The following is a 230,686-nucleotide window of genomic DNA, read 5'->3' as shown; positions in this document are numbered from 1 at the left end:
AAGCCTAACCGTGATTCAAGAATGCATGAACAAGCTGCAACTTAAACAACAAGAACAAAGGAAACGTTCTACTCTGGAAGGCTCACAACTTATAAAGCTACTACTCGAAGAAGAACAACCTGCAATTGACACTAATTTGATCGCTGAATTATGTAATTTTAAAAGTAAACATTATCTGTATCTCCCTTTTGTTTTGGCAGGTTTCCCTATCAGAGAAACACCTTCACCATCCACAAGGTGGATGCGAGAACAGGCGACTAAGTTCATACATCTTGCAACGGAGGCCTATCTCCCGGCGAGTCTGCCACGATCTATTTTTACATATGCTGCTAAATCCAAACTCTACGGGCTAATAGTCATGGGATCACAGACTGCAACGAGCATTGTCCCTTTTGAGACCCAAGTACTTACTGAACTCGATCAGCATTTGAACAAGCTTACGTTAGAACATCATCTTGCCCTTTATCTTGCCATAGGTACAGTGACGAACGAACTGTCTCAAATCACTTCATTACTTCACGAGTCTGAAAAGCTGTTATATCAACGCTTCTATCAGAATGAACAGAATATATTCCATATCTCTTCCATAAAGGCAGGCGCCACAGCTACTAAACCAATGCTTATCCAACTAGATGACAACGATAAGAAACGAATAATCTCCTGCATCGAAAATGCCAATAAACAAGAAATTCTACAATTAATGCAACGATTGGCACAAGATATTTTGCATAAAGCAGATGGCCCTTCACCTGATCTATGGCTTGCGTATGTACAAGAAATCATAAGTGTCATTATCCGCTTCGCTAATAAAAACCACATTCATAGGGATGGTGTGTACAGCGATAAACTATTAAACCTTACTTTTGTTGAGGATTTTCACTCCCTTGAGGTCATGTTCGAGTGGCTGGGGAATTGGATGGTTCATCTGGGGAACATATATACCGAAGGTCTGACGGATAACCATCAGCAGGATGTGTTTATCTTTGAACATATTAAATCCTTCATTATAGCTAATATTGATCAAGATATTACTCTACAAATGGTAGCGGATCGCTTTTTCTATAACCCTTCTTATTTAAGCCGTCTGTTCAAAAGAAAACTCGATAAGAACTATATGCGATTTGTAACCGAAATCCGTATGGAATACGCGCAGGAATGCTTAAAAAAACCGGAAATTCTAGTGACCGATGTCTGCACAATGTGTGGTTACAAGAGCTATAAGCATTTCGTTAAAACGTTCCGGCTCTTCACCAACATGACCCCATCAGACTATAGAAAACAATCGGGGTGGTAAGCAAAATGATGCAAATAAACCAGCCAAAAAAACGCTATCGGATGCGGCATGTCAATCGGCAGATTTTTGTGCTGATGATCCTGACCATTACTATTCCTTTGCTGATTATATCCGCGATTATCTATATTTTTTCAAATCAAGCCGTCAAAAATGAATATCAAAGCAGCTCTAATCTCATCCTTAATAATCTTTCTTTCAACATCGACCAGTATCTGCAAAGTATTGAAAAAGGGACCCTTAATGCCCAGGTAGATAGTCAATTACAAACCGCTCTCGAGCATTGGACTATCAACAAAGATAATATCGGGAATGATCTAAGTATTCAGTATGGAAACACGATTGAACAGTTCATCAGCGGGATTGAAATGACGATTAAAAATGTCGACAGTGTGCAGATTTTCGCGGGGTCACGTGTATTCTACTCCGCCAATTTCAATCGTGCGGATTATGATGTGAAGGACTACACCCAAGAGGATTGGTATTTACAGACGCAGCAAAAAAAGGGGGGCGTAATCCTGTTTGGAAGTCATCTCCCCTTCTATCGCACCAATTCCAAACAATCCGTCATCTCCATCGCCAGAGTCATTAATAAAAAAGGAAGCAAGCAGCCCTTAGGTGTCATGTTAATCGATATCCGGCTGGATTCATTACGGGAAATCTTAAAGCTGTCCGAGAATAGCAAGCGGAAATTTATTATTTTAGACGATAAGGGGGGCAACGTTTACAGCTCAGATTCATTGGAGACGAGTCCTTTAGAGCCAGTCCCTATCGACAAACAGGCGCTTAACACTTTTATGAACAATGACGCCGGGAGCTTATATGGTACTTTTGATGACAAGGATTCGTACATTAATTTTGTTACCTCTCCTTACTCCAACTGGAAGGTCATTCAATATATTGATGAGAAAGAGATGACTAAGCAGGCTTCTTTTCTTGGCAAAATCATTTTAACCTTGGCGCTCTTATCGCTTGTCACTGCACTCTTATTTATGTATATCCTCTCGGAACGCGTAACCAAACCTATTATTCTGTTAAGCCGGAAGGTGAAGCTGGTGGGGATGGGGAATTTCGATGTAGATTTGTATAGTAATCGTCAAGATGAATTTGGGGTTCTATATAATGGAATTCGTAAGATGGTAAAAGATTTGCAAAACTATATTGAGCGATCTTCGATGGCCAAGGCTCAACAAAAAGTAGCCCAGTATGGTGCGCTCAAAAGCCAAATCAATCCGCATTTTCTGGCAAATGTCCTTGAATCTATTCAAATGAAAGCCATCATCAATGGACAAAGAGAGATTGGCGAGATGGTGGGGATCGTGGGCAGATTGTTTCGGATTCATATCCAGACTGGGAAAATCACCGTTACCCTGCGCGAAGAACTTGAGCATGTCCGGCTATATGTGAAGATTCAGCAGTTGCGTTTTGGGGATAAATTACAGTACATGGAGCAGCTAGATCCGCAATGCGAAATCGTTAAGGTCATGCACTTCTCCTTGCAACCCATCGTAGAGAATGCTATCGTACACGGCCTAGAAAGCCGCAGTGAACCAGGTCTGCTTGAGGTATCCTCGGTGATATCGGGGGAGGATATGCTGATTATCGTTAAAGATAACGGTATTGGCATCGAGGAAGAGAAACTTAAACAGCTGCGTTTCCGTCTCTCTCAACCCTCAGATACCTTAGATGAAGAGCATATTGGCATTAAAAATGTTCATGATCGCATTCAATTTCATTTTGGCGAAAAATATGGAATTGAAATTTCCAGTTACGTAGGTGAAGGAACGACAGTGATCATCCGACTTCCCGTGTAATCCTAGACATTTTGCTCAGTAATGCCTAATTCAGGATCAAAAGTGAGCATTTTCGTCGCTATTTTATCAATAAAAAACCGATCATGACTAACTGTTACTACAGCGCCAGGAAAATGAATCAACGCCTGCTCCATCACCTGAATACTGGTTAAATCCAAATGGTTAGTGGGCTCATCTAAAATAATGACAGCAGCTCCGGAGAGAAGGCATTTCGCTAAAGCCACTCTGGCCTGCTGTCCGCCTGAAAGGCTGCCAATCGTTTTACTCAGATCCATTTCCGAGAATTGCAGCATCGCTAGAAATTTATTCACCTTTTTCCGCGGTGCGTCCAGTCCCAGTCCATAAACATTTACGGCATGGCTGACGGTATCTTTATGATCCAGCTCATCCCACATCTGATTAAAGTACGCATAACCGACCCCGCGTTCCCAAGTCACTTCCCCCGATTCCGGTGCTTCTTGTCCAGTCAGTACCTTGATGAGTGTCGACTTTCCACTGCCGTTCGGACCCACGATAGCTATCCGGTCTTCCTTTTGAATATCGAAGCTAATGTTCTGGAAAATGGAGCGGCCATCATAACTTTGTCCAATCCGCTTCACTTCCCCCAGCTTGTCAGGAAAACGTAAATTACTATAAATATCGTGATTAATACGTTAACTGGATGAGGTTCCACTCGTTTTTTCATATCCGTTAGCTTACGGGATAGACGGTCCTTAGAAGACTTCTTGCTACCACGGTTTTCAATGGCCTCGGACTCCATAAGGAGAAGTTCTTCTTCCCACTCAAATTGCCGATCGAGCACTTTTTTACGCATCTTCTTTTTACGAACGTAATCGGTATAATTGCCTTCATATTCCTGAAAATGATAGTTCTCGATTTCTATCGTCCGCGTGACCACTCTGTCAATAAATTGCCGATCATGAGAAACCAGAAGCATCGCCCCATTGAAACGGTGCAACCACTGCTCCAACCATACGATTCCTTCCATATCCAAAAAATTAGTAGGCTCATCGAGCAATACAACATCGGGCGCTTCAATTAAGACTTTAGCCAGTGCCGCGCGGTTCCTCCAGCCTCCGGATAACTCCTCTACAGGTTGATGCCGCGATCTCTCATCGAATCCTAATTTAGTCAGCACCGTATTGATTTCCACAGATACATTCCAGCCATCCAAATGCTCCATTTGTTCAAAAAGCTCAGCTTGGCGCTCTAAAAGTGCATTCATCTGGACATCATCCGACACCTGCCCAAGCTGTTCTCCTATTTGGTTAAGCTCCTGTTCAATGCGTGCTACCTCTTCGAAGCAAAGTTCTAACTCTTGTTGTACAGACAAAGACCCGGAAAGCTCCGAAAATTGAGAGAAGTAGCTGATCTTCACATTGGGATCTAATTCTACTTTTCCTGCCGTTGGCTCCTCTTTTCCCATGATTAGCTTAAAAACAGTAGATTTACCTGCTCCATTTCGTCCGATTAAGCCAATACGTTCGCCCTTGCTCACACGAAAATAAATATCTCGAAAGATCAATGTATTCTCATATTTCTTAGTTACGTTCTCCATTCGGATTACGCTCAAGTCTATCACTCCTAGTTCGTATAGATCAGAATTCATCGTTGAATACCCAAAAAGCTATTATAGCACTAATTAAAAAAAGGACTTTATAATCATATTATTACTTATATTTATTTCCGATATATGTATTTATATTAATATAAATTTATAAATACATAAGGAGGATTACAATGAGTTTGCTAAAATCATTCAAGAAAAATGCTAGTGTTATTATGTGCATTACCCTGCTCTTTTCTCTTTTTATTGTGTATCCGGCAAGTGCTTCTACCTTCTTTCAAGACCGTTTTGAAGAGGGCGATAATCTATGGACATCCACTAGTGGGAATTGGACTATTGTTGAGGACGAAGGCAACAGCGTATATTACCAGTCTGCCACAAAAGAAGGACGTACTTCTGCAGGTGATCCAGCCTGGAGCGATTACACTGTGGAAGCGGATGTAAAAGCAGTTGATTTTAATGGCTCAAACAGAACTTATGTTGCGGGCAGATACATAGATGGAAATAATTTTTATGCAGCTTCTTTGTATAATAGTAATGATGGCATGCTGGAAATCAGAAAGAAGGTTTCTGGATCTACTACAACTTTGACCAGCAAACCTTACGCTCTGCAAACAGGAGTTTGGTATAATGTAAAACTCGAAATGAGCGGAAATACCATCAACATGTATGTAAATGATACGCTGGAGCTCTCAGCTTCCGATTCCAAATTAAAAAAAGGTGCAGCAGGGCTCGTTACCTTTAAAACTATTACGATGTTCGACAACGTGACCGTTTCTGACACCATTAGCACTACACCGACACCTACACCTACTGCAATACCGACTCCGACTGCTTCACCAACGCCAACTGCTACGCCGACACCGACTTCTTCACCAACGCCTACTGCTTCACCGACACCTACTGCTACGCCGATACCGACTGTTTCACCAACACCAACTGCTACGCCGATACCGACTGCTTCACCAACACCAACTGCTACGCCGATACCGACTGCTTCACCAACACCAACTGCTATGCCAACACCGACTTCTTCACCAACGCCTACTGCTACGCCATTACCGACTGCTTCACCAACGCCTACTGCTACGCCATTACCGACTGCTTCACCAACGTCGACACCTGTTCAGGTTAGTGAATATGATTTGGCTGGGTTTGCCACAGGAACTACAGGTGGTGGAAATATCCAAAAAACCAGTCCACTCTATAAAAAGGTATATACCGCAGAAGATCTTGCCACTGCACTGAGAAAAGGATCCAAAATAAAGGTTATTGAAATTATGAACGACTTGGATCTGGGATGGAATGAAATTTCTGATGCAGCAAAGATCTCCCCATTTAGCGCTCATAACAATGCTTTAACACATCCCGTATTAATAGAGACTGGTGTCAGCAAAGTGTCTATAGACAACTTCGACGGTTTGACCATTTTCTCTGCTAAGGGTGCAACCATTAAACATGCCGCTTTTACCTTTAAAAGAAGCTCTAACGTCATCATCCGCAACCTTGAATTTGATGAGCTGTGGGAATGGGATGAAGCAACCAAAGGGAATTACGATAAAAACGACTGGGACTACATCACCATTGAAAACAGCAACAACGTATGGATCGACCACTGCACTTTCAATAAATCTTATGACGGAGTTGTTGATGTTAAAAAAGGCAGCAACGGCGTCACCATTTCATGGTCATCCTTCTTAGGGGATGATAGAAACGCAAACAGCTGGGTTACTCAGCAAATTAATGCTATGGAAGCCAACAAGGCTGCCTATCCCATGTACGCTTATTTAAGAAGCAGCTCAGTTGGCCTAAGTAAAGACGACATCATTGCGATTGCCGCTAGTCAAAAAAAGGGCCACTTAATAGGCGCAACAGAGTTTGCAGCTGATAATGCGCTTCTTTCTGTGACGCTCCATCACAACTACTATAAAGATATACAAGACCGCATGCCCCGCCTTCGTAGTGGTAATGCGCATGCCTATAACATTGTAATGGACAACGAAGATACCAGATTGGCTAAAAAACGTCTAACCTCCGCTATGGAAAAAGCGATCTCAAGCAAGGGGTATCATTTCGGGGTTACAAGTAACGGAGCCATCTCGACAGAAGGAGGAGCTGTATTACTTGAAAGTTCTGTAATCATTGATGTAGTGTATCCTCTTCGCAACAATCAAGCGGATGCAAGTAATAGCAAATATACAGGTGCAATCGCAGCTTTAGATACGATCTATTCACTTGATGGAGCAACATTCAGAGGAGACAGTACAGCAAAGAACAGCCCTCTCTCCCCTGCACCCGCTGCCGTTAAAGCATTTGCATGGAACGGATTCACAACACTACCTTACAGCTACACTTCAGATGACCCAGCTAGTCTAAAATCCAGACTTACCGCTGTTGACGGCTCAGGGGCAGGCAAATTGTCCTGGTCAAACGAGGAATGGTTGAAAACAAATTACAGCAACTAACTCGACTAACTAATTACTGAACACATATCCCATTACTACAACGAGAAAAGTTACTAACTTAGTTGCCACACTAGCGCCACCTTTGCAACAAATTAGCGACATATTAGTGCTACTAACGCCATATTAGTGCTACTACCGCCATATTAACGCCACATTAACGCCACATTAGCACCACATTAGCACTACTTTTGTACCGCCGAAATTGCTCAGACGCTCAGACAGTGATTTTACAGTTTAGAGTGTACTATTTACGAGGTCAGACGACGATTTTAGTTTACAGTGCAGTATTTACGAGGTCAGACGACGATTTTACAGTTTATAGTGCAGTATTTACGAGGTCAGATGGTTCGGACTCAGGAGCCCTTATTTCGAAGAATCCGGGCATTTCGCAGTGCTATCGGACTCAGATGCAGCTATTCAACCCGATATGCTCAATTTTGGTGTGGATTTAGACCAATAAGAGCTATGCAGTCCGAAAACTAAGCAAATTGGTCCAAAAAGCGAAAATAGCTGCAATACGGTCCGTTAGGAGTGTTAAGCGCCTGAGGAGCGTTATAAATTAGTTGCCACATTAGCAACTCTTTTGTACCGCACTAATGCCACATTAGCACCACTTTTGTACCGCCGAAATTGCTCAGACGCTTAGGCGGTGATTTTACCGTTTACAGTGCAGTATTTACGAGGTCAGATGGTTCGGACTCAGGAGCCCTTATTTCGAAGAATCCGGGCATTTCGCAGTGCTATCGGACTCAGATGCAGCTATTCAACCCAATATGCTCAATTTTGGTGTGGATTTAGACCAATAAGAGCTATGCAGTCCGAAAACTCAGCAAAATGCTCAAAAAAGCTAAAATAGCTGCAATACAGTCCGTTAGAAGTGTTACGCGCGTGAGGAACATGAGAAACCTGTGAAACGTGAGGAACATGAGAAACCTGTGAAACGTGAGAAGCCTGAGGAACATGAGAAGCCTGAGGAACATTAAGCGCCTATAGCCCCCGTGAGGAGCATTATGCACATACAGTCCCGATAGGAGCATCAGGAGTTTGTTCTCATTTAACAAGTGGCGTGTTTGGTGTTAAAAGGTAACTCGCAAAGTTAGTATAATGTCCCAACAATAACAAAAAGGCCGCAACCTGCGGCCTTTTTCTATATTACAACTCCCAACGCATATTCACTAATATCGCTTACCGCTCATTTTTTCAGAATATCAATATACTCTTCTTTCTCTCGATCTGCCCCCGCATTAAGTTTCAGTCGCAGTGACTTCGGGTGATCCAACACATTACTGCTGAAGTAACTTATAAATCCATCATCAGATCCACTACCAGAATTCGGATTAATTTTAATGTCGTGCTTCCCAACCTGCGCTGTTAATTCATAGGGGAGCTTTTGAAACAGTTCATTTCGGATGATCCAATCCGTTTTCAATTCCTCATTTATCGTAAATTTGAGCGCTATGCTTAACGGAGAAAGCTCGACTTCGGCTAGTTTTACTTCCTGTCCGTCAATTTTGAAGGGGTGGTCTACAACTAATGTCTCCGTCTTCAGCTCCCAAAACTTAGGATCAATAGAGAAGTTCACTTTTAAACGATCAGAATACCGCATGTCGGATAAAACCGTTCCTGTTTTCGGTTTACTTAACATTCCCGGGTCTACAGAGGCAATCTGAAAATCCGCCACTACGTCTGTTGGCCTTGGTTTATTTCGGTCCAGTGAGAATACAGTTTTACCGAGCCAAGTATATATGGTTCCCTCTGCGTGTGCTCCCATTCCGTCCCTATTCCCATTCTCCTCCATTACGTCTCGTCCAGTTTCAGCTTCTGTCAGCTTCACACTATTTACACTGTACACTTCCTGACCATCACTTGTTGTCCCTGTATACAGCAGCATGATTTTATTTTCATCAGCAAGCACAGCATTTAGAGTAATTTTATATCCATTTGATTCAGCACTCTTATTAACGATTTGTACATAATCATTCCGGATTGCAGACTCTAGTGTAAGAGCATCAATATCAGCTGCAGCCAATGTTTTAAAAGGCTCCAATACGCCCCAATCGAACGTATCAACACTCGAAGTCCCTTGCTGTGGCAACAGCTGGGTTGGATTGAAGAACAGCAAGCCCGCTATCATCACTGCAGCCGCCAGCACAGACATCGCGCTTTTTGTGAATATTAACCTTCTGCCACGTTTCTTGCCTAATTCCAAACCTGCTTGGATCGCATAGATCTGAGCGGCTGCATTCTCTATTTTTTGTTCTTGTGGGATACGTTCGGCATCGCTTAACATGGCAAGCTCCTCTTGACTACTCATTGTTCCATTCACCCCGATTCTTTATGATGGTTCGCAACTGCTTGAGCCCCTTATGCTGCCAAGTCTTAACCGTCCCCTCGGGTTTATTCATAATGTTAGCGATCTCAGTCAAGGTCATATCATTGTAGTATTTTAGCAGCAGCACATGGCGATACTTGGGCTTAACCTGCTCGAGTGCCCACAGCATTTCCATCCGATGATGGCCAATGTGTGTGACCTGTTCTCCTATTCTTTCATCTACCAGCGGCATGGAACGTTTTCTTCGTCTTTGTTCATCTATACAGACATAAATTAGAATTCGAATAATCCATGATTTGAATGCTTTGGGGTCCTTTAAAGTTTTTCTTTTAATCCAAGCCCGGCAAGTCATTTCCTGCATCGCTTCCAGCGCATCGTTTCGGTTCCGCAAGTAACTATAAGCAATACTGTACAATTGTTCTCTATGTACCAATATCGAATCGTAAAAATCCGTCTCGCTCCGAGTATCAAGAATCGTTACTTTTTTCATTTCTGCATTAGTCATCGTCATGTCCTTCCTTAGCCTCCTCTCTTCAACCTTTCATAGATTAAGACGGGGGAGGTATAGAAACGGTTTTTATTTCGTTTTGCTTTTTTTGCCCAAAGCTCTCTAAATTATAGCATTCTATAAAAATTGAACGAAAAATGTTATGATGAGTTAAATTGGACATAATTAATAGTACGCACTCAAAAGTGCCATAGGTGCTAAAAAGTACCCATACCTTGGAGGTTATCATGACAACAACATCTACAACAACTGTCAAGAAAAAATACAATATTTCTGTTGAAGCCACCCTAGAGGTCATCGGAGGGAAATGGAAATGCGTAATTCTATGTCATTTAACTCATGGCAAAAAACGCACCTCCGAGTTAAAACAGTTGATGCCCGGCATTACTCAAAAAATGTTAACCCAGCAGCTACGCGAGCTTGAGGCAGATGGAATCATCAACCGAATTGTTTATAATCAGGTTCCACCAAAAGTAGAATACGAGCTTAGTGAATATGGGGATAGTTTAAGCGATATTTTGACTGCATTATGTAATTGGGGAGAACAACATATCATTAAGCAATACGGTGATAAATACGCTGTTTTAGAGGATAACATCTTAAATAAATAAACCGCTATATCAAGGTAATGGTTGGAGATTTATGCTGCGAGAGTTGGACTTCAATTATACACCCACGAAAAAAGGACAGCTGAATCAGATCGATTCAACTGTCCAAAGCTTTGATTCACCCGTCCCTTAAATGGCGCACAGAGACATAACTTAAATTACGCCTTCTCCTCCTATAGCAGTTGCTGTGAATGATATGGGTCCAAATAGATTGATAGGCAAGTTGCTATCATTCTGAATTACCAATTCATAGTTGTGGACTCCAATATAAGCACCATCGACCCACTGAGCACTTAATTGAATATCAGTAATTGTAGTAAAACGATAAAAGGATCTATAAATATCGACTCCAGCTCGTCGGATGATAACAAGAAATTGGCTATTAGCAAGTGCAGTAAGACTAAAACTACCATTTAACTCGACTCTACTGGAGAAAGAAGCCGGATTAGCCGGACTAATATTTACTTGCGCTGTGGCTAGACCCGCTCCAGCTCCAGGAATCCCTGCAACCGTTATAGCAGTAGTAAACGGATCTAACGGGATTTTTGCCTGTGACCCATAACTTATTATTGTCGCCATTTATCATCACTCCATTTCAAGGTTATAGAGTAGTATATTGTGAATCCACAATGATAGATTGGACTTAATTCCTGATGATTATATACATTTAAGGTATACTTTGCTAGATCATATAAACCTAGATACCTCGTCAATCACCATACGATTTCTACTCATTGACAACACCCCTGTTCAGAATTACAATAATTCACATATCATGAACAACGATGACAAAGGGTAAGTAGACAGACGAACATGGTCTTCAGAGAGCCGGTGGTAGGTGCGAACCGGTGACCAGCGTATGCTCGAATGGCCTTTATAGTTGTTTTTCCGAACTATCTTAATGGATGCAGTAGGGAAAACCGGGGTTCCCGCCGTTATCAAGGGACCTGTATCGAGAATAAATTCAACCTCTCCGTACAGGTAAGAGAAGATCGAAAGCCAAGAATCGTAAGGTGACACGATCATTTAAGGTGGTACCACGACAACTTCGTCCTTATTGGATGAGGTTTTTTTGTCATTTAAAGGAGGTGATGGCCATGGATGATGGCTGGTGGTGGCGACTCGAGTGTAACCAAATGCTAAATAACAGGAGGAATTTATATGATGAACGAACGTGTCTTAACTGGAGATCGAGTGACTGGAAAGCTTCACCTTGGCCATTACGCCGGCAGCTTGCAGACCCGAGTAGCCCTTCAGGAGCAATATGAAACTTTTGTGTTTTTAGCGGATATTCAAGCCCTAACGACCCATTTTGATCGTCCACAGCTGCTGGGTCAACATCTGCATGAGATCACACTGGACTATTTATCTGCGGGTATAAATCCGGAGAAAACAACTATATTTATTCAATCGATGATCCCTGAAATCGCAGAGCTGACCCTCTTGTTCTCTATGTTTGTTACTGTGAATTCTTTACGGCATAATCCCACGATTAAAGCCGAATCGAAAAATTCGAGCTTAGATGAATTGTATTACGGTTTTCTTGGTTATCCAGTTAGTCAAACTGCTGACATAACATTTTGTAAAGCAACGATCATTCCTGTAGGGGAAGACCAACTCCCTCATCTGGAATTAACCCGCAAAATCGTCCGCAGATTCAACGAGATGTACAGCCCGATACTGGTGGAACCCAAAGCGCTGATCAGTGAGACGCCGAGGCTTGTGGGTACGGATGGCAACGCTAAAATGAGTAAAAGCCTTGGCAATGCCATCGAGCTGGACTCCACTAAGGAAGAGATTATCTTTAAGATACGAAAAGCCACAACCGATCCAGCGCGTGTGCATAAAAATGATCCTGGACATCCAGATATCTGTCCTATTTTTGCTTATCATGGTGCTTTTCGCTCAGCGGGGGTAACCGAAATTCGTGAAGGCTGTGAGCGGGGTACCATGGGTTGTTCTGCTTGCAAACAGTTGATTTCGACAGCTCTAGATCAGCTTATAGAACCGATGCGAGAGCGTCGTTCCTATTATGCTACTAAGCCCAAGCTTGTGCAGGAAATCTTAATCTCTGGAACACAGCATGCCCGCAGCATTGCTCAAGAAACAATGGCCGAAGTACGTGAGGCTATGAGTCTTAACTATTTTTCAATCTAAAAATGACCAATATAGGCACTCAAAAAAAGCCGGAATCTCATTGGAAGAGATCCGGCTTTTTTCTTCTCCTTACAACACCCAATTTCCCTTACGGAATACGGGTTCAATCGTGCCGTCCGCCAGCTCTCCGTCAATATCCAGCTCTGCTGAACCGATCATAAAATCGACATGAGTTAAGCTGACATTAGCTCCTCTAGCCACAAGCTCTTCGTTCGTAAGCTTTGTGCCGCCTTCAATATTTACAGGATAAGCACTTCCTAGCGCGAAATGGCAGGAGGCATTCTCATCAATCCCTGTATTGTAAAAAATACGGTTCAAGCGAGAGATTGGAGAATCATGCTGCACTAAGGCTACTTCTCCTAGATAAGATGCACCTTCATCCGTTGCCAGCAGTGAGGTTAAATGTTCGCGTCCGGATTCAGCTTCATAAGCTACGACTTTCCCTTTTTCAAAAGTGAATGAAATTCCTTCAACTAACCGTCCATTCAAATTAAGAGGGAGCGTGCTTCTAACTGTGCCATTAACGCCAGTCCGATGGGGCATGGAATAAATCTCTTCCGTTGGCATATTAGCTACAAAATATACGCCTTTATCATTCTCACCGCCACCCCCGCGCCATAAATGGCCTTCCGGAAGCTCTACATGCAGATCCGTTCCCGGAGCACGGTAATGCAAGCTTTTATAACGTTTAGCGTTCATTCTGTCCTGACTTTCTTTCAACTGACCAATATGCTCTCTCCAAGCAGCTACCGGATCATTGCTGCCCACACGATTCATCTGGAATACAGCTTCCCACATCGCCTCTACCCGCTCTTCTTCAGGAAGATCGGCAAAAACCTTGTTCGCCCAAGCACGTGTTGGCGCTTTGACCAGAGACCAGCTGATTTTGCTGTTCCGAGTATATTTGGAGTAGTTCTTGCGAGCAACAGCCGCTGCTTTGACTGCTCTAGATACCTTAGAAGAATCAATGCCATTAAACAGTTCAGGATCAGGTACTTTAATATGTAAGATGGCACCATTCTCTTCCGCGAATTTCTCCATCATCTCAGCCTGCCACTGTGGATAGTAATCGAAAGAATCCTCTGGGGCTTTTTCATAACGGATCCGTGTAGTTGCTTCATCGTCCCAGTCAACAATTACATATTTAGCTCCCGCTTCATAGGCTTTCGCTACAATCAAGCGAGTAAGTTCTGCGGTTTCTATCGGTGCATGTACCATAAGGACTTGTCCAGGCTGTACATTTACTCCTACTTTTACAACTAGGTTCGCATATTTCTCCAGCATTACTTCAAAATCTTTCATGAATTCTCTTCCTCCATCTCTAGGGTTGCTATAAGGACTCGGTCAGCTTCACTTCTTATTTTAACGCAAAACGAGGATAGTTGCGATTCGATTTAGATTCTCAGCTACTTCACTTCAGGTATTTCACCTGTATAGACACCTAGATCATTCTTATGAATCTCTACATTGGACGTTCCGATCTGCTTATCATTATGGTAAGCAATCACTGTGATCTTGGTATCCTGAGGTTCATCTATTTGCTTATTCCCCCCATCCATTGGACTCCAATAAATTTGATCTCCAGATTTGATTTTCAGCTCAAGACCTTTGTTATGCACCTTGTAGTCAGGGGGAGTCCATAACAATAAATTGCCGGATGTAGCCTGTATCTTAATAACATCCGCCCCTTCAGCAGTTATAAGCATAGGTAATCCTGGAGCACTACTATCAGTCACCCTGTATTCCGCTGTTGGGAACATAACATCCGGTTTTACCTCAAGTGATTGATTATTATGCCGCAAAATAAAGAAGAAAAAAAGTAAAATCGTTAAGCCCATGACGCCTGCGATGATTATTTTTTTCACTATTCAACCTCCCTTCCACCCTAATACTGTAACATATTTCCTTAATTTGGACAGTTATGAGCCAAATAAAGCGGCTCCCGCGAGGAACCGCTCACTTCAATCCCTATTTTTTATCCACCTGTAACAGTGTCACTGTCTTCAAAGCATAAGTATGCATGATTTTATCCTCTGAAATTACATTCAACTTGGTCAAGCTTGCCACCTTTGCCGGATCTGATTTGGAGAGCAAACGCCACACTTCGGGGTCTGATAAGGTCTCATATAACTTTGCATCATCATATTCTTTGCGGTTTTGCACGACCAGCTTCACTTTATAGCGGCCAATTTCAGTCTCGTTAGTTTCCTGCTCACTACAATAATTTAAAATATCCTGACGAAGCTCGGCCAATTCTTTTTCAATATCCTTTTGTTTTTGCTTGAGCCGATAATACTGCTGAACCTTTTTCTCCATCCACTTCACGCTCCTTCATAGACATATGTATGCCGGAAACGTTGGATAAATTAGTTGAGTTCCCTATCATAAAAACTTATAATGAGCCGGGGATAGCTAATTTCCAAGTAGAGTCAAATTTCTTATAAAAACAATTCCACGGCAGGTGACTTATGTTTCATTCGTACTTTTTTCCAATTTCGTATGCGTTCATGATGTTTCCAATAGCAGCGCTGGTCTTCACACTACCTTTTCTTATCGTACAATACCGCAGACATGGCTATATACATAAGCTTAGAGCTTTAATCCTATATCTGCTGCTGCTCTATCTGATGAACGCTTATTTTCTTGTCTTGCTTCCTTTTCCATCCTCCCGGCACAATGCTGCACCTTCTGGGAGTGTCGTCCAATTCATTCCCCTTCAGTTTATTCAGGATATTGTGGATGGATCGTCAATCATCCCTGAACAAATCTCGACCTACTGGTCATTACTGCGTGAGCCTGCATTTTTACAGGTCATTTTTAACGTTGCATTGACTGTACCGTTTGGAATGTTTTTGGGCTATTATTTTCGTACACGCTGGGTCGTGTGCATTCTACTATCCTTTGCCTTTTCCTTGTCCTTTGAGATCACGCAGATTACAGGAATTTATGGTTTCTTCGATCATCCTTACCGTCTTTTTGATGTCGATGATCTCATTACCAACACAATCGGAGGGATTTTTGGATTTCGAATTTCCATTTGGATCTCCGGGCTATTGCCACGTATAGAACAACTGGATACAAACATTGACCGCTCTGCCAAAAGAGTCTCCTATACCCGCAGAGGAATAGCTTTTCTAATCGATAGTATGGTGTGGAGCATCGGGTTTGGGGTACTCTTCGGATTCGATATAAAAGCTGCCTTCTGGATTGTAACTGGTATTTACTTCATGCTTGTTCCGGCTCTCACGGGCGGACGGACCTTAGGGAAATGGATGGTGCGGATTCGGGTGAAGAGCAGCGGGAATCATGCTTTTTTCTGGGCTCTGATGATCAGATATGGCCTGCTATATTGGGTGCTGCTTGGGATTCACGCTCTTTTGCTTGATTCCGCCCTTCTAGGGAATCTTTCCTCCGTATGGAATATGCTTATTCATCTGTTTGTTCTATTGATAGACTTGGCTTTCTTTATTCATTTAGTCATTAGTATATTCAAAAAAGAAACTCAGCTAATATATGAGAAACTAAGTCGAACTTCTCATGTTATTTCTTGGCCAGAGAAACGGCTCCAATCTGATGTATCCAGCAACAGCCCTGTAGAAAGCTAAACTAGTTATTTTTTAAATGGTATTTTTACATTGGAAATTATTATAGAATTAGGAGGTGAGCATTCTCAAAATTTAGGAGATGAGCGTATGGAAACTACAAGCAGCTTGCAGTTATCTAGAAGTCTTCCAGAAGAACAGGGGATTTCATCAACCGCAATATCCTGCTTTATTAGTGCAGTAGAAGAACAAAATTTAGGCCTGCACAGCTTTATGCTATTACGACATGGTTATGTGGTCTCTGAAGGCTGGTGGGCTCCTTACAGGTCCGTTCTTCCGCATATGTTATTTTCCCTTAGCAAAAGCTTCACCTCAACCGCAATCGGGTTTGCTGTTACTGAGAAACTTGTCACCCTCGATGATTCTGTCCTCTCCTTTTTCCCTGAAGAGGCTCCTTCGATTATCACGGAGAATCTATCCAATATGACAATCAGACATCTATTGATGATGGGTACCGGGCATGTCGTGGATACTATGGACACCCTTCGCAAAAGTACCGACGGGAATTGGGTGAAAGCTTTCTTCTCCGTCCCCGTCGAGAAACAACCGGGTACACATTTCCTATATAATACCGGTGCTACTTACATGCTGGCCGCGATCCTTCAACGGGTTACTGGCCAAACACTGCTAGAATATTTAGAACCGCGCCTCTTCGTTCCTCTGGGCATTCACGGTGCAACGTGGGAGTCTTGTCCACGTGGAATTAACACAGGGGGATTTGGCTTAAACATTACAACCGAGGATATCGCTAAATTCGGCCAGCTATACTTACAAAAAGGAATCTGGAATAATCAACGGGTTCTGCCTGAAAAGTGGATTAATGAGGCTACTTCCAAACATATTTCCAATGGCGAAGGTGATCATGACTGGGCAATGGGATATGGGTATCAGTTCTGGCAATGCCAGCACGGTGGCTACCGGGCAGATGGCGCCTTCGGTCAACTCTGTGTTGTGCTTCCGGAGCAAGATGCCGTAATTATTACTACTGCTGCATCAGACAGTATACAAGGAATGTTGAATGCTGTGTGGGAACATCTGCTTCCCGCGATGAAGCCAGCTCCCTTGCCATTAGAGCCGGCTGCTTCTGCCCACTTGGTTGAAAAATTAAAGAATTTATCTATCCAACCGCCACAACTGCAGCCCTCTTCATCACAAGAAGAACGAATAAACGGCTTAACCTATAAGCTCGATGACAACCAATTTGCCTTGGACACCTTCTCTATCTCTTTCAATAACAACGAAGCTGCAGTTACTTTACAATTTAAGACTGGAGAGGATTCTGTGATCTGTCTTGGTCGAGGGAAATGGCTCGAAAGCTTCGCACAGGTCATTGATGCTTCCTTGAACCGAATCATGTCCAGCTTTACTTGGGTTGCTGATGATCAGCTACAGCTTACTTTATTGTTTATTGAAATGCCTTTCTGCATAACTCTTGAAATAATCTTACTAGAGAATCAGCTAATTCTTAAACAAAAGTTTAATGTGAATATGGGACCGACTGAATTCCCTGAGATCATTGGCAGACTATAATTCTTAATGAATACAAAAGACCGCTTCGTCCTTTAAAGAGACTTAGCGGCCTTTTAAATATTCGATTCTAATCTGTGAAATCAGCAAGCTTGAGGATGACCGGACAATGATCGCTCCCCATAATGTGGCAATCGATTTGGGCATCCAGCAGATTAGGTGCAAGTCTAGAAGAAGCTAGGAAATAATCAATCCGCCAGCCTACATTCCGTTCTCTCACCTTGGGCATATAAGACCACCATGAATAAACACCTTCAAGCTCTGGATGAAAATATCTAAAGGTATCTATGAAGCCGGACTCCAGCAGCGTACTCATTTTTCCTCTTTCTTCATCGGTAAAGCCAGAGTTTCCGCGGTTAGCTTTAGCATTTTTGATATCAATATCCTGATGGGCTACGTTCATATCGCCGCATACAACGACTGGTTTTAGCTTGTCCAGTTCCAGAAGGTAATTGCGGAAACGGTCCTCCCATTCCATTCTGTAATCCAATCTAGCCAGATCTCGTTTGGCATTTGGTGTATACACATTCACTAGATAAAAATGTTCGAACTCCAGCGTAATAATCCGGCCTTCCGCTTCTTCATCCTCTTCCATTCCGTATCTCACAGAGATCGGCTTGATTTTGGTGAATATAGCTGTGCCTGAATACCCTTTTTTCACTGCATAATTCCAATATTGATAGTATTCTTCACCCTGTTCCAGAACAATCTGCCCTTCTTGCAGCTTCGTCTCCTGAACACAGAAAATATCTGCTTCTACTTCCTTAAAATAATCATCAAACCCTTTTTTAACACAGGCCCGAAGACCATTCACATTCCATGATACCAACTTTATCATTAACGTTTCTCCTTGCATTTTGCTTTAATAGTAACCAGTTTATCATATTACGGCCAGAAATTTATAGAGGGTTAGGGTCATCTTGAGCAGTTCCGCGAATAGATTTATATCCTAATCATTTATTATCCATGATACAATAGCAAAATTGACTCTATACAAATTTTCTAACACGTGAGGTAAAAAAACTTATGAATGCACCAAATCTTTTACGAGGGTTTAACTTTTTGTATTTTGCTCTGCTAGCCATGTTTATTCCCTTTCTGCCAGTCTATCTAAGTGAACAAGGTCTAAGCCCATCGCAAATCGGCTTCATTATTGGAACTGGTGGTTTTGTTACCATCGTTGCCCAGCCTTTATGGGGGATGATCAGTGATAAAACAAAAACCATCCGCAAAGTGCTGTTAGCTCTGCTGTTATGCTCAGCGGTAACCGGATACTTTTTGTTCGATTCCAGCAGTTACGTTGTTCTCATTCTTTTTGCTATGCTGCTGTATTTCTTCTTGATGCCCATTGATCCGCTGACAGAAAGCTTGAATTTCCGAGTCTCTGAGGCGGCTGGAATTAGCTATGGTTCTATCCGTACATATGGTGCGCTAGGTTATGGTGTAATGGCTCTGATTACTGGCTATGTGCTTGGTTTTTTCGGCTCTCATGGAATAGCTCTTCTGTTTGTTGCCATTTGCCTTATAAGCTTTATAGTAAGCTGGAACATGCCAGATGCCCCCGTCACAGGTAAGCCGGTCACGCTGGATAGCCTCAAGCACTTTTTTGGCAACAAAAAGACATTGATGTTTCTGGTGCTCATATTTATTAGCTCTGTACCCGCACGAATGAACGATACATTTATTGGAGTTTATATTCGTGAGCTTGGTGGCAGTCCTCAATTGGTAGGCCAATCATTTTTCCTCGCGGCAATAAGTGAAATCATTGTCTTTGCATTAAGCTTCTGGTGGTTGCGAAAAGGAAAAGAACTGATCATCATATCGATTTCCGGAGCCTTCTATTTCCTTCGTTTCTTGATTTCAGCTTGGATCATTGATCCACACTTGTTAGCGTATTTGCAGATTCTGCAAATTCTTACCTTCCCTGTGTTCTACTCGGCTGCTATTCAATACCTGTACAGCATTGTACCCGAGGAATGGCGTGCTACAGGGCAAACCGTCCTTGCACTATTGTTCTTCGGTGTATCAGGTATCCTGGCTTCTTATGCTGGTGGGGCATTATATGATGCCTTTGGGGGTAAAGCTCTTTACTTAACGATCTCCGCAATGTCGTTTGTCGGCATGCTATTCGGATTGATACTGTATCTGATTTATCGTAAAAAAACGGAATAAGCGTACGAAAATAAACCGGGGATGTCCCAGCCGCTTTCTAAGTGGCTATTGGACATCCCCGGTTTTTTCTATTAAAAAGTGCTAATTCACCATGGCATTCGCTCTAGCATTAATAGATTTTCAACATAGAATATCCTATCAAACGAAAAGGAGGTCGTTACTATGGCCATCGTATTACCGCTTCAATATTTCAATTTAGCCCCTGTCATTGGTAAATCTTATTATGAAAACCTTGCAGGTGGAATTAACGCTGCTGTTACTGTGAACAACAACTCCAACTTCCCAGTAGATTTAGTAATCACTCGTGTGAATGCTCCAGTTATCACATACACGATTCCAGCATTCAATAGCCTTACGCTTGCAGTTCATGCCCTTTTGGTAGCTGCACTCTTAAGTACTCCTGCTGGCACCACATTCGGAACTATTGAAATTTCAACATCAGATTTCTAATAGTGTAGCATTAAGCATCTCTAGCTGGAAGTTCAGCTAGGGATGCTTCTCTATGTGAATCTAGCTTAATCCTTCTATTGTATGCTGCTCCATAAGCTGCTTCAGCTTGGTTTCAGTATTCGAATCTCCCGCAGGAGTATAGATGCTGCAGCGTAAATCTGCACTGCCATGAACCTGCAAAGAGGTTAGATGAAATAACATTTTTCCCGCCTTGGCATGTCTGAATTCTAGTAACACATCCGGGGCCGAGCTAACCCGACTTTGCTCCCACATCTCATTAAAAGCCGGATGCAATTCTTTCAATTCCTCTATAAATTCATCATACCAATGATCCTCTACATACTGTCCGTAATACGCTCTGAAGATAGAAAGATAACCGCTGACGAATTGTTCCCAATTCACTGCTAAGCGCCTAAACTCCTTACGAACAAATAACAATCGGATCATATTCCGCTCTTCGATAGGCAGCTTTGAGAAATCAAGAAAAACATGGGCGGCAGCTTCATTCCAACCGACGATTCCGCAACGTCTATCAGAAATAATCGTAGGACAATATTTAAGTTCCTGTAAAATTTTCTGCAGCGAAGGACTAATTACGGAAGATTCATCTTGCGGATAGGGTGTGGTTCCGGTTCCAGTTTCTAAAGCCAGTGCAAAAAGATACTTCCGCTCATCTTTAGTCAGCCTAAGTGCAGTGGCAATACAGTCCAAAACAGAGGACGAGACTTTTATATCTCTGCCTTGTTCAAGCCACGTATACCAGGTACTGCTTACCCCTGCAAGCTGTGCAACCTCTTCCCTGCGGAGTCCTGGCGTTCTTCTGCGTGTGCCTTCTGGCAAGCCTACAGAGCTTGGTGAAATTGCCGCACGACGTGCTTTCAAAAAATCGGATAATGCTTGTAATCTTGTTTGATTAGCCATAAGCTACCTCCACTTTGGGATTTCTGTTCCTTTAGTATAGTACAAATTATACTAGGATAAACGATAACTTGTAATAGGATAAATAAAGTGGAAAAATACTAGTATACACTAGCTGAGGAGGTTCATTATGGAACGCGTAGTGATTACAGGCATGGGCTTAATCTCACCACTTGGAAATACAATCGAACAATTTTGGGATCGGCTAATTTCTGGTGAATCGGGTATATCCCCGATCACTTCATTTGATACAACAGGTTTTAAGACGAGAATTGCCGGCGAAGTACGTGATTTCGATGCAGAGGGCAGATTTGGGCGTAAAGAGGCACGGCGAATGGACAGATTCAGTCAGTTTGCCCTCGCAGCTACTGAAGAGGCTTGGAAACATTCTGGCCTCCAGCTTGATAAGATTGACAAGGAGAGACTTGGCGTTTATGTAGGATCTGGTGTTGGAGGAATTCAGACCTTGATGGATCAAGGTACGGTCCTGAAAGAGCGTGGACCTGATCGAGTCAGCCCTACCTTAATTCCCATGATGATCTCCAATATGGCTGCGGCGATGATCAGCATTAAATTTGGAGCTCTCGGCCCGACCATGTCTCCAGTAACAGCTTGTTCTATTGGAAATACTGCAATTGGCGAGGCCTTCCGTTTAATTCGTTATGGCGGTGCGGACATCGTTATAGCCGGGGGTTCTGAGGCTGCTATTACTGGAATCTCGCTGGCCAGCTTCGGGAATGCCACCTCTTTATCTACACGAAATGAAGAGCCTACTAAAGCGAGCCGCCCTTTCGATGGAGGACGGGATGGCTTTGTAATCGGTGAAGGTGGCGGCATAGTCATTCTTGAGTCACTCTCCCATGCTCAGCGTAGAAACGCCAAGATTCACGGTGAAGTGATCGGGTATGGTGCTAGCTCTGATGCTTATCATATGGTTGCCACTCATCCAGAGGGGATTGGTGCCTATCAAGCTATGAAGTTAGCGCTAAATGAAGCTAATCTCCAGCCCCACAACGTAGATGTAATCAGTGCGCATGCGACAAGTACAGTAGTAGGAGACCATTCTGAAACCCTAGCGATTAAAAAATTATTTGGCGAGCATGCCTACCACATCCCCGTAACCGCTAATAAGTCCATGACTGGACATGCTTTAGGGGCCGCTGGCGGCTTAGAAGCCATCGCTTTAGTTAAGAGTATCCAAGAAGGGATCATTCCTCCTACCATCAATCAGGACACGCCTGATTCCATCTGTGATTTAGATTACGTACCTAACAATGCACGAAAAGCTAATCTCGAAATAGGCATCTCTAATTCATTTGGCTTCGGCGGCCATAATGCTGTTATTGTGATCCGAAAGTTCGTAGACTAATCCTACATTATAAAAGGGGTTTCAACTTAGCCATTACACATGACTAGTTGAAACCCCTTCTGCTGTTAATCCTTTTAAACTATCTTATTCCGAAGGTGATACATGACTTCCCCAGATAGAGATCCCTTCATTAGAAACCGCGGTGAACGTCATAACATTACTGGCTGTAGCTTCATTCCACTCTTTCAGGAACACACCCTTATAAGTAGAACCACCTATCGTTAACTCTGCAGTATGATCGTCGATAAGCTTCCACTTGCCCTTTACTGCGCCTTTGATTTTACCACTCTTCGTCAATTGAATTAGCTCCGATTGCACGATATCTGCCGTAATTTCTTTATTATGATTCACATATTTGTATTCGCCTGCGATTTGCTCTTTCGTATATTTATCAATGGTCTCGCCACCATAACGGTGTGGTGCGACCACCGGCCAGCCATCAGCGTTCATGAACATCTGGTGTACTCTAACCTCATGCTTTTCACCACGATTCGGGAACCGTGTATGGAAGATCAAATAATACTTGCCAGTCTCTTCATCGTAAAATGCGGAGTTATGTCCTGGTGATACATATCCTTCCCCACTTACTGGGAGCTCATCGTCATTATTCAGGAATTCGAAATTCCCCATGAGTTTAACTCCGTAAGGAGCATAAGCAGGATCATCAAACAATACGCCAGCTGTGCCCTGTGAATCGATCATATCCTGGCCCTCAGAATCTTCAAATGGTCCATCAGGTGTCTTCGAGCGAGCTACACGGATGTTATATCCGCCATCAGCAGCCAGCCCCCCGTAGGATAGGAACAGGTAGTAGTAATCCGTCTCAGGACTGTACAGCATATAGGGAGCTTCTATCCGCGCATGATTTGCGCCTAGAAGCTTTTTGCCATAACCTTGATCTGGCAGTGGGAATCCTGTGCTTGTATCCAGTTCCATAATAAAAATACCACCGGAATAAGAACCATACACCATCCACAATCTGCCTTCTTTATCAAAGAACACATCCGGATCTACAACATTCGGCTTTTGTGTGGCATCATAAGTTTCTCCGTCATCGCCTACACCCACCATACCTGACTTTAAGAAGATCCCTTTGTTCTTATAAGGTCCTTCAATCTGGTCTGACACGGCTATACCAAGTGCTGATAATGGGGAATCACCTTTACACGCGTTGTAATACATATAATATTTACCATCCGCCAATTGAATGACATCCGGTGCCCATAAAGTGTCCGTCTTTCCCCAGGTTAAGGCCTCTTTTAATTCCTCTTTGACATTCGGGATGAGTACGTTTCCATCAACAACTCCAGAGGACAATTGAGTCCAGGACATCAGGTCGTCGGATTTAGCAGAAGCCAAATGTGAGCCAAACACATAGTACTTATTATCAGCCAAAATAATGGAAGGATCATGTACAGAAACATTCTTGAAGACAGGCTGAACAGGCTCAGGTCCGCTGTTTGTGTTGCCAGAATTAGCCGTGTCGTTGTTGCACGCGGTTACAGCTAATAATGAAACGCTAAGTAAAGTAGTAATAATTATCTTCTTCATCGTTATACCCCCTATGTATGCCTTTTCATTTTGAGATGAAAACGATAAATAGTCAACCCTTTTATTTAATTAAGTTCGTATTAATTCATATTTATTTAAATAATAGTGAACGTTGTAGAAAATAAAAAAAACGCTAAGCCAACTAAATGGCCTAGCGTTTCCTCTTATTATTTAGTTAAAACAAGTTGCTTACTTAGCGCCTTCTTGCACTAAAACTGGCTCTGGATAAGCGTTCTTAAGTATACGTTGTCTATTCTTAACGACTGTTGGTGGTTCCACCTTAGGTGCCATCGGATGCATTAACCAAGACTTCACCATATGGGTATCCGAAACCTTATACATTGGAGGCTCTTTCTCCATATCGATTTGCATAGCATAGGTGCTGCGAAGTGCGAAGGCATCACCCTTAGGCGGTTTGATCAAATCTGGAGGGGTACCAGGAATAGCGGTAAGCAAAGAACCTTTGCTCTCTAAACTTGGCATGGACGCAAGCAATCCCCAAGTGTAAGGATGTCTTGGATCGTAGAAGATCTCTTCTGCAGTTCCCATTTCAACAATTTGTCCGGCATACATTACTGCTACACGATCCGCCATTCTTGCTACAACACCAAGATCATGGGTGATAAAAATAATCGCCGTATCAATCTTCTTCTGCAATTCCTTCATCAGGTCAAGAATCTGTGCCTGAATGGTAACGTCGAGCGCTGTAGTTGGTTCATCCGCAATCAGAAGCTTAGGGTTTGCTGCAAGTGCCATTGCGATAACGACACGTTGACGCATACCGCCACTGAACTCATGCGGATATTGATTGAAGCGGCGCTCTGGTGAAGGAATACCTACTAGCGTAAGCAGTTCAACCCCACGTTTATTGGCAGCTTCTTTGGAGATTTTCTCATGTTTGTGCAGTACTTCAGTAATTTGTCTGCCGACCTTCATCATCGGGTTCAAGGAAGTCATCGGATCCTGAAAAATCATACCGATCTCTTTACCACGAATCTTCTGCATTTGCTTCTCAGACTTACCGATCAAATCTTGTCCATCAAATAAAATTTGTCCACGTTTATATTCTCCTGGCGGCGTTGGAACTAACTTCATTACCGCTTGTGAAGTTACACTTTTACCGGAACCGGATTCCCCAACAATCGCTAGAGTTTCACCTTTATCTACATGGAAGCTAACACCACGGATCGCTTGTACTTCTCCACCGTGTGTTTTGAATGATATCGCTAGATCTTTTACCTCTAAAAGGCGCTCCATCTTGTCACCCTCTCATTTCCTCGTCAATTATGATAATGATTCTCACCAAGTTGTAAGCAATAAGTATTATTTTATCTAGTTCTAAGGGTTCTAGTCAAGATTTTTCTGAAAAAGATATGGCCAGCAGCAGCCTTATGTACTAGTTCTGTTTAATGCGAGTTCTATTCTTCACTAACAACCACAATATTGGCGGAAGCAGCAAAAGAACTAACAGCAGAGACCATCCGATATCTCCAAGAGATACCAAGTTGTCATTCAATAGTCGATAATACGCATAAAGAGAATAGGGAAGAACTACTAGTACTGCTGTAACTACCCCTGGTGTATATATCTTTAAATATATCGTCTGTCCTAGATGAGTAAATACATGTAAGAAAAATACCGCAAGCACTGCCAAGTACAATAAGTAATTAGAAAAGAATACTGCAATACAAGTTACCGTCACTATAAAAATATACACGAATAATACGTCCATTGCAAAATTACGTGTAGTCATTTGTAACATCGAATGATACGTCTTGCGCATAAACGAAGGAATTGCGTCCTCTAACCTGGTTCTATACTTTGCCCCCCATGCTTCAATCGTTAATATTTCTTCAAAATCATGAAACATAAATAGGATCGGCAACAGCCACAGCAAACTTACGATATCTATATGTACACTTAGCCACTCAAACATGAGAATCCTCTCCCTTCTCCTGCTCAGCCTCCTTACCTTCTTATGTTGTAATCTTGCTGAAAATGTCCTAACCCATGAAACGTTCCCAACCTTCCAGCAGATTATCCTGTGCCCACTGGAAATGGCCTTGGCTATCGTATTTACGCGAATAACACTCAATGAAATAAATTAAATCGATATATAAGTCGTAGAGCTTTTTGCGTGCACATTCATTAGGGCTATCAAAGCTGTCCCCATAACCTCTACAGAAATGCTCAGAATCCTCAATATAGCGAAAATAATATTCCATAAGGTGATCGCCCCATAACGCCCGTTCCCAATCGATTAAGGCAACAATGCTTCCCTCTCGCACAAACACATTCCCATCCCATAGATCCCAGTGAACTAAACGTGGCTCAGTGACCACATCCATCACATGTATACGGCTGTTGATCTCCGCCTCAATCTTTTCTAAAGGAATGGGCATCTTTGCCTCTAAGCGCCGAGCATCATCAAGGAGGTTGCCAATCAAATTTTGAAAGGTTTCCCGCCAAGAAGTCCCCTTTATCTTCGAGGATACATTAAATAATCCGAAATGATCCCCTTGAATCTCATTGATAATCCGGCTATAACGACCTAATTCTTCCTCAATACAACTTCTTTGCTGCGGACTAAGCTCTTCCTTAATTTCATTATAGGGCTGGCCGATTATTTTCTCCATGAAAAAAAAGTCACTCGATATTAAATTTCTGCTGTTATCATAAGCGTATACCTCAGGCACAGGTACCGTTCCTTTAGACTTCATTAGCTGCATTGCCGCAACCTCTGTAGCCATGATATCGTGCTCGTAACTTAGCGTGTCTGTCTCATCGGATGGCGATATTTTAAGGATCGTAGCTCTGCCATCTGACAATAGGAGGTCATAAGCTGCGTTGAAATAACCTCCCGTCAATTCCGTACTTTGAATGATTTTCACATGGCTTCCAAAAGCAGCACCCACCAGGATGTCCTGCTGCTCAACCGTCAATTTTGTTTTAGTCTGACTTTCCAAGACTTCACCACCATACAGAGTTAAGTAAAAATCCAACCTCATAAAAGCCCGGGATTCATTGTATTTGATCCAAGAAAGATAAACAATCCTTCTCCATTGGAATGAAAATTGTTAAAATTAGAAATAACACGTATCATTAGCTGCTTTTCATGAAAGAGAGGAAACTATTATTATGATCATAAAACCTAGAACACGTGGCTTTATATGTACAACCGCACATCCGCAAGGCTGCGCTCGTCAAGTCGAGCGGCAAATTGAGTATATTAAGGCACAACCCGCGATCAAAGGACCCCGGAAGGTGCTTGTCATTGGCGCATCCACAGGCTACGGCCTCGCCTCACGGGTTACAGCCGCCTTTGGGGCTGGAGCCAGCACAGTAGGTGTATATCGGCCGAGCAGCAGCAATGGAGCCCGTACAGCCTCTGCTGGGTGGTACAATTCCGCCGCCTTCGAACAACTTGCGGAGTCTGCAGGCCTGCAATCCTACAGCGTTACCGGAGATGCTTACTCCAAAGAGACCAAAGAAAGAACGATTCAGCTGATCCGCAGCGAATTAGGACAAGTCGATTTGGTCATCTACAGTGTTGCTTCTGGGCGCCGTACAGACCCGGAGACAGGTGAAGTATATAACTCTGTTCTCAAACCTATTGGCGACACCTTTACCAACAAAACTGTAAATTTTCATACGGGTGAAGTCACTCAAATCTCCATCGAACCCGCGACCGATAAGGAAGTTCATGATACCGTACGGGTGATGGGCGGTGATGATTGGCAGTTATGGATAGAAGCACTCCAGCAAGCCGGAGTATTAGCTGATCACGCAACCACTATTGCTTATTCGTATATCGGATCAGAGCTTACTCAAGCCGTATATCGCCAGGGAACGATTGGACTTGCTAAAGACCATCTCGAAGCTACGGCAAGAACACTTAACAAAGCGTTATCTGTTACTCACGGTAGAGCTTATGTAGCGGTCACAAAAGGTCTTGTCACACAGTCCAGCTCGGCGATTCCTGTCGTGCCCCTCTATATTTCCGCCCTTTACAAAGTCATGAAAGAGCACGGTCTTCATGAAGGTTGTATTGAGCAAACCTATCGGTTGTTTGCTGAACATCTCTACGCAGCGAAAGGAACTCCTGTGGATGAAGAAGGGCGTATCCGTATAGATGATTGGGAATTGTCTCCGGCAGTCCAGCAAGAAGTAATAGAAATCTGGGACCAGCTTACTTCAGACAATATCTACGACCTAACGGATCTGCATAGCTATAAACAGGAATTCTTCCAGCTATTTGGATTCGAGACTGAAGGTGTAGATTACGAAGCTGATACTGATCCAGACGTAACTGTTATAAATCTGCGCTAAAATTAATCGTGTTTTTGGATTATCTTCTGCCTGAGGATAAGGGTTGTTCGAGAGCATAAATCTCCTCTTCCAGAGAAATCATCTTTTGCTCAATCATTTTTCGTGCATCTGCCAACGCTTGATTGTAAATATAAGGCGAAAGTTCTTTGAGCATAAAATCGAGAAGGTTCTCGCTGGCTAATTGCCCAATTTCACTGGACAGCTCTGTGTCAAAATATTCTTGAATACTAGCTGTAATCTGAAGCTTATGCTCTCTCGGTATTTTTAACGGCTGCATGGTAATCCTCCAATCTAATTAGATACAGGAAAATGACGTGCTTTCGCACGTCATTTTTCACACCTATAACCTTCATTCACTGCTGCCTTTAAAACGGTTCCAACCCTCAGTCAAGTTATCATGCGTCCAACGGACATAACCTTCGTCTGCATATTTGCGTGAATAACATTCGATAGCAAGAATAAGATCAAGATAAAGATCATAAAGCTTCTTCCGCTGAATCTCGTTCGGACTGTCGTAGGTTGTTCCGTACCCCTTATAGAAACCGGCAGAATTCTCAAAATGCCTAAAATAATACTCCATCAGCACATCGCCCCACAGGGCTCTCTCCCAGTCAATCAGCGATACGATGACTCCATCCTTCACAAATACATTCCCATTCCATAAATCCCAATGCACCAGTCGTGGCTCGGTTACGGCATCTAATGCAGGGAGATACTTGGAAACCTCCTGCATAATCTCTTCACTGGACGCAGGGAGCTGTGCATTCAGCCTCTTGGCATCAGCAAGTACACTTTCCATCAGGCATGAAAAGGTCTCTCTCCACGAGGCTCTTGGCTCCTCTAAATCCGTTCCAAAAATGCCAAAACGTTCTCCGCGTATCTCATTGATTATGCGATTGTAACGCCCCAGCTCAGTTTCGATAGCGTCTCTCTCCGGAAGCGAAAGACTCTCCTTTACATCACTGTAGGGCTGGCCCTCCACCTTCTCCATAAAGAAATACGGAATAGGAATAAGCAGCAGACTTTCATCATAATGGTAGACGGCAGGCACGGGCACAACACCCTTATCTGCAACCATACGGAGAGCTTCCACTTCAGTTCGCATAATGTTCTTCTCGTAACTTAACGTATCTGTCTCTACAGCAGGGGCAACCTTTAGAATGACAGATTTCCCAGTGCTGAGTTCCAAATCATAGGCTGTATTAAAAAAGCCTCCCGTAAGTTCTGAACTAAGGTTAACCGCAGTTTCTGAACCGAAAACCGCTTTCACCAAAATATCCAGCTGTTCATCATTTAATTTAACTTTCGTGAAGCTCTCCATTTCGTTTAAACCCACCACATTTCTGTCAGTGGCTCCTCAATCAATACTTGTTGAAGGTTACTTACAGCTTTGGAGAAACCTTCTTCAATAGACATCAGCCCATCTTCATGCTCGATACTAACCACATAGTCATACCCAACCAAACGAAGTGCACTAATAATGTCAGCCCAAGTCTTAAGATCATGTCCAAAGCCGACAGAACGGAACTGCCAAGCACGGTCAAGCATCTTGGTATACGACTGCATATCAGTTAATCCGTGCATATTGACATTCACAGGATCAATAACGGTATCCTTCGCATGGAAGTGATGGATTGCACCTTGGCGTCCCAAAATATGAATCGCTTGCACAGGATCAATTCCTTGCCACCACATGTGACTCGGATCAAGGTTCGCACCGATCACTTCACCTGCTGCTTCTCTCAGCCGCAGCAGAGTACCTGGTGTGTGTACAGAGAATCCGCCATGCAGCTCAAGACCTACCTTTACATCATGCTGAGCGGCAAAGGCACCCCATTCTTTCCAATAAGGAATAACCTTGTTCTCCCATTGCCAGTCCAGAATTTCTTGATAATCATTGGGCCATGGAGCTACAGGCCAGTTCGGATATTTAGCACCCTCATGATCTCCAGGACATCCAGAGAAGGTATTCACAACCGGAACCCCTAGCTTCTGCGCCAATTTGACCGAGTTTACGAAATCCTCATGATCCTTTTGAGCAAGTTCTTTTTGCGGGTGCAATGGGTTACCGTGGCAGCTCAAAGCACTGATTGTAAGTCCGCGAGATTCCACGGCATGTTTGAATTCTTGTAAGGCTGTTTCATTCTCCAGCAGCATTTTAGGGTCGCAGTGGCTGTTGCCAGGATTGCCTCCCGTACCGATTTCTACCGCCTTTAGCCCTTTGGATACTACGTAATCAAGAGCATCCTCCAGCTTACGACCTCCAAACAAGACCATAAATACTCCAAGTTTCATTGTAGGCCACCTCCTCTTGGAAATAGTTTACTTATTATTTATCGTAGATATCAAAATTCTTCACCACTTGATTACTCTCAGCAGCTTCAAAAATAACTTCAATCAAATTCTGTACCCGCATAACCTCAGCGTTCTTAACGATAGGTTCTGCAGTACCCTCAATGACAGCAGCGAAATTATCATAAAAGCTAGAGCTTAACTCCGACGGCTGAGGTAATTCCTCAGTGATCGTTGCCCCCTCCGATGGAGGTGCCATAGTTTTAGTTAGTCCTACACCTGCACGAATCGGCTTCGGTTCGATTTTTTCGCCTGCATTATTTCTTGTCACCAATCTTCCAGTTAAAGACCAGTCTTCAATAATTCCAGTGCCTTCGATACCCTTCACATACCATCTTGGCAAAGTAATAAAGTTAGTCGTCCCAACCTCTACGATCGCTTTAATTCCATTCTCAAATTGCAGAATAGCTTCAAAACCGTCATCGACATCGTTTCCTAAAATAAAGCTTAAACTACTGCTCACACTGGTAATTTTGCTATCAATCATGAATAATAGCTGGTCCAATAAGTGAACGCCCCAATCCAGCAGCATCCCTCCGCCTTGTGCCTTAACATGACGCCAGTCTCCAGGAATTCCGTTCGCTCCGTGCACGCGGGATTCGATCTGGAATAGGGATCCAATCGTCTCCTCGTCGTACATTTTTTTGATGGTTAAAAAATCTTCATCCCAACGTCTGTTCTGATGCACCATAAACACACGTCCAGCTTGATCAGCCGCCGCCAGTATTTCTTGAAATTCAACCTTTGATAGAGCAACTGGCTTCTCACAAATGACATGTTTGCCAGCTTGTAATGCACGAATCGCAATTTCTTTGTGCACATCGTTCGGTGTGGCAATTAGAATAATTTCGACCGAAGAATCTGCCAATACTTCTTCATAACTTTGGTACGCCTTGTAGCCAGCGTCGTTGGAATTGGTACGACGTGCTTCAAGCACATCGTACGTTCCAACTACGATTAAGGTAGAGGTCTCTTTTATCAATCCTGCGTGATAACTTCCCATTCCTCCAAAACCAACAATGACTACAGAATGTCTGTTTGAACTCATGAACTTCACACCTGCTTCTCGTTTAGTTATCTGATGTTCCGTCAAAATACACAGCACGACCTGTACGGGAAGATTCGTAAATAGCCTCCAAAATTTGGGTAACGACAAGGGCTTGTTCAGGTTTAACTACTGGTTCTTTATCTTCCCGAACTGCTTCAAGCCACAAGCGAGCTTCACGATCGGATTCACTCTCTTGTCCTCCGTTAAAGAAAGCTACTCCCCCTGCGGACAAGTCAATTTTAGTCTCGTATAGACGGCCACCACGGTCACCATTTAAGCGTAACCCGTCCTTCATATCTGCACCACCCTCTGTACCTGCTAGGAGCGTCTTCGCTTCTCCAAATTCAGATACATTAAGAGCCCAGCTTGATTCCAGTACAATTGTAGCACCATTTTCCATGGTAATAAATCCAAATGCTGAATCTTCTACTTTAAATTGTTCAGGGTCCCATGGACCAAAGGCGTTTCCGCCGTTTTTACGGTTACCAAGCTTATGGAAAGTCGAGCCCATAACACTACGCGGTTTATAATTGTCCATCATCCATAATGTTAGATCAAGCGCATGCGTACCGATATCGATCAGTGGACCGCCGCCTTGCTTTTCTTCATCCAGGAATACGCCCCATGTAGGAACCGCACGACGACGAACGGCAATCGCTTTTGCATAATAGATCTCACCAAGCTCACCGTTTTCACAAACGTCTTTAAGATATTCACTATCCGCACGATAACGGTTCTGATAAGCTACAGACAATTTCATGCCAGTGCGTTTGGCAGCCTCTAACATTTCCTGTGCTTGAGCTGTAGTCTTCGCCATTGGCTTCTCACACATTACATGATTGCCAGCTTCCAATGCTGCGATTGTGATCACGGAGTGACTGTCATTCGGTGTACATACATGCACGATATCGAATCCTCCGGCTTTCAAAAGCTCTTGATAATCTGTATATACAGCCGCGCCTTCAGCACCATAGGTTTTTGCTGCTTCCTGTGCACGTTCTTCGACGATATCACAGAAGGCTACCATTTCAGCATCTGCTTGACGTGACAAACTTGGCATATGTTTTCCATTAGCAATTCCACCGCAACCGACAATAGCAATTCTCAACTTTTTAGACATGAACATTTCCCCCTTGATTAGCGTATGCTTTTACCCATTTCAAACTATCTTCTACACTTCCTAATGGTGAACGGCTGCAATAATCCTGCTCCACTACCGCCCACTCTACCTTTGCCTGTACAGCCGCATCAAGAATTGCTGTAAGGTTTACTTCTCCTTCGCCTAGAACAACCGTTTCCGGTGAACCATCCTCATGTTTCTTCAAATCTTTAAGATGGATGATTGGCAACCGGCCAGCGTATTTGTTGATATATTCTACGGCATCATAACCTGCATGATGTACCCAGCATGTATCCATTTCAACTTGCAGCAAATCAGCTGGCACCTCTTCAAACAAACCGTCAAACGCTGTACGGTCACCATATCGATCAGTTAACTCAAAGTCATGATTATGGTACAAAAGAACCGCTCCACGCGCCTTACACTTTTCTCCAATAATCTTCAGATTCGCAGCAACTTCTTCATAGTTACGTTGTTCTTCTGACAGATACGGCACAATTAGATGATGATTTCCAATCTCCAGGTTGTACGCGATCTCTGCCTCTGTATCATTCAACAACGCGTCATAGGGACGGTGTGCGCCCAGCGCTACTAGTCCAAGTTCATCAAGCAATTGTTTGACTTCTGCTGCGCTACGGCCGAAGTAATGGAAAAACTCCACACCTTTATAACCAAGGGCTGCTACTTTACGCAGTGTCCCTTCAAAATCCTGTTCCAGTTCTTCTCTGAGCGTATACAATTGCAGGCCTATCTTCAGCATTTTCGAATCACTCCAATTGGATTTAAAGTTAGCTTTCTGTAGTGACAATCACTTGAACAATAATGCTGTAACAGAATTGACTAATCTGATTCACATCAGTTTCCTTAAACTGTCATTCTTGTAAGCACAGCTAATACCGACTGTTTCTAGCGTTGATGGTCGATTTCTTTCTTTATTGCTTAGCTACATAGTAATATGAAAGCGTATATATTAAAATGAATAATATGATTAAAACATGAACAATCTGCTTATCATTTCAATACACCCAGGAGGACCTATGACTCATTCTGCTACCTGTCACGTATTATCAGCCGGATTTTCTTTTCATCGCAAGCCTTTTCATATGTCTCAAAGTCAAGGGAACCAGAACTTTCTTATACGTCTGCAAACGGAAGGAAGAAGCCGTGCATTGATCGATGGTGTGATGTCACCTGTGGAAAGCGGAGATATTATGTTATTCGCTCCAAATGATCCTTACTATTTGATCATAGATAAAGAAGAGTACCCTGTGGGCAAGCCACGAATTGAAAGCGGAGATTATCATATCTTTTGCGGAGGAACATGGATTGATGAATGGTGGCAACGTTCACAAAGACCCACTCGCCTAAGTGTGCCGCTTAGTGAGAGTTTTCTTGGCTTGTTTCGCCAATTGATTCTGGAGCACCGTCGACTTTCCGACTTCTCTCCAGAAATATCTGCCTGCTATCTGCAAATTCTATGTATGGAAATCGATCGGCTAATTACAGATCAGCCAGCAATTACTCCAAAAGGTTATCTGGCATACCGAATGAAGCAATATGTTGAGGAGCACGCAACCCTACCCTTTCTATTGGAGGATGTAGCAGGTTTTGTGGGTATATCCGTCTCGCGGGCCGTTCATTTATTTAAGGAAGCCTTTGGGACCAGTATTATTAAATATGTAAACGATGTCCGACTGGAAATGGCCAGAGAACGGATAACCTTCAGTCCCATGCCGCTGGAGCAAGTAGCAGAAACTTGTGGTTTTGCGAACTATACCTATTTTCACCGGGTCTTCCGAAGTCGTTTCGGGATGTCACCAAGAGAATATCGTGTGCATAGCAGAGAACAGGTGTAAATGAAGAAACCCCGTTTCATTGCAAAAGGGTTGTCCCTTAGTAGAAAAAGCTACTTCTAGGACAACCCCTGCTTCTATATTCGAACATAACTCGTGAGCATGAGATTATTCTTTCACAGCCGAAATGATCAGGAACATCGGTCTACGCTCCTCATCCTTCATCCATGGATCATTACTCATTTCTTCTGAAGGCTTTGGTTCTTTAACCACTTTAATAGTAAAGCCAGCTTCAATCAGGTCATTAAAGTAGGTGGAAATCGTGCGATGGTATTTAATCACATTTTCTGTTAAGAATTTCGTTTCACGAAGTCCTTCTGATTGATAATGATCTACGGGCCAATGCAGGCGGTTGCCTTGCTCATCGGCATACCAGTCTTGCTCTTCACGTGAAGTAAAGATTGGATGCTCCACTGAAAAAATAAAACTCCCGCCAGGCTTAAGAAACGAATGCACCTTTCGGCAGATGGCTGCAAAAGATTCAATATAGTGAAAAGCCAATGAACTGAGGACCACATCAAATTGCTCGCTCGTAAAATCAATGTCCTCAATCGGCAGCTGGATATAAGTTATAGCAGGATCGTTCGTTTTTTCACGCGCCTGTTGCAGCATTTTTTCAGAGATATCCACACCTATAACTGAACTCGCCTGCTGCTCACGAGCATATAGGCAATGCCAGCCGAAGCCGCAGCCTAGATCAAGCACACTTTTATTATGTAAGTCTGGAAGAAGCGCCTTTAATACATGCCATTCTCCTGCTGATGCAAGCCCTCCAATAGAACGGGGCATTTGCTGGTAGGCGGAGAAGAAATTCGAATCGTCATATTTATTTTGTTTCATCAGGGATACATCTCCTATATATTATTTCTTCAATTACTATACGCTGAGCGATGTTCTCTTATCAAATAGCCAATAAAAAAGGAGCATCATCTTGGAAGATCTGCCCCTTATATCTATTCTTATTCAATTGTTCCTGCTTGCTTGGTGTTAATCGTACATGCTGTGAAATGGCTCCATAATCACTATTCAATCTACGACTCTGTGCTGCGCACCAGGCTCCGGAGCGCTCTGCCTTACGCAAGGCTTTTTGTGTCTTGGTTCGTGCCATGTGACACCACTCTCCTATTCATGGGTGAATGATTATTGATCTTACATCTATAAGACAACTTCATTTTAACATATTCCAGACTATGAGCGAAGCAAGAATTCCGTTACACTTAGAGCAAAGCTAGTATTCTATCTTATCTAAATAGATGCGGAGGTTTAAAGGATGAATTACCAGGTTTTGTATGAAGGTGCTTTTGCTATGTTAAAGGTCCAACTAAATCCCGGTGAAAGCGTAAAGGCTGAAATGGGCGCAATGGTCGCGATGTCACCTAACGTAGAATTAAAAGGAACCGTGGATGGTGGTTTAATGCGCGGTCTCGGGAGAATGCTGAGCGGTGAGAAATTCTTCTTTCAAGAACTTAGAGCGACCCGTGGTCAAAGTGAGGTATTGCTGTCGCCTGGCTCACTCGGCGATATTCAGGCGATAGAATTAGACGGATCGTATAAACTGTTAGTTCAAAAAGACGGATTTCTCGCCGGAACTGAAGGCATTCAAGTAAATACCAAAATGCAGAATTTAACCAGAGGGCTCTTCTCCGGTGAAGGCTTCTTCATTGTAGAAATCAGTGGCAGAGGAACGGTGTTCCTGTCTTCCTTCGGTGCTATCCATGCAATAAATTTAGGACCTGGTGAAGAAATGATTATCGATAACGGACACCTCGTAGCATGGCCAGACTATATGGACTACAAGGTGGAAAAGGCAGCCTCTGGCTGGCTTAACAGCATAACTAGTGGTGAAGCACTTGTCTGCCGCTTCCGTGGAGAAGGTGTAATTCTCGTTCAGAGCCGTAACCCTGGCAGTTTCGGAACGTGGATCAAATCCTTTGTACCTACTCGAAGCTAGACTTCCTAGAACGCAGTAATCAAAAAAGACACAGGCTTGGAGAAAGCCTGTGTCTTTAGGTTAGAAAGCAATCTTACGAGACTGCTTTATCTGCTTCTGCTTTTGCTTTTTTGCAGCCAGTACGTTTACATGTTCCATAAGTACCCTTGAAATCAAGGCGGTGATCCGTGACGTTAAAGCCATATTCACGTTCCACTCTTCTCTCCAGCTCCACAAGCCAGTCGTCCTTAATTTCCTCCAACCGACCGCATACGCTGCATATCAAATGATGATGCATATGCGAATGATCGTTCCCGCGCAAATCGTAACGGGCAACTCCGTCTCCGAAGTTCATCTTCTCTACAATGTGTAGCTCACATAAAAGCTCAAGTGTACGGTATACCGTTGCCAGGCCCAGATGTGGATAGCTGTTCTTAACAAGCATATATACTTCTTCTACGCTTAAATGATCCTTCTCATTGTCGAGCAGAACGTTCACTATAGCTTCACGCTGAGGCGTTAATTTATATTTTTGCGCCGCAAACAATTGACTGATATTTGATATTTGATCCATTTGGTCTCCTACCTTCCCGGAACGATTTAACATCCGTACCCTCTGAGACGCTCCTATTTATGCAGTTAAGACAAACCATAAATAGTAATCGTTACGATATAATCATAACAAAATTAACCACGAATGAAAAGAGCCTGACATCATTATATCATTTCATGCCACTTATCCAAAGTACTACACCCCAATCTGGCCTATATTTCTATTAAAATCTACTTTTTCGTGAAATAATACAGATTAGACCGCAACCTTTCCATAATTTACAACGTTAAAGGAGTGACAAAGGCTAAGGAGCCTATCCATACAACGAGGTGAAAAGACATGAACATGAAAAAAAGCACACTAGCAGCGATCACAACCGTAGCCATTTTCTCCTTTTCTTTGGGTGGTCAGATGTTTGCAGCTGGGAACACCTTTAAGGATATTGATAACATAAACGGCAAAGAAAAAATCATTTCTTTAAAAAATCAAGGGTTAATTAAAGGTGTCAGCGAATCTCAATTTCTCCCTGGCTCTAAGGTAACTACAGCCCAAGGGATTCAGTTTATCTCCGGCGGTCTTCAGCTCAGCCTCGCAGCCATTGACTTTAACAAAGCTCCTGTTGCCAGCGGCTTGTTCACAAAAGTAAAAGACAAAGCCTGGTACGCTGAAGCCTTTATCAATGCTTATTACAATCAAGTTAAGCTACCAAAAGACATTGATCCTAGCCTAATTATGACCAAAGAGCAATTCACTAACTATCTAGTGCAAGCGATCGAAGGCGTAGGTAATCTGCCGATGATCAATATCGTTCCAGTAGATATCGCTGATGAAGCGTCACTGACCCCTGCATATCAAGGCAGTATTCAGCGCTCCCTGAAATACAAGATCAATACTCTAGACGCTAACGGAAAGTTTAATCCAAAAAGCGAACTCACCCGTGCCGAAGCTGCGATTATGCTCTACAACGCTTTGGAGTTCCTGAAAACTGGAGGATAAGCCAAATATCAGTTACTCTTCTCATTTGAATAATCTACACACGAAAAAGCAGCTCCGGATGATTCCCGAGCTGCTTTTTCTTGTGTATTGTCTTTCTACTCTTCTTCACCATTCAGTCTATTCAGAAATTGCAGAGCCCGGGGATTCTTCGGATGCTCCAGCACTTCTTGCGGAGTTCCTTGCTCTAAGATATGACCGCCATCCATCAAAATGATCCGGTCCGCTACATCGGCGGCAAATTTCATCTCGTGGGTCACAATCACCATAGTCATACCTTCTGCTGCTAATTGTTTGATGACCTTAAGCACTTCCCCTACCAGCTCGGGATCGAGCGCCGAAGTGGGCTCATCAAACAACAGCACTTCTGGATCTACTGCCATAGCCCGGGCGATGGCCACTCTCTGCTGCTGTCCTCCTGACAGCTGATGTGGATAGTTATCAGCTTTATCAGCCAAACCCACCTTAGCCAGCAGTTGAAGGCCCCGCTTACGAGCTTCTTCCTTGGTTCGTTTCAAGACAGTTACCTGTCCCTCCATCACATTGCCTAGCGCAGTCATATGCGGAAATAAATTATACGATTGAAAGACCATCCCTGTTTTCTGCCGAAGAGCTAATACGGAATTCTGAGGAATTTTCTTATGATCTGTAAAATTGATGGTGATATCCCCGAGTGACAGGCTGCCTTGATCCGGGATTTCCAACAGATTAAAACAGCGCAGCAGTGTAGTCTTTCCGGAGCCGGATGGCCCAATAATGACAAGTACCTTTCCATGCTCCATTTTCAGATCAATACCCTTTAACACTTGGAGTGCGCCGAAGGATTTATGCAAATTAATGATTTCAATCACAAGTATCTCTCCTTTAGGTCGCAGAGTAACGATCGAGTCGTTTCTCCAAGTAATTTTGCAGCGCCGACAGCACAGAACAGAACACTAAATAAAACAATCCTGCTTCGGAGTATACCAGCAGAGGCTCATAAGTGGTAGAGGCTACCTGCTGAGCAGTTCTAAACATCTCCGTATAGGTGATGATCGCTGCAAGCGATGTATCTTTGACCAAGCTAATAAAAGAATTGGATAACGGCGGTACAGAAACGCGTGCAGCTTGTGGCAGAATTACGCGGCGCAGAGCCTGCCCACGAGTCATCCCGACTGAGAAGGCAGCTTCCCACTGGCCTTTATGTATCGACAGGATAGCAGCGCGTACGATTTCCGATGAATAAGCCCCTACGCTAAGGGTAAATCCAATGGTGGCGGCAATGAAAGGGTCGAGTACAATACCAACAGCCGGCAAACCATAAAATATAATAAATAGCTGCACTAACAACGGGGTTCCCCGAATGACCCATACATAAAAACGGGCGATTAGCTTCGGAATTACCCACGGTGAAAGACGTGCCAACGCGGTTAGGATCGCCAAAATCAATCCAAGCACAAAGGAAAGTAGCGCCAACGGAATGGTAAAAGCCACCCCGGCTTTAAGCAGGGGTAGCAGTGTATCTAAGAAAATTTGTATTTTGCGGTCATCCATTATTCAGACATCCTTTTTAGCTTCTAGGCTTAATTAGCCTTGCTAGCCTTGTATTATTTTGAAACGTCAGCTCCAAAGTATTTCTCGGAAATTTTCAAGTACGTTCCATCACTTTTCATCTCTTTAATCGCATCACTGACCGCATTCACCAGCTCATCATTGCCTTTCAGGAATACCGCGGCACTTTGTGAGCCTTCAGGAATCTCATCAACCACTTTAATTTTTGCATCTGGTTTTTGTTTTTTCAGATCCAGATAAGACAAGCCATCATTCACAGTTGCATCAATACGTCCCGAAGTCAGCAGGTCCATCGCTTGATTGAAACCGTCCGTAGCTACGATTTCAGCACCGTTCTCACGAGCGATGTCGGATAAGTTACTGGTCAGGGATTGTCCGGCTTTTTTACCCTTTAGATCAGCAAAGGTCTTAATATCCTCATTGTTTTCGCTCACGATCAATACTGCCTTGGATACAATATAGGGTTCAGAGAAATCATACTTCACTTTGCGATCTTCGTTAATGGAAACTTCATTAAAAATGACATCAAACCGTTTCGCATCCATCCCAGCAAAAATACCATCCCACTGAGTTTCAAAAAATTCAGCTTCAACACCTAAACGTTTGGCTACTTCTTCGGCAATTTCCACGTCAAAACCCGTCAATTTCCCCGCAGTGTCATGATAAGTAAAAGGTGCATAAGTCCCTTCTGTACCTATCCGCAATTTGCCGCTGGCCTTCACAGCCTCCAAACTGTTTTGCGCTGAAGATGCTGCTCCACCATTCGTTCCAGCTGTTGGTTCAGCAGCCGTATTGGTATTCGAATTATTGCCGCAAGCCGCTACAAGAACCACGGTTAACGCCAATATAATAGTTAAACTCCATTTTTTCATTATTAAATCCCCTCTCTCTATCCGGTTTTTTTCCGGTAAATTGAATAGTACACTGCCATCACATGATCGTCAATACTTTTTTCCGATTATATACATCGGAATTGTAATATTAACTAGATTTCTACTTATATCTTACCCAATCTTGGATTAATCCTTCACTTCTTTCTCTCTTTACTTCTCAGAAAGATATGGTATATTTATAAACAAATTAATATGGACCTGTTATTTCACTAGGGGAGTCGGCCGACTGAGACGGAGCTTCAAGCTCCGGACCCTTGGAACCTGATCTGGATCATACCAGCGGAGGGAAGTGGAGCAGAATTTTCATCAAGCATGTTAAGTGTTATTATGCAGAATGAACTTTTTGACCCATTCATTTCCTCTGGAAATGGATGGGTCTTTATTTGTTTAGACGCTCCACAAAAATATTAGGAGGTTAGATCATCACGACCATTTTATCTATTCAAGGCCTAACCTACTCTTTTCCGGAAACTGAACAACCCCCTGTATTCGCAAATCTATCCATGGATATCAGGCAAGGGGAATTCGTCTCCGTAGTAGGTGCTAGCGGATGCGGGAAAAGCACATTTTTCAAAACGGTTGCCGGTTTACTCGAACCTACTCATGGAAAAATAAAACTCCCTACGCTCCCCTCAACCGCTAGTCGTTTAGGTCAGATCGCTTATATGCCTCAGCAGGATTTATTGCTGCCTTGGAGAACGGTGCTCGACAACTGCCTTTTGCCCTGGGAGATCAAGCCCAGATTTAGTAAACAGAAAACGATCACTCAGATTCGGGAAATGTTGGCCCGCTTCGGCTTAACAGATGTAGAGAAGGCTTATCCCCATGAACTTTCGGGAGGTATGAAACAGCGAGTAGCATTTCTGCGCACCTTAGTGGCTGGAGACGGAAGTGGTCTTATGCTGCTGGATGAGCCCTTTGGCGCTCTCGATGCCATGACCAAACGTGAGATACACCGTTGGCTGTTGGAGTTATGGGGTGAACTGAATCAGACGATTATGCTCATCACTCATGATCTGGAAGAAGCACTATTGCTCAGTGACCGGATTTATTTATTATCTGGCGGTACGCACAGCGAATTACAGGAGATCAATGTCGATCTACCAAAACCAAGACATTATAAGATGAACTATGAACCCCGGTTTATAGCACTACGGGCAGAGTTGGAGCGAAGATTGCATGCAACCTATACCTTTTAAAAAACATCTAGACAACTATGGTCCCTTCCTTCTTCTGGTACTGCTCATTCTTGTAATCTGGGAGTCAGCTGTTCGCCTTCACTTGATTCCAGCCTTTATTCTCCCTGCACCTTCATCTATTGGCATCGCATTGATCGAGCACAGGCAATTATTATTTGGACAGCATTTATTGGCGACGTTACAGGAGATACTGGTGGGTTTTGTCCTTTCTGTGATTTTTGGTGTATTGCTGGGCATTGGAATGTTCCTGTTTCGCCCCGTAGAAAAGGCCATCTATCCCTTCCTTATCATTAGCCAGACGGTCCCATTAATTGCGCTATCCCCCATTTTTATTATGTGGTTCGGATATACGCTGTGGAGCAAAGTGGCTGTGGTGTTTTTGACGGCTTTTTTTCCAGTCGTAGTGAGTACATATGATGGACTTCGTACAAGTGGCCAGACTTACAAGGACTTATTATTAACATTTGGTGCAAACCGCTGGCAGCTGCTTGTCAAAACCCAAATTCCACTGGCGCTGCCTGCTTTTTTCTCTGGCTTAAAGCTGTCCATTGTATACTGCGTCATCGGAGCTACTATCGGGGAATGGCTCGGCGGCAGTAAAGGACTCGGTTACTTCAGCCGCAGAATGGCCGGAAATATGCAGATCGATGAAATGTTCGCGGCTGTATTTCTGCTGTCCGCGCTTGGTGTTGTGCTTTTTCTGGCGATAGCTTTACTCGAACAATTATTTTTAAAGAAAAGAGGATCTAACCAATGAATCATTTAAAATCACCACAACGAGGACTTATTTCTGTATTTCTAGTATGCACACTTTTGCTCTTAAGCAGCTGCGGGAAGGCAGACAAGCTAAATAGCAACTCCCAAACCGGTTCCTCCAACACCGAAAATAAGCAGTCACACAAGCTGACGATTATGCTTGATTGGTATCCCAATGCCGTTCATTCCTTTCTATACGCTGCGCAACAGCAAGGTTTTTTCCAAGAGGAAGGTTTGGATGTCGAGATCAAAATGCCTGCGGACAGCAATGACGCCCTAAAGCTTGTAGCAGCAAATCAAATTGATCTAGCGCTCAGCTATCAGCCTCAGGTACTTATGGCACGCGGCGAGAAAATTCCTGTACGTTCGATTGCAGCTATCGTGCGGCATCCACTGAATCATCTGATGGTTCCTCAGGCAGGCAGTATTCATAGTCCCAAAGAGCTCGCAGGAAAACAAATCGGCTATTCCTCCATTCCGCTCTATGAAGCAATGATTCGGACAATGATCCAGAGTGATGGAGGCGATCCTTCATCCGCCAAGCTAATTGACGTAGGTTTTGACCTTATCCCTGCGATCTCTACAGGACAAGTGGACGCAATAATGGGCGGGTTCATCAACCATGAACAACTGATCCTTGAAAAAGAGGGACATCCGGTCACCTCGCTTAATCCAACGGATTACGGAGTACCTGACTATTATGAGCTTGTGCTGGTGGCCAGCGAACAAGGATTGCAAAATTCTGAAGCCTACTTTAAAAAATTTCTAAATGCCATAACAAAAGGACAGGAATTTGTGGAGCAGAATCCTGAACAAGCCCTGGATTTACTGGTTGCACATGAAGATGCAACTTCACCGCTCGACAAGGAGATTGAGAAAAAAAGTCTTGAGATTCTACTGCCACTGATGAATGCTGGCGATCAATCTTTTGGTTATCAAGACCCGACATCTTGGGAAAAGGTTCAGCTGTGGTTATCCACCAACGATCTTCTACCAGAAGATATTAAAGCACAGGAAGCTTTTATCAATCTGTAACGTTTAGTTAGTTATTCATACAAGCTTGAGGAGGAATTATGATGAGTTACTTAGCCAAAGTACGGGAATCCAACCCCTTGATCCACAACATCACTAATATTGTAGTAGCCAATTTCTCAGCCAACGGTCTGTTGGCGCTGGGTGCCTCTCCCTTTATGGCGGATGCCCACGAAGAAGTGATCGACATCGCCGCTATGTCGTCTGCTGTAGTTCTAAATATAGGCACACTCAATGACTACGCCATTCAATCTATGTTGCTTGCTGGTAAATCCGCTAATAAACACGGGGTTCCCCTAGTGCTTGACCCGGTAGGTGCAGGCGCAACTTCTTATCGGACCGCTGTCACTCAAAAACTAGTGAATGAGATGCAAATCACCGCACTGCGGGGGAATGTGGCTGAAGTCGCTAATGTGATTGGGGAGAGTTGGTCCATTAAAGGGGTGGATGCTGGCGAAGGTGAAGGCGATGTAGTCCTTTTGGCTGAAGCTGCTGCGAGGAAGTTAAGCTGTGTGGTCATCATAACTGGAAAAGACGATGTGATCACGAATGGAAAAAACACTTATATTTCCAGCAACGGTCACCCTATTCTCACGAAGGTTACAGGAACTGGCTGCTTGCTCAGTGCTGTTGTGGGTGCATTTCTCGCGGTAAGTGGCGGTGCCTCGTTGGAGGCCGCAGTGGAAGCTCTCTCCTTCTATGGAGTAGCCGCTGAAATCGCCGCTGAACTAACAACTGGTCAAGGGCCGGGAAGCTTTCAGGTTGAGTTTCTAAATCAACTGACATGGGTCACGCCAGAAGTCTTCCTAGAAAGATCTAGCATCAAACAGCTCAGTTAATGACCCTCAAAGGAGTGTATTCGATGATTATATCCAAAGCTCTAACCATTGCCGGCTCCGATAGCGGCGGTGGTGCTGGCATTCAGGCCGATCTAAAAACCTTTCAAGAGCTTTCTGTCTATGGCATGTCCGTCCTCACAGCTGTGACAGCGCAGAATACGCTGGGTGTCCAAGGGGTTTATCCAGTGACTCTGGAAGCTATAAATCAGCAGCTTGATTCTATAGGACTTGACCTGCAACCAGATGCCGTAAAGACCGGGATGTTATTTAACAGCGACATCATCCGCATTGTGGCAGATAAAATTAAGTATTACGGCTGGTCTAATCTTGTAATTGATCCTGTGATGGTCGCTAAAGGAGGGTCCACACTGCTGCTGCAGGAGGCGGTTCAATCCTTAATCAGCCATCTGCTGCCCTTAGCATTGGTGACGACACCCAATATTCCCGAAGCCGAAATGATCACAAAGATGACGATCTCCACCATAGAAGAACGCAAAAAAGCAGCCAAAATCATTCATGGCATGGGCTCCAAATATGTAGTGCTAAAAGGGGGACATGATACCTCAACCACAGCCGTAACCGATCTTCTATATGATGGTCACGAATATACCTTATTGGAGAGTAGCCGGATTCAGACCAGACATACGCATGGTACAGGCTGCACCTATTCAGCAGCAGTTACCGCCGAGCTAGCCAAAGGCAAATCCGTAGCTGAGTCCATTCAAACTGCCAAAGCATTTATACAAGCGGCGATTGAGGACGAGCTGGGCATAGGGGCTGGGCATGGACCAACCAATCATTTTGCTTATCAAAACAGACTGCGGGGGATAAACAGTGCAACGAATGAACAGTGAACATCTGCGAGATCTATTAAAAGTCTATTTCATAATGGGCAGCGTAAATTGCCGTAAAGCTCCCGTTAAGGTGCTGCAGGAAGCGGTAGCTGGGGGCATAACCATGTTTCAATTCCGTGAAAAGGGTACCGGATCCTTAAGCGATAAGGCACGACTTAATCTTGGCAGACGACTTCAAAAGATCTGTCATGCCAATGGCGTGCCCTTTATCGTGAATGACGACATTGATTTAGCGATCGCGCTTGATGCGGACGGAATTCATGTAGGACAGGAGGATACACCTGCATTGGCGATCCGCCAGCTACTTGGAGAGAATAAAATCATTGGTGTATCCGCTCACTCCTTCGCTGAAGCTCAGCAGGCGATTGCCGATGGAGCCGACTATCTGGGCGTGGGTCCCATTTATCCTACGTCATCCAAGGAGGATGCCAAAGCTGTTCAAGGCACTGCGATGATTGAAGAACTAAGAAATAAAGGCATTACCATCCCATTGGTTGGCATTGGGGGAATCACGCTGCAAAATGTTGCATCAGTATTAACAGCTGGTGCGGATGGGATTTCTGTTATCTCAGCGATTGCCGGAGCTGAAGATATTACCACAACTGCCAGAGGCTTTGTTGACAAAGTCAGTTTAAGCGGGACATAAGCTCATACAGCTCTTCACTGCTTAAATGCCGCCATTGTCCCAGCTCCAAGCCGTCTAATGTAATATTCATAATTCTTATGCGCTCCAGCTTTAGTACTCTATATCCTAACTCCTTGCACATTCTGCGTATTTGCAGATTAAGACCTTGAGTTAGGATAATTCTAAACTGACATTCTGTGATCCGATAGACCTCACAAGGTTTCGTTGTGACTCCCAGAATGTTCACGCCGCTAGACATCTCTTGTAAGAATTCTGACGTAACCGGTTTGTCTACATGAACTACATATTCTTTTTCATGCCCATTCTCGGAACGCATCATTTTATTTACAATCTCTCCATCGTTGGTTAACAAAATGAGGCCTTCCGAGTTTTTGTCTAATCTGCCAATCGCAAAGATCCGTGAAGGATACCCTACAAAATCAATAATGTTCCCAGCCACATGTGGGGCTGCTGTACAGGTAATACCTATCGGCTTATTCAAAGCGAGATACACTGGCTCCCCTTTACTGCTTGTTATCGGCTCCCCATCGATCCATACGATATCCTCTGGCTCTATAAGAATGTTCGCCTCACAGACAATACCGTTTACAGCGATTCGACCTGCTGCAATTAATCGTTTGGTTTCCCTTCTGGAACAAAAGCCTGTTTCGCTTATATATTTATCGATTCTCACTGCTGATCCTACTTTCATTCTATATACTTACCTTACCTCTAGTCATAAAAAAACACCTGATTTTAACGATCAAAATCAGATGTTAACCTTCAGGAATAACCCAGTTTAAGGGAGCTATTTGGTGCTTCCGCTTTTTTTCACGTTACTGCCCTTGCTTCCACTTGCACCTTTAGCACCTGGACCCGTCGTTGGATCACTTTTAGCAGGTTTAACTGGTTTTGCTGTTTTGTTCCAGCGTGTCCAGCCTTTACTCCCCGTACCTCTGCCTGTGCCGCCACCTTTACTTTTTGCACCCATCATATCACTCCGTCAGTCATTCAGAATTCGTATAGTTTATACACTTTACCTATCTTACCACACTCTCAACCTTTCTGTTTAAGTAATAACAAATGCTTCATCTAACTAGCCACTGTTTAGAATTTAGCATCTTTATTCATTTCATGAATATCAAAGGTATCCTGATGTATTTCGATGGCGATGACGGTGTCCTTTTTTTCAAAAAATAGCACATGCCCTAACCGCTTGTCCTCCAGCTCTATCCATCCAGCATCGTTTAATTTATTAAAATAGCCGTCAGGCCGATAAAGACCTTGTTCTCCTCCTATATTATCCAATTCGTACTTTACACCTATTTTTATATTGGGGTTACTTGAAGTTGTTGTCACTTCGATTTCTTTGGCATTCTTCGGAATAGGAATTTCGGCATTTATAGAGGACACTCCATACTCTTGTTCCTCTTGAGCTGATGATGTACATCCAGTTACAAAGATTGATAATGACAACAAAATAAAAGTAAATAAGTACTTCTTCAATTAAATTCCTCCTTCTCAGATGATAACTTATTTTACCAAATCAATCCATTAAAAAACACCCCACCAAAGACTAAGCTTTGATGAGGTGTCTATTCACATCAGCTTTGCAGCTCATGCATGGACTTATTTCGGTTGAATATAACCTTCTGCTTTCAGAAGCTCAGCGATCAACACAGCACCGCCAGCTGCTCCGCGCAGGGTGTTATGGGAGAGACCTACGAATTTGTAATCATAGAGGGCATCTTCCCGAAGTCTGCCCGTCGATACGCCCATTCCGTTCTCGATATCACGATCCAGCTTAGTCTGTGGACGATTGTCCTCTTCAAAATAGGTAATGAACTGTTTAGGTGCGCTAGGCAGTTCAAGCTCCTGAGGACGTCCTTTAAAGCTCTTCCAGAGATTCAGAATCTCTTCTTTGGACGGTTTCTTCTCAAAAGAAACAAATACAGCAGCCATATGTCCATCCGCTACAGGCACACGGATACACTGCGAAGTAATCGTTGGCGCTTCACTCTTTACGATACCCTCTTCTTCAACGCTTCCCCAGATCCGCAAAGGCTCTTGCTCGCTTTTCTCTTCTTCGCCACCGATATAAGGAATCACGTTGTCCAGCATTTCTGGCCAATCTGCAAAAGTCTTTCCTGCACCAGAAATGGCTTGGTAGGTGGTGACCACCACTTTAGATGGATTGAAGTCTTTGAGCGCATGAAGTGCAGGCACATAACTTTGAATGGAGCAGTTAGGTTTAACCGCAATGAAACCTGTCTCTGTTCCCAGACGTTTTCTTTGCTGTGCAATAACCTCAAGATGCTCCGGATTAATCTCAGGAATGACCATAGGCACATCAGGCGTCCAGCGATGCGCTGAGTTATTGGAGATTACTGGCGTTCCGGTGCGAGCATAAGCCTCTTCGAGCGCTTTAATCTCATCTTTTTTCATGTCTACAGCACAAAAAATCAAATCCACGTCCGCAGCAACTTCTTCTACCTTAGAAGCATCTTGGACCATAATATTCTTTACGTTCTCAGGCATTGGAGTAGATAACTTCCATCTGCCCTTGGCCGATTCTTCATACGTTTTTCCAGCAGATCTAGCACTGGCAGCAATCGCAGTTACTTCAAACCAAGGATGATTCTCTAGAAGGGCAATAAAACGTTGTCCTACCATACCTGTGCCGCCAACTATGCCGGCTCTTAGCTTTCTTGACATCAGAAAATACACTTCCTTTTGATTAACTGTCCTATTGTGGATAATAGGCCGATAATTAATGATATACGGCGCGGGAACATTTGGCGAGTGTTAACATCAAAATAACATTAAAAATTTTATTTTTAGCGGATTATATTGAATTTCACTAATGCTAATAAAAGAAATAGCTGCACTCAGTACAATTATAAGTCTATTTTCTGCTTAGACAACTCTTTAACTGCATTCTCTACAACTATTTCCCCGAAAAATAATGGAAATGCCCTCTAAGTGAACTTTTAGATGTAAGAAATGCAACTAAATCGCATCTGCAGAGCATTTTATAGCATATAGTTGTAGGAAATACATCTATTTGCGATTGGTGAGTATAAATCAGCAATCGGCAATCAGCGATCAGCAATCAGCGATTAGCGATTAGCGATTAGCAATCAGCAATCAGCGATCAGCAATCAGCGATCAGCAATCAGCGATCAGCAATCAGCGATCAGCAATTAGCGATCAGCAATCAGCGATCAGCAATTAGCGATCAGCAATCAGCGATCAGCAATCAGCAATCAGCGCTCTGCTATTCACGTTTACAAGCTGCTTCAACCAACTAATCGTTTCTTACCCCCGCTTACTTAAACCAACCTTTTTCCTTAAATCGAGTGATTGCCTCGATGCGGTTACCTACATCCAGCTTATCTAGTATAACTGAGATGTAATTCCGGACTGTTCCCGTGGTAATGTACAACTGGCTGGCGATCTCTTTTGTATTTTTACCGTCGGCAATGAGTCCAAGTACTTCCTTCTCCCGTTGAGTCAGAGGATTTACTTCACCGCTGTAGGCTTCATCCATTAGCTCCGGTGCATACATGCGTCGGCCTGCCATCACATTACGTATCGAAAGTGCCAGTTCTTCGCTAGGACTGTCTTTCAGCAGATAAGCATGAACTCCCGCCTTGAGCGCACGTTCGAAATATCCCGCACGGGCAAAGGTGGTTAATATCATCGTTTTGCAGCCGCTATTCTTCAGCGCTTCCGCAGCGTCGAGACCACTCATCGCTGGCATCTCAATATCCATAATACAGATATCCGGCTTATGCTGCTGAACCATCGCTACAGCTTCTTCCCCGTTGCTTGCCCGGCCCACGACCTTCATATCCTCTTCTAAATCCAACAAAGATGCCAACGCTCCAAGGAGCATTCGCTGATCCTCAGCGATTACAATCTTAATCATTATACGGTTACCTCCTGTTCCGGATGCTTAAATGCATTTGGGACCTTAATCACTATCGTAGTACCCTCATCTCGCACGATATCCATACAGCCATTTACAAATTCAAGACGTTCCCGCATACCTTGCAGCCCATGTCCTTTAAAATAAAGATCATTGCCCGGGATGCCGGTTCCATCATCTTTCACTTTAATGATGAGATCTGTGCGTGTGGGTTCAATGATAATTGCGCAAGATTGTGCATTACTATGCTTCACAACATTTGTGACAGCTTCCTTAATACACATGCTGAGCACATTCTCCGTAATCAATGAAGTGTTAGACAGTTTAGGATTGCCTTGCAAAACATAATCGATCTCCGCAGCCGCAAGAAGCTGCTGAATATGAACGAGTTCGTCCTCAAGCCGAATGCCGCGCATTCGCGTAATCATCTCCCGGACCTCTTTCAGTGCACTTCTTGCCGTCTGGCGTACATCATTAATCTCGGCTTTTGCTTGCGTCGGATTACTGTCGATAAGCTTTCCTGCCAAATCACTTTTCAGACCAATTAACGAAAGCTTCTGACCTAATGTATCGTGAAGATCACGTGAAATCCGCTGGCGTTCCTCGAGCTTAACCAATTCTGAAATACGCTTATTAGCATCCTCCAATTGGTCTTGCAGCTTCCCTTGATTATTGCGGTTATAGGTACTGATTGGCAGCAGGATCACTGCAATCATACTGACAAGCACAAAGGGAAGCTGGCTGATAAATACGGGATTACGCGACAGCAGCTCATAATTGATCGTAATAATCGTAGTCAGCAAATGAATGGAGTACAGGGTGAAGAACCCTACTCGGTTCTGGATATTCCCAATAAAAAAGGCTAAAAAAAGCGCAAAATACATATATCCGAACAACAACGTCATCGTTATAGAGACCAGTATCTGCACGCTCGTCCAAAAATAAACTAACCAACCCTTGGAGACAAAAGAAAGCACATAACAAACAAAAAACACAGCGATCATCAAGATTCCCGAAACTACCTGGTAGGGAGAAGAGGACCGAAAGATGAAATAAAACGGTAGAATATAAAATACGACCCATACATAAGGGCTAAGACCTGTACTTTTATGAAAAATATGATGCCACTTCTGCATGTTCGCTCTCCTTTTTGCCATATGCCACTCACCTTATTCTAGCATAAATCCGGTAAAATCCGGTGAACCACAACGATAAAGAGAAAAAAGATTAGAGCGCGAATGAGTTCTCCGGCTCTAACCTTCCATTTTGCTGCTATTTGATTACAATGTAGCTATTATTCTCCCTGGAGTCTGGGCTTATGAACTTGCAGGACCTCGCCTGCAGTTTTCGGTTTATTTAATATGGACTTCATCTCTTTGAAGCTAATGAATCGTTTATTTTCCTCATCCCAAAGACGGAAATTAAGGGCCTTCAAGCTGGTACCAATCGTAATCGTTGTTGCTTTTTGTAGCGGTGGCGTCGCGTTATGCGCTTTTTCCAAATTATAGTTTGGCACCTTTGGACTTAAATGATGCACATGGTGGAAGCCGATATTGCCCGTAATCCATTGCAGCACCTTCGGCAGCTTATAATATGAGCTACCTTCAACCGCGGCCATCACATAACTCCATTCAGATTCATTCTCGAAATAAGAGTCTTCAAACTGATGTTGGACGTAGAACAACCATATGCCGAGAAACCCTGATACAAATGCTACAGGCAGCTGCACCATAAGAAATGCCTGCCAGCCAATAGCCCATATTAGCAAGCCATAAAGCGCTGCGATTGAAATATTCGTCAAATAGGTATTCATCCGCTCTTTGCGTCTAGCACCTTTAACATTGAAACGATACTGAATCATAAAAACAGCAATCGGTCCAAGACCAAACATCACGATGGGATTGCGGTAAATCCGGTAATATAGACGTTTCCAGAAGGAAGCCGCTGCGTATTCCTCGACCGTCATAATCCAAATATCGCCGATCCCTCTTTTATCGAGATTACTGGAGCTGGCGTGGTGAATGGAATGACTATGTTTCCACTGCCGATAAGGAACCAGTGTCAGCACACCTGTGATCGTTCCGATAATATCATTCGCTTTACGATTCTTAAAAAACGATCCATGTGTGCAATCATGAAAAATAATAAAGGTTCGAATTACAAATCCTGCTGCAGGAATAGCTAACAGAAGGGTGAGCCAATAGGAAACGGATAAAGAGAAATAAGCTCCGCCCCATAACAGCACAAGTGGTCCTAAAGTATTGATGAGCTGTCTTATACTTGCGTTGCGGTCATTTTTCTCGTAAGGGGCTACACTCTTTTTAAGGCTGGAGAGCTGTGATGTCTGTTTTGTAGTCATCTATATCGTTTCCTCCTTGATGTGTCCGGCTAAGGATCTTTTCATCTACTCTAAGTATAGAAGATAAAGTGTCATCCTATAAGTCATAAACATCAAGTAGAGAGTATGACAAATGTCATACTCTCCTTCTCATTTAAATTACGTTAGCATTGCAGCCAACATCCATCTTCCTTCACTTCGTATTGACCTTTGATCTCACCAATTCCATTAAGGATTAACGAATCTTTATTAAAAGTTGGAGGTTCATCTAGTACTAGGTGCAGTTTATTAATATTTCGAAGGTCAGCTGTATAGTAGCTAATCACTGGCTTTTCCAGAAAATACTCCGCATCATTGATTTGGATTCGTAAATTATTCTTATGAATGCATTTCTCATCTCCACCAATAATACCCATAGGATTAAAACCCGTAGATTTTATATCTCCTTCAATATACAGGTGGTACCCTTCAAGGCTGATAAAATCAATGAATTCCTTCTCCCTGATTGTTTTGACCGATTGCATAATATCTTCCGTTTCTTTGCTGATGGATATCTCCTCGAAGGGAATGATGACTTGATCCACAAATTGCTTAAAAAACGCATATAAACTTAACTCCGACTTCATAAACTCTTCTTTCCAATCGGTCCGAAGCTCATCCAGCAGTAAACATATAAACAGACCAGAACCGTAGCAGCTTCTTCTGATATTAGCCGAAGATTCAAGGTCATCTATTAAATACGAACTGAATTTGTGCAATACTTCCTCATTAGGTAGGGTGGATTTTTCGGCATAGGCATTTAATTCAACATACCAAGCGGGTCCTTCCAGCGTTTCAATAAGATATTCATTTAGCACGTACTCCCCAAGCAGCTGTTCTCTTTGTTGACGGATGGCAATAAATCTGTACATTGCGTGATTACGCTCTTCAATAGTAGCTGCCATTACACTAAGATATAAATGATGTCTTTCTTGAATCCGCAATTCCATATTTTCGAGGGATAAAGGATAGGTAATCATCAATAATTCATCTGCATAACGTTCATCTCCCATCAGGAATTGATAACCGTGAAATAATTCGTGTACACAAATGGCGTACAAGTCTTCGAACTCATCATGTAATTCCAGATTAACGATGGCTGTAGGGTGATCCTCATATAAAATGATGGTATCTCCTGAGAATTCATTACTCCAAGGAAGCAAATGTGGATGATATCCTACCGTTTTGAATTTGGGATGATTGTACAGATACACGTTATCCTTATTATAAAATGCAAAAGAAACAGCCTCGAACCCCTTCCAATATTTCTGCAGCTTGTGGTTCGTTAAACACTTAACAATCATCTCCAAATGAAATTCCATCCCTTACCTCCTCTTTAATGGATCTGCTTAGTATGCTCTTCTCGGTATTCTGTTGGTGTTTGACCACTAGCCTTTTTAAAAACCTGTGTAAAATAACGTGGGTCCTGATAACCGACAAGAGGAGCTATCTGATACACCTTTACGTTGCTGCTCTGCAAAATATACTTTGCCCTCTCCATCCGGCAGTGTGTAACATACTCCAAAAAGGTATAGCCTGTTATTTGCTTATATAAAGTGCAGAAATGACTGATGCTGAGATCAGCCAGCTCCGCTACTTCCTCAATACTTAAATCTTTATGGTAATTACTCTCAATATAACGTTTCGCTTTCTCGATGGCGCTACGCGTATCCTCGCGGTTCACAGGCTTGTTCCCTTGCTCCAATCGCACACCAAACTCTTCTTTCAGAGCAGAGATCACTTCATTTAAAGTGCCGAGATTGTGCATCTTGCTAAGTAATCCATGCAAGGACCAATCTGAATTTATATTCAAATACTCATAATTTCTGTACAACACAACGATCAATTCAACAAGAAGACGTTCAGCCATATCCTTAGGAACAGCTTGTGACTCAATAAATAAAGCAAGCTTATCAAATAAAGACCACATCCGGTCTCTATTTAAGGTACGTATACTTTCTATCAGCGCGGTTTCCAGCTCTTTTGGGTATTTCACCTCTTTACTGCTTGGGAACGATATCTCTTCATCAATAAAGACCCCGGCAAGCCCCGAATAGAACCGTTGATATAAGGCCTTCGCGGCCAGAGGGTAAACCGTACTTAATTGATCAATGCCTTGTGTGGTGCGGCTGATGCCTACGGAACAAGACTGCTTGGAGTATCTCTTGATTCCCGCTATCAAATGTTCACCAAGTTCTCTCCTGCTGGCGCTTAAAGATCCAGGGAACAGTAGTATCCACTCTCCATTATGAAACGGGAAAACCGTCAGCACGCCATGCTCCAGTGACCATTCTTCCACAATATTGCGGATTGCAAACAGCCATAGCCGTTTTTCTTCTACACTCCATTGACTACTCAGTGTGGTGTAGTCATCTAACTGGACAACAGCCATGAAATATCCGCTCTCCAGTTCACTGTTCTCCAGCCATTTCAGATGCTCAAGCGGCCTTGCATTTCCCAAAGTGATTTCTGCAAACAGACGTTCACGTGCAAGCAATGACAGCATCTGTACAGAATGAATCAGCTGATCATTTTGCTTCTGTTCATCCAGCTTGGTTCTGGCGCGGTTTAGCATTTCAACCAGTTCATCATGATCGATCGGCTTCAATAAATAATCAAAAGCGCCTTGACGTAATGCTTCTCTTGCATATTCGAACTCTCCGTAACCGCTTATAAAAATAAACACCAGCTTCGGGTTTTTAGACAATACTTCCTTCATCAACGTAATCCCGTCAATTACGGGCATGCGAATATCACTAATCACGATATGTGGTGAAGTGTCTTCTATCAAGCGGAGAGCTAATTCTCCATTTCGGGCCTCTCCCACAATCTCCATCTGAAGATCATTCCATGGAATGGCTGCTTTTAAGCTACGAAGAATAATCGGCTCATCATCCACGATTATTACTTTATATTTCTCTTGTAACTCATCCATTCCCTGCACCTCCAGGATCATTGTACACTTGAGCTTTGGATCAAATTCCAATATTGAATGGAGGATGCCTGCACTTGCTTTAACGCTTGCTCAGCAGACATTTCTCCGTTAATCATCTGTTCTATAACACTCAGGAACGTTTTTTTCACTTCTGGTGACAATACATTATCATAAGGGACAAAGCTCTTGCGGTTAACTTCCATCATATTCATGACTTGCGCGAATACGGGTCCTGTCTTCTCAGGATCAAAGGCGATGCGCATGGACGGAATTCTCAACCCTTCATATACAATCCGAGTCTGAACCTCCTGGGTGTAAAAAGCTTTCATGAGATCGAGTGCAGCCTCCCGCTTCGCTCCGCTTAGTTCGGAGGAAAGACCGATGCCAAATGTATAACCGCCGGCAATCGAAGGTTGTTCCCCCTTCTTCAATGCGGGAAACGGAATAACACCTACCTCATTTTGAAAATCCGTAGGAGCTGCTGTTCCGGCAAATAAATTGATATCCCAGTTTCCGTTCAGATACATCGCAGCCTTGCCGCTCGTAAATAGTCCCACCGCATTTTCTGTGGATAACGCATTCGATTTCGTACTGAAGGCACCTTCTTTGATCCATTGCTCCAAGTGCTGAAAAGCCTTTAAATACGCCTCATTCTGAAAGCTGGCTTGATCTTCACCAGTGATCAGCTTCTCGATCAAGTCGGCGCCGGCATAACGATCCATTAAATAATGTGCAAAAATTCCTGCGGGCCAACGATCCTCGTTGCCAAGTGCAAATGGAATATATCCTGCCGACTTCAGCTTTAGTATGGCAGCATCAAGCTCTTGCAGCGTTTCTGGCGGCTTCAAACCGAGCTTTTCAAATATGGTTTTATTAAAATATAAAGGTTCAGCATTCCCTTCAATGGGCAAGCCATAAATATGGTTGTCAAAGGTCCAGAGATCCAGATCCTTGAATTGATTGGTTAGCGCATTCTCCCGGACGAAATCCGTCAGATCAATCAGACGCTTAGAGCGCACATATGGCTCAATTTCCGCTCCACCGAACAAAACAAACATATCTGGCGGGGTGCCAGTAACCATCTCGTTCTTCAGCTTTTGATCACGGTGCAACGTCTGATCCACACCTTCAAAGTTAACTTTCACATTTGGATGCTCTAACTGGTATTTGTCCACGATATCTTCATAAATAGTCAACAGTGGCCGATCATGCTCTTTAATCCAGAAATGACGGAAAGTTAATGTGATTTTCTCTGGTGAATCATCTTCAATGGGTTCTTGCTTTCCTAAAGTTATAAATAAAACCGCACCCGAAATCAGCACTAGATATAACCACATCCAGCCCCATTTCAATAACCATTTTTTGATAACATTCTCCCCCTTTCTTTCCGTACGGTCGATTACGGCAGTATTTTTGGTATTCGGATTCGGATGGTTGAACCAAAGCCGGGGGATGAACACACTAGTATGCCGTATGGACTGCCGAACCGAATATTCAAGCGTTCATGCACATTTTTAAGCCCCACGCCGCTATCACTGTATTTCTTCTGAGCACTTCCCTCGTTATCCCAAAGACTCATCATCTTGGCAAGGTCAAAGCCGGGGCCGTTATCTTTTACGATAATGATCATATCCATGCCCATTTCATAGGCCGTAATCTCAATGACCCCTGGGTCCTCCATCTGCTCAATCGCATGATACAGCGCATTCTCAACAATCGGCTGAACGATCAGCTTTTGTGTCATGAACGTCCTAAGACCATCCGAAAGATCTATGATATACGAGAATTTATCTTCAAAACGAAACTTCTGGATATCCAAATAATGACGGACATGCTCGAACTCCATATGCAGCGGAATCAGCTCCTGATTCTGACTGATGCTGATTCGCAGCAGCTTGCCGAGTGAGATGACCATTTTGCTAATATCTTTATTGCCTTGCAGCACTGCCATCGAATTAATCGATTCGAGTGAATTATAAATAAAATGAGGGTTAATCTGCGCCATTAGCGCTTGCATTTCTGCTTCCTTCTTACGTCCCTGCTCAGTCTCCACCTGCACAAGCAGTTCATTGATCTGCGTGCTCATCCGATTAAAGCCATCAATCAGCAAATCACTTTCATCATCAGCACGATAGGGTGTAGTGATCGGCGTAAATATCCCCTGCTTCACCCGCTTCATCCCGTTAACCGCACTATTAATACTATGAACGAGCCTCCGTACGAAATAGCGGTCGAACAAAATGGCGGACAACAGCGAAACTGTACTTAAAATAATCGCAATATTCCGGATGGATACAGATTCTGACGAGATGAGATTCATAGGTGTAATGGCTACTAAATACCAGGCTGCATTATGAGAAGGTAGGAAGGTTATGAGTGATTTTTCCCCCTGATAGTTGTCGATGTAATAGTCATGTTCCTTAGCATAATCATTTTGTAAAAAGGGGAAATCTGTGCGTTGTCCAATATGTTCACCGGATTTATTAAAAACGATATTTCCTAGCTTGTTGACCAGCAAAATATCCCCCTTCTTGAGGGTTGCTGCTTCCCAGAAAATCTGATCCAATAAATCAGGTTTTACATTAACAACCAGATATCCGATATCTTCGAGAGAATATGAATCTTTGATTACTCTTGCTTGTACAAGTACCGGATTGCCGGAGATCTCCGAGCCATTTTCTCCCGGTCCTGACCACACAGGCCGCCCTTCGGCGCCTTCCATTGCGTTAAACCAGCTTTGTCTCTTCAAGTCCTCAAAAGACATCGATGCATTGTATTGATAAATTAAACGATCTTTACTATAAAAACTAAATGAAGTAATCATTGGATGATCAATGAGATAACTGCTAAGCTCCTGCTTTCGATCATAAGTGATTACAAAGTTCTTCTGCTTCAGTGATTGCTGAACAACCGGCTGCGTAATTTTTGAATTCGTGATCGAGGTGATTTCACTAAGCGCGAATTTAAGCTTTCGATCCGTTTCAAGCAGTGAAATCCAGTAGAAGTTGCTTGATTTTTTCTCCATTGCATTAGAAAAATTAACGTAAGTGACGATCCCCATCAGAATAACCGGAATAAAGACGAGAAGAATAATAGCGAACAAGATTTTACGGCGGAGTTTCATGATATTCCCCTTCCCCCTGCTGTCTCTGTCCTCTAGTATTCTTCACAAAACCGCCTATTCCCTGTAAAGATCAAAAAGTAAGATCAGCTCTTAATAGCTCCTGAAGTAAGTCCAGCAATCACCCAGCGGCTAAATAACAGGAATACAATCAGCAGTGGCAAGGTTGCCGTAAATGTTGCTGACATGATCATTCCGTAGTCTAGACCATCGCGATTGGAGAACAGCTGCTGGAGCGCAATTTGAATTGTGAAATGCTCTTGATTCTTCAGTACCACTAAAGGCCAGAAGAAGTCATTCCAAACGGTCATAAAATTCAGTATACCTAGTGTAGCCATAGCTGGAGTAATGACCGGAATAGCGATGTTCCAGAAGATCCGGAAATGTCCACCGCCATCGATCCGACCTGCTTCAATCAATTCCGTATGTACAGCTGTAGTGATATACTGCCGCATCCAGAAGATCCCGAAGGCATTAACCATCGCCGGAACAATAAGTGCCTTGAAAGAGTCTATCCAGTGGAGCTTGGCCATAATTACGTAAGTAGGTAATACACCAAGCTGCTGTGGCACAAATAATGTAGCAATTACAAAGTAGAACAGAAAATTTTTAAACGGAAATTCATATTTGGCAAAGGCATAACCTGCCAGTGTACAGAAAAACACGACTGATATTGTAACCATAGATGAGACAAATAAAGAGTTGCCCAAGGCTTGAAAGAAGTCTGTTTTGTCCAGTACCCGCTGGAAATTCTCAAAAAACTGGTCTCCAACCGTAAGCAAAGGTGGCACATGGAATACTGCGCCTCTGTCATTAGTGCCAACTACAAACATCCAATAAAAAGGAAAGATGGACACGAGCGCACCAACAATCAGCAGCAGATAAAATCCTAACTTGCCGATGATCCCTAGATCATCCGGATCTTTTTTAAATACACGCAGTGTACTCACGCTTTACCCCCTCCCGTATCTCCACCCATGCGATTTGAGACCAGCATATTGAGGACAGAGAAAATAATCGTGACCAGGAACAGCAAGACTGCCGTAGCTGCTGCCGTACCAAAAAATCCGTTGCGGAATGCTTCGCTATACAAATAAGTAACCATAGTGATTCCTTCCTGACGTGTAGATCCAGTTCCCGCTTGGCCCAAAAATACATAAGGCTCAGTGAACAGCTGCAAGGCACCTATAGTTGAAAGCAAGGTAACAAATACAATGAATGGCTTCAATAGCGGTAACGTTATAAAGGTTAGCTGTTGTCTTCTGTTCGCACCGTCAATACGTGCCGCTTCATATAGATCCGTAGGGATACTTTGCAAGCCTGATAGAAAAATAATGGCATTATACCCCGTCCAGCGCCACATAACCATCGTAGAAATGGCGATTTTAACGCCCCACCAGCCAGAGTTGAAGGCCATACTATCCAGTCCCAAGCCGTTTAGAATCCAGTTGATCATTCCGTTGTTGCCAAACAGTGTGCTGAACACGAGCGTAACCGCAACGATAGACGTAATATTAGGCATAAAAAATAAAACCCGGAACGTCTTCTTAAAGCGAGTCATCGCCGAATTCAACAAAACAGCAATCAATAGAGCTAGTAATATCTGTGGAACAGTACCCATAAGCCCCATAATTAAAGTGTTGCTAAAAGAAATCCAAAAGGTCGGATCACTTGTGACCAGATCATAGTTTTTCCACCCTACAAATTTCATAGGATTCAGGGCATCCCATTTAAAGAACGAGAGATAGATCGTGAAGAAGATCGGATATAGTCCAAATATCGAGAACAGAATAAAAAAGGGCGAAATAAAAGTGTAAGCTGTGATGCGGCTCCTTCTTTGTTCAGTTAAAAAGCGGCGCTTGCTCTCGGCATGCGGACTTGAAATAACAGGTTGTGCCATGTCACACCTCCAGGTAATCTAACGTGTAAATCCGAATTCACAGAGAATGTTTCACTCTATGAATCCGGACCTTCTAGAAATTGAATTTCATAAGCTTGAAATCTTAGCTGCGTTCAGCCAATGTTTTCGCTTGTTTTACTGCTTCGTTCCATTCTTTGGTCGGATCTGCTTTTTTCTCCAACACATTTTTCAAGGCGTTTTTGAAGAAAGTATCGGTTTGGTCATGAAGTGGACCGTAGTATACAGGTTTTACCCGGTTTGCTGCTTTACCGAATTCTACAGCGGTTTGTTGTCCACCGAAGAAATCATCTTTGAAATCTACGAATGCAGGGTCTTCATACAGGGCAGGAATGGAAGGCATAAGGCCTTTGGTTTTGAAAGATTCCAGTTGGTTTTCCTTGTTATCCATCCATGCGATAAAGTCATAAGCTTCTTTCGAGTGTTTGCCTTCTTTTGGCAGCGTCAGGAACGAGCCACCCCAGTTACCAGCACCTTCAGGGAGCTGAGCAATTTTCCATTTGCCAGAGGAGTCTGGAGCATTACTCTTAACATTTCCCGCCATCCAAGCTGGTCCCATAACTACTGCAAATGAACCGTCGTTCATGCCTTGACCCCATTCAGGAGACCAGAGCATAACATTGCTGATCCAGCCTTCTTGAATACCTTTAACCGTGAAATCATAAGCTTTTTTGACTTGCGGATTGGTATCTCCGATAAAGCTGCCATCAGCTTTGCTGAAATAGATTTCATCAGCAGATTGATCACGCAAAGCATTAAAGGTAAGATCCGTAAGGTCTACAAATGGTTTGCCTGTTTTCTCTTTGAAAGCTTTCGCAACAGCTGCGAACTTATCCCAAGTATCAATAGCAGCGCCGAATCCTTCTGAATCACTTGGCAGTCCAGCTTCTTCAGCCAAATCTGTGCGGTAATATACAACCGTTGGACCGATATCTGTTGGAAGACCTAGCTGGAAGCTGCCATCTACGGAAGAAGCTTGTTTCCATTTCCAATCCAGATAGTTGGCTTGAATATCTTTGGCACCCAGATCATTCAGATTATAGAACTTGTCCTGAGCGTTGATGAAACGTTCCATGAAACCGATTTCAAGTTGGAAAATATCAGGCGCACCCGATCCAGCCGACAAAGCAGTGGTCAAATTATTATGGTGAGCGGTTTGGTCACCGGTATTTTGCACTTTGATCGTAATGTTTGGATGTTCCTTAGTGTACTCCTTCGCTAAATCCTCGTAGTTCACGTTGCCCAGCGTCCAGAAAGAAAGTTCGATTTTCTCAGCCGGTTCTGTCCCCTCATCCTTAGTAGGTTCACTTGTGCTTGCTGCGTTGTTACCTGCATTTTTGTTTGATGTGTTGTTGTTCTCGGCGTTGTTGCCTCCGCATGCTGCCAGTGAACCTACGAGCATGATAGCGACTAACGATAGCGCCAAGTGTTTTACTTTATTCATTCCCCTGTACCCCTTTCAAAGGTTTCTCTTACAAGAATTAGTGTACAGGGTTTAAATTCTTTTTTTGAGGAGGTAAACTTCCGATTTATGGTGGAAATAATTACGAAACCATTCATATCTATGTTATGTCTAAGGAGGGAGTATAAAATTTCTTCCAAATATGTTCCTCACAGAATACTTGTACTTCATCTTAAATTGGATTTCTTGTGCTTCCGCAGGTATACTATTTTTATTTCTTACTTCATTACATGATCAAAGGAGTTATTACCCATGCCCATTAACCGCCCGCTGCTAAGCGACAGCGATTTCCAAGAAGCCGTTGACCGCAAATTACCTGTTCGTGTATTTCAGGACGATCATTTAGTAAATTCAGGAGCAACCGTTGTCCGCTTCACTGATTTCGATGTTGTTATTCAATCTAGAGTTAGTGATCTGACTTACTACTCACGCAAGAGCTGCGAATTTTTTGAGGTCAGACCCTAAAGAAAGCCGGAATGCAATGATCTCTAGGATCATCGCGTTCCGGCTTTCTTTAACAGACATAGGGTATAGCTTTCATCTTTAATTTTTGTTGTAGGTGCTGTACGCTTTCATTTTCTCATTCAGAACTTCCTGGAAACTCATTCTCTTCTTGTCTGCTTTTCCTTGCTTGGGATTGACCACGGGCTGAGGTCTAAAAAACTGATGATTGTAAGCCATAAGATTATGTACGATCACATTCATTGGATTTCAACCTCCTTCCGTGATGTTCCTGAAATTTGCATTTCTGCTTGGTTACTTACGGCTTATTTACCCAGCTTCGCCAAAGTTTAAACAGTTTTATCAGATTCATATTAAAAAATGAAAAAGTGCAGCTTTTACAATATGCTAAATACATCTTTGTAAATCACGTATGTCTTTCCACGAAATAAGTTTAATCTCCTCATTGATAATCAATTCCTTAATTTCAATATCATTTAGAAGACGATATTCCAATTCTCTTTCTGTATAACATTTCGTTATTGCTATTAATTGATCTGTTATTTTAGATGGATGTATAGTTAACTGTGTTATTCCATGTTTTAAATTCTTTAACAATTCAGTTAATCTCATTTTCATTATGCTATATTCCGCAGCAGGGTAAAAACAGTAAGGAAGAGAAATTATATCATCGATTAATAAAATCCCCCTTTCTTTTGCTGAAGAAATTCTTTTTTGAAACAATTTCAACTGATCATTATTAAAAAAGGGTTGTTCTAATATCCTAATAGGTAAATTAAAGGGCAGGCGGTACTTTTCACACAAATCAAATATTATTTCTATAAAATCTCGCCCAGTGTATAACCCCATGATACTCCCCCCATGACTATCCAGATGAGTTGGATCAATGTCTTGTACGATTGCACTTTGGATTTGCGATTCTAACTCTAATCTAATCTCGTCATCAGCAGCGTTTCTTTCCAGAAGAGTGGCATCTTGATGAAAATACCCTTCCCCCGTAATTAAGCTACTCAAGATTTTTTCTTTGAATACTGGTTGATACGGATATTTCTCGCCACTCGTTAGCGTTAGATGAATTCCAATATTCTTTATTCCTTTCCAATTAATTATCTTTATAGCGTCATTTGAGTCTGGGCAAGGCATCATAATAGATGTGGATGTTATAGCTTGTCCTTCAAATAAGTTAACAATAGCTTCATTAGTTCCTTTAGTTATTCCGAAATCGTCGGCATTAATTATTAACAGACGGTCGTCAGCCGCAAAGCCTAATTTTCGAATCATAAGCCTTCCCCCTATTACTAAATGATTTTACAAAAAGAAAAAAAATAAGAACGTAGACACCGTGAAGTGTTTGCGTCCTTATTTTGAATAGCGTGCTAAACCAATTATTCGCACCTTAGAGCAGTGGAAACCTTGAATCTAGCGCTGAGACGGGAACCTTGCTTTCCCCTTCTCATCATTATTATGATCCACTCGCCCTCTCATCAGTTCAAGCAGATATTCGGGTTCTGAGTTCATATGCAGCATTTGAAGTGCAGTTTTTGGTGCAAAACCTTCAGCCACACTATGGGAGATCAAGGCTTGCAGTGGATTAAAATAACCTCGAACATTCAGCAGCCCTATAGGCTTCTGATGAATACCAATCTGCATCCAGCACAGAATTTCAAATAGCTCATCGAAGGTTCCAAGACCTCCCGGCAAAGCAATAAAAGCATCCGCCATACCGCTCATTACCGCCTTACGTTCATGCATACTAGAGACCTCAATCAGATTCGTCAATCCGGAGTGTCTGATTTCATCTTGAAAAAGATCCACTGGCATAATTCCTACAGCTTCGCCACCATTAGCGAGTACCCCGTCCGCAACCTGTCCCATAAGGCCATTCCGCGAACCTCCATAGACCAACCTACAGCCTTGTGCCGCTATATGATAACCTAATTCCCTAGCCATTTCCGTATATTCAGAGTTAAGACCTGGATTCGATCCGGCAAACACACATATTGTAAAAGCCATTCCTATCACTCCAGACTGGTTATTATGGTGAAATTGAGATTAATTCACTTATTGTACCTCAGAATATTAATATATGTGTTAAATGTAAGTCATCTTTTTGTTTGTAATGTTAATTGGTACAGCGTACTATTCCACTCCGCAGATAGACCTGTAGCTTTGGCCAAAGCCGCTGCTGGCACTAGAGAAGTATAGCTTACTTTAATGGATTCTGCTGATGGTAATGAAATTTTCTTCCCAGCTTTCGTCAACGTCAGTTCCCCCTCCAAAGACAGGGTATATCCCAGACTTTCTGCTACATCCCTAATCGGTACTTTTACACTTCCATCCATAAAAATAGCAGACTGTGCGGAATCCATTTTTTGACCATCTACAATTACAGTAACAGGCTTTAAAATAGGAGATATAGTAAAAGGACGTGAATCAACCGCGCTAATTCCGAGTTGACCAAACCTATTTGTTCCCCAAGCCACAGCTGTTCCATCCTTCAGGACTGCATACTTACTATTCTCACCCATGGCAAAAGAAACAGGATCACTCAATCCTTTTATTAACTTAGGCTGCGTAAAAACTAAACGGTTGTCGGTTGATGGTTGGGTACTCCAAGTCCACACGGTGCCATCTTTTTTAACAGCTGCAAAGTTGTCTAAATCCAGCGTAAGTTTTGAGATCGATTTTACGGCTGTAATCTTTTGCAGACCTTGTAGTGAGGTACCAGCTTTCCATACCCAGTATTCTCCTTTTTTATTGCCAACAAGATTGAACCCGTTTTTCGTCTGGACAGATTCAATATCCGTAAGACCTGGCATCTTGCTCATCGTGACTTCGTTATAATTATTGCTGTCAATTGTTCCCCAGACGCTCCCGCTCTCGGTTAAAGCCAGTATACTGCGATCGCTCATAGAGACGGACTTTACATGGTATAAATCCTTAACTGGGGTCGGTTTCTTCATCACATTCGTGTTCTCTGTTTGCGGGATAGCACTCCAAATCCACAGCGTACCGTTAGTTCGAATGGCGGCATGATAAATACTGCTTCCGATCCACTTCACTTCGCTCAAACCCTGTACCTTAGTGGCAGCAGGCAGCTCTGTATAGCCCACATCTGATGCTTCTGGAGGATTCCACTGGAGTAGACTTCCATCGTTTCTCAAAGCTAATGCACTATGCAATCCTGACGATATACTAACCACATCACTCATTCCTGAGATCCCTTGAGGAAGCAGAACCTTGTGTTGTTTAGCACTTGCCCCATTGCCAGCTTCTGCTACACTCTTATCCCGATAATCTCCCCAAGCCTTAACCGTACCGTCTTCGTTCAGCGCTACATAGTACGCTTCGCCGATCGCCAGCTGTTTCGTATGTTCAAGCCCAGCTATTTTATGGGGAGTAATCGTCCACCCCTCAGGCCCGGCGGTACCATTAGCAAATTGACCAAAAACATTACTCCCCCAGGACCAAACATCTCCGTCAGTTCCCACCGCAAAAGAGCTTCCACCCCAAAAACCAGGCGAAGCAACAATCTCCTTAATCCCACCCAACTTCCCAGGTGATGGAGCTGCACTTATAACTTGAGGGACAGACAATGCAGTCACCAGACTTGAACAAACCAACAAACTAAACAGCCTTAGCTTCCTTGAAAATAAGTGCATCTTGATTTTCCCTTCTTATGATATTATTGTAATTATTATTTCTATTACACTAAGACGCTATAAAGCTGACAAAAGTTGTAGTTTATCTTAAATCCCGGGATTCAGATTGGTTTGAATTATGATATAATTACGCTGCCTTAGATCTACTCTTATTCAACCGCAATACCGGAACCAAATGATCATGGAGGGAAATCATGCTTAAATTTATAGGTATTATGATGCTTTTCAGATTAGTGGGCAACCCTTTTCTGGCTTTATTCATCCTGCTTGTTATCTTATATTTCTTAGATCGGCGATACGTGGGAATTTTCCCTAGTATTACAAAGCCCTTCAAACGGGTGCGGCAAATCTCCAAGCTGCGCACAACAGTATCATTGAATCCAAATGATGTTTCTGCTAAATTTGATTTAGCCCGGAATCTGTCAGAACGTAAAAAATACAAGGAAGCCAAGGATATCCTGCTACAGATCGAAGACCGTTACGAACAATCTGCAGAATATTGGCTGGAGCTGGGTCATGTGAATCTTAAGCTGGGCGCTTTGGAAGAAGGCGAAGATCAGATGCTTCGAGGTCTAGAAATCAACCGAAAAGCCCAATATGGTCAGCCATATCTTCGGTTAGCGGAAACCTTTCGCCATACAAATCACGATAAAGCGTTGCATTACGTTACTCAATTTCAAGAGATTCAATCTTCCTCTAGTGAAGCCTATTATTTAGCCGGCTCCATGTACAAAGCACTGGGCAGAACTGAGGATGCTAAACGTGCTTTCGACGAATCCACCGCCATTTACCGTTCGCTACCCAAATATAAAAAACGGCAAGAACGCGGCTGGGCGTTACGTAGCTTTTTTGCCAAAATGAAATAAACTTTGTACTTATATTTTCACAAAAAAACCTCTAGCCGCCTATTTAGGCAAACACTAGAGATTTTTTGCTGTGTAGAGTGATTACATATTTACATCTTGTTTAGTGGGTTCTCCACTTTGTTTGACCGCAAATGGCCACCAGTTCCCACGGCCGAAGATCCGCACCATAACAGGAACAAAAAACGGCAAGAAGATTAGTGCATACAAGGCCAACCCTACAAGCACCACTGTTGCAATCTGCATCATCGACAATACCCCTGAAGGGTACATCGATGCGAAGGTGCCGCCCAAAATAACTACCGCCGAAAGAATGACTGTTCCCATATTGCGCATAGCATGCAGGATCGCTTCCCGTACATCCCATGTTTTATATTCGTTAAAGCGGGCCATTAAGAAAATACTATAATCTACACCAAGTGCAATCAGCATAACAAAGCTGAAGAATGGCGTTGTCCAGGTAATCCCTTCAAAGTGCAGAAGGTGAACGAATATAGCCTCTGTAACACCCAATGCTGAAAAATAAGTAATCAAAAGAGAAATAATAAGGTAAATCGGCATTACGATTGAACGAAGCAGCAACACCAAGATAATGAAGATCCCACCCAGCATCAAGATTACTGTACGTGTGTAGTCTTCGTTGGAAATATTACGCAAATCGTTCTGGCTGCTTGTAACCCCGCTGATTGCAGACTCTGCATTTTCCAGCTTCGTACCTTTCACTGCACGATCTACTGCTGCTTGAATATCATCAACACTGTCAATAGCTTCTGAACTATATGGATTCTCAGTGAATACTACATCCAGCGTCATTACCTTACGGTCGTCAGACAAGTAGGTATTAAATACCTGCTCTATGCCTTCAGCTTCAAGAGCCTCAGCCGGTACAAAGAATCCACTCAGCTCATCATCCTTAGCCGCTTGAATCTGATTCAAATAATCTTGTGCAGAGCCCAGCCCACTGGTAATTTGCTCCAATCCGTTTGCACTGTCGCTTAATCCAGTAGTTAAGGCTCCTATCTGCCCTGTTAATTGACCAAACCCATCCGCAAGCTGCTGCTGTCCACCTTGCAATTGATCTAGGCCACTAGTAATGGATGGAATTTTATCTACGATCTGTCCTTGGCCTGCTGCGGCCTGCTCCAGCCCAGATTGCAGCTGACCGATGCCCGCAACAAGCTTAGCTAAACCTTGTGCGAGTGCAGTTTGCCCAGCCGAAGCTTTGGCATAGCCAGCATTCGCCTCATTTAAGCCTGCTGCTGCTCCTTTAAGCTGCTCTGAGATCTGCCCAAGACCCGCTGCCAGCTGAGCAGCCCCAGTACCACTCTGCGTTACGGTGCCTTTAATGGTCAGATAATTAACATCCTGCAGAATTTCCGGATAACTGCTCTCAAGACCATTAAAAGAACCATCCAGTCCCTTCAACGCTTCTGCCACACCTTGCAGCTGCTGCGGAAGCTGCCCAAGCCCTTGATCCAGCGCAGTTAAACCGCTGCCGATTTTTTTATATCCCTCCAGTAGCTTCGTATTGGCATCCGCAAGCTGCTTGGCACTAGCAGCTGCCTGTTGAAGTCCTGCTTTGATCTCTCCTGCACCAGCTGAGCCGCTTTTTATTCCGCTCTCAATACGTGCCAGCCCATCGCCTAACGCGACGATTCCATCTTTCAGTTCTGCTGTGCCTTCCGTCAGCTTAGCGCTGCCTTGAGCAGCCTCTGTAAGCTTAGGTGCATTTTCACTCAGCTGTTTACTAGCTTCAGACAATCCCGTTTGAATCTTGGTCAATCCCTCACTGGTCTGATCCAGACCGTCAGATAAAGTCCCCACCTGATTCGGGATTAAGAAATCACTGATCAGCTCTCCCGTTGGACGAGACATGCTGCGCACCGATTTTACGCTGTCCACTTTTTCCAGCTCGCGGCTGATTTTTTCTGCAAGTCCAAGATATTCTGAAGTATCCATCCGATCATCATTTTTGATTACGATCTTGCCAGGCATGGATTCACCCGGCCCGAAGCTATCCGAAATGATGTTAAATCCTTTTACCGAGGCATATTCTGAGCCAATTTCCTCCAAGCTGTTGAAGGACAGCTTTCCGCTATAGGTAACAAGGAACGGAGCTACGATTACTGCAACAATTAGCAGCGCGGCCCATGGTCTTTTTAAGGAAAAAGAACCTGCTGCTCCCCAAATACGGCTCTCACTGTGCTCCAGCTTGCCGCGTGAAGGCCAGAAGAGCTTTTTGCCAAGTACCGCCATGAAGAATGGAACTATGGTTACAAGCGCCAGCAGCATAACCGCAATCCCCACGGCAACGGCTACCGCCGAGCGATACAGAATGAATTTGGATAATCCAATCGCTACAAAACCTACGAATACCGCAAGTCCGGAATAGAACACCGTTCCCCCAGCCTTACGGTAGGTTGCAATAATAGCACTTTTGGTATCTTCTGCTGTCATCATTTCTTCTTTAAAACGACTGATTAACAGGATACAATAATCCGTACCAATCCCGAACATGACCGCAACCATAAAGATTTGAGTAAATGTAGATAATGGAAAATCATAACGGTCCACTAAAAAAGCCACAACGGACTGAGAAACAATATAGCTGAGTCCTACCGTCAGTAGCGGAACAAACGGTGCCACGAACGAACGGAACACCACGAACAGGATAAGTAAAATAAAGACTACCGTAATATATTCCGATTTCTTAAGCCCGGCTTCCGAGCTAGCAATCATATCCTCAGTAATCAAACCCTCACTGGTTAAATAATGATCCGCCTTAACATCTGTGAGTAATTCATCCACTTTATCAGGAAGTGCGGTGACAGACTCTCCTCCGCCTTTGATAGACAACGCCACCATTATCGTCTTGCCATCCTTGGCAATCAACGTATCCTTAAGCTCACTTTGTGAAAAAGGATCGGTGATGGAATCGATCTGCAGCGTCTCCTTATTCGCAGCCAACTTCTCAACGCCCTGCTGGATACTAGCTGTTTCATTGGCTCCGATTCCCTCTGGATTATTGAATACAAGAGCTACCTGATGCAGGGTCTCTCCGCCCTTATCATTCGCCGCTTCCTTTAAGATTTCTGCCGCTCTAGATGAGGAATAGCCATCAGGTACAGTAACCTGCCCCTTCTCACGTACAAGATCAGAGAACGAAGGGGCCGTCATGACCAAAACTACGGCCACAGCGAGCCAGATTGCGATAACCGCCCATCTTGCTTTTAGAATCGTCTTCATGGATTCTTCCCTCCATCATCATTCTGAATTAAATTCGCCAGCTTCTCGAACATCATGACGAACATTTCAATATCCTTCTCTTCAAAATGAAACAAATACGGGGAAATCACTTCATGAACCTGCGTCTCCGCTGCTTCAAAAACTTTTTTTCCGTGCTCAGACATCGACAAATACACCTGGCGGCGATCATTCTCGTCACGAGTTCGCTCGATTATACCCGCTTGCACCAATCTGTTGATGATTGCAGTAATGGAGCTTTTACCCACGCAAAAAGATTCAGCAAGATATGTAGACGTACATTGTTCCTGAGCATTAATCAACCGAAGAATTTGATACTGATCATTCGTTGTCTCCGCCGCAATACTATCTTTAATTCTTGCTGCTACTTGTCTTGTTACAATCAAATAAGCATCCATGTAGCGATTGATCCAATGTTGCACTTCGTTATCCAAAGCTTCCTACCTCCAATATATAGTTCAACTATCGAACAGTTTCATTGTCAAACTATAATACCTGCTTTTATAAAAGTCAATTGGCTTTTTTTCGGGCATTTAAAGGCAAAACGCAAAAAAAACAGGCCGAGATTCCTCTCGACCTGCCATTTTATGACCTTCAAAGATTTTTTAGTCCTCATCCTCGGTCTCTTCAACTTCGTATACACATCTTAACATTTCAATTCCGGCTTCATTCTCTCCTAAGCTGTACACCATGAACCCTAGACTACGATAAAAATCTGCGGCGATTTCATCCTCAGTCTCAGCTACCAGATAACGCGGCTGACGAGTAGCGAGCAGCTCCAGAATCATTCCCCGTGCATAACCTTTCCCTCTATTCTCTGGCAAGACGGCAATATGCCGAATGTCCAAAGAACCGTCTTCGGTTTCTTCGAAGCCTACAAGACCAAGCAGGAGTTCTTCTTCTTCCCAGCCATATAACTGCAGCCCGGCTTGTTCGCTGTACTCAGACGATGTCTGCTCCAACGCGTTGGGGTCATCAATGACCGCATACGTCAACAGCTCGTTCACCTCAGGCGAACCAATAAGGGATTTAAGATCTACCAACATTGTTCACATTCCTCCTTCTCTGTTGCTTCTGTACTCGATTCGAAACATACAGTAACCTGTCCATATCCCTAACATGTTTAACAATAGATCATCAATATCAAAGCTTCCGACATGCAGCAGCATTTGCAGAGACTCCAAAAGCAGGATGCAAGGAACAGCATATAAAGAGATTCTTTTCCAAGAAATTGGCCGTGTCTTTGCAAGTGGAATTAGTATACCAAATGGAATAAACACAACAACATTTCCAAGCAGATTCACAAACCGGCTGATCAGCGATACCCCGTTATTCATGTCGAAATAAAGTGACACCGTACGTAATGGAATCAAATTGTACTGCAGCGGGCCACCTGTATGGATCTCTCGCCCAAAACCGATAAACATCCAATAGATAACAGTAGCACTATACAGAGTCAGCCCTATCCGTGTCAATGCTCTCAGCTTCCGTAATCTGCTAGATTCTCCAGATCTACGAATGATCAATTGCCCGGTTTAACTTCTATAATTTCAATACTTCCATCTTTTTTACCCACAATAGCCATTGCTGCAATTCCAATAAATAAGCCGTGTTCCACAACTCCCGGAATACTTTGGATGGTCAGTGCCAGCTTCGGTGCGGACTCAATGACTTCGAACCGGCAGTCTGCGATGTAATTGCCGTTATCTGTCTTGTACAGCTCTTCTCCGCTACGACGCAATTCAGGATTGCAACCCAGCTTGGCAAGTTCAGCCACAGTCCATTCCCATGCAAAAGGAACCATTTCCACAGGCAGCGGGAATTTGCCAAGTGTGTTTACCACTTTACTCTCATCAGCAATAACGATCATACGAGTACTGTTACTCGCAACAATCTTCTCCCGAAGCAGCGCGCCGCCGCCGCCTTTAATAAGCTGTAGACTACTATCCAGCTCGTCCGCTCCGTCAATGGTCAGGTCCAGACTATCAATATCTCCAAAAGCTACGATTGGAATCCCAAGTTCACGCGCCTGTTCTTCGGAAGCACGGGAGGTTGCTACAGCGGTAATTTTTAGACCTTCACTGACGCGCTCACCAAGCTTGTTGATCGCCCAATAGGCTGTAGATCCAGTGCCAAGGCCGATCTTCATGCCATCTTTTACAAATTCCACTGCTTTTTCCGCGGCTAATTGTTTAACATTGATACTCATTTTATTACCCCCATGTTATCCGTTATAATGATCTATGATGATGTTGAAATCACCTATTGTTCAGGAGGATTCCGGATGAGAACCGAAAACCAAATTCAATCTAAAATCAACGAATTGACACTGCAGCGCAGATCTCTGGAATCAAGATTAGCTTCATTAACAGAGAACAGCCCACAGCAAGATAACCTACAAGCTCAGCTCACTAGAGTTGAAGATATGATCATGATGCTGGAATGGGTGCTTAATGCACCCGTAGGGAGATATCATGCCTAAGTGCTGACTGCCATCCATTATTTTACCAATCATTGTGCCGGTAGCTGTGTTTAACATAAAACACGATTGCTTCCGGCTGTTTGATTCTTTTTTATATCCAAATTTGTATTATGCTTTGCGCAGAGCAAAAAATCAATATTTTTCACCCTACTCTATGTATATTGTAAATTCACTGCATCCTCTAGATTGAGAATCATCTCTTTTTCTGTGTGATTAGCCGTCCTGTGTAAGTAGGCTTTATGCTCTGAATACGCATCCAAAGGCATTGGTCTACTAATCTTGTCAAGCATATTACGCTCGACATCAGCCAATAAGTAATCCCCTTTTCCCGCTGCAACTCTGCACAAAATAATCATAGCTACAGGCTTGTTCACAACAACCGCTCCATTCGACCGCGCAAATACAGTGTATTGAAATAACGGAATGGCCTCAGGTTCTTCAACACCAGCTGCACTAGATTGGTCAAAGATAGAATACATAAGGGAAGGATCACTTGATGAAGTACCGAGTTTCTTCTGATTAGACACCAACTTGCTGTTTTGGTAGGCAAGGAATCCCGCTGCTGCCAGCACAAGCACAAGTAAAATCACCAGTATCGCATACATCATCCCATCCCCACCTCCCACTCCAAAATAACAATTCCGGTTATATATTATCATGGAGGGAGGCCTAAGCCAATCTTATATTATCTGAAATTCAGCGCATACAGGTAATACTGATTCTATAAAGTTATTTTGAAATATTCAAAATAACAGTTGAAACTTTGATTTGCATGTCTCATAATGTAAATATGAATGTTGCTTGTCAATCCATATGGAAATCAAGGGAGGAAATTTAAAATGAAGTTTTTCTTGGATACCGGAAACATTGAAGAAATCAAACGTATTACTCGCCTAGGACTAGTGGATGGCGTAACGACTAACCCTTCGCTGATCGCTAAAGAAGGAAGATTGTTCAAGGATGTTATCAAAGAAATCGTTGCAATCGTTCCAGGACCTGTAAGCGCAGAAGTAATCGGACTTACAGCAGAAGAAATGCTTAAAGAAGCATACGAAATTGCTGAATGGGCTCCAAACGTTGTAATTAAACTCCCTATGACTGAAGATGGCTTGGAAGCTTGTTATGAGCTTACTAAAAAAGGCATCAAAACTAACGTTACACTAGTATTTTCCGCGGCTCAAGGTTTGATGGCTGCTAAAGCAGGCGCAACTTATATCTCTCCTTTCGTTGGTCGTCTGGATGATATCGGTGTTGACGGAATGAAGCTGATCAAGGATCTGAAGACTATCCTGACTAACTACAACTTGAAATCCGAGATCATTGCAGCAAGTATCCGCAACATTGCTCATGTTGAGCAAGCAGCTATTGCTGGTGCACACATCGCTACAATCCCAGGTTCACTTCTGCCAACCCTCTGGAAGCACCCGCTGACAGATAACGGTATTGAACGTTTCTTAAAGGATTGGGAATCTGTTCCACAAGCCTAAGAATATCTTTTATTCTTTTATCGAGAGGGCTATCCCACAAGCTGCGGCAACGCAGCTTAGGGATAGCCCTTTTTTCCATCCAGAGACATTGAGGAGGTTTGGCGAATACGTTTCGGCCAGATTGGAGGAATTACCTTCTCTGTGTCTTTAACGCCTGGCTCCCCCTTTTCCCCCTTACTCGGAGTTACTGCAAACAAGGTCAGCAATCCACCAATTGCCCCTACTGTAGCCATCAACGCAAACAAGACCCAATGCCCACTGCTTAGCAGCAACGATACCACCGGTGGCCCCAACGCTACCCCTATAAACCTCATACTACTATAAAGAGCGGTGATTGTGCCGCTGTTCTCCTTCTCAATCCCCTCCGTGATTAAAGCATCCATACAGGGAAGTACAATTCCGATTCCAACACAGCCTAAACCCATAAACCCTACTAAAAAATAAATGCCTTTGTTGAATCCCGCACAAATCATCGCCGCAGTCAGTAACACCATGCCCCCAAAGCCCAGCCATTTCATTAGCGTTTTATTCTGACCAATGATCTTTCCTGTTCCATAGGAGGACAGACATAAGAGGGCAAGCGGTATCGCCAGCACAAACCCCTTCGTCGCTCCGTGCATTTTATATTTAGTTTCCAGCATTTCTGATAAATAGAATTGGACACCAAAGGTCACAAACATACAGATGCCGCCTATGGCAAAAATAGCGTACAACCAACGTCCCTTTTTACGTAAAACGCTCACAATTCCAGATAAAAACGCCCGAAGTTCCTGTTTCTCAGGTTCATCCTTTGCTTCGGGTTTTCGGACCAGAAATAAGACTAACAAAAATGAAATTAGACATAGAATGGGAATTGCAATAAAAGGAGCAAACCAGAGCCATATCCCAAGATAGGCACCAAGAATTGGACTGAGTACTTTACCAAACGTATTGGAGGTCTCAATGATTCCCAGACTTTTGCTCACATCTTCTTCTTCCTTGAACAAATCGCCTACAAAGGGGATTACAATTGGAAAAGCACCCGCTGCACCAATTCCTTGCAACAGACGCCCCGCTAAGATCACCCAATAAGCGCTAACCCCCTTCATAAACCAAGCAGCCACCACGCAGACAGCACCACCAATTGCAGCAATGATTAAACTCGGAAGAATAACCTTCTTTCGCCCAAAACGGTCTGAGAGATAACCTGCAATAGGGATCATTACAATTGCCATCAATCCATACACGGTAATCAGCATACTGACTTGAAAAGCGCTAATGCCGAGTTCTTTGGAGATCTGCGGCAGAATAGGCAGCAGCATGGAGTTACCGAGGGTCATTATTAGTGGGATTGATGCTAAGGCAAGCAGATCCCATTTTCTTTCCTTCATGAACTGACCACCTTTGTCATTGTGTACAACATTCTTTATTGTGGTTTGTTCGCCCTTCTTTATTCATGAAAACAAAAAGACCGTCCCTCCGCTGCTGCGGAAAGGACGATCTTAAAATGAAGAAATCTATGCTTACAGCGACCCAGCGCTTAAAGATGCCACATTAGCGGACGGTATAAAATGGCTAGGTTCACCCAGACTAAAAATGTGCAGCAAGTGCATAGCCCGAGTGCACGCCGTATAAAACAATTTGCGTTCACTTTCTCTGCCATATTGATCAGCCGAGCCATCATAGATGACGACCGCATCAAACTCCACGCCTTTGGCTAAATAAGCAGGCAGAACCAGTGTCCCCTTCTGAAAATTCGGTGTTTCCTTTGTAACAAGTCTCACCGGCAGGCTACGATTCAGTTCAGCATGAACCCTTGCGCTTTCCTCCGCTGTTTTGCAGATGACCGCCACATAATGATATCCCTCAGAATGCAGCTTGCGGATATCCTGTTCCACAGCATTCAGAAGCTCCTTCTCGCTGGATACCACACTTATCTGGGGTTCTTCTCCCCGCCGATTAAAAGGTACGATTCGTTCTCCTCCAGGGATCATTGACCGCGTAAACTCCACGATCTCATAAGTTGAACGGTAGCTTTGGGTTAACGAGATCACTTCTGTGTTCTCTTCACCATATATACTTACGAGACTAGACAAATCCCCCAGTACCTCACCTTGCGCATAAATGGCCTGGTTCAGGTCCCCTAATACGGTCATTTTTGCTCTTGGAAATAAACGCCGCATGAACTCTAATTGGAATGGAGAATAGTCTTGTACCTCATCTACAATCACATGACGGATCAGTGTGTTGGTTCGGAAGCCTTGGCTTAACTCCTTCAGATAAAGGAATGGCGTAGCATCCTCATAAGCAAGCTCGTTCACTCCAATGGATTCCAATGTCTGCTCACAGATATCATCCCACACCTCTGGTAAAGGATAATCTCCATTGAGGCGCGCCATAAGCTCGCGATCTGTAAATAACGTGCTGTACAAGCCCTTAACGTCCACAAATCGACCCCGTTTAGTCCAACCACGCAGGGGTTTGAGCCGCTGGCTGACTACATAACGAGATAACACTTCTTTTTCCGTATCAAAATCATCAAAGCTATCCTGCGAAGCTTTCTTCTTCCGACGCAACATCTGATATGCACGGTGATAATCGCTGGAATCCAGCAGCTCGATCTGATCTTCGACCCACTTCGCATTTCTTTCCTCATGAGTAAAATCTGCAATTTTCTTAAGCAGCCAGCGGATCATCAAATCCACACGATTTGCAAGCTTTATGGCAGGATCGTACGCGTAGAACTGGCGTTCCATTTCTTCTTTACTGACCACTGCTTTCCCTTGAAACATTAAAGGCTTAAAAAGCATACCCTCCTGTTCCAACAACGTAGCATACCGCCGAATCACATCAAGGAAAGGGACGGACGATTTATAGGCAATGCCTTCTCTACGTATAGCAACCTCAGGACCCTCAGGAGCATTAAGTAAACTTTCGGTCTGACTAAAGACATCTTCCAGCAGGAATTCATGTCCAAGACGATGTTCTAAATACATTTGAAACGTTGTTTGCTGCATATTTTCTTCGCCTAGCTCCGGGAGCACTGTAGATACATAGCTGTTAAACAGCGGATTCGGTGAGAACAGCAGCATTTGATCTGCTGATAATACTTCACGGTATTTATATAGAAGATAAGCTACCCGCTGCAATGCAGCAGAGGTTTTTCCGCTTCCCGCTGCTCCTTGCACAACTAGCATCCGGCTTTTGTCGTTGCGGATTATCGCATTTTGCTCTTTTTGAATTGTAGCAACAATACTTTTCATTCGATCGTCAGCGCTATGACTTAGCACCTGCTGCAGCAGCTCATCCCCGATCGTAACCCCAGTGTCAAACATAACTTCAATTACACCGTCAGCAATAACAAACTGGCGTTTAAGATTCATTGTTCCGGAGACTAATCCTCCAGGTGTTTCATAAGCTGCAGGACCTGGTGCTCCGTCATAATACAGACTGGAGATAGGCGCACGCCAGTCATAGATCAAAAAGGTGCCATCATCCTCCATCAAAGATCCAATCCCTAGATAAATCTTTTCCAGCCCGCCCGTTGGTTCCTCTGTGAAATCAATTCGGCCAAAGTAAGGAGAGACAACCAGCTTTTTATATTTTTTCAGCGCCTTGCTTGATTGCAAATGATGACGTTCCCGTTCATTTAGGATTTGGGACTGTTGGCGAAGACTTGTTGAGGTTTCTCCCAAATCATCCGGGCTACTGAAGTTTACGGTTACCTCTTCCCAGAAGTCTTTCCGCATATCCACTACATCACTACGATGAAGTCCAAGCTCCTCTGATAAATTGCGAATATGGGCGGACAAAAGCTTGGTTACTCCGTCAACCCGTTCCTGTTCCTCTTTCCACTGACTTTCATTGTTATCCACTACATTTCATCCCCTTTTGGAAGGTTGACATTCCATTTGAATCATGATATGATAAATTTGCATATTTATGTTTTTAAATGCATACTTATTCGATATCTTATCATTTTAGCAATTTCAGTTTGAGATTTCAAGTATTCTCTTAAATAGATGATCCGGTCCCTGTGGAACCGGATTTTTTGCTGTTACAAAGCTTATATGTTGCTCTTCACAAGGTTATGTTTAGGCTTCATGCACAGATTCTTTATCCTCCGCTATACGATTCATCTGATCGGCCACTTTATCTAAGCGCTCCAATTGATATCCGTAATCATAAATTGCAGCAGCCACAACATATAAACGCAGCTGACCTATTTTCTCTGCATTATACCCCAAAATCGCGGTATTCAGGAATTCATCATTGTCTTCTCCCAAGGGTTCAGATTCATTGGCATTGGGCTTTAATTTGTCTTCAAACTTAAGTAAGATGTGCTGATGATATTTGATTAAATGTTCCAAATGATTATCAAATAGAGCATCTGTATGTTCGGTCCGATCCGCCTGGAAATAATGCCGATCTACGGCCTCGAGAACATCGTAACCTTTTTGCAAAGAAGCTAACAGGTTCTTATACACAACCATTTGTCTTGTCTGGCTATACTTGGCCCGTTTTAACTGCTTCTGCTCCTCCTCAAACAATGCATACTTATCAGCCAACGATTTTATGGATGAATGCAAAGCATTTTTTTCATCCCGAAATACACTTTCCTTCATCTCATGAGAAACCGCTGTTCTCAGCAATAAAGAGAGGCTTGAAAAAACATTCTCAATTTGCTTAATGTATTGCTTACGAGGTTTTGGAGGAACGACAATAATATTGATTAGAAATGCAGATACAATACCTGTCAAAGTTAATAAAAAACGATTAAGTGCGAATTGCCATTCACCCGAAGCCTCCATCACTGTTATTACAGTAACTAACGTAAGACTTATCGTATCCGCCCGGTTGATTTTCATACTGATCATAATGACTAGAATACAGACCAAACCGACTGCTATTGGGCTGTTGGATAACAGCATCCCTCCGAGTAAAGCCAGAACGGCCCCCATTGTACTAGTCGTGAGCTGGTCAAGAAAATAACGCCAAGAGCGATAAATAGAGGGCTGCATAGCGAAAATCGCCGCAATCCCTGCACCCACGGCAGAAGGAAATTGAAGCATTACAGCTAAATACAGGGCTAGCGTAACGGCCAAACCTGTTTTAAATATGCGAGCTCCTAAAGCCAAACCTATCCCTCCTAAAAATTAGCCCACGCTACAATATGAACATCAGCGAACCCTCGTACTTCTAATTACCCCAGCCTGGAGTTGATGAATTTTAAGAACATTTAAGCTCTCACTCATGTTTCTTTCAGCTTTCAGGGAATACTAATTCGAGTAGTGCCTATCACATAACATACGAGGTGAGTGAATGAATAACAATATCAAAAGATTAATGACTTTCACGACCGTTATTTTTCTCAGCCTGTCTCCAGCTCTTGCGCCAATCGGAAGTGCTTCTGCTGAGAAAGTAACCCCTACAGCCACCGCACCTGGTGCCCATCCTTCAGAGAAAGGTCACGGTCACCATCCAGGAAAAGACGGAAAGGTTAGGGCTGGTGGACATTTCATTATTTTTGAAACGGCTAAACTGCTGGAAATGGATCGTACAGAGCTAATCAATAGCCTGAAAGCAGGCAAAACGCTCCCGCAACTTGCTCTTGAGAAAAAAGGCTGGACGGAAGATCAATATATTCAGAAGCTCTGCGAATCGGCAAACCAACGGCTGGATCAAGCCATCACCGAAGGACGTCTGACAAAAGATGAAGCCCAAAAGCTTAAAGCAGGACTTCCTGCGATGCTGAAGCAAAGAATAAGCAAAATGGGGCAATTCCAGGATCGCAAAACATCTGAACAACATGTGACGACTCCTTAAACAATCCTCTTACACATAAAGACGGATATCTTCATGCGTTATGAAAGATATCCGTTTTTGTATCTATCCTACTTCTTACGCGAGCTCTTGTAGATTTGAAATAAACAAATGGACAACATCAGCCAAGCGCCACTAGCCATATATCCCCCAATTACGTCACTCGGGTAATGAACACCCAGATAGATACGGCTCCAGCCAATCCCCACGGTCATGAATACGGCGAACATTATTAATAAGACCCGTTCATGCCTCCGCCGCAGATGACGCCACAATAAAAAGGCAATAACGCCGTACAGAGAGAATGCTGCCATTGAGTGCCCGCTCGGAAAACTATAACCAATCTCTTCAACAATGCGATGTAAATTCGGACGTTCTCTGTGAAAACATAACTTCATTATTGTATTCAAGAGCTGTGAGCCTAATCCAACCCACAGGAACAAGATTAATTCAAATCGGTGTTTCAGCAAAAAATAGAGCAGTGCCATGGTAACGATAGATAGGCCAATAGCGATCTTAGAGGAACCAATCAGAGATAAACCTTTGGCGAATGAGGTCAACCCCGGTGATTCCGCTGATTGTACCCCATCAATAATATAGTTATCAAAGGTTGATACCTTATTCATACTTACAAGGACAGCTATAACGGCGAAACAAGCAGCAAACCCTAAAAAAAAGTGAAAAGCTCTAGACCAGTTCTGATAATAAAGCATAAATACCTCCATGTCTATTCAGGTGACTGTTGATCTCATTTCCAGTGAGGGACTAACCCATGTTATAATTATTGAGAGAAAAAAATTCACAGAAGATGGAGTGCTGCCAAAGTGGAGAGTTTAAAATTGCAAGAACGATTGTTGAACCAGTTCATTTCCACAAAGGTGCCTGTGACGATTTTTACGACGAATGGTGTGAAAATGCAAGGGCTCGTAACCTCGTACGATGCTTTCACAATCACTTTACAAGGTCAAGGTGATGGCAGGCAAAATGTACTATTCAAATCTGCAGTATCCACTATTGTACCTCTTAAGCCCGTTTCGCTCAAATAGTCTACTCCCTCATTCACCTCATCAACCAGATAATCACAGGCTTTTATTTTCAAAAAAAGGGAACACCGGACTTTATATCCGGTGTTCCCTTTAGCATTTCCCAAGATCACTGATTCACTCTTCAAATGGAGTAACTTTATACAGGAACATTTACGGGCTTCACACATACCGGTTTGGATACTTCAGCTGTATTTCCAGTAAATTCGAGTCGGCCACTTGCCGCTTCTATTGAAAATACAACCAGGTTATTCGCATCACGATTTGCCACGATAAGATAAGCTCCATCTGGTGTCAATGCGAAGTGACGTGGATGTCCCCCACGAGTAGATACATATTCCAGATGTGTAAGCTTAGCAGATGCATTATCCACAGCATACACAGCGATATTATCAGCCCCACGGTTTGAAGCGTACAGATATTTTCCGTCCTTGGAAATGGCGATTTCAGCGCAAGTATTCTCTTCGTTAAAATCATCAGGCAGCGTCGGCACTGTATCTACAGTATGCAGAGTGCCTGCGGCACTGTCATATGTAAACGATGTAATGGTGGAATCCACCTCGTTAATTACATAAGCAGACTTTCCGTCTGGATGAAAAGTGAAGTGGCGTGGTCCCGCTCCTGGATGCAGCGCCGTATCACCATGCACTTCTAGCTTGTTGGTTTCTCTATTGATTCTATAGGCACGAATTAAATCAAGCCCAAGATCCGATACAAACACATACTGCCCGTCCGGACTGAAAATAGCGGAATGGGGATGAGGGCGGTCCTGCCGTTCAGGATGCTGGCCATGACCTGAATGTACGGCCACATCAACTAATTGATCCGCAGCTTTCTCTTCATTTAATTTGATCAAACCAACGCTTCCACCATGATAACTACATACAACAACGTATTCATCATTCAAATCTCTATTGATATGGCAGGTGGTTGTTTGACGGTTGCCAGAAGCAGGCATGGAGGGAATGCGTTTCAGTTCACTCAATTTCCCGTCTTTTGGATCAATGGCAAAGGTAACAACCTCGCCTTCTTTTCCACCCTCACCATTCGGTTTTTCTCCTATAGCATATAGACGTTTTTCAGCGGTATCTACATTAACAAAGGTAGGATTAGTTAAGCCCTGCACCGAATCCAGCAGCTTTAGCGTACCACCTGCAGCTCCATCGAATTCAAACACCTGCACTCCGCTTTCCGCGGCACTTGCATAAGAACCTGTAAACAGCAATAACTTATTCTGCTCATTCATCTCTATATTCCTCCTCAAAAGTATTGCTACTTCACACTCATTAGATGTGATCATCTATATAATCTACAATTTTTAAACGTTAATTACAAACGATAAAGTTAGAAATGTACGAAACAATTCAAAAATGGGTCTTTCCAACGATTAACTGTTGTGATATAATGAAAGCGCTAACATTAGTCTTTTATTCCGTATAAAGGGGGAACATGAATGAGTAGCATCCTGCTGGAAGCCAGAAATGTGTACGAGGACTTCGAGGTGGAAACAGACATTCTGTTCTTTAAGGTCGGGGACCATGATTTGGTCATTTTTCACGGCAGAAACTATAACATAAAAAAGAGAATGACTGCCGAGCAATTAAATCGATTGTTGTCCAATTCAAGTTATTATCATGTGTACGGTGGCTGTTATGTCAACCTGAACAAGATCAGCTCTATCGCAGATGACTGCATTTATTTCGGTGAAATGGGCCTGTATGCTAAAAACGTACGTGTCCCAAGACGAAAACAAGAAAGCATTCGTCATCTTCTGAAAGGACTGAAGTAGACATCTTATTCCCATTAGCCGGAAGGGCATGTTACTGATGCCATTTCCGGCTTTTTGCTTTTTATTAATAGAAACTTAAAAAGATCCTGCCTTTTTTTATACTTTCTTAAGGTTTAGGATTAGGATTTCTGTTAAAGTTGTAAATAGACAAGCAACACCTATATTGAAGGGAGTCATTACTAATAATGGACAAAAAAGATCTGAATGGAAATGAGAACTTAGAAAACAACGGTACCACGGAAGAAGAATTGAACACTTCCGAGATTATCAATGAAGAGGTTGAAGTAGCGCAAGTTGCTGCTGAGGAACCTGTGAATACAACAAAAGCAGACAGTATTCCAGTAATGAACAAAGTCGGTGCGAACAACGCTACGCCACCTACACCTCCGACTGCTCCTAGAAGCAATAAAGCTTGGATGATTGCCTCTATCGTATTAGCTGCAGCACTAATCATTGTTCTGGTCGTCCAAAAAGACGACAGCAAAAAAGCTGTTGCAACAGTAAACGGAACAAAAATCACAAAAGAACAACTTTATGATAAATTGATCGAAGCAGGCGGAGAAAGCACGCTGCAATCTATGATTACAACTGAGCTTGTTGATCAAGAGGCTAAAAAAGCTAACGTAACTGTTACAGATGAAGACATCAACACTGAACTTGAAGATCTTAAAGCACAATTCGGCGGAGAAGCTGCCTTTAATGCTGCTTTGTCCCAAAGCTCAATGACTGTAGACGACTTGAAAAAGCAAATGCCGCTGCAAGTAAAGCTGCGTAAAATCCTTGAGCCACAAGTCACTGTAACGGATGATGAAATCAAAGAATACTATGACACAAATAAAGCTACTTTCAGTGAAGAAGAACAAGTTCGCGCTTCCCACATTCTCGTTGAGACTAAAGAAGAAGCAGATGCAATTCTGAAACAACTGAAAGAAGGCGCAGATTTCGCTACTCTTGCCAAGGAAAAATCCTCTGATACGGGTTCCAAGGATAATGGCGGAGATCTAGACTTCTTCAAACGTGGCGATATGGTAGCTGAATTCTCTGATGTAGCCTTTAAGCTAAAAGTTGGTGAAACCAGTGATGCTGTCAAATCCGATTATGGTTATCACATCATTAAAGTAACCGACCATAAAGATGCTAAAGACTATACACTGGAAGAAAAGAAAGATGAAATTCGTAAAACACTAGTTTCGCAAAAGGTTTCCACTCTGTCCTCCACTTGGATGTCAGAAACAACTGAAAAAGCAAAAATCACGAACACACTTACTGACGCTAAAGAAGATGCAGCTGCAACAGCTGAGCCAACTGCAAGCGCAGCAGCAGGAAATGAATCCACTAAATAATTGTGCCCGTCAAAAAGCAGGACAAGCGTTAATAAACGCTGTCCTGCTTTTTTTTATTTCTATGTTCAGGCCTTTGATTAAACCTTAATGGCCTTTTTTACGGATTTGTTTATCGTGGTTCTCCCCCCACTCTTTCGCCTGCGCTGTGGCAATTGAAATCGCCCGCCCCTCCTCATAACCATCTTCGAGGAGCGCATTCGCAATATCGATTGCCTTATTGCGAACAGGTGCTGTGAAGTTCTTCAATGATTCTGGATAATCCTCTTTGTTCCATGGCATACCAAAAACCTCCTTAACCAGTCTATATACATACTTAGCCTGGTTAAGGAGGTTTCAAACGCTTATTTCACTTATTTAAAGACTTTAACACGATCTTCAATCGGTTGGAATTGTTTCTCACCAGCAGGAGTAACTGTTTTACCAAATGGCAATTGAGCAATCAATTTCCATTCTTGAGGGATGCCCCATGCTTCTTTTACTTCATCATCAATCAGTGGATTATAGTGCTGCAAGGATGCACCTACACCTGCTTCAGAAAGTGCTGTCCATACTACAAATTGCAGAATACCAGAGGATTGGTTAGCCCAAATTGGGAAGTTCTCAGCATATAGAGCGAAGTTCTCTTGCAGGCTCTTCACTACCGTTTGATCTTCGAAGAATAGTACGGAACCGTAACCTGCTTTGAAAGACGCTAATTTTTGCGCTGTTCCTTCAAATTGTTCGGCAGGAACGATTTTACGCAATGTTTCTGTAGTGATATCCCATAGTTTATCGTGTTGTTCTCCAAGAAGAACAACGGCTCTTGAGCTTTGGGAGTTGAAAGAAGTTGGGCTATGTAGCACCGCTTGTTCAACGATTTCTACAATTTGTGCATCCGAAATCGTAGATTCTTTACTAAGGGCATATATGGAACGTCTTCCTTTTACTGCTTCAAAGAAATTGTTAGACATAAAATAACTACCTCCATTAATTTTAGTAACTTACTTTTGTATATCTTAGCACCTTTTTTCTGAAAACACAACAGTTATTCACAACTTATTTTGTCGGATATATTCGTTGCCAACTCTTATTGTCGCATTTATGGGCTTAATTATGCACTTGATCTATTAATCATTAATCACTTCAGGCGGGCTAGAAACTGCCCTCTTCCTTTTCCGATATACACCACGAGCTAAAATGCGCTACAATAGTGCAGCAAATGTATAGAAGGAAGGTTATAATCATGAAATTCCCAAGCAAGAAAGCCCTTGTTCGGCATAGAAAATCAGCCTTAATCTCATTATTGCTGCTCCTTTCAATGAGCTTGGCTCTAACTAGCTGTAAAGACACAAATTCGTCTAATTTAACCTCAACAGCACAAGATCCGAATGATCTTCACCCCCTCACTTTCTGGGTGGCAACGGACACTCACTTCTTAGATAAGAAGCTACAAGATGGCGGTACAGCTTTTCAAAAATATGTAACTGGCGGTGATGGAAAAATGCTGCCTTACAGTGATGAAATCCTTGAAACCTTGGTTTATGACGCTGAGCAGCAGAAGCCTGATTTTCTCATCCTGAGTGGAGATTTAACAAATAACGGAGAACGCAGCAGCCATCAGGAGCTAACCCAAAAATTAAAGCGAATCGAAGCACAAGGAACCTCTGTTTATGTCATTCCAGGCAACCACGATTTATTTAATCCTTGGGCCAGATCCTTCAGCGGGGATAAGCAGCTTGTTACGGATTCCATTACAGACAAAGACTTTACCAAGATGTATGAGGATTTCGGTTACAAAGAAGCTGTATCACGTGATAAAGAATCACTAAGTTACATCGTTAAGGCAGCGCCAAATTTATGGCTCCTTATGATTGACAGCAGCCAATATCATAACAATCAGAAATACGGTTTCCCCCAAACGGACGGACGCCTGACCGCCTCTACCCTATCATGGATAGATAATTCTGTTAAACTGGCTGCCAAGGAGCATGCTTCTGTTCTCACGGTTATGCACCACAATCTACTAAGCCACACCTCTATGTCTGTTTCAGGCTTTAAGCTTAACAACAGTCAGGAAACAATAAAGGTACTTCGTGAAAATGAACTTAATTTAGTCTTGTCAGGCCATATCCATATGCAGGACATCCGGGTAGACCCGGTAACTTCTTCGGAAGAAACGCCAATTTATGATATAGCAACAAGTGCAATGGCTGTCTATCCACATCAATACGGAGCGATGACCTTCGATCCCCTGAGCAGAACCGTCAATTATGAAGCAACGCCCTTAAATGTAGAGGGATGGGCTAAAGCTAATGGCAATACAGATCAGAATCTTTTAAACTTCAAGACCTATGCTGAGGATACTTTTGCTACAAACTCTTATAACAAAGCTATGGATGGTTTAAAGGAGAGTTCCTTTACGCAGTCTGAAAAGGCATCGATGGCAGAGGTAATGGCCAAGCTAAATGTAAGATATTTCGCGGGGACAGCCGGCAGCTCCTCAGAAGATATTAAAGCGATGCCAGGCTACAAGCTTTGGGAAGGCCTACAAGAAGGCTTCTTAGGTGGATACATCCAAAGTATGACAGAGGACAAAGAACTTAGTAATATAGCTTTAGAGGTGGTATTAACGAAGCAATAACTGGATTATGTATTCATATGAAAAACCCAGCCTCCACCTGCATTTATGCGTCAGATGGAAGCTGGGTTTATTGTGTTAATTAATCGTTAAGATACAACTATTTCCGTACAATAGTAATCCAACCATCTTCATCTACCGACACAGTAGCATGAAGCGCTTCAGCAAGCAGACGCAAGGATACATATGCATCGCCATACTCGTCAACAAATACAGGTTGGGCAAGCTTTACAGCCGTGCCGTTAATCAAGGCTTCGGAAGAACCGATTTTGAATACCAGTTTATCTCCGTACACACCATCAGTAACGTTAATTGCACGATTGGCCGTATCCCATTCTACAGTAGCATCTAAATCTTCTGCCAAATAACGCAGTGGGATATAAGTAGTGTTCTTGTCTACAATCGGGTAATAATATTCGTCATCAGGTTCGATAACAATGGTTCTCTTCGTAATGCCCAGATCATCCTTCAATATACGATATACATCAGAATCTGGGGCAAAGTTTCTCAAAGTCTCTCCAGGTGTAAGTCCGGAAGAAATATCAAGTGCACCTTCAGTGCTGATTGGATCAGCGGTTACAGCACCGCCAATGTTCCAAATCTGACTGGAAGCTTTAAGCGAGAGGCTCTTCAATGGGAAATCCTCGGTACCCGGAAGCGCCACTTTCAGATCAACATTCTGTTTACGCACATGCAGAGCACTATCAACGAAAATATCAACAGATAACTTCGTATCCTTACTCAACACGGTCTTCATCTCAGGAGTTGATTTGTAAAGACTGTCCACTTGATTGTCATATACTAGCAGCAATGCATCAACAGCCAATTTGGCAGCATCATGCAATACAGTTACGACAGCTTCTTTATCATCCAGTGGAATATCTCCGAATCCCAGATTGAAAATATCGCCAGAACCGTCTTCATCCATAGCTTTGATCACAGGGTACAGATAGTCGTAAAGACCACCCACCAATTCAGTAAAACCTTCTGTGTCTTTGGAAACAGACTTCAGGAAGCCTTTTAACAATGCAGGAAGCTCATCACCAGTCACTTCTGCATGCAGCTTCGTCATGTTCAACTGCTCACCATACACAGCATCACTAACCGGTGTAATGTTGATTACGCCAGGATTTGGAAGATTCTTAACAACGAATTTCGTCAACAGCTTACTGACATCTTCAGCTTTTGCCGTATCCAAGCCTACTTCACCTAAGATTTCATCGTATCCTTGTACAGGGAAGTAGAACGGTTGTTTTGCTCCTTCAACTGTAAAAGCAAGTGTTTGTTTGTCCATAAACAAGGTGAATGGAATATTCAATTGTTTATAACCAACAGTTCCTTGGGCCGATAAACTCCCATTATCTTGTAACTTAGCTTTACTAATATTCAAGGAAAAAGAATTAATAAGATCAACCATTTCCTTATCTTCCGCGCTAATTCCCTCTATGGGCTCAGCATTCATGGAAAAAGTCATACTGGATTCTGATGATTTAACATCAACATCCCCAATCAACGCCTTATTAACATCGAACCCCCCTACCGACTGACAGCCGGCAAGAACTAGCATCAGTGCGACAAAAGGCAAAAACCACTTCAATTTCGCTTTAACTCTACTCATAGCATGTCTCCTTCATCTTATTTTGTGAAATCAATCCATTATCTCAGCTAAGGTAAGTTTTGTAAATCAAAGTTCCTTTTATTGTAAAATGTTTAGATATTCAACAAACTTCGCCATTCGATCTGAGCCCAATCCTTGTAAATTACAGCCTTAACTATCGCCAACATCAGTAAATGTGCAGGATAAAATGACCACCACATCCAGCGCGGAACCCGGTGCCGCTCCAAGCGATCCCAAATTAAAGGCGTAAAAGCAATCAGCAAGGTAGGTAAAATACTGAGCATCTGTACAACCCAATAATTATAAAACATATAGAAAAGATTCAGTGCCAGATGGGCTCCAACAAGCCAGTACGATTTCGTATAACGAAAAATCAATACTAAGAGCAAACCGTACGCATTATAATCTATAGGGTAATAATCCATTAACACTATAGCAGCAATTACCACAGGTATACCAAGCCATAGTGAAGGCAGCTTGTCCAAAATTACCAGTACGATTGCTGACAGCAATAACGTAAACACCACGTTCCAGCCACCAGAATTTAGCGCTAGATTATAGGGAATCTGGGCAATAATCGCAATCAAGAGCAACCGAAATAAATATTTAGGTCTGGATGAAGTATGGATATGTCCCTGAACAAGCCCATAACAATAAATCGGAAAAGCTATTCTCCCTACATATCTCCAAGCAAGATTCTCCGGGAAAAAGATATAGCCAATATGGTCGATTAGCATCGTCAGCATGGCAATAATCTGCATTACAATCCCCCTTAAGCATGTTGAAATATAAATTCGCCAAGTCCATCCTCATTTCCTTTACCAATAAGCAAATGAAGACCGCGGAGAAACGATCATCCGATTTCTGTGCACCTCCCCCCTTGACTTTATCGAATACTATTGAGTAATATTAACTAGCAACAGAATATGGCAATGATCAAAGACATGATTTCCTACACGAACTGTCCAGAGAGAGAAGTCCAGGCTGCAAGCTTCTCCAGTTACCGGTTGTGAAGTTACCCCTTTGTAGCCGTGGCGCTGAATCCGTAGAACTTTGTTTTTTCGGTAGTATGCGGCACCGATTTATCCCCGATATCGGATACCAATGAGGTCCTGTCTATATGACAGGTCGAATTAGGGTGGAACCACGAGCTGAACGCACTCGTCCCTTTCTGGGAGAGATGCGTTTTTTTGCGTTCACAACTAACAATATTTGAGAAATGGAGGCTAAAATCATGAAGATCAAGGTAACACTGCAAGATGGAACAATTAGAGAGGTACTGCAAGGAACAACGATTAAAGAAGCAGCAGGTGCCATAAGTACCAGTCTGAAAAAAAATGCTGTAGCTGGAAAAATTGATGGAAAATCTGTTGATCTAAACCAAGCGATCGAACATGATTGCCGGCTCGATATTGTTACGTTGGATAGCAAAGACGGTCTTGAGGTTTATAGACACAGTACTGCACATATCATGGCGCAGGCCATAAAACGTATATATGGAGATAAAGCTGTCCAGCTAGGCATAGGTCCTGTTATCGAAGACGGCTTCTACTATGACATTGATATTGAGAAACCTCTATCCACTGATGATCTTGCTGCAATCGAACAAGAAATGGCGAAAATCATCCAAGAGAATCACCAGATTGTCCGCCGTGTGGTGAGCCGCGCAGAGGCCATTAAACTTTTTGAAGAGCTGAATGAGCCTTTAAAGCTGGAGCTTATTCATGATCTGCCGGAAGACACAGTATTAACTATTTATGATCAAGGTGAATTCTCCGATCTTTGCCGTGGGCCACATCTTCCCTCTACTGGCTTGGTCAAAGCCTTTAAGCTGTTGAATGTAGCGGGTGCCTACTGGCGTGGAGATTCCAATAACAAAATGCTGCAACGTATTTATGGAACTGCCTTTCCTAAAAAAGCGCAGTTAGAGGAACATTTACTGTTTCTTGAAGAAGCTAAAAAACGTGACCACCGTAAGCTTGGCAAAGAACTTGAGTTGTTCATGTTCTCTGAAGAAGCTCCAGGCATGCCCTTCTATCTTCCCAAGGGAATGACAATCCGTACAGAGCTTGAGAACTTTGCCCGGGAATTACAAAGACAGAGAGATTACGATGAAGTTCGTACACCGCTGATGATGAACAATCGGCTTTGGGAGCAGTCAGGACACTGGGATCACTACAAGGACAATATGTATTTCACAGATGTAGATGAAACAAAATTTGCCCTTAAGCCGATGAACTGCCCTGGGCATATGCTAATTTTCAAAAATAATCTGCATTCCTACCGGGAACTGCCTATCCGTATCTCGGAATTCGGTCAAGTGCATCGCCATGAATATTCCGGAGCACTGAACGGGATGATGAGAGTCCGCACTTTCTGCCAGGATGATGCTCACCTCTTCGTTTTGCCAGAGCAAATTGAGGATGAAATAAGACGGGTAATCTCACTGATTGACCATATTTATCAAGTGTTCGGCTTTGAGTATAAGATTGAATTGTCAACTCGGCCGGCAGATTATATGGGATCTGAAGAATTATGGGATCAGGCTGAACAATCTTTACAAAATGTATTAGACAATCTCGGGATCGAATATCGTGTGAATGAAGGGGATGGCGCGTTCTATGGACCTAAGATTGATTTCCATATCTTAGATGCGCTAAAACGTAGCTGGCAATGTGGAACAATCCAACTAGATTGGCAAATGCCAGAGAAATTCGATCTTACTTACATCGGGGAAGATAATCTTAAACATCGCCCGGTCGTAATCCATCGCGCTGTTTATGGGTCGATCGATCGTTTTATGGGGATTATTACTGAACATTTCGCTGGGGCTTTCCCACTGTGGCTTGCACCTGTTCATGCGAAGTTATTGCCAGTCTCTGAGAACTATGTTGACTATGCACTGCAAGTGAAGCATCACATGGAGAAGGCTGGCATTCGTGTCGAAGTAGATATCCGAAATGAGAAGTTAGGCTACAAAATTCGTGAAGCTCAGCTTGAAAAAGCACCTTACATGCTCGTACTTGGAGAGAACGAAAAAAATTCCGACACTGTCTCTGTAAGAAAACGTGGTGAAGGTGATCTTGGTTCGAAGAGTATCCAAGACATCATTGAACAGATTAATGAAGAGATTATTAGTAAGAGATAAATTTAAGGGGCTGTCTAATCGTAGAAAAACTACGTTTGAGACAGCCCCTTCTTTATAACCTATTCATGTCAACTGAACTCTATTTTACGTACAGGCGGCTGCTTTCTTCCCAATATTCGCCTGGTTTCAGGCTGAACAAGCCGATTTCATCAGCAGGAAGATCTACCATTGGCGCATTCACCAAGTTAATTTGTGGCTCAGGGCAGAAGAACTGTTCTGTAGCACCATTATTCCAGATCATCCATTGTTTGTACGAAGTCCCTACATCGTACACCAAGGTTACTCCGGCTTTGCTATCAGTAAGCTCCATCCGGTTGCGTCCGTTCTGAGGTACAGCCGTGTAGTGATTGTCCATCGATGCAAAATATGGATTCACACCTTCTTCACGAAGCTGAACTTCTCCTGGCTCCAACGCCTGGAATTTGCCTGTTGGCAGCATGCGGTCGTTGAGCTCCCAGCGCTCGCCAATAGTAGCTTTTACGCGGTAATCTTGTGCACTGCTTTCTGGTGCGAAAGGTGCGTTAATTGCAGTGTGGAATGCCAGCAAGCAAGGCATCACATCTTCTCCATCATTGTGTACCAGCACCTGTTGAGATAATCCTCCTTCGCCGAGGGTATAACGCAATTTGATCGTATACTTATGTGGCAAATACTGATAAGAAGGATGATTCTCATCCACCTTGATGAATACGGTTACGAAGCTTTCAGTCTTACCGCTGCCAAATTCTTCGACTTCCCAAGCTGCAGTATGTAAAAATCCGTGTAAATGGTTGCCCGTTGCAACTTCATTTACTGGGAATTGATAAGTTTGACCATTCCATGGAAATTTACCATCCTCATAACGATTTGGAGGAAATAATACAGGAATTCCGTGAATCCCCGGACTTGCCTTAAAGGCTTCCATCTCTTCAGCTCCAGGCTCATGCAGGAAGCGATATCCGTTTTCGGTATCACGGAAACAGATCAGGTTGCCGCCAATGCCTGGCAGAATAGCTGCCTCATAACGACCGGCTTTCAACCAGATAGCTGCTTCTCCTTCATATTGTCCTTCATACGCTGTGATTGACATAATATATTGTTCTCCCTTCCAGTGTCTGATAATTGTCTCCACTTGATAGATTACCACATCTAGTCATGAGGTGACATGCTCTTTTTACAATTGCTCCACTTCTACGCTCATTACATGTTCAATTTTCTTCACATCGTAATAGATTTCTGTTGCGTAATCCCGATCCGGTGCTGAGATCACCATATCGATCATTTGTCTGCCATCTTCCAAATCTTTAATTTTCATTCTTCGAATCGCTCGGGATGGACCTCTAGTACTGCGCTGCGAGCTGACCTGAGGCCGCTCGATTTTTTGGATCACTTCTGTAAGCACAAAATTAGCTTCCATAATGATCCTCACTGAAACTTCATGTTTATTCAGTACTTCTGGTCCTAGCGAACGGATTAAATGAGGAACTAAATTCACAGCAAACATCAGCAGAATAACCGCATATGCTGCCTCAATATAGAATCCCGCACCCACAGCTATACCAATTCCAGAAGCTGTCCAGATGAGTGCTGCCGAAGTAAGGCCCGAAATGGCATCTCCGCCTCTACGCAGAATAACACCCGCACCCAAAAAACCAATCCCGCTGACAATCTGAGCCGCAAGCCGCATTGGGTCCATGTTGGGATGCTCTGGTCCTGCGAACTTATCAAAGGCATGGATAGACACCACTGTGACAAGACAGCTCGCAATGCTTATGACCATACTGGTCCGTATCCCCAGCGGTTTCTGCTTGATCTGTCGGTCAATCCCGATGAACAGCCCGAACAGCATGGCCACTAGTAACTTCATTAATGATTCCAATTGAAAATCCATATCGCAATCTCCTTTCTCCAGAGATACTCCATTATAACGGAAATTGGAGATAATGATTAGCTTTATTTTACAACAAAAAACGGCATAACCATCCTCAGCGCATATGCTCTTTCGACCCGTGTGGTCCGGCATAGCGACGAGGATGGAATCCGTTATGAGAGGCCAAGATTATGTTGAAAAACTAACCATGCAGAAGCGACTCTGCACCGTCACAATAAATTTCCGTCCCCGTAATATGATCTGAATCTTCAGACGCCAGAAACAGCGCCAGCTTCGCTACTTGATCAGGTCGCCCCGGACCTTCTTCCAACGGTTGATCTCCCTCAGGAAATTCTACTGGGATTTTCACTTCTTTCAGATCCTCTGATGGAAAAGTGTTGTCATCTATATTGGTCTTTATAGCCCCAGGACAGATCGCATTTACGCGGATTTGAAATTGAGCCAGTTCCAGTGCCGCCATTTTCATAAAAGCAACCTGTCCTGCCTTTGTCGTACTGTAAGCAGAAAAACCAACATTAGAAAATACACGATTTCCGTTAATGGAGCTGTTGATCAGGATGCTGCCTCCGCTTTCTTTTAGATGCGGTATCGCATATTTAACAGTCGCGAAGGTTCCACGCAGGTTAATATGAATGGTCTGATCCCAAGCTTCAATATCCATCGTTTCAATAGGCGTCATCGCCCCATTAATCCCTGCGTTGGCAAAAACAACATCAAGACGACCCCATTTCGCGGCCGCCTTATTTATCGCCGCTTCCACTTGTGGTGGTTCAGCAACATCACATTCGATAACTAGGGCTTCTCCGCCTTCTTTCTCCACTTGCTGTCTAACCTTTTCAGCATTTTCTACAGTTCTGTCCAATAATACAACTTTGGCTCCGTTACGTGCGAACTCAAGCACGGTTGCCCGGCCAATTCCTGAGCCGCCTCCGGTTACAACTGCAACCTTACCTACAAGCTTTTTATCTGCCATATCGTGATATCCTCCTTCTTATCATGCAAGTCTTCCAGTTAAGTTCTTTCCTTAACCTTAACCTTGCATACAGAAGTTGAACCGACAGATATTTACTTTTCCTTTAGGATTATTATTCTCCCTGACGAAGATGAATGATGAGATCGTTTAATCCAACTTCCCGGATCCCTTCCACTATAAGCTCAGCTAGAAGACGAGCCCCTAAAATCTGAAAATGTGTATTATCCTGCACCCCACCTGGATGCGCAATAAATTCTCCTGGATAGCTCCACATGAATAAATCTTTTGAGCCCTCTGAGCCATAAGCTTCAAAGAGCTTGCGGCTCTTCTCGGCTAAATCAATCAGTGGAACCTGCTCGGTATCTGCGAGTTCCCGCATGGCGATTAAATAATCTCCATGCGTGTCTACAATTGCTTCTTCACTATCAAATCTTCGCCGATGTACAGAGCTCACAAGAACCGGATAGGCCCCCGCTTCTCGGGCGACTGTAATCAACCGGAGCAAATGTTCTTTATATGTAGTAAAGGGCTCGGTATGTCTTAAATCATCAGTTTTGGAATCATTATGTCCAAACTGGATGAACAGATAATCTCTGGGTCTGATATCTGCGGCAATGCCCTCCAAATGCCCTTCCTCAATAAAACTCTTGGAACTGCGTCCAGAAAGTGCTCGGTTATCTACAGCTATTCCGGCTTTGAAGCAGCGTGGCAGCAGTTGGCCCCACCCCGCATAGGGGTAACCTTCTTCCCCTTGATCGGTCACCGTGGAATCTCCCGCCAGAAATAAGACTAACGCTTCATTGTCCATCTGAATGTCCAAGGCGTTAATACGCGGTGCCGCACCCGAGAACGATAGCTTTAGCTGCCCATCCTTAACCCTAATTGCAAAGGATTCGCGCAAATATTGGCCCGCAGGCACATTTAGCGTGTCCAATACGAACTTGCCTTCTCCAGCTTTGATAAATGTGCTGGTATCTGCCAGAGCATCACCCAACAGCAGCGTAACACGGTAGATCCCATTCGGGAGATCCAGAAGAAAAACTGCTTTCTGTGGGATGCAGCAATCGCTTCGCAGTATATCTGTTCCCCCTCTGAAACGACCAAAGACTGAGGAATCAGAAGTGAAACCATACCCTATTTCCTTAGAATAAGATGTGTCCGGCCGAATTTTGGTGTAGCCAGGCTCAGCTTCCTTAATCCCAAAATCAAAACGATAGCTATCCAAATTCAGCCGCACCTTTCTTAATTAGAGATTTAAAACATTTATATTCGTTTGCTGAAATCAACCTTTCAAACCACTGGTGCTGATTCCTTCTACAATCTGCTTTTGGAAGATAAAGAAGATAATCATGACTGGTGCCAAACTTAGAACAGACATGGCGAACATTGGACCCCAGTTGGATACGGACTCACTGTCCAGGAACATTTTAAGCCCCATCGAAACTGTATATTTAGAAGGTGAGTTCAAGTACAATACCGGTCCAAGCAGGTCTTCCCAGCGCCAATAGAAGGAGAAGATCGCCGCAGTAGCCATAGAAGGACGAATGAGTGGAAGTATAATTCTGAAATAAAGTCCAAATTTCCCACAACCATCGATGGTAGCCGCTTCATCAAGTTCAACAGGAATGGTCCGAATAAACTGCAGCATTAGGAAAATGAAAAACGGGACACCGAAGAACTGTGGAACAACGATCGGTTTGATACTGTCGAGCCATTCCAATTTGGCATAGATAATGTATTGAGGGACGAGCACCACATCGGAAGGAAGCATCAGGGTCATCATCATGATTCCGAACCATAAGCCATGGCCTACAAATTTATTGCGGGCAAAACCGAAGGCAACCAGTGAAGATGAAATGACTGCGCCCAGTGTTGCGACAATAACAATTACAAAAGAGTTCTTGATGAAGACACCAAAGGAGTAACCTGCAATACCTTCCCAGCCTTTAGCATAGTTCCCCCATTCCCATGGATCAGGTATAAGGTGCTGCGCTGTAACAAACACAAGCCGGCTCTCTTTAAAAGAACTCATGATCATCCACAGAATCGGATACAGCATAACGATAGCGAGGCCACCTATAAGGATGTGATAAAGCGGCCATTTCAGTTTAATTTTCGCCATGGATTATTTTCCTCCTTCCGACTCGTAGAAGACCCACGATTTGGATGTCTTGAACAAGATTCCGGTCATGATGCCGACAAGCAACAACATTACCCAAGCCATAGCCGAAGCATAACCCATATTATTAAACATAAAGGCCTGACGGAATAAATAGAGAGAATACAACATAGTGCCGTCCATAGGTCCGCCTTCACCTTTAGAGATAATATAAGCTGGAACAAAGGTCATAAATGCGCTGATCGTCTGCATAACTAGATTAAACAGAATCACTGAACTTAAGAGTGGCATAGTAATCTTGAAGAACTTTCTGAAGAATCCGGCTCCATCTACACTAGCTGCCTCATACATTTCACCAGGAATATTTTTAAGACCTGCAAGAAAGATCAACATGGATGAGCCAAACTGCCACACAGATAGAGTTATCAACATGATAAGCGCAGCGTTCGGATTACCAAACCAACTTACCGGTCCAATTCCGAAAAAGCCAAGCATGCCGTTAATAATTCCAGTATCACTAAAAATATTACGCCACATGATGGAAACCGCCACACTACCCCCTATAATAGAAGGTAAATAATAAGTTGTCCGATAGGCTCCTACCATACGTGATTTCGTATTTAGAATCATGGCCACAAATAATGCGAAGGTTAGACGTAAAGGCACACCGATAAATACGTAAAGCAGCGTTACCTTTAGTGAATGCAAATATTTCGGGTCATTTGAGAACATTTTGATGTAATTATCAAATCCAATCCACTTAGGTGGAGCGAATAAATTGTATTTGGTAAAAGAAAGATACAGCGAAATGATCATCGGGATCAGTGTGAAGCAAAGGAAGCCAATGACGAACGGACTGATGAAGGCATATCCTGTAAGGTTGCTTCGTAACCGCCGGCCGGTGAGGTTCTTTTTCTTAACAGCCAATGGATTCGAAGGTAGGGGATTCGTTAATGCCAAGGGTCTCCAACTCCTTTTTATGTGAATAATATGGGAAACGGGATGCCGCCTAGCGAAATGGCATGCCGTTTCCCATGTGAGACGCAGTATAGTTATCTGTTACCCTACGATTAACGGCTGGAAAGAATAGAGTTCGCTTCTTTTCGGAACTGTGCCGCTGCTGCTGCTGGATCGATTTTCCCGAAGTTCATTTGTTCAGCAAGGTCTGTAAGCAGGGCTACAACCTCTGGTGATCCAACCGGTGGACTCATAGGTGAAGTAGTAGGCTCCATGTCAGCAACAAACTTAAATACTTGCTTACCGGAATCAGTTAATTGTGTAGCTACAGATTCTTTGATTTTGCTTGAAATCGGTACTCCGCGTTCGCCTTTGATCAGGTTGTTAGCTTCCACATCATTAATCCAGAAATCAACGAACTTCGCTGCTTCTTCCTTCACTTTAGAGTTAGAAGTAATTGACCAGTACATACTTGGCTGCATGTAAAGCCCTTTATCCATATCTGGACCAGGCATTTGTGCCAGCTCCATAGGACGATTTACAGCGATTTGCAAAGCAACGTATTGGTTCGACCATTGCCATACACCGATACCTGTCCCTTTAACAATATCCGACTCTTCAATAACCCCTTTATTTTGGCTCAGTTTGTCTTGTGATGGGACCGCTCCATCTTTAATCAAACCAGACAACATTCCGAAAAAGTCAGTGAACAACGCATCGTCCTCATAACCAAGTGCGGAACCATCATTGTTATAGAGTGCCAGCCCTTTTGTACGCAGATAATAGTTGAAGAACACGTCTGCTGCCATGGAACCGTCCATATACAGTCCAGCCGACTTAGCTTTTGCGGCGATTTCCTTGTATTGATCCCAAGTCCAGTTCTCTGGGATAGAATCAACACCTGCCTTTTTCAGCAATTCTGGATCATATTGAAAACCAAGTACGTTAACCCCTAACGGAATTCCGTATTGCTTCTCACCGATCACTCCAGTACTCAGCACGTTCTCATTCACATCGCCGACTTGAATCTGAGAGTTCAAATAAGGTTTCAAATCTTCGAGCTGTCCGTTAGATCCATATTGATTAATATAGGAAATATCCATTTGAACGATATCAGGAAGTCTATTTGCAGCAGCTTGCGGAGCAAGCTTTTTCCAGTAATCATCAAAGGATGCATATTCAGGCTCAATGGTTACATTCGGATATTTGGCTTCATACATATCAATAACTTGTTGTGTATAAGAATGTCTTGTATCTCCACCCCACCATGCGATACGCAGGGTTACTGGTTCTGCTGAGGTCGTGGCCGCAGGTTTCGTCTCCGAAGGAGTATTTGTAGCGGAATCCGTAGCAGCAGCATTGTTATTGTTGTTACCTCCACCGCAACCAGCTAACATCGACGACAGCAATAATGGTACGGCTAGTAAAGCGAATCTCTTTTTCAATTTCATGTCCCCTTTTCCTATGATAGTGTAAAGGCTCTGATCCCTTTAGGTAGCGCTTTCATTGGTTAAATTTTCTCAAATATTCCGTGATTATTGAATACAAAAAACCGTCTTGTTTGTTCAATAATCAGTTCGCTTGAGGGGGTTTCATGAAATCTGTAGGGGTCTGGCCGGTTACTTTTTTAAAAACCTGACTGAAATATTGTGCATTTCCACCGAAGCCGAACATTTCAGCCAGCTCAAATACTCTTACATCCCCACTTCTCAAAATATGCTCCGATGCTTTAGCAATCCGGTAATTGGTTACGTAATTCGAGAATTTCTCTCCGGTAATTTTCTTGAATATTTTGCCGAGATAGTCGGGATTCATATATAACATTTCAGCAGCGACCGAGCTAAGCGACAGCTCTGCATTCTTGTAATCCTCTGCGATAATTTTGAACATTTTGTCTACAATAAGCGATTGCCGGGAACTAAAATGTCGGTCATACATCGCTGTTAAGCGAACCGCTGCCTCTTTGACGTATGCTTTTAAACCTCCCAAGGTTCTAATTTCGGCAAGCTCCGCCAAGCCCGATGTGAAGCTATTTCTTTCATCAGGGACTGCTAAACGAATCATAGCGGAATATAACTGTAAAACATATGAACGCGTCACGTTAATATCTAACCGTTCATCCGCGAGCAAGTTGAATAATCGTTCCAATTCCAGCTCTACCGTATTTTGATCGCCTGCTTTTATAAGTAGACAAATATGCTCTTCATCTAGCTCGATATCATTTCTTCCACTTAGCTCATCACTTGGGATATCACTCCCGGTAATCAAACCGCCCGCCTCCAAATAAAAACGATGGTTCAGGCATTGCAAGGTCTGACGATACAATCTCCGGGAATGAATCATAAGGTCAGCATCACTAATCGCGATTGTCACATCCATTTTATAAAACTTGCAGAATACCTCTCTTACTTCAGCGATACGTTTAAGCAAGGGGCTATTCTGCACCGTATTTCCTTCGTCTTCCAGTAATATTAATAAATGACCGCCTATCGTCGCACTCAGGAGTGTTTCCTGAAGTACGTCCTGGGCAATATTTTGCAGAGCGAACAATTGCTCATATTCGTAAGAACCTTCTAGTCGGAACAGGAGCAAGCGTACCGTTTTGTCATTGAGTTCAATGCCGAATAATTCCTGATAGTACTCTAGATCCTGACTTCCATAAGTTTTGTTAGAGATCCATTCCTTCAAAAATTGTTCTTTCACATGGGGCAATACCTTCTGAAGACGTTGTTTCATGCTATTTACGAATTCGCCCCGGCTCTTCTGTTCATCGAGCTCCGCTACCAGCTCAACCAATGCATCATGGATCTGATTCTCATTGCACGGCTTTAAAAGATAATGTTTAACCCCGTTCTGCATAGCAATACAAGCATAATCAAAATCCTTATAACCAGTCAGCATAACGAATTTCACGTCTGGAAATCGTTCACTGCATTTTTGCACCAGTCCCAAACCATCTAAACCAGGCATAGAAATATCCGTAATCACTATTTCAGGGCTAAGCTCCTCTATTTTCACCAAAGCCTCAATCCCGTTCCACGCCGTGCCTACAAGCTCTGTTCCCGCTCGTCCCCAGTCCACAACCTGCGATATCCCTTCCAGAATCAAGCGTTCATCATCCACCAACAGCAGTTTATACATTCTCTAGCACTCCTTTTAAGTAAGGTATACGCACATGTATAGTTGTTCCTTGACCCGGTTCACTTTCTATGGAAGTGCCCCATTCAGGGCCAAAGACGATTTGAATCCGTTCCGCGATGTTAGCTAAGCCGATGCCTTCTCCACGGGTCTTAACTCTTCCCAGCTGCAAATCTTTGATAAATTCAGCGCTCATTCCCGGTCCATTATCACTGACTCTGATATCGAGCCCCTGCTCATCTTCACTAACTGTTATAGAAATGGTACACGGTTCAATATTAGGCTCTAGTGCATAGCGGATAGCATTTTCGATTAAAGGCTGCAAGGTCAGCTTCGGAATCAAAGCGTCATGCAGATGTTCAGGTACATCCATCCGGAAATCAAGCCTCTCATCAAACCGTGTTTTCTGGATAATGACATAATTGCGCACGATAGTGATCTCTTTTTCAAGTGTAATCAGCGGATCCTTTAGACCAATAGAGCTGCGGAACAAGTAACCGAGCGCTTCTACCATTTCTGAGATTTTGGCTTGTTTGTTCATTTTGGCTAACCAGTTGATTGATTCCAGTGTATTGTACAAAAAATGCGGATTAATCTGGGCCTGCAAAGCTTTTAGCTCTGTCTCTCTAATAATCAGCTGCTTCGCATAGTTCTCATCAATAAGCTCTCTGATCCTGCGGATCATCATTTTAAAAGTCCGGTTTAGCTGACTAACCTCGTCCTGCGCAGTCTGTGAAACCACACCTAATGACTGTTCCTCCAGATTGTCCAGATCGCCTTTCTCGATTTGCTTCATTTTTTTGGTCAACTTAGAGATCGGACGTACAATACTGCGAGCAAGCCTGTAGCCTAAAAGGAGACCAATTAATAAGATTAGTGCGAATATGATGACGACCAGCTTTTTGACAAAAGTAATATGTTTGAACATCTCATTAAATGGAGTGGCATTGATGTAGATCCAATCTATATAAGATGATTTCGTCTTGGTTATAAAGTAGGTACCTTCTTGATATTTGGCCGTGCGATATAGCTCCGGACGTTCTGTCTCTTCTTTAAGCTCTTCTGGCAAAAGAATTGGCGCTTCAGGATAGATTGCCTGTCCCGTCGTGGCATCAACTGCGATTAATTGATCAGTATCGCTCGTACTATCCGCAATGATTAGATCGATCCGAATACGGATCACGAGTGTTCCCAGATCATCCAGCGTAAACGTTGACCCTGTATAAGATTTAATCTGCCGAACCGCCAAAAGTGAATTTCTGTTTCCTTGCGGATACCACACTATACTCCCGCTAGCTTCCGCAGCTAACGGCTTTAACTGATCCTGCAGATCCTGTGATACTCCTTCACGATTGCCCGCAGTCATTACTCCGCCACTCGTATCCATCAGCATCATGGAATAAACGTATTTCTCTGCCCCTGCAAAAGCAACCAGCCTGTTTATGATCTTGTTATGTAGAACTTGTCTTTCATAAGGCTGTGGATCATTCTGCAATTGGCGCAGGCATTCTTGAATTTGCTCATCAGACACCACTGTAAAAGAAAGCTGATCCAATTCTCTTAGGGCATTTTCGATGCTAATGGAGGACATCCCCAGTACCTCAGAGGCCTTTTCATAAATTTGCTTGTCATAGATACGATACACATATTGTAAAACGGTCAAAGAGAATAAAAAGGAAAGTAGAAGCAAAAAGGAAATAATCAGTATCATTTTGTTGAAAATGCCCGAACTTCTGTAAGCGCTAACATTTTTCCAAATCATCTGCATTCTCCGCTCCCTAAATATGATAATTTTCATTTATTATCACTATAATTCCATTATAAACCATAATGTTCCATTTGGGTAAATTTACGTGAACTGAAAGATAAGGATAGTATAATGGCTCGGCGAAAAAATTCCTATGTAAAAAAGGGCTCGAAATGAAATCCAGAATCAGACTTCACTTCAAGCCCTTATATTGAGCTACCTTCACACCTACAACTGACTAGCCAAGCATCATTCGGTCATCTGCCAATTTATGTCCGCTGATTGTCTCGAATTCTCCGAGCAGCCGTTCTACAGTAAGATCTTTTTTACGTTCCTCATCGATATCCAAAATAATACGGCCCTTATCCATCATGATCAGACGATTGCCAAGACGAATGGCCTGTTCCATGTTATGAGTAACCATTAGGGTGGTTAACTTCATCTCACGGACAATGGACTCTGTAAGTTTAGTAATCAGCTCCGCACGAGAAGGGTCAAGGGCTGCTGTATGTTCATCTAAAAGTAAAATTTGCGGTTGAGTAAAGGTCGCCATTAGCAGACTTAGCGCTTGTCTCTCTCCACCTGACAACAACCCTACTTTTGCCCGCAGGCGATCCTCCAGCCCAATCCCCAGACGGCTTAGCTCATTGCGAAACAAAGCTCTTTTTGCTTTATTTACGCCAAAGGTTAACCCTCTGCTTTTGCCTCTTTTATAAGCCATAGCTAAATTTTCTTCAATCGTCATATGTGGAGCCGTACCCGCCATTGGGTCCTGAAAGACACGGCCGATCCAGCGACTTCTTTGAAATTCCGCCAAATGGCTGATTGAATTTCCTTCAATGCTGGCTGTACCCAGATCCGGCTTCATGACACCGGAAATAATGTTCATCAGTGTAGATTTGCCAGCTCCATTACTTCCAATGATGGTGACAAAATCACCGGGAAGAAGCTCCAAGTCAATGCCGAGCAGCGCTATTTTCTCATCGGGTGTTCCGGGATTGAACAGCTTAGATACGTTCTCCAGTTTAAGCATCGATGGTGCCTCCTCTCTTGCTGCTTAGAGCCTGCTCAGCTAATTCAACGGAACGCCTCCGCGCCATATTCTTCTGCTTCAGGAAACGCTGAATCGACGGGAATACAAGAGCGAAAATAACGATAATTGCTGTGATCAGCTTAAGATCCGAAGCTTTCAGCCACGGTACCCGCAAGGCAAGTGCAACTACGATCCGGTAAACTATGGATCCGAGCACAACAGCCAATGTGGCCCGAAATACATTTTTAGCACCGAATATGGCTTCACCGATGATCACCGAAGCTAACCCGATTACAATCATCCCAATACCCATAGAGGAATCCGCAAAAGTAGAATACTGAGTGATTAGCGCCCCCGAGAGCGCCACCATTCCATTGGATAAACTGACACCAAGAATAGTGGTATTATCCGTGTTCACACCCAGACTACGGATCATTCTTGCATTATCTCCGGTAGCCCGCAGCGCAAGTCCAAGATCTGTACGCAGGAATAAATCCATTACTATTTTCACAAAAATAACTACAAACGGCAGTACGAGCAGAGGATCAATGGAAGTGAACAAGGTAGTGTCGCCCATTAAAGACCAGTTCGGTTTGCCACCAAATATCCGCAGATTAATGGAATAGAGTGCAATCATCATCAAAATCCCGGATAACAGTCCATTAATCTTGCCTTTCGTATGTAATAGGCCCGTACACATTCCTGCCAGCATTCCACCAGCAATAGCGGCCAGGGTAGCAAGCCATGGTGCATAACCGTTAGTAATCATAACAGCGGCAATGGCACCACCAGTGGTAAAGCTCCCATCTACAGTCAAATCAGGGAAATCAAGAATACGAAAGGTAATGTATACACCTAAAGCCATAAATGCGTAAAGCAGTCCCATTTCAACGGCCCCGAGCATCGAATTTAACATAGATGACTTCCTCCTTCGAGCGGAAAGGGGCGTTCTCACGAAATCGCCCCCTATATAATGGCTTATTGAATAATATTGTTAGCTTGATCGGCAACTTCTGCCTTCATTGCATCAGTCACTTCTATGCCTTGCGCTGCTGCAGATTTCAGGTTAAGAATGAGATCGAGTTTTTCTTGCATGGTTACTTTCATATCAGCTGGCTTTTTACCATTTTTCAAAATATCCACGGCCATTTGACCCACTTGATAGCCATGATCGAAATATTTAAAACCAACGGTGGCGAAAGCTCCCTTTTCAACCGTATCACGGTCACTGGAGAAGAAGGGAATTTTCTTGTCATTAGCTGTTTGAATAATGGTATCCACTGCACTTACGACTGTGTTATCCAAAGTAATGTAGAATGCATCTACACGACCCACAAGTGATTCTGCAGCTTGTTTGACTTCAGAGGTATTCGTGATGGCAGCCTTCACTAGCTCGATTCCATGTTTATCCAACTCTTTTTTAGCAATCTCAGCCATAATTACTGCATTTGGTTCACCTTCATTAATAACGATGCCCAGCTTTTTCACGTTAGGAAATTGGGTAGCTATAAATTGCATTAATCTGTTAATCGCTTCGGGATTGGTGTCCGATACCCCTGATACATTGCCACCTGGATGCTCCAGATCCGTGACAATCTTCGCGTCGAGTGGGTCAGTTACTGCTGCGAATAAAATCGGTGTATCCTTACTTGCTTTGCTGAGTGCTTGAACAATTGATTGAGCGGAAGGCGTTGCAATTGCCAATACCAAATCATTAGAGTCAGCGGCAATCTTTTGAGCAATGGACAAGTTATTCGCTTGATCAGCCTGAGCATTCTCAAGGTCAACCTTCAGGTTCTCACCTTCAACGATTCCTGCATCCTTCAAAGCAGCGAGAATTCCTTCACGTGTAGCATCAAGTGAGGGGTGCTCCACATATTGCGAGATCGCAATTTTGTACGTTTTTGAATCTGCTGCTCCTGCATTCGTAGGGGAATTACCGGAATTCGCTGCATTTCCTGCGTTTCCCGCAGTGTTATTGTTACCACAACCAGCTGCTACGAGCATGAAGCATAAGCTTAATCCCGCCAAAATGTTTCTCTTTTTCATCAAAGTACCCCATTTCATTAGTTTATTAACGCATACATCAAGGTGAGCGACTCAGCATTATCACTTTTATCGATAAAAGCATTAAAGCATAAGCTTACACGTACCTCACATTAATGATAGAAATCTATTAAACCTATATTATATGGAGGTTGTTTATCCGTCAATCACTTATCATATTTCCATAGATTTCAAATTCTGAAGAATATATGACATCAAAACAGGTAATGCTTGGTTGTCTCTTACAGCGATTGCCTTCGTTTCTTTTACATAAAAAAAATCGCCCTGCACAAACTGAATTTACAGTTTGAAGATGGAGCGTGTTAAATGGCTAATAATCACAAAAGACTACTAACCACCGCTACTGTATTGCTTGCTGTCGCTTTAACGAGTTCATCCTGCGGTTATTCATCTCAATCGCAAAAACCTAAGGTTAACGCGCTAACTCCTGATGGAACAAATGCCTCCAGTTATTATGAACAATCTGCAATTACCGACGCTCAGGGAAAGTATTGGATTCCACTTAAGCCTGCGGTTACTTCGCTCGGATATCGGATGAAAGATGATGGTTCTAGTGATGGATACACTAAAATCGGTTATAGCGATGTTATGTATATGCTGCGCCCTGGCTCACCACAGGTATTCTCACTTGGGGAAAAAATCACACTGCCACAAGCCCCTAGACGGCAAGAAGGGCAAATCTATATCACCCCTTTAGCCTTGTCCAAATTTCTGCAAACAGAAGTAGGCTGGAATCCCCAGTCGGGTGAGATAAACATTGCTACACCGTCCGAACGTAAGACTATCGAAAAATTATCGACGGTCGAATCCACGAGTGAATCTAAATCTTTACGCATTCAAAGTATTTCTGAAGCGGATAAAAAGGAGTTAGTCGCTTTTGCCAAAAATTTCTTAGGTGTACCCTACGACTTTGGCGCTGGATCTTATGAAGAAACCAAAAAATTTGATTGCTCTTCTTTTACAAGGCATGTTTTCAAAAAATTCGGTGTCAGCTTACCTCGTTTAGCTAAAGATCAAGATAATTTAGGTACTCGTGTAAGTCGAAGCGAACTGGATGTAGGGGATCTTATCTTTTTTACCGTTCCCGGCCGATTTGAAAGTGATGCTATACCTGGTCATGTCGGTATTTATATTGGAGACGGAAAGTTTATCCACACTTGGGGTGAACCCGGAGTTCAGATCAGTGACCTCGACTCAGGTTATTGGAGTAATGTAATCCTCCACATGCAACGTGTTTTATAAGCTTCCCATACTTTAAAGGAAATCATTCAAAAAGCCTGAATCCCTTCAATAGGGATTCAGGCTTTTTGACTACAACTCTTAACCAAATTCTTAATCCCAGCTCTTGCCCTTTCCACTCATCCGGACAAACAGCTTTATAAGTTCTACTATGACAATAATCGCTACGGCTGCTGCACATACTATTCCCCACTGTAATACACTTAAATGTGAGACACCAAACCAGTCGTTTAAGCCCGGGATGATGATCACAAGCACAAGCATTAGTATAGAGATCAGCGACGCCCATAACATATACCGATTGCTGAACCAACCGATCTGGAATAGCGATTTTTTATTGGATCTGACGTTAAAAGCATGGGCAATTTGCAGTAATCCTAATGTGGCAAAGGCCATTGTAACCGCAATACCTTCATTGTAATGCGTATGCGCCCATTGGTACACGAATAACGTAAGTGCCGCTTCTATAATCCCTTGATATATTATCCCGATCCCAACGCCGCCAGCAAAAATGCTACTGCTTGCTTTACGCGGCTTCTTCGCCATTACATCCTCACCGGCTTTCTCAAGCCCTAGGGCAAGTGCAGGTAAAGTATCCGTAACGAGATTAATCCACAGGATATGGATCGGCTCTAGAATACGCCAACCAATCATAGTGGCAATAAATAATGTCAGCACTTCCCCAAGGTTAGCGGAGAGAAGGAACTGGATTGCTTTGCGGATATTGCTGTAAACTTTCCGTCCTTCTTCAACGGCAACAACTATAGTCGTAAAGTTATCGTCGGCAAGCACCATATCTGATACACCCTTGGCAACATCCGTTCCGGTTATCCCCATGCCCACACCGATGTCGGATGATTTAAGTGCAGGAGCATCATTTACACCATCTCCGGTCATCGCCACAATTTTTCCTTTTTGCCGCCAAGCCTTAACGATACGCACCTTGTGTTCAGGAGAGACGCGTGCATAAACCGAATAATCGGTAACCTTCTCCGCAAATTCCTCTTCGCTGAATTTATCCAGCTCACTGCCCGTTAATACACCTGATTCATCTTCAATAATCCCTAATCTTTTGGCAATAGCCGCTGCTGTATCACGATGATCCCCTGTAATCATTACAGGTCTTATTCCCGCTTTACGGCAGATGGCTACAGCATCCCGTACTTCCTCACGCGGCGGGTCTATCATACCAACCAAACCAATAAATACTAACTCTATCTCCGTGGTATCTGGTGAGAGATCGGTCGGCAGCTGCTGCTCATCTCGGAAAGCAAACGCCAACACTCGAAGTGCGTCATTTGCGAGCATTTTATTACTCTCCATGATATTCCGCTTATGTTCGTCTTGTAGAGGTACAATTTCTCCATCCACATAAATATGGCTGCATTTGGACAAAAGTACATCAGGTGCACCCTTTGTCAGCACACGATATCGACCATCTTCTACCTCATGAATCGTTGTCATCAGCTTGCGATCAGAGTCAAAAGGCAGCTCATTTTTACGTGGATATTTCTTTTCAAGCTCCCTTTTGTCAGTACCTATACTAAGCGCATAATCGACTAACGCGGTCTCCGTCGGATCGCCGATGATTGCTTTTCCGCTCTTGGTTTGGGGATCCTTGTTTCCAGCTTTTGCTTCAGTTTCACTAGGAGTCTTTCCTTCGTCAATGCTGGAGTCATTACAAAGCGTCATAGCTTGAAGCAATAACTCACCACCAGGAATCCCTTCAAGTCCTGCACTGGAATCAGTGGTCTTTCCGTTGACATGTACTTTTTCGACAGTCATTTTATTTAATGTTAAAGTACCTGTCTTATCAGAGCATATAATCTCTGTACTTCCGAGTGTCTCCACGGCAGGAAGCTTGCGAATGATCGCTTTTCGTCCCGCCATTCGCTGCACACCAAGCGCGAGAATGATCGTAACAATTGCTGGCAGCCCTTCCGGGATAGCCGCTACCGCAAGTGAGATCGAGGTAAGTAGCATATCCATTAGCTCTCTTCCCTCGAAGATCCCAACGGCAAAGATAATCACGCAAACGCCAAGAATAATAAAGGTGAAATATTTCCCTAGTTCATCCAGCTTTTTTTGCAGCGGTGTTACATCATTATCTTCCTCCGAGATAAAACCGGCAATTCTACCGACCTCCGTCTGCATTCCTGTTGTTGTAACGACACCAACCGCCCGGCCATAAGTAACACTGCTGCTCATATAAGCCATATTGGTGCGGTCACCGATTACAATGTCGCTGCCTTCAAGCACACCGGCCCGCTTTTCTGATGGCAATGATTCTCCTGTAAGCGCGGCTTCCTCCGTCTTTAACGATGCAGCTTCCAAAAGTCTTATATCCGCCGGAACTACATTTCCGGCTTCCAGTAATACGATATCCCCGGGTACGAGGTCTTCACTTTTTATCTCAGTAACCTGACCGGAACGTCTTACTCTGGCATGCGGAGAGGACATGCTTTTAAGCGCATCGAGTGCCTGCTCCGCCTTATTTTCCTGAATAACTCCAAGCACCGCGTTCAGAATGACTACAAGCAAAATAATAATCGTATCCGTCCATTCCCCCAAAACTCCTGACAATACAGCTGCTACTAGCAAAATAAAGATCATTACATTTTTAAATTGTTCGATAAACTTTTCTAATAGCGATTTAGTCTTCGCTTCTTGCAGTACATTCTTCCCATATCGCTCCAGAAGTTTAGCTGCTTCATCGGAAGATAAACCCTCTTTCCGAGTTTCCAGCCTATTCAGCACTTCTTCCTCGCTCAGTGTATGGAAGGGTACCAGCCCTTGCGATTGTGAATTATTTGAATTCAAGACCATAGCCTCCTTCCAGAATTGAGATCTGGTAAAACCTCTCATATGAGTTTTACCCAAAACAGGCATGGTGATTCTTGAATGGTATGTACTTTTTTAGAAATTTAGATGTTCTTTCTTCAAATCGCGATTGAAGCTTTTAAACCTAGTCCCTTGATATAGGAGTTCACCTCGGTCCCCTTCTACAATCAGGCCAAAATCCTGATCTCTTACCTGCAACTCTAAACGAGAGCCATCGGCAAACTCAAAGGTAACATAATAACTAGTATTTGCTCTCGATTCACCGGATCCACCCCATACCTCGGTTCGTTTGGTGACCGCTGTGCAGTTTGCTTTTATCAAAGGACTTGCGTTATTGGACATCCAGATTCTCACTGATTTAACAATTATAAAAACGAAAAAGCCAAGAAAAAGCAAAACAAATAATTTAAAAAACAGTGGCATCTCATGAATGAAACTTCCGAAAAAGCTGCGCTCATCAAAACCGTTAAAATCCTGCCATTCGCTCAAATTTATCCCTCCTGACTGAAACAAGATAATAAAAGTTATCTATGCTGCGAAATACGTCATTTTTCCCGTTCGGTTTCATGTTTTCATCATCTATATATGAATTTTTTTCACAAAACAATTTGGATTCAAAGGAAAAGGTATGGTATGCTTTTTATACTACATACAGTTGGGAGGTGTTATTTCGGTGCAATATATAGCGCGTTTATCACTACATTGGTTTCTTCGTATCGTCCTAATTCTGGGAATGATGTTCTCTTTTCCACCTGCCTGGTCTGGAGGATTATTCACTACGGAGCAAGAATCAACGACATCCGAAATTGAACGCTACGAGCGAAAGTTTACACCTCCCGTAAGGATTGCACCTCAAATAACCCCTCAGGTAGGAGCCATCAAAATAACTGAACAGTGGGGAGCGAAGTCACTTGCGGTAATTGCAATACTCCCTGTACTTTCTTTACTGTTCCGTCCAGTGATTTATAAATTCCTGCTTCGACTGCGGCTGTACCTGTTAAAATTCACGTCTCATTTTCTAATTTCACTCCACTAACGAAGTTCACCTCTGCCCTAAATGAATGTCGGCTGAAGGGAATTTAGAACTTCAATTGATAAAAATCTTAGGTTCATGAATTATAGAGATGCGGATTTCCCGGTGGCTATACATGCTCGCATTGCTCATCATCCACTGGAAGAAAGCAAGTATCTTGGCTGAACCATGTTCTGGATATCCGTTCCGGTGTACATTAGTAATATTCGCAGCACTATTCTTGATTGCTGGATTCTCCGAGAGTACTCGTCTAGCAGACAGAAGTTATTGGCGCACTACTAGTGGACTTGTCCTCGCTGAAACCGAACATGTGAGACGAATTGAAAAGCTCGTGATCCTATTTCGTTATTTCTTAGGTGCCATCTTCTTCTTCAGCTTGAGACTGAGGTACATCCACCTACCTTAGGCGGTGAGGGGCTCTGGTACTCCCTTGCAGCAGTTATCGTTATACTGATTGGCGCAACTTCGTTGCAGGCTTACTGCCCGGACGTAGCGTTGGTCACAACCTTCATGCTTCATCTATCATGGGATGCCTATAGTCTCACGGGATAAACTTTAAATTGTTTTAGCCAATTTGGGTAAAGAAAGCGGAGTGCTGGCTAGTCTTCACTATTTGCAGCCATTTGCGGCCTTTCGCAGAGATTTGCAACCATTTGCAGACATTCGCAGACATTTACGTGCTGATCCTTGTTGTCCTTGGACATTGTCTGACGAAGGAATCTAAATAGATTTGTAAAATAACGGATAAAGTATTCAACTTTGAGAAACGACATGATGCACGAATATCCAAAAAAATCTGCCATAGCCACTGAAAATGAGTAAGGTCGTTTCCCCTGTTGAAGGAGGAAAAACTATGCAGAACAAAATAAATCAACGTCAACAGCTACAAAGAAGCTCTACCTTCCGAGTTCTCACAGTCATTGCCGGCGCATTGCTTGCTGCTGTAGGATTGGAATTATTTTTAATGCCACATGGCCTTGTTGTCGGCGGGATTACAGGTTTATCCGCATTATTCGCTCATACTACTGAAATGCAGCTTGGATTGTTTCTATTTCTATTCAATCTGCCCTTTATATTTATGTCGCGAAAACAAGTAAATCTCCGCTTTGCTCTTTACACTGTTTTGGGATTAACCTGCCTAACCATCGCGTCTCTTGCGCTGCATCGTTTTCCTGCTGTGATTAGTGATCCTTTACCTGCCGCAATGGCAGGAGGCATCTGTCTTGGAGTAGGTATTGGAATATCTGTGAGATTCGGCGGTGTAAATAAACAAGCCAGTGACCAGGGGTATTCTCTGCTGAGCGGCGGACCTCCAAAGTCAACGGAAGTCGTTATTATGATCCTGAACTGTGCAATTCTGCTTTTTGCAGGTACATTGTTCGGTTGGGAGCAAGCAATGTATTCTATTATTGCCTACCTGCTGGCTTTCGAAGGTGTTCGTATCTCACTACGGGGATTATCCCACTCCCGCACTGCTTGGATTACCAGCAGCCGATGTTTGGACATTCAGCAAGCAATCGCAAGCTCCCTAAACCGAGAAGCTGCGATTGCTGAAGGTTCAGGGCAAGATGGAGAGGTTAGCACGTTGTTTTGTCTGACGAACAGAATGGAAGAAGAGCATCTTCGGGCACTCGTTCTACAGTGTGATTCAGAGAGCCAAATTGTGTTTAGATCAGCCACTAAAGATCATAGACAAACACGCTTACACGAATAAAAAAAGGGAGCGCCCTTAAGCCATGAAAATGGCTGGAACGCTCCCTTCTTTTTGAATTTAGCCTTTGATCGCAACCAATTTTTCTGCGCGAGACCTAATTTCTTGAGCGAAGACTCCTTTTTTTTGTTTGAGACCCAAAACTTCTTGATCGAAGCCTCAAACTTCGCTTAATCTAACATGTTTGCGCGATTGAGGCAGCTATCGGACTTAGGAGACCTTATACGCGAAATAATCCTGAATTTTGGATGCTATCGGACCCATAGCTCCTATTGGCACAAAAAACGCCAACTATGAGCTTATTTCTTATGAATAACTGCACTGGGGTCCGAAACCTTGCTCCAAAGGCGATATATTTGTGAATAACGTCATTGGAGTCCGAATGCCACAGCGGATGATCATGATTCGGCGGTAGCGACTTGCGGATGATCATGATTCGGCGGTAGCGACTTGCGGATGAACAAGATTCGGTAGTACCCTACAGCAGATGAACTTGATTCGGTAGCATCAGACGATGGATAAATATAATTCAGCGGTACCCCACGGCAGATGAATGAAATTCGGTGGCATCGGACACAGCTGACCTTATACGCGGAATTATCCTGAATTTTGAATGCTATCGGACCGCATAGCTCCAATTGGCACCAAAAACACCAACTACGAGTCTATTTCTTATGAATAACTGCACTGGAGTCCGAAACCTTGCTCCAAAGGCGATATATTTGCGAATAACGTCATTGGAGTCTGAATGCCACAGCGGATGATCATGATTCGGCGGGATCGACTTGCGGATGAACAAGATTCGGTGGTACCCGACAGCAGATGAAGTTGATACGGTAGCATCAGACTATATATGAACATGAATCGGTAGCATCAGACGATGGATAAACATAATTCAGCGGTACCCCACGGCAGATGAATGGAATTCGGTGGCATCGGACACAGCGGACCTTATACGCGGAATTATCCTGAATTTTGAATGCTATCGGACCGCATAGCTCCAATTGGCACAAAAAACACCAACTACGAGTCTATTTCTTATGAATAACTGCACTGGAGTCCGAAACCTTGCTCCAAAGGCGATATATTTGTAAATAACGTCATTGGAGTCCGAATACCTCAGCGGATGAACATAATTCGGCGGGATCGACTTGCGGATGAACTTGATTCGGGGTCAGCGGACGGTGGATGAACTTGATTCGGCGGGATCGGACAGTGGATGAACATGATTCGGCGACATCTTACGGCGGGTGAATGTGATTCGGGGGATCGGACGGCGGATGACTATGATTCGCTGGTATTAGTAGTAGGATGGATATAATTCGGCGGGATCGGATAGCGAATGATCATATTTCTACGGTATTGGACAACTGTTGACTATGATTCAGTGGCATCTGACGAAGGTTGACCATGATTCGGTGGCATTAAACGATGGATGAACATCATTCAGCGGTACCGGACGACGAATGACTATGATTCGGAGGCAACGGTTGTCCGGAATAGAGACATATTGCAGCTTGCCGTAACTACGGCCAAAAAAGCAAAGCAGCGATCCTCCAGTAATAGGAGGATCGCTGCTTGCAGACTGTCACATACGATGAAAAAAACATCTATGGACAACCCCTACTTTTCATTTAATACGCTACTTAACGGAACATTCCCCACAAGCGGATCAAATGAAAGGTGTTGTTCGGATCGATTTTCTGCGCGATGATAAACTTCACAATTTGTTCTTCCTGTGTCGAGGTCAATTTCTCGTTCAATACACCTGACGCTTTTCGTACCAATCTGCGAACAACCGCAGGATCCTGCAGCTCCTGTTTCGAGATGCCCTCAATCATACTTTTGATACGATCCTTCACAGTCGAGTTTTTCATCTTCAGCTTGATGCGATCCACCAACTGAGGGCTAATTCCGAATTGTTGATAACCCAAGTGTAGCACCTCCCGTCATATCCAATCTTTCACAGTATATGAGCCTTCGGTGCTACATGTGCCTAGTTAGTCAATTAATTCTCCTTGGAAGATCTGTTCACTCTGTAAATAATGCCGAAGAGATGCATATTCAGGTGATGTCCAAAAGGCTTCATCCTTAAGCAGCTCTGCAACATCATCCCGCGCCTGCTCGAGAATTTCAAAGTCAGCCGTCATATCTGCCAGCCGAAACTCCGGTAATCCACTCTGCTTTGTCCCAAAAAAGTCCCCCGGACCACGCAGCTCCAAATCCCTTCTGGAAATCTCAAATCCGTCATCCGTATCGGTCATGGCAGTCATTCGCTCACGTCCGATTTCAGATTTTGGATCAGCTACCAACACACAAAACGAGGCATGCTGCCCTCTTCCTACCCGTCCACGCAGCTGGTGCAGCTGTGACAGGCCAAAACGATCCGCATCCATAATGATCATCAATGTAGCATTAGGAACGTCTACACCCACCTCCACCACCGTAGTGGACACAAGCAGCTGTAGCTCATTGTTATAAAACGCCCGCATCACTTCATCTTTTTCAGCGGGAGTCATTTTACCATGTAAAAGCCCAACTTTATAGCTAGGGAAAGCTTGGCTCATCTGAATATGCAAATCAATAGCATTCTGCACATCCAGCTTCTCGGACTCTTCAATAAGCGGACAGATCAGATAAGCTTGACGACCGAGATCAATTTCACGCTTAATCAGATTCAGCACACGATCCATGAGATCATGCTTTACCCAGTAGCTAGTTATTGGCACCCGGCCTTTCGGCCTCTCAGATAAAGTGGATACATCCATATCGCCAAAAACAGAGATGGCTAGCGTACGAGGAATAGGCGTCGCCGTCATCGTCAGTACATCCGGATTATATCCTTTACGCCGCAATACACCACGCTGATTCACACCAAAACGATGCTGCTCGTCAGTTACTACAAGTCCCAGATCACGGAAAAATACATCCTCCTGAATCAAAGCATGTGTTCCTACCACGATATCAAGCATCCCCATTTGCAACGAGGCCAATAATTCTTTACGTTTTCGGCCAGTCACACTGCCCGTCAGGAGTCCTACAGTAATCCCAAACGGCTCAAACATTCTGGTAAGTGAACGCATATGCTGCTCTGCTAAAATCTCTGTAGGCACCATAAGTGCGCCCTGAAAACCAGATCTTACCGTAGCAAAAAGCGCCACTGCCGCAAGCACTGTTTTACCCGAGCCAACATCTCCTTGCAGCAGACGATTCATGCAATATGGTGAACGCAGATCATGTAAAATCTCCAGCTCTACACGTTTCTGCGCATCTGTAAGCTCAAAGGGCAGACTGCGTACGAACTGGCGTACCGTCGCGTTATCCACTGTGTGGACTACCCCATCCATTCGCCCGCGGTTCAGAACCCTGAACGCTTGCATCTTCAACTGGAACAGGAATAGTTCCTCATATACCATCCTACGGCGCCCCTGCTGCCCTTCACGAGTGTCCTCAGGCCTATGAATTGTGGCAATGGCCCGTTTACGCGGCATGAACTCATATTCCCTCATAATAGAATGCGGTAAAATTTCTGGAATCAGATCCCCATACTGCTGAAGTCCCTGATTAATAACCTTCCTGATCCACGACTGCGTGATCTTGCCACCTACTGAATAGACTGGCTGCAGTGTTCCCGTCTTCCCTTCACCACGATCCGGAAATTCATAATCAGTCACTGTAATCTGATTGCGCTTCTGATCCCATTTGCCGGTCAGCACAATTTCCCGTCCCACAGTGAGTTGCTCTCTTACGTAATGGCGGTTAAACCAGGTTGCTGTGAACATCCAGGGCTCTGCAACCATCTTACAGCTAAGACGAGACTTGCCGCCAAAGCGCTGCAGCACAGGGATACCGATCACTTTTGCCTCAACGGTCACTTTATCCCCGTGTTTAGTCTCGCTAAGCGAGCGGGGCCGATAATCCTCGTAGCGGAACGGATAATACTCTAATAAATCCTTTACTGTAAAGACGCCAAAGGCGTGAAGCTCGCTTTGCTTTTGAGCACTCACGCCAGTTATGTTTTTTACTTCAATTTGATTTAATGCCAGTGTCATATTTATCCCTCATTTTGCAGGCCAAATGAACACAGCTAATGTACCGTTACCGACATGGCTGCCCACGACAGGGCCGACGTTCGTCAGCACTTTTTCTTCCAAGGTGAAGTGTCCTGCAAGCTCATTCAGGAACTCCTCGCCAGAAGCCGGTTCAGCCGTATGACCCACGGCCACATTGATTTTGTTTACACCCTGCAGATCCCGCTTGAACAGTTCAATCATACGGGCGACAGCCTTCTTACGGCCTCTAACTTTCTCCACCGCATAAATAATTCCTTCTGCATCAATGGACAGGATCGGCTTAATATTCAGAAGTGTCCCCAGAATAGCGGAGGCTTTCCCAATTCTCCCGCCTTTTTGTAAATATTCAAGTGTATCTACTAAGAAGTAAAGCTTACGCGATTGACGTAGGCTTTCTACAGCCTCAAGTATCTCTTCAGGTCCTTTGCCCTCAGCAGACATTCTGGCAGCTTCCACTACCATAAATCCAAAACCATAAGAAGCGGAGAGAGAATCCACAACAGTGATTCCTTCTCCCTCTTCCTCCAGCATCGATTTAGCCAGCAATGCAGATTGATAAGTCCCGCTCAGTCCAGAAGAAATATGAAAGGAAAGGATAGAACAGCCCGGGTTACGCTCCAGAATACTGCGGTACACATTCATATATTCAACCGGTGAGGGTTGAGAAGTAGTCGGCAGCTGTGAGGTACGGGGAAGACGCTCATAGAACTGCTCCGGAGTCATATCCAGATTGTCCCTAAAAGCCTCTTCGCCGAACATTAAGGTCAACGGTACTACCTCAATTCCGTACGTTTCCGCCATTGTTGGCGGGATATCTGAAGTGCTGTCGGTGACGATAATGGTACGATTCATGGATTTTCTCCCCCAAGCTATAATTTTGCCAACTACGCAATAGCAAATTTCTACTCCATTGTTAAAGAACCATTAATTCCTACCTATGGCTCTACAGAGAACAGATAATAATACAGGGGTTGGCCACCCTCATGAATCTCAACTTCCACATTCGGATAAGTCTCTTCCAGCCACTCACTCAAAGAATCAGTAGCCTCGGATTCTGTTTCTGCACCAATAAGGATCGTGACGATTTCGTCGCCATTCTCCAGCATGTTGGATAACAGCGCCTGACTTGCAGCCAAAAGATCATCCGCCGCAGCAACAATTTTAGAATTAGAAATCCCAATAAATTGGCCCGATTTAATCTCCAGCCCATCAAAGCTTGTATCACGCACAGCGTTCGTTACTTGTCCGGATTTCACATGAGAGATTGCTTCCAGCATATTCTCAGAATTAGTCTCCACAGCATCTTCCTCTTGGAACGCAAAAGCTGCTGCTATTCCCTGTGGAATACTTTTACTTGGAATCACCGTAATCTCACGTTCGCCTTCTAGAAGATCTTTAGCTTGTTGAGCGGCAAGAACAATGTTCGAGTTATTCGGCAAAATATAAACATGCTTCGCAGATATAGAAGAAATCGCGTTCACGAAATCCTCCGTGCTAGGATTCATTGTTTGACCACCAGCAAGGACTACATCCACTCCAAGGCTTTTGAAAATATTAGCAATACCTGCGCCAGAAGATACCGCGATGAAGCCGTAAGGTGCCAAATCATCAGCTGGTGGTTCAGCAGGAGACATTTGCACTGCGCTCTTCTCATTCGGCATATCAGCGAACACATCAGGCATTGGTGCAATATCCATGCCCGCAGTCAACAGGTCACGATGCTGCTCTCGCATATTAAGAATGTGAATCTGCGTGATCTCCCCATAAAGAAGAGCCAAGTTCATCACTTCACCTGGAGCCTTAGAATGCACATGCACTTTAATCGTCTCATCATCCGAAATTACAATAATGGAATCGCCATTAACTGACAACGCTTTCCTAAAAGCTTCCTCATCAAAATTAGTTCTCACGTTAGCGCCTAACTGGCGATTAATGAAAAACTCCATATCATATAGAAATTCTATATCTTCAGTAGATAGCTGTGACTGCGCAGAAGACTGTACAGAAAACAGTTCATTTTCAGGTTTCGTTAACACGGGTTTAGGCGCTGGTGCAACTGGTGTGTGGGTTTGTCCTTGCACAGATTCAGACAGACCGGTACTTCCGTTCGTCAGATGCTGGTGAAACCCTTCATAAATGTAGACCAAACCTTGACCGCCAGAATCTACAACACCGACTTGCTTCAATACAGGTAATTGCTCAGGCGTATAAGCTAAGGCTTCTTTTGCTTTGGCTAATACCTCTGTCATCAGCTCCACAACGTCAGTAGTACGGCGGGCATAATAAACAGCATGTCTTGCAGCCTCTTTAGCTACAGTAAGAATAGTTCCCTCTACAGGCTTTACAACTGCTTTATACGCAGCGTCCACTCCGGTTTGCAGCGCAGCAGCGAACTGCTGTGTGTTAAGCTCATCATGTTGAGCCGCATACCTGCTAAACCCTCTGAATAACTGGGACAAAATAACGCCGGAATTCCCGCGAGCTCCCATTAATAAGCCCTTGGAGAGTACACCTGCACATTGGCCCACAGAAGTGGTGTTATTTTTCTTTAATTCATTCGCACCTGCGGTCATCGTCAAATTCATGTTTGTACCGGTATCTCCGTCTGGGACCGGAAAAACATTTAGGGAATTGACGTGTTCTGCATGCTGTTGCAGCTTATCCGCTCCAGCCAATACCATAGCGGTAAAATCTGTTCCGTTTATAGAACGCTTACTCAATTGAGAATTCCCCTTCCTAACTTCATGCCTAATCATTCTATGATTAACAGGACATAATGCACTAATTTACATTGTACTATAAGTATTAAAAGAAATAAATGTTTTTGAATCGGTTGACGTAGCAAAATTTGCTGTGATATTATAGATAAGTATTGTTTATGCAGGTGTTAGGAATAAGGAGGTGTAATCTATGTCCCGCAAATGTGCAGTAACAGGCAAGAAACCGAGCAGCGGCAACCACGTGTCTCACGCTAATAACCGCAACCGTCGTTCTTGGGGAGTTAACGTTCAGAAGGTCCGTATCCTCGTGAACGGTAAACCAAAACGCGTGTACGTCAGCACCCGTGCTTTGAAAGCCGGTAAAGTTGAACGCGTTTAGTCTTTAGCAATTTTTAAGACCGAACGATAACTTATATGAAGCAAAAAGCACCCTTTACATTTGTAAGGTGCTTTTTTTCATGTTTTCTTTTCTGTTAGAGGCTTAACTCTTCTGAAATGTGTTCAATATTGCTTTAACAAAACCTCCCAAAAACCTTGGCAGCTTAAACGTGTAAAATTTCATGATTTACCCTCCCATCAATTCATGCCGTACGCAGGAGACTTTCCTCTTGTCAATAACGGAAACGAACTGCAGTCCTCCCTGCCAAAACAAAAAAAGGCTACATGAGATTTCTGCTCATGTAACCATATTTATGCACCGAGGACTTGGCCTATACCTCTAGTCTCAATCGCCTATTTTTTAACACAGTGCTGATTCGGCTGCTTCTCGAATTCCTTGGATCGCCGCAGCACGATCACTCCGGCCAAAAACTGCATTCCCCGCTACCAAAACATCGGCTCCAGCTGCCACAACCAATGGTGCTGTATCTTCCGATACTCCACCATCTACTTCGATCAATAAATCTGGATTCACTTCATTCGCCCATTCTCGAATTTGAGTGATTTTGCGCAAAGTGTTAGGAATGAATGCTTGACCACCAAAGCCTGGATTAACGGTCATCACCAGAATCATATCCACATCCTCCAGCACCTCACGCACCGCTGATGCCGGAGTACCCGGATTAATTGCTACACTTGCCTTCAGCCCCAGTTCCTTGATCTGATGAACCACACGATGCAAATGAACGCATGCCTCAGCGTGAACGGTGATCACACTTGCACCAGCTGCAGCAAAATCAGGGATATAACGTTCTGGTGACTCAATCATCAAGTGAACATCAAGTGGCAGCTTGGTATGTAACGATACAGCTTTTACAATAGGTGGACCCAACGTAATATTCGGCACAAAATGACCGTCCATTACATCCACATGTATCCAATCTCCACCACTGGCTTCCGCCTCTGCAACTTCTGGACCTAAACGCGCGAAATCCGCCGACAATAAAGATGGTGCTATTCGTATCATGATGTTAGTACCTCCGCTTTTTATCTTTCATTTCATTAAAAAACAGTTTGTAATGATCATAGCGACTATCCGCAATTTTCCCTGCTTTCCAAGCCTCTATTACACGGCAGCCTGGTTCATGCTGATGACTGCAGCCCCGGAACTTACAATCGGATGCGTATTGAGCAAATTCACGAAAACAAGTGGACAGCTCTTCTACACCAAGCTCCAAGAAATCAAGCTGACTAAAACCTGGGGTATCTGCAACAAAACCTCCACCACCAATATCCATCAGCTCCACATGACGGGTCGTATGACGACCACGTCCCAATCGTAAACTGATCTCTCCAGTCTCCAGTTTAAGCCCTGGAACAATACGATTCAATAAGGTGGACTTACCAACCCCGGATTGACCCGCAAATACGCTGATGCCTCCAGTAAGCCTTTGTCTTAGCTCATCGCTTCCGGCACCAGTAAGTGAACTTGTGACCATCACTTCATATCCGATATCCTCATAAAGTTCTTTAACATAACGGGTAGCTTCACCATCATCATCCGCCAAATCCTGTTTAGTCAGAACAATTAGGGGTTCCAGACCCGAATGCTCAATATGAACTAGAAACTTGTCCAACAGATTCAGGTTCATATCGGGCTCCCGAACGGAGAATAAAAGCACTGCGAGCTTAACATTCGCTACAGGTGGACGAATCAGTTCAGATTCTCTAGGTAGAAGTTCATCCACCATTCCTTCTCCATGCTCAGTAAGGATATAAATAACCCGATCTCCAACTAGCGGAGCGATCCCTTTTTTCTTGAGAATTCCTCGGCCTCTGCATTGAACAGAATGCTCTTCAGTCGCAATTAATCCTTCGCGGAGCGGTTTCACATAATAATAACCGCTTAACGCCTTAACAATTATTCCTTCAGGCATACATAGTGAGCCTTCCTCTCCTGATTTTGCGAAAATGACCCAAGTCTGATATCCCCGGGTCATTTCGCTACGCAACCGTTCAGGTTAAACCCTGTTTAGTTGTTGTTTTTATCTTTAGATTTATCCTTGCCTTTATTGTTGTGCTTATTATTGCCATTATTAGTCGATTCACTATTTATAGAACTATTGTTTACGAACCCTGTCTGATTCACCGCCCCGTTATTCCCTCCGTCATTCTCTGAACCTGAACCCGGCAAGATCTCCGGTTCAATCGTAGGTTCAATTGTAGGCGTAGGTTCAGCAGAAGGTGTTGGAGTTGGCTGTGGTGTTGCTATAACTGGTGGTTCAGGCTCCTGAACGGTTCCGTTCTTCGCATCGATATAAGGAATGACATAAGTGTCCAAAAGCACACCGTCACGGGTAACAATAACCGAACCATCTTTATTAGGAGCCAATACTAGATTAACGGATAACACTTGGCTCTTTCCAATGGTACGTGTTCCCCAATCCTGCTTCTCTCCATTATTGCGCGCATCCACGAATTCGATACGAATCTTGCTCTTTTTCCCATCCTGAGCAGGAGCGACTGGCACATTAAAGGTATAATTCAGGGCTTCAGGTGGATAACCTGTACTTAAGTAAATCGTAATCGCTGTTCCAGGTGGAACAGAAGTACCTGTCCCTTTATCAAATGCCCAAGTCTTTGTTACTTTACCTTCTTCAATGCTGAAGCTGGATTCTTTCTTCACTTCTCCAAGAACAAGCTTGGCACCTTCAAGCAGCGCCTTTGCCTCACTCTCCGTCTTACCGATGAGATCTGGCAACAGTACACTTTCTTCTCCTTTACTTACGTAAAGGGTGATTTGAACCGTCTCAGGATCGAATTCAGCATTTAATGCAGGGTCAGATTTTACAATGAGACCTTCATCTGTATTTTCGTCATAGAGAGGTTTATTATCAATCCTGTCCTGGGCTACACCCAGCGCCATCAATGCTTTAACCGCATCATCAAAGCTCTTGTTAACTACATCTGGCATCCTGGGTAATGGCTTAGCCGTATTCACAGTGAGTATAAGGGACGCTCCTTTTTTCACTTTGGCATCCTTTTCCCTACTCTGCTTAATGACCACATTCTCTTCAAAATTCGGACTGTAGTCATACAGAATAGGATCAGCAACCTCAAGCCCCAAATCCTCAAGCTCAGTTTGTGCTTGTTCTATCTGTTTACCTACTACATAAGGAACGGAAACCTCAGGAACAACTAGCTGTGATTTAACGTACCATACGAGACTGGCCATAGCCAATAGCAACAGTAAGGTAAGCCCAATCCATAATGTGGGTTTTGCCCATTGTTTTTTACCTTTGCTTGAAGGCACCGGTTCATCATCTTCATCACGAACCATCCGTTCCTCACGATGATTACGATTACCATTGCTTCTTTGAATCGGTTTTATCGCCGGGATAACCCGCGTACGATCCTCATCTTCTTCATCGTTGAACAGAATCTTCGCCTCACTGCGGCGCTCCGGCAATAAGCATGTTTCCAAATCCTGTAACATTTCTTTGGCAGAGTCGTATCGCTCCTCCGGGTTTTTACGCATTGATCTCAGAATTACATTCTCAACGCTTTGCGGAATGAGTGGATTCAGAAGTTTTGGCTCTTCAAACTCTTCTTGCAGATGTTTTAAAGCTACACTAATCGGACTCTCTCCCAAAAAGGGCAGGCTTCCAGTAAGCATTTGATAAAGTACAATACCTAATGAATACAAGTCAGACTTTTCTCCTGTAGAGACACCTTTGGCATGCTCTGGCGAGAAATAATGTACTGAACCAACCACAGAACCGGTCTGTGTTATGGTTGTTGACGTAACTGCGCGGGCAATCCCAAAATCGGTTACTTTCACCCGTCCATTGCGTCCGATCAGGATATTATGTGGTTTTATATCACGATGAATAATTTGATTCTGATGCGCATGATCTAGGGCATCACAGATTTGTGAAGCGATCCGTACGGATTCATCAACCTGCAATGGCGCTCGTTCTTTTATAATTTCATTAAGATTCTGACCCTCAATATACTCCATGACAATGTAATGAATTTCGTCTTCTTGTCCTACATCGTATATGCTGACGACATTCGGATGAGACAAAGATGCGGCAGACTGCGCCTCACGCCTAAAACGGCGAATAAATTCCTCGTCATGCACAAACTGATTGCGCAATACTTTGATGGCGACATTTCGGTTTAAAAGAATGTCATGTGCTCTATAGACGAGCGCCATTCCACCTCCGCCGATCCGTTCGATGACTTGGTAACGGCCGCCCAATTCGTGACCGATCATCAATCCCACTCCTTTGTTTCGGGCACAGCGGCCTCTCCATGATGTTCTAACAAAGCGACGCTAATATTATCGCCACCGCCGGCGAGCAGTGCCAGCTGAAGTAAACGGTCCGCTCTTTCCTCTAACGATATCTCATGTATACCTGCTACTTTGCCTAAATGCTCATTTGTGACAAAGTTGCTTAAACCATCGCTGCATAGAAGCAAAATTTCCCCTGGTAACAGAGCTATAGGCGCCATATCAACCTCAACCTCAGCATCTGTTCCAAGCGCCCTCGTCAGCACATTACGACGCGGATGATTATCCAATTCCTCCACACTGATCTGACCGTTCTTGAACAGCTCATTGACTAGCGTATGATCCTCGGTTAGTTGAACTGCCGCACTGTCTTTTATTAAATAGGCTCTGCTGTCTCCGATATGGCCAATATATCCGTTTGATCCATTCAAAAGAACAGCAACGACAGTAGTACCCATATTATGATACTTATCGTCACCGGAAGCCTCCCTGAACACAGTGCTGTTAGCTTCCAAAATAGCAGCTGACAACGCATCACGCAGAGCTTCGTCTTGAAGTTCAGGCTCTAACCCGTCCAGGTTATTCCTCATTGTCTCCAAAGCGAGCCTGCTTGCGGTTTCACCAGCCTGATGTCCACCCATCCCATCGGCAATTATGCCGAGTGTATAACCGTGGCGCGTCGCGCCGATCCAGACCGAATCCTCATTGACAGAGCGCACTCGGCCAATATCGCTGGCATGAACTGTTCTGATCAAATATCCTCACCCCAACTCCATATGTTTGGCACGCAGCTGTCCGCATGCGGCCGCGATATCATGGCCTTGCTCACGGCGAATAGTAACATTCACCCCGTTATCAGCCAAAATACGTTGAAACTCAAAGATATCATTGCGTGAAGTACGTACATATTTTCGCTCAGGCACATGGTTTACCGGAATCAAATTGACGTGGCACAGCATGCTCTTAAGCACCCCGGCCAATTCCTCAGCATGCTCCGGTTGGTCATTTACCCCGCCGATCAAGGCATATTCAAAGCTGACACGTCGTCCCGTCTTAGCTTGATAATAACGCAATGATTCAATTACATCATCAAACGGAAAACGGCGGTTAACAGGCATTAGCTTTGAACGCAAGGCGTCGTTAGGCGCATGAATCGAAATCGCCAAATTAATCTGGGTATCTTCTTCTGCAAATTTATAAATGCTCGGTACAATACCGCTGGTGGAAACAGTAATATGCCGTTGTCCGATATTTAGGCCCTTCTCATGAATCATAAGACGCAGGAATCTCATTGTTGCATCATAGTTCTCAAACGGCTCACCAGTACCCATGATAACAATGCTGCTGACACGTTCGCCGCGCGCATCAAGGATTTGTTGGGAACGAACAACCTGAGCTACAATTTCTCCCGCTGTCAAATCCCGTTTTAATCCACCGAGTGTGGAGGCACAGAAAGTACAGCCGATTCGGCACCCTACTTGGGTTGTTACACAAACGCTATTGCCATAATTATGTTTCATGATAACTGTTTCGATAGCATGATCGTCATGCAATCCAAACAGGAATTTTACAGTTCCATCTTTAGATTCCATTTTAGTAATTTCAGTTAGTGCTGCAATAGAGAATTGTTCATTCAGCTTCTGGCGAAGCCCTTTGGACAAATTGCTCATTGCTTCGAAGTCATTCACACGTTTTACATACAGCCAATCAAAAATTTGTCCACCACGAAAAGCAGGCTCACCATTGTCTTTCGCCCACTGTTGTAACTCTTCTAAAGAAAAATCATATATTAAAGGTTTCATTATTATCTACACCTGTTCTTTCATAAGGATATGCGTATTATTTCTCATTCTTCCTATTTTAACACAAATTTCAGAGACGGTAAAAGAAAACGCCCGCCGTACGGTAGCCCGGCGGGCGGAGGATACTACAATTGTCAGAAAATTTGCTATATTACAAGACTCTCTGCAGCTTGGAAATATAGAACCCGTCGCTCCCATAATGATGAGGCAGCAGCTGAATTCCCTCACCCTCAGCCAGCGCAGTACCCTCCAGCCTGTCCCATAATGGGGAGGCAAAAGTTACAGCGGTGAAGTCAGGATTCTGCTTCAAAAAGTCAGCTACTACTTCACTATTTTCCGCTTGTTCAGTAGTACAGGTACTATATACCAGAATGCCACCCGGTTTCAACAGTTTAGAGACCGACTGCAGCAATTCCCGTTGCAATGACGCTACGCTAGCCACATCTTCCGGCTGCTTACGCCATTTGAGGTCTGGCTTACGGCGAATTACGCCGAGTCCAGAGCAAGGTGCGTCGAGAAGAATTCTATCAAAGGATTGATGCTCTAAAGTGTGCTCCAGCTCCAGCGCATCTGCACTGCCTGTAGATACGCAATCAAGACCTAAACGTTCTGCTTGATCTGAGATCAATTTCGCTTTATGCAAATGCAGATCATTAGCGTAAATTGATCCTTCATCTTTCATGAGCTCGCCCATATGTGCTGTTTTGCCCCCCGGAGCAGCGCAGCAGTCAAGTACCCTCATCCCAGGCTCCGGAGCTACCGCTTCAGCTACTAGCATAGAACTCTCATCCTGAACGGAGATATATCCATCACGATACCAGGAGGTGAGCGCCAGGTTTCCGCCGCCTTTCACAACAATGCCATAGGGACTAACCTCAGATGCTGAAGCTTGCAGACCTTGTTCAATCATCTGGTTCAGCAGAGCTTCACGACTGATCATCGTTGTATTCACACGTACACTGACCGCAGGCGGCTCATTATTAGATGCACAAATCGCTTCCGCCGTGTCGACACCGTACTCGGTAATCCAACGTTCCACTAACCACAACGGATGTGAGTATAATATCGATATCCGCTGCGCTTGACTCAGCCCCTCAGGCAGAACCGGTAGATCACCAGCGCGCAACACACTGCGCAGCACACCGTTAACCATCCCTGAGATTCCCTGGTGGCCTTTTTTCTTCGCTATATTAACAGCCTCATTAACAGCTGCATGGGACGGTATACGATCCAGATACATAATTTGATATAAACTTAACCGCAGTAAATTACGGACCCATGGCTGTAGTTTAGCTATCCCTTTACTAACAAATCCTTCAAGCACATAATCCAAGGTGTTCATCCGCGAAATAGAGCCATAAACAAGTTCTGTGACCAGTCCGGCATCTTCTTTGCTAAGTGTCGCCTTCTGTAGACTGCTGTTGAGCAGCAAATTGCTATATGCACCTTGCTGCTCAACTTTAACCATTATATCAAGCGCGATTTCCCGGGCAGAAGTAGGGGCAACCTTACCCTTATTGCCAGCTCTGCCGTTGTTGCCAACTGCTTTGGAATTGTTCCCCTGTCTCTTCCCAGCGTTAGGATTTACTGCTGATCGGCCAACACCATTTCCACCGCCGCTCAACCTAACACCGTCCCTGGCTTCATAACAGCACCACGGCTAAAATCGGCCGCACTCATTGCTTTTTTGCCAGCAGGTTGAACCGTTGTCAGCAGCAGACTTCCGTCACCTGTTTTCACTTCGACACCTTGCTCGGTTACAGAAAGCACCGTTCCTGGAGCACTATCGCTTGCTTTCTGCTCTTCAGGCAGTTTAGAAGCCCAAGCTTTAAAGGTCTCACCATTCCAGAGCGTAAATGCGCCGGAAAAAGGAACTAATCCACGAATTCGATTATAGTTATCACGCGAGCTCGCGTTCCAATCCAAACGTTCATCCTCGCGATTAAGGTTAGGAGCATAAGTTGCCTCACTATCGTCTTGCTGAACAGCTTGAACTTTTCCACTCACTAAACGTGGCATTTCAGACTTTAACAGATCTCGTCCCGCTAGGCTTAGCTTCTCAAAAAGAGTTCCAGAGGTATCTTCAGCCTCAATAGCCACTTCGACACGAGAGATCATGTCACCGGTATCCAGCCCTTCCGCCATATACATCAAAGTAACGCCGGTCACTTTCTCACCATTGATGATACTACGCTGAATCGGAGCACCTCCCCGATATTTAGGAAGCAACGAACCGTGTACATTCACACAACCATTCCGCGGTAAGTCCAACACAGCTTTAGGCAAAATTTGACCATAAGCAGCCGTGACGATCAAATCCGGCTCATATACAGCCAGCTCAGCGACTGCCTCAGGACGACGCATGCGTTCAGGCTGAAGCACAGGTAATCCGAGAGCTAATGCGGCTTCCTTAACTGGTGAAGGAGCCAAGATCTTTTTTCTCCCCTGCGGACGATCCGGTTGGGTGATGACAGCTACAACTTCATAGCCTTCATCTACCAGCATTTGCAAGCTTGGCACCGCAAAGGCTGGAGTTCCCATGAAAACAATCTTCATATTCCTCACTCCTCAGTCTCGTTAGCAGTCATCTCGTACACTTTTTCAGCGATATCTGTAAACAGAACTCCATTCAAATGGTCAATCTCATGCTGAAAAGCCCGGGCAAGTAAACCACTGCCGGTTATCGTAATCTCTTTTCCCTCACGGTTAAGGCCACGTACAGTTACAGTCTCCGCACGGCGTACATCACCATTCAAGCCAGGAATACTAAGACATCCTTCTGGTCCTAGCTGTTCACCTTCCATGCTGATGATTTCAGGGTTAATCATTTTGATCAATCCATGCTCTTCATCCGCATCCACCACAATTAGACGTTTCAAAATTCCGACTTGGGGTGCCGCCAGCCCTACTCCTTCAGCGTCATACATCGTATGTGCCATATCATCCAGCAATTTTTTAACATTAGGAGTAACTACAGCTACTTCTTTAGCTTTTTTGTGCAATACTTCATCCGGTTCCTTAACGATCAAACGTATAGCCATTACAAAACACCTTCCCGTTCTGAACATTTCTATATTTAAAGTCAATTGATAAAGCTCTTTTTTTACATTGTAACATGATACGGATTTACATCAACATCTGCGGATCCACATCAATGCTGATCTGAAGACCAGTATCCCGTACAGAATCCTCTAACTCTTCAGCCACTTGGCGGACAAGTCCAATTACATCGATGGCGCCGCGCCATTTTATCATACACTGGAATCTATATCTACCCTTTAATCGAGGGATAGGTGAAGCCACAGGACCCAACAGATCTAACACATCACTGGTTAGCTTATCGAGACTTCCATACCATCTTAGCTGTCTGGCTTTTCCTTGAAGATTCAGAGCATAATTCTCTGCCATCCGCAGTAGAAGCGGCAGCTGTTCATGAGACAATGTGACCAGGATGAGTCTGCAATACGGCGGATAATGGAGGCCTCTACGATGCTTCAGCTCTTCACGTACAAAAGAGAGATAGTCATGTCCGCTGGCATGAATAATGGAATAATGCTCTGGCGTATAGGACTGAACGACCACTTCGCCTGGAAGCTGATGCCGGCCTGCTCTGCCTGCAACTTGTGTAAGCAATTGGAATGTCTTCTCTGCTGCGCGAAAATCGGGCAGGTTCAACGCTGAATCTGCTGTGATTACACCAACAAGAGTGACATCTGGAAAATCCAGTCCCTTTGCTACCATCTGAGTCCCCAGGAGAACATCCGCTTTTTTGTCCCGGAATTGGTTCAGCAGCTTCTCATGTGAGCCTTTTTCTGTTGTTGTGTCCACATCCATTCGAATCACTCTTATGCCTGGGAACAGCTTACCAAGCTCTTCTTCCACACGCTGTGTACCCGTTCCGAAAAACCGGATATGCTCACTCCCACACTCCGGACAAAGCTTAGGTGCTGGTTCAGCATGGCCACAATAATGACAACGCAAATTGTCACTACGGCTATGATATGTTAGTGAGATATCACATTCTGGACAACCGGCTACGTAACCACAGCTACGACACATGACAAAGGTTGAGAAACCTCTACGGTTAAGCAGCAGCACGGTCTGTTCTCCGCGTTCCAGCCTCTCTTCCAGTGCTGAATGAAGCTTTCGGCTGAACATCGAACGGTTGCCTTCTTTAAGCTCTTCCCGCATGTCTACTACGTTCACCTTTGGAAGTTCATTTCCAAGCGCACGGGTAGGCATCTCCAGCAGTACCGGTGAAAAATGAATATCACTCTGCGATCTTGCAGCATGATAGCTTTCCAGCGAAGGCGTGGCAGATCCAAGAATCACAGCTGCCCCACACTGCTCCGCTCTACGAATAGCAGCATCACGGGCATGATATTTCGGATTCTCCTCCTGTTTATAAGAGGTCTCATGTTCTTCATCCATAATAATCAGCCCTAAGTTGGAGAAAGGAGCAAACACGGCCGATCTTGCGCCTACAGCGACTGTGGCCTTTCCTTCACGGATTTTACGCCACTCATCGTATCGCTCACCAACAGACAGCCGGCTATGCATAACCGCGACCCCGCTGCCGAACCGTCCCTTAAACCGCTCCACCATTTGTGGCGTTAAAGCAATCTCTGGAACAAGAACAACAGCCTGTCTACCCTGATCTAAACAACGTTTAATACACTGCAAATAGATCTCTGTCTTACCACTACCCGTAACGCCATGAAGCAGAAATACTTCGTGAAGCTGCTCTTCTACGGTTCGAGAAATCCTTGTATATACGACCTCTTGTTCCGCTGTGAGCGGTAGAGGTGCGGTAGGTTTAAAATCTCGCCCTTGATAAGGATCGCGATAGACTTCAATTTCACTGATCTCGATAAATCCTTTTTCCTCCAAGGCCTTTACAGTACTTGCCGTTACTTGGAGTGCAGACAAAACTTCTTTAAGGGCCATGGGGAGTGTAGCTTCCATATCAACTAAAAAGCTCAGAACTTCCTTCTGGCGTGCTGATTTTTTCGGAAATTTGTTCAAAGCCTCACGGGCAGCAGTGACACCTATCGCCAGATCGACTGCCTTGAGCTTTTTCTTGCCCATTTTATCCTTAATGGATTGACTCTCTATAAGTACTCCACGCCGCAGCATGAACTTCACCGTCTCAGCAGCCTCAGGAAATGCACGAGTAAGCTGCTTCATGGAAACTTCGCCACTACGTCCAATAAATTCTGTGATTAGCCGTTCCTCATCCCCTGTGTCCGCAAACATTGGGAACAATTCATCCTCTGGAAATGCTGTCTCTTCCTGCACATCTCCAAGTGAAATCAGCCGTTCTGCCTTCCCTTTTAGAGCGGTGGGCAACATCGCCTGCAGTGCTGAAATTCGTCTACATGCATATCTTTTACTCATCCAGTCCGCAAGCTCAACTAATTCAGGAGATAAAGGCGGGAGCAGATCCAACACTTCTTGGATTGGCTTCAGGCTAGGATTCACTAGGGTCTCGCCTGATTCTAAAGAAACTACAAAACCTTGGACTGTCCGGTGCCCAAACGGAACGGCTACCCGACTGCCCACTTCAATCCATAATTTCAGGGATTCTGGAATACTATAATCAAATGGCCGGTCAGTGCTGCGTACAGGCACATCCACAATGACCTTGGCGATATCCATTATAATGAAGCTCCAGTAATTCGCTCTGCCACGAGCGTCAGCAAACGACGAGCAACCTCATCCTTCGACAATTGTGGCAATTCAAGCACCAATCCATTCACATCATATATCGAAACGATATTCGTATCCGCTCCAAATCCGGCTCCTGCAGCCGCTACATTGTTAGCAACGATGAGATCGCAGTTTTTGCGGACCAGCTTGTCCTTAGCATAAAATTCCGTATTGCCCGTTTCCGCAGCAAAGCCAACCAAAAACTGCTTGTTTTTGTTCTTACCGAGTGTTTCCAGAATATCCGTTGTCTTCACAAGCTCAAGCGTCATCGTCTCTCCGCTTTTTTTAATCTTAGAAGGCTCACTATGCTTCGGACGGTAATCCGATACAGCCGCCGCCTTGATCATAATATCGCAGCTGTCCCACTGTGCGGTAACTGCTTCATACATTTCCTGTGCAGATTGAACACGAATGACTGAAATCTCTGGATCCTGTGGAGGAGCCTCATCTGTACGCGCAGCAATCAACGTTACCTCAGCTCCCATTGCGCGTGCAGCACGTGCTAATGCGAAGCCCATTTTACCTGATGAATCATTGGAGATATAACGTACTGGATCAATGCGTTCTACCGTTCCACCCGCTGTGATGACGATTTTTTTACCCACAAGAGGTTTGGATGCGACGCTTGCTTGATGTGCAAAAAAATTCTCAACCACACTCACAATAGCCTCCGGCTCTTCTAGCCGACCTTTGCCAACGTATCCACATGCCAGCAGTCCTTCACCAGGCTCAATAAATTGAATGCCCCGACTAGCGAGAATATTCAAATTATTAAGTACAGCTGGATGCTGATACATATGAACATTCATAGCTGGTGCAACCATAATAGGAGCCGTAGTAGCTAGCAGCGTTGTAGATAACATATCATCGGCGATCCCGTGCGCCATTTTGGCAATCATATTTGCGGTCGCGGGTGCTACCAGCACAAGATCCGCAGCATCTGCCAGATCAATATGTGAAATGGAGGATGGATCTCTCTCCTGGAATGTATCGCTGTATACTCGTTGCTTCGATAGTGACTGTAGAGTTAATTCTGTAATGAACTGCTTCGCCGAAGCTGTCATAATGACATGGACCTCGGCACCTTTTTGGACAAGCTTACTGGTCAAGGACGCCGCTTTATAAGCAGCAATTCCTCCTGTGATCCCAAGTAAAATAGTCTTCCCCTTCAAGCTCTTCAACATGATCTCCCCCCTGTTCCCTACTCTTACAACGAATGGCTATCTTTACGACGAGAAAAAAATAACAACCTTCCGGTTGTCATAAAGAGCCCGGTTCTGGGCTTTCATCATAAATTTAAGACCCGTAAATGCTCCATAACCCAAGAAGAAACGGCAGCGCCTCAAAACAAATAGGCGGCATCCGTTTCTACAATAGGTCATTATTACTTATGCTTGAGACTACTCTTCACCGCGGGTTAGAGTAATGCGATCTTCGTAAATTTCCTCAAGAGCAACACCAACAAATTTATGCGATCTAGGATTCTTCACATCTGTCTTGCCACCCTCACGCAATTGTCTAGCACGACGTGCAGCAGCGACAACGAGCGAATACTTACTGTCAACCTTAGTCATCATTTCATCAATGGATGGATATAGCACTGGGACACCTCTTCATAGTTTACTGTTAATACATTTGACCTTCAGCATAAATTATCTGACTTTACAATGTTCGGCGATAATAATGCTTTCTATTCTCTTACAAGCCAGATCAATCTCATCATTCACAACAGCATAATCATAATGCTGCATTAAGTTGATCTCATCCTCCGCTACAGTCATGCGGTGATCGATCACATCTGGATGCTCAGTACCCCGTCCGCGAATACGGTCCTTCAACTCGTCCATGGATGGAGGAAGAAGGAACACAAAAATCCCTTCAGGAAATTTCTCTTTAACTTTGAGAGCGCCTTGAACCTCAATTTCGAGAATAATGTCTTTGCCGCTATTGAGAGTTCTCTCCACAAAATCACGTGGAGTACCGTAATAATTACCTACGTACTCCGCGTATTCAAGCAATTGATCGGCTTCGATCATTGCCATAAATTCATCTTTGCTTTTGAAAAAATAGTTGACGCCATCTTCCTCACCCGCACGCGGACTGCGAGTAGTAGCAGAAACTGAGTAGACAAGTTCGGGCATCTTCGGACGTAGTGCTGTACAAACAGTACCTTTACCTACGCCGGAAGGTCCGGATAATATGATGAGCAATCCTTTTGACATAATACACTCCATTTAGTTGTTATTCGTCGTTGTCGTCATCTTTACTGGATAAGCGATGCGCCACAGTCTCCGGCTGTACAGCCGATAGGATGACATGATCACTATCTGTAATGATTACGGCACGAGTCCGTCGGCCATAGGTGGCGTCGATCAACATATGCCGATCACGTGCCTCCTGGATAATACGTTTGATTGGTGCAGATTCCGGACTGACGATAGAAATAATGCGGTTGGCAGACACAATATTTCCAAAGCCAATGTTAATAAGTTTGATTGCCATGTTCCGGTAGTTCCCCCCATAAAGTTCTATGCTATTACCTATTCCCGATTACTCTATGTTCGCAGCTTGTTCTCGAATCTTCTCCAGTTCTGCTTTCATATCTAGCACAAGACCCACGAGAGTTAGATGATTGCATTTCGATCCGATTGTATTCGTCTCACGGTTCATCTCCTGAATGAGAAAATCCAGTTTGCGTCCTACCGGTCCTTTCCCCTTCAGGAGGGCTCTGCATTGCTCGAAATGACTATACAACCGGGTCAACTCTTCATCAATATTACAGCGATCTGCAAAAATAGCGATCTCCATCCCAAATTTATGCTCATCAAAAGCGAACGTCCCATCATTTAGTTCATTTAACCGATGTCGAAGTTTCTCTCGATATTCAATGATTACGACAGGTGCAAGTTCAACCATTTCAGCATGCATGTTCTCAAGATGGTTCAGGCGCTGTTCAATATCAGCGGCTAGAAAACTTCCTTCACGGGCGCGCATCTCCAGCAGAGACTGCAAACACTGCTCAAGTCCCGCCTCCAATACTTCGGAGTAGTCTTCTAATGTCGCAGACACGGCACCCGCAGCCTCGTCTTTGCTGTCCATAATACCGGGTATAGAAAGTATATCACGTAAAGTCAACTCACCACTCAAACCATATTCATTCTTAAGCTGCTCTGCTGCCTTTAGATAGGTCATTACAGCAGAGTGATTCAGAACCGGTCTAACAGTCGACTCATCGTGCTCTCTATTGATGGTAACATCTATTCTTCCCCGTTTGATGTGCTGTTGAACCTTTCTTCTCAACACATCCTCATAACCCGTCCAATCCCGGGGCATCCGCAGTACAACTTCGCAGTACCGGTGATTCACCGATTTCACTTCGAACATAATCTTGTAGCCGCCGAATTGCAGGGACGATTGACCGTATCCGGTCATGCTAAATGACAACGGAATCACATCCATTACACTATTGTAATTGATTATTACTAGCGAAACAAGGGGGACAATTTGCGTCCTGATTTCTCCCACACATACTCCATTAGCTGTGCGCTCATATCGTAGAACATGAACGGAGTCATCAGATAGATCCCATTAAAATGGGCAGTAGCAACATCTAACAGTTCCTTAGCGATAGCGACACCTTCTGCTCTTCCAGCTTCCCCTTCAAGTCCCTTCATCCGGTTGCGGACATCGTCCGTAAGCTGAATACCGGGAACCTCATTATGTAGAAACTCTGCATTTCGTCCGCTTGCCAGTGGCATAACCCCAATGAATACAGGGATTTCCAGATGTGCTGTTGCCTCAGCTATCTTCACGATAAGTTCCTGATCATAGACAGGCTGGGTCATAATATAGTCGGCACCAGAGGCGATTTTCTTCTCCAGACGTTGCACTGCCTTATCCAAATATTTAACATTCGGGTTAAACGCAGCTCCGATTACAAAATTCGCTTTCTGTTTCAAAGGTTTACCTGAGAAGGAAATCCCGTCATTCAGCTGCTTGATCATTCTAATTATCTCAAAAGAAGTTAAATCATAAACCGAGCTTGAGCCGGGAAGATCTCCAAATTTCGCAGGATCACCTGTTACGGCCAGCACATGATCAATTCCAAGCGCATCAAAACCCATCAAATGGGATTGAGTACCAATCAAATTACGATCCCGGCAAGCAATATGCACTAGCGGACGAAGTCCGGTTTTAGCGTGCACCAAATGCCCCAACGCCATATTGCTCATCCGTGTAACAGCCAGAGAGTTGTCGGCGAGTGTCAACGCATCCGCGCCTGCTCTTCTTAGCGCTTCTGCACCCTGCATAAACTTTGCGATATCCAATTCACGAGGTGGATCAAGCTCAACAATAACCGTATGTCGTTCCTTTACCAGATCAACCAGGTTCGGCTCTCTACCCTCTCTACCATCATCGCCAAAATTATCTTGCAGCGATACACGCTCCACAGCAGGTGGCAACGGTTTAGGAAGCGGTTGCGGTACATAATTCTTCAGTGCAGACGAGATTTCTGCGATATGCTGCGGAGTTGTACCACAGCAACCACCGATTATCCGGCAGCCCATCTCCGCAAAAGTCTGCGCCATTTGCCCAAAATATTCTGGAGAAGCCCCGTACCGGTATTCTCCGTCTACATAATCCGCTACACCCGCATTTGGATACACAGAAGCTGGCAAAACCAGACTCCCTTGTACAGCTTTGAGCGCCCGCTTCATTCCGTTCGGGCCTGTGTTACAGTTAAATCCGATAACATCAGCACCATCGTTTTCCAGGATACGAAAAGCTTCCGGCAAAGTTAATCCATCTAATGTGCGTGCTGTTTCATCGACAGCTAATTGGCAAACTACAGGAAGCGAGCTGATCTTGCGGAGCGTTCTTAGAGCTAAATGCAGTTCCTCAACATCGTAGAAGGTTTCCAGCATAATGCCATCTACGTCCTCTTCTAACAATGCAGCAATCTGCTGTGTAAAATATTTTTTCAGCTCTGTGGAAGAGAGATTCGCACGTTTGCCCGCGCGAATAGATCCTACAGCTCCTAATACATACCCATGATCTCCAGCAGCCCGGCGAGCGATTCTAACCCCGGCTCGATTGATTTCCTCAACCTTAGATTCTAGACCATATTTAGAGAGCCTGTCATAGTTCGCCGAGAAGGTGTTGCTCTCCAGCAGCACTGCCCCTGCCTCAATATAGCTGCGGTGAACATCTTCGATTACCCCCGGAGAGGTCAAATTCAATTCTTCATAGGAAATGCCGACCGGGAAACCCTTCTGATATAAGTAGGTGCCCATCGCTCCGTCTCCGACTAATACTTTATTTCCCCATGCGGAACGTAAATCCGGCTTCACAACAAGATCCTCCCCTGCCACATTAGTTTCTAACTTTAGTTTCATACTAATGTAACATAAATCGGTATGGATGATAAGCTTTCCAAAAGAAATGCATTTAGCCCAAAATATCCACCATGCATGTTCATCTATAAAAAGCTTCATACTAACGTTAATGCTGATATTTCCATAAAGGAGAGAATACTTTGAAGAACAAAACAAGAAAGTTTCTGATCCGAAAATACGCTGTAACTTTACTGCTAGCCACTCTCTGCTTATTGTATATTTATTTGCTAGATTGGCTGTATGGCTATGGGCTGGGTAACGTCGGCTATATCCTTAATTATCTATTCTATACCGCCTCTGAGAAAGCAACGGCTTGTATTTTGCTGCTCTGCTTGTTCATCCCCGATATCTACTACTGGAAAACAGGACATCAACCAGAACGTGGCGGGGAAAGATGACTTCTTATCGCCGCAACAATGACAAGAATTACAGGGATCAACACCATAAAGAAGGGGAAAATCGTATATAACAATCTCCCTCCCTCATTAATATGTTCAGTAAAGCTCCGCGCGTTCAACATCGAGCTGAACAGAATGATCAGAGCACAGGGATAGACCATTCTCCGGTAAGGAATTTTGAACAATTCGGAAATCCCTATAAGTGCCGCCGCAAAAAACACTGACATTTTGAAAAAAACGCCGATAATCAGCACCATAACTACTAGAATATCCACACGTTGAATAAAATCGGAGATTGAAATCTTGCTAATCGTGGGCATCAGAGGGAGGGGTGAACGTTTCACAATATCTGTGCCCAGCACGGAGATATTCAGCATCATAGTCAGACTTAAGAGCAAACCTGAAACAAATATCCCTGCTCCGATGACCCAAGGACCTTTTTTAACATTGTTCAGATAGGGCATTAGCATGGTAAAACAAATCATTTCACCAAAAGGGAACATATAGTTCTGGCGAATGACAGATTCGATCACAGGCTGGAACCCATTCTCAAAAACAGGAAGCAATCGATTCAAATTAATGGAGCCCGATAACATCAGCATAATCGAGCAAAATATACCTATCAGCATTACGAGAGTTGCGAATACCAATGAAGTTCGGGATAACACCTCTACTCCTTTATGCAAAACATACGCAGAAGATAAGATCATCAATGTAGATATGATAAACAACGGTGTGCGGTGCATAGTAGCCATAACCAGCATGGAACTGCCATCCCGTAAATCACGACCCGCTAAATTGAGAAAAAGAATAATGTAGAGAACGGAAATCACCGTACCTAAGGATCTTCCCAGCAGCTTGCGGGTATATGCCGTTAAGGGGAGATCCGGAAACTTTCTGTATAAATAAGTGTACCCCGAAAAAATAATCAAACCGATCAAATTTCCGAGCAGTATGGATATCCACGCATCTTTACCAGACTCCATCCCAAGATTCACTACCAGTGCTGTTCCAAGTTCAAACAACAAAGTCAACGTGAAAAATTGGAGTAGTCCTATTTTTATTTTTCCCATAGCTGCTCCTCCTTTATCGTCATTACTTATACTTGGACTGAAAGGAATCACTCCGCATATCCGTATGCCTGATCACAGCATCCGTATTGATATTAATCTGGCAGGTTTCAAATATACGATCCCAATGATCTTTTACTTGTTTCCAGCCACGTGGATTAGCTCTTTCAGCTGCTTCACCAAAACCTAGATAATCACTTTTTAACGAACGGGCAGTTGTTATGGCAGCGCGAATCTGTTCTTTAATATTCTTTTCCAAAAGCTTCGAAAGATTATTTAACACCGTCGGATCTGTTAGATCCAAGCCATTGGGCGATTCCTTTAATCCAGCCTGCTGAGTGACGTTAATCGTGAAGATAGGATGCTCTATGTCTTTCGCATCAGCGTGGATATGTACCTGTGATAAATACACATTAAACGATATATAATCATTCTCACCTATCGAGACCAGTACCGGCATCTGAGAGATTTTATTCTTAAGCAAAACGGTACCGATCGCCTCCTCCCCTTGCAGCCACCCTTTAAGCTTGTCTTCTTTAAAAGCTGCAAGACCCGTAACTTTTATTATGGCCTCCGGTCTTATTTTTTTTAAATTATCATTACTTTCCCTCTGCTCCAAATCTCCAGTCACTAGCACGCCATTGATCACTGGCCCCCCACCAGGAACCTGTATCCCCCGGATAATATCATCCACTTCCATCCGATAGTTATATCCGAATTGTTTAGAGGTCGTCTGCAGCTTTTCCACCAAATCGTTGGATGGAATTCTTCCGAACACGGTCATAGTCGTCATACATTCACTAGCAGGCTGTCCCTTGGAAATAAAAATCAGGCTTGTCAGCCGGGTTTCACTTTCCCTTTCCAGCACATCCATGATATCCTTGATGCCTTCTTGCGCGAACTTCTCGGAAATGATGACTACCCGAATATGTCCTAAAGACAAAAAACGTGCAGTCTGACGCGAGGCATTGGCTAATGCTTCAAACATAGAGCGGCCGCTACCTTTATATACCGAAACAGGTGAAGTCCCTCTAGCGTTCTTCCCAGAGATTTCGTCAGCAACGATAACCTGAAAGGATACTACGTATTTCTCTTCTTCTGTAGGTCCTCTATCTATGGACACACCCGAAACGATGGCTCTTCTGTTTAATTCCACACTATCCCAGCAGCCTGTGAGACTAAGACAGATCAATACGCAAGGTAAAAGTCCTGCTAAGAAAAAATTGCATTTACTCAGAATCTTGCTTTCCTTTCTTATGCGACTGTGTCCCTTTAGTCTTATCAAGAATTTTTGGAGATAGGTTCTGTTCATGTCCGGTTGTGATCTCCTTCCCTTCTGAAATGTTCCCTTGCTGCGCAGTAGCAGGAGCTGGTTCTGCTGTGCCAAGCGCCCACAAAGGCAGCCTTAAGACAGCATCCTTCTGACCTCTGGATGACAAAGGCACGATTGGAGACAAATAAGGAACGCCAAAAGTCCGCAGACTGTTCATATGTGCAACCAGTACGATTAAACCCAATGTAATCCCGTAAAAACCAAACATACCGGCCAATATCAAAAAACCAAAGCGGATAATTCTGCCCGCAATCGCCATGTTATACGCTGGAATGGCAAAGCTCGCAATCCCGGTCAACGCGACCACAATCACCATAACGGGCGTAATAATTCCAGCCTCTACCACGGCCTGACCAAGAATCAGAGCACCTACTACAGATACGGTCTGCCCAACTGCACGTGGCATTCTTACTCCCGCTTCCCGGATGATCTCAAACGCACCTTCCATTAGAATAGCTTCGACAAAAGCGGGGAAAGGCACATTTTCTCGTTGCGATAACAGGTTGATCAGCAAAGTCGTAGGGATCATCTCATAATGAAACGTCGTCAAAGCTATATACACGGAAGGCCCTAGAATAAGCACGATAAAACTGATATACCGAATAATTCGCATCAGAATAGCAATATCGAACCTTTGCGCATAATCCGAAGCTGACTGAAAAAAAAGAGTGAAAACCGCAGGCAAAATCAATACAAAGGGGGTGCCATCAACGACAATCACTACCCTCCCTTCTAACAGATTCGTTGCAGCCACGTCTGGCCGCTCGCTGTTATTGATCGTTGGAAAAGGGGTAAAGGTCTTATCCTGAATCAGCTCTTCGATATAACCGGATTCCATGATGGCATCTACATTAATCTGTTGCAGCCGTTTTCTAGCTTCTTCAACCAGCTTCTCGTCCGCAGTATCCTTGATGTACATTAAAGCCACATCGGTCTGAGTTACCGACCCGATCTTCACATGCTCGAGCCTTAGTTTGGGTGATCTTATTCTTCTGCGTATTAATGAGACATTCGTAGCCAAAGATTCAACAAAACTATCCTTTGGACCACGCACAACTAGCTGAGTCGAGGGTTCGGTGACAGAACGAGCTTCCCCTCCTTCAGTCTCACACATGATGCCACTGTCATAACCTTCAATGAGAATCAGTGTCTTCCCAGAAAGAATTCCGAGCAGCACCTCGTTCCAATCCTCCTGCAGCTGCGCTTCACCTATTTCCAGGGCACGGTTTAAGATGAGGTCATTCAGATTATTTGCTGCAGTATTACTTTCCTTGAGCATCTCATCCGTAATAGAGAGCAATGAACCCATTACAAATTGATTAACGGTTTCTGTCTTAGCTAGACCATTAAGATGTACCGCAGCAGCCTCAACAAAGGATTGCTCACCAAGCTTTACCTGGCGGATTCTAAGATCCGGACTATCTCCCAGCTCGGTAATGATATTGTTTAGTGTCTGCTCCAGATGAATGGTTAATCTGGCTCCAGAACCTGAACCCGCCGGGTCTGCTTGCTGTCCCTTACCGGATTTATTTCTTTTAGTTAACCCGTTGATGTTCAACAAGCTCCCCTCCTTTTTTCATAAACATTGTAGTATTATTCTCGGTTACTCCTTCCATTATTCGGCTGCTTAAAGTCACATCAGGTTAGAAACACAAAAAAGGCAGTCCAAGAATGCGCTCTTGGACTGCCTTTTTTGTTATTTTTTTATATTGCTACACTGCCCGTGAATACGACCTCAGCAGGTCCAGTCATATACACATGATTATCCTCTTCATTCCATTCAATATAGAGATCGCCGCCCTTTAGACTAATCCAAGCTGCCCGGTCTGTAAGATCATTCAGCACAGAGGAGACAAGGGTTGCACAGGCTCCAGTGCCACAGGCAAGCGTAGGTCCTGCCCCACGTTCCCAGACACGCATATCCACTCTCCCCCGATCCAGTACCGTTGCGAATTCAACGTTTACTTTTCTCGGGAACAAAGGATGTACCTCAAGCTTAGGTCCCCATGTGGCAAGATCAAAATTCACTGCATCTTCTACGTAAATCACGCAATGAGGATTTCCCATGGATACCGCTGTGAACGTAAATTCGGTTCCGTCCGCTTCAATCGGCTGAGAGAGCACTGGCTCTGCATCAATAGATACTGGAATTTGCAGACCGGACAATACAGGTTCGCCCATATCTACGGTTACAGTCTCCACAACACCGTCTTTCACGTTTAATGTAACCTTTTGTTCTCCGGCACCAATCGTTTCTATTACAATCTGCTCTGAGCTTACCAGTCCGTGGTCATATACATATTTAGAGACACAGCGAATGGCATTTCCGCACTGCTCCGCCTCCGAACCATCAGAATTCATAATACGCATCATGAAATCGCCACGCTCAGAAGGAAGGATATATACCAGTCCGTCAGCACCGATTCCAAAGAACCGGTTGCATAGGGTTACAGCAAGCTCCGCTGCATTACTTGGCAGCTCTTGCTCACCGAAAACAACGATGAAGTCATTACCGAGGCCGTGCATTTTTGTAAATTCCATTAAAAGTCCACTCCTAAAGGTTATGTTATGTTAGCATTCGCTTAAGCTTAAGGTTCTGTGTAATTTAGCATTTCGCAAGCATATGAGCGGTTAACTGCAACAAGTATACCTTTAGGAATGGAGCATTAGTATTGACTTTATGCTGAATTTTTTGTACTTTTTATCATCGTACTGCCGCTGCGTCCACGATTACGTTTGCCGCCCCAAACACTGCCGGCACCCATCAAGAAGGTTGGGATCCCCGCTGTTACAAACACCAGACACCATTCGCGGAAATTGAGCGGCACTGTTTTGAAGACAGGCTGGAGCACAGGCACGTACATTACGGCCAGCATCAGTAAGACTGATGACAATACGGCAAGCACTAGATACTTATTCTGGAACGGATTGCGGTGGAACACTGAGCGCGAGCTGCGGCAATCGAAGACGTGGATCAACTGTGCCATAACGAGTGTCGCAAAAGCCACCGACTGTGCGCGAATCAATTGTGCAGGATTGTCTGGTGCTATACGTAAAGTTAGCCAAAATGCTCCTAGCGTACATAAGCCAATTAACAGTCCACGGCTTATAATTTTCCAGCCTAAGCGGCGGGCAAAAATATTCTCTTTCGCACCACGCGGTTTATGCTCCATCAAATCCTTCTCGGGCTGATCCACGCCAAGGGCCATCGCTGGCAGTCCGTCTGTCACCAGATTGACCCAAAGGATTTGAATGGGAACGAGTGGCAATGGCAGAGCGAGCATCATGGCAAAGAACATTGTCAGAATTTCTCCTACATTGGATGCCAACAAATAACGAATGAATTTACGAATATTCTCATAGATGTTTCTGCCTTCTTCGATGGCAGCAACGATCGTAGAGAAGTTATCATCTCCGAGAACAAGTGATGATGCTTCCTTGGTCACATCTGTGCCTGTGATACCCATGGCTATTCCGATATCCGCAGCCTTAATGGCTGGAGCGTCATTCACTCCATCTCCGGTCATAGCCACTACGTGACCATGACGTTGTAGCGATTTAACGATCCGAAGCTTATGCTCTGGAGATACGCGGGCGAATACATACACATTGTCCGATACCTTATCCAGCTCATCATCATCCATCCGGGTTAACTGAGCACCTGTCAGCACCGTTCCACCACGCTGCAGAATTCCCAGCTGGTGAGCAATAGCCTCGGCAGTTGTTCCATGGTCACCGGTAATCATAACCGTCTTAATCCCGGCCCGGCGTGTGACGCTGATGGCATCGCGGACTTCACGACGTGGCGGATCAATCATTCCAGCCAAACCAATAAAGACTAATTGATTCTCCGCATCCTTTTCACTATTCACATGTTCATTTGGACGCATATCCCGGTAAGCCATACCTAGCACACGAAGGGCTCCAGAAGCCATCTGCTCATTGGCATCAAGCACCTTTTGCCGCAAAGTCGGCGTACAAGGCACAACACCGCCCTCCCAAAGCATGTATGAGCAGCGATTGAGCAGTACATCGGGCGCACCTTTTGTACATACCATCCGTCCTCCAGGATGGCCTACGATCACAGACATCAGCTTCCGTTCAGAATCAAACGGAAATTCCTGTTCACGAGTGTAGGTTACAGCAAGCGTCTGAGCGGTCAGACCCATCTTTCCTGACAGTGCCACGAGTGCTCCTTCAGTCGGGTCGCCCTTCAGTTCCCAAACGGAAGTGTTGTCTGCAGATTTTTCAAGAATAGCATCCTTATCCTTCCCTTTGCGTTTGCCTCGCACTTCAGACTGGAAGGTCTCGATGATTTCCGCGTTGCTGCATAATGCGCCGACCTGCAACATCCGCCGTAAGCTTTGATCATGTTTTAGATCCACTGCTTTACCTTTCTCCAGAACCTGTCCATTTGGAGCATACCCTTCGCCTGTTACCTCAAGACCACGTCCACCCGTCCATAATCGGGTCACCGTCATTTTATTCTGCGTTAAAGTTCCTGTCTTGTCTGAACAGATTACCGAGGCACAGCCCAGCGTTTCCACTGACGGCAATTTACGAACGATAGCTTTGCGTTTGATCATCCGCTGCACACCTAGCGCAAGCGCAATAGTTACAATAGCGGGGAGCCCTTCCGGAATCGCGGCAACTGCCAAGCTCACACCAGCCAAGAACATGGAGGTGGCAGGCTGTCCATGCAGAATACCTGCTGCCACAACTACAATTGTCAATCCCAGAGATACGTAGATCAGAATCTTTCCTAGTTGCTCAAGCCGGTGCTGCAAAGGTGTTTCCTGAGAATCCGTATTTTGGATTAGATCTGCTATCTTACCCATTTCCGTATTCATACCGGTACGGATTACAACAGCTCTCCCTGTTCCTCTGGTTACCATAGTGCCCATGAAGCCTAAATTCTTCTGATCACCAAGCGGAATCTCTTCTGCACGGATCGCTTCCGAATGCTTCGAGACAGGCAATGATTCCCCAGTAAGTGCGGATTCTTCCACATATAGAGCACTGCATTCCAACCAACGTACATCAGCAGGAATCCGATCACCACTCTCCAGCAAGACAATATCGCCTGGCACCAACAGCTTGGCTGGGATAATCTCGCTATTCCCTCCACGTAGCACTTTCGCAGAAGGTGCGGAGAGCTGCTTTAAAGCTCTGAGCGAACGTTCGGCGCGAAACTCCTGAACAAATCCAAGCGCTCCATTCAGTAGGATAATCGCGATGATCGTGATGGCATCCAAGTATTCGCCTAGCAACCCGGATACAAGCGTTGCACCCATGAGCACAAGCACCATGAAATCCTTGAACTGGTTCAACAGCAGGGTAAACGGAGATACTGTCTTTCCTTCCGACAGCTCGTTGTACCCGTTCTCCTTTCGTCTCTCCGCGGCTTCCTCATCACTGAGGCCCGTCCTTGGCTGGACATTGAACATTTTCTGCAGCTCTTCTGCACCGAGACGGTGCCAACTGTTTTGTTCCATGACTTTTCTTTCCCTCCCGGTCGTTTCTTTACTTCCGGCGGCGCACAGCTTTTCCACCTGTTCATGACAAATGTATTCAAGGTCGTCCAATAATATCACCCCTATCCAATTCCCCTTTTGCGCGAATGTCCTAAAGTATGGCATCATAGAGAGGTAAGCATAAACGTCTTTGGCGTCCTTATAAGGACAGGTAGGCGTTTGAGCGAGAAATATAAGACATAAAGTATTGTGTGAAACTTTTACTTTCTTATATTTAAGAAATTCATTTCACGGCGACAGGAGAGCTTTATCATGGCATTAGACGGCATTGTTACCAAAGCTATCGTGCACGAATTGCAATCATTCATAGGTGCACGTATAGGAAAAATATATCAACCGAACAATCACGATTTAATTTTTAACCTGCGCGGCGCAGGTGGCGGCGGCAAGCTGCTGCTCTCTGCTAATCCTACGTATCCTCGGGTGCATTTTACCGAAAGAAACAGCATTAATCCTTCGGAAGCCCCCATGTTCTGCATGCTTATGCGGAAGCATTGTGAGGGAGGGACCATTGAAAGCATTACGCAGGTAGGCATGGAACGAATTATTCACATAAACGTCAAGACTAGAGATGAGCTTGGTGACGTATTTGCCAAAAAGATCATCATAGAGCTGATGGGTCGGCACAGTAACATCATTCTTACTGATCTCAGCTCTGGAACGATCATAGACGGCATTCATCATGTAACTCCATCGATTAGCAGCTATCGGATTGTGATGCCCGGCATCGCCTACACAGAGCCGCCTCAGCAGCATAAGCTGAACCCTTTGGAAATCGGCCAGGAGCAATTTCTCAATTTAATCTCGGCTGCTGAAGAAGCTGCGCTGATAGAGGATGTTGAGGAGGAAGCTGAGCCAGAAGAAATCGTTGAGGGAGAGCTTGCTAATCTGATCACAAAAGAAGCAGTAGAGCAAAAACCTGACGGCTCTGGCGGTCCATCTCCCTCAGCTGACCCGGTAGGCTGGATGGTACATGCTTTCAGCGGAATGAGCCCGCTGATTGCTGGTGAAATTGCTCTTCGTCTGAGAAACACCTTGGATAAAGGCGAAGTTACAGAAACCGAAGCAGCGTTTCCAACAAAATTATGGGTTGCCTTCCATTCCGTAATGGGCCCCGTACGTGATAACGAGTTTTCTCCTGTTGCAGGTGCAAACGCAAAAGGTAAAATGATTTTTTCTGCGATCCCCTTAACACTTCTGGGTGAGAGTGCGAAACATTACAACTCCATCAGTGAATGTATGGAGGATTATTACGGGGATAAAGCCGAGCGCGATACTGTAAAGCAACGGGTGAGTGATTTGATCCGTTTCCTCAGCAATGAACGGAGCAAAAACGTTAAAAAACTCGCTAATTTGCAGAAGGATCTCGACGAAGCTCAGGATGCTGATCGTTACCGCATTTGGGGTGAGTTGCTTTTCGCTTCATTACACGCGGTATCCAAAGGGGATAAAGAAGCCTCCTTGGTCAATTATTATGATGAAAATCAGGCGGAAATGGTGGTTCCGCTCGATCCGTTATTAAATCCTTCGGACAATGCACAACGTTATTTCAAAAAATACAACAAATATAAAAACAGCCTGCTTGTTATTAATGAACAGCTTTTGAAGACGCATGAGGAAATTTTGTATATGGAGAGTCTGCTGCAGCAACTTGCCCACGCTTCCCTCAACGACATTGAGGAGATCCGCGACGAGCTTGTAAGCCAAGGTTATCTGCGTGACCGGAGCAAAAAGGGTAAAAAGAAGAAAAAGGCCACCAGACCCACATTACAGGTCTTCACCTCTTCGGAAGGAATCGATATTTATGTCGGCAAAAACAATTTGCAGAACGAATACGTCACCAATCGGCTGGCTTCTCCGAATGATACTTGGCTGCATACCAAGGACATCCCCGGATCACACGTGGTCATCCGAAGTGAGCAATTTGGAGATGCAACGCTAGAAGAAGCCGCTCAGCTTGCCGCTTATTTCAGCCAAGCCAAACAGTCCAGCAGTGTGCCTGTGGACTGTACATTGATCCGCTATGTACGTAAGCCAAGCGGTTCCAAGCCGGGATTTGTAATCTATGATCATCAAAAGACACTGTTCGTCACACCTAATGAGGAAAGAATTAAGAGTCTTCCAAATACTTTGAGAAGCTAACTACTAGATATAAAGAAACCTCCAGCTGCAGATGTTGAACATCTAAGGCTGGAGGTTTTTATAATTCGCTCCGCAAATCGACTAATTTCATGCCTTCTTGTTTAAAAACTTCAGTACTTCTGTAGAAACCGTAACACTGCCGATATCCCCGTGAAAAATTACGCCTTGACGGGCACCATGAAAGTCAGAACCTCCGGTTATTAACAGATTATAATCCTCAGCCATAACTTGATAACGTTCTTCTTCCGCAGGTCCATGATCAGAGTGATAGACCTCAATCCCTTTAAAAGCGCCTTGCTCCAGAATATCTCGCACCAGAAGGTCATCCCCGTACAAGCCCGGGTGGGCTAATACTGGAGACCCTCCTGCCTCAATGATCCACTCGCAAGCTTCCTCCGGTGTGATTCTGGGAGGTGACACATAGGCTGCTGCATCCTCGGCCAAATACTTGTTGAAGGCATCTCTCATATCGGTAGCTGCCCCAAGCCGAACCAGCTCGTCGGCAATATGTGGCCGGCCGATGCTTTCGTCAGGCTTCAATTCCCGCCCGATCCCCACTATAACCTGTTCCAAGGTAATCGCAATCCCAAGGTCTTGCAGCTTGGTAATTATCGCTTCATTCCTAAGTGCCCGGGTATCTCTTAGCCCTTCCAAACGTGAGAGAAATTGTTCATTCTCAGGATCAACATAATAGCCCAGCACATGAATGTCTTTGCCACCAGCACGCGTACTGATCTCTACACCAGGCACAACGGTTATTCCGTACTTCTCTCCTGCTTCACAGGCTTCCTTCACGCCAGCTACTGTATCATGATCCGTAATGGCAACAGCGCTTAGCCCCTTCTCCTTAGCAAGCCGTACATTCTCCGCTGGCGGCTGCATGCCGTCAGAGGCTTGAGTATGGGTATGGAGGTCGCATACATCCTTAGCAGATAGGTTACCTGCATTCTCCCACTCTTCCCGCAGAATCCCCATTTTTATGGCATCATAGTATTCTCCTCGCACGATTCGTGCTTTACGGACGCGAGCTTCCTCCACCATGCCACATTTCGCTGCCAACCCGATCATTCTTTTATTCCCTGACCAGGTGCCTATTCCAAGACGGACTGTATCAAGAGAATTAAATAAATAATCTATCCACATCTTAAACGCTTCCGTACCGTAACCACCTGACCAATAACTAGAATCAAAGATTACTATACCAATCTCCATCCAGTTGGTTTCTTGCGATATCCAGTAGCGCCCTACTTTCCCCTTTACCTTGCCGTCTATTTCTATGATCAACAGGTTACGCGGGGTTTCCGTCTCAACTAACGCCAAATGACCTATGTAGTCCTCGGTAAACTTTTCGAATCTTTGATGTGTCAGAGATTTATAGGGACCATCCCATTTCAAGTGTTCACGGTCTTCAGCTTCATGATAGTGATAATAAAGCTTCTGAAAATCAGCCTCTGTAATATCGCGCAATACTAGCTTTTCTCCACGTAGAACAATTGACATTGTAATATCCCCCGCTTTAACTATCAGATTTGATTCGAATGCTCACGCAAATAAGTCAGGAAGGTTACTGCAGAAATTGGCAGCAGTGTTGATTTTAGATGAATGGCGTAGAATTGTCTTTTAAAAGAGGCATCGGAGATATTCACAATTTTCAACAGTCCCAGCGCAACTTCATGCTTGACCGAAGAGGTCGATATGATCGTTATGCCAAGACCTGCTTCCACCGCTGATTTCACAGCTCCCGTACTTCCAAGCTCCATCACGATCTTCATAGTTCCCGGATCAAGTCCCTTGGAGAACAGCTGCTCCTCCATCACACGCCGCGTTCCTGAGCCCTGCTCACGCAATACAAAAGGATGCTGAAGCACTTGCTCCAAGGTAACCTCTTGCTGCTCCGCAAGTGGATGATCATGTGGCACGATCAACTTCAGTTCATCCCCCATCACGGGCTCGATCTCCATGTCCGGATGTGTGACCGGGGCTTCAATTAAACCAAAATTCAGTTGATGCTTGAGGATTTCCTCCATAATTTGCGAGGTGTTCATCACTTTCATCATAATTGAAATGTTAGGATATTGCTTTCCGAAAGGGCCTAACAGCCGTGGCAGCACGTATTCTCCTATCGTAAGACTCGCCCCAAGCTGCAGCCGCCCCTCCAGCATATGTGTGAATGCTGACATCGCTTGATCCGTCTCACGCATCAGCTGAATACTGCGCAGCGCGTATGGCATCAGGGTGTGCCCTGCTTCGGAGAGTACGATTTTTTTGGTGGAACGGTTAAACAATTTGGTGCCAAAATAATCCTCCAGTGCCTGTACCTGCATGGTCACAGCTGGTTGAGTCATATGTAAAGTCTGCGCCGCCGCCGAGAAGCTTCCCCGCTCGGAGACCGTATAAAAAATATGCAGCTGATGAAAGTTCATGCTTCGCAACTCCTTATATTACAAAAAGAACGTCCTTTAAAGACGACAATCGTTTCTCGTAGAAACTTAAGAATATTATAATCGTGCTGTATATAAATTCTTATATTTTTAAAAAGGACATGCAGACTCGCCGCATGCCTCTTGCCCGATTCTTTATAGACTATTTGCGTCTTCGTTTCTTCTTCGACAGCTTTGTGCGGTGAGAATTACGCAGCAGTGAAAAATAGGTCTTTAAATCTCTCAACTGTGGCATCTCCGAGATTCTCCCAAGAAACGAAACGATGATCATAGAATATAATGGCTGGCCTGAGAGATCTCTCTCACCTGTCAATTCCGTAAACTCAGCGATTACTACAGAGTCATCGTCAATTAAATATGCGTTATAATCACTGCTTGAAAAGGGCTTGATCCGATTCTGCATTAGGCACTGCCACATCCATGCAGCGACCTCTTCGGCATTGCTTGCACCATTGCTGATGCGGTCCATATAACGGCTCTTCGCATGATTGGTTATAACGATATCGGCGACCCTGTAATCGTTCAGCATGATGTGGAAGGGCTCATAAGTGCTGGGCCAATCCGTCCCCTTGTTGCGCATCATCATCACACTCCACCATAAGGGTCTTAGTATGCACTTAATGTTGTCATCTTACCTCATTGCCGAAAGTTGTACAAGTTTCTACCGTCGAGAGTAATGGCGTTTTTTTTGTAAATAAGCATAAAAAAAACAGGCGCTGTTTAAGCGCCTGTTTATCTCCTGGAATCACATACTGTAATTACGGGACTTGTCCGGTCCATTACTAGTATACTCTGTCTTAATTTCGTTACGATAAGATCTTTCAATCTTTCGCACATAGGAGAGTCTGCGGACATTCTTCATAACTTCCTCGGCCCGTTCTGCATTTACATACATAACTGCATAATGCATTTTCCGAGAAACATAATGTAATGTTCCGTATTTCTCAAGGTTACGTGCCGCTTTAACGTCACTTACCCAAATGATGTATCCTGTCCGTTCCGCAAACATAAGCTAAACCGCCTTTCTCTCTCTAAATCCTAAGGGAAGCTTATCCGCAGGAGCATTTTCCCCCGCTGCCGCATCCACCTTTAGGGGAAGGATCATTACTTGGTACTTTAATGCTATCGGATACTGAAAAAGCAATCGCTTCCGACATGGAATGCAGAATGTCGTCAAGGGTCTTCTCTGCCAGCTTGAAACGAACAACTTCTTCGAACCGCTCCAGTTCCGCTTCTACTGCCGAAACCTCATCCTTTGCTGAATGATAATTCGGGTGGAAATGTCCGAATCGCTGTGTTTCTTCAAACAACTCCTTCTTAGTCTGAAGTCGTTTGACCATGGCCTGAATTTCGGGGTTCGTATCAACCCGTCCTTTCCAGTATAAGTAATCCGACACCTCGGCGGATTGATTAATCATATCGCCTAATTCATAGGCGTATGTCAGCACTTCAGCCATATCGACCGTATTTATTTCAGCTACGCTCATGAACTCAGCTCTTTTCTTCGTTAATGATCTACCGATTCAGTAGACTTTTCTATCATACCATAATCACTCGCTTGAGCAGAAGAGGAATTTCTTCGTCCTTTGGGAATAACTAACTTCATTTCCTTCCAGTCTTCCGGAGTGAGCTCTATATCTTCAACCGTTTCACCATCGTGATAGAGCAGCTGTCCGGAAACTCTCCATGGATTTCCGCTTATGCGGGAAGGGATAAAATCTAACATCTGATCTTTTAGTGCAAAACGCACTTTGACTCCCCATCTTAACCCTTGCTCCATCACCTTTTGTGCAGTCGAGCTATGATAATGCCGCCATTCTTTGCTCCAGATCTGCGGTACATTTTCTCCACCGAAGAGAATCTCCTCCTCTTGTTCAGGAGCAATAACCGGCAGGTTAAGAAAAGGATTCCCTTTGGACAGCAATCCTAGTTCTACATTCAGCTCTGGAAGAACATACGTTGCCTCGGGGTTTCCTGTTTCATGAGGAAACCAACTCCACCCTACGTTTGGATCCTCCCCTTGTCCTCCAATGATTCTGGAAGGCGCTAGCCCCGCGGAGTACAGTTCTTTTCGTATCTGTTCCATGTATTCCGGGTCCACTATGAAATGTAAAGGACCGATACGTTCAAGATTCTCCTGTAAACGCGGGTGAGCTGCGATAGCAGCTCCATCGGCTTCCGTCTGACAGGTCAAGAGAATTACTTGCGATAGTGAAGTACGGCCAATACTTTTTGCCCATTGCTCAAGGGACATTTGAACCACCGAAGGAAGCCCGCCCATTGCATGCTCACTTATCCAGGAGATGATGTCATTCGGTGACATTCCACGCTCAGCTGCAAGTTCCAACCTCTCTTTCGTCAGCCGGAAGCTCCATATCGTATCACTTTGCTGGAGCTCAGCGCAGCCAGCCAGTGTCCATCGTACAGAATAGGGGACCTCCGGTGGAACCAGCACCTCGAAATCCGGCTGCACAATAAACTGTTCCTGTGTATCTCCAGACCCAACAGCAGCGAATGATCCCCTCTCAGCAGATAGCATTGGCTTAGCAGCGGTCCAGCGAAAACACAACATGCCCTCAGCGGTTTCTCCCAGTTCACACCAGCCAAAGCCTGTTAAACAACGTAACCAGTTCAAGCTTGACTTCTCAAGCTCATTACGGGCAACGTTACCTGTGAGATTAGAAGCCATCATCCAGTCTAATAGTGCGGGCAGCATTATCCATTTCCCGGGGATAAAATCTGCATTAGAAATTATATAACGAAAATGTTGATCGGCTGGGCCCACGCTTCCAGAGCGATTAATTACAATCCCATAAAGAATGTCACTCATCGTCGCTTCAGGAAGCTGCAGCCAACGATCCAACAGCTCCAGATCAAGCGTGTATCCGGCACTCTGCCTGCGAATAAGTCCAAGACACAGCAGGATATCCACCGTCGCTATGACAGAAAGTGTGTTCTGTTCCTCTAAAAGAGAACCCACGGAGAGCCCTTGCAAATGCTCCTCCCCAAAAGAGAGCTGCGCCGCTAAGCGGTTTAGATGCTTTTTATGAATAATCCCCTTGGCTGTCAGCGGCAACCCTTCCCAAGCGGTGAACAGCAAAGCCCGAAACAAATCTATCGCCAGTCCGGCTCCTGCTTCCATGGTAAGACTCACTAAATGCCCGGCAATGAATTGCGGCTGATACGGGAAAAATTCTTGTTCAATTGCCGGCAGCTGATCAACAGGAATCTGGTACAGCTTTTCGCCTAATATTTTATGCCTTGCAGTTAACAGCCCCTCGCGGCGCAATTCGTTCATTGCAAGCTTTTGCTCAGCACGACAAAGCGCCACAGGGCGCAATCGTTCTTCCTTCCCTTCCTCAAACGGCTGGGCAGCATAAGCTGCACATAATCGCTTTAAGACCTCTAATGCTTCTGTTGACAGCTGGTTCAATGGATGGTTCGCTCCTCTCCACTCGGCATCTTTTTAACGACATATTCATAGCCCTGCTCAGTCAAAAACATCCGGCGGCGCAAAGCGAAATCCTGTTCCCGGCTATCTTCAGATACCAGTGAATAGAAATAGGCTTTATTCTCCCCCGCTTTGGGACGGAGGATTCGACCTAGTCGCTGGGCTTCCTCCTGCCGTGATCCATAAGCTCCCGAGACTTCAATAGCAATTGACGCGTCAGGTAAATTCACCGCGAAATTCGCTACTTTTGACACCACCAGTACCTGTATATCTCCCTCGTTAAAAGCCGCATATAGCTCGTCTCTTTCACGCTGCTTCGTTTTGCCGGTAATTAAAGGCGCCCCGATCCTGTCAGCCAGTTCACTTAACTGGTCGAGATATTGTCCAATAACCAGCACCGAAGAACCTGTATGGACCTTTAGAAGCTTGGCTACAATTTCAGCTTTGGCAGGATTGCAGGAAGCCATACGAAATTTTTCTTTTGCCGCCGCGTACATATATTCTTGTTTAAGCTCCGGATTCATCGGCACAATGATCTCTACACATTCCACTTCAGCGATCCAGCCCTGCTGCTCCAGCTCCTTCCAAGGCAAATCGTAGCGTTTCGGTCCGATTAAAGAGAACACATCCCCTTCCTTCCCGTCTTCTCTAACCAAAGTGGCTGTAAGCCCCAGTCGACGTGTAGCCTGAATGTCTGCTGTAGCCCGAAATACAGGCGCTGGAAGCAGGTGAACCTCATCATATATAATCAAGCCCCAATTGCGTTCGTTAAACAGCTTCATATGGAGAAACGGACCGTCTTTGGACGAACGATGCGTTAATATTTGATAGGTGGCAATGGTGACTGGCCGCACTTCTCTTTTTTCACCGGAATATTCCCCCACTGCCTCCCCAGCCAAATCTGTTCGCTCCAGCAGTTCATCCATCCATTGCCTTACGGACGTTGTATTTGAAGTTAAAATTAGGGTTTCACATTGGAGACTTTCAAGTACTGCTACTCCTACAATTGTCTTCCCTGCGCCACAAGGCAGCACCACCACACCGCTTCCCCCTTGTCCTTCTGTCCCTTGAAACAGCTGAACGGCCTCCTGCTGATATTCACGTAAGCCAAATGAATCGTTTGCCGAATCAGCCTTGCAGGTATCGAGATTCTCCTTCCAGGTCAAGCTAAGCGCTTGCCCTTCATGATATCCGGCGTAGTCGAGAACTGGATAACCCAATCTCATCAGCTCTTGTTTCAAAAGCCCTCTATTCTCCGCAGGGCACGCGCATTCCAGAGGATTTATTCTCAGTAGACCCAGCGATTTTAGACCTTGTTCATCACTCAATTCATCCAAAAGCTCAGGAGCATCCGCTCTTAACATAACGACCTCATTCTGAGTCTCTTGGCCATGAAGAGTCAGCTTTCCATATCTGGACAAAAGAGTTTCGATTTCCTCCTCCAGTCCTGTGGGAACACCCCAGCGTGCAAGGTGATGCAGGCTAGTGATAATCTCCTCAGCAGTATAATTAAGCGCAGCTGCATTCCAAAGAGATAAAGGGGTAATTCGGTAGGTATGGTAAGCAGGAGGACTTTTTATCAGCTCCGCGAAGGTCCCTAGCTTTTTCCTTGCCACCTCAAAATCCGGATGAGCACATTCCAGTAAAATTGTCCGGTCCCTGCGTACGATGCACGCTCCTGATCCATTCATAGCTTTTCCTCCCTAGTGTTCAAGTAATTTAAGCTTGCGCTATGTAATTTTGTTTATTTTCATATAACAGGAAAAAGCCCATCCCCGCATAACGGTCATGAGCTTCCCTATCTGACTATTTAATGTAAATGCTGCTGCGAAATATCATGGAGGGCTTCACCAGCTTCATCCGCAAAAATGTCGCGCACAGCCAGATCTCCAATCGACACTACGCCCACCAGCTTCTGGTCACGTGTCACCGCCAGCCTGCGAATTTGCCAGCCAGCCATTAACTCTGCAGCCTCATCTACTGAAGTATTCTCCGAGACGGCCTGAATCTCTTTACTCATTACAGTTTCCACTGAGGTTGAACCAGGATGTTTAGCCGCATAACCTCTAATCACGAGATCGCGGTCAGTAATTACACCGAGCAGTGTCTTATGTTCTTCATTATCAACAACAGGTATAAATCCAGTGTCATAATCTCGCATTTTCACGGCAACTTCATACACATTATCTTGCAGCGTAACCGTTGCAGGCTCCTTCGTCATAACCTCTTTCACTGTCTTCAAGAATGAACCCTCCTAATCATGGTCTCATGTTATGGGAATAGGTTCTCCTCTATGAAACGAAATTATACGATTGTGTTCTCACGCATACAGGAATTCGCCATAGCAATGAGCAGCTTCATTCCGTGCAGCATGGCATCTTCGTCAAAATCAAATTTGCTATGATGATGTGGATAGTCAGCCTCTTTATCCGGATTTCCGGCACCCACAAACATAAAGCAGCCTGGAATCTCCTTAACATAATAGGCAAAATCCTCAGCTGGCATCAGCTTTTCCATCCGAATCACTTCAACAGATTCTCCTAAAGCCGCTGGAGCCACCTCGAAAAACCGCTGCACTTCACCATCGTGATTTACGAGGGGAGGATATCCCATAACGTAATCTATCTTAGCTTCTGCCCCGTAAGCGCTGGCAATAGAAACGGTCATTTCTTCGATTCGCTGGCGTATCAAATGCCGTGTCTCCTCGTCGAATGCCCGCACTGTCCCTGTGATCCGGCATTGCTCGGCAATGACATTTTGGGCGAATCCCCCTTGAATGGTTCCGACACTGAGTACAGCAGGCTCCAGCGGGTTCACAGAGCGGCTGACAATGCTCTGGAGCTGGGTCACCAGCGCCGCTCCCGCCACGATGCTATCAATGGTACGGTTCGGCATGCCGCCGTGTCCGCCTTTGCCAATGATATCTATAAAGAACTCGTCCGCAGACGCCATCAACGGTCCCGGAGCACTCCCTACAGTTCCCATAGGCAATGGAGTCCACAGATGCAGACCATACACCGCATCCGCTCCTTCTAACATGCCTTCGGCAATCATTCCCTGCGCCCCTCCTGGGCATACTTCCTCTGCGGGCTGAAAAAGAAAACGCAGCTCGCCTTCCAGCTCCTCAAGCCGGCTGCTGTAGTAAGAGGCTACACCGAGCAGTATGGAAGTGTGGCCATCATGTCCACAGGCATGCATTACCCCTTCATTTTGCGAAACGTAATCCTTCTTGTTCTCCTCTTTAATAGGTAGGGCGTCCATATCCGCACGAAGAACAACGGTTTTCCCCGGCCGCTTTCCCCGTAGTATGCCAAGCACACCATACCCTGTCCCGCTTCTTCTGACTTCAATTCCGAATTTGGCTAACTTATCTGCTATAAATGCTGACGTTTCCTTTTCAAGAAAAGACAACTCCGGATGACGATGCAAATGGCGTCTCCATTCTACGATCTCCGGCATGAGCGAGTCAACCGCTAAGCTCTTCATAAGTTCTCCATCCCCTTCTCGATAAACCCGCATCCATAGCAAGCGATAGCAGTCCTGTTCACTTTGTTCCAGCCGCGAACGACTATAATTCTTTTATTGTAGCAGAAACGCAAAAAACTGGGTATTGTTAGGCACTGCCTACTCTTGCACAACCTTTAGAAACATACTATCATGAGGTAGAACATCAGCAATCGGATCAGAAATTCATCATTATACTTCATAAGGGGGATATGCGTGCTATGATTTTTGAGAACACGGGCCTCGTAGGATTGAAGAGTGATCTTCTCTATCTGGACGAGAGTGCCACAAAAGCTGGCTTCATCCGCTGGCAATGGGAATACTATCGTGCCACTTACGACTGCAAAATTGAAGACCCACAGGATGGTGGCGAATACTTCCTACGCATTAACACTCGCGCTGTCGAGGGAAAGCTAGAGAAGTCTGATGCCGTACTTGCAATTGAAGCCGTATACTTAGGAAAAGCAACCTTCCCTCATGGCCTGGAATATGAATCTCCGGTGCCAAAACCAGTATTGGACACTGCTGCTAAGCGGATTCTTGAATTAAAGCAGCTGTTAGAGGCTTGAGTAACAGAAAGGGAACGACGAAACAAAATGTCAGCCTGCCCAAAAGAGGAACACCCGATTTCCAACTACTTATCTTAACACTACTACTTGTGGGTTTCGGTCTAGTCATGGTCTTCAGTGCTAGCTCAAGCTTAACCTTAGCAAGCTCGAAGTTCGGTAATGACCCTCTATATTTCATTAAACGCCAAGTGATCTGGATCGTACTCGGAACCGTTGTTATGTTTATAGCTATGAACATTCACTACAGTAAGTTTAAGAAGTGGTATGTACCTATTTTTATCATCACCGTTATACTTCTGCTCGTGGTAGCCTTCTCTGAAAAAATTAATGGTGCCAAGAGCTGGCTTAGTATCGGAAAACTTGGAATTCAACCCACCGAATTAGCCAAAATATCGATTATCCTGTATATCTCAGCACTCATCACCAAAAAAGGTGAACGGTTTAGAGATTTCCGTACAGGATATATCCCTGTAATGGTCATCGTGGGTATTGTTGCCGGACTTATAATGATGCAGCCGGATTTAGGTTCTTGCCTCATTCTCGTAGCTACCAGCGGACTTGTTATTTATGCCGGCGGTGCCAGCATGAAGCATATTCTGGGCTCTATAGCACTGCTAGTGCTGGGTGTAGGACTAGTTGTAGGCGCCAAAGCAGCGATTGATTCCTTATCTCCATCCGATAAAGCCACTGACACTCAGGATTATAGAAAAGGTCGTATCGTTGCCTTTTTAGATCCTTATCAGGTTGCTGAGGGTGATGGTTATAACATTATTCAATCCTTAACCGCTCTTGGCCAAGGTGGAGTAAGTGGTTCCGGCTTCGGCAAAAGCATTCAAAAGCTGGACTATCTAAAATACCCTTATACGGACTTTATCTTCCCCGTAATTGGTGAAGAGTTCGGCTTTCTTGGGACCTCCATATTTTTGATGTTATATCTGTATTTTATCTGGCGAGGTATTCTAATCGCTTTAAGGTGTAAGGATCCCTTTGGTACGCTCGTCGGAATTGGGATTATGGGCCTCATAGCCATTCAGGCCTTTGTCAATATCGGCGGTGTAACCAATACAATCCCTCTTACCGGCGTTACCTTGCCGTTTATCAGCTACGGGGGCTCTTCACTCCTTGTCAGCATGCTGTGCATGGGAATTATGCTAAGCATCTCAAGAGAAACCAACCTTCCTGCCAAAGAGGAAGTAACGAAATCTGTAACAACGGTTAGACAGGTTCGTTCCCGGTAAGCTTTATAAAGCCGGAGGTTAGGGAATTTACACATAAAAAAGCAGCCCAGGGAATTAACCTTGGACTGCTTTTTTGTGTTCAAGTTTTTTAAGAGATTTCATCATTCTTGAAAGCTACGCCTTCAACTTTGACATTTACCTCAACAATATGAAGTCCAGTCATGCTCTCCACAGCTTCACGTACGTTCTGCTGAAGCATCCGGCACACTTCGTGGATCGGTGTTTCATAGAGAACGATAATTCGTAGATCTACTGCTGCTTCCAGCTGTCCTACTTCAACGGTAACGCCCTTCTGAACGTTCTTACCGCTTAGACGTTTCGCCCAGCCTTCTGACAGGCCACCAGACATGGCTGCAATTCCCGGAGTCTCCAAGGCAGCCAAACCGGCAATTTTTGAGACGACGTCATTTGAAATTCGTATATTTCCCATTTCCAGTTGAAGTTGTTCTGCCATGCCATATCCCCCCTACACTCATTATCAATTATTGTAATTCCAAAACAGGCTAAAAAGCAAATCACTTTATCGCTTTCTCGTTTACACCTAGGAACAATTTGGGTATATTGATTATGAATTCAATCTAAATACATAGATAGGAGTGTCCTTTACCTTGAAAAAATGGATTTCACCATCACTGATGGGTATCGCCTTTATCCTTAGTGCGATCGGCCATTATGCCGATTGGGATCATACCCTGCAGTTCATTCTCTCAGCAATCGCTGTGGTGTTTGTGGCTGGATTTCTCGGCCGGGCCACTGAAAGTGTAGCTCATTATGCCGGACAACGACTGGGCGGCTTCCTAAACGCCACCTTCGGCAATGCTGCTGAGCTAATCATTGCCTTCTTCCTGGTCAAGGAAGGATTGTTCGACATGGTCAAAGCCAGTCTTACCGGTTCTATTATCGGCAACCTGTTGCTTGTTCTAGGATTGAGTATTTTCGCCGGCGGGATGAAGTTCAAAGTTCAGAACTTCAACGTAACCCTTGCCGGAATGAATGGCTCCCTGATGATCGTTGCCGTCATTGCCTTATTTGTTCCCGCTATGTTCTTTACCACCCACTCTATTACGGAGAAGGATACCGATGTGCTCAGTTTAATCGTTGCCGGGCTGCTCATCGCTTCGTACATAGCTTGGCTAATCTTCTCCATGATCACGCATAAGAAACATCTAGAGGACGTTACAGAAGAGGGTAAAGAAGAATTAGCTCATGAACATGCCCCTGCTTGGTCCAAAAACAAATCCATCCTTTATCTCGTGCTTGCCACTGTAATGGTAGCCTTCGTGAGTGAGTGGCTGGTAGGAACGTTAGAGACTTTGACAGAACGTTTCGGATTCAGCGAGCTGTTTGTAGGTGCGTTCCTCGTAGCTATCATCGGTAATGCCGCAGAGCATAGTGCAGCCATTATGCTGGCCATGAAGAACAAAATCGGTGCAGCAGTAGAAATTGCGGTTGGAAGCAGTCTGCAAATCGCCCTGTTCGTAGCACCTGTCCTAATCTTCGCCAGTTATTTCATGGGTGATACAATGGACATAGTTTTTACGACCATCGAAATTGTCGCCATCGGTGTAGCTGTCTTTATTGCCAAATCAATTACTCAGGACGGCTCGACTAACTGGTATGAGGGTCTCTTGTTATTAACGGTCTACCTGATTTTAGGAGTCTCCTTCTATCTCGTATAATCATTATTAACCATTGTACACAACAAAAAGCGCACATGAGCGATTCGTCCTCATGTGCGCTTCTATAAATACTTAAGAAACCGATATTTATTCTTCCTTCGCTTTGTTGTTCAAAGCCTCGTAGAGTACTGCTAAGTTACGCTCCAGCTTACTTAGTACCATCTTACCAGTAATCTCTGGGACCAAACCTGCTCTAACCGCAAAATCCACTTCTCTGGAGAAACCGTACATCTGGGTATCCAGCACTTCCTCATAGAGAGGGCAGTAGCGTGTTGCCAGATTCTCCATCTGCACTTCTATAAGTTGCTGAATTTTATCGGCATCTTCTTGTAGAAGATTGATTGCTTTAAGATTATACTGTTCCTGTAATTCCGATGAAGTCATGCCTCTATCCCCCCCATGTCCAAAAGTTAAGCTGCTTTTACTATTTTACTTAATATTAGACGAAATCCGGTATCAATACAACAATTCAGTTTATACTAACCATATATTTAAAAGAACCTGCTGCGTTATCCTATCAAGTTTCATATCTACTTCTAGAAAAAACGCCCCACCGAAAACCGGTAGGACGTTTTTAGCACGACTATTACTCAGCAACAACTGTGAATTTCAAACCGTGTTTTGCAAACACTTCAGTCATTGCCTTCTTAGCTTCTTCAGCATCTGCCCCATGAACATGAAGCTCATAGCTTTGGCTGGATACCAAAGTAGTGAACAAACCAAGGATACTTTTAACATCAATGTACTTGTTGTCCGCTTGAAGAACGATTGAAGAGTTGAACTGGCCTGCCGTTTGGGCAATATCGACAATTGCCGCATTGTTACTGGACATAGAAATCCCTCCGCAACTTGATTATAAAACTTTAGTCTTTTGTTATCATTTCTTATGATACATTGAATCCGCTTACTTGTGCAAGGAGTTTTCTTGTTATTACATTTTATTTCAAGTTTTCAGGATTCAGACCTTCGAGTTCCGGCAACACAAAAATTCCATCCTTACGAATCAATACATCGTCAAAATAAATTTCACCGCCGCCATAATCGGGACGTTGGATCAACACAAGATCCCAGTGAATGGAGGAGCGGTTACCGTTATCTGTAACATCATATGCTTGTCCTGGCGTAAAGTGCAGGCTGCCTGCGATTTTTTCGTCAAAAAGAATATCATTCATCGGGTGAAGAATGTAAGGGTTAAAACCAATAGCGAATTCGCCAATATGACGTGCTCCGTCATCTGAATTCAAAATTTCGTTCAAACGGGCGGAGTCATTGCTGGTGGCTTCAACAATTTTTCCGTTCTCGAATTTGAATTTGATATTTTCAAAGGTCACTCCATTATATACTGACGGTGCATTATAGCTGATCGTTCCATTTACAGAATCGCGAACTGGGGCGCTGTAAACCTCGCCATCCGGAATATTTTTTTGCCCGGAGCATTTCTCTGCACCGATTCCTTTAATCGAGAACTTAAGATCTGTTCCAGCACTCAAAATATGTACCTTATCCGTTCTGCGCATGAGATCAGCTAAAGCATCCTGAGCCTTGTCCATCTTGGCGTAATCCAAATTACACACTTCGAAATAAAAGTCCTCAAACGCTTCAGTGCTAATATTCGCAAGCTGAGCCATGCTCGCATTCGGATAACGCAGTACTACCCACTTCGTATGCTTCACACGTTGTTCGCTATGCACTGGATGAGAGTACAACGAGTTATACAATTTCATATTTTCTTCAGGAACATCGGACAGATCGTTCACATTCTCACCTGCACGAATCCCGATATAACAATCCATTTGCTTCATCCGGTTCAAGTCAATTTCAGCCCATGTCTGAAGACTCTCACGAGTTGCGTATTTAAGCATGCTGCGCAGGACTGTACGATCTGTTAATTGTACAAAAGCATGACCACCGGCCTTGCCGATTTCCTCTACAACAGCTTTGATTAAATCTCTTTCATTGCCAATCATTTCGACGAGCACGTTCTCGCCTGGCTGGACATTTACAGAATAACCGACTAGGTTAGCTGCCAGCTTTTGAATTCTGGGATCTTTCATTGTGTATTCTTCCTTCCTCTGTCTAAAAAATAAGCAAGCTTTTCTATTGTAGCACGCCCTGTATGGAGCGCAAGACCTGTGGGATAATGTGAAAATCAACGAAAGCCTGAAAAATTCACCTGTGATACATAAGTTTCATTATCAGATTCATTCCCCGCTTCCGAATAGGTAACCTTACGATTTAAGGTGAGCTTTCTCGGCAGATTATGTTTTGTATCAACGGTTAAATGGTAGACAGTTTCAACATTAGCTTGTTTCAGCTTTTGCTGTAATTCATTATTTTTCTTCTCCCATAGCTCCACCAAAGCTTGCGTAACCGCCTGGTCGTTCTTTGTTATTTTTTCAGCAGAATCTGGTGTTTCAGGTCGAAGGTCTTGCATCTCTTTTTCCAATTCAGCAGTCAGCTGCTTTCTGGCCTCAGCAGGCGACAGCTCGATCCGCAGCACATTCGTCCCTCTGCCTGCACCCGCATCTTCAGTCACATTAGCCTCCATGGATTGCAGCTCCTCCAGCTGTTTCAACGGATTAAGCAAAGCAAGCGGATTTCCGTCCTCAGAGGAACCTTCAGTGGTCAACGCTACCCATTCCCCCTCTTTTTTCTCTAGCTGACTATGGAAAGCTTTCATAGAAGTGATGCTGCTTTTTAAATCTTTAGCGCTATTTGCTGATTTTTTTGTGGCTGAGGATTTATCAGGAAGCAGTGTATACAGATTAACCTTCTTATGGTCCTGTACTGTGCCTTCGTAAAATATCATGGATTCCGGAACGGTCTTTCCACCTTTTGTAAGCATGGTTGACCCTTTAAAAGTAACCCCATCGCTGCCCGTTATACCCGCTAACACCAAACTCAGATCTTCCTTGGCTGGTTTATCTCTAATAACGCTGCAACCGCTGTTGAACACGCAGGACAAGGTAAAAATCATAAGAACTAACCCCTTCAGTAATAATGACTTTCTCACGGTCATCAGGCCTTTCTTGGAGTATTTTACTTTACAGCCCACTATAGGGTTCTCCTTTCCTGCGCGCCTTATACAGATGCAAATACGTTGCTGTAATCGGTTTCCATACATTGCTCTAACTTATGCGCGTTCGTCGCTTGCTTCTGAATGTCAATACATACCACCTTCAGACTCACGAAGTTACCGCTGCCAGTCGCCGCACCGTTGAAGCTTTCGGACACAGCTGACCTTAATTACAGTATTTTGCGATATTTCGTATGCCAACGGACTCCAGCGCAGCTATTGACCTTAAAAACGCACAAAATGAGTCCTTTTCCAAGCAATAGCGTCTCTGGAGTCCGAAACCTTGCTTAAAAAGCTAAAATCATGCTAATAACGTCATCTGGGTCCGAAAGCATCGCAGCGGCATGTATGATACACAGTCGAAGCGCCAGCCAACTATCAAAAACAATGACCATCGACTCTCCAATAACGGGAGAACCGCTGTTCAAATGCCAATGCGCGAATATGACCGTTGCCAGTCACCACGTCGTTATCTCTATCGGACACAACTGACCCCTAACGCAGCATTTCCCGATATTTCCCATACCAACGGACACCAGCGCAGCTATTGACCTTAAAAACGCACAAAATGAGTCTTTTTCCAAGCAATAGCGTCTCTGGTGTCCGAAACCTTACTTAAAAAGCTAAAATCATGCCAATAACGTCATCTGGGTCCGTAGACCTCGCAGCGGCATGTATGATACACAATCGAAGCAGCGAGCCAACTATCAAAACAATGACCAGCGACTTTCCAATTACGGGAGAACTGCTGGTCAAATGCCGATGTACGAATATTACCGATGCCAGTTACCGCACCGTTGTCTCTAACGGACACAGCTGACCCTTAACGCAGCATTTCCCGATATTTCCCATACCATCGGACTCCAGCGCAGCTATTGACCTTAAAAACGCACAAAATGAGTCTTTTTCCAAGCTATAGCGTCTCTGGAGTCCGAAACCTTGCTGAAAAAGCTAAAATCATGCCAATAACGTCATCTGGGTCCGTAGACCTCGCAGCATGATGGATACACAGTCGAAGCGCCAGCCAACTATCAAAAACAATGACCAGCGACTTTCCAATTACGGGAGAACTGCTAGTCACGTGCCGATGCGCGAATATGACCGTTGCAGTCGCCACGCCGTTATCTCTATCGGACACAGCTGGCCCTTAACGCAGCATTTCCCGATATTTCCCATACCAACGGACTCCAGCGCAGCTATTGACCTTAAAAACGCACAAAATGAGTCTTTTTCCAAGCAATAGCGTCTCTGGAGTCCGAAAACATGCCCCAAAGGCAAAATACACGCCAATAACGTCAGCTGAGTCCGCAAGCCTCGCAGCATGATGGATACACAGTCGAAGCAACCAACCATCTGCCAAAACAAAAAGCAGCGACTCTCCAAATACGGGAGAACCGCTGCTCTGCTATCTTTTTTTTACTTATGAGGCAATCCCTTCACACCGCTGCCATTCTCTTTAGTGTCAACGATCACCTGGTTACGCCCATTGTTCTTAGCTTTATACAGTGCCATATCCGCTCGATAGAACAGGGATTCGACGCTTACACGTTCGTCCATCCAGCTCCATTCTGCTATACCGCAGGACACTGTTACATTAGGTTCGGTCTCATTCATCACTCGCTTACGAATACGTTCAGCCACATTTACTGCCTGTTCTACTCCCATTAATGGTAAATAGACCGACAGTTCTTCTCCACCCCACCTCGCAGCAATATCCCCTTGACGGATGGAGGACTTCACAATTTCACTGACCTCTTTTAAGATCTTGTCGCCCTTTTGATGACCATAGGTATCATTCACCATCTTGAACTGATCGATATCCACAACGATTAAGCAACCGCAAAAATCTGTAGACTGCCGTTCCTTTATTTCTTCGTCCAGATAATGACGAGCATAAAGTCCAGTTAGGCTATCTCTGTTCGCTAATCGTCTAACTTCGGCATGCAGCCTTGCGTTCCCTACAGCTAGTCCAATATGCCCCGCCATCGCTTGAAGCAATCTGTAATTGTCATAAGAAAAATAATGGGCATCGCGATGGGCCAACATGATGGCACCACGCACTTCACCACCTACACTTAAAGGTGTGGCAATCAGCGACTGCGACCCGGTAGCATTCATTAAACGAGAAGTAGTATTAGGATTATCTATGTAGTTAGACATGATTAATGATTCCCCAGTAGTATAGACCTTCCCGCCTAAACCTTGTCCTACTTCTAAAATTTCATTTTGCAAGGAGGAATGATTGCAAGCAATAACCTCTAGCCCGCCCTTTTCTTCGTTCATATGTAAAATACAGCAGTAGTCTGCACCAAACATCTCCAACAGCTCTTCAAACGCAAATTGAAAAATATCCCCTAAACGCAAGCTTTGATTCAGCCGTTGTGTAAGTTCGTTACTCATACGCAGCTCACGAATGAGCTGATTGGAGCGTTCATACAGCTTGGCATTCTCAAAAGCAGTACCTGCGGTATCCGCCACCATCGAGAGAAACCGTAAATCTACATCCATAAAGATCGAGTTATCCATCACCATGTGGAATACGCCATAAACCCCTTGCTTCCCGCCTAGCGGAAGACCAATCTCTACAATGTGTTGATCTTCGGTGTTGGTGTTCAGAGCAACACGGCCGTCTTTAAATGCTCTAGCACAGACATCATCACTGGACATCTGAAACGGTAAAGGTTTGACCTGCGGATGAGTGCTGCGGTGATCTTGCGACATAAACAGCTCAAGCCTGGCACCAGGGTACATTGCAGAAATGCTATCTATAACCTCCGTAAGCACAGCGTTCACATCAATATTGTCATGCATCCGCTGAACGATCTGAAATAACAAGGAGCGGCGATTGCTCTCACGTTCAGCATGTTGATGAACACTCGCAAGATCAGTTACAAAAATATGTTCAAACTTATGATAGAATATGGTCCGGTACTGCAAAGATATAGCCTCAGCAGTATCTCGTCCACCCATTAAATATTGTTGTGTCGGCATAGCACAGCCTAGGAAGGCAAAAATTTCTTTGTCAACGCGAGTGATGAGCGGTATAGTAAAAAAGCTCATAGCCTGACCCTGCACCGTAAGTTGAACAGAGGAGGTTGCGCCAGAAAGTAAACTAGCTGCAGCCGCTTGCTCCCATTGGTGCCTCCATCGTTCTTGCTGATCGGCAATATTAGCAAAATATCTGCCTTCAAAATTCAGCACACACCAATCCCATGATTTAGCGAATGGTAGAGCCTCTAGCCCATCGATCCATTCCTCGAAGCTGTCTGCAATCAGATTGGCCAAATATGGGAAGTCATGGGACACTATTTCCGTTTCCCTAAGCCAGGCGGTGGGATCTTCGGAATCTCTACTAGTGTGCAATTTGTCCTGTATCAGCATACGACTGTCTTGAGAAGCGTATGCTTTCTGTTCTGACATAACGAAGATCCCCTTTGCTTCTCATTTAAGAAAAAAAACCTTCCCAATTAACATCTAATTAACTATATTTTACTCCCTTTCTTTGTGTATTGCATTATATTTTCCTTATTTCCGGGATTTTTTTTAGGACCAAAGAACTAACGACAAAGAATGACAAAAACTCTTTTAATATGCGCTTGACTTTATATGCTACTTTCATATAATATTTATTGTTGAACAAGACTGTAACAAGTCTTACTTGGGCGTAACGTTGTGTCACCCTCACGCATTTCGTTACTGCCAGGGCAGCGGCTGAACTTCCCTGGTAGTGTGAAAGCCAATAATGCTAATCACGGATACGAAATGCGGCGCAAATAGAGCCCTAACCTGAAATTTCAAATATAAAGGAGTCTACTATAACATGGCACGTTACACCGGACCTAAATTCAAACTCAGCCGCCGTCTGGGCATTTCCCTTAGCGGTACAGGCAAAGACCTGAAACGCCCTTTCCCACCAGGACAACACGGCGCTAACCAACGCAGAAAAGTAAGTAACTACGGAATGCAGCTTTTGGAAAAACAAAAACTGCGTCACATGTACGGCTTGGGAGAGAAACAATTCCGTACTCTCTTCGCTAAAGCACAAAAACTTCCAGGTCTTGCGGGCGAAAACTTCATGTTCTTGCTTGAAAGCCGCTTGGACAACCTAGTTTACCGTCTTGGATTTGCTAACTCCCGTGCTGGAGCACGTCAGTTGGTATCCCACGGACACGTAACTGTAAACGGCAAAAAAGTCGACATCGCTTCTTACCGTGTAAGCTTGGGCGACGTTATCGGTCTTCGCGAGAAGAGCCAAGGCATGGCTTCCATTAAAGAAGCTCTTGCTAACCGTAACCACCTTCCAGCTTACCTGGAATATGCTGAAGGATCTTTCGAAGGTAAATATATTCGTTTGCCAGAACGTTCCGAGCTTTCCCAGGATATCGATGAGAAACAAATCGTCGAGTTCTACAACCGTTAATATCTCGCTTTTAGCGGGTATGACCGAAGCCTCCGGATTAATCCGGGGGCTTTTTGTTATGTCAATATCCTAAATTCCATGCCGTTTGTAAAAGGTTATGCTTCCGCAAATCATACCCTAAATTACTTTATTTATAATTTTTGCACAAAAGTCGAATCTTAAGTCCATGAGAATCAGGTAGAAGCGCATTCAAAAACGCCAATTTATGCTATAATAATTCCGTTAAAAGGAGGAATTATCGTCGATGGCTCAAGAGAACAAGAAAAAAAACGCTAAGAAGCCTTCACCCCGCAGATCCGCCCTAAGCAGGTTCGGTTCTGTAGTTAAGTGGATGTTTATTCTTGGAATAATAGGCGTTCTATTTGCCGGTGGTGCTGTAGCAGGCTATGTCGCTTCCATTGTGAAGGATGAACCTGTTCGCTCCGAAGAAATGATTCAGCAGCAGGTCAGTCAAAATGCGATCACCGGATTCGCTTATTTCCGAGACGGCGCACCGATCGGCCAGCTTCGGACAGAAGAAGACCGAAGGCTCATTGAATTCAACGATATCCCCCAGCTTATTATCGATGCAGTTCTCGCTATAGAGGACAATAATTTTAATGAGCATAATGGCGTGGATTTCAAAGGCACCTTGCGTGCCGTCAAACAAAAGCTTCTCAATGAATCCGTTCAGACCGGAGGTAGTACACTCACCCAGCAGCTCGCAAGACGTGTATTCCTGAATCTGGATCGGACAGAAGATCGCAAAGTAAAAGAAATTCTACTTTCTCTTAGATTGGAACGCTTCTTGACCAAACAAGAAATATTAACGGCTTATCTGAATAAGGTTCCTTTCGGCAATGGCTCGAATGGCTACAATGTATTCGGAATTAAAGCAGCAGCCAAAGGGATATTCGGTCTAGACGATCTGGACAAATTGAATGTGGCTCAAGCAGCTTATTTGGCTGGTCTTCCGCAGCTCCCTTCCACTTATTCTGCATTTAATGGCATAGGTGAATTCAACGAAAAAGCTTTCAACAGAGCTATGGACCGTCAACATCTTGTACTTCGTCGTATGCTTGAAGAGAATAAGATTACTACCTCTCAATATGATGAAGCCCTTCAATTTGATATCAAGAGTTCTCTGGCGCCGCACACCAAAAAAGCCTATGCTACCTATCCATATCTGATGATGGAGACTGAGCGTAAAGCATCCGAGATCCTTCTATCATTGAATGAAGAGAAAAATGGCACAACGGATGCCAATAGCACTACTGACAATGCCGTGTTACTTGAGGAAGCAAGACAGCAGCTCATGACCGGCGGTTATCGAGTCTACACAACCATTGATAAAAAAGTTTACAATGCAATGCATAGTGTCTCAGAAGACAGCAATAATTTTACTAAAGACAGCAAAACCAAAGGTATGGAACAAACGGCTGGCATGTTAATCGACAACAAAAGCGGAGCCATTCTCGGCATGATTGAGGGTCGCGACTTCAATATTGAGCAGATGAATTATGCTACCCAAATGATCCGTCAGCCCGGATCGACTATGAAGCCAATTTCAGCTTATTTACCAGCCTTAGATGCAGGGCTGATTCAGCCTGCCGGGATTGTGGATGACGCGCCAATTATTCTAAAAGACGGCGGAAAAGGATTCCACATTCCTAAGAATGCCAACAATCGCTATCAAGGTCTGGTCACTGCCCGTTACGCACTTAACAAATCGCTCAACTTGCCTGCGCTTAAGCTGTTTAATGAAAAGGTCGGAATAGAGAAATCTTGGGCCTTTACTAAAAAGCTGGGGATCACCACCCTCACAGATGATGATTACAGCGCGCAGACTGGGGTTATAGGCGGTCTGAAATACGGAGTATCCGTAGAAGAGTTAACCAATGCCTATTCCGCTATCGGTAACCAAGGAGCTTTTAATGATGCCTACATGATTGAGAAAATCGTCAATTCAGAGGGCAAAATTATCTATCAGCACAAGGTTAATCCTGAGCAAGTATTCTCTAAGCAAACAGCTTACCTAATGACAGATATGCTGCGAACTGTAATTACAGAGGGTACAGCCAGCACCGTAAAAAGAGAATATAAACACTCTAAAGAAATTCCGATTGTCGGTAAGACTGGATCTACCCAGAATTATGGAGACGTATGGTTTATGGGCTACACTCCTGATGTCACACTGGGAATGTGGGTCGGCTACAAAGAGCAAATCAACACTCTTACGGGAGATACACAAAAACGTCAAGCCCAAACATTATGGGCAAAAGTGTTGAATGCTGTCATTGATAAGCAGCCGGAACTATTCGTCACAGACAAATTTGCACAACCTGAGGGAATTATCAAAAAGACAGTTTCCGCATATAGCGGCAAACTGCCAACATCCCTGACTGATAAATTCACAACGGATATATTTAATACAAAATATGTGCCAAAAGAGAGCGACGACGGGATTTCCAAAGCCAAATATATTACTTACAAAGGCGTCAATTATATCCCGTTGGAAGGCACTCCAGAGGAGTTCCTAAAGGAAAAAATCGTCGTTAAACGCGAGAAGCCGATACAGGAACTAGTCAAAGAACTCCTGGCTGCCTTCCCTAAGATGAAGGATCATAAATCACTGGAGTATTATATGCCAGCCGATGCCAAGACGGATTTCCCAACAGAAGTTGATCCACGTGTGGACGATGGGGCTTCCCCTGCTGCTCCCGGAAATGTTAACGTCTCTTATAGCACTGGTAAAGCGGTCATCAGCTTCTCCGCTAGCAGCTCGGCAGATGTTGTGGGATACCGCTTATATCGTTCATTAAACGGAGGTTCTTTCCAGAAGCAATCTATACTCATGGCAGATGAGAACAAGGTATTCACACCGGGTACACCTGCAAGTGCTAATGCAACCTTTTATGTAACAGCCGTGGATGTTGCAGGTAATGAGACGGCTTCTGGCAGCGTTGCTGGAGGGATTACACCAACACCCGAAGCAACTCCTACACCTGATCAACAACCTGGTACAGAGGCGCCTACAGAGCCTGAGACGACACCAGGAGACGTTATTGAGGATCCAGGTAACATTCTCCCGCTACTACCGACGGAAACACCAGCCGGCGGAGGTAACAGTACTGGAGGCAGTAATAATACCACAGCAGGTAATAATGCAGGGACACGTTAACCCAAAGATCATTAAATAATTTCACACAGCAAAACACCGTTCCCATGAATTCATCCGGGAACGGTGTTTTTTTACAATTCATTCTAATCCTCAATCGTGGATAGATCTCCTGTCGGTAGATGCAGCTCCCATGCCTTCAGTACACGCCGCATGATTTTACCTGATCGTGTCTTCGGAAGTTTATCCTTAAACTCGATTTCCCGCGGGGCAGCATGTGCAGACAGACCCGCTTTGACAAAAGCGGCGATCTCCTCTTTCAAGGCAGCAGTTGGAGTATAACCTTCTCTAAGCGAGATAAAAGCCTTAATAATCTCCCCCCGCACAAGATCCGGTTTGCCGATTACACCCGCTTCTGCCACTGCCGGATGCTCCACTAATTTGCTCTCCACTTCAAATGGACCAATACGCTCACCAGAAGAGTTGATGACATCATCAATTCGTCCCTGAAACCAGAAGTATCCTTCGTCATCCATATAAGCTGAATCGCCAGAAATGTACCAGCCAGGAATCCGGAAATATTCCTCATACTTCGTCTGATTGTTCCATATCGTTTTCATCATGGATGGCCATGGAGTTTTTATAGCAAGATTCCCCATAGAAAAAGGCGGGAGAACATTTCCCTGGTCATCCAGAATCGCTGCTTCAATCCCCGGTAACGGACGGCCCATCGAGCCTGGTTTGATATCCATTGACGGATAATTACAAATCAATTGTGCCCCTGTTTCAGTCATCCACCAAGTATCATGAATACGCTGATTGTAAAATTTATCTCCCCAACGTACTACTTCCGGATTTAACGGTTCACCAACCGATAGAACATGGCGCAAACTGCTTAAATCAATCCCCTGTAAAGAGTGCTCCCCTGCACCCATCAACATACGAAAAGCTGTAGGTGCGCTGTACCATACAGATACCTTATTCCGTTCGATTGTCTTATACCAATCCTGAGGACTAAAGCGGCCGCCTCTGACTACATTGGTCACCCCGTTTAACCAAGGGGCAAATATGCCGTATGAAGTTCCGGTCACCCAGCCAGGATCTGCCGTACACCAGTATATATCGTCTTGACGTAGATCTAGCACTACTCTACCTGTATAATAATGTTGAATCATTGCTCTATGCACATGATAAACGCCTTTTGGCTTACCTGTAGAACCAGAAGTATAATGCATAATAAGGCCATCGTCCAAATCAAGCCATTCTAAATTAAGATCAGCAGAAACGTTAGCCATCTCTTCTGCGAATCCTAAGTTTCCTTGCTCAATATCAGTTGCTCCACCTACTAGAAAAATATGACGCAGCTCAGGAAGCTCTTCTCGCGTGACCCGATGCAGCAATTCTGGCGTAGTTACTAGCGCAACAGCCCCACTATCCTCCAAACGATCCTTAACTGCTGTTTCCATAAAGGCTTCAAATAAGGGTCCTGCTATGGCTCCGATTTTGAGAATACCTAGCAGACTGAAATACAGTTCCGGTTGGCGAGGCATAAAAATAAATACCCTATCTCCTTTACCGATGCCATATTTACGCAATACATTTCCGAACCGGTTCGACCGCTCCTGCAGATCGGCAAATGTATAGGATTCTTCCCGTACAGTGTCACTGTAGAGTAGGGCCGTTGCCGCTCCCCGCCCTTCATCCACATGGCGATCAACGGCTTCATAGGCCATATTAACCTTGCCGGTTTCATACCATGAGAAATTACGTTCAACATCCTCCCACTCAAAATTGGCTACTGCCTCCGCATAATCAGACATATTGGAGCTCTGCACACGACCCGGCAAAATTTCGCTATGGACTTGACCCATCACTCTTGCCTCCCTCACTCGTTTGATTTAAGCTTTAAGGGTAAGACTCATGTTTTAAATAATGATGTCAATGCAATGAATGTGAATTTTTTATGTCTGAATTAGTATACCATAGCAAACGTTTACATACCATTTTTTTGATCTGAAAGGAGCACTGTCATGGAGCATCGCAAAATCCCTATTTCCCATACTCTCTCCTATATGGGTAGAACGATAACTGTGAGCGGACCCCGATCTCCCGAGGACCTTGAAGTCCTGCATATGCATCAGGACCTTGATGCTTTCCGCAGGCCATTAGAGCAACAAGAGGCGCTCGTAGAGATCGCCAGCTTGCCAGAGGGCCGTGTAATTACCGCAGTAGAGAATGACGTTATAGTAGGCTATGTGACCTTCCATTATCCAGATGAAATGGAGTTATGGTCACAGGGTGGTATGGAGGATCTTATTGAGCTTGGAGCGATAGAGGTGAGTAATGATTATAGAGGGGCCGGACTAGGCCGGCTGCTGGTTTCTACTGCTTTTGAGCGGGAGCAATTGGAGAATTGTATTGTTTTTACAACAGAGTATTACTGGCACTGGGATTTAAAAGGCAGTGGGCTGGACGTATGGGCCTATCGCCAGATGATGGAACGGCTGATGAAAACCGTAAATATGGTTTGGTATGCTACGGATGATCCAGAAATTTGTTCACATCCCGCTAACTGCCTAATGGTTCGCATTGGACAAGAGGTGCCCATGTCCTCCCAGGAGACCTTTGACAGAGTACGTTTTAGACAACGCTTCATGTATTGAGCATTAAATATGCTGCAGCATAAATTCTAATATGGAATGCGAGCGTTGTGAAGATTGTACTGTAAATTCCCTGAAATTCACCTCAGCTGATCCATCAGACTTATCTGACATGGAGCGAATGATGACAAAGGGCGTGGCGTTCATATGACAGACTTGGGCAACCGCCGCCCCTTCCATTTCCACACAAGCCCCCTCCATTTGCTCTCTTAATTCAGCTACAATCTCCGCATTAGAAATGAATTGATCACCAGATAACACCTTGCCTATCAAGTACTTTTGACCTAGCTCATTGCATGCCTTCTCAGCAAGCTGCACTAGCGCAGGGTCTGCCTGGAAGACGGAAGTCTCCTGATAAGGAATTTCGCCTCTTGCGAACCCAAGCCTCGTAGCATCCATGTCATGTTGTACACATGTAGATGATATAACAATATCTCCAATATTCAATTCAGGATGTACTGCTCCAGCAACCCCCGTAAACAGCACACGGGATACGCCAAAATTATCAATTAGAATCTGAGTCGTAACTGCTGCATTTACTTTACCCACGCCAGATTTACAGAGCACTACGGATTTTCCTAATATGTTTCCTATGTAATATTGTATACCTGCTTTAACTTTTGTCCGCTTGTCCTCCATACCCTCTAGAAGCAGCTTGATTTCTTCATCCATCGCTCCGATTAATCCGATGACTTCACTCACAGTAAATACCTCCTTTGAAGATTTATTTAGCAAATAAAAACATAAAAAGCTCCATAAGGAGCTTTTTACGGAATAACTGTTCAGTTCTTAAATTACTTATTTAGATGATTAACCGACAAGCGGAGAATCGTTTCATGAGGCAGGATAACCCGCGGATTCTCAACGGTTTCTTTCTTCATAAGCTTGGTCAAAAGTCTCATCGCAACTGCGCCCAAATCGTACATAGGCTGAGCTACGGTTGTCAGCAAAGGACGAACCATCGAAGCCATACGAATATTATCCACACTAATGATGGAGAAATCATCCGGTACCTTCAGACCTTCATCTTGAATACTGTGAATGGCACCAATAGCCATTTCATCCGTTGCCGCAAAAATAGCGGTTGGTTTCTTCTTGAGTCCAAGGAAATACTTCATTGCTTCTACACCAGATTCATAGCGGTAGTTACCGATGCGTACCAAATCCTCTTGGTACTCGATTCCTGCCTGTTCCAATGCTTTCTTGTAACCATGGAAACGTGCATATCCATTTGCAGGATCCTGCAGTGTGCCACTGATCATAGCGATCTCACGATGACCGTGACGAATCAATGTGTTCACAGCATCAAAAGCAGCGGTTTCATGATCGATGTCAACGGAAGGATAAGTTCCCTTCTCATCCCGTGTAGCACATAGAACAATCGGAACTGCAGAAGTCTGGAAAGCTTGAATATGTTCGTCAGTTACTGTACCCCCCATGAAGAGCAGACCATCGACCTGTTTCTCCAAAAGGGTATTAATGACACGAATTTCTTTCTCTTTACGCTTATCCGCGTTACACAATATGATATTGTAATGATACATGTTCGCGATATCTTCAATCCCGCGTGCAATTTCTGCAAAAATCGAGTTTGAAATATCAGGGATGACAACCCCAACGGTTGTCGTTTTCTTACTGGCAAGACCTCTTGCCACGGCATTGGGACGATATCCCAAACGTTCAATCGCTTCAAAAACTTTCTTCCGGGTCTGCGGTTTCACGTTAGGGTTATTATTCACAACCCGTGATACCGTAGCCATAGATACGCCTGCTTCTCGAGCTACATCGTAAATGGTTACCGTCAAATTACTCTCTCCATTGCGATAAATTTTATCGTTCGACTAATTAAAAATATGATACGACACTTTGTACATTTGTGCAATGATAACGCTTCATTTTCCTTTCAAAATTTCTTTCAAGGCTGAAAACGTCACCCTGGATTAAAATTGTGACCAGTGCTGGTTAACCTGTCCAAGAGCATCAATAATGTAACTTCTATCTATCGTAACAAAAAGTGAGTGAAAAATCCAACATTCCGTGAAAAATTTTCATTATTTTCACACAATTTTTTTATAATCTTCATTTTCAGCCATTTGGAAGGTTAATTGAGACAATCTTCGACTAGTTTCTTCCATCCAATGCTGGTCTGACAGCTTCTCAGCTAAACGATAGATATCGAGAAGCATATCGACTCGGCTCTGAATCCTCTCTCGGATTATCGTCTCTAGTTCTGATATTCCCCCTATTATAGTTTCTGACAAGGATTCTTTTAATACACTGGCCAATTCATTTCTCTCCGTAAACAAAAAATCTTTTCCCGGATCCTCTCCACTGAGTTCTTTTACTAATTTGCCTAGATCTGCTTTAATAAACTGCAAAGGTTCATAACTAGCGCATTCTGGGCAGGTGTAGACAGGAACATAAGTAATCTTCATCTTCGTATTAAAAATCAAAGAATGCATATGTAAGTTCATGAGGCCACCACAACTGCACAACTTCTCCATCAAATTATCTTTATACATCTTCTACACCTCTTGCACAAAATTAATAAAGCACAAAGTTTGACTTTTTCAACTTCTATATTCGACTCTACTCGATTAAAACCCTCCTTTATTGCATATAATGATTAAATTGGCAATTTGTCTATAATTTACATCCCTAAAGATGACTTCATATTTTAAATTTGATAGAATAATGAAAGAATCATGGGAATCGAAAGGAGCTTAACTAAATGAGACTAGCCGGTAAAAAGGTCATAGCACTCGTAGACGATGAATTTGAAGATTTGGAGCTCTGGTATCCCGTGTATCGGGTGAGAGAAGAAGGTGCCGAGGTTCACTTGGCAGGTCTGGAAAAAGATAAGACGTACATCGGTAAATATGGCGTACCTGCTAAAGCAGAATACTCCTGGGACGAGCTTAATGCCGCAGATTATGATGGGATTTTGGTTCCAGGCGGCTGGGCTCCTGATAAAATCCGTAGATACAGTGCCGTTCTAAAGCTCGTACAGGATTTTAATGCGGCTAAAAAACCGATTGGGCAGATCTGCCATGCAGGCTGGGTATTAATTTCCGCTAAAATTCTGGAAGGTGTAACCGTCACCTCCACGCCAGGCATCCGTGATGACATGGAGAATGCCGGAGCCATCTGGAAGGATGAAGCTGTGGTTACAGATGGACATATCATTTCTGCTCGCCGCCCGCCAGATCTTCCGCCATACGGGAAAGCCTTTTGCGATGCACTCGCTGGGGAATAAAACAGTAGGTATATAGTTTAAAATCAAACAAGCCCTGTTTCTCACAATTTGAGGAACAGGGCTTTTGATTTGAGGTTTTAAAATCCAGATGGTTATCTAATCCGCATGGAATCCGTCTCCATGATCATATTTGGATAATTTGTAAACCTAAAAGTCAAAGGTTGAGGCAGCTTTTTGTTGCCTACGTTAAGATAATAAGTTATTGTAGTTCCCTTAGCGTCCTCACGGTATTCTCTATATCTAGAATAACCCTCAGAATCATGTACAAGCCAATGTCCGCTTCCAGCGCTATCCACAAAATTATCGTCTATCCCAAAACCGGTTGCTTCATGCAACTCCTCAACTTTTTTGGGAATCAATAAATCCAATAATATAATCCCCTTCTCCTCATCCGCGGTCCGTTTAGAAATCGTGAGATAGTTATCCGGTGCCTTTAAAATCTGCTGTGTTTCCGTGTTAATCACTAGCTCGACCTCTGACTGATCTAGAGCAGAGATTCCCTCAACTTCAAGTTTGATTGGATCATCAGGTCTCATATTGTCATTGTGGTAAATATTCGAACCACTTGCCCACATTAGTTCCTCTTGATGATCCCCTTTTCCGAGGACAAGCTTAGGTGAAAGCAAACTGAAAATCCTCATCGTATTCTCTCTGCCAAAGGTTTGTCGCATATAAATACCCGTAGGCCCAATATAAACCTGGTCCATTATAATTTTCTGTCCGCCGATAGACAGACTATCCTTCAGATCAACGAGTTCTCCTTCAAAATAATTGTTATCAGCTTCCAGTGGAATTTTGACATCCATTTCTTTTATATCCTTGTTATTAAAAACTTGACCAAGAGCATCTGGAAAAAGCGATAGTGTGATATTCAACTCCTCTGGTATCTCATCCTGATATTTATCCCAGACGATTTGCTCATACATACGAGTCGTCCCAGGGGACCCAACCTCTTGTGCATTAGAAGTGCTAAACCCGCTGTATCCACTAAGGTGGTATTTATCCTCTGGAGTCTTTTTCAAAGACAAGCCAAAAAGCCGCATCTTCTGATCCGTATTGTTCTGGATTGTATAAAGCACAGCAATGCCTCTTCGGTCTGCAATGATTCCATTAACAGTCCATGTTATCCCGTCCACCTCAGGAGAAGAGATATTTACCTCCTTCATCATCCCCGCATCAAGTGCTGATTTAATCGTCAGATTATTAGCAATAACGGGTCTAAACACTTCAAGCTGACCCCAGCTTTTTGGAGGTAATTGCGCACGTACGGGATTTATCATCTGATTTGCCCAAGGCACAATTATAAGTAAGGCGAATGCCAAGACTACCAATACAACAACAGCGTACTTTTTTCTAAAAGACAAACGTGAACGGTTCCCTTGCTGCATCCCCTTGCGGATCGCGGTGTCCAGTTTTACATCCAGAATTTCTTCTGCCTCCGCATCGATTTTCTGAAAATAATCTTTAAGCAGCTTCTCTTCAGACTCAGCCATAAAATAGCTCCCCCTTCCGCTTCATTTTGTCACGCAGTTGTTTTAATCCTTTATTCAGCCATGTCTTCACTGTGCCCTCGGGTTTATCCAGCACCTCTGCAATCTCGGCAAGGGTCATATCCTTGTAATATTTGAGCACCAGCACTTGGCGATATTTGGGTTTCACTCCATCCAGCGCTTGTTCCATGTCCAGTCTGCGGTCACTTTTCATCTCCATGATCCCCTCATCACTTCGAGCAGCTTCTGCGACTGTATTCCTCTTTCGGCGCTTCAGCTCATCATTACAGCAATTAATCAAAATACGTGTTAACCATGGAGCGAAACGCTCCGCATCTTTTAAGCTTTTTCGTTTAATCCATGCACGGCAGGTGGCCTCCTGCAAAACTTCCAGCGAATCCGCTTCATTTCGCAAATAGCTGTAAGCAATGCTATAAAGTTTTCTTTTCTGTCCAGCCACTTGCTCATAAAACAGCTCTTCGTCCGTAGCAGCCATTTCCATTTCGTCATTTATAATGTGATCCATTTTCGGCCCGCCTCCCCCCTTGCCTTTATTCTTAAATCGGTTCTGTGTAACTCTCTCTATGTATTGACTGCGCCGCAGGGCAAACGGTTTTGTTTTTTTAAAAAGTATGGCTTAAATAAAGAAAAAGGCTCGGCAAGAATGCCGAACCTTGATATGAATTGAATAAAAGTTACAGTAATTTTAGGATGAGGCTTTCTCCTGTAGTTCCCCGCTTGATCCAAGTGTAAGACCACTTTTTTGGGCAAACGCAGTTAACATTTCTTCCGTCTCTGAGCTTGTACGATGGTGGAAACACGCTTTGGCGATTCTTTTGGCATCCTTGGCCAATGTGTTCAGTGTGCGGTGTTTAACCTTCAGCAGCGCCTGCGGCGACATGCTGAGATCTCTAATTCCCAGCTCCAGCCAAAGAGGCAAAGAACGCTCATCCGCCGCCATTTCACCACATACACTGATATCAATCTTGGCATTACGTGCCGCTTCTACCGTCATACGGATCATTCGCAGAACCGCTGGATGGTACGGATGATACATATGAGCAATTTGTTCATTCATACGGTCTACCGCTAACACATATTGAACCAAATCATTAGTACCGATACTGAAAAAGTCAACTTCCTCAGCCAGTAAATCAGCAATCATAACCGCCGCCGGAACTTCAATCATAATACCCACAGGAAGATTCCGGTTAAAAGGGATATCTCGTTGCTCCAGCTCAGCTTTCACTTCTTCTAAAACAACTTTTGCCGCCTGCACTTCCTCTACGGAAGAAATCATTGGAAACATTAACTTTACATTCCCGTATGCACTTGCCCGCAAAATGGCACTTAGCTGGGTTTTGAACATATCTAATCGGTCCAAGCTAATGCGAATCGCCCGATAACCAAGGAAAGGATTCTGCTCTTCAGGCAGCTGGATATAATCCAACTGCTTGTCCCCGCCAATATCCAGCGTACGAATCACTACAGTGTTATTGCCCACCTTCTCGACAACCTGTTTATACACTTCAAATTGTTCATCCTCAGTTGGAAAAGATCTGCGATCCATATAAAGAAACTCCGTGCGGAACAGACCTACGCCTTCAGCTCCATACTTAAGCGCTATGTTGAGTTCTTTAACTGAACTGATATTGCCGGCAAGTCGCAGGTTCACACCATCCTTGGTAACAGCCTCCACGGTGGCGAGCAGTTCCAGTTGCTCTTTCTTTTTATGCTGTTTATCCCGAATCGCTACGTATTCATTTATCGTAAGTTCATCTGGATGGATTTGTACAGATCCGGTATCGCCGTCGATCACAAGCATGTCCCCGGTCTGAATAGGATTAGACAGATTATTCTCCAAGCCTGCTACAAGAGGAATACCTAGCGCACGAGCCATAATGGAGGAATGTGAGGTTTTACCGCCCATCATGGTGACAATACCTAGAACATAAGTTGGATTCAAGTGAGCTAGCTGGGAAGGAGACAACTCCTTCGCAACAAGAATATATGGCTGTGTATCCGATGGTAACGTAACCTCTGGAGCGCCTAAAAGATGTTTTAAAAGACGGTTTCCGACATCCTTGATATCCACCGCCCGCTCCTTCATGTACTCATCGTCTAGCAGATCAAACATCGCTACAAAATGATCAATCGCTTCTTTCACAGCTACTTCTGCCGCCTTGTACTGGCGCTCAATGATCCCGCGGATTTCACTCATGAACACAGGATCATCTAAGATCGCCAGATGAGCATCAAAAATACTCGATTCCTCCGGACCCACCACTTCTCTGAACTCTTTTTTGATGAATTCAATCTCGTCCTTAGAGGTACGGATACCTTCGTATAAACGCTCAAACTCCTTAGCTAGATCCACTGGGTTCACTTGTGTATCCGGTAAGCTCCATTCCCAGTTCGGCAAGACAAAGGCCTTCCCGATAGCTACACCTGCTGCTGCGCCTATGCCTTGTATCATCCTTCAATCCCTCCAACGTTACTTTCGTGTAAGACTACGGACATTACTGATGATTGCCCCTTTTTAACATTTTTAAATGGAGCATAGCTCCATGATTTGACTCGATCAGGATTCGTGATCACCATCGGTGTAGCCAATGAGGCCGCATGTTCACGCAAATAAGCGAGGTCGAATTTAACAAGCAATTGACCCGGCTCCACGCTGTCGCCTTCTTTTACAACCGCCTCAAAGGGTCCCTTGAGCTGTGAAGTGTCGATCCCTATATGCATGAGTACTTCCAACCCTTCCGGCGTCGAAATACCCACGGCATGCATTGTAGGATAGACGTGCATAACTTTCCCGAATACGGGTGAAGTAAGTTCCCCTTTTTCCGGCAAAAATGCAACCCCATCCCCCACTAGCTTAGCTGCAAAAATGTGATCAGGCACTTCCTCAATGGGCATCATTCTACCCTGCATTGGCGAACTGAACAGCACCTGCGGTAAATCACGAAGCATAAGCTTATTAATCTCCTCGCGGATCAGTTCTGAATACGTGCCAAATACTACCTGGACATTTCCGCCGCCTAGCTTGATAATCCCAGCAGAACCTAAACCTTTAAGCGCTCCAGTATCTATATATCGGTCATTATGAACGGTAAGCCGCAGACGGGTGATACAGGACTGCACTTGTACAATATTCTCCTTGCCTCCAAGCGCCTCTAAGATCAGCGGTGCCTGATAAGGGATATTGCCGGCCCAATCCCCAAGCTCTGAACCTTCTTCACGCCCCGGTGTCGGGATTTGAAAACGGCGAATCGCCCAGCGAAATAAATTATAGTATACAATCCCGTAGCCGATACCAATCGGAATCAGCAGCCAAGCCCTCTGTGACAAATGCATGTTCAAGAAGAAATCGATGGCTCCAGCCGAATAGGAGAACCCGTGATGGATTCCCAGCATGTAGGTCAGCACCATAGCGAGACCGGACATTACAGTATGTACCGCGAATAAATACGGAGAAGCAAATAAAAATGCAAATTCGATCTGCTCCGAAACCCCGGTCAGAAAACAAACCAACGCCGCCCGTACAAAAGTCTTTTTAATCTTGGGCTTCAAATCCTCGCGCGCTTCCTGAATAATTGCAAAAGCAATGGCAGGCAGCGCAAACATCATAATCGGAAACAACCCCGCCATAAAAATCCCCGCCGTAGGATCACCTGCAAAAAAACGCGGCAAATCCCCCTGAACCACAGCACTGCCATCAGGAGTCGTAAAATTCCCAAATTGAAACCAAAACACATTATTAAGAATATGATGTAGTCCAAAAGCGGTCAGAACCCTATATAGGACCCCATAGATAAAAACACCAAACCCGCCCGTCTGCAATATTCCCTGAAAAAGATTATCCAGCCCTATCTGCAGCAGCGGAGATATTCCTAACATTACCCATGCGAACCCGGCAGAAAACAAGCCCATGAACAGCAAAACAAAACGCGACCCTCCAAAAAACTGGATCGCCTCTGGAAGCTTAATATTTTTAAACCGGTTTTGCGCGACACCGGCAACGATCCCCAGCAAAATTCCGATTAGTGTTGCAGGTTGTACAAGCCCGTCTCCCATTTGGGTGACAATTCGGTCGTAAGTGAACATCCCAGCCAGCGCTGCAAGACCCGCTGTTCCGGCTTGATTGGATAACCCCCAGGCTACACCTACAGCGAACAAATAAGGCATATAATAAAATATTGCCTGCCCCGCGTAAGTAGCCACTTCAGACACCGAAGAAAGTCCCCATGCAGACCATGGTAAGCTGCCCAAACTCAGCAAAATGGCTGCTGCCGGCAGTACCATGGTAGGAAGCATTATGGCTCTGCCCAATTGCTGCAATGATCCGAGCCAATTCAAGGCTACCCTCTCCTTTCTTTCTATATTGAATGGTAAGCGCTGCGGGGATTTTTGTCAAAAGAAACTCATGAGATCATCACGTTACATTTTTAAAACAAATGTTCTCACATTCCACTAAACATTTATTCATTAGTATCCATAGAACGGCTGGTATTTACGTGAGGCTGATGAATACTACAGAGTCAGAATCGAGTTTAAGTGTACTTTGTGCAACTATTTATATCGGCGTTACTCTGAGCACCTTTTTAACTGCACTTCATACAACTATTTTTAGTGATTTTCCACTTCATCTAATCTTTGAGGCGTTTTAAGTGTACAAAGTACAACTATTTCGCATTTAGGTAGCTATTTTAGCGTTTTAGTTGTATAAAGTGCAATTATTCCCTTGCGCAGCTGTCCTATAGATGTCCCTAGCATACCTGGTCCGATCAGATCAGGTATGATTTGGTATGATTTGATTTGATTTGATTTGGTCTGGTCTGGTCTGAACTGATCTGATCTCAGAGCATTCGCTTCATAACATCGAACTTTTCTCCCCCATTAACTAGCTTCAACACCCTAAACTCACAGTTTGGAATTCCACCTGAGTTTAAGTGTACTTTGTGCAACTATTCATATCGACGTTACTCTGAGCACTTTTTTAACTGCACTTCATACAACTATTTTTAGTGATTTCCCACTTAACCTAATCTTTGAGGCGTTTTAAGTGTACAAAGTGCAACTATTTCGCATTTAGGTAGCTATTTCGGCGATTTAGTTGTATAAAGTGCAATTATTCCCTTGCGCAGCTATCGTATAGATTCACTAGCATACCTGGTCCGATCAGATCAGGTATGATTTGGTATGATTTGGTATGATTTGGTATGATTTAATCTGATTTGATTTGGTCTGGTCTGGTCTGGTCTGGTCTGATCTCAGAGCATTCGCTTCATAACATCGAACTTTTCTCCCCCACTAACTAGCTCCAACACCCTAAACTCACAGTTAGGAATTCCACCTGAGTTTAAGTGTACTTTGTGCAACTATTCATATCGACGTTACTCTGAGCACCTTTTTAACTGCACTTTATACAACTATTTTTAGTGATTTTCCACTTCATCTAATCTTTGAGGTGTTTTAAGTGTACATAGTACAACTATTTCGCATTTAGATGGCTATTTTAGCGTTTTAGTTGTATAAAGTGCAATTATTCCCTTTCCCAACCTCCTAAAGATCTTCTTACCACATTTGATCTGGTCTGAGAGCCTTCACCTCATAATACCGAATTCTTTCTCCCTGATTAAACGGCTTTAACAACCCCTTCTCACTTAATGATTGCAGCAATCGACGCGCCGTACGGAAATTAATGCAGAAATGCATGGCCACATCCTTTGGACGAACCGGTCTACCGAGACGCCAAGCGAAACGCAGAACCTCTTTTTCCTCAGATAAAATAGTTACGCTAGCAGATTTACGCGCCAAGTAAGGCGCCAGCACCAGTTGCAACAGCATCCGGCAGACCTCGGGACGTTGCTGGATATCATCAAAAGAAAAATGAATCATCCTCCAGCCCATCCCAGTCAAAAAAGTGTCCCGATTTACTGAATAGTTGAATTTCTCGCGGTCCATATCTTTCACATGGCTTTGATATCCATCACACTCGATCCCAAAGCTGCTGCCCGTCTGTGGAAGATAAGCAAAGTCCAGAAATTGTGATTTACGATTCCAGTCATATACTTCGTATTCTGGATGCAAATCGCCTAGGGACTCAAACATAGGCCACCATACATTCTGCAAAAATAGCTTTTCCGCAAAATTATGTCCTCTAACCAGCCTCCCTCTTCTTTCACCTGTTCTTGATTTCATATGCTGGTCGATAAACAAACCATGCGCTTCTTCAAACTCCATAACCTATAGCCTCCCCTACAAAATAAAAAAACGCCCTTCACCGCAAAAAGCGGTTTAAAGGACGTTCTTCGTCTAATCTTATTATAACTAGCTCAACAGGCGTTTTACATTAGAAATCGCACCTTGCGTTACACAATACCACTTATTTTGGCTAAACTTCATCATCTAAGTTTGCATTAGCCACAGCATCATAAATTTAAACCTAGTTAGTTTATTCCACTTTTGCTCGTTCTCGCCAGTTTGCTCATTCTTCACCAGTTAGTTCGTTCTTCACCAGCTAGTTCGTTCTTCACCAGTTAGTTCGTTCTCGCCAGTTTGCTCATTCTTCACCAGTTTGCTCATTCTTCACCAGCTAGTTCATTCTTCGCCAGTTTGCTCGTTCTTCGTCAGTTCTTTGTGACGTCCGTTGGTCAACGCTAACTATAATCACTACACATTTAACTCAGTGTTTAGTTTAACAGTTATATAACCGAACCTACTGCCGGCTACGCCCATGCATTGTGATCGCTTCTTCGACCTTGATGCAGCGGTCCATAATGGCGATCATACCGTGCTCAGCGGCGATTTCAGCGGCTTCCGCGCTAACTATACCCTGCTGGAGCCACAGCACACGTGCGCCAATGTCAGCTGCCTCCTGCGCGACCTTTGCGCAGTGTTCGCTTCGACGAAATACATTGACGATGTCCACTGGCTCTGGAATTTCTGCTAAAGTGTGATAACACTTTTCTCCCAGGATTTCTCCGTCCACCGTTGGGTTAACGGGAATGATCCGATATCCCCGGCTTTGCATGGCGCCCGCGACCATATAAGAGGTACGATCTGTTTTGTCTGATAAGCCGACAACAGCAATGTTACCTGCGGAAGCAAGAATATCTCCGATCTGCTCCCGACTTGGATTCTCAAAGCTCATAAGTAGTGCCCCTTTCCATAGTTACACTTAATGATCCTTGTTTTACTGTAGCTAGATATGCTAGCTCCCTTATTCCTATTGTACCCACTCCACATTCGCACCAAGCGCACGCAAGTGATCAAAATATTGCGGATAAGATTTTGCCACATGATGTGCATCCTTAATCAAAAGAGGTTGACGCGCACGCAAGCCTACTACGGATAGTGCCATAATTACGCGGTGATCATAATGCGCATTAATGGTGACTCCGCCTTCGACACCTTCGGGCATGCCGTGAACAATAATCTCATCGCGTCGTTCTTCTACCTTGGCTCCGGCACGGGTTAACTCTGCCAAGTAATCGGTAATGCGATCACATTCCTTATAGCGCAAATTCTCAACATTGTAGAATCGGGAGGTACCTTCTGCAAATACTGCAGCAGCCACCATGGCCAGTACCGCATCTGTTGCAGCATCTCCATCGAATTCAACAGCTTTTAGGATACCGTTCCCTTGGACATGTACTGTACCCTCTTCATGTGTAAGAGGAACTTCCATCATCCGCAGTACATCAACAATGGCTCTTTCACCTTGTTTACTTTGTTCTGCAAGACGGTGAATTTTCACATCCGACTTTGTAACGGCAGCCGCCGCAAGGATTGCCGCAGAGCCTGGGTAGTCACCTTGAACAGTATATGATTTAGCTGCATAAGCTTGACGACCTGGAACTTTAAAGGACATGTAATCATCCGCGGCGTGCACCACAATACCTGCCTGCTCCAACACTTCCAAGGTTTGGCCCACGACAACCTTCGATTTCAAATCATCGAGGACAATAATTTCACTATCTTCTTCAAGCAATGGTGTCAGAAACAGTAGAGCACTTAAGAACTGGGAGCTTACTGCACCAGAGACAGTAATTCTGCCTCCAACCGGTTTACCCCCACGGATCGTGATCGGCAGTTTCCCTTCATTATGCTCCACCTGAACACCTAGCTGTTCCAACGACACAATCAAGTCGTCATGCGGACGTTTGCCCAATGAGTCTGGATACGTATTTACAAAAGTAACCTCAGGACTTAACGCGGCCACAGCCATAAGAAAACGCAGCACTGCTCCGGCATTTCCTACATTAAGTTCTTTAACGTCTTTTGGGTGACGTCCGAAGCCTTGAATCACAATCTTTTCCTCATCTTCTGTAAGCACAGCACCCAAATCTGCTATGCAGCGGCGGATCGCGTCGCTATCCTCACTATGTGCAGGATGATAAATCGTACTTACTCCTTCAGACAATGCCGCAACCAGCAGATAACGTGTCGTATAGTTTTTGGAAGAGAGGGCTCCAAATTCTCCTTGCAGAGATGGCGTTGGCCTAACAATAACGTCCATAATATAAACTCTCCTTAGTAGATGTAGTGGGTATGTAATGCTCGTTTGACAGGGTATTCTGTTCTTGTGTTATCATTAAACCATTCTTCTGATGAAAAGAGGTCAAACCCATGCATAATGTACCACAAATCACACCGCAAGAATTACGGCAGTGTATAGAGACAGGTGAAGACCTTGTACTCATCGATGTTCGCGAAGACGATGAGGTGGCCTTTGGGATGATTCCCGGAGCACAACATATCCCTATGGGAGAAATTCCGCACCGTACTGAGGATATTCCAAGTGACGCCAAAGTGATCTTCATTTGCCGTTCCGGTGCCCGCAGCCAACGTGTCTGCGAATATCTACAGCAATTTGGTTATAACGCTGCGAACCTTAGCGGCGGTATGATTGAATGGAATGAGACACTCTCTTAAAAGCTCAACCGCGGTAATGCATTAAAATATGTTGCGACACTTCTGCCGCAGTCAGTCCCGTTGTATCGACCGTGTAATGCGCGAATAGGTATGCATCCTGGCGATCTTCCATGATTCGTCTGACCCGTTCTTCTGCATTGCCGGCGAGCAGCGGACGATTCTCATCCCCGCTAACACGTGCAATAATCTCTTCCTCAGTTGCCGTTAGCGCAACTACATGCCCTTTACTCAGCATTAAGGCTGTATTCCCCGGCGCCAATACCGCGCCTCCACCAGTGGATATTAATTTATTCTCAGACTCTAGCATTTGCTTTAGAACCGCAGTTTCTACGCCTCGAAAGTATTCCTCACCATCTTCTGCGAAGATTTCTGCAATGCTTCTGCCTTCAGTCTCAATAATGACATGATCCAAATCAACCAGCTCATAGCCCAGCTCCTCGGCCAAAATAGCACCAACAGTTGACTTACCAGTCGCCATCATCCCTACTAAAATAATGTTTTTGTTCTTATCTTCCTGACTCATCGTTTTTAGTTCTTCTGTATCCCCAGCCATGACTATCCTCCAACCGCGATATTTGTCATATCATAACACAGGGTCAAAACATTAGACAATCCGCTTCTTCCAGTAAAAAAAGACCCGAAAGGCTCCCCATTTCTGGTGAAGCCGTCCGGGCCGCTTGTCATACCGTCAATTAGATTATTCCGCTGCCATCCAGTTGTGGTGGAAGACGCCTTCTTTGTCCACACGTTTGAAGGTGTGAGCGCCAAAGTAATCACGTTGAGCCTGAAGCAAGTTAGCAGGCAAACGTTCTGTACGGTAGCTGTCATAGTAAGCCAATGCGCTGGAGAATCCAGGGACTGGAACACCCAAAGTTACCGCAGAAGCAATGACTTTACGCCATGCAGATTGGTAATTGTCCATAACATTCTTGAAGAAAGGATCAAGAAGCAGATTCTTAAGCTCTGCATTGTTCTCATAAGCATCTGTGATATTTTGTAGGAAACGGGAACGGATAATGCAGCCGCCGCGCCAGATTTTAGCCAGCTCGCCATATTTCAGATCCCAACCATATTCGTCGGAAGCTACGCGAAGTTGAGCGAAACCTTGCGCGTAGGATACGATTTTGCTCGCGAACAATGCTTTACGCACGTTCTCTATGAATTCGGCTTTGTCACCTTCAAATGTTGTTGCTTCTGGTCCGTTAAGCACTTTGCTTGCTTCTACGCGCTCATCCTTCATAGCAGACAGGAAGCGGGAGAATACGGATTCGGTAATCATGGACAGAGGTACACCAAGATCTAGTGAGCTTTGGCTTGTCCATTTACCAGTACCCTTTTGGCCAGCGGAATCAAGGATAACGTCAACCATAGGTTTGCCGGTTTCTTCGTCATATTGAGCAAAGATATCAGTAGTGATCTCGATCAGGTAGCTGTCGAGCTCGCCGCTGTTCCACTCTTTGAAAATATTGTGAAGTTCTTTTGCATCCAGACCTAGAACATCTTTCAACAACTGATAAGCTTCACAGATCAATTGCATATCACCATATTCGATACCGTTGTGCACCATTTTAACATAGTGTCCTGCACCGTCAGGTCCGATATATGTACAGCAAGGCTCTCCGTCCACTTTGGCTGAGATTGCCGTTAGGATAGGCTCTACAAGTTTATACGCACTTTCTTGACCACCTGGCATAATCGAAGGACCTTTAAGAGCACCTTCTTCACCACCGGAAACTCCAGTACCGATAAAGCGGAAACCTTTTTCTTCCAGTTCTTTACTACGACGAACTGTATCAGGGAAGTAAGCATTCCCTCCATCGATAATGATGTCGCCTTGATCAAGATGCGGCAGCAGTTGCTCGATGGTAGCATCAGTAGCTTTACCAGCTTGAACCATGATCAGAATTTTGCGCGGTGTTTCCAGCGAAGCTACAAATTCCTCAACGGAAAATGTGCCTACGAGGTTTTTACCTTCCGCTTCAGCAAGAAGATCATGTGTCTTCTCCGGGGAGCGGTTGAATACGGATACGGAAAAACCTTTGCTTTCGATATTTAGAGCCAAATTCTTGCCCATTACCGCCAAGCCAATAACGCCGATTTGTTGTTTTGCCATCTGGTCCTCCACCCTTTGCACCCTATATTTTTGTGAAATCCATTTCTCGCAGTATAAGAATACCACCCTTTATCAGAGACAGCAAAGCCTGCCCTGCGAATAGAGATCAATTTCATTGACAAATTCAGTCTAAGAAATGATCACAATGACTATTTTAACGTTTTTAACGTCAGAAGTGAACCCCTGTCTGCAAGTTCCAATACAAATATAAGACACCCCGATGAACGGGGTGCCTTGAAAGAACATTTGCGGCACTTGCTTACCATTCTAACATAAACAATTCCTTGGTCAAAAAGGCAAGCTCAGCTCGACATTTGTCCGCGCGAACCGTATCTCCAGCCTTTAGGGCATCATTTAACCGATCCAACTGTTCATCCACTTCAATTCTCCGCTGGCGAACCCGTTCTTCCCCTTCAATAGAATAAAAGAGTCTTGTCAGCTCCTCATCTGTGAGCATAGGTCCCTTCTGATATAACACGCGCTGCTGATAACCAGAAATTTCAACTAGGCGAATCACTTCGCCAAACAAAATATTTTCAATAATAATCTGCCGATCCCGGAAACGTTTAACGATTGCATGCCCGCGCATATCCCCAATTAATTTCTCCATCCACTCTGACAAGCGAGCATCACGGATCATATAATCACCCACAAGCTTATAGCCGTCTTTAATCCTTTGAAACCGCAATTTCACTAACTTACGACCCGTACGGACCGAAATCACAAAGACCTGTTCATTCTCGCTCCAATATAGGGAATAACCTTCTTGAATCAAATCCTTGATCAGGTCCTGGATATGCTGTCTGTCGAACCGCAGTTCCAGGTTACAATACTCCACCTCTTCGTTTTTGTTCACGGCACTCCCCCCTAACAGCTTCACATCTGTAAAGCCAACCTTCATTAGTTCAATTCCAGAGTAATCATGGCTGCCGGACCTCTTCTTGAGTTAACTTCCTTTTTGCGTTCGTCTTAATCTTATTTTATACTTCAGTTTATGTAGCGGTAACTTGGTTTATTGACTATTTTTACCCGCAACAGCCTTTCTCCAAACGCTGATCGAGAATTTTAATGCCTTTTAGTCCTTTTGGAGCATAAACGTTCTAGTCCTTCAGCTGCACAGTGTCATACAGAAGACCTTCGAAACTTACTTCCGTTATATCGTATATCCTTCTAATTTTCTAAAAAGCCGCTGATTTACCGGATCATTCTCCGGTTATCAGCGGCTTTTTTTCCTCAGCTAGTCTTAAATTTCTGTTTCGTTCTATGCACGATAAGCAGATGCAGCCCGAAGAGCAGCAACATTACAATGGCACTTGCCAGGAATGGGACACCATGTCCTACATGATCCCATAATCTACCTGACAATACTGGCCCCGCTACCATTCCTGAGCCTTGGAGTGTCAAGAACAGCCCCCAGACCGTCCCTCGTTCCCCCTTAGGAACTTGCTTAGCCAGAAAGGCATTCCATGCCGGGAGGATAAGCGCGTAGCTTATACCGACCAGCGCAACCGCGATAAAGGCAAGTGGCAGCCAGCGAACCTGAGAGAAAAAGGCCAGCGAAAAGGCAGCTAACAAAAAACCTATATTCAGAAACACCGTTGTCCCTATACGGTCCACCAGCTTACCTGCGGGAATAAGTGCAAGAACTGTAATCCCTCCCCCTGCAATGAGGAGCAAACTGAATTGATTGGGACTAACATGCAGCTCTGTACGTGCAAACAAGGTAACTACAGGTGTCATCAAGCCAATGGCGAAGGCCTGTAGGAACAACGCCGGGTACAGCCATCTGCTGACTTTCAGGGTAGTTCTCACCTGATGCAGCGTTCTTTTTATACTTTCTAACGGACTAAGCTTTTTACGCTCCATTGCTCCGCCAAGTCCATGCATGTCCCTCACGACAGCATGAGACCCGCTAGAAGAGATTCGTTTAGGTAAGAAAAGGGCTACTACAACTACAGCGGCAGCACAACCTAACAAGACTAGAAAAGCTACGTGATAGCTTTGTCCACCCTGATCCATTAAAAAATTCACAACAATTGGACCGATTCCTGTTCCTGCGAGAGAAGCCATCTCAACAGCGCCCATGGCCGCACCACTGCTGCCGCTTTTGGTTGATCCGGCCAGCTCGGTAATCCCGGTCATCACACATGGCCAAAGCGGTGAGGTCCCGATCCCAAGAATGAGACAGGCGATGGATAACGCAACGGCCGTTTTGGCATAGATGATCAAACCAATGGCTACTAGAATCAGCAGCAATGCACTTGTCATCGTCCAGCGGAACCCTATGCGCTCCATAACCCAGCCTGAAGGGCTGCGGAAGACGTTGTCCCCCAAATACTGTAGGGCAAAAGCGAATCCCACTACTGTCACCGACAGCCCCAGTATATTCTCCATATACACTGGCAATAAAGCAACAAGCAGCGAACCTTTAACAAATTCAACTAAAAAAATAATTACCCACATCTCAACAATAAATGGTGATGCTAAACTAATATTCATCCGTTGTTCAGCTTTCGTGGACATTCTATCACATCCAAATCCTAGTATTCTGAAGATTGTTTTGTTATACTGATGCTTGCCTTAAAAATTAACTATTCGCGAAAGGTTGTGACAGCATTAAATGAATCAACACCGTACTCCCCTCTTCACAGCTCTAAAAAAGCATGCCGCCGGCAATCCAGTTCAATTTCATATTCCCGGGCATAAGAAGGGGCTAGGAACCGATGCCGAATTCCGTGAGTTTATCGGCGATAACGCTCTATCCATAGATCTAATCAACATCGCACCGCTTGATGATCTACATCAGCCAACTGGCGTAATCCAGGAGGCTCAAAAGCTGGCTGCGAAGGCTTTCGGCGCCGACTATACGTATTTTAGCGTACAGGGCACGAGCAATGCCATCATGACGATGATCCTCTCTGTCTGCTCACCGGGTGAAAAAATAATTGTGCCGCGTAACATTCATAAATCCGTAATGTCGGCCATTATCTTCTCCGGAGCCAAGCCTGTGTTCGTCTCGCCTGTACAGGATGAGAATCTCGGGATAGATCACGGCATAACCACCAGTGCGCTGGAACGAGCGTTAAAGCGTCATCCAGACGCTAAAGGAGTTCTAGTTATCAATCCAACGTACTTCGGCGTATGTGCCGACCTGCGTTCGATTGTCGACCTGGCTCACCGTTACGGGGTACCCGTTCTGGTGGACGAGGCACATGGAGTACTGATTCATTTTCATGAGGATCTGCCGGTGTCGGCCATGCAGGCCGGTGCGGACATAGCTGCCACTAGTGTGCATAAGCTTGGTGGTTCCATGACGCAAAGCTCGGTACTGAATCTAAATGCGAAGACTGGGCTGATTAACCCACAACGGGTGCAGACCATTATGAGCATGCTGACTACAACATCAACCTCATATATTTTATTAGCGTCTCTCGATACATCTAGACGCAATCTCGCGCTGAACGGACATGAAATGGCGGAAAGAACCATCCAATTGTCCAACTACGCACGCGAGACCATTAACACTATCGAAGGCTTGTACAGCTTTGGTAAAGAAATACTTGGAACAGAAGCAACTTTCGATCTAGATCCAACCAAACTTAACATTCACGTTCGCCATTTAGGGATCACTGGTTACGAAACCGAAAACTGGCTGCGTGAGAAATACAACATCGAAGTTGAACTGAGTGACATGTATAATATTCTTTGCCTTATTACCCCAGGTGATACTCAAGAATCAGTAGATAAATTATTAGCTGCTTTACGGGTGCTATCCGCTATCCATTATAGCAAGGGTGAAATCTATGAACTGAAGGTTCAGGTTCCAGAAATCCCGCAGCTTGCTTTAATTCCAAGAGATGCTTTTTATGCTGACACTCAGTTAGTTCCGTTCCGCGAATCTGCTGGGTACATCATTGCAGAGTTTATCTATGTATATCCACCGGGGATACCGATTCTCCTCCCTGGCGAAGTCATTACTCAGGATAATATCGACTACATTATCGACCACGTCGAAATCGGCCTGCCGGTTAAAGGGCCTGAGGACCGCAGCATCACTAATGTTAAGGTGATTGTTGAAGCCGATCCTATATCCTAAGATCTATTTTTTTCCTTAAAAACTTAAATCATTTATACAAAAACCCGATACCATAATGAGTATCGGGTTTCTGTATATAAGCATCAACTGTTCCATTCACATAGAACAGCTTAAGTTTAGTCGCTAGAATCTATTCTTGCTGAGCAAGCAGATTGTTGTAAGCTTCTTCAACAGCTTTCCATTCTTCTTCATCTTCGATATTATACAATACCATTTCTTCGTCTTCTTCTTCCATACGCAGAATAATGCCGTCTGCTTCTGGATTCTCGCGCTCTAACAACAGAGCATATAATTTCTCGCCTATGTCGAACGTTTCTACAAGCACCATTTCCACATCTTCGCCCTGCTCGTTCGTCAAGGTCAGCACAAACTCCTCGTGCTCATGGTCGTGATCATGCCCGCAACCGCATGCTTCACCATGCTCATGTTTGTGATCGCTCATTGTAATACCTCACTTTGAATTGTATTATCCTACATCTGGTATCGTACCACGTTAGATTAGTTCAGGTCAATTTAGAACACCTAATTTAACGCTGTTATTACCTTCTCCGACACAAGTACGTAATCGGCATTTTTGGAGGGCTTAATATAGAAGCCTACCCGGTATTTGCCCGCTTCTTTAAAATCATAAGTAAACTCCGAGGTTGGAAACCAGAAATTATCCTTCTGCGAGCCTTCAAGCACCTGTGACTGAATATCCTTAACGTTTCCAGACGGATCTGTCATGGCCACTTTCACAGCTGAAATCTCTTCGGTCAGACTATCTACCTGAGTTAATATCTTTATTTTCAGCTTGCCTACATTGACATTGCCAAAAACCGTATCCCCTTTAAAAAGTACAATATGGACATTAGGTTTAAGGATCGTAACTTTCCCAGAACCGTCCCAAGTAACAACCCCGCCTGTTTCTCTAGCAGGAATGTACGTTTTTCCATCAATTAGATAACCGCCGTCTACAATTTCTTTTCCGTTGCTCCATACTCTAATTTTCTGATTAACGGAATCGGCGAATAATAATGAGCCACCCATTAAGGAAAAAGCAAACACGCACAAAGTGATTTTTTTCCATCTATTCATTTGAGACCCTCCAGATAATTCATGCTGTTAATATATACTTACTTTGTTTCAGCAAGTTGCGCTGATTTCAGGTAAATATTTCATTGATCTTGCGAAAAATGATATTATGGTCTTATTCGAAGTAGAAACATTAGCTATAACCGATTTCAGGAGGGTTCTTTCTTATGAGTCTAAGCCTACAAATGCTAGGAACAGGCAATGCTTTTGCGAAAAAATATTTTAACAACAATGGCTTGCTGCTAGATGAAAATTACACCCTGCTGATTGATTGCGGGATAACAGCCCCGCTTGCCATGCATAGACTTGAAAAATCCTTCAGTGACGTAAATGCTACGCTCATTACACATATTCATGCAGATCATGTTGGAGGGCTGGAAGAGCTTGCGCTAACCTTAAAGCATGTGCACGGTAAAAAAATGACCTTACTTCTTCCGGAGACACTTATAGAGCCCTTGTGGAACAATACGTTAAAGGGAGGTTTATACCAAGAAGATGCTGTATCTTCCTTATCTGATATCTTCGATGTTAAGCCCATGCAGCCTGAAAATACCTACAAGCTCTCTCCTACTCTTTCATTAGAGATCATACAAACACCGCATATTCCCGGGAAAAACAGTTATTCCCTTCTAATAAACAACGAGATTTTTTATAGTGCGGACATGACCTTTCAGCCGGGTCTACTGATTAGCCTTGTGCGGGAGCGCGGGATCCGGATCATCCTGCATGACTGCCAACTAGGTGGAACAGGCGTTGTTCACACCACGCTGGAAGAGCTGATGTCTCTGCCTAAAGATGTTCGCGAGCGGATCAAGCTCATGCATTATAGCGATGAACAACCAGATTTCGTCGGACTTACAGGAGAGATGGAATTTTTAGAGCAGCATGTGAACTATAAACTCTGATCTTTACAAAAAAAAGCCGTACATAAACGTCTGTAGACGTATGTACGGCTTTTCGTGTTGAACTATGAAAATGTCGGCAAATTATCCAGATTGTTAGTTGGATCTCCATCCGCATCTCCGCGAATATAAGTTTCTCCATCCTTACCTTTAAAAGCGTTCACTCCGGCAATATTTCCAGCCTGTACTTCTTGCAGGGCTTGGTCATACGCCAGCACACGTCCTGTAGAGGTCTGGAAGCTTGTTAAATCGCCATCCCCATTTTTTTGAACAGCTACGAAAGATTCACGTTCGTTATTTGGCACTTAAGTTCGCCCCTTGCACTTGGATTTGCCATCATTCGGCACATCCTAGCTTGCGTAGAGCGTCCAATAATTATGTGCGCCAATCTTTAAAGCATTTTTTGCATACGTACATGTAATATACCTGCATCATAAAATGGTTCTGTAGAAATAACTTCATAGCCGAGTTTCTTATAGAAATTCTCTGCCTGACACTGAGCATCTAGAATTGAAGCTTCCAGTCCAAGCTCCCGAGCAAGCTCTTCCATCGCCAGTAACAAGACACGTCCGTATCCTTTGACCCGATATTCTTTCAATACGGCGATGCGCTGCATTTTAGCCGTACCTGCTTTGTAATAGATCAATCTACCCGTTGCTACAGGTATCCCTTCATCTATAATCAGAATATGGTGCGCATTCGGACTGATGGCATCATATTCGTCAATTTCTTCCTCGGCCGGTACCTTTTGTTCCTCAACAAATACTTTAGTGCGGATATCCAGCCCCATCTGAAGCTGTTCCTCTGTAGTTACCCGTAAGATTTCTGCCGCCATGTTAGTTGCAAACTCCTCTCTCTATATAGCCAACGATAGTTGTCTATTATATAAAATAATGACAAGAAAGAAAAGCCTACACATGGAATCCTTAACCTCTCAGTAGACTAATCCACAGAATATACTTCTTCAGGGATTGAACGGTTATATACGTCTTGCATCACAGGTGACAACGGAGGATACTGACTTTTAGATTTGCCATCCAGATTGGTCATCTCATTGATTTCGATAACTTTTGCGGGTTTCGCCGTAGAACACCCCACTACACCCAGCAGTAACAATAGGCAAACGCCGACTTCCCATTTCACAATTTTAGACATAAAAAAGCTCCTTTCATCGCAGCTGCATTTATACTCACTACAGCTTTGACGATTCAGGAGCTTTATAAACAATAGGAGCTATTCATTCCAGTTTCCCTCTTAGAGATTGACGTTTCCAACCAAATGGACTAAATACATCATCCCAACCAAAAAGCCTGCTAAAACAAAATAAGCTGTCCCATATTTCCAGCGTGTATTGGCTGGCACATCGTAATACTTATCATTATCGTGTACGGTACAGCTAATGTCACATTGCATTTTTAAATGAAGACCATTCTCTAACGTTACTTGCTCCAGCTGCGAAATTCTTACCTTTTCAATAATACATTGCTGTGGCAGTGTAGCTTTTCCATAATAATTCAGCTGGTCCCATCTGACCACAACATACTGCTGTCTCTCTAGATCACTGTAGGTAGTAAAAGGTAAATCCCGGCGATGCTCAGCTCCTGGAATCATGTAACCCGCCTCTCGCAAGGGCTCCACGGGAATTAAGAACCCCTTAGTCACAGACTGCGGGCGGTTGTTGTTACGTCTTTTCACATATTTATTATACAGATCGTAAGCAAACATTGCCCAGATGATAAAGAACAAAATCGAACGCAAGTAAACGATTATAGCTAAGCCACCCACCAGACCCACAAGCCACAGCCAGCGCGTAACTGCGGTAGCAATACGTCCACCGTCTAGCGGATGGATTGGCAGCAGATTAATCAAATTAAGTAATAAGCCTATATAAGCCAGGGAATAAAGAAGCGGACTATCCATATAGTATCCCGCTCCAAAAACAGCAGTAGCCCCAATAGTACCCAGAATCGGTCCGCCAAAAGCAACATACGCTTCTGTCTTCGCATCCAGCGGATGTTTTTTCATAGTAATTAAGGCGCCTAAAAAAGGAATAAATAACGGAGCGCTGACGGGTAGCCCGATCCGCTTAGCGGCTATAACATGTCCCAATTCATGAACAAGCAAAAGCAGGACGATACCTATAGCAAACCCCCACGGATAAATCAAAGCATATGCTCCTATAGAAACCATCATGGAAATTAACGGCCCGGCAATTTTACCTATTTTCAGCAGAGACAAAATCGCCTTTCCTTTTAACAGGAGCATGGCGGCTCCGCCCCCCAACCATTTCAGCGGAGTAGAAGTATTCTTTTTCTGCTCATTTTGCATTTGCGGCAAGATCACAAGCTCCTTTATCTTTCAATTTTAAGAAACTACTGTACAGTTCCATCTATCTTATCATAGAAGCATTAAGGATATTTCTACAGTGAGCCCTTTGGAAAGTATACGACGCAACTTTTAGAAACGTTTCAGCGTCAAACCAACTATCTTGGATAAATTTTACTGCCAGATAAAGAAAGGGTTGGTTCATATGCTCTCTTTTCACTCCAAAGCTTGGTTATCCGTCTTAATGCTCTCAACACTTTTACTCCCTGCCACCATGTCAGCAAGCTCTTCATTAACTGTATCGGAGTCCTCTGCGCTCGCCCAAGCTTCCTCTGCTAATACTTCGCAAGTATACTACCAATTTGGCGTTCCTGGTGGAAACATAGGCGGACCTGCGCTGCTCAAAAATGGTGTAATCTACGTAGATGTTCGGGGGATCGCTGGGCAAGCTGGCTTAAAAATGGAATGGGATAAATCCGGCAAACGTGCTCTATTCAAAGGCTGGACTAAAAGTTTTGCTATTCGAATCGGGAGTCAAACAGGCGTGCTTGACGGGAAAGCGGTAGATCTAGGAGGAATACCTTTTAAATCCAAAGAAGATGGGATATATGTGCCGGCCCGTTTTATCGTTAAGGCTTTCGAAGGCAGCCATCTCCGTCTGGACTCCACAACGAACACACTTTTAGCAGATGATCTGAAGACCTACAATGTTTTCACAGAATCCTTTGGAGGGCGTACCTATACGCTGGTCAAAGCTAATGGTGATTTATATGTCTCACAAGGCAAGGATACGGTGATAAAACTCACTTCACTCCAAACAAACTTTGACTGGGCAGGAATGAAGATCGAGAAAACGGCGGGGGGTCTGCTAGTCATTAAGATTATTGATTCCTATGGAGAGCCTCATATTAATACACGCGAAATCACACTCATATTCAAAAATGGTGCATTACTACGCAAGGCCACATTCGCTTACCAGTTCAGAGGAGATGCGGATTTCAAACCTTATGATGGCAACCTCATCTTGCATGATGGTAATACCTTACGTTTCATCCAAGACGGCACAGGCAATGTAATAGATACTCTTGATCTTGTAAAGCTGGGTGGCGAGGAAGATGCTTACTATGTAGAAAGCATTGATAAAGAAATCATACTGCTTCGTGGAAATCAGAATGGATTGCTAACCTTAATCGACCGCCAAACAGGCGAGCGAACCCTTTTGTATAAGGAGCTACTCACAGCAAAGGATCAGGAATATGCGGAAAATAACGATGTTCCTTTTAAAGGAGATACTTTGAAATTCGTAAAACGGAGCGGTGACAAATTGTATTTTATAAATGACTCACCGCTTACTGGCAAAAAAGAAGTTATCTACTCCATTGAAGCTCATTCCAATAACACCAAGAATAATACTGATTAGAAAGTACAGCACAAGCATGTGTATTGATTAAAGAACTAATCGAATCCTCCTCAGTGATTATCCCTGAAAATTAACCTTCCTACATATAGGCAAACGCCGTGAACGTTGTAGGCAAAGGACCATAGACTGTTATCAGGATTGAAACATTCGAGGAGGATATCCATGGAATCAAATACAAATTTTCATCAACAGGTCGCTTGGAATTGCATGAATAAATATGTAGGTATAGTAACGACTGATGGTCAATCCTTTGACGGCTTCATCGCTCACGTGGATCAGAACTATATCACCCTAGCGGTTCCCAGCAATGAAATGGTCGATCGTATGAACGGAATGCCTGCCGAGCAGTCGAACTATAGACAATTCGGGTTCCAGCCCGGCTTTTACCCAAGACGCCGCTTCTATCCACGCCGTATCCCTTTTTTCGGAATAAGCAGTCTATTTCTACTCCCGTTTTTTATCTGACTCGGTGCAGGGGGATGAAGGGTCATCCCCTTTCTAGCTATTTAACTACTTAATCGGAGAAAATTAAGAAGTAAATACAACTCTACATCTATATTGATTATAAAAAAGAATTGCCATCCTACTCTATCGTATGGTATTATAAATTTCGTCGCAGGACGGTAGCTCAGCGGGAGAGCACTATCTTGACAGGGTAGGGGTCATGGGTTCGAACCCCATCCGTCCTATATCGAAAAAGCCTTATTATATAAGGCTTTTTCTTTTTTTTCGATCATCGATGCCGCTCTATAAATTTGTGAATCTTGCTCTAGGGGACGGATTGGGGACGAAATTTTTCTTCTCATAAAAAAATGGCTATCTTTTTCACAACTCAGGCAGCCCTCTCAATTACTTTAATAAATGTTATCTGGAGAAGCCAACTTCAAAAAGTGTACAGTCAGTATTATGGTAAATCTGTTATGTTGAAGAGAAAAAATGAAAGCTGCACTCTTAACATTTTAGCAACCAGAATTATCACCAATGACCAGCATATAAGCCCCCACCATTAACTGATGGTGCTTATTCATATGTTTTATCGCACCTCTTCTTCAAACTTCTCCCAATCAATAATTATTTGCTTTTGTTCACTTAGCCACTTTTCCAAAAAGGTACGTGTCTCTTTAACCGGATCATACCATTTCCGATTTTATATTTTGGAAATCTATCGTCAAAGAAAAATGTATCTTGAATTGAATTGAATTCCAACTCATACAAGTTCGTTTTTCAGGCTCTGTTGTATCCCAAAATACGTACTTATTATCTAATTCATCAAGTAATTTCTCTATTTTTTCTCGGCAAATTAATAATATTTCCGATTTATCTATATCAATAGTAACTAAATTCTTACCATCACTCATCTCACAAACTCCTTACATCTTCATATAAACGGTACATCAAAGTTTTATTACGAACTCGCTCCAATAATGTCCTCTATTTTAATCCAATCCCAATCCTCGCCATAACGAAACTTAATCTGTCTAAGGTGCTGATCTACTCTCATGACTATCCCATGAATGGATCTGTCCTCATATTCCCCAAACAATGTAATCGTGATGGGACTACAATCCTCTAAAGATTGAGCTAGTACCTATGAGATTTCAGCTAATTCTTGGGGATCTAAATCAGGCTTTGATCGCACCTCTTCATTTAGCGGATCGTCCAGAATCCTATTTTTATGTTCAGGCATTAACATCCGACTTCCCTCCCAAAGACCATTACCTTCAAGTTTCTTACGCTGTTGTGATTTCATTGTCTTCGTCGACTCCCTTAATAACTCTCAATGCTCGTGGCATGTTACCTCTCTGTATTTACCCCTTACTCTTCAAGCGCTCCATGTACACATGTATTACCACTGTAGATGACACCCCTACCTCCCTGGCAAGTTCACGTAATTGGCGGATAGTGAATTATTTTGATCATCTTAATTAATGATCTGAGCATTTCTTTCTCTTTATCCGTTAATGGATTCATGCAATTGCTCCTTTATCACTTGGCTGCCAAGCTAATATATTTACCATTAGAAACAATCTTGGCGCTCCTGTATTTAAGCATGGTGCACGAATCTTTCCGTCCTTTATACCTTAACTTCAATTTTGCGCTGAGTAATTTTGCCAACTTTATCTTAGTAAACAATTTCAACGGTTTACCAATCCGCATATGCACGTTGATAGCCCCCTAAAAATAGAACATATTTTTTTATGATAAAAAGACGTACATTCTTAAAACAACAAGAAACTTATTCACTAATTGGTATAAAGAACAAACTATCATTATTCATTCACTTCATTACATATATAGGAATTTATGTTTAGACAAGTTTGTTATCATATCTATATAATAAGGATAAAAGAACAAAATAAGGGGTGTTAGTAATTATTATGAAAAAGTTAAATTTTTTACTTGTTTTATTTTTATTATTTACTGCGGTACCTGTACATATCGCTTCCGCAAGCACGGAGCCGCGGGTGGTTTATGTTGACCTCGGGGTTGATGGGCAACAAACAAGCAAAATAAGTTTAATAGGTACCGGAACAGGCCATGATTTGAAATTTTACGGTACAGATAAAGCCCTGCTGTTCCACTCCCCAGACTCTGCTTTGAAATTGACTGGAACTTATAAGAATGAAAATACATATAAAAAAATTCGTATGGTTGAAATCACGTTAGATGAAGGCGCAGAATTAACAGGAGCGATCTGGTATGATGATAACAACCCAAGACCAGTAAATAATGTTACCTCCATTAATCCGTTGACAGTCCCCATCCCTTCTGAATTTGGTGAAGATTCCTTACTCGCAGGTAAATTATTTACTAGCGGACAAGGTGCAACTTACCAACTTACTGACGGTGATGATTCTACTAACAAAGTAATTAGCAATACAATTAGATATATTTACCATCATACATTTAGTGAACCTGTATTTGCAGATAAACTATTTGTTAGAAAACAAGGTGACTGGCTTACAGCAACGATTATGTTTGAAGATAACACTCGCATAACTTTCACTCCAGTTGAAGCATTTGCAAAGACTTCTTATTATTACGACATACCTACTCAAAAAAAAGTAAAAGAAATAACGTTTTCTGCGGGACAACTGGGTTCTACTCTAATTGATACAGATTTACGCAAAGCCGAAGTGCCTGAACCAACACCAATACCTACTATTACTCCTGAACCAACAGCTTCTCCATCTCCGACCAGTACACCGGAGCCAACACCGACTACTACGCCTAGCGCTACACCAACAGTGACGCCAAAACCTACAGCAACTCCAGAACAGCCAACAGGCCATCGAGCTATTCTTACTATAACTCTGGTGAATGGAACAGAAAAAGAATATGACCTACCAAATGCTGAAGTGGATGCATTTTTGAACTGGTACGATGCTCGTGATGCAGGCAGAGGTGCAGGATCATATGCTATTGATAAGCATTCAAACAATAAAGGTCCGTTCAGCAAACGTAAAGACTATGTTGTATTCGATAAGATACTTACCTTTGAAGTTAGTGAGTATATTACAACCGAATAAATAGAAAAAATCCCCGCCAATCACTTTAGGTTGACGAGGATTTTTTTATTTTCACAAAATTTAAGTATGTTACCGGCAGTACCAATATTCGCTTCCCTTATATCAGAACAACCTATAGACACTATCTCGACTGCTCAGCTACGCCTGCAAGGATAATCCAAGTAGATATTAATCCTCTAAAGAATTGTCTTTAACTCTTCTTTGGAAGTATTAATCCAAATGAATTTCTGCCTTATAACAAAGCGTGAAACTATCATAAAGTATGTACGCATCATATCGAACACACGATTGCTTAACAAACACGAGTTTTTTCGTAATTGGATTGATTATGTATAAATGGTGAATTTAATATATTTATACCATATATACAAAAAAATGTTTGGACGCAACCCATTTATTGTAATAATCTTATCGAGCTTGTATTGTTATTGGGTTCTCATTCTAAGAAGAAAGGAGAAGTATTATTTTATAAACTTAGTACATAAAATGCTCATTTGATTTATGGAATCCGAAACATTTGATTCGTCGCAGTTCCAACATATATTGAACTAATAAAATCTACAGGAAATTAAGAACTAAAGACATTTTCCTGTCGATAAAAATTATTCAAGGGGTGTATAATGAAAAAACTTTTCTTTCTTACGTTTCTATTAACTTTACTTTTGCCTATAAGTAAGATTCATGCAGAAAGTGTGCCGGAGGACGTATACGACTATCTATCAGGAAAACCATTTGTAATTGCAAATAGCACTATTGAAAATCTTAGTTTTACCGACAATAATAATACCACAGGCACCCAAATGTACAATCATTATACTATTTCCTTTGAGAATCCTATCGATATTTCGGGTTATTCATCTTACTCAGTAGGTGGAATTTATGGGGCAGGTGTTGCAATAATTTTCAATTATGACAATGGAACGAGTAATACTACTGTCGCTGGAGGAAGTGGAGGTTACACAACTTTAGACTTAAAAGGAGTTAAAAAAATAACTCTTGCACGAACTGGTACAGAAGGAAGCCCAGGCTTTTTATATGATTTAAAAGTTTTTGTAAAAAAGACACCAACACCAGTCCTGAATCCTACACTTGATGTGACGATCGAAAAAGAAAAGGTAGGATTAGGTCAAGAGTTCACAGCAGGAGTTTCACTTAAAAATGTAAAAGATATTTATGCCGAAGACTTTGAAATAAAGTATGACAATCAACACCTACAGTATCTTGGATTTGAAGAGGTTGCTGGCTATAAAGTATACAACACACCAACCGACTTAAACGGTACTCTACGTTTTATCGTAGCCAGCAAAGGTGAAGACTACGGGATTAATAAAGACACAGTTATTCTGAAATTGAAGTTCAAGGCGAAAGCCATAGGAACAGCAGTAGTCGATTCCACAAAAGCTAGGATTGCTGATACGGAGCAGGAATATGATCTTGAGAAAGAAAACTGTTTAGAGGACAGCATCATAATTGAAGCAACAGATGTCAACAAATCAGGAGAATTCACCTTGGTTGATCTAGCGATTGACGCCAGATATTTCAAGTATTTGGCGGCGGATGTTGATCCGGTAAAATACAACGCTCAGCAAGCTGGTGATGAGTACGTCAATGACGATGACCTTCTTTATATTGTGGATCAAATATTAAGTAACTCAAACTATTTGCCTAACAGCTAATAAAATAGCCTCCCAACTCTTACCTCCTCTATCCTTAGTAGCCAAGAGCTATAATTGGATGGAGGAGTTTTATATGTTTATAACACCTACACTTATGTTATTACAAACTGCTACCGGACCAATTCAGTCACAGCGATTTTATATATGAACCAAAGATAGATGGGCATCGTTCTTATTTATTCTCAAGAGTCCGGAAACTAATTACATCTCCCATTTGCGGACGATGTTGTTTTAGACGGTGAAGTAGCTTGTATTGGGCCTACAACCGGAGTATCAGATTTCGAATCTGTTATGAGTCGTTTTCAAGCGAAACGAGCTGATAAAATAACTCAACTCACCAAGACACTCCCAGCGTATTACGCCATCTTTGATATCTTAATGTACAAAGATCAGGATCTGCGCGGATTGCCCCTGATGAGCCGTAAGGAGATACTGGCGGGGTTAACTCTACCGTCTGATAGCTTTGGAGTAGCGCCTCACGTTGAAGGTGCTGGAGAGGCATTGTTTGAGCAGATCGAAACTCGCGGTAAAGAAGGCATAGTGGGTAAACGTAAAAATAGCGTATATGAGACTGGCCGCCGTTCTCACGCATGGCAAAAGGTCATCAATTGGACCTATGCTGATGTTTTCATAACCGAATATCGCAAACAAGAATTTGGTTGACTGGCTGCTGTTCCATCCAGTACATCCAGAAAACTACGTCCAGCTGGGATTATTGAACTCGCGCTTCACCAATTCATAAACAGGCATTCAGAGTTGTAGCACCGCAACTAATTAAAGGTGAGGATAAGGAGTTAGTTCATTTAGAACCACGGTTAAGAGCAAAGGTGCGAATGAGGAAGTGGTCTAAATCCGGCATGCTCCAGAGTCCAGTGTTTACGGAGTTCATAGTATAAATAATAAACGCCCGCCGACTATTTAAGGTTGACGGGCTTTTTGCTTTAGGGATTATGGCACTCAATTAGTCTTAGGACATACTTACTATTAAAATCCAATGTTCACTATTTTCATCATTTTTATACAAAATAATACATTATATATATATTTTATTCATACTTAGTGCATATATACATTTTAATCAAATATAATTATAATTTTCCTTGTTACTATATTTTTTAATTGGGAGGATTAACTAATGTTGAAAAAGAAATTGCTTGTAGGGCTCTTCGCTGTTGCTTCGTGTTTCGCTGCAGGATCGACCTCATTCGCAGCAACTGCTCCAATCACAACTCCTGACCCAACTCCAGTATCTAATGTAACGAGTGGACCTACTTTTGAACAAATTATTATTTACATGGATTCAGGAGAACAGAGATACATCCCTGGTGTCCTCCGTGAACTAATTTATAATGATGGAGCCATTATTTTACATGAAAATGGATGGGTTAGTGCCGTTCAATACGGAGCTGCAAATATATTTGCCTATGATGCATTAGGAAACATAAAGTCATTTACAATTCTAGTAGATAGAAATTAATAAAAATATTATAAAAAAAAGCCCGCCAACCAGTGTAAGGTTAGCGGGCTAATTCACTAAATATGTTTACATTTGTATATAAAAACTCGATAATTGGAATATACTCCAAAATAAGGAAAGTAGGTTGAGTTATGAAAAAGAAAATTTTAGCTGGTCTATTAACTGTTGCTACCTGTTTTTCGTTAGGGTCGACCTCTTTTGCTTCCAGTACTTCTACAGTTCCGAATTCGTCACCTTCCGCAAACGAGGTAGTTGCTGCGGGAGAATATTATCAGGCTATTCTTAATCTTAAAGTCGGGGAAGCAATGTGGGTAACAGGGTATGACTTTTGGTACATCCATACGGATGGAAGTATTGAAGTAAGGCAAGATGGATTGATTACAGCTTTGTCTCCGGGGGCAAGCACTGTAGCCGCAGATTTCGGAAATGGAAATACAATGTATTATATAGTTCTTGTTAAGTAATAATCAAAATAAGCCCTCCATTTACTATAGGGAGGGCTTATTTATGCGCACTTTAAACTCGAACCTTCACGAATAAAACGAGTTCCTTTGATCCTAATTGATTCCGGTGTATACCCCTCTACAATTCCGCCATAATCCATAAGATGACCTATTGGATCTGGTTCCAGCCGAAATTATACGGATACCTTTGATTGAGAAAGAGCCGCTGTCAGGAATTCAGCATCGCTCTCTAAGACTTTGTTGTATTACTCATGTCTTCTCACTTTCTCTTCTTTCGATATTTCTTAATCAAATAAAACAAAATAAATCCTAGTAGCACCAAACCAAATATAGTGATCCATAGAGTTGCTGGATTCCCCACAATAAAGTATGTCTCTCTGTATTGAAAATCTTTATTGTTCATCAGTACAAAAACTCCTTGTTCTCCGAACTATCTATTTCTTCGCAACCAATCGTTTTTCTGCTTTAAAGTCCATCTTAATAACTTTATTGTTGTTCATGTAATTATCCCACGAATCATACTTCCAATTAGGTGAAAAGTTATGACTAATCACATCGATGTAAATACGATACTAAGTAAACACTTCCCGCTTCTGGCACATCTTTATTGTAAAGACACTTCTTGCATTGTAGCTGTGGCTCTTGAAGAAAAACGTGGACAAAATTGAGATTAACTCCTGACTGTCCTTGGTGAAGGGGAAGTATCCGATCTTTTTACAACTCCATAACAACTATCCTCCTAATTCTATAATAACTTGGTGTTAAGATGTATAAAGATTCATCATCTTAGATCCCAATGGAGGTAATCCGATTGAACAAGAAAAAGCGGTCCGCTACATTAGTTGTTATCCTGTTTTCAGCTGGTGTGCTTGCAGCCAGTGCGCTGCTCGTCCCCAGCCTGATGAATTCCGTAGTTTTCGCCAAGAACAGTTCGTCAATTCAGGGCAGTAACCAGCTGGCTTTGAGTGAAAGCACGATACCCGTGCTGAAGGTGGAGGCGCCGGCGCCAGTATCCACCATACAACAAGACCTGTATCAACAGATGACAGCAGCGCAAATCCAGCAAATCTATGACTTTATAGACAAGGCAGAAGATCCCCATACTTCAGGTCGGGAAGAAACCGAATCCGAAATCAACCGCAGACAAGTGTTGGACGATAAGTATGTGTATGACGGCCTCCGCCCCAAGCAGCAGCTGCCGTTAAAGGCTGGACAAGCGGATTTGTATCTAGATTTAGAAACCAATACGTACACCTACCCGGAGAGGAGTATGACTGATGAGGAACTGTTACAGCTGATTGACTGGTACTACCGGCTGAATTACTTCGTGTCCAAACGAAATCCGACTGTGCCTCAGCTTCAGCCTCAGAAAATCAGCCAGGTTGAAGCTGAGGCACTGGCCTCTGACAGTGTGCGCAAGCTGTTCGATGCCGACGTGTCCAAGCTAAAAACATCGGGAATGCTGATTGAGCTGGGACTAACCAAACGTCCAACCTGGACAGTTCATTTTGCTCCTTACAAGAATCTTACCCTGCTCGGATCAGGCGAGGTATTCTGGGAATATGATGTGTTGATTAATGCAACAACCGGTGCCGTAGAGGATACGACAGCCATTAATTTGGCACTGAAGAGAACTCCCATCGACGACGACGCAGCCGGCACCATCCAGAAGGATGCCAGTTGGATTCATAAAGCCGTGCAGGTCATCACGGACAAGCAGGGAGAAACAAGAACCATTATCAAAGCTTATCTAACCGATACCGAATTTAACAACAAACGCGGGATGGTGGATGTTAAACTGTTGCTGGAAGATGGAAGTAGCTATACCGCGGAGTTCCGCTATCCTGATCAGACCCTTCGCTGCCTAATCTATGAAGCATCTGACAAATCCAATTAAGCGGAAACGTTACAGAAATACAGCAGTTCGGGGCACCACCGCCACACTGACTTTTTCAAGACCAGTTATTAATGTAATTGTGAGTATTGCGCGATCACCAGATGGTTCTGGTTCAGGTTGATCTGCCTTCTGAGGGGTAGCTGATGCTTCTTTTGAAACTTAACTTTCCATTATTATTCAATGTAGTAACTACATAAAAATTGGTCTTACCGTTAGAAACAGATATATCTAAAAACCTATCTTATTACCAAGAAGCACAGTAGATGAAATATACAACATTAAAGGTTCTGTCTCTAAGAGCAGTATCTGTCGATATGGTGCAGAGGTTACAATTATAGATGAGATCGGATATCCATATGAGTATGGTGTCTGTAAAACAACCTTTCTGTGATGCTTTAAAGTAATTAATATTTATAACTGTCAAACCATTTCATGTGTAGGTATGACTATTGCGCTACACTTCATTCGTATGTTCGAAGGTTCCACCATTTGTAAAATCTAGTGGCCCAAGCATTTCCTACTGTGCATCAAATCTCAGTCGAATGAATAGTACTCAGCAGCCTGAATCTTGTAAATATTAACATTTGATTATAAAATCAAACAAAGGCGGTGTTAACAATGAGATTAGTACTGTTCATGTTGGCTGGAGTAGGCGCGATTTTCTATCTCTCATTAGGAATCATCATTGTAAAGGTAATCCTTACAAGAAAATTACCAAATAATAATTACACTCCATTTGACTACATCACGGCCCAATCTCCTGTTGAGTTTCACGATGAGAAAAAAGAGATAGAAGAAAATGCAGACCATGGTGATGATAAGGACAAAAACATCATTTCATTATCAAAACGACGACCTTCTCTTCCCTGATGCGCAATAGGCTGCTACTTCTTCATAGCCTTTGGGAGCGGATTTCTGTAACCTCCTCTATCCCTTAATGTCATGTATCTTCGTACTACGTTTCACTCAATCATTTTTTGTTAAAATAAATTTAGATTTTGGTAATTTGTTTAGAGAGGAATTAATGATTTGAAAATATCTATCCAAACATTCTTAATCACCATGTCTTTGGTATTTGGAATTATCATCGTACAAAAAAGCCTTCAATTAATTTTTTCATCTTCGGTACTTATTAGATCACTAAATGTTGTAATGATTATTATTCTTTCTGGCTGTATTGGCGCTTTTATAAGAACATTACTTCTGCCAAAAGAGAAATAGGCTGCATTACCGCTAGATAGCCTCTATACTTCGCAATATGCGTCTACTTCGTCATGACCTTTGGAGGGACACTCCTACTCCTTTAATGTTCTGTATCTTCGTACTGTGACATAAAAAAACTCTTACGTTATAATAGTGTTGAATTAAATATTGAAGGGACTGAACTATGCGCAGATATCGATATCTTAACCCCAAAACAAATAGATAATGGAGGTAATATATTGATTACAGAAATACAAACCAAAAGACTAATATTAAGAAAAATGAAATTATCTGACTCTGCTAGTTTGTTTAACATTTGGTCTGATCCTGAGGTTACAAAGTTTATGAATATCAATAGTTTCACTGAGGAAAGCCAAGCAGTAGAAATGATTAAAATTCTTAATAACCTGTCTTTGGAAAGCAAAGCTATTCGTTATTCCATAATTGAGTTAGAATCAAATCGCATAATTGGTTCCTGCGGTTATAATTCTATAGATTCTTCAAACGCTAAAGCAGAGATCGGATACGATATTAGTAAAGATTATTGGGGCAAGGGATATGCTCCTGAGGCCATTCAATCTCTGATGGATTATGCGTTCAACACTTTAAATTTCAACAGGATAGAAGCAAAAGTCGAACCCGAAAACAATAATTCCATCAGAGTTTTGCAAAAGTTAAACTATACATTCGAAGGAACAATGAGAAAGTGCGAAAAGTCCAAAGGAAAGTTTATTGATTTAAGCATTTTCTCAAAATTAGTAACAGAGTAACTTTTAATGGGTGGGCCTACATTTTTATGGTGTAGGCTTTTTATTTACTTCACGTTGCTCAACTCAACTAAATGAATAGTTTGCGGCTACTTCGTCATAGCCTTTGGGAGAAGAGGGATACTCCTACTCGTCTAATGAACTGTATCTTCGTACTGTGTATTAAGTAGAGCAACTGTTGTCACATCCTCCAAACGATGTACACATTCTTCCAGTTTGTACTCACAAAACATAATACGGTAAATGATTTAATCAATAGCAACCTTTTAGTTTATGTCGTAGCTGCTGCTATTCTTGAGGCATTACATAATCTATATGACTTTTTATGTGGCCATCTAGAGCGGTAATCTACTACTACCAAAGCTTTCCCAGGCACACATCATGGCGCAATAATGGATAGATTTACTCTATTGGTCCCTATTAATCATCTATTTTTTATATGGAGCACTTAATTGACCATCTATTGATTACATTGTATAATACAGGTATATTATGTAAAATAAAGGCAGGTGAGGCCGTTGGATGGAAATATCGATTTAGATTTAGATATAAATCTTCTAGATCTTGATCCAGCCGTAAAAGTTCTTAAAATGATATATTCTTTTGAAAGCTGGCCCAATCTTCTAAAACTAGCAGATACCTTTTTCAACCGAATAACTCAAATTTATAATAATTACACACACAATAATGAACTGGAACTAAAACACCAACGACCTTTAATTTATTATTATGGATACAGCTTGCTTATGTTGGGACTAGCCCACAAAGAAATCGAAAATTATGATAAAGCTCGAACTTACATTAAAGCTTACAGTGATTTGAGTTGGTTCAAGGGATTAGATGCTGAAGGATTAAATGAGGTAGCCTATTATAAGTACATATCAGAGCCAAATCTCTTAGAAGTAGAAGTGCTTTCCGGAAATATTCAATTCATAGATCGTTATGTTTCTTTCCTTTTATCCAACACTAAAGAAGTTCTACCGGGACTGATAACTTTGTTAAAGACAGCTACTAATTTCAATTTAAACATTGAATCTCATTTAGAACTTTTCTCTAATAGTATTTCAAAATTTGAGGATACCGCTGCTGATGAAATTATAATAAATTCCTACCAAGAAACTTTTTTTATTAATATGATCAGATATAAAACAAAAATTCAAGATTATAATTCAGCTATCAAATATAGCATGAAATTATTAGATTCTGCTGAGGTCACAAACTCTGATAAAATCTTTAAACAAGCAGTAGTATACTTCGAATCATTACGTTCATATGCTGATGCTACTCAGATTAAAGATTTTGAAGAGAAAATAATAAATTTCAAAGAAAGGGTTGAGTCTCTATGAAAAAATTTGCCGTCTCTTTATTGTTGGTCCTCACCATCGTCAGCATTGCGCCAGCACTGCCAAGTACCTCACCAGTGGTCTTATTCCACGGAGCAGAACATTAATATCAGAAGTACAGCGCGGGTTAGGAGATTGCTCCTAACCTGTTTTTTACGAAGTGAATTATGTAGTTATTGCAATAACATCCTCCATCTTGAACCAATCCCACTCCTCCTCCGACCAGCGGAGTTTAATTCCCTGTTGTTTATCCAGTTTCATCACGATACCTCGTTTTAATATATTCTCCATGGGATCAAACAGAGTGAGTGTAATCGGGCTGTGCTCTTCCATAGAACGATATAACAATATTTCAAAGCGCTCTATCTCCTGTAAATCTAGAATAGGCTTTTCACGACGTTCCTGCTCATTATTGTCATCTATAATCCGGTTTTTATGTTCGGGCAATATCATTCTGCTACACTCCCATACGTTCTCTAATTTTTTCATCATGAAGCTGCCCTCCTAATAATCCGTCCAGTAGTTCGTTTTACTACCATCTATCCTCCATTGGAGTTCTTGTGGCTCTGACTTTCTCTTTTTAAACCTAGGGTCAATCCTTTCCCAGCCTTCAATAATTCGGGCGCTCTCTGGTGGAGTGTGTGGGGTCCATTCTATATATTTTTCGTTAACTAATTCCCTAAGCCCACTAATGATCTTATCTGGTGTCCGTCCACTCTTGATCTCTAACTCCTGTAAAGTTGGCATATGAGCATGATGCACAGCAGAGTGTCGCATGATCATTAGTAGCTTTCGTGCGGTGTCACTAAGCATAGCGCTTTTTTTGCACAGGCTGCCAAGCAAGAATATTAGCCTCCAGAAATACGCGCGGAGCTCCGGTTGATAAGCAAGTTGCGCGAATATATCCTCCACGAATCCCTTTCACATCAATTTTACGTTGAGATATCTTACCTGATTTATCTTGGTACACTATTTCAATGGTTTGACCGATGCTTATTTGCATAATTATTCACCTTCCAAAGATAAGAACATTTGTTTGTATTATAACCAAACGTACGTTCGTTAATCAATGTAAAAATATCCCGCCAGGCATGAATTATTACATACAAAGTCATCGCTCAGGTTTATAATTTGTTCTATAAGCATTTATTGCATTTCCGCAAACAAACTAAGGAGTATGAGTGTTTTTTATGTGTTATAGGGGGAAACGAATATTAGGACCGATGACTGAGGTTGAAGCTATGCGTGAATGGTTTACTCTCTCCGGTACAGTGAAGGAGATTTATATTATTGAGGTAGATGAGAACGATAAGGTAAGACGCCAGATCGGACCCACTAAGAAAAAAAAGAAATAAATATAAAGGGAAAAAACGTAAAAACACCCCGCCGACCTATTAAGGTTGACGAGGCTGTTTTTATTTTTAAAAAGGAAACTGAGTAAGCGAGGCTATTAACAGTACAATCCCAACAATCGAGGATAGCACAGCCATTTTATCTTTAGTTTTCAAATACAATGCCGCTCCATTAAATATTAAAGCTCCGCACATCCCCAGCATAGTCCAAGACACTATCACTTGATCCTGGCCGCGGAAAAATGTGATTCCCAGAATGATTGTTGCTGCACTGAATAAAATACCGCATACTCTTAGTACTTTCAGCAAAATGATCACCTCCGAAAAATAAAACACGCTAATCTAATATATTGGTTCCGCCATAAATTATAATTCATAGATTACTATTCCTATATCTGGTAGAATTAACTAGCAATTATTAGCAGATTTAGGGGGATATCAGATTGAACAAAAAAGCTTTTTTATGTATCGTGGCAACTATTGTAATCCTTTCAGGATGTGGTAGTTCCACAACAAATTCAGAGAAAAAAAATACAACGTCTACAGGAGTTACACCGTCCGAAGCAACAGCCAGTCCTTCAGAGCCCACTCCTGAGCCAAAAAAGAAACTTACAGCTTCCGAGAAACTGGCTCTCAACTATGTGGAGATTTTCCTCAATGGTTCAGATATCGAAGCGAAAAAGAAATTCGTATCCGAAAATATACTTCCAGATGTACAACCCATTTTCCAAATGGCTGAATCTACTGAGACACCCGAGAATAATAAACTTAAGAACCCTACAGTAATTGAAACAGCTGATTATACGGACAAAGATGGCGGAAAAGATAAACTCGTGCTTATCCAAGGTGAGAAGTCTTCCTCCAATAGCGAACTTATCATTTTTATTAAAGATGACAAAGTTGGTTGGGGGTATTCGTCTAATGACAAAGATAAGGATGCATTTAACGAAGTGAGGAAACTCTTCAAGGAACCTGTAATTAATACTTCAGATTCAGGTAATGCAGGTACAACTGAACAGTCTCCTGAAGCGATGCTTAAAGAAATCAGTAATTTTGTCGTTTCAGATATTTGGAATGATGGATTTGTTGATATCAGCTGGTATGCAGGTTCTGGAACTGGCTCTACGGGTCAAACAATAGATATAGATTTTACAATCGAGCAATTAGGAAAAGCGATGAACCAAAAAATGGAGTACGATAATTATATCAACAACCTTGATGCAAAATATGATTCAATTAAAAGCATCTGGGCTAAGCTCTCAAGTGAGATGGATCGTATGTACAAACAAATCCAAGATACGCCTCCTATTGCAAATGATGCAACCACCAAAATAGATACAGGAATATTCACCCAGTACTTGGAAGCCTTTACTGATGAGGTTAACAAATTACCTAATACTTAGATTAAAAAATAACGTCCCTGCCGGCCGCCACGGTTAGCAGGGATTTTGTTCGGCTTTAATGGCTTGCGACTCAAAATAGTAATCCACCAGCGCATAGATGAAACCAGCAATACCGAAAAAAATAATAGCTGTACTACTATTCAAATGGTATTCCCGTATAAAGCGTTCATCGTACACCTCGTAAAAGAAACCATATCCCGCAATACCACTCAATAAGAATATCATTATGCGGTTTACTAAAGGATTAACTATCTTTCGAATAACCCATGATAAAGGAAGCAGTATAACCGGGTAAAGAAGAACTGAAAAGAGGAACACCAGAAAAATAAAAGCAAACCCAATGTTTTGAAAACCGTAATATTCTGTTGTACTTATTTTAGTTCCTTCCCAAAGCTCCAATCCAAAGGCTGCCAGGGTGAATAAAATCGTCGAAATAAACCATAACATTATAGGCTTAACTGCACGCAAAACAATCCCACCATCTTTATGCTTTTTATACTTACAGCCGATTTTTCAAATCATCATTTCGCACTTGGTTTAGATGGATTACCTTTTTACCTTGCTGAATAATTCTTGCATGTAATCTTCCGTCATGTATTCTCTAAACTCTTTATCTAATAAGTCTATTTCATCTTGATTTATCCATTGGTAGTTAAAAATAGTCCCACAGTCTTCACCTTCTCCTTCTCCAGTGAAGCTCCACTTTTCAGGTAATCTCGTTTCTGGAATTAGAAGGTAGTCATGTCTTTCGACATTCGCATCTATAAAATCCTTATAATAATATTGTGTGCCTATTTTCTTTACTAATTTAAATTGTTTAAGTCCACTTTCTTCTTGAATTTCCCTGAATAACGCTTCTTCTTCTGTTTCCCCGGCATCGACATTTCCACCTACTAATCTAAAGGGTACTTCTGGTTCATTAAGATAGACTAATAAAGTCTTTTCTCCAACTTCATTGTCTTGCAAAATAAATCCGTATACCTTCTTTCTAATCGGTTTTCCTATCTTCATCGTGACACCTCATATCTTCAACATCTCTTCTGGGACTAAGTGGCTCTTCTAATATTGTTTTTCGATCTCCACACTATTTTTTTGTGCCCATTTATTTAATAGTGTAAAAATATCTTTTGCTTCATCCTTATTTACCTGTATCGTAATTATTTTTTTCTTTTTTCGAGCCGGAATTATATGAAAAAATATTGAAATAGGATTATGAATCACAATTTTTTTCAAGGAACCACACGTAATATTTGTTTCACCAATTACTACACTATCATCTAGTACTTCAAGTTTATGCTTTTCCTTTTGACTTTTTAACGAAATAAATAGAAAAGGAAAAACTGGCAGGACAAAAAATAAATAATAATAAACACTAAGATCAAAAAACACATTCAAACCTACGTATAAAGCATTGGCTAATAAACAATATGAAGTTAAATAAGGATATTTTTTACTATGAGGAAAAGTTACCAGCATTCTATTGCTATTATTTGTGTCCAACATACTTACACCTCTATTCATCACCTTAATTATTTCACTTTGGATAATTATATCATTAATTCCCATATATTATAGTTATGATTTCCCTTTGGAAGGGTTAATTGTCTTTGTAATATGGGTAATCCATCTTCACTTAGTCTGAATCCATGTTATAAAATCAGTATCGAATCTAAGTTTTCGAGTGGATAACCCTCCAGGGATAAATATCAAATCATAGGCTGACAGATCAGGGGAAACCTGGTTTATTTTCAACGTCAATCCTCGATCATCCGTGACTTCTTCCTTGTTGGAACAAAAATCCCACGATACATTTTCTATCGCCTTTAGAACTCCCATCCGGGTAACCGCATCGTAAAAACCAACAAAATCTAACGTGGTCATCCCATCAAATAGAATATAAGCCATCCTCATCATTTTCATTCTACACACTCCTTCGATACTTTTCGGCGAAATTCATTGGGGGTGATCCCGTATTCATTTTTAAAAACACGATAGAAAGAACGCAAACTGTTGAATCCGGAATCAAACGCGATATCCGTGACCGGATGGGTAGTGGATAACAGCAGCATATGAGCAAAGGCTACCCGTTGGCCATTGATGTAATCACGAAATGAAATGTGAAACTGCTCAGAAAAGATTCGGGAAATGATAAATTTACTAATGCCAAGCTCTCTTGAAAGCGTATTCAGATTTATGTGATCTAAAAAATGCATGTCGATGTAAGCTAGGATTTTGGGGACGAGATCCATTTCTTTTTTGTAGTCTACTTTTTTCATTAGCAGTAACGGCAGCGCGTGCCCTAATACTACAGAGGTATAAGCCTTGAGCAGACGAACATCACATTGTTCAATATATAGTTTATACAAGGTTGCCAACAGATCTTGAAGCACCTTTTGTTTCGTAACTATAGGGTTATCCGGAACATGATTAAGCAAATCCCCTGCAAAATCCCCCGGAAAAGTGGCGTCAAAAAAGAACAGCAGGATCTGGCTTTTCTCTAGAGTTTTGTAGCTGTGAGGTTGATTGGAAAAAATAATCGCTATGTCTCCTTCAGACAAATCATACTCTTTTCCATTGATGTTGATATTGATTTTGCCGGACAAAACCATTGTTATCTCTACATTTTTGTGTAGATGAAGAGGATAAGTGTTATTGGTAGAAATAAAGGAGTGAAACGCCTGGTCACGATGCTGATATTTAATATTCATGTTTTTCTCCCTGTCGTCATGGAATGCCAAGCACTATAGCTGCTGTAATACTAAGAACATAATATGAATTTGTTCGTTTACGCAAGAACCAAAGAGCAATAGTTGGCACAAAAAAAGATTTTTTTGGCAGGTAAATACGCCCTAAAAGTTTTAAAGTATTACCAGTAAGCTGCTTGTCGCAGACCAGTATCATTTCACTGAGAGGAGGAAGTATAACAGGAACAGCATTCAGCGATAAGACTGTATCCATGTTATACGTCAAAAAGATGAAATGGAAGAGTAAAAAATCAGGTAAGGTTATAGGTGTCTTATTGAGTTTTTCGGTAGCGTTTTCATTTTTAGGAGGTCACACACTTGCAGCTTCAGGGCAGGCAGACGGAGACAAAAGTTTTGCGGGTGCCTCTATTCTTGCTTTTCCTGGCGCGGAAGGTGGCGGCGCCTATACAAGCGGTGGTCGAGGGGGCGATGTATACATCGTAACTACCCTTGAAGATTACGCTGTAAAAGACAAACCGATTGCAGGGTCCCTTCGCTACGGGATTTTATCTACGCCTAAAGAGGGTCGTACCATTGTTTTTCATGTTTCCGGAACGATTGAACTGAAGAGCACGTTAAGTCTCAATAATATTAAAAACCTGACCATCGCTGGGCAAACCGCTCCAGGCAACGGAATTACCATTGCAGGTTGGGATACCAATATCAGCAATTCAGAGAATATCATTATTCGGTACACCGCTTTCCGTCCGGGTGCCACTAATGTGTATAATGGCAGTGATTCAATGGATGCGCTTTGGGGGAGAGACAACAACTACTTCCTCATTGACCATTGTTCCTTCAGTTGGAACACAGATGAAACTCTATCTTTATATAGAGGCGAAAATGGCACGATCCAGTGGTCCATTATTTCCGAAAGTCTGACTCTATCCGGGCATTCCAAAGGAAGACATGGCTACGGCGGTATTTCAGGCGGAGACAAAACAACATTCCATCACAATCTGTATGCGAACCATACCTCGCGAAATCCAAGACTAGGCGGCGGTTACGCAGGTGCTGCAGATGCTGATCATGTGGCGGTTGTTCAGTTCTCGAACAATGTAATTTACAATTGGGGCTTTAACGGCACTTATGGCGGAGGTTTTACTTTTACTAACTTTATGAACAATATCGAAATTGCCGGCCCAGGTACAAGAGATAATGTAACTAACCGAGTGATTGATGCCGGTGAAGCTACCAAGCTGGGCGGTTTCTATATTACTGGAAACAGAATTAACGGTAAGCTCACAGGCTTACTGAATGATTCTTCAGATTATGTGAAATTTTCTGGCGTACAGAGTGGTGAACAAAAGACGACCCTTGCAGCCACACCATATCTTTCCGCGGACAGTACTGGAGTTAACCATGGTATTACCAATAAAGCATTTGATAATTATGTTAAGTCCGGCGTAAAGCAAGCGAATGAATCACTATTAAAAAGCATTCTGCAACAAGCGGGCGCTACCTATCCACGTCGCGATGCTATCGATGCAAGAATTGTGGCAGAAGTCGAGCAGAACTCGGGAAGATATATCAACACTGAACATGAAGTCGGGGGTTACATTTCAGACTTTGGCGTCATTGAGGCACAATATGATAAGCAATTTGACACTAATAAAAATGGAATAGACGACAAGTGGGAAAAGAAAAATAAAATCTGGGGCAGCAAGGATGCATACAAAACGGTTACTAAAAATGGTTACACCTGGCTTGAGCTTTATATTAACGGCCTAGTTGATATGAAACACGTCGCCGAAAACCCTGATGCTAAGCTTTTAGCGCCAGAAAACAATGCACAATTTGTTACCGGGAAAGAGGTCGTAGTTAAAATCAATGCTTCCCCTAGATCCGGAAACAAAATAAAAAAAGTTGCTGTATATAATGGTTCTAAATATCTTGGGGAAGCAGTCAAAAAAGGCAACACATACACATACACCCTCAAGAATTTAACGGATGCTTCATACTATATTTCTGCAAGAGTGACCGATACCCAAGGAAATGAGACGCAGACCACAGCCACTAACATCCACATCAATGCTGCTACCTCTTCCCTGGCTGGAAAGGGTTGGACTACAGCAGATATCGGTGATCCGAACATTAAGGGTTCCGGAAGTATGACAAATGATGTGCTTACCGTTAAAGGCAACGGAAAGCTTGGAAAAAGTGAAGGTGGCACAGAACGATCCGAAGCAAACAATGCAACCAAAGATGACTTCCACTTCGTGTATAAAGAAATGAACGGAGATATGGAATTTACCGCGAAGCTCGAAGAAATCGGGGCCGTTGACAACCATGCCTTCACCGGGCTAATGATCCGCGATGACTTGAATAAAGACAGCGCCGCGGCGGCCCTTGGTATCTCCTATGTGAAGTTGTCCAAAGAGACCAGCTGGTCATCTTATCTGACGGGCAGAAACATTAAGGGCGGAGGATTTGATGAATTAACTGAAACTTTAGACAGCGTATCTGCTGCTGAAAAAGCTGGCATTCAACTTGTTTCAGATATTCCATTTAAAATTAATGGTGTGGAGCAAGGGTATTGGCTCAAGCTTGGCCGTAAGGGAGATGTTTTCTATGCTTACGGATCAACGGACGGAAAAGACTGGAAGCTAATTGGCGAGCGAACTATTGTTATGGAGGGTTCGGTATATGTCGGATTCGCCGTTGACAGCAATGATGTCGCCAATAAGATTGAGCAACTAAACTATGCTAAGTTCTCTAACCTTACTGTGGAGAATACATTCACTCCAATAGGTGACTCAGCGATAAATAAATAGCGTCTGTTCATCTCCACAGTTCCAAAAAGACGGAAGCCAGTAAAGCGGCTTCCGTCCTTTTATTGCTATCCAATTGGACCAGCACAATAAATTGCCTGATTCACTGTTCACTATGGCTTTAAAGTTTTTTCTTTAACATTACTTCATCATCCTTAACATACCCGCTCAATTCATACGCTTTAATGGCTACACGATTATCTTCTCCTGTTAAAATCTTAACTGTTTTGACTCCACGAGAATAAAGCTGACTTTCCAGAAAAGAAATTAGAGCAGTAGCGACACCATTTCTACGAGCTGACTCTTTTACATACATTTCAGTAATTTCACCATATGCTTCATTATAACAAAATGATTTCAGACTTTGAGCACAGCCAAAACCAACCACTTCATCCCTTAAAGTAGCCACGGCCACCAATTCATTATTGCTGTTCAAACACTTGATGATCTCCGGCACAGGACGTTTTACTCCACCATTGAACTCAAGATTTAACCTAGACAAAACATCCGCGTCACATATCGTTGCTAGCCTAACATTTGGAAGCATTCTCTTCCCCCTCTACAATGTTCCCTTTTCAAGAACATACTCTTCATTGGAATTTTTTAAAACGATATCAAATTTATGATGATAAGAATGCATAAACAACTCATATTGCATCCTACGCTGTTCATGGGATTTTCTTAAATAATTAATATCTGTTCCTCTTTCAGAAACATCACGTATACTCCTTCTCATCAACTCAGTTTCTCCATCCGTGTATAAGTAGATTTTCAGATCATACAAATTCGGATCAGTAAAGGCAACGCTCATGCCTTCTACAATATTTACCTTCTTTTGTGAAGATATGAACATACTTTTTGTATAGTCTGTGCCAATTGTGTAAAAATCCAACCCATCCCTCAACATATGAATGTCTCTCTCTAAAGCAAATATATGATGAGCAGCAGGATGACAAGCTGTCACTTTATCGTGATAATGTACATTCTTATATTCATAGTCGATAGAAGTGTATTTTCTAAGACTAGATTCAACAATATAGGGGTCTGTATTAATATAATTCACATCATCCTGCTGCAAAAGCTTTAAAAGATTATGAGCAAACGTTGTTTTTCCAGATGCACCATGACCCGAAATCCCAATGATGAATCTATTAGCCTCACCGCTAATCAAATTAGCTATCTTATGTAACACCTTGTCCATATTATTAGCCCCTCTCCCTACTCGATCCTATGTATTCCTTACTCCGCTATGGTTTAGCACATTAAAATCAATGGTGCATTTTATATAAAGAAATTTATTAGAAAGGGGTAGATCTTCCATGGCTACTCGTCAGCCAGATTTAGTATTGATCAGTTGGAGCAGAAATCCTTTGGTTGCTGGATCAGCACGTAGGATTATTGCCGCCCGTGTTATTGGAAATGCCGTGCCGTGCAGACCTAGCTTGAGACCCAACGGATTGCTTAACACCGCTTTGGCTTGCTTATTAGACAACGATGTTGGTTTTAAAGTGGTCTTTCGTAAAAAAACTTCAAGCATTAGCGGATATATTTTGTTACAACGTAACTAATAGGTTTAGGGGGCAGTGAAAATTGCTGCTCTCTTTTTCCTGTGTATCTCATTGCACTTAAAGTCCAATCAATCCTAGAAAATGGTGTGTATAATTTATTAGAAACTGAATCTGATTGAAAATGGGTGAGTCCATGAAATTACAAGCTGTGAAAAAAAGCTATGATTTAATAGTAAGCTTAGGGATGTCTTGTGCTCCTGCTATAAATCTGCAAAGAAATAGCTTGAGGAAATTCTCCATGCCGCTCGACTGGATGGTTTCTTATTCATTGGCTGATGTAAATAGACTTTATAAGAATAGATTTCAAAATTTCATGGAATTAATAAATCTGCAAATTCTTGATGAAACACATTTTTTTCTGGAGGATGGATTACCAGTCTATCCTAATGGGAATAAAAATGCACTAGTGAAATCCTATTTTATTCAGGATACTTTATATAACATTATCTCAGTTCATGATTTTCCAATCCACCAAGGTAAACACTGGTCTATAACCTATCCTTCGTATAAAGCGAAGCTGGAATTACGAATTAATAGATTTTGGGACAAGTTAATCCACAGTAAAAAAACTTTATTCATTAGATGGTTTGCCTCATATGAACAGGCTGTAGAGCTACAGTCAATTTTGTCTGATTTATTAAAACCGAACGAATTTATTATTCTTATTCTTATTCCCGTTCGTGAATCAATCTCGGTACAAGAATTAAATTGGAACATAAGTGATATTTGTGTGTTAGAAGTTCCTGAGGATATGAACGATTATGATAGCTGGGATTATATTTTGAAAGACATACACGTAACTAATAACTAATTTCGCTTTGATCGATCATATGATTAATTATTTCCTCTGCTGCAAAAACATATGGATACAAATACAGCCTACTGATGCTGACCAATAAAGAAATAGGGTTACTAATTCCAAAATCGTATTGACTCCCATGCGCTGCTGGATTTGCGGGTTCAGGCTCTACAAGATCATACTTCTCCATCAGCCTTTCCTTGGTTCCACTATCTACTACTGTTCCGTTTCCTTTATCCGCAAGGACAGATCCCGATTGAAAACACGCCATGAATAAGACACAGCAAATGGTGAGGATCGCTAGTTTCTTTTTTCGCATCATACATCTCCTAATTCTTTCTGGGTCTCCCCTATAACTTAGAGCCGTTCAAATTATTTCTTGGGTAATCGCAGGAAAACTATGTATTCGACAATCTTGATCAGTATAGATCATATTCCATGAAAATAATGGGAGAAAAAGTCTCGAATTCTATAATACTCCTTTCTATATATAAAAACAAAAGCACCCCACAGCTAAAATTAGCAGGGTACTTTTGGATGCTTCGCCGTATTTACAATATCAACATTCCGCTGAGCGGTTTATGGAGTTGGAGTTCCGCCGTTCGCATTCAGTGTTTCGCCACTGATATAGCTAGATTCCTGGCTAGCCAGGAATACATATGCCGGAGCCATCTCCGCAGGCTGTCCCGGACGACCTAGTGGTGTGCTCGACCCGAACTCCTTCAGCGCTTCCTCCGGTTGCCCACCCACAACTTGAAGAGGTGTCCATACGGGACCAGGTGCTACTACATTGACGCGAATCCCCTTATCAGCTACTTGCTGAGCGAGAGACTTACTGAATGTATTAATAGCAGCCTTGGTGGTCGCGTAGTCCAAAAGGATCGGTGAGGGATTATAAGCTTGAATAGAAGAAGTGTTAATAATGGTGCTGCCCGGTTGCATATGCTTCACCGCAGCTTTGCACAGCCAGAACATAGCATACACGTTCGTCTTAAATGTGTCGTCAAAATGCTTCGTAGTGAGATCAGCGATGTCTGGAACGAATTGCTGTTTGCCCGCGATATTGGCTAAAATATCAATTCCACCTAGCTCTTTAACCGCAGTATCGACGAGTTGTTCGCAGTATGTCTCATCCTTCAGATCGCCTGGAATGGCGATTGCAGTACGACCCGCTTCCTGCACTAGCTTGACCACCTGCTTTGCATCTTCCTCTTCCTCGGGCATATAAGATAGAACAATATCTGCCCCCTCACGAGCAAAAGCAATAGCAACAGCACGGCCTATACCGCTGTCGGCTCCCGTAACTAACGCTTTACGTCCGGTCAGACGCCCAGTTCCTTTATAGGTATCTTCTCCTGTATCAGGTACTGGATTCATTTTCTTCTGCAGACCCGGCTCCTCTTGTTGCTGCTGAAATTCCGGTCCAGCCTTAGTGTACTGAGTGGTAGGATCTTGCATCGTATATTGGTTAGACATCGATCAATTCCTCCTTTATTTTTAGAAATACATTTTTATATTTTCCGAACTCTTTGTTATGTAAACACAACAAGCACGCCTCTAAACATTCACCTTCAATAACATAGCCTTGAATAGTGCCGCAAAAATACCCCAACCACCTGTCAAGGTGGCTAGGGTATCCCCCGCCTAAAAATAAATATATGGAAGCTCACTTGTTAGTTAGGGAACGCTCCGTATAGTCTGGCGTATACATTAGATAAAGGAGTGATAAATCATGGGCTTTTTTATATTCCTCTTTGTACTATTAGCATTGCTTAATATCTTCTTTCCTCATTTGGGATGGTACATGCGCTATGGCTGGATGATGAAAGGTGATGTAGAACCCAGTGATGCCTATTTATTAATGACTCGCATCAGCAGTATAGTGGCACTTATTATCCTCTTTTTTATCTGGACTAGTTTCTGACTTACCCTAACGCTCTTAACACATCTTCAATCTTGCGCTGATGCGACAATACCCCATAATTCATCCAGGCCATAAAATCCACCTCATATACACAACGATTACGAACAGCGGGCAGATTGCGCCAAAGCGGTGTATCCAACAGCTCCCGTCCTTCTCCTTCCTGTCGATCAAAGGTAATGAACAAATGATCTGCAGTGAGGCTCGCAAGCTCTTCTCTTGTTAGGCTCACCCGCTTCTGTCCACGAGTCAACTTCGGAACCAAGGCATGGGGCTGCAAACCTAAATCATGATGGAGTACGCTACCTGTATACCCCAATTGCCCGCATCCGTAGAGATTGATTCCGTAGGAAGATATTCTAAGGCATGCTACAGTCTGCCCTTGGACAGAACGGTTTAGCTCTCGTCTAGCTTGCTGCGCCCGATGCTCATAATTGCCGATCACTTCCTGGACACGATCCGTTCTGCCAAAGACGGCTGCTGCGGAAAATAACGTGGCCCGCCAATCCTCTTGATGAAAAGGCAGCTTGAACAACGGAGCAATTTGGCTGCACTCATCCAGGTGCCAACGCTGAAAGCCATCATCCAGCAGGATCAGTTCGGGCATGTACTGGGAGAGCTCCTGCCAATCGCCAGTCGAAATATCAACCGCAGGCACATCGAGGAGGGACAGATACTCTTGCTTCCCCCACTGAGCGTGAGAATATTGTGCCACTGGTGTAATATCCAGAGCCAGCAGGTAGTCTTCCAGAAAAGGAGCGAACACCCGCAGCCCTTCCTGATGGAAGCTTCTGTATTGGCCGGGCGTAACGCCCACCGATCTTTTGAAACGCCGGTTAAAATAATACTCATTGCTATACCCTACAGATAACGCGATATCATGCATACGGTCATTCGTAAGCAGCAACTGCTGCTGCGCCCTTTCAATACGAAGTCCGTTCAAATGCTCTAAGGGAATCCGCCCTGTCACTTCTTTAAAAATCTGTGTGTAGCGAGCACGTGTAATGCCTGCCACTTCAGCTAATTGATCGACGGTTATGGCGTGATTGTAGTGTTCCTGCATATAGCGGATAGAACGCTGTACCGCCTCATGGGCTCCTTTCATCTGGATGACAGAGGAATTTGCCCGCATGATCAGCAGCAGTAACTCTTGAAAGCGGGTATGGCCTGCGAACCATTCAATCTCTTCCGTACTTCTGCGACTATGATAGATAGCCTCCAGCAGTAATGCACATTGTGAAAAAGGTCTGCAGCTTAGCGGACCGGACTGGAGAATTCCTTCTTTAGTCCCCTTTTCCATTCCACTCTGCCTGCTTCCCCCCGTTTCGATGACTTCAAACGTAAGCCTATAAAAGCTAAGTCCTCGCTCCTCTGCAATGATTTTGCTTATTAGCCCAGGTTCGAACAAGAACCCGACACCTTTTTCCAGAGGAAAACGCTTCTCCTCGGCTTCTAACCATCCCTGTCCTTCCGATACAATGATCAGGGTATGATTTTGAAACACTAAGGTCTGTCCGTTCACCGATAAGGATTGGGCTTCTATGTTAATCAAGCTATAGAATAGCCTCTTTTTATTGCTGTCTTGTAAATCTTCTGCCATTCTAGCGCCCTCCAATTGAGAACCATTTTCATTCACTTTACTATAGTTTAGAATAAAAAAGAAGGTCTATCAACTATGCTGATAGACCTTCTTTATGCTATTCCTTACGACGGCTGCCGTTTTATTTCACCATAGCTTTCAGCAAGTCATCAAGCTTCATCGAATTGGCTGTGATGGCACCAGTCTGCCAGTGGGAACGTTCCATTCTATAAACATTCCCGTTCTTCACCGCCGGCAGGCTCTTCCACAACGGGCCATCAAGGATTTGAGTCGCTTCCTGATTCCCTTCAGTATCCCAGCCCCCGTTGTCAGGGAACACAATGATATGATCCGCTTCGAGCTGAGGGATAAGCTCTTCGGAGATAATAGATTGATATTCGGTCATTTCTGCCGCCATAGGCACAGGTGTCAGGCCAAATTGAGAATAAATTACACCGGTGAAACGGTTTTTAACACCGAATAGAGCAAAGGTTTTATCCGCTACGTTGAGCCGGATCACTGCTACTTTTTCCTGACCTAGGGCCTGTTGCAGCTTAGCTTTCCCCTCTGCCACTTTCTGATCGTACGCTGCAAGGACAGATTCCGCCTTCTCCGGAATACCGAGGGCATCTGCAATAGCCGTAAGCACTTGTCTTGAGTCTTGCAACACCGCCTCAGGTAGACGATAGGTTGGTGCTATCTTGGAATATTGTTCATATTTCGCCGCATCCGCACCTCCATCCACAATAATCAAGTCAGGGTCTTTTTCCAGCAACACTTCCATACTACCGGTAATATCAAATTCTGGTACATCAAGATTTAAATAATCCTGTTTGCCCCAGCTTGGATGATACCACTGCACCACCGGGGTAATGCCCAATGCCTTCAAATAATCTTCAACATAGATCCCGGCTACCCGTTGCGGTTTAATTGGAATTTCAACATCCCCGAATTCCCCGGCAATCGTCCGAGTTGCACCCTCTTCTGCGGCATTTCCATTTCCTTCAGTTGGTGCGCTAGTGCTCGCTGAGGTAGATTCCTCTGCATTCTGTGTCTTAGCAACGTTTTCTTTCGCAGTATTGTTATTCGTTCCGCATGCTGCCAGCGCAGTTATTGCCATTATAAGTACCGCTGCCCATAAAAACTTCTGACCCCATCTTGCCATTGATCCCTTCACTCCTATGCTTTATTGTCATTGATTATCATTCTCAATAACCTTTATCACAATAGTAGCATGACTTTCATAGCTTTCAATGCACTTTCTCCGCAAAAAACTTATACAAACTATTTCTAGTTGCTCTGCTCTATCATTATTCGGTAGGATTCTTCTTCTATTAAAAATATGTCATCCTTTATTAACTTGATCGCAAAATTTCTTTTTTTACGATTGATTTATACGATGCTTTCGCTTACAATAAACTCATAAACGCGCGTTTATGAAAAGAGGGGAAACATGCGCAGCGAAGATATTGCTAAGTTGGCCGGGGTTTCCCGTAGTACGGTATCCCGCGTGATCAACAACTATTCCAATGTTCCTGAAGAAACCCGGGCCAAAGTGCTGCGGGTGATTGAGCAACATCAGTACGAACCGAACAGCTTTGCACGGGCTCTGGCCGGTAAGAAAACCGATACCATCGGATTGTTCGCCATCAGTATGAACGAGAAAGAGAACACTACCCGAATTTATCAGAACAATTACTTTGCACCATTCGTCGATGCCGTAGTCGACACGTCGAATGCCCGCGGATGTTACGTTCTGATTCATACGGTATACTCTCCGGACGATTTTCTGAAGGTAAAACAAGCTTTTCTGCAAAAACGGATTGACGGTGGTATAATTGTCGGCACTCAGAAGGATATTAATATCGTCCGCGAAATGGTGGGACTCGATTCTCCGCTAGTACTGATTGATTATGATATCTCAGAGATTATGTCGGAGCATCTTGACCGCAATCATTTGGCCATTGTGAATTCCAAAGATTACGAGGGCACCACAGAAGTGATTGAACATTTAATCTCCTTAGGCCATCAAGAGATCGGCATCATCTGTGGGCAAATGAATACGTACTCTGGTCGAGAACGCTACACGGCCTATGAGGACACGCTGAAAAAACATGGTCTGCCTATGAATGAAAAGTTTATTCTTAAGGGTGATTTTCTGAAAGAGACGGCTTATGAAGAGGTCAAGAAGCTGCTTGCTTCTGGTGAACCTTTGCCGACTGCCTTTTTCTCTTCCAACGATGACATGGCTATTTCAGCGATGGAAGCGTTCTCCGAACATGGAATCATTGTCCCTGAGGATATCTCCATTGCGGGTTTCGATGACATTCAGCTGGCATCCCGTATTCAGCCTAAGCTGACCTCTGTACGCTTGCCGATTTATGAAATGTCCAAGGCTGCAGTGGAAAAAGTAATCGAGCTGTGTGATTCACAGCAGCCGACTTTCAGCACGATCAGCTTTCCAGCTCGTTTAGTGGAGAGAGATTCCTGTCAACCGCCGAAGAAGTAGCACAGATTCATCATTCACTGAAGAATACATATTTTTCTGTGGAGCTGCTATCATTGGGTCTCGAAATCACTGCCTAATACTATCTTTTAGAAACAACGGAAAGAATCCCTTCCCTTGAGGGAATTTTTCCTGAAACTCATAAACGCGCGTTCACAATCGAAAGGAGACTTTCTCACATGAAATTCGGTACCTTTGACGACACTCGTAAAGAGTATGTAATTAACACACCAAAAACACCTTACCCTTGGATTAACTACCTTGGTAATGAACAATTTTTCGGACTTATTTCTAATACTGCTGGTGGCTATACCTTCTATAGAGACGCTCGTCTCAGAAGATTGACCCGTTACCGTTACAACAATATCCCAATGGATGCTGGCGGCCGTTACTACTATCTTTATGATGATGGTGATTTCTGGACTCCAGGCTGGATGCCAGTAAAACGTGATCTGGACTTCTACGAATGCCGTCACGGTCTTGGCTACACCTCCATTACTGGTGAACGCAACGGTATCTCTGTAAACCAGCTTGCTTTTGTACCTATGGGTCATAACGCTGAAGTACATCGTCTTGTAGTGAAAAACACGGGTTCCGCGAAGAAATCCGTTAAACTGTTCTCTTTTGCAGAGTTCTGTCTTTGGAATGCACAAGATGATATGACTAACTTCCAACGCAATCTCAGCACTGGTGAGGTTGAAGTGAAGGGTTCTGTTATCTATCACAAAACAGAATACCGTGAGCGCAGAAACCACTACGCTTTCTACTCTGTTAACAAAGAAATCGCCGGCTTTGATACTGACCGCGAAGCTTTCGTAGGTATGTACAATGGTCTGGAAAGCCCGCAAGCTGTTGCTGCAGGTGAACCAACTAACTCGGTAGCGAGCGGCTGGTCCCCTATCGGATCGCACGCCCTGAACATTACTCTGGAGCCGGGCGAAGAGCAAAGCTTCATCTTTGTCCTTGGTTACATTGAAAACCCAGAAGAAGACAAATGGGAATCTCTGAACGTAATCAACAAAAAACCAGCAGAGGCTATGATCGAGCAATTTGCTACAGACGCTCAAGTGGATGCTGCTTTGGCTGCACTGGCTGCACACTGGGATAACCTGTTGTCCAAATATCAAATCCAAAGTGGCGACGACAAGTTGAACCGTATGGTTAACATCTGGAATCCATATCAATGTATGGTTACCTTCAACATGTCCCGTTCCGCTTCTTACTTTGAATCCGGTATTGGCCGTGGTATGGGCTTCCGCGATTCTAACCAAGACTTGCTCGGATTTGTGCACCAAATTCCTGAACGTGCTAAAGAACGTATTCTCGATATCGCCGCTACACAATTTGAAGACGGCAGTGCCTATCACCAATACCAGCCGCTCACCAAAAAAGGTAACAATGAAGTCGGTACTGGCTTTAATGATGACCCGCTTTGGTTGATCCTTGGCACAGCTGCTTACATCAAAGAAACTGGCGACACATCGATTCTTGATGAGCAGGTTCCTTTTGACAGCAATCCGGATAACACAGCTACTCTGTTTGAGCACTTGAAACGCTCCTTCGAGCATGTAACTAACAATCTCGGACCTCACGGCTTGCCGCTGATCGGTCGTGCAGACTGGAATGACTGCTTGAACCTGAACTGCTTCTCTACAGAACCAGGCGAATCTTTCCAAACTACTGCCAACATCGAAGGCCGCGTAGCGGAATCCGTATTTATCGCGGGTCTGTTCGTCTTCGTTGGACCGGACTATGCAGAAATCTGCCGGATGCGCGGACTTAATGACGTAGCTACGGATGCAGAAGCTAAGATTGACAACATGCGTGAAATCACACTCACTCACGGTTTCGATGGTGACTGGTTCCTGCGCGCTTATGACCACTATGGCGACAAGATCGGTTCCAAAGAAAACGAAGAAGGTAAAATCTTCATCGAACCACAAGGTATCTGTGTTATGGCCGGTATCGGTGTGGAAGATGGTCAAGCTGAAAAAGCTCTGACTTCCGTGCAAGAGCATTTGGATACTAAATACGGTATCGTATTGCAACAGCCACCATATTCCAAGTACTATCTGAACCTGGGTGAAATTTCTACGTACCCTCCGGGCTACAAAGAAAATGCTGGTATTTTCTGCCACAATAACCCTTGGATCATGATCGCTGAAACTGTACTTGGACATGGCGACAGAGCGTTTGAAATTTACGCTAAAATTGCTCCTGCTTACTTGGAGGACATCAGTGAAATTCACCGTACTGAACCTTATGTATACTCGCAAATGATCGCAGGTAAAGATGCCGTTCGCCACGGGGAAGCTAAAAACTCCTGGTTAACTGGTACTGCTGCTTGGAACTATGTAGCGATTACACAATCTATCCTTGGTATTCAAGCGGACTTCAATGGTCTGAAGATCGATCCTTGTATTCCTACAGAGTGGGACAGCTTTGAAATCACCCGTGTCTTCCGTGGAGATACTTATGTGATTCAAATCAAGAACCCGAACCATGTATCCAAAGGTGTAGCTAGTCTTACCTTGGATGGCGCAGCTGTAGAAGGTAACATCATCACTCCTGTTGGAGACGGTGCTGTACACCAAGTAGTTGTAGAACTGGGTTAATACAAAAAAATCCGCTCACCGTTCGTTTGAACGATTGAGCGGATCGGATCTAAAATTAACAGTGGGATGCCCCCTGAAGGATTCAGGGGGCATCTTTTTTTTACCCTTCCACAATATCTGCTCTTAAATCACTCGCGACCTCAAGCATTCTAGGAATC

217 protein-coding genes, 1 tRNA gene, 3 pseudogenes, 1 riboswitch and 1 other annotated feature (2 of these 223 running past the window's edge) are annotated in these 230,686 nt (G+C 43.6%); of the genes and pseudogenes, 67 read left to right on the top strand and 154 right to left on the bottom strand.

The window, feature by feature from the left end:
* Positions 1 to 1,294 carry the 3' portion of a response regulator transcription factor gene (locus MKY14_RS03905; protein ID WP_340975829.1) on the top strand. It extends 335 nt beyond the left edge of the window, so 1,294 of the gene's 1,629 nt are visible here — the last part of the coding sequence; its start codon lies off the left edge, out of view; the stop codon is at positions 1,292 to 1,294.
* A 5-nt stretch (positions 1,295 to 1,299) separates the two neighbouring features.
* Positions 1,300 to 3,105: a cache domain-containing sensor histidine kinase gene (locus tag MKY14_RS03900; RefSeq protein ID WP_076304193.1), complete on the top strand. Its 1,806-nt coding sequence runs from the start codon at positions 1,300 to 1,302 to the stop codon at positions 3,103 to 3,105.
* Between the two features lie 2 nt (positions 3,106 to 3,107).
* On the opposite strand, the gene MKY14_RS03895 is transcribed toward MKY14_RS03900, so the two are convergent.
* Together MKY14_RS03895 and MKY14_RS03890 are read right to left on the bottom strand one after the other, a co-directional pair.
* Positions 3,108 to 3,704: an ATP-binding cassette domain-containing protein gene (locus tag MKY14_RS03895; RefSeq protein WP_340975827.1), complete on the bottom strand. Its 597-nt coding sequence runs from the start codon at positions 3,702 to 3,704 to the stop codon at positions 3,108 to 3,110.
* Positions 3,701 to 4,678, bottom strand: a complete 978-nt coding sequence (locus tag MKY14_RS03890) for an ATP-binding cassette domain-containing protein (RefSeq protein WP_340975825.1) — start codon at positions 4,676 to 4,678, stop codon at positions 3,701 to 3,703. Before MKY14_RS03890 ends, MKY14_RS03895 begins: the two co-directional genes overlap by 4 nt.
* Before the next feature lie 167 nt (positions 4,679 to 4,845).
* Here MKY14_RS03890 and MKY14_RS30770 point away from each other — a divergent pair.
* Both MKY14_RS30770 and MKY14_RS30765 read left to right on the top strand, forming a co-directional pair.
* Positions 4,846 to 5,439 (top strand): annotated as a pseudogene (locus MKY14_RS30770) (LamG-like jellyroll fold domain-containing protein); the annotation flags it as partial.
* A 249-nt stretch (positions 5,440 to 5,688) separates the two neighbouring features.
* Positions 5,689 to 7,137: a pectate lyase family protein gene (locus MKY14_RS30765; protein ID WP_445669871.1), complete on the top strand. Its 1,449-nt coding sequence runs from the start codon at positions 5,689 to 5,691 to the stop codon at positions 7,135 to 7,137.
* Positions 7,138 to 8,329: 1,192 nt separating this feature from the next.
* On the opposite strand, the gene MKY14_RS03880 is transcribed toward MKY14_RS30765, so the two are convergent.
* A complete protein-coding gene (locus tag MKY14_RS03880) occupies positions 8,330 to 9,451 on the bottom strand; it encodes a DUF4179 domain-containing protein (RefSeq protein ID WP_340975821.1) in 1,122 nt (373 codons plus the stop codon).
* Positions 9,444 to 9,980 (bottom strand): sigma-70 family RNA polymerase sigma factor, encoded by a 537-nt coding sequence (locus MKY14_RS03875; RefSeq protein ID WP_036686352.1) that lies wholly within the window; start codon positions 9,978 to 9,980, stop codon positions 9,444 to 9,446. Before MKY14_RS03875 ends, MKY14_RS03880 begins: the two co-directional genes overlap by 8 nt.
* 224 nt (positions 9,981 to 10,204) lie before the next feature.
* On the opposite strand from MKY14_RS03875, the gene MKY14_RS03870 reads away from it, so the two are divergent.
* Complete coding sequence (locus MKY14_RS03870) at positions 10,205 to 10,588, top strand: winged helix-turn-helix transcriptional regulator (RefSeq protein WP_076125996.1); 384 nt, start codon at positions 10,205 to 10,207, stop codon at positions 10,586 to 10,588.
* 150 nt (positions 10,589 to 10,738) lie between these two features.
* Here MKY14_RS03870 and MKY14_RS03865 read toward each other — a convergent pair whose 3' ends face one another.
* Entirely contained in the window at positions 10,739 to 11,164 is a 426-nt protein-coding gene (locus MKY14_RS03865) for a hypothetical protein (RefSeq protein WP_036686349.1), read from the bottom strand.
* 197 nt (positions 11,165 to 11,361) lie between these two features.
* Positions 11,362 to 11,644, top strand: a binding site (T-box leader).
* 102 nt (positions 11,645 to 11,746) lie between these two features.
* Here MKY14_RS03865 and trpS point away from each other — a divergent pair.
* The gene (gene trpS, locus MKY14_RS03860; protein ID WP_340975818.1) at positions 11,747 to 12,742 is read left to right on the top strand and encodes a tryptophan--tRNA ligase; all 996 of its coding nucleotides are present in this window, start codon (positions 11,747 to 11,749) and stop codon (positions 12,740 to 12,742) included.
* 69 nt (positions 12,743 to 12,811) lie between these two features.
* On the opposite strand, the gene MKY14_RS03855 is transcribed toward trpS, so the two are convergent.
* The 3 genes from MKY14_RS03855 to MKY14_RS03845 form a co-directional block, all read right to left on the bottom strand.
* Complete coding sequence (locus tag MKY14_RS03855; RefSeq protein ID WP_076279805.1) at positions 12,812 to 14,044, bottom strand: aminopeptidase; 1,233 nt, start codon at positions 14,042 to 14,044, stop codon at positions 12,812 to 12,814.
* A gap of 104 nt (positions 14,045 to 14,148) precedes the next feature.
* Positions 14,149 to 14,607, bottom strand: coding sequence for a hypothetical protein (locus MKY14_RS03850; RefSeq protein WP_340975817.1), 459 nt, complete (start codon positions 14,605 to 14,607; stop codon positions 14,149 to 14,151).
* A gap of 103 nt (positions 14,608 to 14,710) precedes the next feature.
* Complete coding sequence (locus MKY14_RS03845; RefSeq protein ID WP_076219158.1) at positions 14,711 to 15,058, bottom strand: hypothetical protein; 348 nt, start codon at positions 15,056 to 15,058, stop codon at positions 14,711 to 14,713.
* A gap of 152 nt (positions 15,059 to 15,210) precedes the next feature.
* Here MKY14_RS03845 and MKY14_RS03840 point away from each other — a divergent pair, with 152 nt between their 5' ends.
* On the top strand, positions 15,211 to 16,347 hold the full coding sequence (locus tag MKY14_RS03840) for a VanZ family protein (RefSeq protein WP_076279803.1): 1,137 nt from the start codon (positions 15,211 to 15,213) through the stop codon (positions 16,345 to 16,347).
* An 87-nt stretch (positions 16,348 to 16,434) separates the two neighbouring features.
* Positions 16,435 to 17,874: a serine hydrolase domain-containing protein gene (locus MKY14_RS03835; RefSeq protein WP_076279802.1), complete on the top strand. Its 1,440-nt coding sequence runs from the start codon at positions 16,435 to 16,437 to the stop codon at positions 17,872 to 17,874.
* Positions 17,875 to 17,941: 67 nt separating this feature from the next.
* Here MKY14_RS03835 and MKY14_RS03830 read toward each other — a convergent pair whose 3' ends face one another.
* A complete protein-coding gene (locus MKY14_RS03830; protein WP_076279814.1) occupies positions 17,942 to 18,706 on the bottom strand; it encodes an exodeoxyribonuclease III in 765 nt (254 codons plus the stop codon).
* A gap of 191 nt (positions 18,707 to 18,897) precedes the next feature.
* Here MKY14_RS03830 and MKY14_RS03825 point away from each other — a divergent pair, with 191 nt between their 5' ends.
* Together MKY14_RS03825 and MKY14_RS03820 are read left to right on the top strand one after the other, a co-directional pair.
* The gene (locus MKY14_RS03825) at positions 18,898 to 20,043 is read left to right on the top strand and encodes an MFS transporter (RefSeq protein ID WP_076183499.1); all 1,146 of its coding nucleotides are present in this window, start codon (positions 18,898 to 18,900) and stop codon (positions 20,041 to 20,043) included.
* A gap of 162 nt (positions 20,044 to 20,205) precedes the next feature.
* On the top strand, positions 20,206 to 20,493 hold the full coding sequence (locus tag MKY14_RS03820; RefSeq protein ID WP_076125983.1) for a hypothetical protein: 288 nt from the start codon (positions 20,206 to 20,208) through the stop codon (positions 20,491 to 20,493).
* A 60-nt stretch (positions 20,494 to 20,553) separates the two neighbouring features.
* Here MKY14_RS03820 and MKY14_RS03815 read toward each other — a convergent pair whose 3' ends face one another.
* Positions 20,554 to 21,414, bottom strand: coding sequence for a helix-turn-helix transcriptional regulator (locus MKY14_RS03815; RefSeq protein WP_076125982.1), 861 nt, complete (start codon positions 21,412 to 21,414; stop codon positions 20,554 to 20,556).
* A gap of 127 nt (positions 21,415 to 21,541) precedes the next feature.
* On the opposite strand from MKY14_RS03815, the gene fabF reads away from it, so the two are divergent.
* The gene (gene fabF, locus MKY14_RS03810; RefSeq protein ID WP_340975812.1) at positions 21,542 to 22,780 is read left to right on the top strand and encodes a beta-ketoacyl-ACP synthase II; all 1,239 of its coding nucleotides are present in this window, start codon (positions 21,542 to 21,544) and stop codon (positions 22,778 to 22,780) included.
* 84 nt (positions 22,781 to 22,864) lie between these two features.
* Here the strand turns inward: fabF and MKY14_RS03805 are convergent, their stop codons facing one another.
* From MKY14_RS03805 to MKY14_RS03790, 4 genes are all read right to left on the bottom strand, one after another.
* Positions 22,865 to 24,337 carry a family 43 glycosylhydrolase gene (locus MKY14_RS03805; RefSeq protein WP_445669870.1) on the bottom strand — a complete coding sequence of 491 codons (1,473 nt, stop codon included), beginning with the start codon at positions 24,335 to 24,337 and terminating at the stop codon, positions 22,865 to 22,867.
* A gap of 183 nt (positions 24,338 to 24,520) precedes the next feature.
* The gene (locus tag MKY14_RS03800; protein ID WP_076125977.1) at positions 24,521 to 25,588 is read right to left on the bottom strand and encodes an ABC transporter ATP-binding protein; all 1,068 of its coding nucleotides are present in this window, start codon (positions 25,586 to 25,588) and stop codon (positions 24,521 to 24,523) included.
* Positions 25,589 to 25,727: 139 nt separating this feature from the next.
* Entirely contained in the window at positions 25,728 to 26,267 is a 540-nt protein-coding gene (locus tag MKY14_RS03795) for an HXXEE domain-containing protein (RefSeq protein WP_076125975.1), read from the bottom strand.
* 67 nt (positions 26,268 to 26,334) lie between these two features.
* On the bottom strand, positions 26,335 to 27,297 hold the full coding sequence (locus MKY14_RS03790; RefSeq protein ID WP_076190157.1) for a phosphotransferase family protein: 963 nt from the start codon (positions 27,295 to 27,297) through the stop codon (positions 26,335 to 26,337).
* Positions 27,298 to 27,469: 172 nt separating this feature from the next.
* Here MKY14_RS03790 and fabV point away from each other — a divergent pair, with 172 nt between their 5' ends.
* Entirely contained in the window at positions 27,470 to 28,660 is a 1,191-nt protein-coding gene (gene fabV, locus MKY14_RS03785; protein ID WP_076125972.1) for an enoyl-ACP reductase FabV, read from the top strand.
* Positions 28,661 to 28,679: 19 nt separating this feature from the next.
* On the opposite strand, the gene MKY14_RS03780 is transcribed toward fabV, so the two are convergent.
* The 6 genes from MKY14_RS03780 to MKY14_RS03755 form a co-directional block, all read right to left on the bottom strand.
* Positions 28,680 to 28,937: a DUF2164 domain-containing protein gene (locus MKY14_RS03780; RefSeq protein ID WP_076125970.1), complete on the bottom strand. Its 258-nt coding sequence runs from the start codon at positions 28,935 to 28,937 to the stop codon at positions 28,680 to 28,682.
* A gap of 72 nt (positions 28,938 to 29,009) precedes the next feature.
* Positions 29,010 to 29,981 (bottom strand): phosphotransferase family protein, encoded by a 972-nt coding sequence (locus tag MKY14_RS03775; protein ID WP_076126216.1) that lies wholly within the window; start codon positions 29,979 to 29,981, stop codon positions 29,010 to 29,012.
* A gap of 5 nt (positions 29,982 to 29,986) precedes the next feature.
* Positions 29,987 to 30,955 carry a sugar phosphate isomerase/epimerase family protein gene (locus MKY14_RS03770; protein WP_076101695.1) on the bottom strand — a complete coding sequence of 323 codons (969 nt, stop codon included), beginning with the start codon at positions 30,953 to 30,955 and terminating at the stop codon, positions 29,987 to 29,989.
* 34 nt (positions 30,956 to 30,989) lie between these two features.
* The gene (locus MKY14_RS03765; protein WP_076125969.1) at positions 30,990 to 32,060 is read right to left on the bottom strand and encodes a Gfo/Idh/MocA family protein; all 1,071 of its coding nucleotides are present in this window, start codon (positions 32,058 to 32,060) and stop codon (positions 30,990 to 30,992) included.
* 22 nt (positions 32,061 to 32,082) lie between these two features.
* Positions 32,083 to 33,180: a Gfo/Idh/MocA family protein gene (locus MKY14_RS03760; RefSeq protein WP_036686323.1), complete on the bottom strand. Its 1,098-nt coding sequence runs from the start codon at positions 33,178 to 33,180 to the stop codon at positions 32,083 to 32,085.
* Positions 33,173 to 33,940, bottom strand: a complete 768-nt coding sequence (locus MKY14_RS03755) for a sugar phosphate isomerase/epimerase family protein (RefSeq protein WP_076125967.1) — start codon at positions 33,938 to 33,940, stop codon at positions 33,173 to 33,175. The genes MKY14_RS03760 and MKY14_RS03755 overlap by 8 nt, the downstream gene beginning before the upstream one ends.
* Before the next feature lie 277 nt (positions 33,941 to 34,217).
* Here MKY14_RS03755 and MKY14_RS03750 point away from each other — a divergent pair, with 277 nt between their 5' ends.
* Positions 34,218 to 35,036 carry an AraC family transcriptional regulator gene (locus tag MKY14_RS03750; RefSeq protein WP_076125965.1) on the top strand — a complete coding sequence of 273 codons (819 nt, stop codon included), beginning with the start codon at positions 34,218 to 34,220 and terminating at the stop codon, positions 35,034 to 35,036.
* Positions 35,037 to 35,141: 105 nt separating this feature from the next.
* Here MKY14_RS03750 and MKY14_RS03745 read toward each other — a convergent pair whose 3' ends face one another.
* On the bottom strand, positions 35,142 to 35,873 hold the full coding sequence (locus tag MKY14_RS03745; protein WP_340397981.1) for a class I SAM-dependent methyltransferase: 732 nt from the start codon (positions 35,871 to 35,873) through the stop codon (positions 35,142 to 35,144).
* Between the two features lie 61 nt (positions 35,874 to 35,934).
* Positions 35,935 to 36,141, bottom strand: a complete 207-nt coding sequence (locus tag MKY14_RS03740) for a hypothetical protein (RefSeq protein WP_076125962.1) — start codon at positions 36,139 to 36,141, stop codon at positions 35,935 to 35,937.
* Positions 36,142 to 36,303: 162 nt separating this feature from the next.
* Between MKY14_RS03740 and MKY14_RS03735 the strand changes: the two genes are divergently transcribed.
* Positions 36,304 to 36,984 (top strand): TIGR00266 family protein, encoded by a 681-nt coding sequence (locus tag MKY14_RS03735; protein ID WP_036686316.1) that lies wholly within the window; start codon positions 36,304 to 36,306, stop codon positions 36,982 to 36,984.
* 73 nt (positions 36,985 to 37,057) lie between these two features.
* Here MKY14_RS03735 and MKY14_RS03730 read toward each other — a convergent pair whose 3' ends face one another.
* Positions 37,058 to 37,537 carry a Fur family transcriptional regulator gene (locus MKY14_RS03730; protein ID WP_036686314.1) on the bottom strand — a complete coding sequence of 160 codons (480 nt, stop codon included), beginning with the start codon at positions 37,535 to 37,537 and terminating at the stop codon, positions 37,058 to 37,060.
* A 318-nt stretch (positions 37,538 to 37,855) separates the two neighbouring features.
* Here MKY14_RS03730 and MKY14_RS03725 point away from each other — a divergent pair, with 318 nt between their 5' ends.
* On the top strand, positions 37,856 to 38,512 hold the full coding sequence (locus tag MKY14_RS03725) for an S-layer homology domain-containing protein (RefSeq protein WP_076125959.1): 657 nt from the start codon (positions 37,856 to 37,858) through the stop codon (positions 38,510 to 38,512).
* Positions 38,513 to 38,607: 95 nt separating this feature from the next.
* Here the strand turns inward: MKY14_RS03725 and MKY14_RS03720 are convergent, their stop codons facing one another.
* Genes MKY14_RS03720 through MKY14_RS03710 form a run of 3 tightly spaced genes read right to left on the bottom strand, consistent with a single transcriptional unit; the run spans position 38,608 to position 40,932 of the window.
* Positions 38,608 to 39,360, bottom strand: a complete 753-nt coding sequence (locus tag MKY14_RS03720; RefSeq protein ID WP_076189904.1) for an amino acid ABC transporter ATP-binding protein — start codon at positions 39,358 to 39,360, stop codon at positions 38,608 to 38,610.
* Between the two features lie 13 nt (positions 39,361 to 39,373).
* On the bottom strand, positions 39,374 to 40,042 hold the full coding sequence (locus MKY14_RS03715; protein ID WP_036686309.1) for an amino acid ABC transporter permease: 669 nt from the start codon (positions 40,040 to 40,042) through the stop codon (positions 39,374 to 39,376).
* A 53-nt stretch (positions 40,043 to 40,095) separates the two neighbouring features.
* A complete protein-coding gene (locus tag MKY14_RS03710; protein ID WP_076183478.1) occupies positions 40,096 to 40,932 on the bottom strand; it encodes an amino acid ABC transporter substrate-binding protein in 837 nt (278 codons plus the stop codon).
* 222 nt (positions 40,933 to 41,154) lie between these two features.
* A riboswitch (TPP riboswitch) is annotated at positions 41,155 to 41,258 on the top strand.
* A 198-nt stretch (positions 41,259 to 41,456) separates the two neighbouring features.
* Here MKY14_RS03710 and MKY14_RS03705 point away from each other — a divergent pair.
* Genes MKY14_RS03705 through thiE form a run of 6 tightly spaced genes read left to right on the top strand, consistent with a single transcriptional unit; the run spans position 41,457 to position 46,279 of the window.
* Positions 41,457 to 42,152: an ABC transporter ATP-binding protein gene (locus tag MKY14_RS03705; RefSeq protein WP_340975805.1), complete on the top strand. Its 696-nt coding sequence runs from the start codon at positions 41,457 to 41,459 to the stop codon at positions 42,150 to 42,152.
* On the top strand, positions 42,133 to 42,909 hold the full coding sequence (locus MKY14_RS03700) for an ABC transporter permease (RefSeq protein WP_340975803.1): 777 nt from the start codon (positions 42,133 to 42,135) through the stop codon (positions 42,907 to 42,909). Before MKY14_RS03705 ends, MKY14_RS03700 begins: the two co-directional genes overlap by 20 nt.
* Positions 42,906 to 43,943: an ABC transporter substrate-binding protein gene (locus MKY14_RS03695; RefSeq protein WP_312147898.1), complete on the top strand. Its 1,038-nt coding sequence runs from the start codon at positions 42,906 to 42,908 to the stop codon at positions 43,941 to 43,943. The genes MKY14_RS03700 and MKY14_RS03695 overlap by 4 nt, the downstream gene beginning before the upstream one ends.
* A gap of 41 nt (positions 43,944 to 43,984) precedes the next feature.
* A complete protein-coding gene (gene thiM / locus MKY14_RS03690) occupies positions 43,985 to 44,779 on the top strand; it encodes a hydroxyethylthiazole kinase (RefSeq protein ID WP_340398185.1) in 795 nt (264 codons plus the stop codon).
* Between the two features lie 23 nt (positions 44,780 to 44,802).
* The gene (gene thiD / locus MKY14_RS03685; protein WP_248548109.1) at positions 44,803 to 45,633 is read left to right on the top strand and encodes a bifunctional hydroxymethylpyrimidine kinase/phosphomethylpyrimidine kinase; all 831 of its coding nucleotides are present in this window, start codon (positions 44,803 to 44,805) and stop codon (positions 45,631 to 45,633) included.
* The gene (gene thiE / locus MKY14_RS03680) at positions 45,623 to 46,279 is read left to right on the top strand and encodes a thiamine phosphate synthase (protein ID WP_081386296.1); all 657 of its coding nucleotides are present in this window, start codon (positions 45,623 to 45,625) and stop codon (positions 46,277 to 46,279) included. The genes thiD and thiE overlap by 11 nt, the downstream gene beginning before the upstream one ends.
* Here thiE and MKY14_RS03675 read toward each other — a convergent pair.
* The 14 genes from MKY14_RS03675 to MKY14_RS03610 all read right to left on the bottom strand — a co-directional run bounded on the left by MKY14_RS03675 (position 46,260) and on the right by MKY14_RS03610 (position 61,984).
* Entirely contained in the window at positions 46,260 to 46,952 is a 693-nt protein-coding gene (locus MKY14_RS03675) for a pseudouridine synthase (RefSeq protein WP_076218199.1), read from the bottom strand. The two genes, thiE and MKY14_RS03675, sit on opposite strands and share 20 nt — an antisense overlap.
* A gap of 114 nt (positions 46,953 to 47,066) precedes the next feature.
* Positions 47,067 to 47,249: a DUF3934 family protein gene (locus MKY14_RS03670; protein ID WP_076218200.1), complete on the bottom strand. Its 183-nt coding sequence runs from the start codon at positions 47,247 to 47,249 to the stop codon at positions 47,067 to 47,069.
* Between the two features lie 116 nt (positions 47,250 to 47,365).
* Positions 47,366 to 47,764, bottom strand: coding sequence for a hypothetical protein (locus MKY14_RS03665; protein WP_340975798.1), 399 nt, complete (start codon positions 47,762 to 47,764; stop codon positions 47,366 to 47,368).
* A gap of 123 nt (positions 47,765 to 47,887) precedes the next feature.
* Positions 47,888 to 48,973 (bottom strand): aspartate-semialdehyde dehydrogenase, encoded by a 1,086-nt coding sequence (gene asd / locus MKY14_RS03660; RefSeq protein WP_038570412.1) that lies wholly within the window; start codon positions 48,971 to 48,973, stop codon positions 47,888 to 47,890.
* A gap of 613 nt (positions 48,974 to 49,586) precedes the next feature.
* On the bottom strand, positions 49,587 to 50,189 hold the full coding sequence (locus MKY14_RS03655) for a response regulator transcription factor (protein ID WP_036686291.1): 603 nt from the start codon (positions 50,187 to 50,189) through the stop codon (positions 49,587 to 49,589).
* Positions 50,189 to 51,325, bottom strand: a complete 1,137-nt coding sequence (locus MKY14_RS03650) for a sensor histidine kinase (RefSeq protein WP_076125940.1) — start codon at positions 51,323 to 51,325, stop codon at positions 50,189 to 50,191. Before MKY14_RS03650 ends, MKY14_RS03655 begins: the two co-directional genes overlap by 1 nt.
* 158 nt (positions 51,326 to 51,483) lie before the next feature.
* Positions 51,484 to 52,548 (bottom strand): fatty acid desaturase, encoded by a 1,065-nt coding sequence (locus MKY14_RS03645; RefSeq protein ID WP_076125939.1) that lies wholly within the window; start codon positions 52,546 to 52,548, stop codon positions 51,484 to 51,486.
* A 143-nt stretch (positions 52,549 to 52,691) separates the two neighbouring features.
* Positions 52,692 to 53,888: a hypothetical protein gene (locus MKY14_RS03640; RefSeq protein WP_340975796.1), complete on the bottom strand. Its 1,197-nt coding sequence runs from the start codon at positions 53,886 to 53,888 to the stop codon at positions 52,692 to 52,694.
* A gap of 14 nt (positions 53,889 to 53,902) precedes the next feature.
* Entirely contained in the window at positions 53,903 to 55,501 is a 1,599-nt protein-coding gene (locus MKY14_RS03635) for a response regulator (RefSeq protein ID WP_340975795.1), read from the bottom strand.
* 17 nt (positions 55,502 to 55,518) lie between these two features.
* The gene (locus tag MKY14_RS03630) at positions 55,519 to 56,838 is read right to left on the bottom strand and encodes an ABC transporter substrate-binding protein (RefSeq protein ID WP_340975792.1); all 1,320 of its coding nucleotides are present in this window, start codon (positions 56,836 to 56,838) and stop codon (positions 55,519 to 55,521) included.
* A gap of 62 nt (positions 56,839 to 56,900) precedes the next feature.
* The gene (locus MKY14_RS03625) at positions 56,901 to 58,625 is read right to left on the bottom strand and encodes a cache domain-containing sensor histidine kinase (RefSeq protein WP_340975790.1); all 1,725 of its coding nucleotides are present in this window, start codon (positions 58,623 to 58,625) and stop codon (positions 56,901 to 56,903) included.
* 83 nt (positions 58,626 to 58,708) lie between these two features.
* Complete coding sequence (locus MKY14_RS03620; RefSeq protein WP_038570403.1) at positions 58,709 to 59,572, bottom strand: carbohydrate ABC transporter permease; 864 nt, start codon at positions 59,570 to 59,572, stop codon at positions 58,709 to 58,711.
* A complete protein-coding gene (locus MKY14_RS03615) occupies positions 59,569 to 60,522 on the bottom strand; it encodes a carbohydrate ABC transporter permease (RefSeq protein WP_036686279.1) in 954 nt (317 codons plus the stop codon). Before MKY14_RS03615 ends, MKY14_RS03620 begins: the two co-directional genes overlap by 4 nt.
* Before the next feature lie 103 nt (positions 60,523 to 60,625).
* Entirely contained in the window at positions 60,626 to 61,984 is a 1,359-nt protein-coding gene (locus tag MKY14_RS03610) for an ABC transporter substrate-binding protein (RefSeq protein WP_076218205.1), read from the bottom strand.
* A 270-nt stretch (positions 61,985 to 62,254) separates the two neighbouring features.
* Here MKY14_RS03610 and MKY14_RS03605 point away from each other — a divergent pair, with 270 nt between their 5' ends.
* Positions 62,255 to 62,467: a hypothetical protein gene (locus MKY14_RS03605; RefSeq protein WP_076125931.1), complete on the top strand. Its 213-nt coding sequence runs from the start codon at positions 62,255 to 62,257 to the stop codon at positions 62,465 to 62,467.
* A 78-nt stretch (positions 62,468 to 62,545) separates the two neighbouring features.
* Here the strand turns inward: MKY14_RS03605 and MKY14_RS03600 are convergent, their stop codons facing one another.
* The 4 genes from MKY14_RS03600 to MKY14_RS03585 form a co-directional block, all read right to left on the bottom strand.
* On the bottom strand, positions 62,546 to 62,707 hold the full coding sequence (locus MKY14_RS03600; protein WP_172628809.1) for a hypothetical protein: 162 nt from the start codon (positions 62,705 to 62,707) through the stop codon (positions 62,546 to 62,548).
* Positions 62,708 to 62,851: 144 nt separating this feature from the next.
* Positions 62,852 to 63,745 (bottom strand): polysaccharide deacetylase family protein, encoded by an 894-nt coding sequence (locus tag MKY14_RS03595; protein ID WP_340975789.1) that lies wholly within the window; start codon positions 63,743 to 63,745, stop codon positions 62,852 to 62,854.
* Positions 63,746 to 63,883: 138 nt separating this feature from the next.
* Positions 63,884 to 64,477: an LOG family protein gene (locus MKY14_RS03590; protein ID WP_076125930.1), complete on the bottom strand. Its 594-nt coding sequence runs from the start codon at positions 64,475 to 64,477 to the stop codon at positions 63,884 to 63,886.
* Between the two features lie 89 nt (positions 64,478 to 64,566).
* The gene (locus tag MKY14_RS03585; RefSeq protein WP_340394095.1) at positions 64,567 to 66,126 is read right to left on the bottom strand and encodes a hypothetical protein; all 1,560 of its coding nucleotides are present in this window, start codon (positions 66,124 to 66,126) and stop codon (positions 64,567 to 64,569) included.
* A 194-nt stretch (positions 66,127 to 66,320) separates the two neighbouring features.
* Here MKY14_RS03585 and MKY14_RS03580 point away from each other — a divergent pair, with 194 nt between their 5' ends.
* Complete coding sequence (locus tag MKY14_RS03580) at positions 66,321 to 66,992, top strand: tetratricopeptide repeat protein (protein ID WP_076310406.1); 672 nt, start codon at positions 66,321 to 66,323, stop codon at positions 66,990 to 66,992.
* 81 nt (positions 66,993 to 67,073) lie between these two features.
* Here the strand turns inward: MKY14_RS03580 and MKY14_RS03575 are convergent, their stop codons facing one another.
* From MKY14_RS03575 to rpiA, 5 genes are all read right to left on the bottom strand, one after another.
* On the bottom strand, positions 67,074 to 70,235 hold the full coding sequence (locus tag MKY14_RS03575) for an MMPL family transporter (protein WP_339810724.1): 3,162 nt from the start codon (positions 70,233 to 70,235) through the stop codon (positions 67,074 to 67,076).
* Positions 70,232 to 70,687: a MarR family winged helix-turn-helix transcriptional regulator gene (locus tag MKY14_RS03570; RefSeq protein WP_038570382.1), complete on the bottom strand. Its 456-nt coding sequence runs from the start codon at positions 70,685 to 70,687 to the stop codon at positions 70,232 to 70,234. The genes MKY14_RS03575 and MKY14_RS03570 overlap by 4 nt, the downstream gene beginning before the upstream one ends.
* A 171-nt stretch (positions 70,688 to 70,858) precedes the next feature.
* On the bottom strand, positions 70,859 to 71,299 hold the full coding sequence (locus MKY14_RS03565) for a GNAT family N-acetyltransferase (RefSeq protein ID WP_076125920.1): 441 nt from the start codon (positions 71,297 to 71,299) through the stop codon (positions 70,859 to 70,861).
* Between the two features lie 3 nt (positions 71,300 to 71,302).
* Positions 71,303 to 71,728 carry a VanZ family protein gene (locus MKY14_RS03560; protein ID WP_339810727.1) on the bottom strand — a complete coding sequence of 142 codons (426 nt, stop codon included), beginning with the start codon at positions 71,726 to 71,728 and terminating at the stop codon, positions 71,303 to 71,305.
* Between the two features lie 47 nt (positions 71,729 to 71,775).
* The gene (gene rpiA / locus MKY14_RS03555; RefSeq protein WP_139331057.1) at positions 71,776 to 72,456 is read right to left on the bottom strand and encodes a ribose-5-phosphate isomerase RpiA; all 681 of its coding nucleotides are present in this window, start codon (positions 72,454 to 72,456) and stop codon (positions 71,776 to 71,778) included.
* Between the two features lie 81 nt (positions 72,457 to 72,537).
* Here rpiA and MKY14_RS03550 point away from each other — a divergent pair, with 81 nt between their 5' ends.
* Positions 72,538 to 72,735, top strand: a complete 198-nt coding sequence (locus tag MKY14_RS03550) for a hypothetical protein (protein ID WP_076125917.1) — start codon at positions 72,538 to 72,540, stop codon at positions 72,733 to 72,735.
* Positions 72,736 to 72,887: 152 nt separating this feature from the next.
* Here the strand turns inward: MKY14_RS03550 and MKY14_RS03545 are convergent, their stop codons facing one another.
* Positions 72,888 to 73,343, bottom strand: a complete 456-nt coding sequence (locus MKY14_RS03545; protein WP_076279787.1) for a hypothetical protein — start codon at positions 73,341 to 73,343, stop codon at positions 72,888 to 72,890.
* A gap of 231 nt (positions 73,344 to 73,574) precedes the next feature.
* Here MKY14_RS03545 and fsa point away from each other — a divergent pair, with 231 nt between their 5' ends.
* Positions 73,575 to 74,222 carry a fructose-6-phosphate aldolase gene (gene fsa, locus MKY14_RS03540; RefSeq protein WP_036686257.1) on the top strand — a complete coding sequence of 216 codons (648 nt, stop codon included), beginning with the start codon at positions 73,575 to 73,577 and terminating at the stop codon, positions 74,220 to 74,222.
* A 56-nt stretch (positions 74,223 to 74,278) separates the two neighbouring features.
* Here fsa and MKY14_RS03535 read toward each other — a convergent pair whose 3' ends face one another.
* The 3 genes from MKY14_RS03535 to MKY14_RS03525 all read right to left on the bottom strand — a co-directional run bounded on the left by MKY14_RS03535 (position 74,279) and on the right by MKY14_RS03525 (position 79,339).
* Positions 74,279 to 75,592 (bottom strand): MFS transporter, encoded by a 1,314-nt coding sequence (locus MKY14_RS03535; RefSeq protein WP_081383235.1) that lies wholly within the window; start codon positions 75,590 to 75,592, stop codon positions 74,279 to 74,281.
* 132 nt (positions 75,593 to 75,724) lie between these two features.
* Complete coding sequence (gene helD, locus MKY14_RS03530; protein WP_076308123.1) at positions 75,725 to 78,076, bottom strand: RNA polymerase recycling motor HelD; 2,352 nt, start codon at positions 78,074 to 78,076, stop codon at positions 75,725 to 75,727.
* A 219-nt stretch (positions 78,077 to 78,295) separates the two neighbouring features.
* Positions 78,296 to 79,339, bottom strand: a complete 1,044-nt coding sequence (locus MKY14_RS03525; protein ID WP_076125912.1) for an FUSC family protein — start codon at positions 79,337 to 79,339, stop codon at positions 78,296 to 78,298.
* Between the two features lie 184 nt (positions 79,340 to 79,523).
* On the opposite strand from MKY14_RS03525, the gene MKY14_RS03520 reads away from it, so the two are divergent.
* Positions 79,524 to 80,027: a hypothetical protein gene (locus tag MKY14_RS03520; protein ID WP_076183438.1), complete on the top strand. Its 504-nt coding sequence runs from the start codon at positions 79,524 to 79,526 to the stop codon at positions 80,025 to 80,027.
* A gap of 68 nt (positions 80,028 to 80,095) precedes the next feature.
* Here MKY14_RS03520 and MKY14_RS03515 read toward each other — a convergent pair whose 3' ends face one another.
* On the bottom strand, positions 80,096 to 80,737 hold the full coding sequence (locus tag MKY14_RS03515; RefSeq protein ID WP_340394092.1) for a phosphatase PAP2 family protein: 642 nt from the start codon (positions 80,735 to 80,737) through the stop codon (positions 80,096 to 80,098).
* A 111-nt stretch (positions 80,738 to 80,848) separates the two neighbouring features.
* Between MKY14_RS03515 and hfq the strand changes: the two genes are divergently transcribed.
* Complete coding sequence (gene hfq, locus MKY14_RS03510; protein WP_036686247.1) at positions 80,849 to 81,070, top strand: RNA chaperone Hfq; 222 nt, start codon at positions 80,849 to 80,851, stop codon at positions 81,068 to 81,070.
* A gap of 136 nt (positions 81,071 to 81,206) precedes the next feature.
* Here hfq and MKY14_RS03505 read toward each other — a convergent pair whose 3' ends face one another.
* Positions 81,207 to 82,313, bottom strand: coding sequence for a lactonase family protein (locus MKY14_RS03505; RefSeq protein ID WP_076217722.1), 1,107 nt, complete (start codon positions 82,311 to 82,313; stop codon positions 81,207 to 81,209).
* A gap of 207 nt (positions 82,314 to 82,520) precedes the next feature.
* Between MKY14_RS03505 and MKY14_RS03500 the strand changes: the two genes are divergently transcribed.
* Both MKY14_RS03500 and MKY14_RS03495 read left to right on the top strand, forming a co-directional pair.
* Complete coding sequence (locus tag MKY14_RS03500) at positions 82,521 to 82,856, top strand: LytTR family transcriptional regulator DNA-binding domain-containing protein (RefSeq protein WP_036686243.1); 336 nt, start codon at positions 82,521 to 82,523, stop codon at positions 82,854 to 82,856.
* 185 nt (positions 82,857 to 83,041) lie between these two features.
* On the top strand, positions 83,042 to 84,199 hold the full coding sequence (locus tag MKY14_RS03495) for a peptidylprolyl isomerase (protein WP_076125905.1): 1,158 nt from the start codon (positions 83,042 to 83,044) through the stop codon (positions 84,197 to 84,199).
* 84 nt (positions 84,200 to 84,283) lie between these two features.
* On the opposite strand, the gene MKY14_RS03490 is transcribed toward MKY14_RS03495, so the two are convergent.
* A complete protein-coding gene (locus tag MKY14_RS03490; RefSeq protein WP_036686240.1) occupies positions 84,284 to 84,478 on the bottom strand; it encodes a hypothetical protein in 195 nt (64 codons plus the stop codon).
* Between the two features lie 71 nt (positions 84,479 to 84,549).
* Entirely contained in the window at positions 84,550 to 85,149 is a 600-nt protein-coding gene (locus MKY14_RS03485) for a nitroreductase family protein (RefSeq protein ID WP_076125903.1), read from the bottom strand.
* A gap of 272 nt (positions 85,150 to 85,421) precedes the next feature.
* On the opposite strand from MKY14_RS03485, the gene MKY14_RS03480 reads away from it, so the two are divergent.
* On the top strand, positions 85,422 to 86,819 hold the full coding sequence (locus MKY14_RS03480) for a metallophosphoesterase (RefSeq protein ID WP_340975783.1): 1,398 nt from the start codon (positions 85,422 to 85,424) through the stop codon (positions 86,817 to 86,819).
* Positions 86,820 to 86,916: 97 nt separating this feature from the next.
* Here MKY14_RS03480 and MKY14_RS03475 read toward each other — a convergent pair whose 3' ends face one another.
* Positions 86,917 to 88,434, bottom strand: coding sequence for a copper amine oxidase N-terminal domain-containing protein (locus MKY14_RS03475; protein WP_076125900.1), 1,518 nt, complete (start codon positions 88,432 to 88,434; stop codon positions 86,917 to 86,919).
* Positions 88,435 to 88,526: 92 nt separating this feature from the next.
* Positions 88,527 to 89,195, bottom strand: a complete 669-nt coding sequence (locus MKY14_RS03470; RefSeq protein ID WP_076125898.1) for a TraX family protein — start codon at positions 89,193 to 89,195, stop codon at positions 88,527 to 88,529.
* Between the two features lie 473 nt (positions 89,196 to 89,668).
* On the opposite strand from MKY14_RS03470, the gene thrS reads away from it, so the two are divergent.
* Positions 89,669 to 91,582, top strand: coding sequence for a threonine--tRNA ligase (gene thrS / locus MKY14_RS03465; protein ID WP_076125897.1), 1,914 nt, complete (start codon positions 89,669 to 89,671; stop codon positions 91,580 to 91,582).
* A gap of 79 nt (positions 91,583 to 91,661) precedes the next feature.
* Here the strand turns inward: thrS and MKY14_RS03460 are convergent, their stop codons facing one another.
* The 12 genes from MKY14_RS03460 to MKY14_RS03405 form a co-directional block, all read right to left on the bottom strand.
* Positions 91,662 to 92,651: an aldose 1-epimerase gene (locus tag MKY14_RS03460; RefSeq protein ID WP_076125895.1), complete on the bottom strand. Its 990-nt coding sequence runs from the start codon at positions 92,649 to 92,651 to the stop codon at positions 91,662 to 91,664.
* Between the two features lie 84 nt (positions 92,652 to 92,735).
* Positions 92,736 to 93,452, bottom strand: coding sequence for an MgtC/SapB family protein (locus tag MKY14_RS03455; RefSeq protein WP_036686231.1), 717 nt, complete (start codon positions 93,450 to 93,452; stop codon positions 92,736 to 92,738).
* A 181-nt stretch (positions 93,453 to 93,633) separates the two neighbouring features.
* Complete coding sequence (locus tag MKY14_RS03450; RefSeq protein WP_076105002.1) at positions 93,634 to 94,425, bottom strand: SDR family oxidoreductase; 792 nt, start codon at positions 94,423 to 94,425, stop codon at positions 93,634 to 93,636.
* A 112-nt stretch (positions 94,426 to 94,537) separates the two neighbouring features.
* Positions 94,538 to 95,650, bottom strand: a complete 1,113-nt coding sequence (locus MKY14_RS03445; protein WP_076280812.1) for a rhamnogalacturonan acetylesterase — start codon at positions 95,648 to 95,650, stop codon at positions 94,538 to 94,540.
* A 57-nt stretch (positions 95,651 to 95,707) separates the two neighbouring features.
* On the bottom strand, positions 95,708 to 96,547 hold the full coding sequence (locus tag MKY14_RS03440) for a carbohydrate ABC transporter permease (RefSeq protein ID WP_038570347.1): 840 nt from the start codon (positions 96,545 to 96,547) through the stop codon (positions 95,708 to 95,710).
* 3 nt (positions 96,548 to 96,550) lie between these two features.
* Complete coding sequence (locus MKY14_RS03435; RefSeq protein ID WP_076105030.1) at positions 96,551 to 97,471, bottom strand: carbohydrate ABC transporter permease; 921 nt, start codon at positions 97,469 to 97,471, stop codon at positions 96,551 to 96,553.
* 143 nt (positions 97,472 to 97,614) lie between these two features.
* The gene (locus MKY14_RS03430) at positions 97,615 to 98,952 is read right to left on the bottom strand and encodes an extracellular solute-binding protein (protein ID WP_036686225.1); all 1,338 of its coding nucleotides are present in this window, start codon (positions 98,950 to 98,952) and stop codon (positions 97,615 to 97,617) included.
* 121 nt (positions 98,953 to 99,073) lie between these two features.
* A complete protein-coding gene (locus MKY14_RS03425; RefSeq protein ID WP_076279781.1) occupies positions 99,074 to 100,642 on the bottom strand; it encodes a response regulator transcription factor in 1,569 nt (522 codons plus the stop codon).
* On the bottom strand, positions 100,635 to 102,401 hold the full coding sequence (locus MKY14_RS03420; protein ID WP_076279809.1) for a sensor histidine kinase: 1,767 nt from the start codon (positions 102,399 to 102,401) through the stop codon (positions 100,635 to 100,637). The genes MKY14_RS03425 and MKY14_RS03420 overlap by 8 nt, the downstream gene beginning before the upstream one ends.
* Before the next feature lie 223 nt (positions 102,402 to 102,624).
* Positions 102,625 to 103,419: an ABC transporter ATP-binding protein gene (locus MKY14_RS03415; protein ID WP_076125889.1), complete on the bottom strand. Its 795-nt coding sequence runs from the start codon at positions 103,417 to 103,419 to the stop codon at positions 102,625 to 102,627.
* Positions 103,412 to 104,335 (bottom strand): ABC transporter permease, encoded by a 924-nt coding sequence (locus MKY14_RS03410; RefSeq protein WP_036686219.1) that lies wholly within the window; start codon positions 104,333 to 104,335, stop codon positions 103,412 to 103,414. The genes MKY14_RS03415 and MKY14_RS03410 overlap by 8 nt, the downstream gene beginning before the upstream one ends.
* A 62-nt stretch (positions 104,336 to 104,397) precedes the next feature.
* Positions 104,398 to 105,468, bottom strand: coding sequence for an ABC transporter substrate-binding protein (locus MKY14_RS03405; protein WP_076125887.1), 1,071 nt, complete (start codon positions 105,466 to 105,468; stop codon positions 104,398 to 104,400).
* 324 nt (positions 105,469 to 105,792) lie between these two features.
* Here MKY14_RS03405 and MKY14_RS03400 point away from each other — a divergent pair, with 324 nt between their 5' ends.
* Positions 105,793 to 106,728 carry a C40 family peptidase gene (locus tag MKY14_RS03400; RefSeq protein WP_076125886.1) on the top strand — a complete coding sequence of 312 codons (936 nt, stop codon included), beginning with the start codon at positions 105,793 to 105,795 and terminating at the stop codon, positions 106,726 to 106,728.
* 90 nt (positions 106,729 to 106,818) lie between these two features.
* Here MKY14_RS03400 and MKY14_RS03395 read toward each other — a convergent pair whose 3' ends face one another.
* Positions 106,819 to 109,515, bottom strand: coding sequence for a calcium-translocating P-type ATPase, SERCA-type (locus MKY14_RS03395; protein ID WP_340977016.1), 2,697 nt, complete (start codon positions 109,513 to 109,515; stop codon positions 106,819 to 106,821).
* Between the two features lie 126 nt (positions 109,516 to 109,641).
* On the bottom strand, positions 109,642 to 110,055 hold the full coding sequence (locus MKY14_RS03390) for a DUF2500 domain-containing protein (RefSeq protein ID WP_340975778.1): 414 nt from the start codon (positions 110,053 to 110,055) through the stop codon (positions 109,642 to 109,644).
* 184 nt (positions 110,056 to 110,239) lie between these two features.
* Here MKY14_RS03390 and MKY14_RS03385 point away from each other — a divergent pair, with 184 nt between their 5' ends.
* Entirely contained in the window at positions 110,240 to 110,602 is a 363-nt protein-coding gene (locus MKY14_RS03385; protein WP_076125882.1) for a hypothetical protein, read from the top strand.
* A gap of 850 nt (positions 110,603 to 111,452) precedes the next feature.
* Positions 111,453 to 112,313 (top strand): YitT family protein, encoded by an 861-nt coding sequence (locus MKY14_RS03380; RefSeq protein ID WP_076125880.1) that lies wholly within the window; start codon positions 111,453 to 111,455, stop codon positions 112,311 to 112,313.
* A gap of 1,643 nt (positions 112,314 to 113,956) precedes the next feature.
* Here MKY14_RS03380 and MKY14_RS03375 read toward each other — a convergent pair.
* The 4 genes from MKY14_RS03375 to MKY14_RS03360 all read right to left on the bottom strand — a co-directional run bounded on the left by MKY14_RS03375 (position 113,957) and on the right by MKY14_RS03360 (position 119,103).
* Positions 113,957 to 114,244, bottom strand: a complete 288-nt coding sequence (locus MKY14_RS03375) for a stage VI sporulation protein F (RefSeq protein WP_036686212.1) — start codon at positions 114,242 to 114,244, stop codon at positions 113,957 to 113,959.
* A gap of 66 nt (positions 114,245 to 114,310) precedes the next feature.
* On the bottom strand, positions 114,311 to 116,362 hold the full coding sequence (gene recG, locus MKY14_RS03370; protein ID WP_076179558.1) for an ATP-dependent DNA helicase RecG: 2,052 nt from the start codon (positions 116,360 to 116,362) through the stop codon (positions 114,311 to 114,313).
* A 9-nt stretch (positions 116,363 to 116,371) separates the two neighbouring features.
* Entirely contained in the window at positions 116,372 to 117,235 is an 864-nt protein-coding gene (locus MKY14_RS03365) for a DegV family protein (protein WP_076304166.1), read from the bottom strand.
* Between the two features lie 83 nt (positions 117,236 to 117,318).
* Positions 117,319 to 119,103: a DAK2 domain-containing protein gene (locus MKY14_RS03360; RefSeq protein WP_340975775.1), complete on the bottom strand. Its 1,785-nt coding sequence runs from the start codon at positions 119,101 to 119,103 to the stop codon at positions 117,319 to 117,321.
* A 190-nt stretch (positions 119,104 to 119,293) separates the two neighbouring features.
* Here MKY14_RS03360 and rpmB point away from each other — a divergent pair, with 190 nt between their 5' ends.
* Positions 119,294 to 119,482 carry a 50S ribosomal protein L28 gene (gene rpmB / locus MKY14_RS03355; protein WP_036686205.1) on the top strand — a complete coding sequence of 63 codons (189 nt, stop codon included), beginning with the start codon at positions 119,294 to 119,296 and terminating at the stop codon, positions 119,480 to 119,482.
* 102 nt (positions 119,483 to 119,584) lie between these two features.
* Here the strand turns inward: rpmB and spoVM are convergent, their stop codons facing one another.
* The 16 genes from spoVM to MKY14_RS03275 all read right to left on the bottom strand — a co-directional run bounded on the left by spoVM (position 119,585) and on the right by MKY14_RS03275 (position 136,640).
* The gene (gene spoVM / locus MKY14_RS03350) at positions 119,585 to 119,665 is read right to left on the bottom strand and encodes a stage V sporulation protein SpoVM (protein WP_020431362.1); all 81 of its coding nucleotides are present in this window, start codon (positions 119,663 to 119,665) and stop codon (positions 119,585 to 119,587) included.
* A 177-nt stretch (positions 119,666 to 119,842) separates the two neighbouring features.
* Positions 119,843 to 120,508 (bottom strand): ribulose-phosphate 3-epimerase, encoded by a 666-nt coding sequence (rpe, locus tag MKY14_RS03345; protein ID WP_076189881.1) that lies wholly within the window; start codon positions 120,506 to 120,508, stop codon positions 119,843 to 119,845.
* A 4-nt stretch (positions 120,509 to 120,512) separates the two neighbouring features.
* Positions 120,513 to 121,418 carry a ribosome small subunit-dependent GTPase A gene (gene rsgA, locus MKY14_RS03340; protein WP_036686201.1) on the bottom strand — a complete coding sequence of 302 codons (906 nt, stop codon included), beginning with the start codon at positions 121,416 to 121,418 and terminating at the stop codon, positions 120,513 to 120,515.
* 95 nt (positions 121,419 to 121,513) lie between these two features.
* Positions 121,514 to 123,760 (bottom strand): Stk1 family PASTA domain-containing Ser/Thr kinase, encoded by a 2,247-nt coding sequence (pknB, locus tag MKY14_RS03335; RefSeq protein ID WP_340975771.1) that lies wholly within the window; start codon positions 123,758 to 123,760, stop codon positions 121,514 to 121,516.
* On the bottom strand, positions 123,760 to 124,533 hold the full coding sequence (locus MKY14_RS03330; RefSeq protein WP_076129149.1) for a Stp1/IreP family PP2C-type Ser/Thr phosphatase: 774 nt from the start codon (positions 124,531 to 124,533) through the stop codon (positions 123,760 to 123,762). Before MKY14_RS03330 ends, pknB begins: the two co-directional genes overlap by 1 nt.
* Positions 124,534 to 124,539: 6 nt before the next feature.
* Positions 124,540 to 125,580: a 23S rRNA (adenine(2503)-C(2))-methyltransferase RlmN gene (gene rlmN, locus MKY14_RS03325; protein ID WP_036686196.1), complete on the bottom strand. Its 1,041-nt coding sequence runs from the start codon at positions 125,578 to 125,580 to the stop codon at positions 124,540 to 124,542.
* Positions 125,581 to 125,731: 151 nt separating this feature from the next.
* Entirely contained in the window at positions 125,732 to 127,048 is a 1,317-nt protein-coding gene (rsmB, locus tag MKY14_RS03320) for a 16S rRNA (cytosine(967)-C(5))-methyltransferase RsmB (RefSeq protein ID WP_254848949.1), read from the bottom strand.
* 152 nt (positions 127,049 to 127,200) lie between these two features.
* Positions 127,201 to 128,136 carry a methionyl-tRNA formyltransferase gene (gene fmt, locus MKY14_RS03315; RefSeq protein ID WP_076306353.1) on the bottom strand — a complete coding sequence of 312 codons (936 nt, stop codon included), beginning with the start codon at positions 128,134 to 128,136 and terminating at the stop codon, positions 127,201 to 127,203.
* A 5-nt stretch (positions 128,137 to 128,141) separates the two neighbouring features.
* A complete protein-coding gene (gene def, locus MKY14_RS03310) occupies positions 128,142 to 128,621 on the bottom strand; it encodes a peptide deformylase (protein ID WP_036686193.1) in 480 nt (159 codons plus the stop codon).
* A gap of 85 nt (positions 128,622 to 128,706) precedes the next feature.
* Entirely contained in the window at positions 128,707 to 131,238 is a 2,532-nt protein-coding gene (gene priA, locus MKY14_RS03305; protein ID WP_076275857.1) for a primosomal protein N', read from the bottom strand.
* Positions 131,238 to 132,473, bottom strand: coding sequence for a bifunctional phosphopantothenoylcysteine decarboxylase/phosphopantothenate--cysteine ligase CoaBC (gene coaBC, locus MKY14_RS03300; RefSeq protein ID WP_076183392.1), 1,236 nt, complete (start codon positions 132,471 to 132,473; stop codon positions 131,238 to 131,240). The genes priA and coaBC overlap by 1 nt, the downstream gene beginning before the upstream one ends.
* A 216-nt stretch (positions 132,474 to 132,689) precedes the next feature.
* Positions 132,690 to 132,890, bottom strand: coding sequence for a DNA-directed RNA polymerase subunit omega (rpoZ, locus tag MKY14_RS03295; RefSeq protein ID WP_036686188.1), 201 nt, complete (start codon positions 132,888 to 132,890; stop codon positions 132,690 to 132,692).
* Positions 132,891 to 132,941: 51 nt separating this feature from the next.
* The gene (gmk, locus tag MKY14_RS03290; RefSeq protein WP_076129144.1) at positions 132,942 to 133,511 is read right to left on the bottom strand and encodes a guanylate kinase; all 570 of its coding nucleotides are present in this window, start codon (positions 133,509 to 133,511) and stop codon (positions 132,942 to 132,944) included.
* Between the two features lie 19 nt (positions 133,512 to 133,530).
* Positions 133,531 to 133,791, bottom strand: coding sequence for an extracellular matrix/biofilm regulator RemA (gene remA / locus MKY14_RS03285; protein WP_006209218.1), 261 nt, complete (start codon positions 133,789 to 133,791; stop codon positions 133,531 to 133,533).
* Positions 133,792 to 133,839: 48 nt separating this feature from the next.
* Positions 133,840 to 134,733 (bottom strand): YicC/YloC family endoribonuclease, encoded by an 894-nt coding sequence (locus MKY14_RS03280; protein WP_076129143.1) that lies wholly within the window; start codon positions 134,731 to 134,733, stop codon positions 133,840 to 133,842.
* A 38-nt stretch (positions 134,734 to 134,771) separates the two neighbouring features.
* Complete coding sequence (locus MKY14_RS03275) at positions 134,772 to 136,640, bottom strand: bifunctional homocysteine S-methyltransferase/methylenetetrahydrofolate reductase (protein ID WP_076306354.1); 1,869 nt, start codon at positions 136,638 to 136,640, stop codon at positions 134,772 to 134,774.
* A gap of 185 nt (positions 136,641 to 136,825) precedes the next feature.
* Between MKY14_RS03275 and MKY14_RS03270 the strand changes: the two genes are divergently transcribed.
* Positions 136,826 to 137,083, top strand: coding sequence for a hypothetical protein (locus MKY14_RS03270; protein ID WP_076129141.1), 258 nt, complete (start codon positions 136,826 to 136,828; stop codon positions 137,081 to 137,083).
* On the opposite strand, the gene MKY14_RS03265 is transcribed toward MKY14_RS03270, so the two are convergent.
* The 5 genes from MKY14_RS03265 to MKY14_RS03245 form a co-directional block, all read right to left on the bottom strand.
* Positions 137,056 to 138,156, bottom strand: a complete 1,101-nt coding sequence (locus MKY14_RS03265) for a GerAB/ArcD/ProY family transporter (protein WP_076129140.1) — start codon at positions 138,154 to 138,156, stop codon at positions 137,056 to 137,058. The genes MKY14_RS03270 and MKY14_RS03265 overlap by 28 nt on opposite strands.
* Positions 138,157 to 138,178: 22 nt before the next feature.
* Positions 138,179 to 139,465, bottom strand: a complete 1,287-nt coding sequence (locus MKY14_RS03260; protein WP_081383232.1) for a Ger(x)C family spore germination protein — start codon at positions 139,463 to 139,465, stop codon at positions 138,179 to 138,181.
* Positions 139,383 to 141,044, bottom strand: a complete 1,662-nt coding sequence (locus tag MKY14_RS03255) for a spore germination protein (protein WP_076280822.1) — start codon at positions 141,042 to 141,044, stop codon at positions 139,383 to 139,385. The genes MKY14_RS03260 and MKY14_RS03255 overlap by 83 nt, the downstream gene beginning before the upstream one ends.
* 146 nt (positions 141,045 to 141,190) lie before the next feature.
* Positions 141,191 to 142,027 carry a diaminopimelate epimerase gene (gene dapF, locus MKY14_RS03250; RefSeq protein ID WP_076129138.1) on the bottom strand — a complete coding sequence of 279 codons (837 nt, stop codon included), beginning with the start codon at positions 142,025 to 142,027 and terminating at the stop codon, positions 141,191 to 141,193.
* 137 nt (positions 142,028 to 142,164) lie between these two features.
* Entirely contained in the window at positions 142,165 to 144,981 is a 2,817-nt protein-coding gene (locus tag MKY14_RS03245; RefSeq protein WP_340975768.1) for a calcium-translocating P-type ATPase, SERCA-type, read from the bottom strand.
* Positions 144,982 to 145,272: 291 nt separating this feature from the next.
* Between MKY14_RS03245 and MKY14_RS03240 the strand changes: the two genes are divergently transcribed.
* The gene (locus MKY14_RS03240; RefSeq protein WP_340975767.1) at positions 145,273 to 147,162 is read left to right on the top strand and encodes an Rqc2 family fibronectin-binding protein; all 1,890 of its coding nucleotides are present in this window, start codon (positions 145,273 to 145,275) and stop codon (positions 147,160 to 147,162) included.
* An 87-nt stretch (positions 147,163 to 147,249) separates the two neighbouring features.
* Here the strand turns inward: MKY14_RS03240 and MKY14_RS03235 are convergent, their stop codons facing one another.
* The 10 genes and pseudogenes from MKY14_RS03235 to MKY14_RS03190 all read right to left on the bottom strand — a co-directional run bounded on the left by MKY14_RS03235 (position 147,250) and on the right by MKY14_RS03190 (position 156,540).
* Positions 147,250 to 148,137 carry a PHP domain-containing protein gene (locus MKY14_RS03235; RefSeq protein ID WP_076280369.1) on the bottom strand — a complete coding sequence of 296 codons (888 nt, stop codon included), beginning with the start codon at positions 148,135 to 148,137 and terminating at the stop codon, positions 147,250 to 147,252.
* 72 nt (positions 148,138 to 148,209) lie between these two features.
* Positions 148,210 to 148,662 (bottom strand): annotated as a pseudogene (locus MKY14_RS03230) (GNAT family N-acetyltransferase); the annotation flags it as partial.
* 23 nt (positions 148,663 to 148,685) lie between these two features.
* On the bottom strand, positions 148,686 to 149,585 hold the full coding sequence (locus MKY14_RS03225; RefSeq protein ID WP_076129135.1) for a selenium metabolism-associated LysR family transcriptional regulator: 900 nt from the start codon (positions 149,583 to 149,585) through the stop codon (positions 148,686 to 148,688).
* Positions 149,586 to 149,745: 160 nt separating this feature from the next.
* On the bottom strand, positions 149,746 to 150,183 hold the full coding sequence (locus MKY14_RS03220) for a hypothetical protein (protein WP_076129159.1): 438 nt from the start codon (positions 150,181 to 150,183) through the stop codon (positions 149,746 to 149,748).
* A gap of 165 nt (positions 150,184 to 150,348) precedes the next feature.
* Complete coding sequence (locus MKY14_RS03215; protein WP_036686170.1) at positions 150,349 to 150,612, bottom strand: YlbG family protein; 264 nt, start codon at positions 150,610 to 150,612, stop codon at positions 150,349 to 150,351.
* A gap of 40 nt (positions 150,613 to 150,652) precedes the next feature.
* Positions 150,653 to 151,090, bottom strand: coding sequence for a YlbF family regulator (locus tag MKY14_RS03210; protein WP_076129134.1), 438 nt, complete (start codon positions 151,088 to 151,090; stop codon positions 150,653 to 150,655).
* 20 nt (positions 151,091 to 151,110) lie between these two features.
* Complete coding sequence (locus MKY14_RS03205) at positions 151,111 to 153,036, bottom strand: helicase-associated domain-containing protein (RefSeq protein WP_340975766.1); 1,926 nt, start codon at positions 153,034 to 153,036, stop codon at positions 151,111 to 151,113.
* Positions 153,033 to 154,745, bottom strand: coding sequence for a DNA repair helicase XPB (locus MKY14_RS03200; RefSeq protein ID WP_340975765.1), 1,713 nt, complete (start codon positions 154,743 to 154,745; stop codon positions 153,033 to 153,035). The genes MKY14_RS03205 and MKY14_RS03200 overlap by 4 nt, the downstream gene beginning before the upstream one ends.
* 119 nt (positions 154,746 to 154,864) lie before the next feature.
* The gene (locus MKY14_RS03195; RefSeq protein ID WP_076129131.1) at positions 154,865 to 155,296 is read right to left on the bottom strand and encodes a CBS domain-containing protein; all 432 of its coding nucleotides are present in this window, start codon (positions 155,294 to 155,296) and stop codon (positions 154,865 to 154,867) included.
* A 62-nt stretch (positions 155,297 to 155,358) separates the two neighbouring features.
* Positions 155,359 to 156,540, bottom strand: a complete 1,182-nt coding sequence (locus MKY14_RS03190; protein ID WP_340975763.1) for an amidohydrolase — start codon at positions 156,538 to 156,540, stop codon at positions 155,359 to 155,361.
* A gap of 239 nt (positions 156,541 to 156,779) precedes the next feature.
* On the opposite strand from MKY14_RS03190, the gene MKY14_RS03185 reads away from it, so the two are divergent.
* Together MKY14_RS03185 and ftsW are read left to right on the top strand one after the other, a co-directional pair.
* A complete protein-coding gene (locus MKY14_RS03185; RefSeq protein ID WP_036686159.1) occupies positions 156,780 to 157,127 on the top strand; it encodes a YugN family protein in 348 nt (115 codons plus the stop codon).
* Complete coding sequence (gene ftsW / locus MKY14_RS03180) at positions 157,124 to 158,365, top strand: putative lipid II flippase FtsW (protein WP_081388260.1); 1,242 nt, start codon at positions 157,124 to 157,126, stop codon at positions 158,363 to 158,365. Before MKY14_RS03185 ends, ftsW begins: the two co-directional genes overlap by 4 nt.
* 88 nt (positions 158,366 to 158,453) lie before the next feature.
* Here ftsW and MKY14_RS03175 read toward each other — a convergent pair whose 3' ends face one another.
* Entirely contained in the window at positions 158,454 to 158,819 is a 366-nt protein-coding gene (locus MKY14_RS03175; RefSeq protein WP_019911482.1) for an Asp23/Gls24 family envelope stress response protein, read from the bottom strand.
* A 154-nt stretch (positions 158,820 to 158,973) separates the two neighbouring features.
* Between MKY14_RS03175 and cax the strand changes: the two genes are divergently transcribed.
* A complete protein-coding gene (gene cax, locus MKY14_RS03170; RefSeq protein WP_036686157.1) occupies positions 158,974 to 160,044 on the top strand; it encodes a calcium/proton exchanger in 1,071 nt (356 codons plus the stop codon).
* Between the two features lie 87 nt (positions 160,045 to 160,131).
* On the opposite strand, the gene MKY14_RS03165 is transcribed toward cax, so the two are convergent.
* From MKY14_RS03165 to MKY14_RS03140, 6 genes are all read right to left on the bottom strand, one after another.
* The gene (locus MKY14_RS03165; RefSeq protein WP_036686156.1) at positions 160,132 to 160,428 is read right to left on the bottom strand and encodes a YlaN family protein; all 297 of its coding nucleotides are present in this window, start codon (positions 160,426 to 160,428) and stop codon (positions 160,132 to 160,134) included.
* Between the two features lie 202 nt (positions 160,429 to 160,630).
* Positions 160,631 to 160,876 carry an HPr family phosphocarrier protein gene (locus MKY14_RS03160; protein WP_036686154.1) on the bottom strand — a complete coding sequence of 82 codons (246 nt, stop codon included), beginning with the start codon at positions 160,874 to 160,876 and terminating at the stop codon, positions 160,631 to 160,633.
* A 106-nt stretch (positions 160,877 to 160,982) separates the two neighbouring features.
* Positions 160,983 to 162,098: an aminopeptidase gene (locus MKY14_RS03155; RefSeq protein WP_036686152.1), complete on the bottom strand. Its 1,116-nt coding sequence runs from the start codon at positions 162,096 to 162,098 to the stop codon at positions 160,983 to 160,985.
* Between the two features lie 95 nt (positions 162,099 to 162,193).
* The gene (locus tag MKY14_RS03150; RefSeq protein ID WP_340012430.1) at positions 162,194 to 163,099 is read right to left on the bottom strand and encodes a hypothetical protein; all 906 of its coding nucleotides are present in this window, start codon (positions 163,097 to 163,099) and stop codon (positions 162,194 to 162,196) included.
* Between the two features lie 26 nt (positions 163,100 to 163,125).
* Positions 163,126 to 163,278 (bottom strand): hypothetical protein, encoded by a 153-nt coding sequence (locus tag MKY14_RS03145; protein WP_340975762.1) that lies wholly within the window; start codon positions 163,276 to 163,278, stop codon positions 163,126 to 163,128.
* A gap of 1,258 nt (positions 163,279 to 164,536) precedes the next feature.
* Entirely contained in the window at positions 164,537 to 166,540 is a 2,004-nt protein-coding gene (locus MKY14_RS03140; protein WP_076305209.1) for a sensor domain-containing diguanylate cyclase, read from the bottom strand.
* 400 nt (positions 166,541 to 166,940) lie between these two features.
* Here MKY14_RS03140 and rpsD point away from each other — a divergent pair, with 400 nt between their 5' ends.
* Positions 166,941 to 167,540 (top strand): 30S ribosomal protein S4, encoded by a 600-nt coding sequence (gene rpsD / locus MKY14_RS03135; protein WP_036686147.1) that lies wholly within the window; start codon positions 166,941 to 166,943, stop codon positions 167,538 to 167,540.
* Between the two features lie 244 nt (positions 167,541 to 167,784).
* Complete coding sequence (locus MKY14_RS03130) at positions 167,785 to 170,700, top strand: transglycosylase domain-containing protein (protein WP_076189866.1); 2,916 nt, start codon at positions 167,785 to 167,787, stop codon at positions 170,698 to 170,700.
* A gap of 83 nt (positions 170,701 to 170,783) precedes the next feature.
* Here the strand turns inward: MKY14_RS03130 and acsA are convergent, their stop codons facing one another.
* Positions 170,784 to 172,508: an acetate--CoA ligase gene (gene acsA, locus MKY14_RS03125; protein WP_076189865.1), complete on the bottom strand. Its 1,725-nt coding sequence runs from the start codon at positions 172,506 to 172,508 to the stop codon at positions 170,784 to 170,786.
* 159 nt (positions 172,509 to 172,667) lie between these two features.
* On the opposite strand from acsA, the gene MKY14_RS03120 reads away from it, so the two are divergent.
* Positions 172,668 to 173,300: a GNAT family N-acetyltransferase gene (locus MKY14_RS03120; RefSeq protein WP_076189864.1), complete on the top strand. Its 633-nt coding sequence runs from the start codon at positions 172,668 to 172,670 to the stop codon at positions 173,298 to 173,300.
* Positions 173,301 to 173,303: 3 nt separating this feature from the next.
* On the opposite strand, the gene MKY14_RS03115 is transcribed toward MKY14_RS03120, so the two are convergent.
* From MKY14_RS03115 to MKY14_RS03105, 3 genes are all read right to left on the bottom strand, one after another.
* A complete protein-coding gene (locus MKY14_RS03115; protein ID WP_076189863.1) occupies positions 173,304 to 173,999 on the bottom strand; it encodes a 5'-methylthioadenosine/adenosylhomocysteine nucleosidase in 696 nt (231 codons plus the stop codon).
* A gap of 92 nt (positions 174,000 to 174,091) precedes the next feature.
* Entirely contained in the window at positions 174,092 to 175,102 is a 1,011-nt protein-coding gene (gene ccpA, locus MKY14_RS03110) for a catabolite control protein A (RefSeq protein ID WP_036686140.1), read from the bottom strand.
* A 252-nt stretch (positions 175,103 to 175,354) separates the two neighbouring features.
* Positions 175,355 to 175,819 carry a hypothetical protein gene (locus MKY14_RS03105; RefSeq protein WP_076189862.1) on the bottom strand — a complete coding sequence of 155 codons (465 nt, stop codon included), beginning with the start codon at positions 175,817 to 175,819 and terminating at the stop codon, positions 175,355 to 175,357.
* Between the two features lie 209 nt (positions 175,820 to 176,028).
* On the opposite strand from MKY14_RS03105, the gene MKY14_RS03100 reads away from it, so the two are divergent.
* Positions 176,029 to 176,553 carry a type 1 glutamine amidotransferase domain-containing protein gene (locus MKY14_RS03100; protein WP_076189861.1) on the top strand — a complete coding sequence of 175 codons (525 nt, stop codon included), beginning with the start codon at positions 176,029 to 176,031 and terminating at the stop codon, positions 176,551 to 176,553.
* A gap of 92 nt (positions 176,554 to 176,645) precedes the next feature.
* Here MKY14_RS03100 and MKY14_RS03095 read toward each other — a convergent pair whose 3' ends face one another.
* From MKY14_RS03095 to aroA, 7 genes are all read right to left on the bottom strand, one after another.
* Entirely contained in the window at positions 176,646 to 178,046 is a 1,401-nt protein-coding gene (locus MKY14_RS03095) for a DUF4179 domain-containing protein (RefSeq protein WP_076189860.1), read from the bottom strand.
* Positions 178,039 to 178,569 carry a sigma-70 family RNA polymerase sigma factor gene (locus tag MKY14_RS03090; RefSeq protein WP_094902125.1) on the bottom strand — a complete coding sequence of 177 codons (531 nt, stop codon included), beginning with the start codon at positions 178,567 to 178,569 and terminating at the stop codon, positions 178,039 to 178,041. Before MKY14_RS03090 ends, MKY14_RS03095 begins: the two co-directional genes overlap by 8 nt.
* A 180-nt stretch (positions 178,570 to 178,749) precedes the next feature.
* A complete protein-coding gene (gene ptsP, locus MKY14_RS03085; RefSeq protein WP_076279821.1) occupies positions 178,750 to 180,519 on the bottom strand; it encodes a phosphoenolpyruvate--protein phosphotransferase in 1,770 nt (589 codons plus the stop codon).
* The gene (locus tag MKY14_RS03080; protein WP_036686132.1) at positions 180,516 to 182,402 is read right to left on the bottom strand and encodes a glucose PTS transporter subunit IIA; all 1,887 of its coding nucleotides are present in this window, start codon (positions 182,400 to 182,402) and stop codon (positions 180,516 to 180,518) included. The genes ptsP and MKY14_RS03080 overlap by 4 nt, the downstream gene beginning before the upstream one ends.
* A gap of 1,218 nt (positions 182,403 to 183,620) precedes the next feature.
* Complete coding sequence (locus tag MKY14_RS03075) at positions 183,621 to 184,289, bottom strand: hypothetical protein (protein ID WP_076280830.1); 669 nt, start codon at positions 184,287 to 184,289, stop codon at positions 183,621 to 183,623.
* A 475-nt stretch (positions 184,290 to 184,764) separates the two neighbouring features.
* A complete protein-coding gene (locus MKY14_RS03070; protein WP_076104783.1) occupies positions 184,765 to 185,199 on the bottom strand; it encodes a CoA-binding protein in 435 nt (144 codons plus the stop codon).
* Between the two features lie 75 nt (positions 185,200 to 185,274).
* Positions 185,275 to 186,567, bottom strand: a complete 1,293-nt coding sequence (gene aroA / locus MKY14_RS03065) for a 3-phosphoshikimate 1-carboxyvinyltransferase (protein WP_076129118.1) — start codon at positions 186,565 to 186,567, stop codon at positions 185,275 to 185,277.
* 110 nt (positions 186,568 to 186,677) lie between these two features.
* Here aroA and MKY14_RS03060 point away from each other — a divergent pair, with 110 nt between their 5' ends.
* On the top strand, positions 186,678 to 186,983 hold the full coding sequence (locus tag MKY14_RS03060) for a rhodanese-like domain-containing protein (protein ID WP_076279825.1): 306 nt from the start codon (positions 186,678 to 186,680) through the stop codon (positions 186,981 to 186,983).
* A gap of 4 nt (positions 186,984 to 186,987) precedes the next feature.
* On the opposite strand, the gene MKY14_RS03055 is transcribed toward MKY14_RS03060, so the two are convergent.
* The 4 genes from MKY14_RS03055 to MKY14_RS03040 all read right to left on the bottom strand — a co-directional run bounded on the left by MKY14_RS03055 (position 186,988) and on the right by MKY14_RS03040 (position 191,619).
* Positions 186,988 to 187,536 (bottom strand): shikimate kinase, encoded by a 549-nt coding sequence (locus tag MKY14_RS03055; protein ID WP_254847616.1) that lies wholly within the window; start codon positions 187,534 to 187,536, stop codon positions 186,988 to 186,990.
* A 144-nt stretch (positions 187,537 to 187,680) separates the two neighbouring features.
* Positions 187,681 to 189,096, bottom strand: a complete 1,416-nt coding sequence (gene gndA, locus MKY14_RS03050) for an NADP-dependent phosphogluconate dehydrogenase (protein ID WP_038570246.1) — start codon at positions 189,094 to 189,096, stop codon at positions 187,681 to 187,683.
* Positions 189,097 to 189,355: 259 nt separating this feature from the next.
* On the bottom strand, positions 189,356 to 189,952 hold the full coding sequence (locus MKY14_RS03045) for a hypothetical protein (protein WP_340975760.1): 597 nt from the start codon (positions 189,950 to 189,952) through the stop codon (positions 189,356 to 189,358).
* Positions 189,953 to 190,329: 377 nt separating this feature from the next.
* Entirely contained in the window at positions 190,330 to 191,619 is a 1,290-nt protein-coding gene (locus MKY14_RS03040; protein ID WP_076183344.1) for an MFS transporter, read from the bottom strand.
* A gap of 97 nt (positions 191,620 to 191,716) precedes the next feature.
* On the opposite strand from MKY14_RS03040, the gene MKY14_RS03035 reads away from it, so the two are divergent.
* The gene (locus MKY14_RS03035) at positions 191,717 to 193,192 is read left to right on the top strand and encodes an aminotransferase class I/II-fold pyridoxal phosphate-dependent enzyme (RefSeq protein ID WP_036686120.1); all 1,476 of its coding nucleotides are present in this window, start codon (positions 191,717 to 191,719) and stop codon (positions 193,190 to 193,192) included.
* Positions 193,193 to 193,322: 130 nt separating this feature from the next.
* Here the strand turns inward: MKY14_RS03035 and MKY14_RS03030 are convergent, their stop codons facing one another.
* Positions 193,323 to 193,634, bottom strand: coding sequence for a DUF1292 domain-containing protein (locus MKY14_RS03030; RefSeq protein ID WP_036686118.1), 312 nt, complete (start codon positions 193,632 to 193,634; stop codon positions 193,323 to 193,325).
* A gap of 80 nt (positions 193,635 to 193,714) precedes the next feature.
* Positions 193,715 to 194,269: a copper amine oxidase gene (locus tag MKY14_RS03025; protein ID WP_036686116.1), complete on the bottom strand. Its 555-nt coding sequence runs from the start codon at positions 194,267 to 194,269 to the stop codon at positions 193,715 to 193,717.
* A gap of 164 nt (positions 194,270 to 194,433) precedes the next feature.
* On the opposite strand from MKY14_RS03025, the gene MKY14_RS03020 reads away from it, so the two are divergent.
* Positions 194,434 to 195,171, top strand: a complete 738-nt coding sequence (locus MKY14_RS03020) for an MBL fold metallo-hydrolase (protein WP_340975759.1) — start codon at positions 194,434 to 194,436, stop codon at positions 195,169 to 195,171.
* Between the two features lie 62 nt (positions 195,172 to 195,233).
* Here MKY14_RS03020 and MKY14_RS03015 read toward each other — a convergent pair whose 3' ends face one another.
* From MKY14_RS03015 to MKY14_RS03000, 4 genes are all read right to left on the bottom strand, one after another.
* Positions 195,234 to 195,473 (bottom strand): DUF3892 domain-containing protein, encoded by a 240-nt coding sequence (locus MKY14_RS03015; protein ID WP_036686113.1) that lies wholly within the window; start codon positions 195,471 to 195,473, stop codon positions 195,234 to 195,236.
* An 86-nt stretch (positions 195,474 to 195,559) separates the two neighbouring features.
* Entirely contained in the window at positions 195,560 to 196,003 is a 444-nt protein-coding gene (locus tag MKY14_RS03010) for a GNAT family N-acetyltransferase (protein WP_076129114.1), read from the bottom strand.
* A gap of 107 nt (positions 196,004 to 196,110) precedes the next feature.
* Positions 196,111 to 196,323, bottom strand: a complete 213-nt coding sequence (locus MKY14_RS03005) for a hypothetical protein (protein WP_076129113.1) — start codon at positions 196,321 to 196,323, stop codon at positions 196,111 to 196,113.
* A gap of 99 nt (positions 196,324 to 196,422) precedes the next feature.
* Positions 196,423 to 197,496 (bottom strand): site-2 protease family protein, encoded by a 1,074-nt coding sequence (locus MKY14_RS03000; protein ID WP_340012723.1) that lies wholly within the window; start codon positions 197,494 to 197,496, stop codon positions 196,423 to 196,425.
* Between the two features lie 202 nt (positions 197,497 to 197,698).
* Here MKY14_RS03000 and MKY14_RS02995 point away from each other — a divergent pair, with 202 nt between their 5' ends.
* The 3 genes from MKY14_RS02995 (at position 197,699) to MKY14_RS02985 (ending at position 199,602) form a co-directional block, all read left to right on the top strand.
* The gene (locus tag MKY14_RS02995) at positions 197,699 to 198,913 is read left to right on the top strand and encodes a copper amine oxidase N-terminal domain-containing protein (protein ID WP_340975757.1); all 1,215 of its coding nucleotides are present in this window, start codon (positions 197,699 to 197,701) and stop codon (positions 198,911 to 198,913) included.
* Positions 198,914 to 199,075: 162 nt separating this feature from the next.
* Positions 199,076 to 199,378: a hypothetical protein gene (locus MKY14_RS02990; RefSeq protein WP_036686108.1), complete on the top strand. Its 303-nt coding sequence runs from the start codon at positions 199,076 to 199,078 to the stop codon at positions 199,376 to 199,378.
* Between the two features lie 152 nt (positions 199,379 to 199,530).
* Positions 199,531 to 199,602 (top strand) — tRNA-Val (locus tag MKY14_RS02985).
* A gap of 441 nt (positions 199,603 to 200,043) precedes the next feature.
* Here the strand turns inward: MKY14_RS02985 and MKY14_RS02980 are convergent.
* The 3 genes and pseudogenes from MKY14_RS02980 to MKY14_RS02975 all read right to left on the bottom strand — a co-directional run bounded on the left by MKY14_RS02980 (position 200,044) and on the right by MKY14_RS02975 (position 200,663).
* On the bottom strand, positions 200,044 to 200,271 hold the full coding sequence (locus tag MKY14_RS02980) for a group-specific protein (protein ID WP_340012416.1): 228 nt from the start codon (positions 200,269 to 200,271) through the stop codon (positions 200,044 to 200,046).
* 47 nt (positions 200,272 to 200,318) lie between these two features.
* A pseudogene (locus tag MKY14_RS30760) lies at positions 200,319 to 200,486 on the bottom strand (YolD-like family protein); the annotation flags it as partial.
* Between the two features lie 15 nt (positions 200,487 to 200,501).
* Positions 200,502 to 200,663 carry a YolD-like family protein gene (locus tag MKY14_RS02975; RefSeq protein WP_143763934.1) on the bottom strand — a complete coding sequence of 54 codons (162 nt, stop codon included), beginning with the start codon at positions 200,661 to 200,663 and terminating at the stop codon, positions 200,502 to 200,504.
* Positions 200,664 to 201,291: 628 nt separating this feature from the next.
* Here MKY14_RS02975 and MKY14_RS02970 point away from each other — a divergent pair.
* From MKY14_RS02970 to MKY14_RS02930, 9 genes are all read left to right on the top strand, one after another.
* Positions 201,292 to 202,443 carry a hypothetical protein gene (locus tag MKY14_RS02970; RefSeq protein ID WP_076305218.1) on the top strand — a complete coding sequence of 384 codons (1,152 nt, stop codon included), beginning with the start codon at positions 201,292 to 201,294 and terminating at the stop codon, positions 202,441 to 202,443.
* Between the two features lie 620 nt (positions 202,444 to 203,063).
* On the top strand, positions 203,064 to 204,119 hold the full coding sequence (locus MKY14_RS02965) for a cohesin domain-containing protein (RefSeq protein ID WP_340975756.1): 1,056 nt from the start codon (positions 203,064 to 203,066) through the stop codon (positions 204,117 to 204,119).
* Between the two features lie 252 nt (positions 204,120 to 204,371).
* Entirely contained in the window at positions 204,372 to 204,782 is a 411-nt protein-coding gene (locus MKY14_RS02960) for an ATP-dependent DNA ligase (protein WP_340977014.1), read from the top strand.
* Between the two features lie 472 nt (positions 204,783 to 205,254).
* Positions 205,255 to 205,596: a hypothetical protein gene (locus MKY14_RS02955; RefSeq protein WP_076305220.1), complete on the top strand. Its 342-nt coding sequence runs from the start codon at positions 205,255 to 205,257 to the stop codon at positions 205,594 to 205,596.
* A 131-nt stretch (positions 205,597 to 205,727) separates the two neighbouring features.
* Entirely contained in the window at positions 205,728 to 206,060 is a 333-nt protein-coding gene (locus MKY14_RS02950) for a hypothetical protein (protein WP_076305221.1), read from the top strand.
* Between the two features lie 811 nt (positions 206,061 to 206,871).
* Complete coding sequence (locus MKY14_RS02945) at positions 206,872 to 207,957, top strand: hypothetical protein (protein WP_340975754.1); 1,086 nt, start codon at positions 206,872 to 206,874, stop codon at positions 207,955 to 207,957.
* 618 nt (positions 207,958 to 208,575) lie between these two features.
* On the top strand, positions 208,576 to 208,827 hold the full coding sequence (locus MKY14_RS02940) for a DUF3951 domain-containing protein (RefSeq protein ID WP_036686019.1): 252 nt from the start codon (positions 208,576 to 208,578) through the stop codon (positions 208,825 to 208,827).
* A gap of 572 nt (positions 208,828 to 209,399) precedes the next feature.
* The gene (locus MKY14_RS02935) at positions 209,400 to 209,930 is read left to right on the top strand and encodes a GNAT family N-acetyltransferase (RefSeq protein WP_076183325.1); all 531 of its coding nucleotides are present in this window, start codon (positions 209,400 to 209,402) and stop codon (positions 209,928 to 209,930) included.
* A 515-nt stretch (positions 209,931 to 210,445) separates the two neighbouring features.
* Positions 210,446 to 211,273, top strand: a complete 828-nt coding sequence (locus tag MKY14_RS02930; protein WP_076130554.1) for a hypothetical protein — start codon at positions 210,446 to 210,448, stop codon at positions 211,271 to 211,273.
* A gap of 162 nt (positions 211,274 to 211,435) precedes the next feature.
* On the opposite strand, the gene MKY14_RS02925 is transcribed toward MKY14_RS02930, so the two are convergent.
* Together MKY14_RS02925 and MKY14_RS02920 are read right to left on the bottom strand one after the other, a co-directional pair.
* Positions 211,436 to 211,762 (bottom strand): YolD-like family protein, encoded by a 327-nt coding sequence (locus MKY14_RS02925; protein ID WP_076130555.1) that lies wholly within the window; start codon positions 211,760 to 211,762, stop codon positions 211,436 to 211,438.
* A gap of 313 nt (positions 211,763 to 212,075) precedes the next feature.
* Positions 212,076 to 212,273 carry a hypothetical protein gene (locus MKY14_RS02920; RefSeq protein ID WP_282579736.1) on the bottom strand — a complete coding sequence of 66 codons (198 nt, stop codon included), beginning with the start codon at positions 212,271 to 212,273 and terminating at the stop codon, positions 212,076 to 212,078.
* A gap of 187 nt (positions 212,274 to 212,460) precedes the next feature.
* On the opposite strand from MKY14_RS02920, the gene MKY14_RS02915 reads away from it, so the two are divergent.
* A complete protein-coding gene (locus tag MKY14_RS02915) occupies positions 212,461 to 212,625 on the top strand; it encodes a hypothetical protein (protein ID WP_340975750.1) in 165 nt (54 codons plus the stop codon).
* 66 nt (positions 212,626 to 212,691) lie between these two features.
* Here the strand turns inward: MKY14_RS02915 and MKY14_RS02910 are convergent, their stop codons facing one another.
* Positions 212,692 to 212,931: a hypothetical protein gene (locus tag MKY14_RS02910; protein WP_076130558.1), complete on the bottom strand. Its 240-nt coding sequence runs from the start codon at positions 212,929 to 212,931 to the stop codon at positions 212,692 to 212,694.
* Positions 212,932 to 213,065: 134 nt separating this feature from the next.
* On the opposite strand from MKY14_RS02910, the gene MKY14_RS02905 reads away from it, so the two are divergent.
* Positions 213,066 to 214,025 carry a hypothetical protein gene (locus tag MKY14_RS02905; protein WP_081391948.1) on the top strand — a complete coding sequence of 320 codons (960 nt, stop codon included), beginning with the start codon at positions 213,066 to 213,068 and terminating at the stop codon, positions 214,023 to 214,025.
* A 33-nt stretch (positions 214,026 to 214,058) separates the two neighbouring features.
* Here the strand turns inward: MKY14_RS02905 and MKY14_RS02900 are convergent, their stop codons facing one another.
* From MKY14_RS02900 to MKY14_RS02880, 5 genes are all read right to left on the bottom strand, one after another.
* Positions 214,059 to 214,493 (bottom strand): hypothetical protein, encoded by a 435-nt coding sequence (locus tag MKY14_RS02900; protein ID WP_081386269.1) that lies wholly within the window; start codon positions 214,491 to 214,493, stop codon positions 214,059 to 214,061.
* 78 nt (positions 214,494 to 214,571) lie between these two features.
* A complete protein-coding gene (locus MKY14_RS02895; protein WP_076183322.1) occupies positions 214,572 to 215,036 on the bottom strand; it encodes an NUDIX domain-containing protein in 465 nt (154 codons plus the stop codon).
* Between the two features lie 48 nt (positions 215,037 to 215,084).
* Positions 215,085 to 215,528 (bottom strand): hypothetical protein, encoded by a 444-nt coding sequence (locus MKY14_RS02890; protein WP_339173492.1) that lies wholly within the window; start codon positions 215,526 to 215,528, stop codon positions 215,085 to 215,087.
* Positions 215,529 to 215,654: 126 nt separating this feature from the next.
* The gene (locus tag MKY14_RS02885) at positions 215,655 to 215,945 is read right to left on the bottom strand and encodes a DJ-1/PfpI family protein (RefSeq protein WP_248548057.1); all 291 of its coding nucleotides are present in this window, start codon (positions 215,943 to 215,945) and stop codon (positions 215,655 to 215,657) included.
* Positions 215,942 to 216,733 (bottom strand): AraC family transcriptional regulator, encoded by a 792-nt coding sequence (locus MKY14_RS02880; protein WP_340975748.1) that lies wholly within the window; start codon positions 216,731 to 216,733, stop codon positions 215,942 to 215,944. Before MKY14_RS02880 ends, MKY14_RS02885 begins: the two co-directional genes overlap by 4 nt.
* A 311-nt stretch (positions 216,734 to 217,044) precedes the next feature.
* Here MKY14_RS02880 and MKY14_RS02875 point away from each other — a divergent pair, with 311 nt between their 5' ends.
* Positions 217,045 to 219,543, top strand: a complete 2,499-nt coding sequence (locus tag MKY14_RS02875; protein WP_340975747.1) for an Ig-like domain-containing protein — start codon at positions 217,045 to 217,047, stop codon at positions 219,541 to 219,543.
* 118 nt (positions 219,544 to 219,661) lie between these two features.
* Here the strand turns inward: MKY14_RS02875 and MKY14_RS02870 are convergent, their stop codons facing one another.
* The gene (locus MKY14_RS02870; RefSeq protein ID WP_248548053.1) at positions 219,662 to 220,087 is read right to left on the bottom strand and encodes a GNAT family N-acetyltransferase; all 426 of its coding nucleotides are present in this window, start codon (positions 220,085 to 220,087) and stop codon (positions 219,662 to 219,664) included.
* 12 nt (positions 220,088 to 220,099) lie between these two features.
* Positions 220,100 to 220,741 carry a uridine kinase family protein gene (locus tag MKY14_RS02865; protein WP_340975746.1) on the bottom strand — a complete coding sequence of 214 codons (642 nt, stop codon included), beginning with the start codon at positions 220,739 to 220,741 and terminating at the stop codon, positions 220,100 to 220,102.
* A 118-nt stretch (positions 220,742 to 220,859) separates the two neighbouring features.
* Here MKY14_RS02865 and MKY14_RS02860 point away from each other — a divergent pair, with 118 nt between their 5' ends.
* The gene (locus MKY14_RS02860; RefSeq protein WP_076136059.1) at positions 220,860 to 221,108 is read left to right on the top strand and encodes a hypothetical protein; all 249 of its coding nucleotides are present in this window, start codon (positions 220,860 to 220,862) and stop codon (positions 221,106 to 221,108) included.
* A 133-nt stretch (positions 221,109 to 221,241) separates the two neighbouring features.
* Positions 221,242 to 221,919: a DUF1796 family putative cysteine peptidase gene (locus MKY14_RS02855; protein WP_076189817.1), complete on the top strand. Its 678-nt coding sequence runs from the start codon at positions 221,242 to 221,244 to the stop codon at positions 221,917 to 221,919.
* Here the strand turns inward: MKY14_RS02855 and MKY14_RS02850 are convergent.
* Positions 221,909 to 222,226 carry a hypothetical protein gene (locus MKY14_RS02850; protein WP_076305228.1) on the bottom strand — a complete coding sequence of 106 codons (318 nt, stop codon included), beginning with the start codon at positions 222,224 to 222,226 and terminating at the stop codon, positions 221,909 to 221,911. The two genes, MKY14_RS02855 and MKY14_RS02850, sit on opposite strands and share 11 nt — an antisense overlap.
* Before the next feature lie 260 nt (positions 222,227 to 222,486).
* Positions 222,487 to 223,383: an SDR family oxidoreductase gene (locus MKY14_RS02845; RefSeq protein WP_340975745.1), complete on the bottom strand. Its 897-nt coding sequence runs from the start codon at positions 223,381 to 223,383 to the stop codon at positions 222,487 to 222,489.
* 256 nt (positions 223,384 to 223,639) lie between these two features.
* Here MKY14_RS02845 and MKY14_RS02840 point away from each other — a divergent pair, with 256 nt between their 5' ends.
* Positions 223,640 to 223,831: a DUF6199 family natural product biosynthesis protein gene (locus MKY14_RS02840; RefSeq protein ID WP_076130567.1), complete on the top strand. Its 192-nt coding sequence runs from the start codon at positions 223,640 to 223,642 to the stop codon at positions 223,829 to 223,831.
* Between the two features lies 1 nt (position 223,832).
* Here the strand turns inward: MKY14_RS02840 and MKY14_RS02835 are convergent, their stop codons facing one another.
* Both MKY14_RS02835 and MKY14_RS02830 read right to left on the bottom strand, forming a co-directional pair.
* Positions 223,833 to 225,428, bottom strand: coding sequence for a helix-turn-helix domain-containing protein (locus MKY14_RS02835; RefSeq protein WP_340975744.1), 1,596 nt, complete (start codon positions 225,426 to 225,428; stop codon positions 223,833 to 223,835).
* A 121-nt stretch (positions 225,429 to 225,549) separates the two neighbouring features.
* Positions 225,550 to 226,572 (bottom strand): ABC transporter substrate-binding protein, encoded by a 1,023-nt coding sequence (locus MKY14_RS02830; protein ID WP_076279835.1) that lies wholly within the window; start codon positions 226,570 to 226,572, stop codon positions 225,550 to 225,552.
* Positions 226,573 to 226,860: 288 nt separating this feature from the next.
* Here MKY14_RS02830 and MKY14_RS02825 point away from each other — a divergent pair, with 288 nt between their 5' ends.
* Together MKY14_RS02825 and MKY14_RS02820 are read left to right on the top strand one after the other, a co-directional pair.
* Positions 226,861 to 227,916 (top strand): LacI family DNA-binding transcriptional regulator, encoded by a 1,056-nt coding sequence (locus MKY14_RS02825; protein ID WP_036685989.1) that lies wholly within the window; start codon positions 226,861 to 226,863, stop codon positions 227,914 to 227,916.
* Between the two features lie 176 nt (positions 227,917 to 228,092).
* A complete protein-coding gene (locus tag MKY14_RS02820) occupies positions 228,093 to 230,528 on the top strand; it encodes a GH36-type glycosyl hydrolase domain-containing protein (RefSeq protein WP_036685988.1) in 2,436 nt (811 codons plus the stop codon).
* 100 nt (positions 230,529 to 230,628) lie between these two features.
* On the opposite strand, the gene MKY14_RS02815 is transcribed toward MKY14_RS02820, so the two are convergent.
* On the bottom strand, positions 230,629 to 230,686 hold the final stretch of the coding sequence (locus MKY14_RS02815; RefSeq protein ID WP_076130570.1) for a hypothetical protein. 251 nt of this gene lie beyond the right edge of the window; 58 of the gene's 309 nt are visible here — the last part of the coding sequence; the start codon falls outside the window, past its right edge; it ends in the stop codon at positions 230,629 to 230,631.

Source organism: Paenibacillus sp. FSL R5-0887, from assembly GCF_038002305.1.
GTDB classification, from domain to species: Bacteria; Bacillota; Bacilli; order Paenibacillales; family Paenibacillaceae; genus Paenibacillus_AQ; species Paenibacillus_AQ odorifer.
The sequence above is the reverse complement of the archived record's forward strand: the minus strand, read 5'-3'. Positions and strand labels throughout refer to the sequence as shown.

Coding starts and splice junctions, on each gene's coding strand:
- MKY14_RS03900 (WP_076304193.1), top strand. CDS start 1,300: ATGATGCAAATAAACCAGCCAAAAAAACGCTATCGGATGCGGCATGTC.
- MKY14_RS30765 (WP_445669871.1), top strand. CDS start 5,689: ATGCCAACACCGACTTCTTCACCAACGCCTACTGCTACGCCATTACCG.
- MKY14_RS03880 (WP_340975821.1), bottom strand. CDS start 9,451: ATGAGTAGTCAAGAGGAGCTTGCCATGTTAAGCGATGCCGAACGTATC.
- MKY14_RS03875 (WP_036686352.1), bottom strand. CDS start 9,980: ATGACGATGACTAATGCAGAAATGAAAAAAGTAACGATTCTTGATACT.
- MKY14_RS03870 (WP_076125996.1), top strand. CDS start 10,205: ATGACAACAACATCTACAACAACTGTCAAGAAAAAATACAATATTTCT.
- MKY14_RS03865 (WP_036686349.1), bottom strand. CDS start 11,164: ATGGCGACAATAATAAGTTATGGGTCACAGGCAAAAATCCCGTTAGAT.
- trpS (WP_340975818.1), top strand. CDS start 11,747: ATGATGAACGAACGTGTCTTAACTGGAGATCGAGTGACTGGAAAGCTT.
- MKY14_RS03855 (WP_076279805.1), bottom strand. CDS start 14,044: ATGAAAGATTTTGAAGTAATGCTGGAGAAATATGCGAACCTAGTTGTA.
- MKY14_RS03845 (WP_076219158.1), bottom strand. CDS start 15,058: ATGGAGAAAAAGGTTCAGCAGTATTATCGGCTCAAGCAAAAACAAAAG.
- MKY14_RS03840 (WP_076279803.1), top strand. CDS start 15,211: ATGTTTCATTCGTACTTTTTTCCAATTTCGTATGCGTTCATGATGTTT.
- MKY14_RS03835 (WP_076279802.1), top strand. CDS start 16,435: ATGGAAACTACAAGCAGCTTGCAGTTATCTAGAAGTCTTCCAGAAGAA.
- MKY14_RS03825 (WP_076183499.1), top strand. CDS start 18,898: ATGAATGCACCAAATCTTTTACGAGGGTTTAACTTTTTGTATTTTGCT.
- MKY14_RS03820 (WP_076125983.1), top strand. CDS start 20,206: ATGGCCATCGTATTACCGCTTCAATATTTCAATTTAGCCCCTGTCATT.
- MKY14_RS03815 (WP_076125982.1), bottom strand. CDS start 21,414: ATGGCTAATCAAACAAGATTACAAGCATTATCCGATTTTTTGAAAGCA.
- fabF (WP_340975812.1), top strand. CDS start 21,542: ATGGAACGCGTAGTGATTACAGGCATGGGCTTAATCTCACCACTTGGA.
- MKY14_RS03800 (WP_076125977.1), bottom strand. CDS start 25,588: ATGGAGCGCCTTTTAGAGGTAAAAGATCTAGCGATATCATTCAAAACA.
- MKY14_RS03795 (WP_076125975.1), bottom strand. CDS start 26,267: ATGTTTGAGTGGCTAAGTGTACATATAGATATCGTAAGTTTGCTGTGG.
- fabV (WP_076125972.1), top strand. CDS start 27,470: ATGATCATAAAACCTAGAACACGTGGCTTTATATGTACAACCGCACAT.
- MKY14_RS03780 (WP_076125970.1), bottom strand. CDS start 28,937: ATGCAGCCGTTAAAAATACCGAGAGAGCATAAGCTTCAGATTACAGCT.
- MKY14_RS03775 (WP_076126216.1), bottom strand. CDS start 29,981: ATGGAGAGCTTCACGAAAGTTAAATTAAATGATGAACAGCTGGATATT.
- MKY14_RS03770 (WP_076101695.1), bottom strand. CDS start 30,955: ATGAAACTTGGAGTATTTATGGTCTTGTTTGGAGGTCGTAAGCTGGAG.
- MKY14_RS03765 (WP_076125969.1), bottom strand. CDS start 32,060: ATGAGTTCAAACAGACATTCTGTAGTCATTGTTGGTTTTGGAGGAATG.
- MKY14_RS03760 (WP_036686323.1), bottom strand. CDS start 33,180: ATGTCTAAAAAGTTGAGAATTGCTATTGTCGGTTGCGGTGGAATTGCT.
- MKY14_RS03755 (WP_076125967.1), bottom strand. CDS start 33,940: ATGCTGAAGATAGGCCTGCAATTGTATACGCTCAGAGAAGAACTGGAA.
- MKY14_RS03750 (WP_076125965.1), top strand. CDS start 34,218: ATGACTCATTCTGCTACCTGTCACGTATTATCAGCCGGATTTTCTTTT.
- MKY14_RS03745 (WP_340397981.1), bottom strand. CDS start 35,873: ATGAAACAAAATAAATATGACGATTCGAATTTCTTCTCCGCCTACCAG.
- MKY14_RS03740 (WP_076125962.1), bottom strand. CDS start 36,141: ATGGCACGAACCAAGACACAAAAAGCCTTGCGTAAGGCAGAGCGCTCC.
- MKY14_RS03735 (WP_036686316.1), top strand. CDS start 36,304: ATGAATTACCAGGTTTTGTATGAAGGTGCTTTTGCTATGTTAAAGGTC.
- MKY14_RS03730 (WP_036686314.1), bottom strand. CDS start 37,537: ATGGATCAAATATCAAATATCAGTCAATTGTTTGCGGCGCAAAAATAT.
- MKY14_RS03725 (WP_076125959.1), top strand. CDS start 37,856: ATGAACATGAAAAAAAGCACACTAGCAGCGATCACAACCGTAGCCATT.
- MKY14_RS03715 (WP_036686309.1), bottom strand. CDS start 40,042: ATGGATGACCGCAAAATACAAATTTTCTTAGATACACTGCTACCCCTG.
- MKY14_RS03710 (WP_076183478.1), bottom strand. CDS start 40,932: ATGAAAAAATGGAGTTTAACTATTATATTGGCGTTAACCGTGGTTCTT.
- MKY14_RS03705 (WP_340975805.1), top strand. CDS start 41,457: ATGGATATCAGGCAAGGGGAATTCGTCTCCGTAGTAGGTGCTAGCGGA.
- MKY14_RS03700 (WP_340975803.1), top strand. CDS start 42,133: ATGCAACCTATACCTTTTAAAAAACATCTAGACAACTATGGTCCCTTC.
- MKY14_RS03695 (WP_312147898.1), top strand. CDS start 42,906: ATGAATCATTTAAAATCACCACAACGAGGACTTATTTCTGTATTTCTA.
- thiM (WP_340398185.1), top strand. CDS start 43,985: ATGAGTTACTTAGCCAAAGTACGGGAATCCAACCCCTTGATCCACAAC.
- thiD (WP_248548109.1), top strand. CDS start 44,803: ATGATTATATCCAAAGCTCTAACCATTGCCGGCTCCGATAGCGGCGGT.
- thiE (WP_081386296.1), top strand. CDS start 45,623: ATGAACAGTGAACATCTGCGAGATCTATTAAAAGTCTATTTCATAATG.
- MKY14_RS03670 (WP_076218200.1), bottom strand. CDS start 47,249: ATGGGTGCAAAAAGTAAAGGTGGCGGCACAGGCAGAGGTACGGGGAGT.
- asd (WP_038570412.1), bottom strand. CDS start 48,973: ATGTCAAGAAAGCTAAGAGCCGGCATAGTTGGCGGCACAGGTATGGTA.
- MKY14_RS03655 (WP_036686291.1), bottom strand. CDS start 50,189: ATGATTAAGATTGTAATCGCTGAGGATCAGCGAATGCTCCTTGGAGCG.
- MKY14_RS03650 (WP_076125940.1), bottom strand. CDS start 51,325: ATGCAGAAGTGGCATCATATTTTTCATAAAAGTACAGGTCTTAGCCCT.
- MKY14_RS03645 (WP_076125939.1), bottom strand. CDS start 52,548: ATGACTACAAAACAGACATCACAGCTCTCCAGCCTTAAAAAGAGTGTA.
- MKY14_RS03640 (WP_340975796.1), bottom strand. CDS start 53,888: ATGGAATTTCATTTGGAGATGATTGTTAAGTGTTTAACGAACCACAAG.
- MKY14_RS03635 (WP_340975795.1), bottom strand. CDS start 55,501: ATGGATGAGTTACAAGAGAAATATAAAGTAATAATCGTGGATGATGAG.
- MKY14_RS03630 (WP_340975792.1), bottom strand. CDS start 56,838: ATGTGGTTATATCTAGTGCTGATTTCGGGTGCGGTTTTATTTATAACT.
- MKY14_RS03625 (WP_340975790.1), bottom strand. CDS start 58,625: ATGAAACTCCGCCGTAAAATCTTGTTCGCTATTATTCTTCTCGTCTTT.
- MKY14_RS03615 (WP_036686279.1), bottom strand. CDS start 60,522: ATGGCACAACCTGTTATTTCAAGTCCGCATGCCGAGAGCAAGCGCCGC.
- MKY14_RS03610 (WP_076218205.1), bottom strand. CDS start 61,984: ATGAATAAAGTAAAACACTTGGCGCTATCGTTAGTCGCTATCATGCTC.
- MKY14_RS03605 (WP_076125931.1), top strand. CDS start 62,255: ATGCCCATTAACCGCCCGCTGCTAAGCGACAGCGATTTCCAAGAAGCC.
- MKY14_RS03600 (WP_172628809.1), bottom strand. CDS start 62,707: ATGAATGTGATCGTACATAATCTTATGGCTTACAATCATCAGTTTTTT.
- MKY14_RS03595 (WP_340975789.1), bottom strand. CDS start 63,745: ATGATTCGAAAATTAGGCTTTGCGGCTGACGACCGTCTGTTAATAATT.
- MKY14_RS03590 (WP_076125930.1), bottom strand. CDS start 64,477: ATGGCTTTTACAATATGTGTGTTTGCCGGATCGAATCCAGGTCTTAAC.
- MKY14_RS03585 (WP_340394095.1), bottom strand. CDS start 66,126: ATGCACTTATTTTCAAGGAAGCTAAGGCTGTTTAGTTTGTTGGTTTGT.
- MKY14_RS03580 (WP_076310406.1), top strand. CDS start 66,321: ATGCTTAAATTTATAGGTATTATGATGCTTTTCAGATTAGTGGGCAAC.
- MKY14_RS03575 (WP_339810724.1), bottom strand. CDS start 70,235: ATGAAGACGATTCTAAAAGCAAGATGGGCGGTTATCGCAATCTGGCTC.
- MKY14_RS03565 (WP_076125920.1), bottom strand. CDS start 71,299: ATGTTGGTAGATCTTAAATCCCTTATTGGTTCGCCTGAGGTGAACGAG.
- MKY14_RS03550 (WP_076125917.1), top strand. CDS start 72,538: ATGAGAACCGAAAACCAAATTCAATCTAAAATCAACGAATTGACACTG.
- MKY14_RS03545 (WP_076279787.1), bottom strand. CDS start 73,343: ATGATGTATGCGATACTGGTGATTTTACTTGTGCTTGTGCTGGCAGCA.
- fsa (WP_036686257.1), top strand. CDS start 73,575: ATGAAGTTTTTCTTGGATACCGGAAACATTGAAGAAATCAAACGTATT.
- MKY14_RS03535 (WP_081383235.1), bottom strand. CDS start 75,592: ATGAAGGAAAGAAAATGGGATCTGCTTGCCTTAGCATCAATCCCACTA.
- MKY14_RS03520 (WP_076183438.1), top strand. CDS start 79,524: ATGAATAACAATATCAAAAGATTAATGACTTTCACGACCGTTATTTTT.
- MKY14_RS03515 (WP_340394092.1), bottom strand. CDS start 80,737: ATGCTTTATTATCAGAACTGGTCTAGAGCTTTTCACTTTTTTTTAGGG.
- MKY14_RS03505 (WP_076217722.1), bottom strand. CDS start 82,313: ATGAATGAGCAGAATAAGTTATTGCTGTTTACAGGTTCTTATGCAAGT.
- MKY14_RS03500 (WP_036686243.1), top strand. CDS start 82,521: ATGAGTAGCATCCTGCTGGAAGCCAGAAATGTGTACGAGGACTTCGAG.
- MKY14_RS03495 (WP_076125905.1), top strand. CDS start 83,042: ATGGACAAAAAAGATCTGAATGGAAATGAGAACTTAGAAAACAACGGT.
- MKY14_RS03490 (WP_036686240.1), bottom strand. CDS start 84,478: ATGCCATGGAACAAAGAGGATTATCCAGAATCATTGAAGAACTTCACA.
- MKY14_RS03485 (WP_076125903.1), bottom strand. CDS start 85,149: ATGTCTAACAATTTCTTTGAAGCAGTAAAAGGAAGACGTTCCATATAT.
- MKY14_RS03480 (WP_340975783.1), top strand. CDS start 85,422: ATGAAATTCCCAAGCAAGAAAGCCCTTGTTCGGCATAGAAAATCAGCC.
- MKY14_RS03475 (WP_076125900.1), bottom strand. CDS start 88,434: ATGAGTAGAGTTAAAGCGAAATTGAAGTGGTTTTTGCCTTTTGTCGCA.
- MKY14_RS03470 (WP_076125898.1), bottom strand. CDS start 89,195: ATGCAGATTATTGCCATGCTGACGATGCTAATCGACCATATTGGCTAT.
- thrS (WP_076125897.1), top strand. CDS start 89,669: ATGAAGATCAAGGTAACACTGCAAGATGGAACAATTAGAGAGGTACTG.
- MKY14_RS03460 (WP_076125895.1), bottom strand. CDS start 92,651: ATGTCAATCACAGCGTATGAAGGACAATATGAAGGAGAAGCAGCTATC.
- MKY14_RS03455 (WP_036686231.1), bottom strand. CDS start 93,452: ATGGATTTTCAATTGGAATCATTAATGAAGTTACTAGTGGCCATGCTG.
- MKY14_RS03450 (WP_076105002.1), bottom strand. CDS start 94,425: ATGGCAGATAAAAAGCTTGTAGGTAAGGTTGCAGTTGTAACCGGAGGC.
- MKY14_RS03440 (WP_038570347.1), bottom strand. CDS start 96,547: ATGGCGAAAATTAAACTGAAATGGCCGCTTTATCACATCCTTATAGGT.
- MKY14_RS03430 (WP_036686225.1), bottom strand. CDS start 98,952: ATGAAATTGAAAAAGAGATTCGCTTTACTAGCCGTACCATTATTGCTG.
- MKY14_RS03425 (WP_076279781.1), bottom strand. CDS start 100,642: ATGTATAAACTGCTGTTGGTGGATGATGAACGCTTGATTCTGGAAGGG.
- MKY14_RS03420 (WP_076279809.1), bottom strand. CDS start 102,401: ATGATTTGGAAAAATGTTAGCGCTTACAGAAGTTCGGGCATTTTCAAC.
- MKY14_RS03415 (WP_076125889.1), bottom strand. CDS start 103,419: ATGCTTAAACTGGAGAACGTATCTAAGCTGTTCAATCCCGGAACACCC.
- MKY14_RS03410 (WP_036686219.1), bottom strand. CDS start 104,335: ATGTTAAATTCGATGCTCGGGGCCGTTGAAATGGGACTGCTTTACGCA.
- MKY14_RS03405 (WP_076125887.1), bottom strand. CDS start 105,468: ATGAAAAAGAGAAACATTTTGGCGGGATTAAGCTTATGCTTCATGCTC.
- MKY14_RS03400 (WP_076125886.1), top strand. CDS start 105,793: ATGGCTAATAATCACAAAAGACTACTAACCACCGCTACTGTATTGCTT.
- MKY14_RS03380 (WP_076125880.1), top strand. CDS start 111,453: ATGCAGAACAAAATAAATCAACGTCAACAGCTACAAAGAAGCTCTACC.
- recG (WP_076179558.1), bottom strand. CDS start 116,362: ATGACACTGGCATTAAATCAAATTGAAGTAAAAAACATAACTGGCGTG.
- MKY14_RS03365 (WP_076304166.1), bottom strand. CDS start 117,235: ATGAATCGTACCATTATCGTCACCGACAGCACTTCAGATATCCCGCCA.
- rpmB (WP_036686205.1), top strand. CDS start 119,294: ATGTCCCGCAAATGTGCAGTAACAGGCAAGAAACCGAGCAGCGGCAAC.
- spoVM (WP_020431362.1), bottom strand. CDS start 119,665: ATGAAATTTTACACGTTTAAGCTGCCAAGGTTTTTGGGAGGTTTTGTT.
- rpe (WP_076189881.1), bottom strand. CDS start 120,508: ATGATACGAATAGCACCATCTTTATTGTCGGCGGATTTCGCGCGTTTA.
- rsgA (WP_036686201.1), bottom strand. CDS start 121,418: ATGCCTGAAGGAATAATTGTTAAGGCGTTAAGCGGTTATTATTATGTG.
- pknB (WP_340975771.1), bottom strand. CDS start 123,760: ATGATCGGTCACGAATTGGGCGGCCGTTACCAAGTCATCGAACGGATC.
- rlmN (WP_036686196.1), bottom strand. CDS start 125,580: ATGAAACCTTTAATATATGATTTTTCTTTAGAAGAGTTACAACAGTGG.
- rsmB (WP_254848949.1), bottom strand. CDS start 127,048: ATGGTTAAAGTTGAGCAGCAAGGTGCATATAGCAATTTGCTGCTCAAC.
- fmt (WP_076306353.1), bottom strand. CDS start 128,136: ATGAAGATTGTTTTCATGGGAACTCCAGCCTTTGCGGTGCCAAGCTTG.
- def (WP_036686193.1), bottom strand. CDS start 128,621: ATGGCTATACGTTTGATCGTTAAGGAACCGGATGAAGTATTGCACAAA.
- priA (WP_076275857.1), bottom strand. CDS start 131,238: ATGGATATCGCCAAGGTCATTGTGGATGTGCCTGTACGCAGCACTGAC.
- coaBC (WP_076183392.1), bottom strand. CDS start 132,473: ATGTTGAAGAGCTTGAAGGGGAAGACTATTTTACTTGGGATCACAGGA.
- gmk (WP_076129144.1), bottom strand. CDS start 133,511: ATGTCAAAAGGATTGCTCATCATATTATCCGGACCTTCCGGCGTAGGT.
- remA (WP_006209218.1), bottom strand. CDS start 133,791: ATGGCAATCAAACTTATTAACATTGGCTTTGGAAATATTGTGTCTGCC.
- MKY14_RS03265 (WP_076129140.1), bottom strand. CDS start 138,156: ATGGGAAAAATAAAAATAGGACTACTCCAATTTTTCACGTTGACTTTG.
- MKY14_RS03260 (WP_081383232.1), bottom strand. CDS start 139,465: ATGAACAGAACCTATCTCCAAAAATTCTTGATAAGACTAAAGGGACAC.
- dapF (WP_076129138.1), bottom strand. CDS start 142,027: ATGGAATTTACAAAAATGCACGGCCTCGGTAATGACTTCATCGTTGTT.
- MKY14_RS03245 (WP_340975768.1), bottom strand. CDS start 144,981: ATGGAACAAAACAGTTGGCACCGTCTCGGTGCAGAAGAGCTGCAGAAA.
- MKY14_RS03240 (WP_340975767.1), top strand. CDS start 145,273: ATGGCATTAGACGGCATTGTTACCAAAGCTATCGTGCACGAATTGCAA.
- MKY14_RS03235 (WP_076280369.1), bottom strand. CDS start 148,137: ATGGGGATTCTGCGGGAAGAGTGGGAGAATGCAGGTAACCTATCTGCT.
- MKY14_RS03225 (WP_076129135.1), bottom strand. CDS start 149,585: ATGAACTTTCATCAGCTGCATATTTTTTATACGGTCTCCGAGCGGGGA.
- MKY14_RS03220 (WP_076129159.1), bottom strand. CDS start 150,183: ATGCGCAACAAGGGGACGGATTGGCCCAGCACTTATGAGCCCTTCCAC.
- MKY14_RS03215 (WP_036686170.1), bottom strand. CDS start 150,612: ATGTTTGCGGAACGGACAGGATACATCATTTGGGTAAGTGACGTTAAA.
- MKY14_RS03210 (WP_076129134.1), bottom strand. CDS start 151,090: ATGAGCGTAGCTGAAATAAATACGGTCGATATGGCTGAAGTGCTGACA.
- MKY14_RS03200 (WP_340975765.1), bottom strand. CDS start 154,745: ATGAATGGATCAGGAGCGTGCATCGTACGCAGGGACCGGACAATTTTA.
- MKY14_RS03190 (WP_340975763.1), bottom strand. CDS start 156,540: ATGAAGAGCTTAGCGGTTGACTCGCTCATGCCGGAGATCGTAGAATGG.
- MKY14_RS03185 (WP_036686159.1), top strand. CDS start 156,780: ATGATTTTTGAGAACACGGGCCTCGTAGGATTGAAGAGTGATCTTCTC.
- MKY14_RS03175 (WP_019911482.1), bottom strand. CDS start 158,819: ATGGCAGAACAACTTCAACTGGAAATGGGAAATATACGAATTTCAAAT.
- MKY14_RS03165 (WP_036686156.1), bottom strand. CDS start 160,428: ATGACTTCATCGGAATTACAGGAACAGTATAATCTTAAAGCAATCAAT.
- MKY14_RS03160 (WP_036686154.1), bottom strand. CDS start 160,876: ATGTCCAGTAACAATGCGGCAATTGTCGATATTGCCCAAACGGCAGGC.
- MKY14_RS03155 (WP_036686152.1), bottom strand. CDS start 162,098: ATGAAAGATCCCAGAATTCAAAAGCTGGCAGCTAACCTAGTCGGTTAT.
- MKY14_RS03140 (WP_076305209.1), bottom strand. CDS start 166,540: ATGTCAGAACAGAAAGCATACGCTTCTCAAGACAGTCGTATGCTGATA.
- rpsD (WP_036686147.1), top strand. CDS start 166,941: ATGGCACGTTACACCGGACCTAAATTCAAACTCAGCCGCCGTCTGGGC.
- MKY14_RS03130 (WP_076189866.1), top strand. CDS start 167,785: ATGGCTCAAGAGAACAAGAAAAAAAACGCTAAGAAGCCTTCACCCCGC.
- acsA (WP_076189865.1), bottom strand. CDS start 172,508: ATGGGTCAAGTCCATAGCGAAATTTTGCCGGGTCGTGTGCAGAGCTCC.
- MKY14_RS03120 (WP_076189864.1), top strand. CDS start 172,668: ATGGAGCATCGCAAAATCCCTATTTCCCATACTCTCTCCTATATGGGT.
- MKY14_RS03105 (WP_076189862.1), bottom strand. CDS start 175,819: ATGTATAAAGATAATTTGATGGAGAAGTTGTGCAGTTGTGGTGGCCTC.
- MKY14_RS03100 (WP_076189861.1), top strand. CDS start 176,029: ATGAGACTAGCCGGTAAAAAGGTCATAGCACTCGTAGACGATGAATTT.
- MKY14_RS03095 (WP_076189860.1), bottom strand. CDS start 178,046: ATGGCTGAGTCTGAAGAGAAGCTGCTTAAAGATTATTTTCAGAAAATC.
- MKY14_RS03090 (WP_094902125.1), bottom strand. CDS start 178,569: ATGGATCACATTATAAATGACGAAATGGAAATGGCTGCTACGGACGAA.
- ptsP (WP_076279821.1), bottom strand. CDS start 180,519: ATGATACAAGGCATAGGCGCAGCAGCAGGTGTAGCTATCGGGAAGGCC.
- MKY14_RS03075 (WP_076280830.1), bottom strand. CDS start 184,289: ATGGAGTTTGAAGAAGCGCATGGTTTGTTTATCGACCAGCATATGAAA.
- MKY14_RS03070 (WP_076104783.1), bottom strand. CDS start 185,199: ATGAGCTTTGAGAATCCAAGTCGGGAGCAGATCGGAGATATTCTTGCT.
- aroA (WP_076129118.1), bottom strand. CDS start 186,567: ATGGACGTTATTGTTAGGCCAACGCCATCTCTGCAAGGAGAATTTGGA.
- MKY14_RS03060 (WP_076279825.1), top strand. CDS start 186,678: ATGCATAATGTACCACAAATCACACCGCAAGAATTACGGCAGTGTATA.
- MKY14_RS03055 (WP_254847616.1), bottom strand. CDS start 187,536: ATGGCTGGGGATACAGAAGAACTAAAAACGATGAGTCAGGAAGATAAG.
- gndA (WP_038570246.1), bottom strand. CDS start 189,096: ATGGCAAAACAACAAATCGGCGTTATTGGCTTGGCGGTAATGGGCAAG.
- MKY14_RS03040 (WP_076183344.1), bottom strand. CDS start 191,619: ATGTCCACGAAAGCTGAACAACGGATGAATATTAGTTTAGCATCACCA.
- MKY14_RS03035 (WP_036686120.1), top strand. CDS start 191,717: ATGAATCAACACCGTACTCCCCTCTTCACAGCTCTAAAAAAGCATGCC.
- MKY14_RS03030 (WP_036686118.1), bottom strand. CDS start 193,634: ATGAGCGATCACAAACATGAGCATGGTGAAGCATGCGGTTGCGGGCAT.
- MKY14_RS03025 (WP_036686116.1), bottom strand. CDS start 194,269: ATGAATAGATGGAAAAAAATCACTTTGTGCGTGTTTGCTTTTTCCTTA.
- MKY14_RS03020 (WP_340975759.1), top strand. CDS start 194,434: ATGAGTCTAAGCCTACAAATGCTAGGAACAGGCAATGCTTTTGCGAAA.
- MKY14_RS03010 (WP_076129114.1), bottom strand. CDS start 196,003: ATGGCGGCAGAAATCTTACGGGTAACTACAGAGGAACAGCTTCAGATG.
- MKY14_RS03005 (WP_076129113.1), bottom strand. CDS start 196,323: ATGTCTAAAATTGTGAAATGGGAAGTCGGCGTTTGCCTATTGTTACTG.
- MKY14_RS03000 (WP_340012723.1), bottom strand. CDS start 197,496: ATGCAAAATGAGCAGAAAAAGAATACTTCTACTCCGCTGAAATGGTTG.
- MKY14_RS02995 (WP_340975757.1), top strand. CDS start 197,699: ATGCTCTCTTTTCACTCCAAAGCTTGGTTATCCGTCTTAATGCTCTCA.
- MKY14_RS02990 (WP_036686108.1), top strand. CDS start 199,076: ATGGAATCAAATACAAATTTTCATCAACAGGTCGCTTGGAATTGCATG.
- MKY14_RS02980 (WP_340012416.1), bottom strand. CDS start 200,271: ATGAGTGATGGTAAGAATTTAGTTACTATTGATATAGATAAATCGGAA.
- MKY14_RS02975 (WP_143763934.1), bottom strand. CDS start 200,663: ATGAAATCACAACAGCGTAAGAAACTTGAAGGTAATGGTCTTTGGGAG.
- MKY14_RS02970 (WP_076305218.1), top strand. CDS start 201,292: ATGAAAAAGTTAAATTTTTTACTTGTTTTATTTTTATTATTTACTGCG.
- MKY14_RS02965 (WP_340975756.1), top strand. CDS start 203,064: ATGAAAAAACTTTTCTTTCTTACGTTTCTATTAACTTTACTTTTGCCT.
- MKY14_RS02955 (WP_076305220.1), top strand. CDS start 205,255: ATGTTGAAAAAGAAATTGCTTGTAGGGCTCTTCGCTGTTGCTTCGTGT.
- MKY14_RS02950 (WP_076305221.1), top strand. CDS start 205,728: ATGAAAAAGAAAATTTTAGCTGGTCTATTAACTGTTGCTACCTGTTTT.
- MKY14_RS02940 (WP_036686019.1), top strand. CDS start 208,576: ATGAGATTAGTACTGTTCATGTTGGCTGGAGTAGGCGCGATTTTCTAT.
- MKY14_RS02925 (WP_076130555.1), bottom strand. CDS start 211,762: ATGATGAAAAAATTAGAGAACGTATGGGAGTGTAGCAGAATGATATTG.
- MKY14_RS02920 (WP_282579736.1), bottom strand. CDS start 212,273: ATGCAAATAAGCATCGGTCAAACCATTGAAATAGTGTACCAAGATAAA.
- MKY14_RS02915 (WP_340975750.1), top strand. CDS start 212,461: ATGTGTTATAGGGGGAAACGAATATTAGGACCGATGACTGAGGTTGAA.
- MKY14_RS02895 (WP_076183322.1), bottom strand. CDS start 215,036: ATGAAGATAGGAAAACCGATTAGAAAGAAGGTATACGGATTTATTTTG.
- MKY14_RS02890 (WP_339173492.1), bottom strand. CDS start 215,528: ATGTTGGACACAAATAATAGCAATAGAATGCTGGTAACTTTTCCTCAT.
- MKY14_RS02885 (WP_248548057.1), bottom strand. CDS start 215,945: ATGAAAATGATGAGGATGGCTTATATTCTATTTGATGGGATGACCACG.
- MKY14_RS02880 (WP_340975748.1), bottom strand. CDS start 216,733: ATGAATATTAAATATCAGCATCGTGACCAGGCGTTTCACTCCTTTATT.
- MKY14_RS02870 (WP_248548053.1), bottom strand. CDS start 220,087: ATGCTTCCAAATGTTAGGCTAGCAACGATATGTGACGCGGATGTTTTG.
- MKY14_RS02865 (WP_340975746.1), bottom strand. CDS start 220,741: ATGGACAAGGTGTTACATAAGATAGCTAATTTGATTAGCGGTGAGGCT.
- MKY14_RS02860 (WP_076136059.1), top strand. CDS start 220,860: ATGGCTACTCGTCAGCCAGATTTAGTATTGATCAGTTGGAGCAGAAAT.
- MKY14_RS02855 (WP_076189817.1), top strand. CDS start 221,242: ATGAAATTACAAGCTGTGAAAAAAAGCTATGATTTAATAGTAAGCTTA.
- MKY14_RS02850 (WP_076305228.1), bottom strand. CDS start 222,226: ATGCGAAAAAAGAAACTAGCGATCCTCACCATTTGCTGTGTCTTATTC.
- MKY14_RS02845 (WP_340975745.1), bottom strand. CDS start 223,383: ATGTCTAACCAATATACGATGCAAGATCCTACCACTCAGTACACTAAG.
- MKY14_RS02840 (WP_076130567.1), top strand. CDS start 223,640: ATGGGCTTTTTTATATTCCTCTTTGTACTATTAGCATTGCTTAATATC.
- MKY14_RS02835 (WP_340975744.1), bottom strand. CDS start 225,428: ATGGCAGAAGATTTACAAGACAGCAATAAAAAGAGGCTATTCTATAGC.
- MKY14_RS02830 (WP_076279835.1), bottom strand. CDS start 226,572: ATGGCAAGATGGGGTCAGAAGTTTTTATGGGCAGCGGTACTTATAATG.
- MKY14_RS02825 (WP_036685989.1), top strand. CDS start 226,861: ATGCGCAGCGAAGATATTGCTAAGTTGGCCGGGGTTTCCCGTAGTACG.
- MKY14_RS02820 (WP_036685988.1), top strand. CDS start 228,093: ATGAAATTCGGTACCTTTGACGACACTCGTAAAGAGTATGTAATTAAC.